Here is a 184,440-nt window from a genome sequence, read left to right as displayed (position 1 = left end):
TGTTGTACGGCGGTAATAATTTAGCCAGTATGGCGGCTTTTCGTTCAGGTGAAATACGTTTCATGTGTCACTCCGCGCCCTCAGGTTTATTTTTCAGAGGGGGTGACAACTATCCTGACACTGAGGGAAACGCAGTACCTAACAATCTCAATATAAACAATGAACTAACCTCTTAGCGTGGTTTTTTGCATCATTGGCCCTCAAACCCCTTATTATAGTGACACTGTTGTTTACGGTTGCCGGGTTTGGTCTGTCAAAATTGCTGCCGCAGAAATGGACAAGTACGGCTGAAATTGCCGCAGTTAATGTCCGCGATATGCCATTGCTAAATAAGCTGCGCCTGCAAATGGATGCACTGAATGTGCCTGCCGTATCGGATTTGCCCGCTGCATTTAATGTACTCAGAACCGTTTGGCAGTCACCGGATATTCAGCAGAATTTTTTGCGGTCAGCGGGTAATCTGACACCATCCGGCGCATTCGCTTTTCAGGGAAAAGAGGCCGATTTACTGATGCCGGCAACAGCCAACGTCTCTTTTACGGCGGATGATCCGCAAACAGCACAGCGTCTGTTGTCAGACTATCTGGATTATACCCGCGACTATAGCCGTACAGTGCAGCAAACTCAGTTACAGGAAAATCTGGATGCGGCACTGAATAAGGGACAAATTGAATACAATGTTGCACTTGTACAGGTTGAACATGAGCGGGATCAGACACTTGCATATCTTAGTATGGCTGAAAAAATAGCCGGAAACAGTCCGGCGGTTGCGCCGCAGAGTACCGCGTCTGATCCGGTCGCAGCCTACAGTGCATTAGGGCGTCCTGCTATTGCTGAGATGAAAAATGCATTGAAAAATATGGATCTATCTAAGGTTAATGCAAGGCTTCAGGATAAAGAGTATGTATTGCAGGTGATTAACAATGTGGATCCCCTCACGCTGGATATTATGCCGTTTTCCGTGAAGGAAGCCCCCGCTCTGCCGGCCGTAAAAGACGGACCGGGAGTTAAAATGTATATCCTGGCTTCTGCATTTTTAGGTTTTATTCTCTCTGTTCTGACCGTTTTTTCATGGAATATGTTCGTTAACCGGAAAAAACCAGCGTAATTTTGGGTTGAGCGGGCATTCATGTGTCAGCCCGCTCACATTCCTGTCAGCTTATGATAAAATGCGCTATCTTTTTCTGGCGCCATTAAATCACTATGAAATTCCCCGGTAGACGTAAATCTAAACACTATTTTCCTGTCAGTCTGCGTGATCCGCTGTTGCAGCCTATCCAAATGATGATGGATGATGAAAATACCCGCGCTTATGTTGTGGGCATTGATCAGACTCTCGTGGATATCGAAGCGAATGTGGATGATGATTTTATCCGTCGTTATCAACTGAGCCGCGGGCATTCTCTGGTGATTGAAGATGATACGGCAGAAGCGCTTTATCGGGAATTGATTGAAAAGTCACTGATTACCCACGAATTTGCGGGTGGAACTATCGGCAACACATTACATAATTACTCTGTTTTAGCGGATGACCGCTCTGTATTGCTGGGCACGATGTGCAGTAATATCCGGATTGGTAGTTATGCGTATTATTACTTATGTAATACATCCAGCCGGATGGATCTTAATTATTTGCAGGGCGTTGATGGTCCTATCGGGCGCTGCTTTACCCTGATTAGTGAAAATGGTGAACGGACATTTGCTATTAGTCCCGGGTTGATGAATCAATTGCGTCCGGAAAATATTCCTGAAGATATTATTGCTGATGCATCAGCTCTGGTACTGACTGCGTACCTGGTTCGTTGTAAGCCGGGTGAGCCGATGCCGGAAGCCACCATGAAAGCCATCGAATATGCAAAAAAACATGATGTCCCGGTCGTTTTGACGCTGGGTACAAAACATGTGATTGCTGAAGATCCGCAGTGGTGGCGTGATTTCCTCGCAGAGAATGTTTCTGTGCTGGCGATGAATGAGGAAGAAGCGCTGGCGCTGACCGGGATTTCTGATCCTCTTCTGGCGTCAGACAAAGCACTCGACTGGGTCGATTTGGTGCTCTGTACCGCAGGACCGGCGGGTTTATATATGGCCGGATATTCTGAGGATGAATTTAAACGCGAAACAACCCATCCGTTATTACCGGGTGGACTGGCTGAATTTAACCGCTATGAATTCAGCCGTGCAATGCGTAAAAAAGATTGCACAGAACCATCACGGGTTTATTCCCATATTGAACCTTATATGGGCGGGCCGGAAAAAATAATGAATACTAACGGTGCCGGAGATGGTGCATTATCTGCATTACTTCATGATATTACTGCAAATAGCTATCATCGGATGAATATACCTAATTCGGCTAAACATCAGCGCCGCTATCTGACATATTCTTCTTTAGCTCAGGTATGCCGGTATGCTAACCGCGTCAGTTATCAGGTACTTATTCAGCATTCACCGCGCCTGACTAAGGGATTACCGGAACGGGAAGACAGCCTGGAAGAGTCCTATTGGGAACGGTAATATTTTAATTACCCATACATTATAATCAGCCTGCATCTGTAGCAGGCTTTTTTATTTCCGGGTATTAATACTTAATTTTGTGATAATAAATAACAATCCTTATTTTAGGGTTAGTTTAATTGCCATTACTCAATATTTGAACTACATTAACACCGGTTTAAATATGAACAGGTAATTGTGGCAAGGAATAAACTCAAGGAATGAAATATGATATTTAATTATAAGAACTATACAACGCAAGAATCAATAGATTTAATGATGACGGCTAAGAAAATTGCTATGTATGATAACTTGCATACTCAGCTTGGTTTTTTCCCTGTGGCGAAAGTAATTACACATATACTTGAACCATTATCCGATGCATTCAATTGGATGCCCAGTAAAATGGACATTGGTATTCCTGCCGGATGGCGTGAGTTAAAGCCCGCTGAGCTGAACCTGCCGAATAGTGCCATGGATCGCTTTGGTTTTTATAAAGTAAGCAGTCCGGTAACGGGTAAGATTATTCCGTCTCAGGGATTACAATCCCGTATTTTAGGTGAGTTTGATGATCATAATCAGCTGACAAAAATCACACTCACCTGGACCGGAACCAATGACCTTGTTGATCTTATTGATTATACACAATTAAATAACGGAAACATTGCAAAGCATCTTGAGCCTTTGCTGGAAGCCGTTAAAGATCTGGCAATCAAAAATAACTTGTCACCGGAAGATATTATTATCACCGGTAACAGCCTGGGTGCCGGATTGGTGAATGTCAACGCGCAAGCCAGGGAAACGCTGGCCGGCGGGTTCTTTAAAGATTCAAACTATATTGCATTTGCCAGCCCGAATATTCATGATGATGGTTCGGTTCTGAATATTGGTTTTGAAAATGATGCGGTATTCCGTATTGCAGGTGATGCAGATTCATTCTTTGGCGCATTTTTAGGGACTAAACCTTTAGTCGTTAATCCGGACAAAGATTATGAATCTACATTTAATAATATTATTTCGTTTGATGATCCACATTCATTATCTTTATTGGGTGGCGGTAATTATCTGGCGAAATCATTACTTAATATCCCGATTAGCTGGACACCCCATATTATGAATATGGTGACTGACAGTTGGGAGCGGATCGCAACATCCAAATTTTACCCGCTGCTGAATAAAGACAGTGTTGTTGTCATGGATAACTTATCCCAGTTGATGCGCCATACAAAATGGGTGGGGGATATTTATCAGAATACCGGGCACTACGGTAAACCGGCATTTATATTCGGCAATGAATACGGCAATATGCTCAAAGGCAATGATGCAGGTGACTATATTTCTGCCGGAGCTGGTGACGATAAAATTAATCCGGGCTTAGGTGCTGATGTTATTGACGGCGGAACCGGAACAGATACGCTGATGTTGCACGGCTTTGCCAGAGACTGGGATGTTTATAAAGTGAATGATTTTGTGTATTTCCTCCCGAAAGATGGTACCGGGATGAAAAAAATAGAATCCATTGAAAAAGTGGAATTCGCCAAAGAATATTATAAAACCTTTGATGTGAATGCGCATAATCTGAGTTATGAATCCGGTTTTATTTTCAAAACCAAAGAGACAGTACAATATAAAAATGCGGTTGTCGGCACAAACGGTGATGATGATTTAACCGGCAGCGTGGTATTTGGTCTTGGTGGTAATAACACACTGCATGCGCTGAAAATTGCCAGCCTGCTGGTCGGCGGGGAGGCTAATGATATTCTTCTCGGCAATGACGGTAATGACGAACTATACGGCGGGGAAGGTAATGACTTCCTGTATGGCGGAAAAGGTAATGACATCCTGTTTGGTGGTATCGGTAATGATATTTTCCACTTTGATAAAAACAGTGGCGGAAAAACCGATATTATGGATTTAAATCAGTACGCACATGATAAAGACACTGTTCAGTTCACCTCGGATATGTTTAAAGATGTTTGCGATGTATTGCTTCACGCCCGCGATGTAAAAGGAAATGTAGTTATCAGTGATGCACAGAATACCATCACTATTCATGACTACTCGATTGACTTACTGGTTCAGAATCAGGTACTGAGTGTTGTTTAAATGTCTGTGGTTTTAATATCATTAGTCTGAATGTCATTAACAAGCCGGTTAATTATTTCCGGCTTTTTATTTATGGTAGATGAAAGTTACTGTAAATCTTTTAAGTAACATCCTGCTCCGGCAGGATTTTTTTTGTGCTGTACGGTAGAAAATAGTGCTGTTTCAAACATGATTTTTTCATATACGCATTTTCCTATACCATATACGATAATAATTTGGTAAATAAATTAATTAATAACGATAAAAATGAGTAAGGAAATGATGATGTCAGACAACACCGCGCTTGTTCCGCTGAAAATAGTGGCTTCAGGTGTTGCACTACCGGCTGACCGCGTTTTATCGGCTGATCTTGATAAACGTTTCAATAAACGCAGCGGGTATGTGGAAAAACGGGCCGGGATCCGCTGGCGCTATCATGCCGCCCCGTCAGACTGCCAGGCTGTACTGGCGGCGCAAGCCCTGCATCATGCGCTGGCACAGCAGAATATTGCCCCGGCCTCTGTGGATGCCCTGATTTGTGCATCTGCCATCCCGGTTCAGGCACTGCCGTGCAGTGCCGCACATATTCTTGCCTGCTCATCATTGACACCGGGAATTGCTTGTTTTGATGTTAATGCCAGCTGCGTCAGCTATTTATCTGCATTACAAATTGCCGCGGGATTGCTGGCAACAAATCAATATCAGCGTATAGCAATAGTATCAGCTGACCTTGCGTCACGCGGCATTGACTGGACACATGAAGAGTCATCCCTGATTTTCGGCGATGGTGCTGCCTGCACCATTGTTGAGAAAGGCGACGGACACAGCGGTATTCTCTCGTTTCGCCTGGAAACCTACCCCGAAGGCCTGGATATGTGTGAGATCCGCGCCGGGGGAACCCGTTGTAATCCCCGGACCGGCATGAAAGAAGACGATTTTCTGTTTCACATGAAAGGTAAGCCTTTGTTCCGTCTGGCATCATCACTGATTGACGGTTTTATTGATCGCGTGCTGTCACAGGCCGGCATTGCACTATCACAGATTGATACTGTGGTACCGCATCAGGCGAGCCATCTGTCGCTGGAACACATGCGCAAGCGGCTGAAGATCACTGATAAACAGCTTGTGGATATCTATGCCACCCGGGGAAACCAGGTGGCGGCGTCTATTCCGTCAGCGTTGCATGAAGCTATTATTACCGACCGGTTTTACGGCAAATCCGGTGTATTGCTGGTCGGCACAGCGGCCGGGCTGGCACTCTCTGCAATGGTACTGGTGCCGTGAGAATTTTAGTCACGGGAGCAACCAGCGGGCTGGGACGCAACGCAGCAGAAACGTTACTGCGGGAAGGGCATGAGGTTGTCGCCTGTGGACGCGACAGGGCCGTGGGTGCCTTACTGACGGCAGCCGGAGCCATTTTCCGTCCGGCGGATCTGCGCACACTGACCCCGGAAACGGCGTTAACACTGATGGCGGACTGTCAGGCCGTCTGGCACTGTGCGGCACTTTCTGCCCCCTGGGGTGACAGGGAAGAATTTGAGGCGGTAAACCTGATCGCGACCCGGATACTGGCTCAGGCAGCTGCGGACGCCGGTATTGTGCGGTTTGTGCATATCTCCACCCCGGCAATCTATTTTAACTTTACGCATCAGCAGGATATCCGTGAATCGGTGGTGAATCACCGGTTTGCCAATGACTATGCACGGACTAAATATCTGGCAGAGCAGGCGATAGCTGACATTGTACCGGGCTTCCCGGCAACTACCTTTGTGATCCTGCGCCCACGCGGGTTATTCGGTCCTTATGACAGGGTATTGCTGCCGCGCCTGATGGCGCAGGTTCGGGCGCGTAACGGCAGACTGATCCTGCCCGGTGGCGGAAAGAATGCGTTTGATCTGACCTATGTGGAAAATGTGGTACATGCTATGTCGCTGGCGACCACGCAGCCGGTAAAAAGCGGCTCAGTTTATAATATTACTAATCAGGATCCGCAACCGCTTATCACCACGCTGCACGCACTGTTTGCACAGACCGGTACCGAATGCCGGGTAAAATCCGCACCTTTCCCACTGTTGTATGGCCTGGCGTTTTGTCTGGAAAAATTAGCAGGATCAGGAAAAGAGCCGCTGTTGACACGCTATAGTCTGGGCGCGGCGTATTTTACTATGACACTGAATAATGAGCGTGCGCAGAATGAACTGGGATATTATCCGTGTTACACGATGGCGGAAGGGATCGCCCGCACGGCACACTGGCTGAATAATGAAAAACAGGGTGAGTTATGATGAAGATCCGGGTTTTTGAAGCGGGTTACTGCACCCATCCGGGCTGTGTGGCGCTCAAAGGGGCGAGCATGAAAGCCTGTAAATTTCCGGCGCGGGCATGGCTGATTGAGGGGCATGGTCAGCGCTGGTTGTTTGATACCGGTTATGCCGATCATTTTTATGACCATACCCGGCGCGGCGTGATCCGCCTTTACCGAACGGTAACGCCGGTTTATTTTGATGCCAAAGACGCGCTGGTTTCTCAGCTGAAATCTGATGGTATAACGCCTGCTGATATATCAGGGCTTATTATTTCTCATTTTCATGGTGATCACATTGCCGGGCTGCGTGATTTTCCCGGCGTACCCATGATTTGCTCCGGCGACGGCTGGGCGAAAACCCGCCATCTGACAGGATTTTCTGCTCTGCGCAAAGCCTTTGTGCGCGGGCTTATCCCGGATGATTTTGAAACACGTACCCGGTTTTATGAACAGTTTGAGAAGGTGGCTCTTCCGGCTGAGCTGGCAGTTCTCGGAGACGGATACGCGGTTAACCGTGAAAAAACACTGCTGGCGGTGCCGCTGCCGGGACACGCGGCGGGGCATACCGGGTTATGTGTGGCAACAGATGACGGCTGGGTTCTGCTGGCAGGTGATGCGGCGTGGTCACCTGCAAATTACCGTGAACTGCGCGGCCCGATGGCGATTGCCAATCTGATTATGGATGATAGCCGCGCTTATTATGAGACACTGAATAAACTGCATCAGATAGATAACCGTCAGATCCCGATACAGCTCTGCCATGAAGGTGATTTGTGAGTCTGCTGAAAACACTGTGGTATTACCACCGGGCACGAAAACGGCAGTTCCGGGATCGCGTGGCGCTGGAACGGCATCAACAGCGGATGCTGTCACGCTTCATCCGCTGCGTTCTGTCCCGCAGCCCCTATTTCTCGCCTTATTGTTCTCTGCCGTTGGCACAGTGGCCTGAGATGGATAAGGCACTGATGATGAAACATTTTGATCAGATGAACACCGCCGGGCTGAAAGTGGATGAATTGCTTGAATGTGCGCGGTGCAGTGAATCCTCGCGGAACTTTTCACCGACGGTCGGGCAGTTCAGTGTCGGGCTGTCATCAGGAACTTCCGGGCGGCGCGGTGTGTTTGTCGTCAGCCCGCAGGAGCAGGCGGTCTGGGCGGGAACCATGCTGGCAAAAATGCTGCCGGACGGTTTATTTGCCGGTGAGCGTGTCGCGTTATGTCTGCGTGCGAACAATAATCTCTATGAAAGTGTAAACAGCCGATGGCTCTCTTTCCGGTTTTATGACCTGCTGGGGGATTTTGAGGACAATCTGAATGCCCTGGTGGCGTATCAGCCTTCTGTTATTGTGGCACCGGCGCAGGTTCTGGCAGAGATTGCGCGGCGGAAAATAAAAGGTGAGAGCTCACTGTCACCAAAGCGGGTGATTTCAGTGGCGGAAGTGCTTGAGTCAGATGATAACGCCTTGTTACAACAGGCATTTGATGATGTCGGGGAAGTCTACCAGGCAACGGAAGGATTTCTTGGCTGTACGTGTGAGCATGGCACTCTGCATCTGAATGAAGCCTTTTTGTATATTGAGAAAGAGTGGCTGGATGAACGCCGCTTTTCGCCGGTGATCACTGATTTTACCCGTAAAACGCAGCCGATTGTCCGCTACCGGCTGGATGATGTGTTAGTTATCCGTGACACGCCGTGTCCGTGCGGGGATGTGCAAACCGCTATTGAGCGCATTGAAGGGCGTTGTGATGACCAGTTATTGCTGGCTGATGTGCAAAACCGACCCGTCAGGTTGTTTGCGGATGCCTGTAATCGCATAATCTGTAACGCATTACCGGCAGAAACGGATTTTCGTCTGCATCAGAAAGGGCGGGTGTTCAGGTTATCTGCGCAGTGTGACAGAGCGGAGCTTCAGGTGTGTCAGCAAGCACTTACCCGCTATTTTGAGCAGCAGGGTGCGGATACTTCCGGGTTGCAGTGGCAGTTATTGCCTGAATTACCTTCTGTAACAATGTCAGTCAAGCGTCGGCGGATCACGCGGGAGCCTGAATGAGCAGCTCTCAGGAAATCTCTCACCGGTTTTTTTATCCAGTGCGCCGTAAAACCTCGTCCTTCAGGGCGGGGATATAAGGCGCGGTCTTCCACCTAACTTGGTGTTTGCTGTTGTTCAATGTATTGCCGGATGATGGATATTGGCGCACCTCCACAACTACTGGCAAAGTAGCCTGGAGTCCACAGAACGCCTTTGTAGTAATACCTGGCTGCTAAATCCGGTCGATCACGGCGGAGTAAGCGACTGGAGACCCCTTTCAGGCTATTCACCAGATTCGACACTGCTAATTTTGGTGGATAGTTGATCATCAGGTGAACATGATCGTTTTCACCATCCATCTCAACCAGCTCAACGTCAAAATCAGCGCATACGCTGGAAAAGTAGCTGCGTAGCTTCTCAATAGCATCCTGATCAAATACTCTGCGTCGATACTTGGTAACAAAGACCAAGTGAACATGCATCAGGAAAATACAATGTCTGCCCCGACGAATATCAATTTCTTTTGTCATAGGCCAATAGTATAATTGCAGAAATGAAACGACTACAAGCCTTTAAATTCCGGTTAAGACCAAATGGTCAGCAAGAGCGTGATATGCGGCGCTTCGCCGGGGCTTGTCGTTTTGTATTCAACAAATCACTGGCGTTGCAGAATGAAAACCATGAGGCAGGGAACAAATATCTTGCCTATGTAAAAATGGCCGCGTGGTTGGTTGAGTGGAAAAAAGCACCCGAAACTCAGTGGTTAAAAGAATCGCCCTCTCAGCCTTTGCAACAAGCTTTAAAAGACCTGGAACGCGCCTATAAAAATTTTTTCCGGAAACAAGCTTCATTCCCGCGTTTTAAAAAACGCGGTCAAAGTGATGCATTCCGCTACCCGCAAGGCGTGAAGCTTGATCAGGAAAACAATCGGATATCGTTGCCAAAACTGGGCTGGATTAGCTACCGCAACAGCCGTCAGGTTGTGGGTGAGGTGAAGAATGTCACGGTCAGCCAGTCATGCGGCAAATGGTATATCAGCGTCCAGACAGAATATGAAATAGCAGAACCTTCACACAAATCAACATCAATGGTGGGGCTTGATGCGGGCATAGCAAAACTCGCTACACTATCTGACGGCACCATTTTTGAGCCGGTAAACAGCTTTAAAGCCAATCAGAAGAAACTCGCCAAACTCCAACGTGAAATGAGCCGCAAGGTGCGGTTCAGCAACAACTGGAAGAAGACTAAACGCAAAGTACAAAACCTGCACTCTGATATCGCAAATATCCGTCGCGACTACCTTCATAAAGTCAGCACGACAATCAGCAAAAACCACGCAATGATCGTCATTGAAGACTTGAAGGTTGCCAACATGTCAAAGTCTGCATCAGGTACGGTAAGCCAGCATGGGCGCAACGTCCGTGCAAAATCTGGCTTAAACCGTTCGATATTAGATCAGGGGTGGTACGAACTTCGCCGCCAGCTTGAATACAAACAGCTCTGGCGTGGTGGTCAGGTGCTGGCGATTAATCCAGCCTACACCAGTCAGAAATGCGCCTGCTGTGGTCATACAGCGAGAGAAAACCGCCAGTCACAAAGTCAGTTCGCGTGTCTGGAATGCGGATACAGGGAGAACGCCGATATAAACGGTGCTCGTAATATTTTAGCGGGGGGGCACGCCGCGTTAGCCTGTGGAGAGATGGCAGCTTTAGGCCGCTCGATGAAGCAGGAACCCGCCGAAGTGAGTCAGACTCCGGTCTGAACGCTGTAGGGATCCTCGCCCTTTAGGGCGGGGAGGATGTCAAATGCTGATATTTACATGTCTTGCCTGTAATTACCTTTCTTTAATATAAGTATATATTTACTTCCAATCTGAAAATATTTCCGGGGAATCTGTGAATATACCAATAACTAATTTTGTATAAAATAAAGTATTAATTCGTACGTGTGATTACATTAATTATATAGCGAATCACCTTATTTTATTGGATATTTTTACAGCTATATTTTGTTAAGGTACAATCATGCTTAATACTCATGAAAAGGACTTTTAATATGAATAGGCCGAATTTTTTTTACTATATGGAATAATTTTTCAAAAATTAACGTGAGTGTCAAAGATGTAGGAAGAATAATAGGTGGAAAAGTACAATATAATATTGATCAGGGCATTTTTCAGAATGCTTGTGCTATACGTATGAGTTATGCTCTTAACTACTCTGGCATCACAATCAACAGAAGTCCCCGCTGGGCTACATCGTCAGGAAAAGATAAAAAATGGTATATATTCAAGGTGGCTGATTTAATCAGTTTTATTGAAGCAAATTTAGGAAAGCCTGATATTACTATTAAATCTAATATTGATATAAAATCATTTAAAGATAAAAAAGGGCTCATTGTTTTCAATGTAGGCTGGGATGATGCGACAGGTCATGCCACACTTTGGAATGGCACGGGCTGTTCAGATTCTTGTTACTTCCAACAAGCTAGTGAGGCGATGTTATGGGAATTAAAGTGAATTTAACTCTATTTTCACTATTGACCCTGGTTTTTTCTTCAGTATCAGTGGCACAGGAAAATAAACCACTAAAAAATGCACTGGAAAATTTCACTCTCAGCTATTGCCTGGCTCATAGTGGATTGGGTGAAACACTGCAGCAGGAAGCAAATGCAGCTGTAGGTGCCTATGTTGAAAGGGGGTTATACTCAGCGGACGCTTATGGAGAAGCCGCTGATGTAGCTAAACGTTATCTGGAAAAAACATATAACAGCAAAGATACGAATGTAGATCTGACAGTAATGAAATGCATCGATGCGGCTCAAAGTAAGGAAATTGACGAAATAAAAAATCGCTACTCCGATAATCACTAATTACGATCAGTATGTCACTTCAGATATTTTTTTAATATCAATTGTCCGTCATAACACCGCTCTTACCATGCTAAAAAAGCCCGGACGGTGCCGGGCTGATGGTGTCTGTCTTGTTTATGCGTTATGCGGATGGTTGCGGCGTGCTGTCTGACTGTGTTTCCGGTTCAGGCGTCACTACCGGCGCTTTGCGCAGCATTTCATGCAGTGAACGGCCTTCTTCCGCATTGTCCGGTGCTGCATCTGCTGCCGGATTCACCACAACAGGGCAGCCGAATTCATGATCAGTCTGGTCTTCAACCAGCAGACTGCTCATGGCACGGGCAATTTCAAATTCACCGATAACCACACGGTTTGCGCCGCGCTCCATAATATACGTGCGCTCATCATCATAATGTGCGCGAACAATAATCGTCATATGATCATTCAGCGCGCGGGCTTTTGCCACAATTTCACCGGCCTCATAGCCGTTCGGAATAGTCAGCAGCAGTGAACGGGCGCAATCCGCGCGAGCCAGCTCCAGCACATCAGGTGAAACCGCATTGCCCATCACGGATGCAAAACCGCGTTCTGCCAGTTCTTCAAAGCGGGCGCGGGTATCTTCAATCACAACAACCGGATAGCCTTTATTGTGCAGTTTTTCTGCCAGCATGGAACCGACTCTGCCATAACCGACAATGATAGTATGACCACAGATATTGACCGGAACCTGGGTGATTTCATCCAGTGTTTCTTCTTCCTGCTGCTCTTGTGGTGTTTCTGTTTTTTCCAGATAACGGTCAAGCAGGGTGAATAAGATTGGATTGAGCATAATCGAGACAATCGCCCCGGCTAAAATCAGGTCATTGGCCTGGCGGTTGAGGACTTCCAGTACCACGCCCATTCCGGCCAGGATAAAGGCAAATTCACCGATTTGTGCCAGACTCACCGCAACCGTCAGCGCGGTTCGCCGGTTATGCCCGAACAGGCGTACAAGCAGCATTGCCGCGGCCGATTTACCGACGATAATGATCGCCAGAACACCTAAAATACCCAGCGGATGGTTAATCAGTACCATCGGGTCAAACAGCATCCCGACGGAGACAAAGAACAGAACGGCGAACGCATCACGCAGCGGCAGCGTATCCTGTGCGGCGCGGTGGCTCAGCTCAGACTCGTTCAGCACCATACCGGCGAAGAACGCACCCAGAGCAAATGAGGCCTCAAAGAGTGTAACTGCCGCGTAGGCTATTCCCAGCGCCAGTACCAGTACCGCCAGCGTGAACAGCTCACGGGAGCCGGTTGCGGCGGTTCTGGCGAGTAACCACGGAATAGCACGGCGACCGATGAAAATCATAATCAGAATGAAAGCAACCACTTTACCGATGGTCATCGCCAGACTCATCAGTAATTCAGAGCTGCTGGCGTTCGCTTCAGGGTTATTGATGATGGATGCTGCCGCAGGTAACAGAACCAGGGTCAGAACCATCGCCAGGTCTTCCACAATCAGCCAGCCGATAGCTATCTGACCGCGCTGACTGTCAATCAGCTGCCGCTCTTCCAGGGCGCGCAGCAGCACAACCGTACTGGCGGTGGATAAGCTCAGACCAAAGACAATACCGGTGAACAGTCCCCAGTCAAACAGACTGGCCAGACCCAGCCCCAGAATGGTAGCTACCGCTATCTGACAAATTGCGCCGGGGATAGCAATATTCTTAACCGCCAGCAGATCTTTGAGGGAAAAATGAAGCCCGACGCCGAACATCAGCAAAATAATACCAATTTCAGCAAGTTCCGGTGCCAGAGAGGTATCGGCAACAAATCCCGGTGTAAAAGGTCCGGCCAGGACACCGGCTGCCAGATAACCCACTAATGGCGAAATTTTTAACCGCTGAGCTAACATACCAAATAAATAAGCGAGAACGAGACCACCAACAATTGTTGTAATGAGAGGCGTTGAGTGCACTTTTTCATTCTCCTTTTTAATTCGCAATGTGAATAAATGTGGGTCTATTATAAATATAGTACATGTTTTTGTGACATAAATCGCGTTAAAAATATAAGTAATTATGTAAAAACCGGCTGTTAACAGCAGATACCATTCAGCTTCGCTTATTTTTAGCTTATTCTGCTCTTTATGCTCGGAGTCTTATTGCGGGTTGGCTGTGTTTTTGTTTTTTATTTTTTCTTTATTAACAATGGCTTTATGAAGTTTAATCTTATTTTGACATAACAATAGCCATATTATGTAAATCAGCATGGAAAGGACGTGTCTTGTTGACGTATTTATACGGGTATTACAAAGGTAATGCGTAGGCCGGTATAAAATAAATGCAATTTCCGGTACGGAAAAACCGCACTATTCTTATGATTTATTATTGATATTTAAGGTTTTTTCAGGACGCTGATACCGGTATTGTTACGGTACACTAAATAGCAGAATATTGAGTGAAGTCTCACTTCTTTGTCGGATCTGTCAGAACAGGTATTAAAAATTGTGATTTTTAATCATACTTTCGGCAGGGATCGGCATGCTTTCCGGCTATGTGCCGTTATCATCATTCAGAAACATGGGGAACGACCATGACATTTGCATTTAAAACCACCGCCAGTGCTCTGGCGGTTTCTGTGGCACTTTTTCCGGCACTTGCCGGTGCATGGGAAAAAGATAAAACCTATGATATTACGATTTTACACACTAATGACCATCATGGGCACTTTTGGCAGAATGATCACGGCGAATACGGACTTTCCGCTCAGAAAACGCTGGTAGACGGGATCCGTAAAGAAGTGGAAGAGAAAGGCGGTTCTGTTCTGCTGCTTTCCGGCGGGGATATTAATACCGGGGTACCGGAGTCTGATCTGCAAAATGCCGAGCCGGATTTTAAAGGGATGAATCTGGTGGGGTATGATGCCATGGCGCTGGGTAACCATGAGTTTGATAATCCGCTGGAAACCTTGCGGACTCAGGAAAAATGGGCCACTTTCCCGTTTCTCTCTGCCAATATTTATCAGAAAAGTACCGGCGAACGTTTATTTAAGCCGTATGCGCTGTTTGATAAACAAAGTATAAAAATCGCCGTTATCGGCTTAACAACGGATGATACGGCCAAAATTGGTAATCCGGGCAATTTCCCTGATACTGAATTCCGCGTTCCGGCAGAAGAAGCCAAAAAAGTGGTTGAAAGCCTGCGTGAAACAGAAAAACCGGACATTATCATCGCTGCCACGCACATGGGACATTATGATGATGCCAATCATGGCTCCAATGCCCCGGGAGATGTGGAAATGGCACGCAGTCTGCCGGCCGGGTATCTGGATATGATTGTCGGCGGACACTCTCAGGATCCGGTCTGTATGCAGCCGGAAAACAAAAATTACAAAATTGCAGATTACGTACCCGGTACGCCATGTGCGCCGGATAATCAGAACGGCACCTGGATTGTGCAGGCCCATGAGTGGGGCAAATATGTCGGCCGCGCAGATTTTCAGTTCCGTAACGGGGAATTCACACTCAAACACTATCAGCTCATTCCTGTGAATCTTAAAAAGAAAGTCACAAAAGAAGATGGCACATCAGAGCGTATCTATTACACCAGTGAAATTACTGAAAGCCCGGAAATGCTGAAACTGCTGACGCCGTATCAGGAAAAGGGTGACGAACAGCTGAGCATTAAAGTTGGCTCGGTGGACGGTAAGTTGGAAGGTGACCGTAGTAAAGTCCGTTTTGAACAGACCAGTATGGGTCATCTGCTGCTGGCTGCGCAAAAAGAGCGGGCGAATGCTGATTTTGCCATTATGAGCGGCGGCGGTGTGCGCGATTCTATTGATGCAGGTGATATTACTTACAAAAATGTGCTCAAAGTTCAGCCGTTTGCGAATGAACTGGTGTATGTCGATTTTAAAGGGGCGGAAGTTCTGCCGTATTTACAGGCAGTTGCAAATATGAAGCCGGACTCCGGGGCATATGCGCAGTTTTATAATGTCGGACTGACGCTGAATAAAGACGGGTCAATCAGTAATGTCACTATCGATGGCAAACCGGTCGATCCGACTAAAACCTATCGTATGGCGACACTGAACTTTAATGCTATCGGCGGGGATGGTTATCCGAAACTTGATACGCATCCGGGATATGTCAGTACCGGCTTTGTCGATGCAGAAGTGCTGAAAGGGTATATTGAAGCGCATTCGCCGCTGAAAATGGCAGATTATGAGCCAAAGGGCGAAATCATCTATAAAAACAAATAACGGATTTTAACTGAAATACAACGCCGGGATATTTTCCGGTGTTGTATTTATTTAATAGATAAATTTGATTTTTAAATAGATTTTTCGCATATAACGTCAGGTTATCTGAATTGAAATAATATGTTGTTTTTATTGATATATAAGAAATAAAAAATGAATTTTTCCTTCTTTGCCATTTTTAATCATTTCTCTTTTTCTATCTGTTTATAAAATGGAACAGAATATCTGCAAGTAGTTCATGTTGAACTTGCACTGATATTTATCTCAATAAAAGGAGACTATTTATGAACAGCACAAAAATAGCTGTACACCAGAAAACCCCCACGGTGACAGTGTTAAATAACCGCGGTCATGTCATTCGTGATATCGCTTATCACCGCCATCCGGATTCACTGACGACAACAGATGAACGTATTACCCGCCATCAGTATGATGCGCGCGGTTTTCAGCTAAGCAGCACTGACCCGCGCCTGAGCGACGCCAAACGGACAAATTTCCGCTATCTCACCTCACTGTCCGGGCAGGTGCTGCGCACGGAAAGCTGTGATGCCGGCACCTCGCTGGCATTGAGTGATGCGGCAGGGCGGCCGATGATCGCGGTCAGTCAGATTAGCACGGATGAAAACGGGAAGGATGACCTGAGCCGTGGCGTAACGCACACCTTTCAGTACGAAGGCAGCAGTTCAGCCGGGCGCCCGCTGAGTATCACGGAGCAGTTGGCAGGTCATGATGCATTGATTACGGAGCGGTTTATCTATGGGGATAACAGTCAGGCAGCAAAAGACAAAAACCTGGCAGGTGTCTGCACTCATCATTATGATCCCGCAGGACTGACACAGACAGAGAGCATCGCGCTGACCGGCGTTCCGCTGTCAGTCACCCGTCAGTTGCTGAAAGAGGCGGATAATCCGGATCTGTCCGTAAACTGGCCGGAAAACAACCCTGATGCGTTATTGTCAGCGGAAAAACACACCACACAGACTATCGCGGATGCTACCGGAGCGGTACTGATTACCACAGATTCGGCAGGTCATCAGCAGAAGGTCACGTATGATATCGCTGGGTTGCTGCGTACCAGTCGCATTATCCTCAAAAATGGTACGGAAAAAATCATAATTAAATCGGTTGATTACTCTGCCGCCGGACAAAAGCTGCGTGAAGAGCACGGTAACGGCGTAGTGACCACGTACACCTATGAACCGCAGACACAGCGGCTGATCGCGATAAAAACAGAACATCCGGCGAAGAAAAAAGTATTGCAGGATCTGCGCTATGAGTATGATCCGGTCGGCAATGTGTTATCTGTGACCAATGACGCCGAAGAGACGCGCTTCTGGCATAATCAGAAAGTGGTGCCGAAAAATACCTATATCTATGACAGCTTGTACCAGCTGGTCAGCGCCGGCGGGCGCGAGATGGCAAATGCCGGACAGCAAAGTAGTTCCCTCCCTGATAGTTCCACGTTTGATAAAGCCACTTACACCAATTACACCCGCAATTACACCTATGATCGTGCCGGTAATATGACACAGATCCGCCACTCAGCACCCACTACCGCGAACAATTACACCACTGAAATCACGGTCAGTAACCGCAGCAATCACGCGGTATTAAAAACACTGGCAGCCACACCGGACAAAGTGGATGCGCTGTTTACCCCGGGCGGACAGCAGACTCAATTGATGCCGGGACAGACGCTGGCGTGGACAGCACGGGCCGAGCTGCACAACGTGATGCCGGTGACGCGCAAGGGCGCTGCCGGTGACAGTGAAAGCTACTGTTACGGCGCAGACAGTCAGCGCATCTTAAAAATCTCGGTACAAAAAACCGGTAACAGTACACAGACACAGCGGGTGATTTATCTGCCGGGTCTGGAATTACGCACGGGAACTGAGGATTATCAGGTGATTTGCGCGGGTGCATCCGGGCGTGCGCAGGTGCGGTATCTGCATTGGGCGGATGGCAAAAAAGATCATCTGCGCTTCAGTTATGACAATCTTATCGGCAGCAGCGGACTGGAAACAGACGGCGACGGCAATCAGCTGAGTCAGGAGGAATATTATCCGTTTGGCGGCACAGCGGTACTGGTCGCTCGCCCTGATGCAGGAATTGATTACAAAACTCATCGTTATTCCGGCAAAGAGCGGGATGCAACCGGGCTGTATTATTACGGCTACCGCTATTATCAGCCATGGGCAGGCCGCTGGCTGAGTTCAGACCCTGCGGGCACAGTTGACGGGTTGAATTTGTTCCGGATGGTGAGAAATAACCCGGTGACGCTTTATGATAATGACGGGCTTGCGCCTGAGGCACCAAAATCCTTAAGGCAACTGGCAAAAGATGCTACAAAAGATTTCAGGCGTTATACAACAAAAGATGTTCAGGCCTATATGGGGGGAATAGGAGAACTGGGCGGACATGCTTTTGCTGCTGCTCATGAGGAAACGGAAATCCAGATTGATAAAATGAGCAAAAAACAGCGGGGGACTGAATTCGGAGTGACGCTCGATAAGATGTCCTCGATAATAACGAAGAAGGTAAGTAGTTATAAACCCGCAAATAGTTATGATGCAGAACCTGCCCCGGTTTCTGCAAAAGACAGAAGCGGATTGATTGGTGTTCCGGTTTATGGTTCAGCAGACAAATTTTCTGCTCCGCTGGAGCGGGATATCAATAAAAACGAAATTATTTATAGAACCATATCGGAAGAACATTACAGCAAATTGGTTGATACCGGAACATTATCGGCCACAACCGAAACCTCTGTCAGTCCTGCACTGGCGTATTCTGAAAAATATAGTGGTGTATTGGTCCGTTTTACAATGAAAGAAGGGACAATTGCTAAGCTGACTGATATCGGGGGTGCAGTAAATGATCCGGCCGGAAAACGTCTGGGGCTGGAGCAGCTGGGATCAGGATGGAGTGGGCATAGGGCTGGTTTTAAAACAGAAGGTAATCAGATGACTATCCATCTGGGTAAAGGGACAGGACTGGATATTTTTAATAATAATATTGTGACTTATAACCGGATGAAAAAAATGGAGAAAATCGCAGCATAATTTATAAATGCGATATTCACGCAGGTAACAACCGGGTTTCCGCCTGTTACTTGCGTGATGACTTCTTCTCAATCCCGCTTTGCCACCGGCACAAATTTCCCGTCCAGAACCTTAGCTAAATCCTGCGGAGCGAGTTCGATATCCAGACCGCGCTTGCCGCCGGACACAAAAATGGTGGCAAACTCCTGAGCACCTTCATCAATCAATGTCGGCAGGCGCTTTTTCTGTCCCAGCGGGCTGATACCACCGAGCAGGTAACCGGTCACTTTCTGTGCATTTACCGGATCCGCCATTTCGGCTTTTTTCGCTCCCAATGCTTTGGCAACCGCTTTTAAATCAAGCTGTTCTGATACCGGCGTAACGGCGACGGCGAGGTGTTTATTATCACCATTGAGTGCTACCAGCAGGGTTTTATACACCTGACGGGCATCAAGATTGAGTTTGCGGACCGCTTCATCACCGAAATTATGGTCATTCGGATCGTGTTCATACGGATGCAGCGTGAATGTAATCCGGTTTTTTTCCAGGAGTTTTACAGCCGGTGTCATAGTATTTCCTTGCTGATAATTCAGACGGCAGAGTCACAAGGCCTGCCAGTTTAGCACAAAATTGACGGCAGATTATGCTCGCCGTACAGATGCAGCGCACCCACCGCCACTACATAATTTCCGGGCGGCAGCTGATTCAGGCGGGTTTTCCATGCATCATTGCGGCTTATCATCAGATGCTGATAAGTCAGCTCACTGAAGGTCTCCGGCAGCGGCTGCGCCGTTTTTTCCGGCTGGTAATCCAGCCACCAGCCAAGCATGATTTGCAGGGCGCGGGCGTTGTCATGCCAGTAGGTCAGTGTGTCTTCCAGCAGGCTCATGCCTTCATCCGGAAAATTGAGCAGCATCTGCATCTGAGACTGCGTGCCTTCCAGCTCAAACACCGGGATATTCTGCCCGTGTGCCGCGTTCAGCATCTGATAATCAATCCCGTAATGCGGACGCAGCCCGAGATTTTGTGCCTGGGTGGATTGCAGGATCAGCGCGATTTGCCAGGCGGGCAGGGTATCCAGTGTTTCTGTTGGCTGGCGCTGTTCTTCACAATAGCGGCGATAATCATCGCACAACGCCTCTGGTAAGCGCTCACTCACGGGGCGGCGTATATATTCCGGGTCCTGCCCGGGAAATGACGGTGCGGGTTGCGTGATATCGGCTTCCACAATCAGACCATCGGCATGCGCAATTTTTTTCAGCAGCGGGCCGGGCAGCGGGGACATATTTTCCGATCCCATGTGGATAGTGCCGACCAGATGGAGCGCAATGCCTCCCGGCAGCGTGATATCAACGGCGGGCCAGGTATAAGCTCCCTGCGGATCTGATGAAAGCAGGTATTCTTTCAGCCGGCGGAACAATTTTTTCATGACGACTCCTGTCGTGACTCATTCCCTTAGTTGACTGCAATCGCAACAAATTTTCAACCCTGATTAATAATATATGATTAATTAGTAAGAAAAAAATAAGGAAGTGAATAATTCACTCCCTTATTAATTTATACCCAACGTCATTCAAGATGCAGCCAACGAACCTGCGGTTTGAATGAGTAAGGTATATACCCAAAGTCATTCAAGATGCAGGCAGGCGGCAAGGGAAGCTAGACGGGGAGCATAGTAAACTATGTGACCCGGCTAGCTGAGTGCAGCCAACGAACCTGCGGTTTGAATGAATAAGGGTATCGTTATTAATCTTTAGGCTTAAACCTCAGCAACCGGTTCGCATTACTGACCACGGTAATGGAAGAGAGCGCCATTGCCGCGCCCGCAACCACCGGGTTGAGCAGTGTGCCGGTGAACGGAAAGAGTACCCCCGCCGCGATCGGTATCCCCAGCGAGTTATACACAAAGGCACCCAGCAGGTTCTGCTTCATATTGCGCAGTGTCCCTTTTGAGATAGCCACGGCATCTGCCACACCATGCAAACTGTGGCGCATCAGGGTTATCGCAGCGGTTTCAATGGCGATATCACTGCCGCCGCCCATGGCGATCCCCACATCTGCACGCGCCAGTGCCGGTGCATCATTAATGCCGTCCCCGACCATCGCCACTCTCTGTCCGGCCTGCTGCAATTTTTCAATTGCGGCGGATTTACCGTCCGGCAGCACACCGGCGATCACGTCATCAATACCGGCTTCTTTTGCGATAGCCCGGGCGGTGATTTCATTATCTCCGGTCAGCATGACCAGGCGGTATCCCTGTTTACGCAGCCGCGCCAGGGCGCTGATACTGTCTTCCCGCAATGGGTCGCGGATGGAGAGAACAGCGGCGATTTTTCCGTCTGCCGCCAGCATCACCGGGGTCACGCCTTTACCGGCCTGCGACTGAACCAGTGCATCGGCTTGTGCGGTGGTCGCGATATTCTGTGCGTTCATTAGTGCATGGTTACCAAGCAGCAGAGTCCGGCCTTCTGACTCCCCGCTGATCCCCATACCTGCGAGCGTGCGGAACTGCGTGACAGACGGTACAGAGAGGTCGTTTGCCCGTGTGGTAATAGCACGTGCCAGCGGGTGATTGGAGCCGCTTTCCAGCGCGGCAGCCCAGCGCAGTACATCCTCTTCACTGTAACCATTAAAAATATGAATATCAGTAACCTGCGGCATTCCCTCTGTCAGTGTCCCGGTTTTATCGAAAACGATAGTATCCAGGTTACTGGCCTGTTGCAGTGCATCTGCATCCCGTACCAGCACGCCAAACTCAGCCGCACGTCCGACACCGGAGATTATTGACATCGGTGTTGCCAGACCCAGCGCACACGGACAGGCGATAATCAGCACTGTGGTAATAATGACTAATGCATAAGTTATCTGCGGCGCAGGACCAAAGACATACCAGACGGCACCGGCGATCAGCGCGATCACCACCACAACCGGCACAAATACCGCTGAGATTTTATCGGCTAACTGACCAATCTCCGGTTTGCTGCTCTGTGCCTGACGTACCAGTTTGATGATGCGCGCCAGTGTGGTTTTGCTGCCGACAGCTGCCGCCCGGAACAGTACCGTACCGTCCTGCACGGTTGTTCCGGCGGAAACTGAATCACCAATAGTTTTCTGCTGCGGGACAGGTTCTCCGGTCAGCATGGCTTCATCCATCCACACTTCGCCCTGTGTTATCTCACCATCGACCGGCACCCGGTCACCGGTGGTCAGACGCAGGATCATACCCGGCTGAACCTCTGCCAGCGGCAGATCTCTCTCACCTTCCGGCGTGACAACGCGAGCGGTCGGCGGGGTCAGATCCAAAAGCCGCTCCAGTGCTTTTGATGAGCGCTGACGGGCGCGCTGTTCCAGCATATGACCCAGGTTTATCAGACCGATAATCATGGCACTGGCTTCGTAATAAAGATGACGTGCCTGTGGCGGAAAGACATCCGGCCACAGATTGACAGTAATAGAGTAAAGCCAGGCGGCCCCGGTGCCGAGTGTGACTAAGGTATCCATTGTCGCACTGCGGTTTTTCAGTGATTGCCAGGCGCTGCGGTAGAAATGCCCGCCTGCGGTGACCATCACCGCCAGCGTCAGCACGCCAATGGTGAGCCAAATCCCGTTGTTGGCGGGTGTCAGCATCATATTGTCGCCGATCATACCCCAGATCATCACCGGAACACCCACAGCCAGAGCCACAATAGCCTGCCAGCGGAAGCGTTTCATATTTGCGACGGCCACTTCCTGCTGACGCTCACGGCGCTTGATATCATCCTGAATCAGTTCTGCGCCGTAACCGGCTTTCACCACCGCTGCGACCAGCGCATCAGGTGAAGCGTGCCCGGTGACCAGCGCACTGCGCTCTGCCAGATTAACGCGGACGTTTTCCACGCCGTCCACACTGAGCAGGGCTTTATTCACTTTACTGACACAACTGGCACAGGTCATGCCGTCGAGCAAAAACGACAGGCTTTCATCGTCATCTGAAATATCCGGCATTACCGGGGTGTTCTCCGGGATGGCAGGGATCTCGCAATGTGCCGCCGACACCGTCTCATCCGAAGATGTGACCGGTGTCAGCGGTTCAGTTTTTGGGGGCTGGTTTTCTCCTGCTACCGCTGCCTGAAAACCGGCGGCTTCCACCGCACTTATCAGCAGCTGCGCATCTGCGCTGCCATATACTTTGGCTTCTTTGGTATCGACAACGGCGGCGGCAACACCTTCAACCGCTTCTAATGCACTTTGCGTTTTCGCTGCACATTTCATACAATTGAGCCCTGAAAGCTGCAAAATTGTACCGGGATGCTCTGCCACCTGTGCTTCATAGCCGGCATCTTCGATTGCGCTGATAAGCGATTGCGGATCTGCATCACCGGTGACTTTGGCAAATTCAAGGGTGACAACGGCGGATTCAACATCCGGACGGGCGTCCAGCACTTTTTTCACACTGCCGACGCAATGCATACAGGTGAGTCCCTGTAATGCAAGAATAGTCGTATTAGCCATCTTTTTTTCCTTAACTGTTTCGCATCATCACACCGTATTTAATCCGGGGTGACAGAGAAAAAAATTCCGTTCGGGGGAATGGGAATTTTGATTTAAGATGATGGTAAACCTTCCTTCAAGGGTAAGGTCAAGGAGAAATTATGAATATCAGTGATATTGCACAAAAAACGGGTTTAACGCCGAAAGCTATCCGTTTTTACGAAGATAAATCTTTGATAACACCCCCGGATCGGGGTGAGAACGGCTACCGCTATTTCAGTGAGCGTCATCTGGATGAGCTGACATTGCTGCGTCAGGCGAAAGAAGTGGGGTTCACTCTCGATGAGTGCCGCGAACTGCTGGCACTGTTTCGTAATCCGAATCGCCATGCCGCAGATGTGAAATCAGCTACTCTGGGTAAAGTGAAGCAGATTGAAAAAACCATTACCGAACTGAGTGCTATCCGTGACCGCCTGCTGCAACTGGCGGAATCCTGCCCGGGTGATGACAGTGCGGATTGTCCGATTATTGACCACCTGTCCGGCGGTTGCCGCCACAGCAAACCCACCTGCCATAAGTAATATTCTCTTCAGTGCGTCTGCCGGTCCCGGCGGACGCCTTTTTTACCTGAAACAGTTAAGTTTTACTTACTTCTGCCGATAACTAATAAAACCCCGGTGTTTTTTACGATCCGGTGCCACGCCGGATGACACGGGGTTCTCTGCCCGGAACGGGCGGTGAATACAGTGCGGGATAAGTAAGCTGAATTGACTAAATTACCGGTGTTGCTGATATTACTTTGTCAGGCCGCTATTGCTGCCCCTTTTCCTTCCGTGCCTGACAATCCGGGCGTTGATGCCTCGCGCCGCGCATTGCAGGACACCACGCATCAGGTCAATGACCTGCTGGAACAGCAGGCTTATCAGCAACTTAATAAATCTCAGAATACCAAACCGGCGGCGGAGTCTGTTCTGCAATTAACCGCAAATGATCACTGTCTGCCGGTGACCGGTGTGTATCTTTCCGGGGTAGCGTTGTTATCACAGGCTGATCTCTCTTCGCTCTCCCCCTTGCCCGCACAGTGTATCCGCAGCCGGGATATTAATATCCTGGTTGCAGAGCTGATGGAGCGTTACCTGGCAAAAGGTTATATCACTGCGCGGATCCGGTTTTTGCCGGTCAATACGTACCAGGAAATCGGGATCGGCGTAACCGAGGGCATTATTGAGCGGATCGACGGCGCAGACGGCGGGGTCAATACCGCGATGCTGTTTCCGTCACTGACCGGAAAACCGCTGAAAATAACCGAACTGGAGCAGGGGCTGGATCAGGCAAACCGCCTGCGATCCAATCATGTCACGATGGATATTCTTCCCGGGGAGCTGCCGGGCGGCTCGGTTGTGTCTCTGAATAATCAGCGCGGCACACCTTTGTCTCTCGCTCTTACGGCGGATAACTACGGGCAGAAAAGTACCGGGCGGCGTCAGGTGCGCGCCACAGCATCAGCAGACAGTCCGGCTGGGTTATCTGACTTTCTCAGTCTGAACGGCTCAACCACGACAGATGACCGGAAAAACCGCTACAGCCGCTCCGGGATGCTGTTCTATTCCGTTCCTTACGGCGCACTGACCGTCAGCACTTACGCCAGTCTGTCCGGTTACCGCATAGATCAGGCGCTGCGTTATAACCGGGTTATTTTAAACGGAGACAGCGCGCAGGCTGCGCTGCGGGCAGATTATGCCATTTTCCGCAACCAGACCCGGATCGACTCCCTGATGGCGCAAATCACATACAAACGCAGCCGCAATTATATCAACGACACACTGATTGGCGTCAGCAGCCCGTCCCTGAGCATTGCGGAAGCCGGTTACACCGGGCTGCTTATGGTGCCGGGCGGTGTTATCAGTACCACGATTTCGGCGGAGAAAGGCACGACACTGTTCGGTGCCGATACCCGGCAAACCTTGCCGGGGTCTGATCCGCAATATACCAAAGGTAAATTTTCGCTCAATTATATTCAGGGCTTTTCGCTGTCGGGTGATGTGTACCTGCTCAGTAGCAATCTGACCGGTCAGTACACTCAGGACAACCTTCCGGGTGTGGAGTGGCTGACACTGTCAGGCAGCAATGCTGTCAGGGGTTTTGGCGACGGCTCGTTATCGGCGGATAAAGGGTGGTACTGGCAAAATACCCTTTCCCGCCGTTTTGTCCGGCAGGGCGTCGCTGTGACGCCGCGTGCCGGTGTGGACTACGGACGGGTGATGGCTCAGACCGGACATGCGGGATGGCAATCTGCCACCGGGATTGCGGCGGGTATCAATTTCAGTTACGGCGGAGCGCTGCTGGATGCGCAAATCAGCCGCGCCCGCACAACTGCCGCCGCAATCCCTGCGCAGGATACGTTATTTTCCCTGCGTCTCGGATATCAGTTCTGATCACATTCGTCTGTCGTTGGATGGTAAGGAAATAATATGAAAAAAGAACGATTTAAGCTCTCTTCTTCCGGAAAAGTCGCCGCGTGGATGGCGCTGGCGTTTGTCACCTTTAACAGTGCTGCTGTGGGTATTGTGGCGGATACAGGTCTGAACGGACCCGGTGTTTCTCAGGTAAACGGGACAGACATTATTAATATTGTGGCACCGAATAATAACGGACTGTCACATAACCAATATCGTGATTTTAATGTGGATAATCAGGGTGCGGTCTTTAATAACGCCCTGAACGGCGGGCAATCACAACTCGCCGGACGCCTGGAGGCAAACAATCACCTGAACGGGCAGGCGGCCGGGGTTATCCTCAATGAAGTGATCAGTCGCAATCCGTCACTGCTGCTGGGGCAGCAGGAAGTGTCGGTATGGCAGCGGATCTGATCCTCGCGAACCCTAACGGGATCAGTTGTCAGGGCTGCGGATTTATCAATACCAATAATGCGGCGCTGGTGGTCGGTAATCCGTTGATTGAAAACGGGATGCTAAATGCCTACAGCACGCTGGATAATTATAATCAGCTGACTATCGGCAACAAAGGGATCGCCACCGGGCGGGTGCTGGATCTGGTTGCGCCCGCGATTAATGCCGATGGTGCGATCCGTGCCGGTACACTGAATGCGATCACCGGTAACAATATTGTCTCCGCCGATATGCAGACGATCACCGCCGGGAAAAATGCCGTACCGCTGGACAGTTACTATCTGGGTGGTATGCAGGCAGGACGTATTCGTCTGGTGAATACCGCGCAGGGCAGTGGTGTGAAACTCTCCGGAACCATTGAAGCTGTGAATGGTTTTGACGCACAGGCACAAGGCGCGCTGACACTGACCGCGGCACAGGTAACCGGCGGGGATATCAGCCTGAACGGCGGTTCGCTGCGCACAGAAGGTCAGTTGCGCCGTGACCATCACCAGACAGAAGATAAACGCAGCGGGCAGGCAGTCACAACTACCACAAACCAGGCCCGTTATACCCGCACCACACTCGACGGTAAAAATATCACCTTAGTGGCTCAGCAGGATGCACGACTGACCGGAACCGATGTGACCGGGCAGAATGTCACTATTCAGGGCGCGGATGTCACCCTTGACAGCGATCAGGTCGCGCAATCAGAAAGCCGGACGAATAATCAGTGGAAAATGTCCTGGGAGAATAATGAAACCCGTAAGGATGAGAGTGTAAACCAGCAAACCACGGCTGTCCGTGCCGCCGGTGATATCCGTATTGCCGCTAAAACCGGTGATATTGTGATGAAAGGGGCAACCGCAGACGCGGGCAATCATCTGAGCGCCGATGCAGCGGGCAGTATTCATCTTCAGGGCGTGAAAAATACCCGCACACAAACCGTGTCCGGCAATAAACGCAATGAATCGGCAAAACTGCACAGCGGCACATGGGCAGATGTGACCTCCCGTGAGCAGCTTGTCAGAACGCAGCTGAGTGCGGGCGGAAACCTCGGGCTGAATGCAGGCAGTGATATCAATGCACAGGCCGCAAAGGCACAGGCCGGGCAGGATATGATCCTGAACAGCCGCAATGACCTGCGCATTGGCACGCAAACCGCCACGCAACATGAGGGACACACCAGCAATATCACCTCCTGGGGCGGGATAGGCGGCGGGCAGCGTAAAAACACCGCCACCACAGAAGAGGCTGCGCAGGGTTCTGAATTTACCGCCGGTGGTAAACTTCTGCTTTCCGGCGGGAACGCCGTAGTGGTGACCGGCAGTAAAGTAAAAGGCACGCAGGACAGTCTGGTACAGACCGGGCGCGGCAATCTGGTGATAGAGAACGGTGCCAGCCGCACGGCACAACATATTGATAATCGTAATGGTGGTGCATTTAATATCACCAGCAGCACGCTGCGCGAAAACAGTGAAGATACCCGCATTGTGCGCAGTGAGCTGAAATCAGATGCGGATCTGCGGCTGGCGGGCAACAATGACATTACAATTGCGGGCAGCCTGATTGAAAGTGCCGGTGCGCTTCACATTGATACCCTCGGTGATATTAATGTCCGCGCGGCACAGGCAAAAAAACAGTCTGAAAAAACAGAGACTGAACTGAAAATCAGCGGCTATGCGAAGGAGCAGGAAGATAAACAGTATCGCGCCGGGCTGGATATCAGCCATACCACCGATACTGAAAAACAGGAGACGGTTCAGCATCAGGGAAGTGAACTGAAAGGCGGCAGTGTCACGGCAACCGCCGGAAAAGATATCTCACTGACCGGTTCTTCTCTGACAACGACACAAGGTGATGCTGCGCTTTCGGCAGAAAATATTCACCTGAATGCCGCTGACGACAGCGATACCCGTACTCAGCAGAAAAAGGAAACGCACGGCGGAATTTATCTCACGGGAGGAGCCGATAAAATCGGCGGCGGGCTGAGCGTGGGTCATACTGACACCCGTCAGGAACAGGAAAAACATCAGGCAGTAACATCCGGCACGCAGGTACAGGGCGATTTAACGCTGACTGCTAAAAATACCATCACCCAGGAAGGTGCGGCACACTCAGTCGGCGGGAAATATACCGAAACGGCTGATACCGTAGTGCATCAGGCTGCGCACAACAGTGATAAAACCACCGAAACTACCAAAGGCGGGGAAGGTAATCTCGGTATTTCGCTTGATTACAGCAAAGTTTCCCGTCCGCTGGTGAATGCCGGTGAAAAAGTGGCGCAAGGAAATATCGCTGCCGCTGCAGACAGCACAAGTGCGGTCGGGCTGCCGGACATCGGTGTGGATCTGAGTGGCAAAGGTGAAAACCGTCAAACCGTTACGCAGAACAGCAAAGCGGTGACCACCACGATTCAGTCCGGATCCACGCAGATTAAGGCAGGGAATAGTGTCCGCGATGAAGGTACGCAATATCGTGCAGATAACGGCGGTATTGTGATCGATACCGGCGATTATCTGTCAGCCGCAGCGGCAGATAGCCATAAAGAGTCAGCCAATGTTGCAGAAGGCTCCGGCAGCCTGCGTGTAGCAACCTCTACCGGACAGGATATTTCTGTCAGTGCAGAAGGTCGCGGACGTAACCACGCTACCTCAGAAAGCAGCAGCAATGCGGTGACAGGTTCACTCTCTGCAAAAGAGGGCATTACGATTAACGCCGGGCGCGATATCACCTTGCAGGGCGGCACATTGCGCAGTGATGAAAGCAGTGTTGCGCTGCGTGCAGGGGATAATCTGACCCTGGATCAGGCCAATGACACCCACAGCAAAACAGTTAACGGATTTGATGCCAACGCGAAGGTGAATGTTGAATCGGTTAATATGAAAAATGCGGGCGGCGGTCTTGGCGGCGGACGTGAAGTGTATAACGAAAGCGGTACAACGGCGAAAACCGGGCTTATCGATGGCAGCAAAGGGGTTGTTCTGCAGGCCGGAAATGACCTGACACTCAAAGGTGCGGATCTGAACAGTGACGGGGATATTACGGTAAAAAGCGGGCACCGGACTGATCTGAACAGTGCGGAGAGCACAAATACGGTTGCCGGTCATAAGTGGCACGCGGGTGTGCAGGGCAGTGGCGGTAATACCGACATCGGCAGCAAACTTGGCGGCGGCGGTGATTTCTCTGTCAGTAAACAGGCAGAAAATCAAACTGATCAGCGCGGCGGCAGTATCCGCAGCGGAGGAACAGTGTCTGTTTCCGCAGACGGTATGCGCGGTGATGCTCTGCATCTGAAAGGGACTCAGATTGATGCGCAAAATACCGCACTGACAGCAAGGGATGGCGGTATTGTCATTGAATCTGCTCAAAAAACCTCAGATAAAGCCAACTGGAATGCGGGTGCAAACCTGAACATCGGCACCAGCAGCAGTAAGGAAAACCCGGAAACCGGCTCACGACATAATGTCAGCGCCGGGCTGAAAGGCGGGATTGACAACGACGGGACAGTGACACAGAAAAATGCGTCTGTTGAGAGCAAAAATCTGACACTGAACAGCCGGAACGACACTCAGATCCTCGGGGGAAATGTTGCGGCGGATAATGTCAGCGGGCGTGTCGGCGGGGATCTGGTGATAGAGAGCCGGACCAATACGCAGAATGTCACAAAGATGGATGTTGATCTTTCTCTCAATAATACGAATGAGGAGAGCAGCAGCACAACGGCAAAACTGGCCAATGCCGGAACACCTGTGTATGCGGATAAAATCAAAACAAGCCTGGAAAGCGGATTGGACAGTGCCGCTGATTCTGTCAGAGACAGCGCCGGTTCCGGTGCGGGTGTTGTGGCGGATAAAGTAAAATCCGGACTGACGGCACCTGCCGGAACCAGCGGAAATATCAAAGGTGCGTTTGAAACCCGCTCAGTTGAGCAGGTGGGACAACAATCCGGACTGACCGCCCGGGAGCAGGGCACTTTGCGCACCGGCGGCAGTACGGTTCTCACCGGAGCTGCAATTGACGGCATCGCGGATGCGGCAAACGGGCGGACAGAAACCCGCTCTGTGGCGGTGAAAAACACCGGCACCCGTGTTCATGGCGAATTGCCGCTCAATGCTGGTCAGGCTATCAGTGCGGTCAAGGACGGATTGCTGAACGGGAAATCCCCGGTGGGTATTTCTGTCACGGATGAGCATGGCAGTGTGGAAAGCCGGGTGAAATAAGCCCGTCTTTGTTTTGTAAAATCAAACGGCTCTTTGCTATTCAGCAAGAGCCGTTTTTTTATATGACGGTCATTATTTATTTGTGTTAATTAAATAACTAACTGATGTATATAATTTTATTTTCTTATAAAAAGTTATAAGAAAGCATATTGTTTAAGGAAAAGTGAAATTTTTATAACAAGAGATATCAGGTGATATCTGTGTATACTGTGTTTATAAATTGTACGTAATGGGGCGCTAATATGAAGAAAGAAAAATCATCACAACAGGCCAGCGCCATAATGCCAAAACTTATTCCATCCGCCGGATTTAGCCGGAATCTGAACTTGCCATCTGAGAATAATGAACAAACAAAGCAGTTTCTGATAGCGGGTGTTCAGGATTTCATATTACCCGGATATCCGGCAGATAAAGGGTATCGTTTTGTTAAATCAATAGAAAAACATCACTACAGATTGATTACTGACGGAGATGTGCCTGAAACGGTTTACGTGGTTGAACTTCGTTTCAGAAATGACATTGTTGCCGGTAAAACAACGTGTACGCAAATCAAAGTCTGGCGTACTACAGCTGACAAACACAGATTTGCCGTGGCTGACTTACCAAGGCGTTTTTTCAGTTGGTTATTGGACACCTGTCATATTGTTATTACAGATGAAGAACAAACCGGAGATGGTCGTCGTTTTTGGGAAGTTATGATCTCCTGGGCCCTGGGAGCCGGTTTTTATGTCTATGTTTCAGATGACGGGAAGCAGGACAGACCATTATTTATTATTCACGATACGGAATCATTTTTTGAATATTGGAGTGACTTTTGTTGGGGGCATGATCCTGATATTCATACACACAGACTAATTGTTATCAGTAAAACAGAAATCAGATAACTATGTTTTTTATTTGTTTCATATTCTGCATTCCCTCTCCCGATCAATTCCCCCGCTAAAAAAAGAACCTTATTTTTTAACCAAAACAGTTATCCGTAATTAAAGTGTAATTTAGTGAATTACACCATGTTTTATGAATAAGGCAGTGATTGACTTTGTATTATGCGATCTGCGTAAAAGAAAATTCATATGGTAATGGATAACGTAAGCCGTAAGCGCAATTCATAACTCAATGGAAGGTCTTTTCTATGAAACGTAGTATTTTATCTCTGGCTGTGGGTGTTGCTCTGGTGATTACTGATGCATCAGCATGTACCACTATTTTTGTCGGGGCAGATGCCTCTTCAGATGGCGCGCAATATATTGCCCGTAATGAAGATATGAACCCGGCAAACCCGAAAGTGTTGCAGGTGAATCAGGAAAAAGTAAATAAAGAAACAGAATTTAAAACGAATTTAAATAAATTCACTTATACCCTGCCGGAAAAAGCAATGCGCTATACCACTATTCCGGAGTGGAATGATAAAGGCCAGTTCCGTTTCAGTTCTAACGGGTTTAATGACGCCGGTGTCGGGATTAGCGCCACAGAAACTATTTTTGCCAACGACGCGTCTTTAAAAATTGACCCGTATCTTGAGGATACCGGGATTATTGAAGATGCTATTCCGGATGTGGTATTACCGTATGTCTCTTCAGCAAAAGAAGGGGTAATGCGTTTAGGTAAAATCATTGAAGAAAAAGGGGCGGGTGAAGGGTTTGGTGTCGCCTTTATCGATAAAGACGGGATCTGGTATTTAGAAACCGGCAGTGGTCATCAGTGGATGGCGGCTAAAATCCCTGCGAATACCTATTATGTAACAGCAAACCAGGGTCGTCTGGAAAAATTCGATATCAATGATAAAGATAATTACCTTTCATCACCGACGCTGATTTCCTTTGCAGAAAAAAACGGATTATATGATCCGAAGAAAGACGGCGAATTTAATTTCAAGAAAGCGTATACAAAAGATAATGCGAAAAGCGACGGTTATTATAACTATCCCCGCGTATTAGTCTTACAGAAGATGTATAACCCTGAAACGAAAACTGACTTTAAAGATGTGAAATCCAATGATCTTCCTGTCTTTTTAAAACCGGCTAAAAAACTGGGTCTGGAAGATATTAAAAACGGTCTGCGTAATCATTATGAAAATGTAGGTACATCACCTTACGCAACCACCTATCCGGATACAACAAAACGCCCTATTTCTGTATTCAGAACTCAGCATTCCCATATTTTACAGGTGCGCAAAGACTTACCTAAAGAGATTGGTAATGTCCGCTATATCGCATTCGGTATGCCGACACTCTCTGTTTATGTTCCGGTCTATTACGGACCAGACAGCTATGTGGAAGCCTATACAATAGGGTCGCCGGAAACAGATAATCTTTCCGCACACTGGAAATTCCGTAAATTACAGACACTGGCAATGATCGATTTTAATAAATATTCGAAAATTGTGCAGGCGGAATACAGCAAGCAGGAAGCTCAGTTTGCCAAAGAGCAGCAGGCAATGGAAAAAGAGTATCTGAGCATCTACAAAACCGATCCGGCAAAAGCGAAACAGCTATTGCAGGATTTCCAGAACAAAGTGATGCAGGATGCGTTAAATACCACTGATAAACTGACTAATATTATTCTTCAGGATCTGACGAATTCGGTGAATGAGCGCTACCGTTTTAAAGGTGCCTAAAATACGCGTCATCCTTCGCTCTGTGGCTGTGTTGGCTTTGTTCAGCTACCCCGGTCACATACTGATGTATGCTCCCGGGGATATCTTCACTTCACCGCCTTGCCACAAAACGAATGATTTAGCGTAATATCTGAATAAGTTAGTGTGCGTCATCCTTTGCTCTGCAACTGTGTTGGCTGCATTCAGGAGATCGGGTCACTGTATTATTTGGTCAGTAAAAAAACAGCCTCTGTTTTTACAGAGGCTATTATTTTGTCCGGTTATTTGCTGATTCATATGCTTTTTTCTTTTCCCGCTTACCTACAGCAATAATCCAGATAACTATTTCATCATCGATAACCTGGTAAATTAAACGGTATCCTGACGCTCGTAATTTAATTTTGTAGCAACCCGCTAAATCACCATGTAAACGGGCAGATTCAATATAGGGATTACTTTGTAATTTAGTTAGCTTCTTTTTAAACTGTTCTTTGATTGTTTTATCTAATTTTTGCCATTCTTTCAGAGCGCGTTCATCAAAATCAATATTAAAGTTCATCAATACTCACTCTGATCCGCTTTCCCGGGGTTTTCAGGCGCTCGCGGACAACGGATAAAATATCATCATCTTCGTCGTTTTCACTGACCAGAACAGAGACTTCAGAAAAGGGGAGTTTTTTATTTTCTGCAACATAACGTAAGAACAAGCGCAGTGCATCGGATGGCGACACATTCATTTTTTCAAGCACCTGATAGGCCTCTTTTTTTAATTCATCATCAATTCTGATTTGTATTGTGCTCATGAGTACCTCGCGTAATTACGTTTGTAATGCATGTTATCGTAGTGACAACTGTAGTGCAATCATCGGATGATAAAAAAACGGCCTCTGTTTTCACAGAGGCCGTTCAGATATGACAAAGATATTGCTGCGTTACCGGTTGACGGCTCTGACGGTCAGTGTAATACCATCAACGGCGATCACTTCCACTTCTGTACCGGCAGGAAGCGGGGTGACACTGTGAATACGCCAGCTGCCGTCCGCGAGGCGGATGCGGCTGAAACCATCTTCAGTATCGGTCAGCAGGTGTGAGCGCAGACCGATAAGCTTATGGTTCATCTGATTTGGAGTGGTGTCATCAGTGCGCTGACGGCGGCGCTGCCAGTTACGCCAGAGTACTGCACACACAACCGTCATGGCGGCAAAAAGAATTCCCTGCCACTCCCAGCTCAGACCCGGCAGCATCCAGACCAGCAGCGCGACAACTAACGCAGCCACACCGCTCCACAACAAGTAACCGCCGGTTCCCAGCATCTCCAGGATCAGGAGAACGCCGCCGAAACAGAGCCAGAACCACATTGCCTGCGATGCGATCAGTTCAATCATGCAGATTTACCCTGACTGTTTTTATCTTTTGATACATTAAACATTTCTGCCACGCCGCCGATAGCACCCATCAGGTTGCTGGCTTCAAGTGGCATCATGATGACTTTGCTGTTGTCAGCAGAACCGATTTTAGCCAGTGCATCGGTATATTTCTGGGCGATAAAGTAGTTAATTGCCTGCATATCACCGCTTGAAATTGCATCAGAAACCATCTGAGTTGCGCGGGCTTCCGCTTCTGCTCCACGCTCACGGGCTTCTGCTTCCAGGAACGCTGACTGGCGCAGACCTTCAGCTTTGAGGATCTGAGACTGTTTCTCACCCTCTGCTTTCAGGATAGCCGCCTGACGAATACCTTCCGCTTCCAGGATATCAGCACGCTTGGTTCGCTCTGCTTTCATCTGGGCGTTCATCGCTGAAATCAGTTCTTTCGGCGGACGCACGTCACGGATTTCAATACGGGTGATTTTAATCCCCCACGGGTTAGTGGCTTCATCAACAATATGCAGCAGGCGGGAGTTGATAGAATCACGCTGAGACAGCATTTCATCCAGCTCCATCGAGCCAAGCACGGTACGGAAGTTGGTCATGGTCAGGTTGATGATAGCTAAATTCAGATTACTGACTTCATAAGCTGCACGAACCGGATCAACAACCTGAATAAAGCAGACTGCATCGATAGTTACGTTGGCGTTATCGCGGGAAATAACTTCCTGTGACGGAATATCAAGCACTTGTTCCATCATGTTGATTTTACGACCGATGCGATCCATAAACGGGACAATAATATGCAGACCCGGCTGCAATGTGCGGGTATAACGCCCGAAACGCTCGACAGTCCATTGAAAGCCCTGCGGAACGGTTTTGACGCCCGTTGCTACAATAATCACGGCGATTAAAATAATAATCGGGACAAAACCCAGCGAGAACAAATCCATGAGCCAAAATCCTTATCAGTAATGAGTCAGTTAATTAATTTATGCCCTTATTCATTCAAACCGCAGGTTTGTTGGCTGCATCCTGAATGACGTCGGGTAGGGTGATGTAATTAATTAGTAGAGTAATGAGTATAGCTTACGGCGATAAGATGCGGCAGTACTATCCGCCGTACCCATTGCCGCCATAATATCCATCATCGTTTTACGCACACGACCTTCCGCAGCGCCCAAATCACGTTTCAGGAAGCTGAATAACAGAGGCAGAGCTTCATCATTACGATGAACTTCATGCAGTTTCAGCGCCAGTTGTACGGCGAGTTCCGCATTTTCAGCATCAGCGGCAAATGCGGTTTGCAGTTCCTGAATCTCAGGGGTATCCGCCGCTTGTTTTTGTAATTCAATTTGAGATAAGAAGCTATGATAACGTGTATCCTGATCCTGAATCGGGACAGACTTCAATACTTTTTCAGCTTCTTCCGAAAGATTGACTTCCAGTAATGTCTGCACCAGCAGCAGCGTGATTTCACTGTTGCGCTCATCAAGCTGACGCGCTTCCCGCAGCAGCGGTAAAGCCGCCTGAAAATCGCCCGCCTCAATCAGTTCAATTGCCTGGCCTGCTTTTATTTCTGATTCATTTGGCAGGAATTTAGCTAAAAATGTACGGACAGTTTCTTCACTCTGCGGTCCTTCAAATCCGTCAGCCGGTTGCCCCTGACTGAATAAATAGGTTGTTGGTACGGCACGCAGCCCAAATTGGGATGCAATCATCTGTTCGGTATCGCAGTTCACTCTGGCAAGGATCATCATTCCGGCATATTCAGCCGCGATTTTTTCCAGAGTGGCACCCAATTCCTGACATTGCGGTGATTGCGGGGAATGAAAGAAAAAGACAACCGGCACCTGCATGGAGGCTTCAATAACCTGGCGCAGGTTGCTTTCGTTAACGTCAGTGCTGTGTGCGTTATGTGTGTTATTCGTGTTTGATAACATATTCATTCTCTTAATAAATTGGCGGACTTAAAGTTAACATCTGGGCGCTGCGCTGCATTTCAAGCGGCAGGCGGCTTTTTATTCAGTATTTTATCCATCAGCCGTTGTGGCAATAAACGTTTAAGCCACATAACAATGACAGTCAGCCCTGTTACAGGATAGCGCATTTTCGGGCGGCGGTGCTCCAGGGCATGAATAACTTTGCCGACCACATCTTCCGGTTTTCCGGTAAAAAACCGTGCAATTCCCGGATTTTTTACCGGTTTATCCTGCTGAGTTTGTGTGACATTGTCAGTAAAGCGCGTGGCTATGGGGCCCGGTTCAATCAGGCTGACACAAATACCTGTACCGGTAAGCTCCATGCGCAGCGCATCAGACCAGGCTTCCAGAGCATATTTGCTGGCGGCGTATGCGCCGCGTCCGGGTGTGGATATTAACCCCATAACCGAACTGGTCTGGATTATCCGGCCTTCCCCGGCCTGTTTCATCGCGGGCAGCAGCAGACAGGTTAACTGATGCGTGCCGAACAGATTAGCGGAAAATTGTTTTTCCAGGTCAGTGCGGCTGATAGTCTCTATCTGACCGTATAATCCGAAGCCGGCATTGTTAAATAAACCATACAAACGATTGTTTGTTAATGTCAGCACAGTCTGTGCCGCGCGGGCAACACTTTCGGGGGAGTCCAGATCCAACGCCACCGGCTCAAATCCGAGGCGGGTCATTTCGGCTAAATCAGCCGGTTTGCGGCAGGCAGCAAGGATGCGGTATCCCCGTCGTTTCAGTGTTTTAGCGGCGCACAGCCCGATTCCGCTGGAGCACCCGGTGATCAAAACAGCTTTTTGCATTTCTTTACCTGTTTAACTGCTTATATACTCTAAACAAATCATTTAGGATAGTCCGGCGACCTTAGTGTAAATAAGGCAGCAATGTTTTGTCCATCCAGTCTGTAATATAGGGCTGCGCGGTTTCATTCGGGTGTATTCCGTCATCTTGTATCCATTGTGGATTTGTCACGACAGCTTCCATATAAAACGGGATCAGCGGGATGGCATTATCTGCGGCAAGTGCCGGATAAATCGCCGAAAACCGCTCGGTGTAGCGCTTGCCGTAATTGGGCGGAATGCGGATCTGCATCAGTAACGGCTTTGCCCCGGCGGCGTTGACAGTATTAATAATAGTCTGAAGGTCGTCACGGGTTTGTGTGACCGGCAGACCGCGCAGGCCGTCATTGGCACCCAGTTCAATCAATACCCATTGCGGCTTGTGTTGTTCCAGCAGTGCGGGCAGGCGGGCAAGCCCCTGTGCTGCGGTATTGCCGCTGATACTGCCGTTTATCAGTGTGATACCGTTCCCGGCTTGTTGCCAGCGTTGCCCCAGTTGTGTCGCCCATGCCTGTTCGGCAGGCAGACGATAACCGGCACTCAGGCTGTCACCCAGAATCAGTAACGTTCCGGCGGCAAAAACATTCCCGCTGAACAGCAGCAAAAAAAGGAAACAAAGATGGCGTTGGAGCGTATTCTTGAAGTTCATCATCTTATTAAGCGCGTCGGTCAGGATGAAAATGAGATCACTATATTGCAGGGTGTTGAATTAGTTGTCGAGTCTCAGGATACACTTGCATTGGTCGGCGAGTCCGGTTCGGGGAAATCGACCCTGCTCGGGATCATCGCAGGGCTTGATGATGGCACGTCCGGCGAGGTAACTCTCCTCGGGCACTCTCTGCCGCAACTGGATGAAGAAGCGCGGGCAAAACTGCGCGCGCAGGATGTCGGGTTTGTTTTTCAGTCCTTTATGCTGATCCCCACACTGAATGCGCTGGAAAATGTTCAACTGCCTGCGTTGCTGCGCGGTGAATCAGAATCTGCCTCGCGGGAAAATGCCGTACGTCTGCTCACGCAGCTGGGTCTGGATAAGCGCCTGAAGCACATGCCTGCGCAACTCTCAGGCGGTGAACAGCAGCGTGTTGCGATTGCCCGCGCCTTTTCCACGCGCCCGAAAATTCTTTTTGCCGATGAACCAACCGGTAATCTTGATCGCCAAACCGGCGAAAAAATAGCAGATTTGCTTTTTTCCCTGAACCGTGACCACGGTACAACACTGATTTTAGTCACTCATGACCTGACCCTGGCGTCACGCTGTCAGCGGCGGTTAAAACTTGCAGACGGCAAACTGGAGGAACTGGCATGATCTGGCGCTGGTTCTGGCGGGAATGGCGCACGCCGTCTCTGCTGGTGGTCTGGCTCTCTCTGACTCTGGCTGTGGCGTGTGTGCTGGCGCTCGGGCGGGCAGGGGATCGCATTAATCAAAGTGTTAATTATCAGAGCCGTGATTATCTTGCGGGTGATCTGGTTCTGCGCGGCTCTCACCCGCCGGAAACAGCCTGGCTTGCCGCCGCACAGAAAAGCGGGCTGCATCTGAGTCAGCAGATGAGCTTTAACACCATGGTGTTTGCCAATGATGTGCCGCAACTGGTGTATGTCAAAGCCGCAGATGATGCCTATCCTCTTTACGGCGAATTAGAAACTGATCCACCGGGACTGAAACCGAAGCCCGGTGAGATTTTGATAGCGCCGCGTCTGGCAGAACTGCTTTCAGTGAAACCGGGCGATAAGCTGGAAGTCGGGGATACCGATCTGAACATAGCCGGTTTTCTGGTTCAGGAGCCGGACAGTGGGTTTAATCCGTTTCAGATGGCACCCCGCGTTCTTATTCATCTGAATGATGTGGACGCGACCGGTGCGGTACAGCCCGGCAGCCGCCTGACGTACCGTGATATGTTTGCCGGTGAACCTGATGCAGTGGCTGCGTTTCAGGAAAAATTTAAAGATGCTCTGCGCATCGATCAGCGCTGGATGACACTGGATCAGGAGGGCGGGGCGCTGGCGAAATCGATTGATCGCGCGCAGCAGTTCCTCGTACTCTCCTCTTTGCTGACACTGTTACTGGCGATTGCGGCGGTTGCTGTGGCGATGTCGCACTATTGCCGCAGTCGTCACACGTTGATCGCGGTGCTCAAAACACTCGGTGCAGGCCGTCGCGAGTTGCGCTATTGGGTTATCGGACAATGGGCGGTACTGATGGCGGCAGCAATGGTCGCCGGATCCCTGCTCGGGCTGATGTTTGATGTTGTATTGATGAGCCTGCTCGCACCGTTGTTGCCGAAAGAACTGCCCGCTCCGGGCTGGTGGCCGTGGATCTGGGCGCTGCTGACACTGCTGGCGATCACTGTGCTGGTCGGCGCGCGTCCTTACCGCCAGCTGATGCTGACACAACCGACGCGTGTGCTGCGCAATGATGTTATCGCCCCTGTCTGGCCTCTGCGCTGGTATTTACCGCTGGTAGCGGTGATTGTTGCCGGCGGGCTGGCTGTGCTGACTAACGCCTCTGTGCTGCTCTGGGCGGTGTTATCAGGAGTGGTGCTGATCGCCGCATTGCTTGCGGTGGTGGGCTACGGTGGTTTGTGGCTGCTGGCAAAAATTCCGTTCCGGCAATTAAGCCTGCAACTGGCTATCCGGCGCTTACTGCGCCAGCCGGGTCAGACGCTGGTGCAGACCGGCGCATTTGCGCTCTCTTTTATGTTGCTGGGATTGCTGGTGATGGTGCGCGGGGATCTGATCGGGCGCTGGCAGGAGCAGATGCCGCCGGACACGCCCAATTATTTCCTGGTGAATATGACTCAGGCACAAATTGAACCGGTCAATCAGTTGCTTGCGAAGCATAATGTGACACCGACAGAATATTACCCGGTTGTGCTGGCACGGTTGTCCGGCATCAACGGTGAAACTGCGCTGGCGTGGGCTGATGCACGCGATCCCGGCAACAACACTGTCCGCCGCGAACTGAGCCTCACCTGGCAGGATAAATTACCGCCGATGAATGAACTGGCGGACGGCACCTGGCCGCCGAAGCCCGGGGAAGTTTCCATTGAGATGGAAGTAGTGAAACAGCTCGGGCTGAAAGTGGGGGATACCCTGACGTTTGTCGGTGATACACAACCATTCACCGCCACGGTCAGCAGTATCCGTCAGGTGGACTGGGAAAGTATGCGTCCTAATTTCTTCTTTATCTTCAATCAGTCATCTTTGCAAAATCAGTCTGCGATGTGGCTGACCAGTTTTCATTATGAAGGTAATGACGGATTAATCACGGCAATGAATCGTCAGTATCCGTCCATTAGTATTTTTGATACCGGCGCGATGCTCAAACAGATCCAGACTATTTTGGCGCAGGTCAGCCGTGCGCTGGAAGCCATGGTTGTGCTGGTACTGATTTGCGGCGTTTTGCTGTTGCTGGCACAAATCCAGGTCGGAATGGCTCAACGCAGAACAGAGCTGGTTGTGTACCGCACGCTGGGAGCGGGAAAACGTCTGTTACGGCGCACTCTGTGGTGTGAATTTGCATTGCTGGGCGCGATGGCGGGCGTTGTCGCGGCTCTGGGTGCTGAAATCGCCCTGTGGCAGTTGCAGACCCGGGTGTTTGATTTTCCGTGGCAACCACAATGGCCGCTGTGGATTGCTCTGCCGCTGGTTGGCGGTTTCCTGCTCTCTCTGTGCGGCAGTATGCTGGGGATCCGCTTATTAGGCGATTCACAGCAATACCGCAGTTTGCAAAGCTAAGTTAACAAAGGCGCATCTGATGACAACAGAGATAATTACCGGTGGCTGTTTGTGCGGGCATATTCGTTACCGTGCGCAGCATCCGCGTGATCCGCATACCTGCTCTTGTACTATGTGCCGAAAACACACCGGCGCCCTGACGGCGCTGTGGGTGGAGTTTGACCGTAAAAATGTCATATGGGATGGTGAGGGCGGAATGCCGTCACTGTTCCGCTCATCAGAAAACACCTGCCGCGCATTTTGTCCGCAGTGCGGCAGTTCAGTGGGAGCGGTGGATGATGCGCCGGTTATTGCGCTGCTGGTCGGGAGTTTTGATAATCCGGGACGTGATTATTGCATTCCGGAATACCATTCTTTTACGGATGAGCTACCGGTGTGGGCAGCCCATCCGCAGGATCATGACGCAGACTGACTGCGTGCTTTCACCGGTTTGTGTTGTGGCGGATGCATAAAGAATGTGACCGCCAGAATGGCAATTACCGGCAGTGCTACCACCAGGAACGCCGGGGTGAAACTGCCGCTGTAATCTTTGATGGCACCGGCGAAGAACGGTGCGAGACAGGCAAAAGTTGAAATCAGATTTACGACAGAAAACAGTTCCAGGTAAGGTCCGCGCCCGAAATAGTTCGCCAGCAGCACACTTGAGGCGAGAAATGTCATGCCGTAGCCGATACCGACTAAAATCGTAAACAGAATCAGCAGCGGCCAGCTTGTGGCGATGCTTAATGTCAGCACACCGAGGGTAATGGTTGCCAGGCTGATAATCAGCAGTTTTTTCGGCTCCAGCCACTCGCCGATAGCACCGCCTGCCAGCCGGGAGAAGGCATTAATAAAGGCCATGGTACTCAGTAGTGTGGCAGCAATCGTCTCACTGAATCCGTTATCCGTAATATGCGGAACGGCGAAGCTGTTCACTGTAAATCCGCACCACAAAAAGGCGGTATAGGATGCGGCTATCACATAAAACTGCCATGTGCGCAGCGCCTGGCGCGCAGTCCAGCGATCACGGCTGCGGTAGATGCGGGAACTTTGTTTCTTTTGCTGCCACATGACGGCGCGGGCGTGGGTGATTTCACGGCGTCCTTCACGCAGCACTAACAGTGTGATCACCGTTATCACAGTCAGGGTCAGGGCGGCGATCAGCCAGTGAATACGCCAGGAACCGAATACATTGACTGCAAGAAAGTAGATCCAGGGACCAACCACACCGCCCAGCCCGCCGAGGGTAAAATAGAACCCGAATGCAAGAGACTGACGGCTGAACAGGCGTGAAATAACATAAGTGCCCGGCACGGTGGCCATAAAGGTAAAGCCTATCCCGAGAAAGGCGGTGCCGACGAAATAGCGCTGAATAGATTCGGTTGTATACAGGCTGTAAAACCCGGCAAGAAACAGCAGCAGCCCGGTAAACAGTGTGACCTTAACATTGGTTTTGCGGATGCAGAGAGTCGGCAGAAAACTGGATAATCCGCAGGTCAGTCCGAGCAGGGTGAAACCAAAACCGGCATCAGTCCAGCTCCAGTGCAGCTCTTTAAGCATTCCGGGCAATACCACACCTAACGAGGTAAAGGTGGTGGCAGTTGCCAGAAAATAGACTAACCCCAGCAGGGTGAGTATGGTCCACTGATAAACAGTGCCTAAGCGGCGGTCTCGCGAAAACATCCCGGCTCCGGAAAAGGCGTAAAAAACAAAATGCCCGGCTGAGAGCCGGGCAGCAGAAGAGCACTATTGTCGCCGGAAGCGGAGCAGACTACCAGCTTAATTTTGCTTTTGCCCAGCGGACAGCCGACTGATATTCCTTTGGTAATTGCTGCGCGAGCCCGTCAAGATTTGCGTTAAGCAGCGCGGGGTCAGGATGTGTCAGATTAATGTGTCCCACTTTACGCGCAGGGCGTACTTCTTTGTCATACCAGTGAATATGCGCCAGAGGCTGCGCCAGCCACTGTGTATTAAATTCAGTCCCGATAATATTGACCATGACAGCCGGGGCGCTGACTACGGGCTGCGGCAGAGGTAAATCCAGAATGGCGCGCAGATGCAGTTCAAACTGGCTGACAGATGCGCCGTTCTGTGTCCAGTGTCCGCTGTTATGCACGCGGGGCGCGAGTTCATTGATAAGTAACCCGTCACCGACGATAAAACACTCCATCGCCATCACGCCGGTATAATCCAGCTCGGCAAGAATAGCGCCCAGCATCTGCTCCGCCTGTAACTGCAACGGATGCTGACTTTCCGGATACGCGACACTCATGCGCAGAATACCGTCTTCATGAAGATTATGGGTCAGCGGGTAGAACACACAGTCGCCGTGCCGGTTACGGGCGCCGATCAGCGAAACCTCGCCGGAAAAGGCAATCCCTTTCTCAACAATACACTCACCGTAAATCTCTGCGGGCAGTGTGGTTTCATCACCGGGACGCACACGCCACTGCCCGCGTCCGTCATAACCGCCGGTGCGGCGTTTGACTATCACAAAATCCCCGAGACGGCTGAAAATACCCGGCCATTCATCCGGTGATGTCAGCGGCTGCCACGGCGAGGTGGCTAACTGTAAATCATCCATTAACTGTTTTTGCGGCAGGCGGTCAGCCAGACGCGGAAAAATATCCCGGTTAATAAAGGCGGGGTGCTGCTCCAGCACTTTTGTCAGCGCTGTTTGTGGCCAGCGCTCGATTTCGGCGGTGATCACACTGTGCTGATACGGCACAGCTTCCGGCTCGGCATCCAATCCCACCGGATAAACCGCAATACCCAGCGGTTCACCCGCCTGGCGCAGCATACGCCCCAGCTGTCCGTTTCCCAGAACACAAACCGGCGTCATCAGCAGATCTCCCGCGGATCAGGATGGCTGAGAACCTCTTCAGTCTGCGCCGCGCGCCAGTCAGTCAGGCGGGTCAGCAGCGCGGCATCATGCAGTGCCAGAATTTGTGCGGCGAGCAGAGCGGCGTTTCCGGCACCGGCTTTGCCGATAGCCAGGGTGCCGACCGGGATCCCTTTCGGCATCTGAACAATTGAATAGAGACTGTCTACACCGCTGAGAGCGGCACTCTGAACCGGCACACCCAGCACAGGAACCAGCGTTTTTGCTGCCAGCATGCCCGGCAGATGTGCGGCACCACCGGCACCGGCAATAATCACATCAAAGCCGTTTTGTTTAGCGCTTTCAGCAAAGGAAAACAGTTTGTCAGGTGTGCGGTGCGCGGACACAATCTCCACATGATAGGGCAGTTGCAGGCTGTCGAGGATTTCTGCGGCGTGCTCCATGGTGCTCCAGTCACTTTTGGATCCCATTACAATGGCAATTTTAGCGGCTGGTGAGTGTTGCTGTGAAGAAGTGGCATTCATGTTTTCAGTGCTCCTGTACATCCCGCGTCACAAAGATTGGCTGGCTTCCGGCGTATTGGCCGGTTAAGAAGACGGGCATAATATCACGGTAAATCGCAGAGGAAAACGTTTGCGTCAGTGATTTAATGCAATTTCAGGCGGTAATGTATCAGAACGGGAAGAAGATCAGCGAGATGTCGTCCGGGGTAATTTTAAATGCAGAGCCCTGAGAATGCCAGGCACCGAGAACGCCACGCAAGTGCGTTTCTCCGTCAATACGGATGTCATGAACTGCCGGGCGGTGAGTATGTCCGTGGATAATCCATTGCGTTTTGTATTGACGGAAGGTGTCAATTACCGCGTTCTGATTCACATCCATTATTGCCTGCGTTTTCTGCTGATTAGCAGATTGACTGCCCGCGCGCATTTTTTTTGCGATTTTCAGCCGTACTGACAGCGGCAGCCACAAAAACAGGCGCTGGATCCATTTCGTATGAACGCGTTTGCGGTAGTGCTGATAATCAGTGTCATCGGTACAGAGTGTATCGCCGTGCAGGATAAGAATACGCTGACCTTCGGCTTCAATTATCTGCGTTTGCGGCAGTAACGTCATACCACACTGTTTTGCGTAACGCGCACCCAGCAAGAAATCACGGTTGCCGTGAATAAAAAAAAATCTTCACACCGCGCTCACTGAGCGCTTTCAGTGCATCAGCAACGGTTTTATGCAGCGGGGCGGGGTCATCATCACCAATCCAGTAATCAAAAAAATCACCCAGAATATAGAGCTGTGATGCGTGAACGGCCTGCTCTTGTATGAAACGAAGGAAGCCGGCGGTGATCGCCGGCTCCTGCTCGTTTAAATGCAAATCTGCAATAACAAGCGTGGTCATGCTTATTCGGAAACAGTTACGCTTTCGATGATGACATCTTCACGCGGAACGTCCTGGTGCATACCGCTGTTACCGGTTTTAACCACTTTGATTTTATTAACAACATCCATGCCTTCAACGACTTCTGCGAATACACAGTAGCCCCAGCCGCTTGGTGTTTTTGAACGGAAGTCAGGTAATCGTTATCTGCCACATTAATGAAAAACTGTGCAGTTGCTGAATGCGGGTCACCGGTACGGGCCATTGCCAGGGTACCCGTGGTGTTTTTCAGACCGTTGTCTGCTTCGTTATCAATGTGAGCCAGTGTTGGCTTCTGCTTCAGACCCGGTTCAAAACCGCCGCCCTGGATCATGAAATCATTAATTACACGATGAAAAATAGTGTTGTTGTAGAAACCATCAGTGCAATAGGCGAGGAAGTTTTCGACCGTTTTTGGTGCTTCTTCCGCGAACGTTTTAATGACGATGTCACCATGATTTGTATGAAAAGTTACCATAATAAGTTCCTGCTAATATTTTAAAGGCGATTATAGGCCGTTTTTATCTCACGGAGGTGTTATATCACACTCACAAATGATCGTCAGTATTTGTTATAATCAACGGGTTTTGCAGGGTCTTTCTTGCATTTACAGGGTATTCGCGTTTCAATAACCTTTGTTGCTTTGCGCTGATATCCCGCCGCATAACAGATAAAATAAGCGTTTAATTATCAATTAATTAACAGAACTCACCTTCAACACGTACAGACTCTTAATGGAATAGCCTTATGCTGAAAATTTATAACACGTTATCAAGACAAAAAGAGGAATTTAAGCCCATTAACCCGGGTTCCATCGGGATGTACGTGTGTGGTATCACTGTTTATGACCTGTGTCACATCGGACACGGTCGGACATTTGTCGCGTTTGACGCCATCGTGCGCTATCTGCGTTATGCAGGTTATAAGGTCAATTACATCCGTAATATCACGGATGTGGATGACAAAATCATCAAACGTGCAAATGAAAATCATGAAACCTGCGACCAGTTGGTTGATCGCATGGTTGTGGAGATGCACCGTGATTTTGATGCGATGAACCTGCTGCGCCCGGATTCTGAGCCACGCGCAACGCATCATATAAAAGAGATCATTGAGATAACGCAGTTGCTGCTGGCGCGCAATCACGCCTATGTGGCGGATAACGGCGACGTGATGTTTGATATCAGCAGTGACCCTGAATATGGTCTGCTTTCCCGTCAGGATCTGGAGCAGCTTCAGGCCGGTGCGCGTGTTGAAGTGGCGGATGTAAAACGCAATCCGATGGATTTTGTGCTGTGGAAAATGTCCAAGCCGGGTGAGCCTTCCTGGGAATCACCATGGGGTGCGGGGCGTCCGGGCTGGCATATTGAATGTTCTGCGATGAACAGCAAACAGCTGGGAAATCATTTTGACATTCACGGCGGCGGCTCTGACCTGATGTTCCCGCACCATGAAAACGAAATTGCCCAGTCCACCTGTGCCCATGACGGCCCGTATGTGAATTACTGGATGCACTCCGGCATGGTGATGGTTGATAAAGAGAAGATGTCAAAATCGCTCGATAACTTTTTTACCATCCGCGATGTGCTGGGATATTACGACCCGGAAACCGTGCGTTACTTCCTGCTATCTGCCCATTACCGCAGCCAGCTCAATTACACGGAAGAGAATCTGAAACAGGCGCGTACTGCGCTGGAGCGCTTTTATACCGCGCTGCGCGGCACAGATAAAAACGCTGCTGTGATTGTGAATAATGAATTTGAAACCCGCTTTCGTGAAGCGATGGATGATGATTTTAATTCGCCTGAAGCCTATTCCGTATTATTTGATATGGCGCGTGAGCTGAATCGTCTGAAACAGGAAGATATGGCGGCGGCAAATGGTCTGGCAGCGCAACTCCGTCAGTTAGCCGGTGTTCTCGGCCTGCTGACCCAGGATCCGGAGCAGTTCCTGCAAAGCGGAGCACAGACGGAAAGTGATGAAGATGTGGCAAAAATTGAAGCACTGATTAAGCGTCGCTTTGATGCCCGCGCATCAAAAGAGTGGGCGCTGGCGGATGAAGCGCGTGATGCATTAACAGCGATGAATATCGTGCTGGAAGATGGCCCGCAGGGTACAACCTGGCGGCGCAAGTAGTCATATACCCTTATTCATTCAAACTACAGGTTCGTTGGCTGCATTCAGATAGCCGGGTCACATACTAATGTATGCTCCCCGGCAATCGGAGCTTGCCGCCTTCCTGCATCTTGAATGACGTTGGGTATACGCTACTAATAATTGATAATATTCTCACTGAGAAGCCCGGCGTTATTTAGCGCCGGGCTTTTTTATTGAGTTTTATTTTTACTGCCGGGCATAACGGCGGGTTATCAGCTATTCTGTTACGGTATTTGGTTTATCTTGTGATGTTTTGTCGTATTTTATCGTATTTTTATATTAATAAATAAAGGAAGCACTGATGAGTAAAAATATATTAGCCCTGCTGGTGGTTTCTGTCTGTACATTTGGCGCGGTGACCGCATCCGCTGCCGGGCTTTCGGATAATATGAAAACCCTGGGCGCAAATTTACAGGTTGTTGAAAAAACGAATGATGCAGCTGAGCTGAAAAATGCCCTGTCACAAATGCGTGCTGCTGCGCTGAGTGCCAAAGAAGAAATACCTGCCAAATTAAAAGATAAAGCGGCGGATAGTGCAGAAATGAAAGATTATCATCATGGTTATGATGTGCTGGTCGGACAAATTGATGACGCGCTGAAACTGACAGAAGAAGGCAAAATAGCACAAGCCAAAGCGATGGCTGAACAATTTAAAGTCACCCGTGGTGAGTATCATAAAAAATACCGCTGATGGATAACGCTGTGAATAGTAAATAAAGAGAAAGGGGAGCTGAAATGCTCCCCTTTTTAATCATCAGTGCCGCTTGCGGGGCATCATACGCAGCAGCGTATTATCTTTCCAGAAATAGTGATGCGCCAGAGCAGCCGCAGCATGCAGGCCGATAATGAAATAACCGGTATTAGCGATAATTTCATGAATATTTTGTATTTCATATGCGCGGTCTTCATCCGGTGTTGCGGATACCGGCATCGGTATACCGAATAATGACCAATCATAACCGTTCAGGTATTTAATACTGAAACCGAGCACCGGTAAGAGAATAAATACCACAAATATGGCCAGATGTGCCAGATGAGATAATCCGGTTATCATCGGTGAGGGCTTCGGTATAATGGCAGGCGCGGGATATTTTATTCTGACTGCCAGCCGGACAATCATTAATATACCGACCAGTATGCCACTGCTGTAATGCAGCATGGATAAAATACTTCTCAGCGGCTCGTTTGCGGTATCCCGTAACAGGGCGCTGGTATATACAAGAATCACAAGCAGAAAAACAATCCAGTGCAGGGCAATTTGTACAGGTGCGAATTTTTTGGTTATCATTTTTTGTGGCTCTTTTATACAGATAACAGATAATTTAATGAATAAGGGTATATATGCTGGATAAAAAAACCAGAGACAATGCTCTGGTTTTTTCGCAGACAGATATTATTCAGCCACTTTTACCTGTTGCCCGGCAAATTCAACTGTTTTACCGGCCACGATTTTGCAGCGTTTACGCGTTTCGGTTTCGCCGTCGACTGTTACCTGACCATCGGCAATAAACTGTTTTGCCGCTGCACCACTGTCTGCCCAGCCCTGAATTTTGAGTAAATCACATAATTCAACGTGCGGGTGCCCTTCGAGATTAAAAATAGCCATGGTTATTCGTCCTTATCGTGAAATTCTTCACAAGCCTGTAATGTGTTCTGAATGAGTGTGGCGACAGTCATCGGCCCTACACCGCCCGGTACCGGGGTTATCCATTCTGCGCGCTCAGCGGCGTCGGCAAAATTAACATCACCGACCACTTTGCCGTTTTCAAGGCGGTTAATCCCGACATCGATCACGATAGCGCCGGGTTTTATCCACTCTCCTGGAATAAAATTAGGTTTACCAACAGCCACGATCAGCAGATCCGCATGCTCAACATGGTGGCGCAGATCTTTGGTGAAACGGTGGGTGACGGTTGTGGTGCAGCCTGCCAGCAGAAGTTCCAGACTCATCGGACGCCCGACGATATTGGATGCGCCGACAATCACTGCATTCAGCCCGAAGGTGTTGATATTACAGCGTTCCAGCAGTGTTACAATACCACGCGGTGTGCAGGGGCGCAGATTTGGCGCGCGCTGGCACAGACGACCGATATTATACGGATGAAAGCCATCGACATCTTTATCCGGATGGATACGCTCAATCACTTTGACATTATCAATACCGGCGGGCAACGGAAGCTGAACCAGGATCCCGTCAATGGTCTTATCATTATTCAGTTCATCTATAAGATGGAGTAGTGTGGCTTCGCTGGTGGTATCGGGCAGGTCATAAGAGCGTGAGATAAATCCGACTTCTTCACAGGAGCGGCGCTTGCTGGCGACATAAATCTGAGATGCGGGGTTCTCACCAACTAAAATAACGGCCAGTCCGGGAGCCCGTTTTCCCTTAGCCAGACGTTGCTTAACTTTGGCGGCAATTTCTGTCCGGATGGTCTGCGCAATCGTTTTCCCGTCTATAATTTTTGCTGACATCGTGTAAAAATCCATAAAACAGATAAAAGTATGGGCGCTATTCTGTCAGAACATTTCCACTCTGTCAGTCACGTTTTAATATGGTTACACTGATTACTACCGAAACAGCGGCTTTTTTTTGATTGACTCACCGCGTTTGAGACGTATAATCCATGTCGCTTCAATCAGTTAACCCACTGTTTTTCTTCAGTGCGCCCTTAGCTCAGTTGGATAGAGCAACGGCCTTCTAAGCCGTAGGTCACAGGTTCGAATCCTGTAGGGCGTACCATTCTCAAGTATTTCCAAGTCTACTACAGTCTCCTAAAACCCCATAGAATCAGCATTCAGCGATATTCATCGTATCTCATGGTCTACCCTCGTCTATTGAAATCTACATGCATAAGGGGGCATAATTGGGGGCATGCCCCCGTTCAATGAAAATCGGTGCCCCCTCATGAAGCTGACAGCCAGACAGGTAGAGACATCTAAGCCCAAAGATAAATCATATAAACTTTCTGACGGCGGCGGCATGTATTTAGAAGTCGCACCGAACGGATCAAAGTACTGGAGAATGAAATACCGGTATGCCGGGAAAGAGAAAAGATTGGCATTTGGTGTTTACCCGTCCATTTCGTTAGCACAAGCCAGAGCAAAAAGAGAAGAAGCAAAACGCATATTAGCCTTAGGTGATGATCCGTCACAGGTCAAAAAGGCGGAGAAGCGGGAAAGGGAATCTCTGGTTAATAACAGCTTTGAGAAAATCACGCTGGAATGGCATGAGTATAAAAAGCCGAATTGGTCACCGGGCTATGCTGAGGATCTGCTGGAATCCTTTCAGAAAGATATATTTCCTCACATTGGCAAAGCGGGCATCACAGAGATAAAGCCTCTGGATATGCTGGAGGTACTGCGTAAGCTGGAGAAAAGGGGTGTATTGGATAAGCTGAAAAAAATCCGGCAGGCATGTAATCAGGTTTTCCGCTATGCAATCGTGACGGGGCGGGCTGAATATAATCCAGCTGCTGAACTTGCCGGAGCACTGTCTACACCAAAGGCAAAACACTTCCCACACCTTAACGTGGGGGAGTTACCGGAATTTTTACAGGCTCTGACATCCTGTAGCGGCAGCAAAATAACATTGATAGCCACGAAACTGCTCATGATTACCGGAGTCCGTACCATTGAACTCAGGGCTGCACGATGGGATGAAATTGATTTCGACAAAGCTATCTGGGAGATCCCCGTGGAGAGAATGAAAATGCGCCGTCCTCACATGGTTCCGTTATCAACTCAGGCGCTTGAATTACTGCGCGAAATTGAGACGATTACCGGACGATTCAGTTATATTTTTCACGGTCGAAATGATTCCTCAAAACCAATGAGTGAAGCGGCAATCAATCAGGTATTAAAACGGATTGGATATGATGGTCGGGCGACCGGTCACGGCTTCCGGCATACCATGAGCACAATCCTGCACGAACAGGGTTATAACACCGCATGGATTGAGACACAGCTTGCACACGTCGATAAAAACTCAATCAGGGGCACATACAACCACGCACAGTACATCGACGGGCGCAGGGAAATGCTTCAGTGGTACGCGGACTATATGGACGCACTGGAGAACGGCGATAATGTTGTTCACGGTAATTTCAAGCGGGCATAGTCCACCAGCGGCACACCGAGCCAGCCAGATAAAGGGCTGGTTTTTTTATATCTGAAATACGTGAACTGGACAAATAGACAGGTGTTGTGGTCTTTAGTAGACTTGCATAGACGATAAGAATAAAGCTATGCCTAGGGTCGCCCCCGAAAATCAGTACACCTCTACTGGCTGGCATAGCTCCTACAGAAAGAGGCGTGAGGTGGCGTTGTGGGCACAGACGTATTTGACCAAGAATTATTGTCTTTCCATGCAAGGAAAATTCTACGTTTTTATCGGGATGTTATGTATTGTCACATAGCTTCACCAGCCAGATATTCAGATCCAGATGATATTAAAATTAGCGCAGCAGAAAAATGTCATAAAGTTATAGTAGACCATGAAAAAAACTTAAATCTAAAAGAGTCTTATGAATATCTTTCTGTTTTTTTTGTTAAATCAAGAATGATAAAAGCCTTTGATTCTTTAGGTATAACCTGTGATTTTAATATTATCTTTTATAATTATTTTATTTTGATGAGAAATCATAGTTTTATATTAAGTTCAAGACCGGATGGAAGAGAAGTTACTAAAATGGAAAATGCTAGGCTGCTATGTTATTTGGTATTATGTATATGTGATTACCTTGATGATGTTGATGTTTCTGAATATATTTCTAAGGAAATCACATGTTTGTTAGAATATAAAGAGAAGTTAGATTATATATTGTCATTGCATAGTGATTGGTTTATGCATGAATTTAATGATATTAAGCATCATGAGGTTATCACTGATAATAATTCTTTTAATCCATTAATTATAGAGAGGAAAATAGAAAGGCTTAAAAATGAAATGCTAACAAAAAGAAATGATAAAACTAAAAAAGAAAGAGAACTTTTGTCAGAGATAGTTAAGTTGCTTTTAAAAAATGGTTATGACAAACACTTAAACAAAGCCATGAATATAATATCGTCTTCACCATTATTAAAAGATTATATTGATCCCAGAACTGTCTCAAGGATTATGGCAAAAGGCAAAGAAAATAAAATAAAAAGTGATGGTATAGATAAATTTTATTCATTGAAAATCAATGCGAAAGAAGATGAAGTGACTAAAGTTAAGAGAGGGCAATATGGTGGTTTAGCTCACCGTAAATATGGAGGGATGGATCCTCTATCGTGTAGAAAAAACTTTCTCATATTAAAATTTAGAGATGAAATTGATAATATTAAATAAAAAAGGACAAATATACGGGTTAGTTGTGTCATTTTTGTCATGATATCAATTAGTACAATGAATGTTCAGATTGTCATGTCTAACACACGCATCAAATTGTATTTAAACGTCATTTTTATTTTATATTTTAGCTTATAGCATGCCTGTAAATCTTACATCGTCTACCCAGGCGTTTAAAGGACTAATACAGGAGCTATATGCCAGCAATTACTAGACAAAAAGAAAGTCTTATCCGCCTGCCGGAAGTCATCCGGCGTACCGGCTGCTCTAAGCCGTGGCTGTACAAACTCATTGATGCCGGTCAATTCCCGAAACAGGTAAAAATCGGTTCACGTTCTATCGCCTTTGTTGAATCAGAGGTTGATGCGTGGGTAGCAAATAAAATCGCGGAATCCCGTACTGGCGAGGTGGTGTAATGGAAAAGAAAAACCACCCGTCACAGGTGGCTTCTGAGAATAGCGTTGCGTCATCTATTCTATCAAAGAACCCACCGAAAAAACACCGTGCCCGTTTATATATGCTCGGTACTGGCATTAATGGCTTTACGGAGAATGAAATATTATTCCATTGCCGGTTATCGTCCGGACGCAATTACCCGAATGAACTCGAACGTAAGCTGAATATTGAGCTGGAACGCATTGACGAACCTAACCCTGATGGTATCGGCTCACATTACCGTTATCGCTTTAAAACCACTCAGGACGTGCAGAAGGTGATTAATTTAATTAACCGCTGCGCAGAACAGGGGAAGTATCAGCCGGTAAGTAAAGCACTCACAGATAATATTTTAAGCCTGTACCCGGCCGAATAACGGAGTAATCAAAATGGAAAATTTAAAAAGTGGCTTTAATGCCACTAACCAAACTCACCCTGAATTTGAGTCAGACGATATTTTGAATATCAACTCAGATGATATTTCATTCATCCGGTTTGAAGGTGTACAGGTGCGGATTGCTAAAATTAATAATGAGCCGTGGTTTATTTTTAAAGATGTTTGTGAGGCACTGGATATATCTAAACATCGCGATGCTTTCTCTCGCTTAGATAAAGATGAAAGGGAGTCGGTTAAAGTGGACACCCTTGGCGGAAAGCAGTCTGTATCCGCATGTTCAGAGTCCGGATTTTATAAAACGATTGCCCGCAGCCGTAAAGCGACCACGAAAGGTACTTTTGCACATCGTTTCACTAATTGGGTATTCCGTGACGTTATCCCGTCTATCCGCAAAACCGGCGCGTATGGTGTTCCGTTCGGTGAATTAAATGATCTGACTAAACGCCAGCAGCAGTACAAATTAACTTCATCACAGCGCGGGCGTGACCTGCAATCATGCAAGCCTGAGAAAGCCAGCTTACAGCGTGAAGAAACAGAACTGTGGCGGAAATATCAGCCTGATTTTCTCGATGAGGAAATCCACTGATGACTACCACCTCAGCAATGTTTGATTCCTCAAATCTGGGGAATCAAAGCACAAATATCAATCACATTGCCAGCCAGGGGAAAGGCTCTCTCCTGGACGGCATGGGTGCTGATGCTCAGGCGAATACTGTAACTTCAACTTACGGTATTACCGGCAACCAATCAGACATATTTTCGTCTGGTTACTCAGCAAAATTACTTGCTCAGTCATTGGCTAAAGTTTCAGCCGGTCAATCTGCGAAATATTTCGCCGGTCTCAAATATGAAACTCTGAGCTATCCAAATCCGGACATCCCAAATCGTGGGGAAATTACACCATTTAAAGGTTTTATGGTGGTCACTACGCGAGGCAGAATTGAGTATTGTCAGCCCATAAATGATCGACGTGTAGAGTTTTGCGAGTCCATAAAAAAGGGCAGCGTTTCCGCTACCCGATTTATTCAGTCATCTGATTGTTTGGTTTTGCGTTGTCTGCGCTTAATTTCGCCTTTTACGGCAGTCACTATAAATTGCGCCTTACTTTCACCTTCTTCTAAATTTTTCTCTAAATCCGCTACCACATCGTGCGGGAAACGGGCATTTAGTTGTTGTGATTTGTTGTTGGTTGAACTTGTTGCCATTACTGAATCTCCATACGGTTGGTGCGATTCAGTATACGCAAAAATAAATATAATAAAAGGGTTGAAGTGCGATTCACTTAGAGGTAAGTTTAAATGCAATGGTGCGATTCACTATATGACGACACCCCGAAGTGCTACCCACACTATCGAGGCGTCTAACCACAACGTTATTAGGAGTAACAGTATGGCTATGTATAAGTCTACCCAAACTCACCCTGAATTTACATGGCGTTTTGCTGAATGTCAGGAAAATAAAGCCACCTATCACCATGTAACGGCTCATACCGAAGATGAAGCCCGTTCGCTGCTCCCTAACCTCCCGCTGGTATTCACTGCCCGTATTCGTCAGGAGGTGTCCGCATGAGCGCAAACATCACAATCAACCAGGCAGCAGAAAAAGCCCATCAGGTCGAATTAATAAGCCTGTTAATTGAGCTATATCCGAACCAGTTACAGGACAGCGAAATAAGCGCGTTATCGTCACTAATGGCTAAATTATCCGGTGATGTCCGTGTGTTTCTTCAAAAAGAAATCGAAGCGCAGGAGGGCAACGCATGAGCAAGCCACTTCCGCTAGACGCAGCCACCTACAAAGCGCAACAGGTCAGCTCACTATTTACCGTCATTCTGGAACAGGCTGAGAGTGAATGTTCGCCGGATTTATTCGACCTGATTTCTATTGCCAGTGACATACATTGCGATATCAGCCAGTCCTTAAATCAGGAAGCGGGGGGCAGCAAATGAAAACAATCAAGCTGGAAGCAGGGCATCTCTATTCATTTAGTGACGTGAAAAATATCAATGAAGAAGTTCAGGCGATATTGCTACCACTGATAACCGCCGTTGAAAATGAGGCTGAAAGCGACACTTATTTCATGGTAAAGGCAATAAGACGGCTCATGAATAATCAATTTGACACCTTGAGCAGACTGGAAGAGGTGATCAAATGAATCCTGAACAAAAGCGCCTGATTAAGCAGTTGCTGGAAGTCCCGCAGATGAGAGCCGGGCAGATGATTACCCTGCTTACTTTCTGGCTGGAGGCTGAGACAGACAATGATACTTCAAACATGATTGTGACAGCCCTGACGGTAGCGAGAGAAATCGAACAGTCACTGGCTGAATCTGCGGAGGGTAAGCCATGAGCGAGTACCGTACCGAAGTCACCGGCTCCGCCGTGGATGTGATGAAACGCACCGTTGACGGTAAATATCAGCATATCGCCCTGATACCGCTGGCAGACATTCCCGCCCGTGCGGATGCCGGAGAGTGGGACAGTAATGTATTGCTGGGGCTGCGTCTGATTGCGACCTATTTAGACCATGTTCAGGATGACAAAGAGAAAGATTTACTCTCTTTCCGCTGGATGGTCGCTGTGCTGTATATCCGTGAAACCACCGCAAAGAACGGGATGCCGTACTACCGCAATCACGGTGTCATGCTGCCGCTCCTGCCGGACTGCGAACGGATAGCAATGGCGAACCACATCGAGGGAGCAATGACGGAACGCCACGGCTCAGACAGTGCGGAATACATTGTCAGCCTGTACACCTCAATGATTGACGGCGGCGGCGCATTACGCCTGTCTGAGTGGGGCACTGGCATTATGGACGCTATGCACGAAGCATTAACGCAGGACGTAGCTGGCGGGGTATTAGACCAGCCGGAACTGCGGACACACTGAGGATAAATAACATGACATTAACTACAAAAAACTTCCGTGTGAATGGGCTGGCGAATCTGTTTGCCGGGGCGGTTTATCACGATGTCACCACACAGAACGGCGGCGACTGGTTCCCGATGAATGTCGGCAGCAAATCTATTGAGGTAGCGATTATCGACGGCGTGAAAGGCATACGGATGCTGGTGGACAGTTATCTTCTGGAAGCCCTGCAACAGCAGTCACCGGCGTGGGAACCGGCAGCAGTGAACATACTGGAACGGTGTACCGCGAATGGGTATATCACCGGGTTCGGGCGCGAAATATGGCAGAGCATGATCAACGATATGGGCGACACGCTGGCAGACAAGGGGGCATTTCAATGAAAGCGATTGATATGATCCGTGAAGTTAAGCTGAAAGCCAACGGACAATGGCAGGGCATATTGTCAGTCATGGGTGCGGATGTGCCGGTAAATACTCACACAGCTTGCCCGGGGTGCGGCGGGAAAGACCGCTTCCGCTTTGATGATAAGGACGGCAACGGAACGTTTATCTGTAACCAGTGCGGCGCGGGTGACGGGTTAGATCTCGTTCAGCGTGTGCTGGGCGTGGGTGTGACAGAAGCCGCGAAAGAGGTTGCTGCGATTATCGGCATTGATACCCGCTCAGACCATCAGCCCGCCAGTGAACGGACTCCGGTTAAAACACAGCAGGAGAGCCACAGAGCCGCGCAGCAGCAGAAAGAAGTCAGTAACGCAGCAGAGCGGTTAAAACTTTTTACCGCTCGTTACAGCAGCCTGTTATCTCAGGTTCAGCAGGGAGAATCCGCTTATCTGGCAGGCAAAGGACTGACCGGCTTCACGCTGCCGTTACTGCCTGACGGCTCAATCCTGCTTCCGCTGGTCAATGCGACCGGCACAGTCACCGGCGCGCAGACTATTAAACCGGACGGAGGGAAACGCCTGTTAACCGACAGCACGAAGAAAGGCAGTTACTACGCGGTCAATGCGCCTGAGCACGTTTCTGAGGTGATTATTGCTGAGGGGATGGCAACCGCCCTGACGTGTCACTTAATCCGCCCTGGCGCGCTGACCGTGGCGGCAATAGATGCCGGGAACCTGATCCACATCGCTGAGGTGATGCGGGGTAAATATCCGGCAGCACTGATAACCATTGCGGCAGATAACGATGCGGACAACACGGTCAACACCGGCAGAGAGAAAGCGGAAGCGGCAGCACGGGCTGTAAATGGTCAGGTAACGATCCCATCCACCAGCGGCGACTGGAACGATATGTATCAGGCGGAGGGTCTGAATGCCGCAGCACAGGCATTCACACAGGGTATTTATCAGGCTCAGGGAGAAACCGCAGTGAGCGACACAGAGGACATGACTACGCAGGCTGTCAAATCCGACCCGATGGCTCCGCGCATTGAGTCACGGGATGATGGTGTGTTTTTTGTGACACCCAAAGCTGATAAAGATACCGGTGAGATCATTAACCGCGAACAGTGGTTATCTGATGCGATTAGGCGCGTAACCAGCGGGACTGACGAGTTAAATCAGCGGTTCCTGATTGTCGAATGGGGCACTAAACGTATTCAGTCGATCCCCAAAGGAGATATTGGTGAGCGTGAGGGCTGGAAGTCGCTCAAAAATGCGGGGCTGACAGTGACCACCAAATCAGGATTGCGTCAGACGTTGGCAGACTGGTTATTACGGCATAACTCCGGCAGTGACTGGAGTATCACCACCAAATCAGGCTGGCACAAAGGCGCGTATATCATGCCGGACGGCTCAGTCATTGGCACACCGGAACAACCGATATTCTTTAACGGGCAGAGCGCAGCCGCCACCGCCTACCAGACAAGCGGCTCACCGGAAAACTGGCGGGATGATGTGGCACGGTTAGCCAATGGCAATAGCTTTATGATGTTCGCTATCGGCGCAGCATTGGCAGCACCCATGACGGGCATTACCGGCGCGGACAGCTTCGGTATTCACCTGTACGCACAATCGACCGCCGGCAAGAGCACCACCGCAGATATGGCGGTCAGTCTGTACGGTGATCCCGATTTGCAGCGGCTGACATGGTACGGCACAGAATACGGCATGACTAACGAAGCCGTGGCGCACAATGACGGGCTTTTATATCTGGATGAAGTCGGACAGGGAGCAGACCCGCGCCACGTCTACAAATCGGCATACACGCTGTTTAACGGCAAAGGCAAAATTCAGGGCGCGAAAGACGGCGGCAACCGGCAGGTGCAAAACTGGCGGACAGTCGCGGTCAGCACAGGTGAAAAAGACATTGAGACATTTTTAAACGCGGCAGGCATTAAAATTAACGCCGGTCAGTTACTCCGGTTACTCAATATCCCGATAGAGCGTGCCACGGAATTACACGGATGCGGGACAGGAAAAGCACACGCCGATTTAATCAAAGTCAATTGCCGTACCAGCTACGGGGCGGCAGGGCGGTACTGGATTGAGTACCTGTCAGCCCGCAAAGAGGAAGCCCGTGAAATCTATAAAGCCGCACAGCACCGCTGGAACAAGTTGATCCCTGCCAGTTACGGGGAACAGGTACACCGTGCAAGCGACCGGTTCGCCACGATTGAGGCAGCATTAATCATGGGGCGGGTAATCACCGGCTGGAATGAGCAGGATTGCCGTGATGCGGTTCAGGCGGGATTTAATGCGTGGATCGCCGAATTTGGCACGGGTAATAAAGAACTTGAGCAGATTAAAGAGCAGGCAGAGGGCTTTTTAAATGCCTATGCGTTCAGCCGGTTTGCCGTTCATCCGTACATGACGGGCAGTGACCGCGTGAGCAATATCGCAGGGTACAGAGAGGTGAGAGACGGCATAACGCTGTTTCACACTTTCCCGAAAGCCTTTACGGATGAAATCGTCAAAGACTTTAATGTCAAAATGGCAGAAAAGGCACTGGCAGAAACAGGAATGTTACAAAAAGGTGATAAAGGCAGGTATAAAAAGCGCACGATAACGGTTGATGGTAACAGACCGTTGTTCTATGTCCTGATGTATGCGCCGGAAGATTGCCAGCCAGAATGACGCTTTCATGTAATGAGAAAAAAAGTAGTGTGTCAAGTGTGTCAGACCTGTATAAAAAATAACATAATATTGATTTTAAAGGTTATTAACTAAAAAAGCTGACACACTCGTGACACACTTCAGGGCGTATCTGACACACTTTTCATCGTTTCTGACACACTCTTTTTTCTTTGTGCCATTGGTTAAAAAATGCGCAGAGTGTGTCAAATCAGGGGTCGAGTGTGTCAGAACAGGTATCGAGTGTGTCAGCAGGTTAAATATCGTACAGAGTAAAGCTATTGATATAAAAGAGTATGGCTATTTTTTGTACCGCACTTGACACACTGACACACTCGACACACTGTTTTTTTGCGCTTTATATAAAACATTTATTTTTGTGAGATATAAAAAAAATGACCAGACCGATATTGTCACTAAAGAAAAGTAAAAGAATTGTTACAAATCCACCAGCTACCGAAGCACCAAAAAGCGCACCGGATAAAACGCAGCAGGAAGCCCCACAGCAGCCCCAGAAGAAAAACAAGGCAGATGCTCACGCGAAGAAGCGGAAACGGCGCACAGACCGGATAGCGCAGCACTGGACGATATTCACAGAGCAGGGAGCCAGACCGCTGGCAATTGGTATACGGGAACAGATGATTGCCGATGCTGAGGCGCGGGAGCTGGATATTACCGTTTCACACATCAAGCAGGGGCTGTACGACTACATTAACCGCAAAGTGTATCTGAAAGCCCTTACTCTGGGCGGCAGTCGTTTTGATATGACCGGACAGCCAAACGGTGAGGTAACACCGGAACAGCAGCAGGACGCACAGAGGAAGCTGGAGAAGTGGGAACGTGAGGCAGACCATGCAAAAAAGCACAAAGAAACAGACTAACCGCTACTTTAACGGTACACCGACAACGCGGCTGATAGTCACCTGTGAACAGTCGATCATTGATGAGGTAGACAGCCATATCAAAGGTAGCAGGTACACGCGGGGCAATCGTGCTGAGTTCGTCAGACAAGCTATCAGTGAGAAATTACAGCGTGAACTTTGATGATTTAAACACCAGTACGCGCACACGCGCGCGAGGCTGTCAGCTTTGATGATTTATGTACACCGTAGGAAGCCCGTGAATGCGGGCTGAATAGCGACAAATATAGACGTTTAATCTTAACAAATCTTAACGTTTTTCTGATGCCAGAATCTTGAGTTTTCTTAAGGTTTATCGGTCTGAATCTTAGGAAATCTTAGGAAATCTTAGGTTAAATGATAACAATTGATAACGTTATCTGGCGTTTCTGACCTGGTACGGATGCTAATATTTGCTAACGTTCAGGATGATAAGGTTTGATAAGGTAATTCAAACAATGCCACCTCACGATTCCTAACGCATGTACCGCCTTATTGCGCACCGAACTGCGCAAAACGAAACCCGGAAACTGCGCAGTGCGAACCATGCCAAATCCAGACATGACGGGGTTTAGGGATAAAACCAGCACCGGATTACGCACTGATGGATGTACAGAAATGCTAAGGTCAGTCAGGCAATTGCGGACGAGCTGCGCAAATCAGTTCCCCAACTTCCCGGCAATGTCTTTGTGCCGCTTCCACGCTGAATAGATATCCTTATCCCACGCCTTACCGGCTTTAGTCTGATAACCAGCCTCGTTAACCCGTTCCGCAATAACACGCCCGTTATCCACCCCCTCAGACAGCACCAGATTCACCACAGCGACGATTGCCGGTTCATTGTAGGCGTGAGGCGGGATATCAGCTTTACCGACAATCAGAGAAGCGGCGGCTGATTCCAGTCTTTCCACCAGCGTCAGCATACGAGTGTCAGGGGCATTCTCCGGACGGTTCATTTTCTCTTTGATGGCTGAGACTATCCATGATGTCTTATCACTGCCGGAAGCCGTTACAGCATCATTAAACAGGGTCTGGAGTTCAGCAGGGAGACGAAAGGCGACAAGGTTAGAGTTGCTCATGATGAAAGTCCTTTTACTGGTAGGTGCTGGATATTATACCAGTGTATAACGGTGTTATACAGTTCAAATAGTAAGCTATTTTAAATCTAACATACTGTTAAACAAGCAAAGCTCAATTTTGCGCTTTGTACCGTTGTGATTATCACAATAGTCGGAAAGGGTAACGGTTGGAGTACCGGAGCGATGAGTAAGCCAGCCAGAAGAAAGCCCTCAGATGTTTACAAATGTTAACATTCTAACCTGTCAAAACCTGACATCGAAACCTCACAAAACCAGACATCGAGAATGCCGTTGAGTGTGAATCAGCCACGTATGATTACTGGCTCTATCGCCATTGGTACGCAGACCGGTACGCAGCGAAATAGCCTGGTTGCTCCTGCGTACCATTTTGTTGATATCACCGGAATGGTCGCCGCTGAGGTATCGGACAATCACCGGACAGACCACCAGCGCAGACCGTGATATCTGCGGGTTGCGTCAGGGCAATACCCGGACAGGAGGCTCCGGTATCGGCGGCTCATACCAGAATGCTAAATCACACTCTGGATAAATATCAGCACGTTAAGCTATGCCACCCTCATCAACGAGGGAAGCAAATCACTCTGCGCGGGACAAAGTGACGGTCTCGGGGAAATCAACGGGTTACGGCACTGAACAACGGTGAGATTACGGTGAGGTTTTTGATATAGACATTTATCATAATTTGAGATGTCACCAGCGATAACACCCCGTTATTTAATTGATACTGTTATGTAATTTCATTATCAGCGCAGAATTTAAATTGTGATGTATGGCGATACAAGCCAAAGTAACAGCCTAGAAGAACAACAAGATTACGGTAAGGTTTTACATGCGGGATTTTCCCGTATCATCGGAGGTCACTGTGACCACCTGCAATCTAATCAATGCGTTATACTATCTACAGTCTCAGTAACCGGGGTATGCGGCAACGCCGTACACCGACTTAATGAATCAGGTGAACCATGCGCACATACCGAAAAGTAAAGCCCGTCACAGCCACAGCCACAGTAACCGGAACTGTCACTAAACCGCCTCAGCGGGTTAAGACGGTGACAGGTAAGGTAATGGCAACTCTGACCATTCAGGCAGAGAGCGAACGCCGCAGCCCGTACCCGCTGAAACTGGTAGCATTCGATATGAACGCACTGGAACTGATGACCTGCCAGAAAGGGAGTCAGGTTATTGCCATTGGTCGGCATGAGTGGTTTAACGGGTATCAGCTCACCGCGGCGCAGATAGTTACCTGTTAGTAAAAGTTAGTATTGTCTGATTTGAAATCGGGAAATTTAAAGAGGGAAAATCACCTCTCTAAACTGACCCGATATTATCGGGGTAGCTCGGTGTGCGGATCTGACGAAAATTATTATCCGAATATCACGGTTCCGTTTGAAACGGAGGCAGTGGAAAATAACGGGGAGGTTACGGGTAGGGTTCTGCTTAGTCGGTGTTTCACTATCTGCAATAAATTATGGTGGCGATGATATTTTTGCAACGTAGCACACCCTCGTCATCTTGTATCAGCCTGTTTAAAAATAGCCCAAAGAAATCTTCACAAAAACAAAAGGGGGCATTATTGGGGGCATGGTAGATAATTGAATGGGTAATATCTGTTATTTATCAATGATAAATGTCTTTATATCGAATCCTGTAGGGGTACCATATAAATCAAAGAGTTATGCTAGTTTCAATCCTGCCTGATTTCCTCCTTGTGTCGTAATTGTGTCGTTACCCTCAAGAATAACGTCAATTGTCGTGCGTGATCACTTAAATGATTCAGTACCAGATGAGCATATCGTCTTACCATCTCTATGCTTTCCCATCCCCCATCCCCCATTTCCTGAAGCGCTGAAAGCGGAACCCCGGATTGCACCAACCAACTAGCCCAAGTATGCCGTAAGTCATGGAATCGAAAATCTTCAATTCCTGCTTTTTTCAGACCTGAGTACCAGGCGTTATTATCATTAACTCTCATTTTCCTCACTGCGGGAGTTAGTGACCCGTCAGGTCTGTGTTTTGCTGTTGTATGAACAAACGCCCATCGGGAATGCTTGCGGATTCGGTTTGGCGGCAATTTTTTTAATTGAATATTATCGGTAAAAGATGAAAGGAATTCGTCATCTAATATATTATTAAATTTTCCCATATCAACTCCTTTTGATATCAGATGGATAGAAAATCCGTATACTATGTATGAATTAATATCACGAAATTCAATTTTATCAATTGGTTAGATTTTTATTTTGGTTCGGTGTTCCTTTTTCAACTAAAGGGCAGAAAAGCAAGGCAACTCTGAGATGCGGGGCTTCGATGAGTTAACCCTTGCTTGAAGAATGAACAATACTGATGCATTTGGTTACACTCTATTGTATGATTATATTCATTGAACGGTGATCAACCTGCTGATTTTAGGAGCAAATATGATAGTGATGATAGCAGGAGTTTATGGTGTCGGTAAAAGTACCATATGCAATAAATTATCAAACGATCTCAAAATTAAGTTCTTTAGTGCTAGTGAACTCATTAAATCAGAAAAAGGTTTTATTACCTGGGATAAATACAAAAAAACAGATCAGATTAGTAGTAATCAAGATTTTTTAGTAAATGCCATAAATAGAATGTCAGGAATCGATTTCTTATTAGATGGACACTTTTGCTTATTAGACAAGGAAGGGAATATAAAAAAAATAGAGTTTGATGTAATTGATAAACTTAATATAGGAGCGGTCCTCCTTCTTAAAGAAAGCACAGATGTGATATGTAATAGGTTGATGGATAGGGATAAAATTTCTTGGGATGAAAGTCTTATAATACAAATGCAGGAAATTGAGGAAAAACAAGCTTTCAAGTTTACTACAGAATATAATCTTCCTTTTAAATCGTTTTATGTCAGTGATTATGAAGTAATAAAAAAAATTCATACAAAACTCATACAAAGTGGGAACCATAAATGAGTAATGTTAAATATAATTTTTTCAAAGATATAGACCTTGATGACGTCTTTTTTGACTCTTTGAAAGCAAGTTATAAAGAGTTTTATAAATGGTTTAATAAAAAAGCCGAAGAAAATGCTAAAGCATATGTTTTCTATAATGGCAAAAAGAAACTAGATGCTTTTATATATCTGAAGCCTGAGCTTAAAAAAAATTAAGGATGTTGAGCCACCATTACCCATTGGTAATATTTTAAAAATAGGTACTTTCAAAATTAATGCACACGGAACAAAATTGGGAGAAAGATTACTCAAGAAAACTTTTGACCATGCCATTAGCGAGGATTCTGACTATATATATGTAACCGTTTTTGAAAAAGAGCAACCCTTGATAAAGATTCTTGAAAAATATGGATTTAATCTCCATGGTTCAAAAACAACTAATAATGGTGTGGAAAATGTTTATGTAAAGAAAATGAAAAATATCACCGGCGATGTAATCAAAGACTTTCCTCACCTCACTTTAGGTGGAAAAAAATACTATCTTTTAGCCATTTACCCAGAATACCATTCGAAATTTCTCCCCGACTCGATTCTCAGGAATGAAAATCACGATATACTGGAAGATATTTCTTACACTAACAGTATTCATAAAATATATATTTCTGGGATTAGTAGAACTAAGAATCTAAAACAAGGTGATGCGATATGTATTTATCGGACAAATAAAGGCGGCACCGGGAAAGCATATTACCGCTCAGTCGTATCTTCAATTGGTGTAATTGAAGAGGTCAGGCAAATAAAATCATTTTGTTCTGAAAGTGATTTTATGAAATATGTTAAACCATATAGTGTATTTAAAAATGAAGAGTTAAAAGATTATTTTACTAACAAGAAGAAAAGGTATATAATAAAGTTTACCTATAATGGTGCTCTTAGAAAAAGATTGACAAGAGGCCGTTTAATCGAAGATTGTGGTATTAGCACTAAAACTAGATGGGATTTTATTTCGATAACTGAAGAACAGTTCAGGTGGATTGCAGAAGAAGGGCAAGTTAATGAAAATATTATTATCGATTAAACCTGAATATGTTAATAAAATTCTTAGTGGAGAAAAAAGGTTTGAGTTTAGGAAAGTGAATTTTTCTAAACAAAAAATTACAACAGTTTTGATATATGCTACGAAGCCAGTTGGTAAATTAGTTGGTGAATTCGAAGTGACTAATATACATCAAGGTTCACCTGATTTGATTTGGAAAATAACAAAGTCGTTTGCTGGCATTGATAGAAAATATTTTGATTCATATTACGAAGGTCGCGATAAGGCAATAGCAATAGCAATAGGGAAAGTGAGTATTTACAAAAGGCCTATAGATCTAAATACTTTGGGTGGAAAGGTTACACCACCACAGTCTTTCTGTTATATTAGCAGTGAGATGCAGAGTCAGTTTGAATTTGAATATATATAGTATGGGGTAATTACCTATGAATAAAAATTCTCCATTGAAAATGCCCGACCTTCTACTTGAGTTTGGTAAACCAAACTTCATCGGTAGAGATTTTTTACTTCAATATCCAACAATGGATCGAAAAGTCGATTCTTTTTTGACTGATACCTTATGCGATCTTCGGCTATTCTATCCTGAGTTCAATTCATGGGTTAGCAATGTCGTGATCCCTGGTATTATTGCAGGAGAACGGTCAATAATTCTTGAATATAGACAAGATGATTTGGCTGGATTGGCCATATTAAAAGATAGCAATGTTGAAAAAAAAACTTTGCTGTCTGCAAGTAATGCCTAAATTCCAAGGGTCAGGTATAGGGTTGACCTTATTCGAGAAAAGTTTCGAATTATTAAACACAAAAAATCCTTTGCTCTCAATTTCTGAAGAGCAGAATAGTCAGTTTTTGAAAATTTTCAAATATTATGGTTTTGAATTTGGAGAAGAATATCATCAATATTATAGACCATTAAAAAATGAATTTAGTTTCAATGGCCTTTTGAAATAGTCACTCTTTGAAAAATTTCTTTTTTGAATCTTTAATTTTTTTAAATAACCAATTTTTTGCAAACCTAAATCTGTCTAAAAAGCAAACTATTAATATTATGATTAAATAGATAAAATTAGCAGTGTTTTTATGTTCTAAGTCACTGAGAAATTCCCAAAATCCGCTACCCATAGCTCCTAATATAATCACTACTACCATAAATCTTAAAATCGAAAGCAAACCAGAAGTCTTTTTTGAAAATCTCCCTAATACGATCAAATCTTTAATTTTTTCTTGATTCTCTTTTTTGTTTTTTGCCGTCCATTGATATCCTAAATAATTTTTTATACTATTAGTTTCTTGGATAGGTAGTGTTTTATCATTTTTGACATATTCATTCCAAATATCTTCATCCATAAGTGAGCGATATCCATTGTAGTGTTTACTCACAGACACACACTCTTCATCTTGAATCGTCGTCAAAAAGCAATGAATTTTATCTAAGTTTGGTGGGAATCTTAAATTATCATCTCCATTGATTAATTCCTCTGGCACACCTCTTAAAACATTTATTCTGAAATCTATTATTCGGGTGTCAGTACTGGAGCTTATTAAGGCTCTATCATTTTGGGTGAAGTGAACAGTGTATACTGTAGGTGGAACTTTTTTTTATGCGAAATCTTATATAGGCTGATTTCCTCTTTTCTTCATTTTTAATTTTATGATGATATCTCGGCAATGAGATTTTTAACCTAGTGCATGGAGTATCATTACTTAAATTAAGCTCATCTAAACTAAAAGATTGAGAGTTTAACCTTAAAAGTGAAAAATGGTTAGTATCTTTGCTATCTTTTATGAAGCTTATATTGGCAAAGTTACCTTCAGCAAATCCATCATAATGAACAACTTCATTGAAAATAGCTGCTACACTTTTCTCGCCATTAAGCTTAACACCTAAGTCATGAATATTTTTTTTTGTTTAGAGACCAAGGTAAATCAACCATGACGGCCTCAATTTTTTCATGATCGTAAATCATAACTCCTATATCCATAAAAGGATAAGAATTATTGAGATCAATTTCCCATAAATTTACGTGCAATTCATCTTTCTGATCGTCATCAGATGGTGGTTCAGATTGGTCTCCTGTCGCATCAGGGTTATATCGGTATCTGACAATAATACCGGGAAAAGAATGAGAGCTTCGCATTGTGTAATCTCTGTATTATTAAATTATTTATATTTTGCATTCATCATTTTAAAACGATCTAACATAGCACTACTTTTTGACTTTATCAAAAACAAATATCTATTAATGTAATTATATTTTTCGAGTGGGATTTTATATGGAATTTATTACCTCTTTAAAAAAAAAGAGAAAGTATCATTTCTGGTTTATTATTACTGTGTGACCCATCCTGAATACGGTTGACACTTTTTCACACCAGAGTTGGAGAGTGTCATGAAATCAAACAGTAAACGAACACAACGTGATTATTCCCTTGCCTTTAAATTAGCCGTTGTAGACCAGGTAGAAAAAGGCGAAATGACCTATAAACAAGCCCAGGAACACTACGGGATCCAAGGGTGTTCTACAGTATTAGTTTGGCTTCGTAAACATGGCAGGTTAGATTGGTCTGCCGGAACACCAAGTCTAACCTATCCAGGTGCTACTATGACCCAGACCTCAGCCACACTAACTCCAGAGCAGCGTATTAAAGCCCTTGAAAAAGAGCTGGAAGATACCCGGCTAAAGGCAGATTTCTTTGAAGCCGTCGTCAATGTCATGGACAGCGACTTTGGAGTCCGTTTATCAAAAAAGCGCAAAGCCGAGTTATTACGGAAAAAAAAGTCAGAAGGCTAACGGTAACAAAGGCTTGCCAGTTTATGAACATTAGCCGACAAGCATTTTACAAGCGGTGTGACGCGTTACAGAACAGAGATAACATCAATATTCTCGCTATTTCTGCGGTGAAAACAGAAAGGATGGATCAACCTCGGCTGGGTGTGAGGAAATTACATCGTATTTTACTGCAAAAACAAATTGTTATGGGACGTGACCGCTTATTTTCTTTATTGAAAGCACACAGGTTGTTGGTTACACCAAAGCGGGCTTATCACCGGACAACACAGAGTTATCACCGTTTTCATTGTCATCCGAATTTGATCAAGTCTGGCTTTGTACCCAGTAAACCGGAGCAGCTTTGGGTTGCCGACATTACCTATTTACCGACTCATGAGGGGCATACCTATCTGAGCCTGATTACAGATGCATATTCACGAAAAATCGTTGGTTATCAATTAGATAACAATATGAAAACACAGGCGGTGAAACAGGCGTTTCTGAATGCACTGAAGACTTGCCACTCAGCATCGTCCCTGATTCATCATTCAGATCGAGGGATACAATATTGTTCTGCTGAATATCAGGATATTCATCAAAAATACGGGATCCAATGTTCAATGACAGATGGTTATGATTGCTATCAAAATGCACTTGCAGAACGGGTGAACGGGATATTAAAGATGGAGTATTTGCTGATAAAGCCACAGAATCTGGAATAAGCGAAGATTTTGGTTGAAGAATCCATTCGAATTTATAACCAGCGACGGCCTCACTTATCGCCAAATTACAAGACACCTGATGAAGTTCATCAGGTGTCTTACCACTGAAAAGCTGTCAACCTATATCAGGACAAGTCACACACTAATACAAAAAACCAATAGAATTAACAAGACAATCGGTCTATATTATAATGACTGACCGGAGAGATGCTGAGTGATGAACACATTAACCACAAAACCAAAACGCGGAAGACCGCCGAAAAACCATGATGCGGGCGTGATGTTAAACGGCTGCTTATCCGCAGTGGTGTGGAAATGTTCACCGAAAAAGGCTATATGACCTCAGATATTAACGGGATACTGAAGAAAGTCGGTGTGCCGAAGGGCTCTTTTTACTATTATTTTGAGAGCAAAGAGCAATTCGGTCTTGAGATTATGCACAGTTATGATAATTACTTTTCGCATCTGCTGGATAAATGCCTGTGTGACCCGGAATTACCGCCTCTGGCACGGATTGAAAAGTTTTATCAGTCAGCAAAAGCCGGAATGGAAAAATATAACTGGCTGCGCGGCTGTTTAGTCGGCAATCTCGGGCAGGAAGTAGCGAATTTACCAGACGGATATGGTGAAATATTAAATACCATTATCAGCGGCTGGCAGAAAAAAGTGGAAATATGTCTGCTGGATGCTCAGGCTATGAATACTATTCCGGCAGGCACGGATTGTCGGCTGATGGCAGCTTTTTTCTGGATGGGATGGGAAGGCGCGGTTATGCGGGCAAAGCTCACCCGCAATAGCGAACCGCTGGATCTGTTTATATCTGTTTTTATTAATAAAATAATTAAATAACGGTCACTTTTAATACTGCCGGCGGGATTGTTACAGAATAATTTATTAAGTTTCACTGTTGTTAATGCGACGGCGATTATTTAATAAATTTTTTTTACAATTAACCAGACGCCTGGTCTATATTCCTAAAAGGATAACATTATGTTTAATTGCATTTTGATTGAAAACACTGATGGATATACAGCAAAAATGGCTCAGATGGATGAGTCTCAGCTACCGGACCACAATGTAACTGTACAGATTGATTATTCCACCCTGAATTATAAAGATGGCCTTGCCATTACCGGCAAAGGTCCTGTTGTGCGCAGCTTTCCGATGATCCCGGGGATCGATTTTGCCGGAACCGTGACAGAAAGCAGCTCAGAACTCTATAAAGTGGGCGATAAAGTCATTCTTAATGGCTGGAGTGTCGGCGAAAAATACTGGGGTGGTCTTTCTCAGGTAGCGAAAGTGAAAGACAGCTGGCTGACCCGGTTACCGGCAGGGCTGACAACCAAACAGGCAATGATGATTGGTACCGCGGGTTACACAGCAATGCTGGCGGTTCACGCCCTGATTAAACAAGGGATTACCAAAGAGTCCGGCAAAGTGCTGGTCACAGGTGCCAGCGGTGGTGTGGGTAGTTTTGCGGTGTCATTACTGGCAAAACTCGGTTTTGATGTGATTGCATCCACCGGCCGTACACTGGATACCGCCTATCTGATTGATACGCTGGGCGCTAAAGAGATTATTGATCGCAGTGAGTTATCAGCACCGGGTAAACCACTGACAAAAGAAAGATGGGCCGCCGCGATTGATTGTGTGGGCAGCCATACGCTGGCCGGTGTTTGTGCGGGTACACAATATGGTGGTGTTGTTGCAGCCTGTGGTCTGGCTCAGGGAATGGATTTTAACGCCACTGTCGCACCTTTCATTCTCAGAGGCGTGAGTTTAATCGGGATCGACAGTGTTATGTGTCCTCATGCCGTAAGACAAGCTGCGTGGGAGAGTCTGGCAGAGTTAGCTGATGTACATGTTCTGGCTGAAATCAGCCGTGTTATTCCGTTAGAGGAAGCGATTCCGGCAGCTCAGTGTTTACTGGATGGTAAAATTCGGGGACGGGTTGTGGTAGATGTTAATAATTAAATGATATAAAAGAAGTCCTTCAGGAATCCTTCCCGGAGGACTTCTTACTTACTAAGTTAGCACTATTATGTGCAGCTCTATATTACTAACTATATTTCATTAGTGAAAGGTGTATTGAAAAATTATTTTACGTTTGTAATTATAATATGAGTAAAAAAACACAGATGAAAATAATCTGATTGATTGTTATATATCTTGGTGAATATAAAATGGGTTATAATAAACGAGATATAGTATGCGAATTCCCTTTATCATCAATGATGATTGCTTCCGTACTTATTTTTCCGGTGTTTTCGGATGACGGAGAGGTGATGACATAGGTTTTTTCTCCGAAAGGTGCGACCATCATGTCCGGCATTATTGTCGCAGGATAATACTGATTATCCCGGATTAGTGACAGTGATGATAATGAGATGTAATAAGGTGTCGGGTTCCGGCACACAATAGTATCCTGCCCGTTTTGGCGGTGATAAGAAAATATCAGCGCATTCAGCCGGTCATCAAATTTTGTATTTAACCCGGCCGGACGATAGAAAATTTTTAATTGTGTATTCATCGCCATCAATACTTTGTTTTTTTCTGCATCCGCCGTTTTTATTGCCGGTATTTCATATAAATTCAGCCAGAATACCGATTCACGATCATCAGGCAGCGGCGTTCCGTTATAAATAAGCTCAAGATTACTGCGGGATTTTGCATCTGACTGAAATATTGCCGGAATAGCGACGAACGGGTATTTATCTTCACCGGGTGTTCCGCTGTTTTCACCATCATCCACCCAGGTCTGAACTAAGACAGGATAGTCATTAGTATTAGCCAGCAATAATGTTTTCCGCGATGTATTATCCTGAAAAATGATCCGTGTTGATGATGCAAGCATGCCTGCAACGGCACTGGTGGTTATCATCAGCGATATCATTGTGATCAGTAAAATTATATTTTGTTTTATAAGCGATAATGATTTCATATCTATACCCATTATTGTACCTATTGCACCTTAATCAGAACATAGGCCTTTGCATCAACATTACCCGGTTGTGCCTGCTGCCCGGGCAGGCGGGACAGTGTGGCGGTCAGTTGGATAAGATGGCTGGTATAGCCTGCTGAGGACGACCCGATCGGCGTGGAGCCGGTTAATACAGGGAACCATCCTGCTGTTCTTGCGGTTGCCTGGTTACAGGGTGTGGATTCTGTACATCCGCCCCAGCCGACAAAAGGCATCCGCTGTCCTGTCGTGGTGTTGCTGAGCGCTATCCCGACACCGGTTGCAACCGACGGCACGCTGCCGTAGCCATCTGATAATAAATATTCAACACCACCGGCACTGTTTACCAACCCGAGCTGGCGGGCTTTCTGATAAACATCCTGTGAGGTTTGTAACCCGATCGATGTCTGATTACTATCACTCCGGAAATAACACCATTATCACATTCCACAGTAATATCAAATACATTGCTGGTTGTCTGACCGGCATTCAGCTGAGCGGCAGAAATACGCGGCAGTTCAACCAGTGGCGTCACATTACGTGCAGCACAGGTCGCAGCATGTGAATAACCGGAAACCGGTGAGCCGTTCATGCCGGTTGACATCCACCAGGAGTAATTAAATCCCTGATAATTATAGGCGGAATCAGTGCCTTCTTTCGGATAGGTGAAACCGGTCGGCCCTTTAAATATAATGTAGGAATTAGGTTGGTTACAGGTGTATGTTGAATTTCCGGTTGTCGGCGCCATGCTGTTCGATCCGCAGTAGTAGCTTGCTCCGCCCCGCGGCGGAATAGTACTCACTTTTATCAAATCCACTTTCATTGCACTGATATCACGGACCCTGATCTGGATTTTTCCGTTAGCCGTGCCGTAAGTGGTGATAGGAGTTTGTTGCCAGAACCGGGTAAAAGTCTTGCCTGAATTCATGTGTGTAAATTTGATGGCGGTATAGGGAAACCAGGTGGCGAAATAGTTTTCATATCCGTCAATTTTTCCGATATCGTGAAACCCGCCGTGGCGGTCATCTCCGTTTGTGGCAAATAACTCATAAATATCATTTTTATCGGCTAAATCACATTCATACAGAACGGTGTCCGGATCCGGAAACAGAGGGGATTGTGACCAACTGGTCACGGATGATGCCAATATCGTTCCGACTGGCTGTAAATAAGCGCTGGTCATATTGATATTGCCAAGTCCGGTACCGAGACCTGATTTATCTGCACCTGTTGCTGTGGTATTTTTGCGGACACAGCGGGCTTCGGCGGTCACACTGTAAAGTGACAGTAATACGAGAAAAGATAAAAAAACCGGTTTGATTACACGTTTCATTTATTATTGTTCCGTTGTCGGCTGACACGTCAGCGCCATTGAGACCAAAGGTGCGGGTTTGTCATCCGCTAGCCGGTAGTGGGTGGTACACGCCTCTGCTGCACCGGTTCCCCAGACAATCCGTAGCTTTCCTTCCGGTTTTTCTGCCCGGAAATAGAGCTGATTAGCCTGACCCACCATTCCCAGTACATGATCATTTTCATCAAGTACCCGGCTGCCCATCGGGATTGTTGCGGTTGTTTTGCGCAGCAGTGTGATAAGAACCGGCTGACCATAATGTGTGTCATATTTAAGCCGGAGCATTGCTCCGCCATAAGGCGCGGTTTTTTTCTCCGGCTGGCGGATTTCTGCCTGTGCATCAATACCTTCACTGCTCAGCATAACCGAGTTGTATTGATAAGGTACCAGTGACGGTACCAGTGCATAACCGGCACTGTTAATGGTTGTTCCGCTGCGGCTGACAACGGTGGCGCCTTTGGCGCCTTCTGCTTCAATAAGCGCAAATGTATCACCGAGATACGGGCCTGCCGTGATCCCGCCACGGTGCAATACCAGGCTGCCCTGTGCGCCGGCGGATGCCTGCCAGTAATTCTGCCCCTTTGATGCACCAACACGCAGATTGGTCAGCGGTAATTGTGTTTGCAGTGCGCCGGAAACGGTTCCGTTACTTATCTGGTTGTCTGCAATATAGCTGAGCCCGTAACTGATTGGCTGGTTTTCCGGACCAGTCAGACCGGACAGATTAGTCTGGTAATCATTTTTTCCCTGGCTATGGTTAGAGGAAAACGCTATGTTCGGGGAATATAACTGGCTGCCGAGAGGCATACTGATACCGAAAGAAACAAAGTTCTGACCTTTTCCGCCACTGTTTGCGTATCCGGACTGATATTCGTCACCTGCCTGTGCATTTGTCATTCTGGCAACGGATAAATTCACAGATATACTGTTATCAAATACTTTGTTCCAGGAGAGCTGAAGCTGATCATTTTTCTCTCCGGAATTATGATAGTTTTCCCGTGAGGCGGATAACCCGAGGTTACCAAACTGATTCAGGTTTTGGTTCAGCGTAATATCAAAGCGCGAGCGCTGGCGCAGGATCCGGGATTCCCAGTCAGAAACATGATTGTCAGATAAATAATCTGCACTCAGTTTGTCATTAAGTGTCCGGAAACCATTGGTGGAATAATGGTAGCTGGATAGCGTCACGGAGGTATCGGTCGGTTGGAATGTTTTGCTGTATGATGCATGAAACCGCCAGCCGGTTTCTGTATTACCGGGGAGTTTCGCATTGGATAGCGTGGCATTGAAACTAAATGCACCGAAACGGTTTGTGTGTACGCCGCCTGCCATAATCGCCTGATACCCCTTTGCCAGCTGATTAGCAACATTCAGTGTGACCTGGTTTGTCAGACCATGTTGTACGACCACCTCACTGAAATTATCATTACGATCAGTAAAGCGGGTTTCTCCCAGTGTCACCGAGTATTTTGTACTGCCGGGCCTGACTGATTCGGGAACCGCCGAAAAGGGAACAATAAAACTGTTTATGCTGCCGTCAGCTTCTGTTACTTCAACCCTCAGGTCACCGGCATAGTTTGTTGAGTAAAGGTCATTTATTTCAAAAGGTCCCGGAGCCACGGTTGTGGCATAAATTTGCTGGTTTCCCTGCCAGACAGCGACTTTTGCATTACTGTTTGCTATTCCCTGAATTCTCGGGGCGTATCCGCGTTCATTATTTGGCAGCATTCTTTCGTCTGTACTCAGACGGACACCTGTGAATCCCATACCGGATAAAAAATTACCGGAGGTAAATCCTTCACCTATTAATAACTGGCTGCCTATTTCATAAATAGCGCGCTGAATATAACGCCGGCTGGTGTTCCATTTGCCACCGGTATTTTTTGACCAGTTATATTGGCTTTCCTGGCGGAAATTCCACAGACCTAAATTGAACCCGCCATTGAGGCTCAGATAAGTTGAGTCCATATCACTGACTCTGTCGTTCCGGTAACTGACGTGGTACTGATTAAGATTATAGTTGGCAAACAGCATTGTTTCCCCGCTGTCCAGACTTTCCTGCGCAATACGCTGCTGAAGGTGGCTGACCAGCATGGCCTGAGGGATGGTAAAGTTCAGCTTAAGTTCAGCATGATTAAAACGGCTGGTAATATTCTCCCCGATTTCTCCGGAAAAATAACACTCGGTATTACCTGACAGTTCAGGTGCTGTTTTTAACCCTAATAATTCGATTTGATCCGGTGTCAGGCAGGCAGCAATTTTTCCGTTCTTTTCATTTTTAAAAGAGACAGAGAGCTGCGCGATAAATTTTTCGTTAACCAGTAATTCAATTTTATAGATGCCGGCAGGAATGCTGTTTTTGGTATCAAAAGCCTGTAAAGCATTATTTGACAGAGCCGTTCCCCTGATAAGTGACGGATCAAAATAGTAATCGTCATCATCACCCGCGCGTGCAGAGTGTAAACTGCTGAGGCTGCAGCCCAGCAGAAACAGTGCAATTTTATAACGAGCGGAATAAGTAATGATGTATTTCATATTATTGGCCATCATTTCAGTAATAGTCAGGGTAAATCAATTGTGCGTGTTTTTTCGACACCATAATCATTAATAGCGCCTAAGCTGACAGTCACTTTCCCTGTTTTATAGCCGGCGGTCAGTGGCCACTTTGCAACAGAGAAAGGCGGGATCATGTCGGTATTGTCTATTTGTTGACGTTGCTTACCATTTGACAGAGTGACAAATGAAATACTGGCATGAAAGGGCGTCGGGTTACGAACATCAAGATTGCTGCCATTACGGGTAAATTCCAGCTTATCAATGACGCTATTTGTTTCATTTCCGATAGCAGCCGGACGATAAAATAATTTCAGGCGATTAGTGACAACAATCATGAGCTTATTTTTATCGGCATCTTCTTTTTTAACGGAAGGAATGCTCAGATAATTAAAATAAAATACACTTTCACGATCGTCAGGTAATTTACTTCCGGTAAACGTCAGTTTTACATTTTGCTTATTATGTTCAGTAATATTAAAAATAGCCGGAACCGCAACAAACGGACCATCTGCATTTTCCGGTGTGGATTTTGGATCATTGATATCTGTCCAGATCTGCACTAATGACGGCGTTTCATTATCATTTGAGAAGAGTAATGTTTTATCCCGGTTCTCTTCAGCATAGATAATACGGTTACCTAGCATTGTGACACTGGCACCGGCATAAAAAGAGGTGAGCAAACACAGTGTACTTAAAATAAGTGATTTTTTCATAAAATTGCCTTACAGCGGCGCTCTGTCTGTATTTTGATGAGCGCCGATTATTATATTTGGTAAATTATTGTTGGTGATTTAATGTTATTTATAGGTAATGGCATATTGTGCGCTGGCCATAACAGTACCGGCAGTAATAGTGCTATTTTCCGCATAATAGCGGGCAACATAAGTAATAGGTGCTACTGAACCATCATCAGCAATAGTAACCGGTTGTGAAGACTTAACTAAATCACCTGAGGTAAATTTAAACGGGATATCGTTGTCCGTTAACTGAATAGAGACGCCGGCAGCATCACCGGTATTACCCAGATTATTAGCAGTAGTGACAGCGTTACCGACAAATGCAATATGTAATGACGTTTCCATATCATTAGGATTGTCGCCTGTTTTTGTCGGAGAACAGCCACTGACATTAATTGTAAACTCTGTATCCCCGGCAGTTTTACCCGTAGTAATAGTAGCGCCATCTTTAAATTCATTCAGAGATACGGTAGGCAGTAATACAATCGGGCTTTTCTCTGTACCATTGATATCCAGGGAGCATGTTTGATTAGCTACTTCACCTCTGAAACGAACAGTATTGTCAGACGCGGCAAAAGCAGATGTTGCACACGCTGCGGTAATAATCACAATAAGTGTTTTTTTCATTTTTAATTCCTGTTTATATAAAATAGTTAATAACGTAATGACTGAAATTACCTGCTGTAATGCATGAATATATCTGTAATACAGGAGAGTAAAGAATGCTATCAATGTAATTAATGGTCGATTAAATAGGGTGGAAATTCATTCAGCGTTGAAATGCATAGGTAATAAATTATATTTAATACATATTATTTAAAAACAGCTAATGTCATTATGTTATTTCAGATGAATACGATCAGGTGAATATAAAATAAATCAAACCTGAATTCATAATCATTGTAGTAAGTATTTTTACAACTATCAAGAGTTGCCGTTTGCATTTCACAGAAAACCGAAGAGTAGTGTAAATTTACAATTAACGCGTTAAATTAGTTAAATTAATTACTTATGGAATATGACATGATAAGTAAAGTCTATAACTTATAATTTAACAGTGATATATAATTCATTTTTACATCCGATTTTGCACATACAGAATAAAACCCTGATAAATCGTGGCATTCATATTTTGTTATATACAGACATATTTCCTCTGTAATCACTGTAAGTGAATGTGTCAGGTGGTGTTTATTTATGTCATATTTAATTTCATTTTATTCATGTTTGTTTTTTTTTATCTTGTTTTCATGTGGATATAATTCATCGTCATATTTTTGTTTACATATTAAACTGTATTAACCCGTAACATGGGTAATTAATTGCATTGTATTTTTGTATATTGGTTGTTTTGTGACCAGGTAAAAGCCGGAAATTTATCTTAAAAACAGTCTCTGTTAAATTTTTTCGCGATACTTCCGTATTTACTGTATTTTATTAATGATGATACGTAAAAATCATACCTTTTGTTATTAATTAAGATGTTGATGTTAGTTTTTATAAAAATGACTTTTTAACTAAGAATTATCTTATGGGGATAAGTGAATGCAAATGATGCAGGCAGGGAATACAGTCAAACTGAAATCAGTGATTAAATTGGTTGTTATTGCGGCAATCCTTCTTGTTATGGGGATAACCGGTTTTAATTCGTATACGATTGTGCAGGATGGCTCGGTAAAAGTGGGTACATTTTTAGGGAAGGTCAATCCGGTAGCGTATGACGCAGGGCTGCATTTTCCGATAAACCCGTTTATGGTATTTGATACCTATTCGACAAAAGATATCCGCGTATCACTGAAAGAGTTACGTGTACCCTCGCAGGATAAATTAAAATCCATCGTGGATATTACCGTTATGTTGCAGTTTGATGGGGCAAAAGCACCAATCTTGCGGATTAATGGCGGGACAGAAAGTGAAGCGCTGGATAAATATGTCCGCCAGAAATTGATCTCCACTATTCTTGAATTCGGCAAAGATGTGGCCAATGCACAGGATTTATACACTGCGGATACACAGCGTAAATTACAGGAATCTATCCGTGATGCGATACAGGGCTATGCCTCACCTTATGGTTATACTATCAAAGAAATTATGATCCAGGATATTACGTTGCCGGAAGTTGTTCAGGAGCAGGTAGTGAATACCAAAATGCGCCAGGAACAAATAAACCAGGCAAAAGCAGAAGCAGAGAAAGAGCGTGAATTAGCGCAGAAAAAAGTAGTTATTGCAGAAGCTGAGCGTGAATCTTCAGAACAACAGGCGATAGCCCGTGAACGAAATGCACAGGCCAGCTCATTTGCTATGCGTCAGGAAGCCGATGCAAGATTGTATGCCGCTCAGAAAGAAGCCGAAGGTAACGCCATATTACAACGCACTATTACCCGTGAAATGATCAGTTGGAAGCAATTGGAGATTGAGCAGGTGAAAGCACATAAATACAAAGGTGAAGTCCCTAATATTGTTGTTGGTGCTGATTATGACGGCAAAATGATCATGGATATGCGCAGTCAGCAGTAAGAAAACAAAGAATAAAGAAGAGTCATATCCGTTACGAAACCGCTATACACAGATGTATGGCGGTTTTTTTGTTTTTTCAGTTGACGGGCGGCAAGGGAAGGCAGACACAGATAAATTATATGACCAACAGACGGAATTAAGTATGAATGAATAAGGATATAAATAATAGCCATGCTATCACGGGTGGCGGTATATATTAGTTATTATCCGGATATTCACTTATCTATTTATACTGTAATTTTATTAGTAAGCTATACTTCTGGTATCCTGTATTGTACAGGGTATCGTCTTATTTCATAAGAATAGTCTGTATTACGCAGATAAATGCTATAAATAAGTTTACGCTAAATCATTAAGGGTAATTTATTAGTTCTGTATTTTTCTTAATTGTCTCTGCTATTTTGTCTGAACATTATATACTTATGTATATCTCTTTATATAGTGATTTTCGTATAGTTACAGTTTTTGGTTGTATTATGGTCGGGCATTTTTTTTTTATTGCGAAAAGGGTAAAATCTTTACATTAAATTATGTATTGGAGATAAATACGTAGTTATTACTCCGTAGGTTGAAATATACACACTGAAATAATATGAAACATAATTTACATCTATATACATATGATAATTAAAGAATATTTCCTCGTGAAGGTCGATGTATATTCGTAGCGGATAAAAATAAGATAACTCTGTGCCTTTTTTTTATTACGTGTTTTTCTCTATTCATTATTAGTTATGGTTTCATTTAAAATAAATACAGGCTCAGGTATTAATGACGCCATTTAACTAACAATGAAAGGGATATTTGTAATGAGAGAATTAAATCTTCAGGAAATCGAAAATGCATCTGGTGCTGGTTTTATTAAAGATGCTTTAGTTGGATTTGGCGGTAAAACTGGTGATGCAGCATTTCAGGCATTCGTAAAATTACCGGTTCTGGGTACAATTAATATTGCTGAAAAATATGCGGGCTTAGGTAAAGATCTGGGTTCACAGATTGGTGCAAGCATCGGAGCAAAAATTGAAACCCGCTTAACTTCTCTTCCTGGTGTTGGCGGCTTATTTAAAAAGCTGCTTGGTTAATCAATATTACTGATTAATTGTATTGGCATTATTATTGTCAATATCATAAATTATGGGGCCTCATTATTTTATGAGTTCCCATTTTTTATTTTGCCTGCTGATACTAAATGTCTTGAATGACCTGATGCCGACAGGCAGAGGCCGATATTATACCCGTCAGATAAATGCAACCGGTGAAGTCTCTGCTTACCCGCGTGCTGCCAATGTTTGTGTGGGCGTTCAGGGATTTATTACGCAGCAATATGTCCGCGAAGGGCAGGCTGTCAGAAAAAATGATCCTATTTATATTATTGATATTAATAAAGCGACAACCAGTGGTGTGGTGAGTGATAACCAACGGCGTGAAATACAAAACCAGCTACAGTGTATCACCGACATGATCATACCCGTTATGCGTCAGGATCACCCGGGGCAGATCTCAACCAGAGTTATTAAAATATATTAATCTTGATTAATATAAATTAATATTTTTTAATTAAATCAATGCTAATTATTGGTTTTTTTGTTTATATTGTTAATGGTAATTATGTGATTACTGACATATTAACTATTAATACATAATTCATCTGTTCATATTGTGATGTTAATTTCATCTGTAGAGAGTGAAAAATATATAGCAATATAATACAATGGTCGGATTGTATTGTTATTAATCGTGTTACCCTGATGTTTCAGGTGAACGGGGTTTGTTTTTTTACACTATTCTGTCAGACGACGGAAGTTATAATATATGGATATTAACACTTATGAACAGAGTAAGTATAATGATGCGACGCAGTGTACTTTTATTTTCATTAACGGCTGTCAGTTTTTTTTGCTTCAGCAGAGAAATTCCTTAAATCCGTCCCGGCGCAGGTTGCTGCATCTGAGCAAATTAATGTACCCGATTCGGTCAATTCAGGAATAACACCAAAACCGGCTGCAAATACGAATACGACCAGTCTTCTCAATACGGAATGGACTGATTCCGGTATGCGTGACAGCAAAAATGAATTTAGTCTTTTTTTCACACAAAACATTCCTACAGAGAATGCCGACCGTAAGGTTAAATTTTCTTTTATGACTCAGGGGGTTGGTGATAAAAAAGTTGAATTTAAGAAAGAAGGTAAACCAAGTGGAATATACTTCAACCGGGTCATCGATACCTGGGTGATGGATTGCCACGATTTCAGTGGTTATCAGTTATCTAAAACCTATCTGATGAATAACAATATTATCTACAGTCGCAAGCTTAAACTTGATAACTATAATATCGATAACCTTGAAAAGGTATCAGTGTTTCCCGGTACTGATGCTTATAATGCAGCAAAATATTATTGTGGCCGCTGATTTTATTGTTTCTCCGTTATATTAGTCAGTCGTTATGTGATGAATACTGTGGTTACTCAGTTATTCATCACATAATGATGTCTTATATTGTAAGGTTGTTTTTCTTTGATGTTATTTGAAACAGCACTGCATTTTAACGGCTAAGTTAAAATATCATGTTCAGAAATAATAAAAATCATTTGCAAAATATATTTTTGTTTGCGGATCGGATGACAGGTTATTCAACCTGATATTAACATTTTATGTTATCACTATCGCCGGAAAATCCCTGCTGCTTTTTGATAAGCTACCCGCTATTCAGTAATTTTCCCGGAGCAGGATATTGCACTCTGAATTATTGCGCAGACAAGGTTATGGCGCACCTGCAATATCTCCGGGCTGTTCATTAGTCTGATGGCTTTCTTTGTTCTCAGAATAGTCCGCAGGCTGATAATCATAATTATTCCGGCCGGAAATGCGTTTACCTGTCACAGTGTAACTGTATCAGGATCTGTTTCGTTTTCATTTTTATGTATTCACCGGTATTCGTCAGCATAAAAGGTCTGAGCAGTGAAAGTAAATTGGTTTGTACGTAACCTTTCTGTGGCCGCCATTATTACCGGTGTTTGTATACATACGGTTTCTGCGGCAGTCTCATTCGGTGCATTTGGTTATAAAGCAGCACAGGAAATTGAGCAGGAACCCGAACTGACCGGGGACAGTGGTGAAGAACAGCAGCCGGTAAAAACACGGCCTGAAATAACTACGTTGCCGGAAAACCCGAATCGCCGGATTGTTTCGTCTGCACGTGTGGTTACCACAAAACAGGATGACGTACCTTTGGTGGCGCCATTGGTTCCGCTGACCGGGGATCCGGTTGCACCGGAGAGCGAGATTATCCGTCAGCGCTCAATTTTGAATAATATGCCGAAATCCCGGCCGGTTAATACCTCTGCTCCGGTTGTTGCCGGGCAGACCGGCATGCCCGGCGGGATGACATTGCAGGATGCGGTTGTCAAATCGTTAGACTGGGATGCCGGTTTGTCCGGGTTGGTTAACCAATACCGTGCTCAATTGGAAGCGGTATATCAGAAAGAAACTGAATATTATCCGCAACCGGGGGCAGGAATTTCCCGGAGCCTGAATAACAGCGACAAAGGCTATGTGGCAACAGCCAGCGTCAGCCAGTTGCTCTATTCGTTCGGTAAAGTCTCATCACAGATAGATTCATTAGTCGCACGCAGTGATCAGTCTATGCTGCGGGTGTTTGTGACAGCAGATGAAGTGGCCGAGAAAACGGCAATGCTGTATCTCGATATAAAACGCTATCAGGAATATATCGTACTGGCAGAGGAGCAACTGAGCTCCGTGCGCCACATTACCGACCTTGCCCGTGAGCGGACCGCAGCGGGTGCGGCATCCCGTGCCGATTTGGTTCAGGCGGAAGCCCGACAGGACAGCGCACAGCTTCAGCTTAATACGCTGAAGCTTGAACATGAAAATCAGATCCTCAATCTGAACCGGATGACCGGTGTTTCTGTCAGCCTGTTATCAGAGCAGCCGGTTGATTCATCTTTATATAGCCGGCAGTGCTATGCACAAAATATTGATTTTAATTCAGTTCCTGTGGTGTTGGTCGCCAGGGCCGGGCTGACGATTGCACAAAGTGACCGTGAAGTGGCCAAACGTGAAGTTATGCCGAGTATCGGATTGCAGGGCACTTATCAGCAGCGTTTTGATGCAAAAGATACTGATCGTTACGGGCGCGAAGACCACAGTGTTGAGCTGACAGTCAATGTGCCTCTGTCGAATTTTTATACCAGTAATTCAAAGCAGCGGATGGCGGCTTATCAGGAAAATGCAGCCAATTCAGAAATCCGCCATACACAGAATATTGTTGAGAATAACTGGCGTAACCAGCAAATCCGGCTTAATGAACTGGAAGAACGAATGAAATTACTGGATTCACGTAACCTTTCCCTCAAGGATGTAACCCGCCTGTATCAGGAGCAATACGTTGCTCTGGGTCAGCGCAGTATTATCGATCTGCTGAATGCGGATCAGGAATGGCATCAGTCACGACGCGATTATGTGGCGGCAAAGTATGACTACCTGGCAACCAGTATCAGTTGTTCCTCACAGTTAGGGCTGTTCCGCGAAAGCTTACAATTATCCAATGAATCTCTACGGAGTCTCCAGTGATTTCAGAGCAACAACAGAGCGAATATAATGAAACCTGGTTGCAGGCTTTGATCCTCGCTGCCCGTCATTATCGTTTGCCGGTCTCGGAAGAGAATGCCAGAGTCAATTTTACCTACAGCAGCGGAACCGGACAAAAAACCGAGCTTCAGCGCATCGCCCGTAACATTGGTCTGACGCTTGACCGGGTGCCGCTGACTAAAGAGATGCTCAATCCCTGGTATCTGCCTTTTATTGTGGCACTGCCGGACGGACAGGCTTTGTATGCAGAGAGTATCTCTGCTGATGGTCGTGTTCAGGTGGTGTTACTGCACGGCGGACAGAAAAAAAATCATATTGCGCTGGATGAGTTACTGAAACTGACTCAGGGCGGGGATGTTATCCTTGCGCGACCGGAAAGAAATGTGCCGGATGCGCGCGTGGATGATTATATCCGGCCGTTTAAGAAAAGCTGGTTCTGGGATATTGTCCTGCGTGATCGCAAATATTTTGTCTCCGTACTGATTGCCGCGTTGCTGGCTAACGTCCTGGCACTGAGTTCAATAATTTTCTCTATGCAGGTCTATGACCGGGTTATTCCCGGAAAATCGATTCCCACTCTGCTGGTGCTCTTTATTGGTGTGCTGATTGCGATGGGATTTGAATTTACGATGCGGATCATGCGGGTAAGGCTGATTGATCTTATCGGTAAACGGGCGGATCTGAAAATTACCGATACGGTGTTCGGTCATGCGTTACGTATCCGCATGAAAGAGCGCATGCGCTCAACCGGGACCTTTGTTTCCCAGTTACGGGAACTGGAAAATGTCCGTGAAACCATTACCTCCACAACGGTAACAGCAGCATCTGATTTACCTTTCTTCTTTTTATTCCTGGTCATTTTGTGGCTGATCGCCGGTCCCCTGGCGCTGGTTCCTCTGGTGGCGCTGTTTTTTATGATCCTGCCCGGTCTGCTGCTTCAGCCTAAGCTGGGCAAACTTGCCAATGAAGCAATGCGGGAAAGTACACTGCGTAATGCCTCTTTGATTGAAGCAGTTCAGTGCGCGGAAGATATTAAATTTCACCGTGCGGAACCGCGTTTTCAGCAGGAGTGGAACTACCTGAATGAAAAAGTGGGTGATACAAACCTTAAAGTGAAATTTATCACCCAGGGACTGATGACCTGGAGCCAGACCATCCAGACACTGGTTTTTGCTGTGACCGTACTGTGCGGGGCATTCCTGGTCATGGACGGGGCGATCACCACCGGCGCACTGCTCGGGGCATCTATTCTCAGCTCACGGATGATGGCGCCGATGGCGCAGATCTCCGGGCTGCTGGCGCGCTGGCAATCAACGAAAGTTTCATTAAAAAGCCTGAATGAGCTGATGGAAAAACCGGTTGATGCCCAGTACGGCACAAAACTGATTCATAAGCCGTCACTGACCGGACATTATGAATTTGAAAATGTCTCTGTTACCTATGATGTGCAGGCAAATCCGGTACTGACGATTGGTTCGCTGACGATTAAACCGGGTGAAAAAATTGCCATTCTCGGGCGTAACGGCTCCGGAAAATCGACACTACTGTATGCATTGAGCGGGTTATTAGATCCGGTCGCCGGGCAAATCCGCCTGGATGATGTCAATTTATCAGCAATTGATCCTTACGATGTGCGCCGTGATATAGGTTATCTCGGGGCGAACTCCCGTCTGTTACACGGCACATTGCGCGATAATATGACTCTGGGGGCACCGAAAGCAGATGATGTGCAAATTATTGATGCATTACAGATTGCCGGTGTGGCTGATTTGGTCAGCAGCAGCCCGCAGGGATTGAGCCGGGTCTTATGGGAAGGCGGGATCGGGATGTCCGGCGGACAGCGGCAGGCTGTTCTGCTTGCCCGTACCATCCTGACAAATCCGAATATTGTGCTGCTGGATGAACCAACATCCGCTCTGGATGAAATTGCGGAACAGCGCCTTATCAGCGGGCTGAAAACATGGGCACAGGACAAAACGCTGGTGGTTGCCACGCACCGGACAAGTGTGTTGCAACTGGTTGACAGGATTATCGTGATGAATAACGGACGAATTGTGCTTGATGGTGCCCGTGACGAGGTTCTCAGGAACCTGATGTCCGGTACAACGGCACCGGCTAAGGCAGGAAACTGAGATGAAAAAAATGAAAACTCAGAGGGCAGCACCGACGCCTGAAACAAACCTGCGCGGAGTCCCGTTTCTCTACGGTGGTCAGCATGAGCCGGGACTGCCCCGTCTGGTCAGCCTGATATTGGTTATTTCAGGTTTTTTCATTATTTTACTTATCTGGGCCGCATTGTCGGATGTGGATGAAATTACCAAGGGGCAGGGGAAAATTATTCCGTCATCCCGTGAGCAGGTTGTTCAGTCTCTTGAAGGCGGTATTCTCTCTTCACTGGAAGTCCGCGAAGGCGCGATCGTTGAAAAGGGACAGGCTATCGCGTATCTGGATGAAACCCGTTTTGAGTCTTCTCTGGATGAGAGCCGCAGCCGCTATAAAGCCAATCTGATCAAGTCCGCCCGTCTGAATGCTGAAGTCTCCGGCAGTGAATTTGTTATCCCTGAGCTGGTTAAAAAGGATACCGCACTGGTAGAAGCAGAACAGCGTCTGTATAAATCACGTAAAGAGCGGCTGGGACAGTCAATTAAAGGTGTAAATAACTCACTGCAGCTTTACCGTCGTGAAGAGATGATCCTGCAACGCCTGGTAAAATCCGGGGCGTCAAGTGAAGTGGAATTGATCCGCCTGAAGCGGACAATATCTGAACTGGAGAGTAAAAAGCAGGAACTGCATAATGAATATGTGGTGAATGCGCGCGAGCAACTTGCAGAATCCAATAAAGAGCTGGAAGAACTGGAGTCGGTTATGCGTGCCCGTGATGACTCATTGCAGCGGGCAAAAGTTGTTTCACCGGTACGCGGAATTGTGAAAAATATTGAAGTGAATACCATCGGTGGCGTTATCGCACCGGGCGGGAAAATCATGGATATTATCCCGCTGGATGATCAATTGATTGTGGAAGCGAAAATTTCGCCGCAGGATATCGCGCATATCCGCCTGAACGACGCCGCTCTGGTGAAAATTACCGCGTATGATTATGCTATTTACGGCGGACTGGAAGGGGAGGTAATACTTATCTCACCGGATACCCTTCAGGATGAAATTCAGCGCGATCATGTTTATTACCGGATCCTTATCCGGACAAGTAAAGATGCACTGATTAATAAAGCCGGTAAAGAGTTTCAGATTTTCCCGGGGATGGTTGCGGAAGTCGACATCAAAACCGGCAGTAAATCGATTCTCCGTTATCTGGTGAAACCGCTGAACCGGGCAAATGAAGCCCTGCGCGAGCGATAACGCTCCCATATACCCCTGTGTGGCCACATAGTGACTCACGGGGGCGCTTTCTTTTATTTATCTTACGTATACCAACATCCTGCTGATCCTTCCGGGTAACAGTCCGGTATACTGGCGGTATTATTTCACCAGAACAGACAGGTAACACAATGACTGACAGACACGGGGTTTTACCTCAACGCCTGCCCGCACGCAGCAAAGAGGTCGGCGGTGTACCGGTCTCCCGCGCATTACCGGTGAAAGATCGGCGGCTGATTGGCGCCTGGTGCTTTCTTGATCATGCGGGGCCTGCTGTATTTAAAGGTCAGGACGGTATGAAAGTTGGTCCGCATCCGCATACCGGTTTGCAAACCTTTACCTGGATGCTGGAGGGTGAAATATTGCACCGTGACAGTCTGGGGTCGGAACAAATTATCCGCCCGGGCCAGGTTAATCTGATGACGGCCGGACACGGGATCACGCACACCGAAGATTCTGCCGGACGACATCCGCGCCTGCACGCAGCACAACTCTGGATTGCCCTGCCGCCTGCTGAAAGTGAGATGCCACCCAGGTTTGATCACTATCCGGATTTACCTGTCTGGAATGTCGACCAGGTCCGTTTTACCCTGCTTGCCGGGGAATATGGGGAGAGATGCTCTCCGGTACTGCATTTCTCTGCGTTGGTCGGCATTGATTTACAGGCACAACAATCGGCTCAAACCACGCTGAATACCCGTCCGGATTTTGAATACGGTATATTTATTCTGGAAGGGCAACTGACTTATTGTGATGAAATTTATACGACGAATGAATTAGTTTATCTCGGAGAAGGGTTATCCTCACTCACTCTGACACTGATGAAAGGCACCCGGATACTATTACTGGGGGGCGCGCCGATGCAGGAAAAAATCATGCTGTGGTGGAATTTCGCCGGCTACAATTCACAGTCATTACAACAGGCTGTCAGTGACTGGAATAGTGGCGATGTTCGTTTCGGGGTAATCGAAAATGAGTGTCGTGAACCATTACCGGCACCTTTATACCCTGTGGCGCACCGCCATTCTGACCCTCAGATATAATTGTCTGAATCTGGTTTATCATATTAATGATAGCAAATATTATTGGCATTCTTAGTACAGTATTACTTCTTATTACGGGTTACACTGAAATTGTTAATGGTCGTTATGTTTCTTAACTGAACATAACATTGATGTTGTTTCATTATTGAGGTGAATTATGAAAGCTGCCGTCGTCGCGAAAAATAAAACAGTGGAAATAAAAGAAAAAACATTACGTCCGCTGAAATACGGTGAAGCCTTATTAAAAATGGAATGCTGTGGTGTTTGTCACACTGACCTGCATGTGAAAAACGCCGATTTTGGTGATGTCTCCGGTGTGATCCTCGGGCACGAGGGAATTGGGGTGGTAACAGAAATCGGTGAGGGTGTAACATCACTGAAAGTAGGGGATCGCGCCAGTGTCGCCTGGTTCTTCCGCGGATGTGGTCACTGTGAGTATTGTAACAGCGGCAAAGAAACATTCTGTCGTGAAGTGAAAAATGCCGGTTATACCGTTGACGGCGGTATGGCGGAAGAGTGTATCGTGACTGCAGATTATTCGGTAAAAGTGCCTGATGGTCTGGAATCAGCGGCTGCCAGCAGTATTACCTGCGCGGGTGTGACAACCTATAAAGCGATTAAAGTTTCCGGTATTAAACCGGGGCAGTGGCTGGCAATTTATGGTCTCGGCGGGCTGGGTAACCTTGCGCTGCAATACGCTAAAAATGTGTTTAATGCCAAAGTCGTTGCCATTGATGTGAATGACAAGCAGCTTGCACTGGCGAAAGAGATGGGTGCTGATCTGGTACTGAATCCGAAAACAGATAATGTGGATGAAATCATCCAAAAAGACCTCGGTGGTGTACATGCTGCGGTTGTGACCGCAGTGGCTAAATCTGCATTCAATTCAGCAATTGCCAGCGTACGTGCTGCCGGACGGGTTGTTGCAGTCGGTCTGCCGGTTGAAACGATGGATCTGAGTATTCCGCGTCTGGTACTGGATGGTATCGAAGTGGTTGGTTCGCTGGTGGGAACACGTGAAGACCTGAAAGAAGCGTTCCGTTTCGGCGCGGAAGGAAAAGTCGTGCCGAAGGTAGCATTGCGTCCGCTGGAAGATATCAATACCATTTTCGAAGAGATGGCACAGGGTAAATTTACCGGCCGTATGGTAATTGATTTTACAAAGAAAAAATAATGTCCTGATAGTATCTGAGACAATAAAGCAGCTGCCGGGAAACCCGCAGCTGTTTTTTTTAAACGAACATTGCGACAGAGATAAAACGATGTATAAAAATAAAATATAACGGATTAATCTGCTCAAAAAATAATGCGAATTATGAGAAGTTTATACAAAATTATATTCCAGCACTGATTATGTAATGTGAAAGATAAATTTATTTTTTAACTATATTCATTATTGAACTGCATTTTACAGAGTGATGAGCCGGCGTCTTCAGGGATGAAGTCAACGAACCTGCAGTTTGCATGAATAAGAGTATTAATACTTTGGAGAACATGGATGATTAGAGTTAACTGGGGTTTTGTCGATAAAGTTGTGTATATCAATTTGGCAAAACGCACAGACAGACGGGAAAGCATTGAATTTCAGCTGAAGAAAATGGCGGTTCCTCCGGAGAAAATAATCCGTTTTGAGGCGATAGAACACGATAAAGGTGCACTGGGTTGCGCGATGTCTCATGTTGCTGTATTGACGATGGCGAAAGAAAATAACTGGCAAAATGTACTGATTCTTGAAGACGATATGGTCTTTAATGATGATGATGAATCACATGACAGAATCAATTATTTTTTCAGTAGCCTGATATCAACTGACTGGGATGCCGGATTTTTATCAGGAAGTTATTTTAAGATTAAACAGAAACATGGTTGTTTTTATCAGGTATTCCGCTCTTATCTTTCCAATAGTTATATTGTTAATCAACATTATTATGACGAGTTGATTGCAGTCTTTGATGTGTCTATTGAAAAAATGAATGAAGGTATTATACACCGCAACTACTGCAGTCTGGATGTTTATTGGCATTATCTTATGCAGCGGGATGACTGGTATGCGATTTATCCTTGTGTCGGATATCAACTGGTGGATATGAGTGATATTGAAGGGTACATGACAGACAGAGTATGTTATTTCAGCAGAACTATTGATGAGATGTAACAGACTAAAAAGAATAAAACCCCTATATTATCTATAGGGGAATAATATTAGCCTAATAATCCGGAAGTCGAGTTTGGCGCAAAACTGTTCAGAACACGAACATAATGTTTACGCTGATATTCAGTAAAGTCGCCTTTACGGTTAAGCGTGAAAATAATGATGCGGTTATTATTCGGGTTATTATCTCTGTGGTAAGGCAGCTTAATCATAGATTGTACCTGCTGTAAGCGCTCACCTTCATCCAGATAACTGTTAGCAATCTGAACAACTTTTAATTTCATCGGCCCTAATTCATGGGTGATCATTTTCCCTTCTTCTTTAAATCCGGCCAGATTACGGGTGAAGGTTTTTACTTCATTTTCACAAAATTCTTCAACAGTTTCATCTTCATCTAAAAAAGCCCGGTGTACGACAATATTATATTCATTTAATGTCGGATCCCGATAAATTAAAATATTTAATGAATTATCCAAATTAGGCGTAGAGGTAATAAAACTGCCTTCAGGAATAATGTATTCGTTATTTTTACTCATAAATAATAATCCTCAAAAGATATAACTAGCGATTTTCCTGATAAATTTTGATTTCAACACGGCGGTTTTGCTCCCGTCCATCCTGAGAATCATTATCTGCTATCGGGTTTTGGGCACCCAGACCGTGGGTTACGAAATGTGATTCCGGTAACCCGGACGATTCCTGTAACCAATGCCTGACTTGTTCTGCCCGGTTTAGTGATAAATTAATATTGTTTTTATCATTGCCGGTGTTATCGGTGTAACCTTCAATTAAAATTTTCAGTTCCGGATTTTGCTTAATAAATTGCAAAACCGGCATCAGATATTCTGTACTTTCCTGTTTTAATTTTGAACTGCCGATATCAAAAACAATATTTTTATCATGAGCGATATAGAGTGGGCTACGGGAAAATTCTGCAATTGATTTATCCAGTTTTTCAGTGAATATTTCAGGTTTTGCAAGTTCAATAATAAAGAAATAGGGGGTTTCATGATTTTCTATAGCCTGAGATAATTTCTTCATCTGCAGAATTATTTCAACCCGTTGCTGTAACGCATTTGGCGGTGTAATTTCGAATTGCTGTACCAGCGCATTAACTGTTTCATTTCTCTGAACATGAAAATTCAGAGACCAGAGCAGAGTACTGACCATTGCACCAGCAATCAGTAGCGGAACAATCAGGAGTGAATAGCGCAGTGTCTGATAAGGAACCGGTGTCATTTCAACGGTTTTTTTCCTTACCTTAACCGGCGCTTCACCGATATTTACCGGTAATGGCGGCAGTGTCAGATAAGCGGAGATCCGTGGTAAAACGGCAAATTTTTTCTGAACCCAGCGGGACCAGGCTCCGTGCCGGGTAGGACCATTTCCGTAATCAGAAAACAGCAGATTGGTAAAATCGAGAATACTTTCGGTAAATAACGTCTCAATTTCCGGCAGAACTCCGGCATCTTCCAGCCAATTGAGTGTTGATAATGCCATTGCATTACGATGTTGTGCTGCAACTGCGTGAGGTTGTTGATAAACCGCCGCAAGAGAGTGACGCAGAGAGGTGACTTCCTCGCGTAATACTTTTGGTTCAGTATTGTAAATATTAAACTGTCCTATCCAGATAGCTTTATCCGGGTTATGTGCAAACCGCTGGCTACCCAGGCGTGAATATAAAATTAATGTGCAGGGGATTTTATGTTCAAATTGATTTTGTGAAAATGAATTTGTCCAGCCGCGTATTTTATTTAATAACAGAGCATCAGTATCATGGCCATCAGGAAGTACCGGAAAAACAGCACTGAGCTGAAAATGGGTATGCTGCTGTTTGATCGCGGAAACTTGTTTATGTAAATCGTCCGGTTTATTAATCAGCATCCAGATGATTTTATTATCAAATCTCAGCGTATCACCATCATCCTGCTGACTAAACCAGGTTCTTGCATAGGGACCAAGGATAAACACAATTTCCGGCGCTTCATTAACATCATCTTCCTGGTGAACAATAACCTCATCATGTTCATTTATCCTGATTGCATAAATAACAGTGAACATAAATAAAGTGCCGCATAATCCGCTCAGCCAGATAAACAGGTTTGATTTATCATAAAAGGCCATGCCGGCCATGATAAGCGCAATAATGCTGAATAAAATTATCAGCCATTTTTTTAATGAAGCGAAGGTTTTCATTTAAATCAGCATATCCAAAGTATCACGAATATAAAGCCAGACAAAAATCAGAATACATATCAGGCAAAGAATTTCAGCGGTAAAAATAAGCGGCAGATTGACTGTCCGGTAAGCAACCGGCTCTGGATAGGCAATTTCCTCTGCGGCTTCCGGTGGCGGTGGCGGAACCATTTTAATAACCGGCGGTTTTGGCAGTCCCGGCTCAAAAAGGGGCAATACTGATTTTAGATTTACGCTGTAAGCCGGGAATTTAGCAAGCCGGAGTGCCATCTGATAAGCCGGCAGAAAAATAGCATTGCGTTTTACGGTTGAAAAAAAAGTAAGTTGTTGCACCATATCAAAGGGCTCACGATCGAAACCGTAAAAATAATTTTCCAGCAGGTAGGGGGCCCAGGATAATTGTTGGCTGTCCGTGTATTTCAGGATAATGGTATCCAGGTACAGACAAAGTAACCGGCAAAAATCTTCTGAATGCTCAAAATAAGGATCCTCCAGTTCCAGGCAATCCCGGAACTGTTGGACCGAAGTGGATAAATTAAGTTGTAATTCCGATAACGAGGGAATAATTGACTCTAAATCAATAAGAGCATCGATACTCATTATTTTATTAAAGACATCCTGACTGCTTACCATGGTTTCTCCAGTGTTTCACCCCAGCCGGTAAGACCAAAAAAAGGTGCCAGTCTGATTTTCCCCGGAATTTTCAGAGGTTTGTCTTTTAATTTTATCGGCAGAGAATAAATATCAGGCTTATTATCGGACATCAGAGCACTGAGTTGCTCAGGTGTAATTCGTTGCATAGCAAGCAGAGAATCATCTTCTGTGAATACACCTAATGACCAGTAATCTATATTGTCACTGTTTTGTGCAATTTCATTTTTATGGATATCGACAGAGCGGTAATATGGGCTGTAAAGCCCGGTAATCCATTCTTCCCGGGATACCGGTTTTTTATCAAAATAGCAGGGCTTAAGATCACAAAGCAGTTCCTGAGCAAGCAATTGTTCATTGAAACAGATCCCTGTCAGATATTCATATTCTTCCAGTGTCCGTTCAGTGCCAAGGCAATATTTTCCGAGATCTATTTCATCAGGCTGACTAATACCTAATACCTTGCGAACCCGTTTTTTAGAGATGATATCCCGCTCCCACCAGGTTTTTTCAACCTGCTTTGTTTCTTTCTTTTCTTCTGTGTGATCTCCCCATATTTTGTCACAGCCTTCACGTCCGTAAAAATGCCAGAGGAATTGTTTTTCCGGATAAAAAATATCGTATCCATGGGTAAATGCTTTTGCGGACATCGATATTTCTTCACCGATGAAAAAAATCAGCGGATCATTGGGAACATCCAGAACAAAACGACCGGACGTGAAGGTAAAACCTCCGGCAAGAAAACAGCCGCGGCTATTTTGTGTTGTATCAAGCAGCGCGAGCGGAAGAAATGAAGGGACATCATTATCATTAAAGACATTAAATACCATCCTTGCACAGCCTGCATGCAATACTTCTTCTTTATCTTCTGTTGCCGGTGTATAGCCCGGTGGATAACCGGAAATAACGGGTTTATCTGTTTTTTCTTTCAGTGATAAATAGTAAGTAATTAATTCAGCATCCCAATTTTTAATAAACCGGCAATGAGAGTCTATCTGCAGAAAATACTGTTCATCAGTATAATATTGTTCACAGCAGTATCTTGCCCAGCAAGCACCTTGAGCCTGATATATCTGGATAAAGTGGATATTGAGTGTGGCACCAAGGTATTCCAGGCGAACAACGTCCGGATTATCACCCCGGTAATCTGTTTGCCTGGCTCCCATATCCATAAAAATAGTAAAATCCCGCTCTTCAACCTGCCAGCAAATTGAAATAAATAACTGTTCCGGATGGTCTGCTTTCGCTACCATATCTTTCAGAGTCGGAATTAATTCATTATCCCGATAGCTGGCGATGCTGACAAAAATTGTATTTTTCATATTATCAATATCACTTAGTACTATTTTAAATCAAGGGTAATAATAGCGGATGCTTTAAATGGACCTTGTGCAGGATAGGGCGTCCCATCTTGTTTTTTCAGTATTGCATTCCATTCGTAATCTGCTTTTACACCACTTGATTTTACTCCGGACTCTATCTTTGTTGATCCGTCTACATTGATTTTATTACCGTTTTTGTCAGTGATCTCGATTATTAATGAGTCGCTGTTATTTTTGGCGTCATCAACTTTTATAAATCTTCTATCCGGCGTTCGTTGTGCCGCAGTAATTGAAGCAACAGCAATGTAATCATTGTAGTCAGTCTTGCAGGTGATGCCGAAATTAAACGAACGTGATACGCCGTTTTTTTACTGATTCAGCATTTACGGTATTAAAATCGACAGGCAGTGGTTTATCAACGGTACAAACCGGAATGCCGACAATATCAATTTTATCTAATTTATAATAAGCGTAAGCGAAATCTTCTATTCTGGACTCAGCTACGGGGGTAGGCATCATCAAATTAACTGTATTTTGATACGCTGATTTTAATTTAACGGTATCTTCTAATTTATAGAAATAAGCCACGAGACGCCCCTTACCAATGTCAGTGGTCGTCGCGTTTCCGTTTGGTTCACCGGGGGTTGCTACGTAAGTCGGCGCTGGTAATTCTACGCCGGCATCACCACCCGGGCCGGTAAGAATAAATTTAACACCAATACCATCAATATTTGTGCGGTAATAATTTGTATAGCCCGGATAGACCTGAAGACCGGGACCCGTGATAGGGCGGCTTCCGTTAACACCACTAATACCCGCGCACAGGACGGTCATATCCGTACTGTTTGTTGCAGAATTGGCCCGGCCGATAGGTGTCACAGCGCTTTTGGGCGCGTCAGCACGTAATCGGATTGGTGCTGATGAGGCGAGTAAATGCTCCGGCATATAACCGGCCGGACTACTGATTTTACAATCCGCAGCCATTGCATTTGTGGCCATACCCATTGCAGCTAACAACACGAGTAATTTTAGTTTCATGACATTTCCTTGTTCGTATCTAAAATAGCAAGCATGTCAGCAGGGAATAATTTACTGAGTTCAACAAAATTTTTTCCTGCCGCTCCTTCGGCATAGGTCAGCAGCAAAATAATCGGGTTACCGGGTTCGGTTTGCTGAAACCATGCACGTGCTTCGCGGATCCTTTCCAGGGCATCCTGCCGGGTATTGATCACTTTTTCACGGTAGACAATGCGTTCGGTTGTCACCGTTGTTGTGTCACCATCAATAACTGTTTCTGTGGTTGTGCTGACAGAATCAGCTTGTTGAGTGGTATGGTCTTTGTCCTGCGTATCATCAGAAAAGACTAAGGCAGACATCGAGTTTTCACTCTCAGCTACCGCAGCTGCAGCGGCCGATTTATTACCGTTGTGGGTAAGATCTTTATTAAACAGCGCCAGTATTAATGTCAGCACCGGCAGCGCCGGTGTTTCATTCTCTAAGGTTTCACGGGCCAGCTTTTTAATTGCATCCAGAATGAATGCGGCATTATTCAGTGATGCCAGCGTTTTATCATTTTTGGTACGCCATTCATTGAGGATCCCGATAACACTCTCTTCCGCCAGGGAGTTTTCATCTTTCGGGATAGCAAAGGCGCGTTCAATTTCTTTAACTGTCAGCTGAAGTCCGTTAATTTTCGGCAACGTCAGCTGGCGAAAATCGAGCAGAAAGCCATCGATATCATCCAGTTCCGAAATAGCATTTGCCCGCATAAAGGGTTCAAATTCCCCTTCATCGTAAAGCTGGGGATGAACTTCATTGGGATAATCTTTCAGCAACTGATGCATCGCCATCAGGCCTTCTTCCAGGGCAAAAAGGCCTATCTGCCGGCTGCGTGAACGGATTAACAGAATAATCAGGCGGATATGTCTACTTTTCGTCAGAAGTTCAAGGCAATCACTTTCTATTTCACGCCAGTTAACCGGTTCAGTCGTTTCGACGAAATCGCCGTACTCAGCGCCGAGTTTGGGTGCCATTTTAGACTGCAATGTGATGAATAACGGGTCATATTCAATACCTTCACCGCAGACGAATTTCCCCGGCAGCGGTTTGAGTACGTCTTTATAAAAATCGGACTGAAAAGTAGATTGCAGTTCTTCGTTCACGGTCATATTCCATTATCTGTTGAAAATCAGTAATCAGTTAAGGTGCGTTTCGGGGTCAAAACTCATCCCCGAAATAGGTTCATCCTGCTTTTCGCGCGGAAGCCACGCGGCATATCCTAACTGGTGGCTGCCATCAAGGTTCGCCTGTGGTATTGCATTCGGTGCAAGTACTAGCTGGACATCCCAGGCATATTCAAAACCAACAAAGTTGCGGACCCACTCTTTAAGGATTGGCAGATCCTCACCCCATAAACTGAAACGCATATATTGTTCTAATGTTAACGGCCCCAGAACCAGGCTGAATTTATGCTGCCGGTCCTGAACGGTATTACCTAAAATGGCACCTTCCGATAACAGTAAGGAGGAGTTTAAATCTCCGATTTTTGTCTGGTCCGTGGTTTCGAGGAAAATCCATTGTTTGGTAAATTCTTTCAGCCCGACCTTTATCCCGAAATAATATTCCAGTGCACCAACAAGCCCTTCCGGGTTGCGTGCTTCACGGATCAGGTGAGATGAAGAAGATAGCCTGGCGTGTGTCGGCAGAACCGAGTCACAGATTTCATCCGGCACCAATCCGATAAGTGACCCGATATAAAAAGAGAACTGCTCGTCATCTTTGCGATCGAGTGTGGCGACATCCTGCGAAACAAACCAGCTGCGATAAAACAGCGAGAGCGCCCGGTGGTGAAAGATATTAACAAAGTCACGGAGCAGGGTGTCCTGGTGCTCCATGCGGATAAATGCCTGCTCGGTAAAATTTATCGGCATTGCACCCTGAGGACCCCAGATCCCTAAACTGAAGAGATCAACATGGCACAGGTGGTCTTCATGGGTAATTTTTGCGATTTCGCGCGGGGCAAACACCATATTGGGGGTTTGCCCCAGACGGTAAGGCTCTTGCTGGGGACGATCGGCCGTTCCGATAGCCGGCATATCCGGATATTTTGCCGCAACCGCCCGCATCAGGCTGACGAAACCACTGTTCCAGGGCTCGGCTTCGTCATACCACTGTGAAAGTTGGCTTAACATATTATGGTGCAAATGGCTCATTATAAGATCCCGCGCTTACCCGGACGTGGTGCCCATTTGGCGACCAGCCCGCGCTGCATTGAGTGCAGCTCAGTCTCAGTAAAGACGTTAATTGCTGCATGGCGGGATAAATAATTTTCCATCACTAACCCGAATAAATAAGGACTTAATCCGGAGAATCCGATCTCATCCACTGTCAGTACGCACTGAACCCCGCGTCCGTATACCAGAAGCTCATTTCCCGGCAATCGCCGGATGACGGGTTTGGTTTTGCTGCCGACCAGGCTGTCAATTTGTGTCATTGATTCCTGATCTGCCGGGCTGACAAACAGGCGCAGCAGATTACGCAGCGATTCCCCGCCCTGCTGTGATCCATATCGTGCAGCGGAAGATAGTTAAAACTGAGCTGACGGATCAGGCGCCAGGCTGACTCTCCCTGTGCAAATGGCGGGTGAGGGGGGCTTGGTTGTGACAGGAAATTTGCACCGTAAACAGGTACAGAATCAGACAGCGTTAAATCGTATTCATTGCCCCGGTCAATCAGACGGGGGAGATCCCGGTTGGTCACAAGTGCTTCCACGGAGAGATAACGAATATCGTCATCAAATGGTGCTTCCTGCTGATCTACCAGGGAGATAAAAACCTCTGTGCCGATATATGGCGTCAGTGTTTCATATTTACGGCGGGCGCTGCCGCTGGCCCTGGTTTCCCGGCGCAGAGAGAAATAACGCCCGAAGTTACCGGAATCACAATGCCGGGTCTGATAAATAGGATTAAAGATAACTTCGCTGCTATTTTCTGCCTGTTGCCCCATAACTTTACTGATTGAAAAAACTTCATAATCCATCGGGCGGCTGCGATCGGGTACAACGTGGAAGTCATTCAGTGCCCGGTTGATTTCAATTTTATCGATTCGTTTGGGAAACAGGTTAATGACCGGCGTGCAAAATAACAGGAAGCGGTCTTTATCAATATGACTGATCAGATCCTGAGGAAAACGGTCCAGCAGAATAATGATTTCTGCTTCATTGGTATTATTGTTACGCATTGCTTTACGTAAGTGATTGAGCGTAAAGAAATAAAAACGCTGACGACAGGCAAAATACTCCTGTATCAGGTTGTGGCCCTGGAACATATTCCACTGAACCGGTAACAGCGCCTGATCCGGTTTAAGGCCTTCAAAGGTAATACCGCCGTTAACAATGGTCGTATCGTGTTTTTCACTGCCGCCGGTGCGGATTATCATGGCAACATAATGGGCGTGGATCAGCTCAAATATATGTGAAACGACGCGCTCATCCCCGTCAATATAGAAAGGGAGATTGTCCAGATTTTCCAGTTGGGAAAACAGATTATCGCCGTCAAGTTTCAGTTTGATCCGCAGCGCGCCCTTCAGGCGTGAATAAGAGATACGGTATTTTTCCAGACTGGAAATATCCGGCGGAATAGATGTCAGGCGGACATCTTCAATTTCAATTGGCCATAATGTCAGTTCCTGGCTGTTACGAAACTCACAGCGGGACTGCTCTCCCGGTAATAAACGGGTAAACATCTGACAATTTTTCGGCACATGGTAACCATTTGAAAGGTCACCTTCCTTTGTATTCGGATGAAGACGGACGACACCCATCGAAGGGGTTTGTGCGTTGTAATTCGGATAAATAACATCCAGAAAACGTTGCGTAAATTTCGGAAATTCCGCGTCCAGTTTCACTTGTGAACGAGCTGAAATAAAACAGAATGCTTCGATAAGTCGTTCTACATAAGGATCAGCAACTTCGATACCATTCATGCCCAGACGCCCGGCAATTTTCGGATGTTTCTCCGCAAATTCACCGGACATTTCTTTCATAAACGTCAGTTCCCGATTGTAAAAATCAAGAAATTTCTGATCCACGGATATACCTCTGAAGAAAATGAATAATAAAGGTGGTGATCCACCTTTCAAATTATAAAAGACTATAAATATAAAAAAAAAGACGCTGAAGTAAAGTCCTGAACAAAATAAAACGAGGGTGTTTTAATCGATATCAGATAAGTCTGCATTACCGTGTAATTACCCTGTTATACGGTAATTATGTGATAGATAAAATAAATAACAATAGCGATGAACACTATATGATTGTCATGTGAATATATTATATTCATTTGCTGCGCTTGCATTTTTAATGTTATGCCGAGATTTTTACCGAGTTTAAACTTATTAAATAAGAAAGATAGTAAGGTTGAATACGCGTGATTATATTCATCTGTTGTAACCGGGTGTGATAATTTGTATCATTGTTTCATTGAGCTGATTTCATCTTGTCATTAATTGTTTTTTAAACTTAATCGGTTTTTTGTTTTGCAATATACTCATTTGATATTCATTGCTGTCATAGTGTATTGAATGTCTCAATCTGTTGATTTTATTTTGGTTTTAATTTGTTTTTCGTGTGTTGTAACAACGGTTTTTATATTTGTTTCGTTATATCTTAGGAATTGTCCAAATTAGTGAGTTTATTCGTACGGATAGTTGTATTTTTCCATGGCGCGTAATAATCTCATTATATAAAAGACGCGTAGTGAACCTCAAGATGGTGTGTACTATAGTAGGAATTAAAATTTGTTACTCAGGTGAACTCTCTCAGAGTCAAGTTAGGCGAAAGTCTTATTGCTAAGTAACATTGTTTGTTTTTATTATAACTCAACGTTTCTGATAATAGAGAAACTAATATTTATATGTTCTCTGCTATTCTCGTATATTGAACTAGTTATTTGTGCCAATTAACGGGGCGGATATTCAGGAACATAATATGTTTTATAAATCGTACATCCTGTAAAGGATGAATTATTAGTATAAACAACACTTGATTAGGTAATAATTGTGGCTTTCAGCAGACAGAGTCTATTTGGAAAACTCGATACAACTCTTTTCCGTAGTATCGAAAGTGCAACGACACTATGTAAATTAAAAGGTAACCCATACGTTGAACTCGTTCATTGGATGATTCAGCTGTGGCAACAAGAGCAGAGTGATGTCCGGCAGATTGCCCGTCACTTCCAGCTTGATGTCCAATTATTGGAAAAAGGGATGGAGCAGGCGTTAATTCGTTTGCCTAGTGGTGCCAGCTCTATTTCTGATTTTTCATATCATATTGAAATGGCTATTGAACGTGCCTGGGTATGTGCAAGTCTGGAATATTCAGAAAATGCTATCCGCAGCGGTCATTTGTTACTCGCCTGTCTGACTACTATGGAGCTGCGTCGTGCGTTATCCGCCATCTCCCCTGTGTTTGACAAAATCCCACTGGATATTCTTGCGGCAGACCTGGCCTTTATCACAAAAGATTCACCGGAAGCTGATCAGAACGCAACAGATGACAGCGAACTGGGCGGTAAAAATAGCATGCCGGGCGAAGCCAGCAATGCAATGGGCGGAGAATCCGGTAAAGCAACTCTCGCTCAGTACACCACTGACCTAACTGCACTTGCCCGTGAAGGTAAAATTGACCCGGTTATTGGTCGTGAGCATGAAATCAATACAATGATTGATATTCTGTTGCGCCGCCGTCAGAACAACCCGTTACTGACCGGTGAAGCCGGTGTCGGTAAAACGGCGTTAGTTGAAGGAATGGCGCTGGCCATTGCTGCCGGTGATGTACCTCCGGCATTGGTAAAAGTACGTCTGCTGAACCTGGATATCGTCGCACTCTCTGCGGGTGCGAGTATGAAGGGTGAATTTGAATCCCGCCTGAAATCCGTTCTGGAAGAAGCGATGTCTTCTCCGAACCCGGTTATTCTGTTTGTTGATGAAGTTCACACACTCGTTGGTGCCGGTGGTAATAGCGGAACCGGTGATGCGGCAAACTTACTGAAACCGGCACTGGCCCGCGGCAAGCTGAGAACCATCGGTGCAACCACCTGGAGTGAGTTTAAGCGTCATATTGAAAAAGATCCTGCGCTGACCCGCCGCTTCCAGGTGTTACAGGTTGAAGAACCGTCTGAAGCGAAGAGTGTCGCGATGTTGCGTGGTCTGGTTCCGATGCTTGAGAAGCACCACGGTGTCTGGATCATGGAAGAAGCGCTTCAGTCAGCGGTGCGTTTATCTCATCGTTATATTCCTGCCCGTCAGTTACCGGATAAAGCAATCAGTCTGCTTGATACTGCCTGCGCCCGTGTTGCGGTTGCACAAAATGTTGCGCCGAGAGATTTGCAGGAGCTGAAATACAAAACACAAACCGCATCATCTGAATTGTCTCTGGCAGAAAAAGCGCTGCATTTCGGTCGCGAAGAGAACAGTACGCTTGAGTCACTGCGCGACGATATTAAAGAACAATCTGTTCTTGCTGAAGAAATGGAAAACCGCTGGCTGAAAGAGAAATCAACAGTTGCCGCGATTGTGGAAATCCGCAGTCAGATTCAGGCATTAATCAGTGGTGAAAAGGTAGAAGAATCGGAGTTTGTTGCTGAAGAAACTATTGTTGCTGCTGACAGTGCAGCTGACACTGATGTTGCGGTTGCTGAAGCAGAGACTGTAACAGAAACCGTTGTTCTCAGTGATAAAGAGCAGCTTGCGCAATTGCAGAAGCAGCTGGCAGATTTAGAAAGCGAGCTTGACGGTATTCAGTGCAATCAGCGTGAGGATGCGGTGATTCAGGCTGAAGTAAATGCATCTGTTGTTGCGGCTATCGTCGCTGACTGGACGGGGATTCCTGTCGGCCGGATGATGAAAGATGAATTAAATGCAGTGCTGGAATTACCTAACCATCTGGCAGAGCGTGTTATCGGTCAGAAGCACGGACTGGATATTATCAGTGAGTCTATCCAGACTTCCCGCGCAGGTCTGGCTGATCCGCAGAAACCTATCGGCGTATTTATGCTGGTAGGTCCCTCCGGTGTCGGTAAAACAGAAACTGCCCTGGCGATTGCTGAGCAGCTCTATGGTGGCGAACAAAATATTATCACCATCAATATGAGTGAATATCAGGAAGCGCATACCGTTTCCTCTCTGAAAGGTTCACCTCCGGGCTATGTCGGTTATGGTGAAGGCGGTGTGTTAACAGAAGCGGTCCGCAGAAAACCTTACAGTGTTGTATTGCTGGATGAAGTGGAAAAGGCGCATCCGGATGTTCATGAACTGTTTTTCCAGGTCTTTGATAAAGGGCGTATGGAAGATGGTGAAGGCCGCGTCATTGATTTTAAAAACACTGTTATTTTACTGACCAGTAATACCGGTAGTGATTTGATTTCAAGCCTGAGCGCTGATCCGGATACAGCACCTGATCTTAACGGGATGCGTACCGCACTCCAGCCGGAATTATTGAAAGTATTCCCGGCCGCGTTCCTGGGACGTCTGAGTGTCGTGCCATATTATCCGTTACAGGATGAATCGTTGGGCCGTATTGTCCGCATTCACATGGATCGTATTGGTCAGCGTTTGTTTGCCCATCACGGTGCTGCATTTGAATATAACGATGACGTGGTTAATTCAATTATCAGTCAGTGTTCAGTTGCTGAAACAGGTGCCCGTATTCTGATCCGTTTTATTGAACAGCATATTTTACCAAAAGTCGGTTTATATATTTTAAACCGGAACTCAGAATCGCCTATTCAAAAGATTAGTTTGAGTAGTGATAACCAAAACGGCTTTATTGTGACATCAGAGTAATGTCAGGTATTCCGTTTTACATAAAAGCAATGAAGTGAGTTAAAAATCATATATTAAGGATATAGTATGAACAAAATTAAGTTAGCATTATTAGTGTCAGGTGCACTGTTAGCCGGTTCTAACGCATTTGCTGAAGGACAGGGTACTGTAACATTTGATGGCCTGTTGATCACCGAAACGTGTGTAATCGAACCAGCCGATAAAGATCAGACAGTTAAATTACCTGCTGTATCAATTAAAACATTAGATGTTGCCGGTAAAGAAGGTGGTTATACACCATTTAAAGTTCGTGTTACATGCCCGACTCCAAAAATTTCCGATGCACTTTTAAATAATGAAGTTGCAATGAACTTCGAACCAACAGGTGCAACAACAGCCTGGGATCCCGCAACTGGTAACCTGAAAAACTCATTAACTGGTGCGAATGATGCCAAAAATGTTCAGGTTAAAATTATTACCGGTGACGGTAACAGTACTCAGATTAAAATTGGCGACCATGGTCAATGGGTTAAACCTGATGCAGCTGGTAAAGTAGAATTTAAATACTTTGGTGGTTATTATGCAACAGGTATAACTACTGCGGGTAAAGTTGCAGCTAAAGTTATGTATACCTTAGTTTATCAGTAATAGTCATAGCAGACAGAGCCGTATTCCCGGCTCTGTCTTTCAATTATCCGGGGTTTGCCATGTTGATTAAATCACTACAATCGGTATTTATTTATACCATTTTTTCGGGTCTTGCATATAGCGCAGTTGCTATTGAGGGTACCCGTGTAATATTTGATGGCAGTAAAAAAGAGCAGGTCGTAAGAATTAATAACAGGGATGAGACTCAGCCGGCACTTATTCAGGTTTGGGCTGATGATGGTATTGAAGTAAATAACATCAATAATGCCAAGCTTCCGTTTGTTATTACGCCACCTATCAGCCGCATTGAGCCGAATAAAGGGCAAAGTGTACGTGTTATTTATAATGGTATGGCACTTCCTCAGGACAAAGAATCTGTTTACTACTTTAATGTTCTGGAAATCCCGCCGGAAACTACAGATTCAAAAAATGCTACCCAGCGTTTAGATCTGGCATTTAAAACAAGAATTAAACTTTTCTACCGGCCTGAATCGTTATTGAAAGGTACCGTTACCAGCGAGTTGGATAAACTTAAATGGAGTGTTGTCAATAACGGCAGCAAAGGGACCGGGTTAAAAGTTGAAAGTACATCGCCGTATTACATTTCTGTAATCGGGATAAAAGCAAAAATTAATGGTAAGGATGTAGATATAAGAGCTGATATGGTCAGTCCTATGTCATCTTCAGAGTATTATCAGGAAGAAAATGCTCAGAAAATAAATGGAGATATATCTGAATTTACCTTTGTTATTTTAAATGACTTTGGCAGCCAGGTTGCAACAAAAGTTGTTAAATCAGGCTCAGGATTTACCATCGCCAAATAATGCTGTTTTAAAGGGATTTAACACAGGCAGTTGACAGGGAGTGTAACTGCCGATAACAGGAGTATTAGTATGAAACAAAGTCAATGGAGATTAATGCTCTATTCGTTTTTATTTCCGGCAGTATCATTCGGTAACACTACTTCATTGACTGGTGGTAAGAGTGATAATGAAAAAATTGAATATAACGCCAGTTTTATTCAGGGGCTGGATGTTGATATTGACGATTATAGCTATGGTAACCCCATTCCTGAGGGGAACTATACAGCAGAATTAGTTCTGAATGACGTTAACAGAGGTAAACAGAGCGTTCTTTTTAAGAATAATGAAAATAATAAACGTGCTGAAGCTTGTTTCACTCTGGAGCAGATTGAAGCGTTAGGTATTATCCCGGATAACAAGGTCGGCAGCCGGCCAAAGACAGAAACTGATTATGCTGCGAACGGGGGATGTCACCCGATCGGTTATTTTGTTAATTATGCAAAGGTATATTACAACACAGCAGATTTAGTGCTGAATATTACTGTACCTCAAGCTAATTTACATCATCAGTATGCCGATTATATTGATCCGTCCCGTTGGGATGAAGGGGTTACCGCGCTATTTGTCGATTATAACCTGAACAGTTATATGTCAAACAGTAAATCATTTTCGGGTAAAGAAACGGATTATAATACCAATATTAACTGGACGGCCGGGTTTAACTACGGGGGCTGGCGTTTCAGAAACCGGAGTAACTCGGAGTGGTCAAAGAATAATAAATTCAGTAATAAAAATATTTTACTTTATGCTGAAACCGATATTACACCATTAAAAAGTCGATTAACTATTGGTGAAACATTTACAACGGGCCGTATTTTTGATGTACATGGATTAAGAGGGATAACGCTTGGTTCAAACACAAAAATGCTGCCTGATTCACTCAATAATTTCGTACCGACTATTGCCGGTATAGCGGATAGTAATGCCCGCGTATTATTGCGACAAAATGATTATACAATTTATGAAACAACCGTCACACCAGGTCCGTTTGAAATTAAAGACTATGGTGCGCTTGGTCATAACGGGACACTTCAGTTAGTTATTATTGAAGCCGACGGACGTGAAAAAGTACAGGATGTCGTCTTCTCAGCACCACCGATGATGCTGCATCCGGATACTATATTGTATTCACTTTCTGCCGGTGAACTCCGTGATGATTCCTCCGGTGCCTCTCCTGTTGTTGTGGAAGGTGAATTCGTTCAGGGGATAAATAACTTTTTAACCTGGTATGCCGGTTTCCAGTTATCTGAAAATTATAAGGCTGCGGCAATAGGTAATGCACTGAATACGCCACTGGGGGGTATTTCACTGGATATGACCCATGCGCAGAGTGATTTAAAAGATAAATCACAATCAGGTGAATCATTCCGTATCAGTTACAGTAAACTTTTTGAACAAACAGATACCAATATATTGGTATCCAGTTATCGTTATTCAAACGATGGCTATCTGAGTTTTCGCGATGCAGTCATGCTCAAAGAAAAAGGCGAAAACTATTATATCAATAAGCATAATTCAGACGGAGAGCTTTTTAACAGCTACCTTGGCGTCAGAGCAAAAAATCAGTATTCAGTAAACGTAAACCAACGGTTATGGGATCGCAGTTCGATCACGGTACTGGGGAATTATTATGATTACTGGGTTAACCGTGCAGCATCTACGCAGTGGTCAGTCTCCTATCAGCAAAGCCTGGATTATTTCTCCTACAGCCTTGCATATCAACGTGCAAAAACAGGTGAAGATTCGTACGACAATACCTATATGGTTAGTGTCAATATACCGTTCTTCCGTTCTTATCTGGATAAGCCGGCGTTTGATAACCTGACACTGACGGCGACCAGAAACGCTGATAGTAATACGTCTTTCCAGACAACAGCTTCCGGCTCTCAGGGTGATCAAAGTGAGCTGAATTACTCAGTTGGTGCGACGGCTAACTCACATTCAGAGACCAGTGACAGCCTGAATGCTTCAGCTAACTACCGATCTTCTGTCGGGAGCTTTGGTTCGACGGTTTCCATGGATAACCGCTCTAACAGACAAGCTTCTATCTCGGCTAACGGTAGTGTTGTCGCACACGCCGGCGGGGTAACTTTAGGTCCTTCTGTCGGTGATTCGGCATTTGCGATTATTGAAGCACCGGGTGCAAGCGGTAGTGCAGCACTGAATGGCTACGGCAGTGAGGTTGACAGCAGAGGCTATGCCATTGTTCCGGGTCTGAATTCGTACAGAGAAAACCAGGTTGGTCTTGATGTCAGTAAGGCAAACCCGGATGTGGATCTTATTGATGACCAGTCAACCGTTGTTCCGCGGGACGGGGCAATTATTGCTGTTAAGATAAAAACAGTTGTTGGTAAGCCTGTTGTTCTTATTATCAGAGATAAGAGTGGTAACTATTTGCCTATTGGTACAAACGTTTATAGTGGCAGCGGAGATTACCAGACAATAGTTGGCCAGGCAGGGATGGCATATTTAAGAGGCTGGGATGGTGCCAGTGAAACATTATCTGTTAAATCAGGCACGGTCGGAGAGTGTGTTATTAATCCGGAACCATTTATTGCGAAGAAAATATCCGAATCAGGGAACTCAGTAGTTCAATTGGAGGTTAAATGTATTTAATGTCTTTAATTAACCGACGCATAATTTTTGTAATGACTAGTGCATTATTCTTATTGGTTTTTTTAGGAATATTTACATACTCTAAGGCGGAGTTTATATGTGATAATTGCAATATAAACGTAGAATTCAAAGGGATCTACAAAGAGGGAACCTGTACTATCTCTGTTAATGGCGGGTCTGAAAATGAAACAGTTAAGTTACCAACTATTTCAGCTCAAACGTTATCATCTGCAGGGAATGAAGCCGGTGCAACTAAGTTTACAGTTGCCTTAAATAATTGTCCTGTAAATGTTAATGTAGACCTGTACTTTAAAAGCTCAGGTAATTTAGCATCGGGAACCATGAATTTACTCAATAGTCCGGGAGCTAATTTTGCTAAAGATGTTGAGCTCAGATTAAGAGATATGAATTTAAAACATATTCGTATTGACGATCCGACCAGTGCTCAGCGTTATATTATTCCGGGATTATATTCGTCAGTAAGCAAAGATTATTATGTGAGTTATTTTGCCGGCTCTAACAGTGTGTCAGCTGGTAATGTTCAATCTAAAACAATTTTGGAAGTAGTTTACAAATAATCCTAAAAGTTTGTTATGAATATAATCTGTTCATAACAAACGGATTTATCTTAGTATATCTGCGTTAATAACGTTTAATATGTAAATATGCCTTATGTCAAAAGTCAGCTGTTTATTATGACTAATGGAACCGGCTAATTTGAGTGAAGTAATATTAGTATTCTTACTAATCAAATTAAACAAAATAAGAGAATCACGGTATGCGAATTAATAACGGTAGTGCTCAGAAGTTCATAGCAAGAAACCGCGCTCCGCGCGTGCAAATTGAATATGATGTCGAGATTTACGGTAGTGAGAAAAAAATTGAATTGCCATTTGTAATGGGTGTTTTAGCGGATTTATCCGGTAAGCCTTTGGAGCCGCTTCCTCCTGTTACAGACAGAAAATTCCTGAGTATTGATATCGATAATTTTGATGACCGCATGAAGAGCATGAAACCTCGTGTTGCTTTTGCTGTACCAAATACCTTAACCGGTGACGGTCAGCTGATGGTCGATATTACGTTTGAAAGCATGGATGATTTTGCACCGGATGCAATTGCCCGCAAAATCGAGCCGCTGGCTGAGCTGCTTGAAGCACGCACTCAGTTAACTAACCTGCAAACTTACATGGATGGTAAAGCAGGGGCGGAAGGTCTGATCATGCAAATTCTGCAGGATAAAGAACTGCTGAAAACCTTGGCGTCTGCACCAAAGCGTGAAGACAAAGTTGCAGATCCGTCTCAGGACGATTAAGAATTGTAGGGTGCCAGAAATATGTTAGCTCAAAATACTCAGAAAAATGCGGGCGCTAAAGCGACGCAGACTCAGGAAAAAAGTGATTTCAGCTCACTGTTAGCGCAGGAGTTTAAATCAAAGACTGAACAGTCTAAAACTGCGGTACAGAACGCAGTTAAAACACTGGCTGAACAAGCATTAGCCAACTCAATTACGATTTCGTATGACGCGTATAAAAATATCGAGTCAATCATTGCCGAAATCGACCTGAAAATGTCAGAGCAGATCAACCTGATCCTGCACCATAAAGAGTTCCAGCAGTTGGAAAGCGCATGGCGCGGCCTGCATTATCTGGTCAACAATACTGAAACCGACGAGAAACTGAAATTACGTTTCATGGACATCTCTAAAGATGAACTGCGTCGTAACATGAAACGCTATAAAGGCGTTGCATGGGATCAGAGCCCGCTGTTCAAGCAGGTTTATGAAGAAGAATATGGCCAGTTAGGTGGCGAGCCGTATGGCTGCCTGGTTGCTGACTACTTCTTTGATCATACTCCGCCGGATGTTGATCTGCTGGGTTCTATCGCGAAAGTTGCTGCCTCTGCACACGTGCCGTTCATTACCGGTGCATCGCCTTCTGTTATGCAGATGGATTCATGGCAGGAACTGTCTAACCCGCGTGATCTGACTAAAATCTTTACCCAGAATCTGGAATACGCCGCATGGAACTCCCTGCGTCAGTCTGAAGATTCCCGTTATATCGGTCTGGCAATGCCACGCTTCCTGGCCCGCCTGCCATACGGTATCCGCACCAACCCGGTTGACGAATTCGATTTCGAAGAAACAACTGACGGCGCGGATCATAACAAATATTCATGGGCAAACGCGGCATACGCGATGGCTGTCAATATCAACCGTTCATTCAAGCAGTTCGGCTGGTGTACGCTCATCCGTGGTGTGGAAAGTGGTGGTGTTGTTGAAAACCTGCCTTGCCACACATTCCCGAGTGATGATGGCGGCGTGGACATGAAATGTCCTACAGAGATCGCAATTTCTGACCGTCGTGAAGCTGAACTGTCCAAAAATGGTTTCATTCCGTTAATTCACCGCAAAAACACAGATTATGCAGCGTTTATCGGCGCACAGTCTCTGCAAAAACCGGCTGAATATTATGATCCGGATGCAACTGCAAACGCCAACTTGTCAGCGCGTCTGCCATACATGTTTGCCTGCTCCCGTTTCGCGCATTATCTGAAATGTATCGTCCGCGACAAGATCGGTTCGTTCAAAGAGCGTGATGATATGCAGAAATGGCTGAATGACTGGCTGATGAACTATGTTGACGGGGATCCTGCTAACTCTTCTCAGGAAACGAAAGCACGCCGTCCGCTGGCAGCGGCTGAAGTGGTTGTTGAAGATGTTGAAGGTAACCCTGGTTACTACCAGGCTAAATTCTTCCTGCGTCCGCACTTCCAGCTGGAAGGTCTGACCGTATCTTTACGTATGGTTGCGAAATTACCATCACTGAAAGGTGCTGCGTAACCGCATCAGTAAGAAAAATTCTCTCGCTTCATAAAGAGAATAGTAGTTAGTTGCCGGTGAGACTCATAAGGATATCAGATTCAATATCCGGCACAACAAAGCGGTAATCACAGGGCGTGATTACCTGTCAAAGTTAATTTGATTAATGCATTAATAAGAGGAAATACAGATGGCTCAAGATATGTTTTTAAGAATCGCAGGCATCGATGGTGAAGCACTGGATCACGCACACAAGGATGAGATTGAAGTTCTGTCATGGCGCTGGGGTGTTAACCAGCAGTCCAACATGCACAGTGGTTCAGGTGGTGGTTCTGGTAAAGCAACTGTGGAAGATTTCACATTTGTTCACTACACTGACCGTGCAAGTCCAAACCTGCTGAGCTACTGCTTATCTGGTAAACACATCAAAGACATCCAATTTACCGTACGTAAAGCGGGTGGTACACCACTGGAATACCTGATCATCAAATTTACTGATGTTATCGTTACTGATGTTGCGATGCAGGGTTCTGTTGAAGATGAAAGCCGTCCGCGTGAAGTGGTTAAATTCTCTTTCACTAAGATGACTCAGGAATATGTAATTCAGAATGCTGATGGTAACAAATCTGGTACTATCGCAGCAACCTACGATGTTAAAGCTAACCTGATTGGCTGATAACATTTTGTATTGAATTAAAACCTGCCATTTTCGGGTGGCAGGTTTTTATTCCCAACTCTCGGTTTAATACATATTTAATTGTTTGCAATTTAACATGGCGGACAATATTATTACACACTCTTAGTTATTTATACATATAAGCATTTTCAATAATGCCAGGCATGGTTATATGTCGATCAATACAGTCATGAAACATACCGATTTTAAAGTAGCAAATATCTTGTGTGTCCTTGTGATATCGTTGTTATTAACAGGGTGCAGTATTTTAAATTTTGCCAGATCAACTCCATCTGAAGCTAAGTCAGCGTCAGAGCTCAAAATTACTTTAGTGGCCAGTGCTGAAATTAATAAAAGTAAAAACCGATTACCATCGCCGCTGAATATATTTGTTTATGCTGTTAAATCTAAACAATCATTTTTAAGTACGGACTATTTAACGTATTTATATAAAAACAAGCCTAACCCTGAAAACGAAATGCTTATTTTGGAATATATCATCAGGCCGGGTGAAACGAAAGTAATAGATTACAAGATTAATTCAGATTATCCCTATATCGGAATAATCGCCGCTTATAAAGATATCAGTAATGCCAAATGGAGCACTGTTTATTCGCTGGATAATCTGCGCGGTGCAACATGGACTGAAAAATACATTTTATTTACCGAGCCTGAACATGAAATTAAAGTCTTATTTTCAAATTCAGTTGTGTCAATCAAAGAGAATGGATGAGTTGTGAGAACAAATAAAGTCGTATGGAGTGAGGGACTGTTCCTGCGCCCTCAGCTATTCCAACAGCAAGAACGTTACTTTGAATATATTGCTCATAAACGTGCAGCGACCATTAGTCCATTCTTCTGGGGTTTTGCACAATACGAGATTGACCGTGAGGCGCTGTCTTATGGCAAGTTAGTCTTACGTTCAGGACAGGGCGTTTTTCCGGATGGTACACCATTCGGGATCCCCGGTCATGATGAGCAACCGGAACCCTTAACCATTACAGCCGAGCATCTGGGAAAGATGATATATCTGGCTGTACCGCTGCGCCTTGATAACAGTGATGAAACTATTTTTGATGAATTTGATGCAAGTTCATTAGCGCGTTTCAATTCATTCGAAGAAGAGATTAATGATACCAACTCCGTACGTCAGGGACCGAAGCCGATCCAGCTGGCGCGTATGCGTTTACGCCTGATGGCGGAAACAGAAATGACGGAATCATGGATTGGTATTGCGCTGGCAAAAGTTAAAGCGATTCAGCCTGACGGCAGCGTTTTGCTTCACTTTGAAGACCATATCCCTCCGGTAACCGGTTACGCCGCAAACTACCTGCTGATGGAGTGGATAACCCACCTGAACGGTCTGGTAAAAATGCGTGCGGATATGCTGGCATCACGTCTGGCATCCAGTGATGGTAAAGCCAGCGCCAGTGCGGAAGTTGTGGACTATCTGTTATTACAGATTTTCAATAAATATGAGCCGATTTTAAACCATCTGCGCCATATTCCGGAAACGGCACCCATCATTATTTATGAAGAGCTGGCAAAGTTTGCGGGTGAATTATCCACATTCCTGCGGGCAAAAACCCGTCGTCCGAATGTTGCCCCGGGCTATGATCACGCCAATCTCTATGCTTCTATCCGCCCGTTAGTGGATGAAGTTCATGGTCTGCTCAATCAGATGCTCGTTCGTTCCGGTCAGAGTATTCCGCTGGTACGTCAGGAGCATGGTGTCTGGACTGCATCGGTTATTCCGAGCGAATTGCGCGGTTTCTCCAATCTGGTACTGGCTGCATCATCTCAGTTACCACTGGATGTTATGCAGCATCAGTTTGTGGCGCAGACAAAGATAAGCTCGCCGCATAAGCTTCAGGAACTGGTACGTTCTCACCTGCCGGGCCTGATTTTACGTAACCTGCCTGTACCACCAAGACAAATACCTTATACCTCCGGGTATCTGTATTTTGAACTGATGAAGCAGGGGCCTTACTGGGAAAATATTCTCAACAGCGGATCCCTTGCCCTTCACGTTGCCGGGGATTTCCCGGGGATACGGCTTGAGCTTTGGGGCGTGAGGGATTAATGAATCTGTTTAATGACAATTACGGTGATGATCCTGATCAGGCCCAAAAAGGCTCTGACGGCGCATCGACGGAGAATCAGGAAGAGCAGACCCCTCAGTCGATGGGGGCTTTTTTGCATGATGATGGTAGTTTCTTTGCTCCGCTGGACAGTGATCCGCTGGGCATGGGAGCAGAAGCGATTGATTACCGTGATCTTGCAATTAAAAGCGAAAGCATCCAGGCCCGGATTCAGCGTGTAAGCCGGGCAGAAGATCCGTTACTTGAAGCTGTGCAGCCATTATTACGGGCGCTCAGTGAACTGCCTGATCAGGTCTCTGATCTGAAACAGGTGGAAATTCTTAAAAAGAGCCTGAAGAACGAAATTGCCACTTTCACGGCGGTGTGTGATGCCGTGAGTATTGCATGGCAGAAAATGGCGATTATCCGTTATGCCATTTGTACCGCAGTTGATGAATCTGTTCACTCAAAAGCCTGGGGTCTGGCCTCCGGCTGGTCTCAGAGTAACCTTCTGAACCACTTTGAAGGGGATAACGACGGGGGGAATAAATTTTTCCTGCTGATTGGTCGTTTATCCATGAACCCGCAGGAATACACGGATGTACTGGATATCCTTTCCCGTATTCTCGGCCTCGGGTTTGAAGGTCGCTACAGTATTATTGAAAACGGCGATCGTCAGCTGAATAAAATCCGTCAGCGTCTGCTTTCATTACAGCAGAGCACGAGAGACTCTGTACCGGCAGCGTTATCGCCGAATGCGACAGTGACTCAGGATGATAATGAAGTACGCCGGGTTTATTTACCTGTTCGTATCTCAATAATTATCAGCGGCTTTATTCTGATCAGTCTGTTTGCTCTCTTCAAATACTGGCTGATGGTTGATCTTGGTGAATTTAATGACCGGGTCGCCTCACTCAAACGTGGTGAACTGAAACATACTCAACTGGCAGTTGCCGTACCACGGATGCGCCTGGCTATTTTACTGAAAGATGAAATCGCCAAAGGGTTGGTTACCGTGGATGAAACGGGTCCGCAAAGTATTGTGATATTCCGTGGTGATGCCATGTTCCTCTCCGGGAAACAGGAAGTTAAACCTGAAATGGACAGTATCCTTGTTCGCGTAGCTGATGAAGTAAAACGCGTCGACGGTAAAGTGGTTATTTCCGGCCATACTGACTCGGTTCCTATCGGACGGGCGAAGTTTGCGAGTAATGAAGAGTTGTCACTGAAACGGGCAGAATCTGTGGGTCAGTTCTTTGTGCGGACCGGGATCCCTTCCCAGAACATTCAGACAAAAGGCATGGGTGCTTCACAACCTGTCAGCAGTAATAAAGATGAGCAGGGGCGTGCGCTGAACCGGCGTGTTGAAGTTTATGTTACCTATCTGTGAGTTTTAAAAATGTCATTCTGGAATAGAACATTTGCACTACGGTTTACAAAAAGAGTCCTGATTTTTCTCTTCTTTTTGTTATTAGCCGCCATTATATGGTACCTGGGACCGACATTCGGCTACGGTGAAATCCGTCCGCTTGAAGACAGCACATCACGGATTACATATATCGTACTGCTGGCTGTCATATTTGTCGGGCTATGGTGCCGTGTTCCGTGTTTTCTGCTCGGGGTACTGACGGTCTGCGTCACATTCTGGGTCTTTTCGCCATATCTGTTACTTGGTGAATCCTATCCTTTTGAGGAGACAACCCCTCGTCTGATTGTTATCGGGGTTATCACGCTGGCGACGTTGTTGTACTGCGTCTGGCTGCTGATCTCCATGTTGCGCTTTAACCCGGAAAAATTGGATCGTTTCTTTAAAAACAGAAGAGTCGACTCAGTACGGGTGGAACGTTATCGTGAAGTAGTTGCTATTATTAACAACGCTGCACGGTATGTCGCATACACCGGCCGTAAAATTTCCCGCTGGAGCTATTTCTGGCGTCCGAAGAAAGTCGTTTACGATCTGCCGTGGTACATGATGCTGGGTCCGAAGGACGCAGGGAAAACTACGGCGATCCTGTCATCGGGTCAGGAATTCCCGCTGCCGGAACAATTGCTTCGCGTCTCTAAAGAGAGTACCCCGACCACAAACTGTGAATGCTGGTTTACCAACGAAGCTATTTTTGTTGATACTTCCGGTAAATACATCAATGAACTTGATGAAAACAGCGGTGAGTGGGATGCCTTAGTTAAAGCCATCAAGAAAAACCGTCCGCTGAAATCACTCAATGGTGTGGTTGTGACAATTCCTGTCACTGATCTGATGGGCAAAGATAAAAAAGAGCTGTATGCATTATCGTCAAAATTCAGAACACAACTGGACTTTCTGCGTCATGAGTTAGGTGTCCGTTTCCCAGTGTATGTACTGATCACCAAAATGGATATGGTGTCCGGTTTTGATGAATACTTCCGATCCCTGACACTCGAAGAGCGTGATCAGATCTGGGGCTTCACACTGCCGTTCGGTGAGAAGAAGAAGAAATCGGATGCCGTTGTCGAGATCCGCGATGTCCTGCGCAATGAATTATCCGGGCTGGAGAGCCGCCTCGATAAAGATATGACCGCGCGTATGCTGGATGAATATGATGTCACCACGCGTAAACGCATGTATCAGTTGCCACAGGATTTCCGTTTACTGGCGGATGCCATCACCGAGTTTGGTCAGAATGTTTTCTCGCCATCCCGCTATGATGACACGCAGAAATATACGTCACTGCGCGGTATTTACTTTGCCAGCAGTACGCAGTCAACGATGCAGTCACTGCTTAATCCGCATACCATTGTCCAGAAATGGCGTGATATGGCGAGCAGCCTTGAAGGTAAAGATGCTATTGCTGATAAGGCTGAAGATACGGAAGATCGTCTGGTTCAGGAAAACGTTAACGGCAAGCATTTCTTCCTGAAACAGCTGTTTGATAACTTTATCCGTGACCGCAATCTGGTGCGCTATAACCTGGCACTGACTGCGAAGTACCGCTTCCAGACGCTTACCGGACATCTGTTGTGTATCCTGCTGACTATCTGGTTATGTTATGCACTGGTGAACAGTTATCATAATAACCGTGTCTATCTGGATGAAGCTACTGAGAAAGTCGAACAGGTATCGACTGTCGTGGATGAGTATCTGGAAACGAACAGCGACGGTTTACTGGCGAAAATGCTGTCACTGACACAGGATATTCCGGTTCTGGGTGTGTTTGACTTTAAAGATCCGCGTCTTTCTTATCGTTACGGTCTGTATGTCGGTTTTGATATCCAGGAAGAATCGAACAAGATTTATCAGTATTTCCTGCAACGCTGGCTGCTTTTCTCTCTGGAAAGAATGACAGAGAAGTCCCTGTTTGATGCGGTGACGACCGATAACCAGGATGTTATTTACGATAAGCTTAAAACATATCTGATCCTGCACGGTGAAGGGAAATTTGATAAAGATTACCTGATTAAATCGCTGACAGAAGAAGCACAGACAACGCATATGATTGAGAATTATGGTCAGACGATTGTTTTTGTTTCTCACCTGGAAGAGCTGTTTAATGATCCGAACTGGAATCAGTATAACTCAGAGATTAATGACCGTCTTGTTGCGGCAGCCCGTGTGGTTCTGCAAAAAAAGCCGTTAGCCTCGCGCCTGTATCAGAAGGTTAAAGAACAGGCGATGACAGAGGCGCCTGAGAATATAACCCTGTATAAGCTAAGTGGTGATCAGTTAGGCAGTATTCTGGAAATCAGCGATGAAACACTCGCGGTAAATGGTATCCCCGGCATTTTTACCAATGCCGGCTATCATCAGGTTTTTAAAAAAAAAACTGACAGAGTACGTGAAAACTATCCAGTCTGAGGATAGTTGGATCACCGGACAAAAAAACGAAGGCCGTAAAGTTGAGATTAAGCAACTGGACGGCTTCTATATGACAGAAACTGAAGAAGCGGTTCTGAAACTCTATCTTCAGGAATATGTGGCAACGTGGAATCAGTTTCTTAACGGGATCCAGTTAAAAAAACTGGTCCCGGACGGAGCGGTGGGAAACGATACAACGTTTGATATGTATGCGTTGCAGATCCTCAGCTCACCGGATTCCCCGTTGATTGACATGATGACGCAGATTGCGCATGAAACTGCGGTATCGGTTGATTTTGCAAAACAGGAATCCGAAATGCCGGATCTGTCCCAGACTCAGGCGGGCAGAAATCTGACTACCGGACGTATGGGATCGGTTGCCCGTAACCTGAAAGATATTAAAACAGTAAAAGATGCGTTATCACAACGTGAGAAAAAAATTCTGTATGACAACGTGGATCGCCGGTTTGGCGCACTTCACAGGTTAGTCAATCTGGATACTTCTCCAAAACCGGGCGGCCGGGTGATGCAGGCCGGTCAGGGTAGCGATAACGGGTTGGTTAAAATTATCAATATGTTAGGCGATCAACATAACTATCTGGTTATTAAAGAATCAACCATGGAAGACGGAAGTGCGCTGCCGTTTCCGTCAGAAGCTGAAAAACGGTTGAAAGCGGAGTCCCGGCTCTGGCCGGCACCGCTTAAAGCGATAATCATGCCGCTGCTGGGCGGGATATCAACAAAGCTCAGCCAGCAGTTTACCGCACAGAGCAATGAAGCAGTAAAACTTGAATTAGGCGACATGTGTGTCGCCTCTTTTCAGGGAAGCTATCCCTTTGCAAACAGCGAAGAGGAAGTCAGTCTTGAGGAGTTCGAAGTTTTTTTCGGGCCTAACGGTATCGTTGATGCCTATTTTAAAGAGAATATGGTGAAGCTGGTTGATACCACGACTTCACCATGGCGCTATAAGCGCGAAGATCTCCGCGGAAATGAAGATAAGGAGGTTCTGCGTTTTTTCGAGCAGGCCCAGGAGATCAAAAAAGCTTTTTTTCGTAATGGGATGAGTGAAAATATATCATTTAGTTTTACGGCAAGCATTCCGGCTCTGTCGCCGAGAATATTGCAGTTTGGTATGAACATTAATGGTACAAATCTGACGTATAAACACGGCCCGGTCTGGCCGAAATCATTTAAATGGCCTGAGGCGGATTCTGAAAATACGATTACGATGAATGCCGTTTCTGCAGATAACGCAGAAAGCAGCGATGAACGGGTGCTCATGGGAGAGTGGTCGTTATTACGCTGGATGGATATGGCCAGTGAGCAGAAAATGACATCAGCCGCTAAGCAGGTAATAGTTTATAAGTTTGGTGATCAGAAGGTCAGTATAAATATCAATGGATTGAACTATAAAGGAAAGCCGATTAATACAATGCTAAAGAAATTTAAATGTCCGACTTCTATTTAATGATAGGTATTTATAATTAAGATTGTTCGTCCACGTATTTAATTGTGGACTTTTCCTATTAATTATTAGAGCAATTTCTTTATATTGATAAATGGCTGCTCATTATGAAAATAAAAATAATTTTCTCAGGCTTAGGAAATAGTTCCGGAAGAAAAAAACGGAAGAGTAATCACGTGATTCAGCGTGTTATCCGGCAATGCAGTCATTTGAATATAAATCATTCACTGAATAGTAAGGTGATTTCTAAACATTTTCCGTGGTGTTTTGTTGTTCCGGCATCAACAAAGAAAGACGCATTTTATCTTGGTGCTTTCAGTCTTCTCGATGATGGAAAATGTATTGTTCTGTACACAAAGACTTCAGATAAATGGATGATTAAGAATCTGAGTAATATATCTAATGTTATTTTTTGGTGTTCCAGAATAATAGCATTTCATATTGAAAATGAAAACAGTGTGATAGATGAAAAGAAATTAAGAAGTTGGGTTACGTCGCTGCAACGATATTACTCGCCGTTATGGGAGTCAGTACTCTTAAAGTCACAGTTTCAGTTTAAGAACAACCTGGACGTACTTACATCTGAAACGACTTATCTGGATTGTAATATCAATGACAATGGAGGGGTTAGCGCGATGCCATGGATGAATTGGCCTTATTGTATTAAGTCTTTTGACTCTGCCTGGCTATGGCGTCTGAATCGGCAGGGAAACATTTTAGACTCAGTCAAAATAGACATCAGAAATATGGATGTCTCCGTTTAATTATGAGCTTAATACAAATTTGATTTGTATCAAACCAATTAGGTGTGAATATGCCTCGAACATTAACCTTGCATTGCTCGGCAATGCCCAATTTACTGGGCGAGCCGGGATTAGCAATATCAACGTTTGAGGGCGAGGAAGCCCTTTCAACGTTGTATCAGTATAAGGTGGTTGCGAAAACGCCCGCAAACCCGAACATTCCGTGGCAGACCGCGGCAAATCTGGATCTGAAGAAATTTATCGGCCAGCAGATGACAGTCACCATCGAACTTGATGGTAACGGACTGGAAATTGAGCGCGGAGCCGGTAAAGGTCATCGTGAGATCTCAGGTCTTGTTGAGCGGGCCCGTTTTGTCGGCCGCGATGAAAATCAGGCAATGTATGAGTTTATCGTACGTCCCTGGCTCAACCTGGCCACACTGACATCTGACTATAAAATTTATCAGCAAAAATCAGTCGTCGATATTATTGATGAAGTTTTATCAACTTATCACTTTCCGATTGAAAAACGCTTGTCGGCTATGTATCCGCCGCTCGATTTCCAGGTTCAGTATGGTGAAACGGACTTTGATTTCATCCAGCGCCTGATGGAAGAGTGGGGTATTTACTGGTTCTTTGAACATGATGATATGAAAAACCGCCTGGTGCTGGTTGACCACGTCGGTGCTCATAAACGTACTATCAGCCCGGCCTACCATACGCTGCGTTATGAATCAGATAAACCGAAAGATGGTCAGGAATATATTGATCAATTCCATGCCCAGGAAACAATTACGTCGGGATCATGGCTGACATCGGATTATGACTTTAAAAAATCCCGTGCAGATATCTCCGCACTGGATAAAAAACCGCGTAAAACCAACTATAACAGCTTTGAAATGTACCAATGGCCGGGTGATTATGATGATCCGGGTATGGGTGAATTCCTTGCGCGTGTGCGCAGTGAAGAACAAGGTTGTCTTGGTGCCCGTGCAACCGGTTCCGGTGAAATCCGTTCTGTGGTTTGTGGTACGACATTTTCGATGTCGAATTTCCCGCAGTCGAAAGCAAACCGTGAATATCTGGTTATTTCTAATCAGTTGCGTGCAACTGAAATTAACCAGCAGACGGACAGTGACGCCTTCAGTATCTATACCAGTTTTGTCGTTCAGCCGACAACAAAAGTGTATCGTCCGCCACAGACAATCAGCAAACCAGTCACTCATGGTCCGCAAACAGCACTGGTTGTGGGGCCAAAAGGTGAAACGGTCTGGACAGATGAATTCGGCCGCGTAAAAGTCCGTTTCCTGTGGGATCGCTATGGCGATAACACGGATGCTGACTCTTGCTGGATCCGTGTTGGCCAGGCATGGGCCGGGGATAATTACGGCGGGATTTATATTCCGCGTGTAGGTCAGGAGGTGATTGTTGACTTCCTGCATGGAGATCCTGATCGCCCGATGATTATCGGCAGTCTGTATAACAACGTAACACCACCACCATGGGATCTGCCGGCAAACCGCACACAAAGTGGTTTGATCAGCCGGACCATCGGCGGGGGAAAAACTAACTACAACGGTATCCGTTTCGACGATAAACCGGGACTCGAAGAGTACTGGGAGCAAGCCGAACGAAATATGCACCGCGTAACAAAACTGAATGAAGATCAGTTAATTGGTGTAAACCACACCCAAACCATTGGTGTGAGCTCCGCTTCAACCATCGGGGTGAACCGCAGTGAAACGGTAGGCGTTAACAAGAGCAACATGGTTGGTGCCAACCGCAGTGAGATTGTGGGTGCAAACTACAGTCAGGATGTTGTCGGGTTATCAAGCCGCATTGTTGGTTTGTCAGATACGGTTGTTATCGGCGGTGCATATAGCGGGATCTTTGGTGCTGCGCACTCCGTCAATATTGCGGCGGCAAGCTCAACGAACGTCGGTGGCGCTTATGCTATTAACGTCGGTGGTGCCTATGCAACCAACGTCGGAGGTTACCACTCCGTTGCGGTTGGTGGTGCAATGCAGATGGGTGTCGGAGGCGCATTTGCACTGACAGCCGGTGGTGAGTTAGCTATTGGTTGCCTTGGGTCGTTGGTTATCACTGCTGATACTATCAAAATCAAAGCGAAATCTGATCTTATCCTGGATGGCTGTTGTACCTACCTGAACCCTGGTGATAACGCTCATGCCCGCGGATTTGGTACACAGCCGGGCAGCCCTGTTGCTATAGCAGCGCCGGCAGTACCGGGATTACCGGGATTCTTCTTCTTTGCGAAGATCCCATGTAAGACTATTTGTCCGCCGACGCCACCACCAACTGAAACGGCAACAGCAACATCGCCGTCGATTGAAACACCGACGACACCGTCTCTGACGACACCGTCTCTGACGACACCGTCTCTGACGACACCGTCCCTGACGACACCGTCTCTGACGACACCGTCTCTGACGACACCGTCTCTGACAACACCGTCTCTGACGACACCGTCGATAACGACACCGTCGATAACGACACCAGACCCAAGCATAACAGTATCTGGTTCAATACCGTTCTGACCGATATAGCCCCTCAGGGGGCTATATCCCAGCAGAAATATGGAAGCATAAGGAGCTAATATGTTACCAGCAGCACGAATGGGTGATGTTGCCTGTCACTGCGGATGTGTGGAAGCAGGGTCATGTAATGTAACAACCAATAATATTCCGCAAACATTTATCGGAGCACCGGTTTGCTGCTCTATCCACGTTAAATGTTGCATATCCAGTGCTTCATGTTCTGTCTTTGTAAACAATATTCCGGCTGCCCGTGCCGGAGATTGTGGCGGGTGTGGTACCGTCATTTCAAGTGGCTCATGTAACGTCTTTATTGGCCATTGAATCATGTTATTGCATTTTAACTGGCCGACCCGGAAAGGATCGGTCAAGCTGACTGAACAAAATACCATTGATAATCCGGTGATTATTAATGCATTCACGGCGAATGTATCATTACAATCCCGGAGCGGTCAGGATACTGAAGTTTTATTTTATTACACCAATACGGGGCCGGTTTTACAGAATATTTGTCAGGAGCTGGTTTGCTTTGTAAATAAACAGCAGGTTCCTTTTGGTACAAAGGTTCGCTTAATTTACGGATCAACAGTTCAGATAGGCCATTTTTCGCTTTCATTTGTTGCAGCTGAAAATAGTCAGTCAGCATCTGTTATTGAAGCATTAACTGAGTTGACTCCGACGAAAGTCGATTTCAGTAATATTGAAATTCATGAAATATTACCGCAGGGTGCGGGATTTATTTCAATGGAATATGCCAGTGAAGAGAGCAGAAAGAATGGCGATGAATTAAAAAAACTGGAAGTTGAATATAAGAAATTTCTGTTATGGGGAGAAATTGATTCTCTTCAGAACGGAGATCACCCTACACAGGAAGCAAAATTAACAACAGATGATGATGGTAGTTTTGACTCGCTTTGTGAGCAAATAAAAGACCTGAATCTGACGGAGTGTATTTTTGAAACGTCCGCATTTATGGAACGTGTCTGGCGTGAACTATCAACTATGGAAGAAGTCGATTTAACACAGGATGAGCATGAGGATTACGACATTCTCAGAATGTTGGCTCCGAATGGAATAATTCCGTATGCGAAAGACTCGGTTTCATCACTTGTTTCGAAGGAACTCTATAAATTAGGCCTAGATAGCCGTTTATAATTAATTAAGGATTTTGATAATGGCCACAACGCAAAAACTCTCTGATATTCTTTCTGGTTCATCACTGGATGAATTTTTTGAAGAGATGCTTAATAAGGTAAAACAACAGCCGAGTGACTTAGTTTTTCGTGAAACGCTGTTTAAACTCTATTGCCTGAAAGGTTATTGGGAAAAGGCAATGGTTCAGCTGGAAACATGGTCATTAATTGATGGGCATAATGATGATAAGCAGCTTGAACTGTATAAAAATTTAGTATTCAGTGAAATTTTACGTGAAGAGATCCTGAAAGGAAAGCGTGAGCCAATGACGCTGCAGCAGGAGTTACCGGAGTGGATGAAATCTATCTGGGAAGCGAATAAATTACTGATTGAAAATAAGTTAGATAAATCAGAAGCATTGCGTTTACAGGCATTTGAAAATGCCCCGGCTGCCGGTGGTAGTGGTGAAATGATTGGTGATTTTGCCTGGATGGCCGATAACGACAGCCGCTTAGGGCCGATTTGCGAATTTATTGTTGCTGGTGGCTATCGCTGGGTTCCGTTTGCAGAAATTGAAACTATTAATATTGTAAAACCACGGGATTTATTGGATCTTATTTGGATCCATGCACAGGTTAAAGTCAAAAACGATATATTTTATGGTTATATCCCGGCTCGCTATCCTGTACGTGATACCGACAGTGATAAAATCAAACTGGGTTTTGAAACTCAGTGGGATCAAATCTCTGAATATTTCCTGACAGGTAAAGGCGGGAAAATGGTTATTACTGATATGGGTGAATATTCGTTATCTGAGCTGAATAAAGTTTCTATGGTAATGGCAAATATTGAAACCGAAAATGTTGGACAATAAAAAACAATATCTTCCTGCATTGCTTGATCGGTTGATCGATGAACATCCGAAAGAGCGGCGTGAGCCTGTCGATAAATTTTATTTCGATTCACGTAGAATGCGTTCGGTGATATTGCGTGATCTTCTTAATATCCTTGGTACTGAAAATACAGAAGGGCAATTACAGCGCTACAGTAAATCGCCGGTTGTAGATTCAGTTATTAATTATGGTATCGCTCCGTTAACCGGGGCGTATGCCCGCCAATTGACCTGGGAACAGGTTGAAGAGAAACTGCGTAACGCGATATTACGTTTTGAAAACAGAATTATTCCTGATTCACTGATTATTTCTCCCCTGGCGGATAAAGATCAGTATGCTCAATACGGTGTGATTGTTTTTGAAATAAGAACCCTGGTTTATTGGGATCCTTATCCGTTAGATTTACGTATTAACGGAACCTATGACATGGAAACGCAGCAGGTTAGTTTAAGTTACCGGTAAGTCGGTCTTATATAACTGAGCGATTGATACCATTTCCTGATTTCTGTTGCGTTTTTAAGTGTGTTATCCGGTTTCGATAAAAGGGCATATTATGATATGCCCTTTTATTTTAATCACATTGACAGAAAATCCATACCATACATGATAGTTTCTTTTTTTACTTTATAGCCATTTTCTGTACTAAAGACCTTTGCTCCCGTATTTTTACTGTGCTGTGCAATATATAACTCACCAATTTCCACTATGTCATAGCCCAGTTCATCTTTTAGTAATGCCAGTATTTTCTTTTTCTTTTCTATTGTCGATTTCATGTAATCTCCCCAGTTTCTAAAAATGATATAGGGATATCCTGATTTTATTAACCATTCTTTTCCACCGGTGAGCACTTCCAGTTCCATTCCTTCTGTACTTATTTTAATTAAATGTGCATGAGGAAGTTCCAGACTATTCAGAGTACTTAACTGAGTTTTAACTGTTTTCTCCGGAAGTGTGGGGCGTTGCTCTTTAAATACATCGGGATCCAGAGATAAGGCACCAAGATTTTGATCTGTGAAAGCATCTAAAACAGGAGTGTCAATTTCACCATTGTGGTCGCCTATTGCAAAATTATGTGCAAGACAGTTGGTTATTTTATTTAAAAATATATTTCCGCAAAGCTGATTATATACCTGGCGCTGAGGCTCATAAGAGTAAACGGTGCCATTTTTTTTTGCTGATATGTTTACTCATTGGTATTGACCAGGAACCTAAGTTTGCACCAATGTCGATCAAAACAGCAGAATCAATATCTTCTGTTAATTTTTTACAGGTATCGACAGTAAATGCTTCCCAGACTTCGCCATTACGCAGCTGTGCACTAATATAATCCGGACCTGATGTGAGCAGATAGTGACAATTATCACTGGTTGTATAGATATCGCATTCGCGTGATATGTTATTTTCCATAACTTAAGATCCAGGTGCTCTTTACCGGCACTCCATTGTGCGGGCTATAATGAAAATAATTGTCTTGTGATAATAACATTATACGCGAATTAACGAAAATCAGTTATTCCTGATATGTTTTTAATGGATGTCAGTACGGTTTATTAAATTCATTTAAAATCAGCGAGATAGTTTTTTATAATAAAACTAACCAATGGTTGGTTATAAGATAATTCCGGATATTTTCACTGTTGGTGATATTTTATTTTATTTTACTTAAAACCCATAGGTGTAATCATCTTTCTACGGCTTTTATGATGAAGGTTATTAAAGTTAAAATCATTATACTCAGAGTATTTATCTTATTATGAAAGTTAAATGCGTTTTTCCCATGGCTGATATTGATTGCCGGATATATTTAGGAATATACCGGATAAAAAACATGATTCATTTTACCGTCCTTTGTATGTAAAATCGGGAACACTATTGCAGTGATACTGACATTATACATTTCTGTGAAGATAGAGCGTTCTTGTTATATATACTGCTGCAGCTAATAAATAATGATGCAAAACTAATGGCTATGTCAGGGAAAAATCAAATCTGATTTATCAGAGATTCATTCGACAGGCACCTGCTTCATTTTATATACAGGAGTTACATAACATGCCCATCGTTATAGGTGTTGTTGATAAAGCAACCCGCATTACGAAAAAAGCCGCTCCATTCGTAAAAAATGGGGTAAGTGTGCTGAAGGCCATCCCCGGGGTGGATTATGTGTTAGTGGATAAACAAACTAACGCAGCTCCCCAAAAGGTAATCATGGTTCGTGATGGTAATAGTCTGAAATTATTTTTAATGGGCGAAGAAGAACCTTCCATTATTATTGAGGATTATTATCTGGTTCCGGGACAGATTATCGGAGAAACGGCGGGTAAGCAGGTGCATGACTATACACCTCAGTCTGCGGTGGAGCATGACAATATCGGCAACATGGCAGATAAACAAGCATCTGTTCAGCAGCAGGGTGACAAGATCCTTGCGCCGATTACCTGGGAGTCATCCGGTATCGGCTGGGAGTTACTGGCTTTCCTCGGTCTTACCGCCGGTGCGGGTGTCGCAGTTGCCGTAGCTAAAGACCATAAGTCAGGTGATAGTCATAATAATGATGACTCATCAAACGGAAATACTGACTCAGGCAGTAAAGATAACGGAAATACCGGCAAAGAGCCCGGCACTGACGGCAAAGAGCCCGGCACTGACGGCAAAGATGACAGTAATACCGATACCGATAATACCGGTATTTCACCGTTGATTACTGCCGTCGCTAATATTGATACGGTGAATGATTCAGGCCTGCCTGACCCGGAAAATCCATTGGTAACCCCTGTATTAAACGGACATATTGAGGGCGTTCTCAGTGACGATCAGACGGTTGCGGTATCCCGTGACGGGATCCGGATTGGTTACGCTACAGTGAATGATGACGGTCAATGGACATTTGATGATGTCACCGGGCGCTTTGAAGAAGGTCATACCTATAATTATACGGCATGTGTTGAAGGTAATGGTCTGACCGGACCGGACTCTGATGTGTTTAAAATTATGTATGACACGACTGGTCAGCATAACGGAACTGAACTGCCGGCAGAGATAGTGAATGATGATGTGATATCGCCATTACTGCCGGATGATTTATTATCTGATAATGAGGAGTCACTGACTCTTGATCATCTGCTGCAATATTTACCTGCTGAGGATGCTGCTACGCAAAGTGATGTGACGGATTACGTGCAGAACGATACATTCTCCCCGGCCGAGTTTATTGCTCATGATATGGTCAGTCCGGATCTTACACTGTTAACAGAAACGCACACCACTCTGTTCTGATTGTTACTATTTTGTCTGTTCTGCTTATTTGGGCAGAATATAAAACGGTCTGCCGGAAATAATACCGGCAGGCCGTTTTTTATTGTGTTTTTACTGACAGATCCGGTGGTAAAAATGACCGGTGATAGCCCGCTATCAATGTGATAACGACATTATTAAATTGAGAAGGCAATCGATTATCACCGTTACCTGACTGAAATATTACATAAAACAGGATTGATAAAAATGCGGGATGCATCGCGTTTTTATATCGCATTCAGGTACAAAAAGCCGCATGCCGTCACGGAATGCGGCTTTTATTTTGCCTGAAAACGGGTTTGGTCTGGATTTTGCTCAATTGATTAAATGATGAACAGATGCCGTGCCGGGTTTGTTCTCCATGTGAATCACAGTGAGACACCCAGCTGCCGGGTGTCATTTTCCGCGATCTTCGAATCGAAGCCGGGGGGCCCCGGTTGTAAGGGAGTCTGTTTCATGAGCAATCATAGTGTGGATCAAGCGCAGGAACCGGTAAAACCCGTTATAGACGAAGTTGAAGAGATACTGCCCGCCGGTAAGTTACTGATGTTAGGGCTGCAACATGTATTAGTGATGTATGCCGGCGCAGTGGCGGTGCCGTTGGTAATAGGTGACCGGCTGGGGCTGAGTAAGGAGGTGGTGACTCTGCTTATCAGTTCTGATTTGTTTTGCTGTGGTATTGTCACGTTGCTTCAGTGTATTGGTATCGGAAAATTTGCAGGGATCCGTTTGCCGGTGATTATGTCGGTAACCTTTGCAGCGGTGACGCCGATGCTGGCTATCGGGGCAAATCCGGATATTGGTCTGATGGGGATTTTTGGCGCAACTATTGCGGCCGGATTGATTACCACGCTGATAGTACCGTTAATGGGAAAAATGATGCCGCTTTTCCCTAACATGGTCACCGGCATTGTTATCACCTCTATCGGCCTGAGTATTATGCAGGTGGGCATTGACTGGGCGGCAGGCGGAAAAGGCAATCCCGAATATGGTCATCCGCTCTACCTCGGCATTTCCTTTGCCGTTCTGCTGTTTATTCTGTTTGTCACCCGTTTCTGTAAAGGTTTTCTGTGCAATATCTCGGTATTGCTGGGGATTATATTTGGTTTTGTTTTATCACTGATGTGCAATGAAGTGAGCTTTGACGGTTATGCCGATGCGCCCTGGTTCAAACTGGTCACGCCGATGGCGCTGGGTACGCCTACCTTTGAACCGGTCTCTATTATCACGCTCAGTATTGTGCTGCTGATTGTTTTTATTGAATCTATGGGGATGTTTCTGGCACTGGGAGAAATTGTCGGCAGACCGGTTACCAAGGATGATGTGGTACGCGGACTGCGGGTGGATGGAATCGGAACCGTCATCGGGGGATTGTTTAACAGCTTCCCGCATACCTCATTTTCTCAGAATGTCGGGCTGGTGGGGGTGACAAAAGTTCACAGTCGCTGGGTGTGTGTGGCATCCGGTGTGATTTTGATAATCTTCGGGCTGCTGCCGAAGATGGCGGTGATTATCGCGTCTATTCCGCAATTTGTGTTAGGCGGTGCGGGGCTGGTGATGTTCGGTATGGTGCTGGCTACCGGGATCCGCATTCTGTCCCGTGTGGATTACAACGGAAACTCCTACAATCTTTATATTGTGGCGATAAGCCTGGGGGTTGGTCTGACACCGACATTGTCCAGCGGGTTTTTTGCCAAATTACCGCTGTTTTTACAGCCATTACTGCACAGCGGGATCTTGCTGGCAACAGTCAGTGCGGTTGTACTGAATGTCTTTTTTAATGGTTATCATCCGAAAAAAGAAAACCCGGCGGTGTGAGTTAAATCTTAAAATATAACCCGGCAGAGTAATTGACACCGTGGCTGAAAAGCCCCGGTGTTTTTTTTTATGAGCGGGCGTATACTGAATTATTAGTAAGCACATATTTGCAATCTAATTAATTTCAGTAAGGCCGCATTATGAGTATAACAATCACAGAACATGAACCTTTCGGGGCATTGTTGGGCTATGCACCCGGCGGTGTGGCTATCTATTCATCAGATTACGATTCTATGACTGATGCGCAGAAAGAGGATGATATCTCCTTCCGCAGTTATATCGGCAATGAATATATGGGATATAAATGGCAGTGTGTCGAATTTTCGCGCCGCTTTTTGTATCTCAATTACGGTATGGTATTTACTGATGTCGGTATGGCGCATGAGATTTTTTCACTGCGTTTTTTGCGTCATGTAACGGATGACGGCATTTTGCCATTGCATGCTTTTGCCAACGGCAGCCGCCGGAAACCGGTCGCGGGCAGCCTGCTTATCTGGCAGGCGTGCGGAGAGTTTGAGCGCACAGGTCATGTGGCGGTTATCACACAGGTTTGTGACGGTAAAGTCCGCGTTGCGGAACAGAATGTTATTCATCATAAATTACCGCAGGGTCAGCAATGGACCCGTGAATTACCGATGACAACCGAAAATGGCTGTTACACCCTGACGGATACGTTCTCTGATACACATATTCTTGGCTGGATGATCCAGACTGATGATGATGAGCACGCTTATCATGAGCCGGCAATTAATCCTGAGCTGCTGACACTTCATGCCGCGCGCCTGAGTGACAATGCCGATTTCACCGGTACATGGCTGAATGAAGCGGATCCGCTCGAACAGACCTATATCAATGCGAAAAAGGGATGCATTCTGAATGCAGATCCCCATGAATATTTCACTATTTCAGATACCGCAGAACACGCACTGATTCAGGCGACCAATGAAGTTCATCTGATGTATCTGCACGCCACAGAAAAAGTTTTGAAAGATGATAATCTGCTGAAATTATTCAATATCCCTGAGATCCTCTGGCCACGGCTGCGGCGCTCATGGCAGGGGCGACGTCATGATATGGTAACCGGGCGCCTGGATTTTTGTATGGACGAACGGGGTCTGAAAGTCTATGAATATAATGCAGATTCCGCATCCTGTCATACAGAAGCCAGCCTTATTATTAAACGGTGGGCGGAGCAGGGCGGACTGACTGAAGGTCGTGATCCGGGCGAAGATCTGCGTGACATTCTGACCGATACCTGGAAACACACGTCAGCAAAACCCTTTATTCATATCATGCAGGACAATGATGGTGAGGAAAACTATCATGCGCTCTTTATGGCGCAAACTATCATTGCCGCGGGTTACGGATGTCGGATCATTCACGGTCTGGATGAACTGACCTGGAATGAAACCGGGCAGGTGATTGACGGTGAAGGGCGGGTACTGCAATGCGTCTGGAAAACCTGGGCCTGGGAAACCGCTCTGGAGCAGCTGCGTAAAGAGAGTGAAAATGACCGCACACACTCAGTGCTGCCTATCCGTACCGGACATCCGCATCATAATGATGTCCGGCTGATTGATGTGCTGCTGCGCCCTGAAATCAGTGTTTTTGAGCCGCTATGGACAGTGATCCCCGGTAATAAAGCTATTTTGCCGATCCTCTGGTCACTTTTTCCGCATCATCCTTATTTGCTTGATACGGAGTTTGACATCAGTGATGAATTACGCCGTACCGGCTATGCCGTGAAACCGATAGCCGGACGTTGCGGCGACAATATCGGGCTGGTGGACAGCGGGGATAAAATGCTGGATGAAACCCATGGCAATTTTGGCGGACAGGAGAATGTTTACCAGCAGCTCTGGTGCCTGCCGAAGGTGGCACAGCGCTATATCCAGGTTTGTACATTCACTGTCGGCGGGCACTACGGCGGTGTTTGTCTGCGTTCTGATCCGTCACTTGTCATCAAAAAAGAGAGCGCGATTGAACCCCTGCGGGTTCTGGATGATAAGGCCTTTCTTGCTCAATCCTGATAGCTGACAGCACCCGGCCGGGTCACATACTGATGTATGTGACCCGCCTGTCCTCCCTTGCCGCCTTCCTGCATCCTGAATGACGTTGGGTATATATCTATATTCAATCAATTACCTGCATTTCTATCCTCTTCTTCTTTTCCATATTTTTTTCCGTATAAAAAACAAAGTTAAAAACCAGTGGTGATCAGACTCAAAAAACGATATTGTTATGTTATAACATATCTAATTGGTTTTATGGGAAAGAGGAAAAAATAATGCAGGTACTCAGCTCACTGAAGTCAGCCAAACAGCGCCACCCCGATTGTAAAATAGTCCGCCGCCGTGGTCGCATCTATGTTATTTGCAAATCCAATCCGCGCTTCAAAGCAGTACAGGGGTAAGTATGATCACAAAAACGATTATTTCTGCATTGCTGACCGCCGGGTTGCTCAGTGGTACAGCGATGGCTCATGGTCATCATCATGATAAACAACAGACACCGGCTCAGCGTAAGGCGGCAGAAGGGATATTTAATGATAAAGATGTTCAGAACCGCAATCTGAGTGACTGGGACGGTGTCTGGCAATCCGTGGCACCTTATCTTGCCGGCGGCGAACTTGAGCCGGTAATGCAGGCTAAAGCTGCGAAAAATAAAGATAAAACGGCAGAAGAATACCGTGCTTATTATGCCAAAGGATATAAAACAGATGTGGATATGATTGGTATTGAAAATAATATCATCGAGTTCCATCGCGGTGACAAAGTGGATCAGTGTGAATATCACTACGCCGGTTACCGGGTTCTGAATTACACATCAGGAAAGAAAGGTGTGCGTTACCTGTTTGAATGTAAAGATAAAAACAGTCATGCACCAAAATTTATTCAGTTCAGTGATCATATTATCGCACCGGAAAAAGCAGAGCATTTCCATCTTTATATGGGAAATGAGTCTCAGGACGCGCTGCTGACTCAGTTGGATAACTGGCCGACCTATTATCCGTATACGATGAACGGAAAAGATATCGTACACGATATGTTGCACCATTAATCATTTATCAGCACAGCAATAAAATCAGTCGATACCCCGGGACTCCGGGGTATCTTGTTTAGAAGGATCCTGTTACCAGCTGATTCGATTCAATTTATTTTATTCAGTCTTTGACCGGTTCAGGTCAAAAAACAAAACCCCGCTCCCCGTTAAAGTAAAAAAACCTGATAACCCTGTTGCCGGGGTGTTATTTCCTCCCGGCACTGGCAGAATTTGAGCTGTTCCACAAAATGACCAGAAAATACGTATAAATGTGGAAATGAGCCCGGTTATTGCATGGTTATCATTACTGATAAACCGGAAAGCGATAGGTGAACATGAATAAATGTATAGTTGCGGACAGTCAGAAATGTATCGGGTGTCATGCCTGTGAAATTGCCTGTGTTGTCGCGCATAATGACCACCACTGGCCACATGACAGCCGTGATTATTCACCCCGTATCCGGGTTATTTTCAGAGATAATGACAGTCTGGCTGTGACCTGTCGTCAGTGTGAAGACGCGCCGTGTGCAAAAATCTGCCCGGTTGACGCAATCCGCCTGACTGACAATGTAGTGAAGCTCGATCAGGAAAAATGTATCGGCTGTAAAAGCTGTGTGCTGGCCTGTCCGTTTGGTGCCATGGAAATGGTGATGACGTTTGATTATCAGCATGAACTGGCACAAAAATGTGATTTGTGTGAAACCACCGGCGGCTCACCGGCTTGTGTGGCAAACTGCCCGACTAACGCACTGAGCATTCTGGATGAACACAAACTTGTTATCCTGCGCAATGACCGCCTGATGCGGGCAGCGACAGGGGCATATAACAAAGCCCGCCAATCGGAGATCCGTTTTGAGATCCTCAAACGGCCGCCGCGCGAAGGAACACAAAAACAGAGCGCCGCCCTGCGTAAAGTGCATTTCGGGGAGATTTACCGTGGCCTGGATGAACATTGTGCCGGTTATGAAAGTGAGCGCTGCCTTTATTGCTCACAGAAAGCGATGTGTAATTTATCCTGCCCGCTGCACAATTCCATCCCGGATCTTATCCGCTTAGTCCGCGAAGGCAAAATTATTGAAGCGGCAGAGCTGAGTAATTCAACCAGTTCACTGCCGGAGATTTGCGGGCGGGTCTGTCCGCAGGACCGGCTATGTGAAAGTCGTTGCACGCTGCGCAATCATGGCGGAGCGGTAACCGTCGGGAACATCGAACGTTACATTACGGACACTGCCTTTATGATGGGCTGGCGGCCGAAAGTGGCGGAAGACATCACGCCGCGTACTGAACGGGTGGCGGTTATCGGTGCAGGTCCGGCGGGGCTGGGATGTGCGGATATTCTGACGCGTTCGGGCGTGAAAGTAGATGTATTTGAGCGCCATCCGGAAATCGGCGGACTGCTGACCTTCGGGATCCCGCCATTTAAACTGGATAAACAACTGCTTACACAGCGCCGGCAGATTTTTACCGATATGGGAATAACCTTTCATCTTAACTGTGAAATCGGCAAAGATATCCCGTTCAGCCGCATAATGAATGACTATGATGCGGTTCTGCTGGGAGTCGGGACTTACGGTATGATGAAAGCCGGGCTGGAACATGAAGATTCCCCGGGCGTGGTTCAGGCACTGCCGTTTCTGATTGCCAGCACCCGCGATGTGATGGATTTACCTGTGGCTGATGAGTATCCGTGGGTTGATGTCAAAGGTAAAAAAGTGGTTGTTCTGGGGGGCGGTGATACCGCAATGGATTGTGTGCGCACGGCTGTGCGCCGTGAGGCAGAAAGTGTTATCTGTGCCTATCGTCGCGATGAAGCCAGCATGCCCGGCTCGAAAAAAGAAGTGGTTAATGCCCGCGAGGAAGGTGTGGAGTTCCTGTTTAACGTCCAGCCGCAGTTTATTTCGCGTGATGAGCAGGGCGCGGTCACCGGTATCGGGCTTATCCGCACTCAGCTTGGTGAGCCGGGTGCTGACGGGCGCAGGCGTCCGCAGCCGGTTGAAGGGTCAGAATTTGTTCTGGATGCAGATGTGCTGATTATGGCCTTTGGTTTCCAGTCCCACGAAATGCCGTGGCTGAGTGGTTATAATATTCAGCTGGATAAATGGGGACAGATTAAGACCGGCGGAAACGGACGCACAAATAATCAGACCACTAATGCCAAAGTGTTTGCATCAGGTGATGCGGTACATGGTGCCGACCTTGTGGTGACAGCAATGGCGGCGGGTCGTCATGCTGCCCGTGAAATGTTGCAGATGTTTGATGCGCAGGCAGATGCCCCGCAGACTATGGCAAGTAATGCCTGATTTAACTATATGATTAAACACAAAAAACCGCGATAATTCGCGGTTTTTTTATGGGGCGGCATGAAAGAAAGTATCGCGTCAGACTACCCGTTTTCTTTTTGCAGGCATCGCCATATCCGGCAGGTCGCGCTCTGAATCCGGGACATCCAGCATGGTTTCAAGCTCATCGGCCAGCATATCGGGCTCTTCTTCATTGGCTGCATTGCGCCGCTGCCCCATCGGGATAAGCAGGTTAAGAACAATGGCAGTCAGACCACCGACGCAAATCGGGTTTTCTGCAAGGATATATAATGACGGCGGCAGAATACTGAAAATTTGCGGATCGTAAGACACGCCCAGGCCCAGACCGAGAGAGGTTGCCACTATCAGTGTTTCACGGCGACGCAGCCCGTTGGAGATAATAATGCGCAGACCGGCAATGGCAATCATTGAGAACATCAGTGTCATCGCCCCCCCCCAGCACCGGCGCGGGTATGGTGGTAAAGAACCAGCCGATAGTCGGGAACAGCCCGAGGAAAACCAGGATTACGGCAATAAAACGACCGATATAACTGGATGCCACACCGGTCATCTGGATCACACCATTATTTTGTGCAAAGGTTGTCAGCGGCAGAGAACCCAGTGCGGAAGCGATAACAGAAACAGCGCCGTCCGCCATCACACCGCCTTTCAGCCGGTTCTGATACACCTCTCCTTTGATCGGCTGATTTGATACCATTGCCGTGGCTGTCAGGTTACCGACCGCTTCCAGCACACTGAGGATATAAATGATAGCGATCACCAGAAAATGGGTGAAATCGAAGGAAAACCCGAATTTGAACGGCATCGGTACGGTAATAAAGTGGGTATTCTGATAAGTACTGAAATCAACCAATCCCAGGAACAGGGAGGCGATATATCCGGCGACCAGCGCTATTGCGATACCGCCCATCCGCAGCAACGGACTTTTACAGCAGTTAAAGCCTATCACCACCAGAAGCACCAGCAATCCCACGCCGATATTTTCATAATTACCATAGGTTCCGGCCGATTTGGCGGAAAATCCGCCGCCGAAATCAATAATACCGACTTTAATCAGGCTCAGACCTATCATTAGTACGACCACGCCGCTGACTGTCGGAGTGATTATCCGGCGCAGATAAGGCAGTACAAATGAGGAGCCGACAACCAGAAAAGCCCCGGCAAAAGAAACGCCCAGCAGAGAGGATAAAATGAGCTCCTCATGTAAACCATCACTGCGCATGGTCGTACCAATAGCAATCATAGCGGTCACGAATGAAAAATTAACAGACTGAATAGATAAAAGACCGGATCCCATCGGGCCGTAGCGGTGAACCTGAATCCAGGTACCGATACCGGAGGCTATCATAACCATCGATACCAGGTATGCCGTGGTATCGGCAGACAGATCTAATGCTTTACCAACGATAAGTGCAGGCATGACCATCGGAACAAATAAGGCTAATAAATGGGTGATTGCACCAAGAAGGGCCTGAAGAAACGGGGGTTTGTCGTCCAGCTGATAGATAAGATCAGAGGTTGGATGATTGAGATCTGACATCCTTCTCTCCTTTTATAATAAATGGAATGAGAGGTCATACGTCGGCCTCAGCGGGTCATCGGTCATAAGGAATAAAGCAATATATGAACCACCGGCGCGGGGAATAAATGAAAGTGTGAGAGAACTCTTAAATCAGCGGTAATTTGTGAAATATATCACCAGATAATTGTGGGCTCATTCCGCTGATGATGATATGACGGAGGCCGAAAGGACGTGAGCAGCTCTGTGTATTGTATAAGAATGATAGCCTCTCATTTTGATAATGAAACAATAATGATAATATCGGACAATTTAGACGTTAACTTTTCGGCGAGTAATTTCACGCGGTCGGGCTATTGATGTTATTACCCTCCGGTTAATTAACCTGTATTTAAATAAGACACTCTTATTATAAAGTAATTAAATTATATTAGGAGTTGCCTTGTTAATAATCAATTTAATTATACAAATACTATTAACCTTGATGTTTTCATTTTAAGCAAATTACGATTACGTGGTTTTACTCGGAATAGTTATTTCGGTTAATGATTAAATGTTAATTATTTGTGTGAAAATAGATTGATTTTTGTTTGTTTTAACGTGATTTATTTTAGTGAATGGCATGGTAATGCATTCAAATCAATTGATTATGGTTATTTTGCTAAAACATGGGATGAGTCATTATCTGAGTATTGTCCTAAAAACCAGGAAGTCTGGGGAAAATCAATTCCACTATAAGCAACAGAATGGAGAACATTTCGTGATATCACGCAGAGTAATTAACTGGCTTATAGTGCATGGTAGTTTTATCATTTTCATTTTCACAATCGAATGTGTTTTTATTTTGAATGATAAAAAAGAAGAAAAATTAATTGAATGTTATTTGGCAAGATAATGGCGTGATTGATATAAAAGCTAATCCATTTCTTATTGACGATATATCCTCAGGTGTTAGTCTTTATCCCGTAATAGCGCGCCGTAGTAAGTCTGAGTATTTAAGTAAATCGGCGTGGTTGTAAATTGAGTCTATTCTTATTGGTATTTGTTTTATTTGTCTGTAAATTAATATTTTGTTCACGTTATTACGCTCAATTGAATTAAAGATTAAGTTGCTGTTTTTATAACTTCACATCGGATGTGAATTATAAAGTAAATTTAGTTATCTCTCTGAAATATTTTTTAAATTGCTGTTATTACAGATGTTTCTTATAACCGGATTGTTATAAGTCAATATGTCAGTAAGGATGCGAATATAACCTGGTCAACGAACCTGAACATTAAAAAATAAAGGAATTATTTTTTAATGGTTTATCGGGATAATGGATTTATCCCTCAGGGACGTAAACGGATGTTGCCGGACACGGAAGTCCGATGTAAAAGGATTTACCACACGGACGTTTTGTCAGGAAGCTTGCGGTTTATACCGCAGGCGATAAAAGGAATTACCCCGGGACGGGGGCGGTTAAATGGATTTACCGTTACATGGACGTAAAAGCAGATGGGTGTCATGCCCCGGATGCTTCAATGAAAATGGCTTTTCAGTAAAGCAGAGCATGACAAACCAGAGCAGTTAAGTGTTGTTAGAATCAAGGTAAAACATCGGTAATTATGGCGACCCTGTTGATGGAATACAGCATGGTCGCCAATTTTTTTTAGTTTATGTTGTCCGGCGCAGGCGTTCAAACGCATCCGTCAGTAAACGCCGTGGTGTCCCGAAATTGATCCGCAGATAGTTTTCTCCGTCAGCAACATAATGACTGCCGTCCTCCACTACCACACCTGTTTTCTGTGCGTAATAGTGTGTCAGCTCTGTCGCTGTCCGCCCTGTTGTACTGATATCAATCCAGGCAAGATAAGAGGATTCCGGCTGCATCATGCGCCAGTCAGGGAAATAATCCGAAACAGCCTGTGTCAGATAATCCGCATTTCCTTTCAGATAGATATTCAGTGCATCCAGCCATGCGGTGCCTTTGTTGTAAGCGTCAATAATCCCCCATACACCAAACAGGTTAGGCGATGTGATGGAGTTTTTTTCCAGTTGACGGCGAAATTGCGCGCGAAGTACAGGATCCGGAATAATACTGTATGAGGTTTTCAATCCGCCGAGATTAAAGGCTTTATTCGGTGAGGTCAGTAAAATCAGGTTTTCCGGTGCAGCACAGCCCGGCTGAAGACAACTGGTAAACGTTCCGTATAAAACATGCTCGGCATGCACTTCATCAATCACCAGCAGAACGCCATATTGCTGACACAAATCAGAGGCCTGTTTTATCTCTGCACCCGTCCAGATCCGCCCTGACGGGTTATGCGGAGAACAAAACAGCCAAACTTTGGGCTGATGCTCCCGCATCTGTTTTTCGATATTATCAAAATCAAGATGGTAGCGGTTATCACGCACAACCAGCGGATTGGTCAGTACCGTGACATTTTGCCGGGTGACAGCATGGGCGAAGGGATCATAAACCGGCGTATTCATCATCACACAGTCACCCGGCTGACAAAATGCCTGCACCAGATAGTGCAGGGTAGAGACAGTGCCGTAGCTTAGTGTTATCCACTCCGCGTCAATCTGTACCTGATGGCGTTGTGCCTGAAAACGGACAACGGCCTCATAGAATTCATCAAAGCACCAGGTGTAGCCGAATGTCCCGTGCTGTGCTATCTGAGAAAAACGCTCAATCACAGCGGGAGGCGATTTGAAATCCATATCTGCAATCCACAACGGAATGAAGTCCTGCGGGACATCACCGAAGCGCGAACAGACATACTGATGATCCCATTTCCGGCAGCGGTCACTTTTCCGCTCAATGATTTCGTCAAAATTGTACATGCTCACTTCCTGTTTAAATTAAGGCTTCAAGGCCGGATTTCACACTCTGTACCTGCGGTCCGATAATGACCTGAACACTGTGCGCATCCAGTACCACGACAGACAATGCACCGGCATCTTTCAGTATTTTTTTGTCGATTTTACTCATGTCTTTTACCACAAGGCGCAGGCGGGTGATGCAGTTGTCGAGCGAGTCAATATTCTCTTTACCGCCAAGCGCTGTCAGGATCAGATTATGATCGTATTTTGATTTTCCGCGCGCACGGGTATTAGCCTGAACCGCTTGTTCCGCACCTTCAGGCGCATCTTCACGTCCCGGTGTTTTGACATCATGCTTTAAAATGTACCAGCGGAAGACAAAGAAATAGATGGCGAACCAGATAACCCCGACCGGGAACACCAGATACCATTTGGTCGCAGTACCCTGCATTATTCCGAAAATCAGCAGATCCAAAATACCGCCATCCGTATTACCTATCGTGACACCGAGCAGTGCCATGACCAGCAGCGCGAGGCCGGACATAATGATATGAAAGATATAAAGTACCGGCGCGATAAACAGGAACAGAAATTCAATCGGCTCTGAAATGCCGGTAACGACAGAAACCAGCACCCCGGAGAGTAATAATCCTTTGATAACCGGACGGTTCGCCGGTTTTGCTGTACGGTAAATCGCATAGGCAACTGCCGGTAAACCAAAGATAAAGGTTGGCATAAAGCCCTGAGACAGGAAGGCGGTTACGTGCGGGCTGAATGGCAGACCGGCTTTCAGCTCGGCATAGAAAATATTCAGTGCGCCGGCGATTTCATAGCCGTCTACCATTTCTGTGCCGCCGGCCGGGGTAAAGCGGACCATTGCCAGAAGAATATGATGCAATCCGAAAGGCTTCAGTAGCAGTACGCCGACGCCATACAGGAAAGGACCGAATACATCCGTGCTCTGAATAATATGTCCGATACCGGCAATTCCCATTGCCACATATTTCCACAGGAACGGAATAGCCAGCCCGACGAGAGAAAGCGTCAGTGCGGTGATAATCGGAACAAAACGGATCCCGCCGAAGAAGGCAAAAGCATCGTGCAGCACGGTATCCTGAAAGCGCTCATGCAGAAAATAAGTAATGATGCCGACAACAATTCCGCCCAGTACGCCCATTTCGAGAGTCTGGATCCCTAATACCACGGATTGCCCGACCTGCTTCATCATGGCAGGATCAGCGAGCTGGTGGGTGACGGTCAGGTAATAGTTGATGCTCATATTCATCAGCATATAGCCGACAAATCCGGCGAATGCGCCAACCGCTTTATTGCGGTTTGACAGGCCGAACGGGATCGCCATGGCGAACATGACAGGCAGATAAGTAAATGCGAAGCCGCCGACCATGGCCATAAAACCGAAGGTCAGCTGAACAAATTCATTGCCGAGAAACGGAAAACTGCTGATTGCGGAAGGACTGGTGACTGAACTGCCGACCCCCAGTAATAATCCCATAAATGCCAGTAATGAGACGGGAAACATAAAGGTTTTTCCCAGACTTTGAAAAAATTCCCAGAGCTTAGACTTAAACGACTTTTCCTGCGACATCGTAGAGTACTCCTCAGCTTCTTTATAATTTATTGGTTAAGGGGTGTTGCGGGACAGTATTTTTTCGTTGTTATTTTTTATTATTTTGTTTTTTTGCAGGTAGTGACGACCCCGGCGGGGGAACCGGAGTCGCCTGACCGTCTACGAAAGCTGACCATCCGCGCCGCATACGCGGATTTTGTCGCGGATAACGGCTTTCATGGCATCCATTCCCGTGCGCATGTAGTAACGCGGATCATTACCCTCCGGATTGGCGGCAAACCATTCTCTGACCGCACCGGCAAAGGCAATTTTCAGTTCAGTGGCGACGTTGACTTTGCATACCCCGAGCTCAATGGTACGGCGCACATCGGCATCGGGCACATCACTTGCTCCGTGCAGTACCAGCGGGATATCCACAATGCTGCGGATTTTTTCCAGCCGGGCGAAATCAATTTTCGGGCGGTGGGTATACAACCCGTGCGCTGTACCGATGGCAACCGCCAGGCTGTCAATGCCGGTCTGTTGTGCAAAGCGAAGGGCTTCGTCCGGGGAGGTCAGAAATGCACTTTCCGCATCAACGTCCATATCATCTTCCACACCACCAAGACGACCGAGTTCGGCTTCCACGCTGCAATCGTGAGCGTGGCAGAAACTGACGACAGATTTTACCAGGGCAATATTTTCTTCAAACGGGAAATGACTGCCGTCGATCATTGCACTGCGCACACCTTCACCGACTTTGGTGCGGATATCGTCAAGGGTTTCATGGTGATCAAGATGAAGTGCGACAGGCATGGCGAAAGAGTGAGAATAGGCCTGACACAGGGCATAAATTTCCTGAAATCCGATATGTTTAAAGGTGCCCGGCGTGCCCGCAAGAATAACCGGTGCGCGCATTTCCGCGCAGGTTTCCAGAATGGCCTGAATCGTTTCGGCGTTGTGAATATTAAAGGCCGGAACAGCATAGCCGTTAGTTTGTGCGTGGGTCAGTAAATATTTTGTAGAGATGATACCCATGATTACGCTCCTGTATGTTGGTCAGTCCACGGGTGAATAATAACGCCCTGAACCACCCGGTTAACGGTTCCGCTGGCAGAAGGTGTATCCGGGGTTATCCCGGCCTTAACGGATTGACTGAGAGCAAAAAGCTGTGCGTAAGGCAGGAAGCAGAACAGAAGTTCTGTATCGCTGAGCGTGTCACCGGCGGGCAGATAACAGTGTGCACCGGCGCTGATGATGTCATCCGGCTTATCTGCAATGGCGATAACGCATTTTGCTATCCGGTCACGGCGCAGCTCTGCCAGCAGATCTAAATCATACTGACGGGTGTATGGTTGGTTTGAGATATACATGACCACCAGGGTTTCACCGTCGACCAGTGATTTCGGGCCGTGGCGGAAACCGGTCGGGGTATCGTAAAACGCGGCGGTCTGACCGGCAGTCAGTTCCAGCAGTTTCAGGGCAGATTCACGGGCCAGCCCCTGAAAACTGCCGCTGCCGAGATAAACAACCCGCGAAAAATGGTCATTTCCCGGTAAATGTTGTGTGCCGTTTCCATGTGCCGCGATAGTCTCACGCGCCCGCTGAGCCACACGGGTAAAGTGTTGTGTGCTGAATGTTTGCGGGGCAAGTGCGGCAAGGCAACTGCACATCATGGAGGTGATGCTGCTGGTCATAGCAAAGGCTTTATCATTTGTCTGCGGCGGCATCAGTAGTGCAAAACCCTTCTTTTTACCCTGCACGCGCTGATACAGATGTCCCTCTTTATTGCAGGTGATCACCAGATGAGAGCAGTCCGCAATACATTGATTGGCAAGATCAAATGCCGCTACACTCTCCGGGCTGTTACCTGAGCGGGCAAATGAAATAAGCAGTACCGGCCGATGTTGCGGCAGATAATCCACAGGGTTTGTAACGATATCGGTGGTCGGGATAGCGGTGACAGATCTTCCGGTCAGGCGGCGCAGTACCGGCGAAATCATCTCACCGATAAAGGCAGAGGTTCCCGCGCCGGTAAGAATAATGTTCAGATTATCCTGTGCGAGCAGAGGCGCAAGGAAGGCGTCCAGCGCCGTACGCTGTGCGTCAATTGAGTGCAGCGCATTCATCCAGCAATCCGGCTGCTGGCGGATTTCAGTTTCAGTCCAGGTGGAATAGTGCGGTGTGGCGGGAGCAAGAGGGGCATGCATAGTTTTATCCTTAACATTTCGTTCAATTCGAAAGTAATATGAGTCAAAAGATAAAGTAAGCCTTTTTGTCTTTCGATTGGTTTCGATTGGTATTTAAATTCAATTTACAGGAATGAAATTGAAGGATCAATTGCGAAATGAAAAGAAAACGAAAAGTGTGATTTGCACCACAGGTGAAATGATTAAGCTGTTGTTTATTAGTCTGTTATATAAAAGCAATTGACGGGAAGTGATAAGGAAAAGAAAGGCATAGCTTAACTACGCCTTATAATGAAAGAAAATCAATAAACCGGCAGTCCGTGGATCCAGGTCTGCCTGACCCGCCAGTCTGCATTCAGATCATTAAAATGAGCACGTTTACCCGGCGCGATGGTACCGTGAGTTTGTGTTATTCCCAGCAGTTGCGCAGGATGAAGTGACGCCATGCGGATTGCGGTTTCCGGTAATGTACCGGCAGTGCTTATCATCCGGCAGACGGCATCATCCAGCGCCAGCGTACTGCCGGCAAGGCCTCCGGCGGCAGTACGGACAATGCCGGCTTCCATGGTGACATCGTGTCCGCAGATGTCATAGACACCATCCGGCTGTCCGGCGGCCCTCATCGCATCCGTAATCAGCACGGTGCGGTGTGCGGCACACTGACAGGTAATCTGCATCACTGCGGGATGAACATGATGTCCGTCCGCAATCAGTTCCAGCCATGCGCGGGCGTCAGATAACCCGGCGCCCGCCATCCCCGGCTCGCGATGGTGCAGGCCGGTCATACCGTTAAAACAGTGAACAAGACCATCAGCACCGGCATCAAAGGCATCCAGCGTCTGTTTATATGAAGCGGCACTGTGTCCGAGCATGACATTCAGCCCGCGGGCTTTCAGATGGCGGACAGCATTCAGCGCATCTGTTTTTTCCGGGGCCAGCGCGACCACTTTCAGCGTGTTCTGTGAAAGTGCAATTAATTCATCCAGTTCACTGATAACCAGCTCACGGAACAGTTCCGGCGAGTGTGCACCTTTATTTTCCGGCGTAAAATACGGCCCTTCCAGATAGCTGCCCAGTACTTCAGCCCCCGGTGTTGTTACTGTCTGCTGCTGACAATAACGGGCAATGCGGGCGAGGGTGGATTTAATGTCCGGCAGCGGTGCGGTGACCGTTGTTGCCAGCCAGGCTGCAACCCCCTGTTGTGCTTTGAAAGCAGCAATAGTGGCCAGTGCATCAGGAGAATCATCCATCACATCCATACCTTGTCCGCCATGAACATGGGTATCAATATAAGCAGGGCAGAGTTGTTCCGCATCAAACCGGTTTTCCCCTGCGGGCAGCGGGGTGATAGCGGTGATGATACCGTTATGAACGGTGATCGCCTGGTTTTCACGCCAGCCATATTCTGTCAGCACCCTGCGTGCCCGGATCTGCTGTGTCATATTCCTTCATCCTCTGTGTCACAGCAGCGCGCGCGCTGTAATTCATCGGTCAGACTGGTTAATCCCCTGTGGCCGCAGGCCAGCGCTTCCCGGCGAAAATCATCCCGTGAGAGAGTATCCCGCTCCAGTGACATCTCCAGCAGCAATTGCAGATTTGTGCCGGTGATCACCTCGCGATCTGCCCGTCCCTGTGAGAGCGTGGCGGATACCCGGAACGGCGTTCCGCCAAGGATATCGGTCAGAAAAATCACACTGTCACACTGTTTCAGTTGTTCCAGTGCGGTTTCCAGTTCCTGCGTCAGACGCTGAGTGGTGGATTCAGCCGGGAAATCAATGGCAATGAAATCGTCCTGCTCCCCGATGATTTGCAGCATGGCTTTTTCCAGTCCGGAAGCAAAACCTCCGTGACCACATAAAATAATTCCCGGCATCAGTCTCTCCTTTATATTTCTGTTTACAGGAAGTGTGCAAATTTCCCGGCGATCCCTAACACCACGGTCAGCATAATCAGACGTAACGGGCTCCAGCCCCGGCGAACCAGCCAGAACATGGTCAGGGTATAGACCAGCGGCAGAAAGGCCGGCATCAGTTTATCAATCACATCACTTTGTAATTTGACGACGGCATCACCGGCGGTAATTTCCAGTGTGGTGGATAATCTCACATAGGTTGCAACCAACGCCCCGATAACGGTCATACCAACAATTGAGGCCGCATGACCCACTTTTTTGGTATTGGCTTTAATCAGCGGGATGGCAGCGACACCCATGCGGTAAGCATAATGCGCCAGCCCGAAACGCAGCCCTAAGTGAACGACGTTAAACATCACCAGAAAAACCACCGCGCCGAGAATCGAGCCCTGTAATGCAAGGCTGGCGCCGATCCCGCCGCAGATAGGCAGGAGTGTCAGCCAGAACATGGCATCTCCGATCCCGCCCAGTGGTGCGCCGACAGCAATTTTAGTGCTTTGAATACTGTTTACATCCTGCTTGGAACGCTCCATCGCCAGAATGATGCCGATAACAAAGGTCACCAGGAACGGGTGCGTATTGAAAAAGCCCATGTGGCCTTTCATGGCGCGGGCAAGATCCCGCGGGTTGGTATGGATTTTTTTCAGTGCGGGCAAAAGACCGTAAAGCCAGCCCGCAGCCTGCATACGCTCGTAGTTAAATGAGGCTTGTAATAACATGGAACGCCAGGCGACCCGGTTAATATCTTTGCGTGTCAGGTCAGCGCCGGTTGTCTGATCCTCATAAACGTTCTGGTTACAGTCTGCCGGCAGCAAGGTTTCAGTCTGAGCGACCGCAGATGAGTGAGTTTTTTCAGATGCCATCTTCAAATTCCTCTTGTGACGGATGTGCCGGTTCGGTTGCTGCCGGTTTACGGACAAAATCGATCATCGCCATTGCCAGTGCGGCGGCAGCGATTGCCAGTACCGGTAACTGAAGCCAGGCAGCGCCGACAAATCCCAGGATAAAGTAAGGAATGTAGGTATTTTTCATCATGATTTTCAGCAGAACGGCAAAACCGATAGCCGGCATGATACCGCCCGCGACACCCAGCCCGTCGATTAACCGGGTCGGCAGAACGTCAATCAGGTTTTTTGCGTGATCAGCTCCGAACCAGATAGGTAAAAACGCGCAGAGAAAATAGAAAACACCAAGGGCAAGCAGCGCCAGATAGTTGATGCGCTCTATACCCCGCGTGTCGGCATTGGCGGCCATTTTGTCACAGCGGGACATGACGCCGGACATCACAGAGAACAGGAACGTGATCCCCATCTGAACCGCCACAGCAAACGGCACGGCAATACCGACAGCAACTTCCGGCTTCACACCGGTGGAAATAGCAAAAGCAGTACCTACGATAGTGCCGATTATTACGTTAGGCGGCTGAGCGCCCGCGAGTGGGGCGAGTCCCATCCAGACCAGTTCCAGGGTGCCGCCGGTCAGGATCCCGGTATTGAGATCACCGAGTATCAGCCCGACAATCGGCCCCAGCACAACCGGGCGGTGAATATGCGTGAGCCCGTTAAACAGATCCAATCCGGCAATGAACGCCACCAACCCGAGGGCGACAGCTTGTAACAGACTGATTTCCATACATGTATCCTCAGAGCAGTTTAAACAGATCCTGCGCCGGTTCTGTCGGTACTCCCTGAATGAAACAGTCGACACCGGCTTCGTTGAGTCCTCTGAATGCAGCGAGATCCGCATCATCCACAGACACTGTTTTGGCTATCTGACGTTTACCTTCCGCATAGTGAATATTGCCGACGTTAATGCGTTCCACAGGAACGCCGCCTTTCACTAAGGTCAGAAAATCAGCCGGGGTTTTGCAGACCAGCAGAATTTTTTGCCGGTCTGCGGCTTTATGAATATTGTCGATTACTTTTTGTAGTGGCCAGAAACGCACCGCAATACCTTCCGTTAATACCATTTCCATCAGATTCTGCTGCAACGGATCGGCGGCAACTTCGTCATTTGCAACCAGCACCAGATTGGCACCGGCAAAACCAACCCACTGGACACCTACTTGTCCGTGGATTAATCGCTCATCAATACGACTTAACACAATATTTGGCATGGTATTCGCTCCTTACCGGCAGGCATTGTGATAGTGGCGCAGCACTGTCTGAATGTGCGCAATGATTAAATCTTCCGGCGCAGCCGTAATATGGCCGTCGCGGACTTGCGGGTATTGCAGCGGCAGATACTGGCTTATCAGCGGCAGCGGAATCGGTGTTTTCGTCAGATTTTCCAGCAGGCTATCAACCGCCGCGCTGATCGCGTTATCCGGCCAGTAATAGCGGATACGGTCTGAATAGCTGTAGCTGCGGGCAATGTACTGTGTCTGTTGATCACCGGTGTAATAGCTCTGCCAGTAGCCCGGTTTTTTCAGCATGACATCCTCTGTCACCTGACGCAGTGAGGAGCGCTGCGCAGGTGCTATCAGCTCATCTTCAATGGCAGCCAGTGCATAAAGAGCTTCACGCAGGGCAAAGGTAAGCCCCGGACCGACTTTCAGGATCGCGAAGTGATCATCAACCAGCTGACTGAGTGCCGCAGGCATCTGATAATCGGTTGAATGTGCTTCAAACACCAGATGCTCGTGGTGTGTGACCATATTACTCAGTTCACGGGCTTTTTCCGGCCGATAATCAATCACATTTACGTGATCAAACTCTACCCCCGGTTGTACCACCAGCCCGATGATCCGCGGCCAGATATCAGCCAGATTATGTTGTGAAAATGCGTGTTGATGAGCAAGCAATGTTGCTTCAGCCGCGTTTGGTGTTGTGACCGCCAGTTCAGAAAGCTCTTCATGAGCGCCACCCGGCACCGGAACTTCTGTACCGATAACATAAACCAGGTCACGGGTCCCGAAACATTGCTGACAGGTTTCTTCGGCGATAGCAGCCAGGCGCGCAGCCCGTTGTGCCACAATGTCATCTGTCAGCGGAACGGGGTCTCCGGCACAGGACATACTGCAATCGAGGTGAATTTTCTTAAATCCGGCAGTGACATAAGAGCGGATCAATTCGTCTGCTTTTACCATCGCCTCGTCAGCCGGTTCGTTCTGCCAGCGGTTAGGCCCGAGATGGTCGCCGCCGAGGATAAGATTTTCCCGGGGAAAATGGTTGTCATCCGCCAGTTGCCACAGGAAATCCCGGAAATCAGCCGGTGTCATTCCGGTATAGCCGCCGAATTGATCCACCTGATTGGACGTCGCTTCAACCAGTAACGGAGTCTGTTGCTCACGGGCGAAGCCTATCGCGGCTTTCAGGACATACGGATGTGCGGAGCAGACAGCATAAATACCTGTTTTATCTCCCCGTTTGTGGCGTGCAACAATATCAGTTAAAAGTTTCACTTTCCTCTCCTTACAGACTGGTATGGTTTGTTTTTGTTTCAAGTCTTGTAAGTCATACTGCTATAAAGGAAAAAGAAAACAAAACGAAAGGTTTTAAAATCCTGATCCGCATCACAAAAGAAATGCAATGAAAGATTGGTATCGTTGACTGAGTGCGGTTATGTCTTTTTCAGGACTTGCATTCTGCACAAAGAAAAGCGTTAATAGATGAAACGAAATGAAATGAAAGACTTTTTGTATGAATAGTAAGGATAAGGTAATGAATAGTCCGGATACCGGTACGGATAACCGGATTATGGGAACGAGCGGGCGACGTGAACACATCATTCAGTTACTGCGATCTAACGGCAGCGTCCAGGTTAATGAATTATCACAGCAATTTCGTGTTTCTACGGTAACCATCCGTAATGATCTGGCTTTTCTGGAAAAACAGGGCATTGCTATCCGTGCCTATGGCGGCGCTCTGATCTGTGAAGGTGTTGCACCGGTTAATGAACCCTCACTGGAAGATAAAAGCACACGACACACAACAATCAAACGTAATATAGCGGCAATTGCGGCGGAGCGGATAACGCCGGGTCTGCGGGTTATTCTGGACTCCGGCACAACGACGTATGAGATTGCGCGCCAGTTGCGTCATCATCAGGATATGATTGTGATGACCAATGGTATGAATGTGGCGAATGCATTGCTGGAAGCGCCCGGAGTGGAACTGATGATGACCGGCGGGCAATTGCGCCGTCAGTCTCTGTCATTTTACGGCGATCAGGCTGAGCAATCTTTGCATAATTATCACTTTGACATGCTGTTTCTCGGCGTGGATGCGATTGATCTCGAACGCGGTATCAGCACACATAATGAAGATGAAGCACGTTTAAACCGGCGGATGTGCGAAGTTGCCGGCCAGATTGTCGTCGTCACTGATTCAAGTAAATTTAACAGTTCAAGCCTGCATAAAATCATTGATACTCAGCGGATTGATACCATTATTACCGATGACGGTATTCCGGAAGCAAGTCTGACCGGTCTGCGCCGTATTGGTGTGGAAGTGATACTGGTGAAAGGCTGAAAAAGAGGGCTGTCACAAAAAGATGTAAAACAACGCTGAATGTTGCAGAAAGAAAAAGGATAATCGGTTATAAAGGATAATATGATTAAGCAGAACATAAGTGTGGGCTGTGAAAATATTATTAATGGCACTGCTATTTTTTTTATCCGTTTATTACGTCTGCAGCGCAGACTTGTTCAGATATTTCCCTGCGTGCAGAAAACGAGGGAACAGATACTGAAAGAGTGATTTACAAGGTTATGTCTGAGGGGCGGCTGTATTTTCATTCCGCCCCCGACAGCAGATGTAAAAGTAAAATCAGTTTTTTGGTAAAAAATGATTCTGTTATCGCTTATCAAATCAGTGGTGGTTACTTATTTGCCGGCTATGTTAATGGCGAAGGTGAAATAACTACCGGCTGGCTGGAATTATCTCAGTTGACGGAGACAAACCTGAGAATTGTCCCTCTGGCTGAGGAAATTGATTATGTCAACGAGCCTGACTCTGACAAAAAGAATAATTCGCTGACCGCCGATGATTACCGGTTGACTGTCAATGAGATGGTTCTGCACCCGGGAGAGCCGTTAAGTGAAATCAACCGGGGTATTATCAGGTACTACAATCAGAAGCCTGAATTAGTCTTTATCGGCTATGGCAGAACAGGAAGAATAGTAAGTATTTCATTTCCTGATGATTCTCTCTCTGTTTATGCTACCTATATTATCAATGATAATACCGATGAAGATGTTATCAATCAGATAATAGTGTCTTCTGATAAATACAAAACACATCGTGGTATCCGGGTGGGTGATCCTCTCAGTCTTCTTTTTGAGCGTTATGGTCTTCATGATGACTATTCGGCGGATGAGAGTACCGAATCACTTATTTATCACAGCATTGATATAAGTCTTATTTTTGATATCGATAAAAATAAAAAAATAAAACAGATTACGTATCTCCTGAATGCGCCGGGAATGGTGAATTGTACAATCAACAAGGATAACTGGTCAGTATCCCCCTTTACTATTCCGGTACAAAAAGAAGTGATATCGCAGGCCAGAGTGTGGCTCTATTTACAACCTGATGAACAGTGCAAAACAGAATTATTTATTATCCGCGGAGACCGTATATTGCAGTATCGGGAATACGGTGATTATGCGTATATTAATTATGTTAACAGTAAAAATAAAGTGGTTGAGGGCTGGATAAAAAATACAGCATTAAAAAGTGCAGATAAAGCAGATGACAGATTAGATTACCGGGATTTTATTCTGAAGTCCGGTAATGGTCAGATTGATTTTTTAGGTAAACCAGTAACAAATAATACCGTAACCCGCTGGCTTGAAAAACAGCGGGAAGGTGTATCAGTACCTGAATTTCATGACTTTACTCATGGTGTTGAATCATGGACTTCTGATATCGCCGGGTTCACCATCACCATTTCCCGGACTAATACGATTGTGGAAAAACGCACCGGCAGACAGGATGCATACATATCTGAAATATCGTTTAAAGATGACCATTATAAAACGAGCCGGGGGATTGCTGTCGGTGATACATATAATGATATGGTAGCAGCTTACGGGGAAAATACTAATATAGCAGCCGGCAGCGCCTGTTATTATTACACCTGGTTTGACCGTCAGCTCTGGTTTTGTTTTGATAATAACCGGGTTATTACGACTATTTCTTATAAGAATTATCCGGAGTCGGATACCCGGTAATTTACCTGATATGGGATTAACAATGAAAACACTATTCATTATTTTACCTGTTTTAGTCCTTACCGGGTGTGTGATGAGTGATGCAGAGCTTAAAACAGCCTATGCGGATCACTATTATCAATCTCCTGAGTATATTGCGGGCTATAAACAAAAAATAAGCACTATGAGTGCGAATGAACTGGCAGTGACAGGTGCGCAGGAAGACAAAGCTAAAATGAACGGACAGCCGCGCATGAAGATAGATAATTCCCTTTATATTGAGAATATTGAGGCGAAAGATAACAATGTTATTTATCACTATTCGCTGTCACCGGCATGGCTGAAAAAATCTGCATCCTCACAGAAAAACGATCAGATAAATATGCAAAGCGATCTTATTTTCCGGACATGTTCACTGAAGACTGTGCAACTGGCTCAGGAAAAAGGGCTGGCTGAGATCCATCAGTATTATGATGATTATCCTCAGCATATTTTATTTACACTGCATGCAAACAAGGCATTGTGTAAAGAGAACGGATTCTGAAACAAAAAACGCCACATGCAGATGTGGCGTTTTTTTGGTAACAGCCGTCAGTCTCAGTTAAAACGAATACAGGGATCCCGCTGATGCTCCCAGTTTTTCAGCCAGTTCAGAGGCGGCATACCGGTCGGTTATGATTTCAATATAAGCCGCGCGGTCACCGGACTCTGCCTCTTTAATCGCATCATCCAGTTCCGTGCAGGTGGTGACGCGGCGGCAATACCAGTCATCACACCCCAGCGCTTGCGGTAATTGTGCATAATGCCACTGTGGTAAATCGTTATAAACCGCTTCCGGGTCTTTACACAGCAGCCGTTCAATCAGATAGCCGTCATTATTGAGCACAAAAATAAGCGGTTTCAGCCCGGCCCGGTCAAACTGGCTTATCTCCTGTGCGGTCAGCTGATGAGCGCCTTCCCCGGTTATCAGAATAATTCGTTTGTCCGGTGCGGCAACCGCCGCACCAAAAGCCGCAGGTGTTGCCCAGCCGATTGAGCCCCATAACGTTTGGTTATGGAACTGCGCACCTTCCGGCAGCAGGGCAAAGCCCAGCCCCATTGAAACCGTCCCGGTTTCAGCAATAATAATATCGTCCTTTCTGAACATTTGCTCAAAACGCGGGTAGAGATATTGCGGTATTATTTCGCCGGATACATCAGATACCGGCAAACCAAGCCCGGTTGCCGGCAGAACAGAACAATCAGTGTGAGGCAGTGCGGTGATTAATGCAGAGAGAATATCGCGCATATACACCTGCGGAAAAATGGCCGGGCCGACACTGACGTGTTCCGCCATAATGCTGATAAGTCTTTGCGGGGCAATTTCAGCGGTAAAGCTGCCGGTATTGAAATCAGTCATAACGGCACCAACACTCAGGACACACTCACAATTTTCAACAAACTCCCTGACCTGCGGGTTCATCAGTTGCCCGTTATACATACCGGTGTAATGGGGATCTGATTCACTGATAATGGCTTTATCCATAAACATGGTGGCGTATGGCAGACCTGTTTTATTGATGAGTGCGCGCACATCGTCAATTAAACCGGATCGGACAGATAAGATGCCGGGTAAAATACAGGTGCTTTTGCTTGCCGCCAGCTTAGCGGTAATGGCGGTAACAGCCGCAGACAGTGAGGCGCTATTACTGACCGGCAGCGCGTGAGGAGCGGTGTTTTCCGGTGTTTTAACCGGCAATACAGCGTAATCAGACGGAAAGCCGATATAGACAGGGCGGCGCTCACGCAGCGCGCTGGAGATAAGCCGTTCTGTTTCCTGTACACAATTTTCCGGTGTCATTATTGCGTGGGCGCAGGCCAGACGCTGCCCCAATTCATAAAACAGGCTGAAATCCCCGTTACCTAATGTATGGTGAACCAGGCGCCCGCTTTTTTGTACGCCGCTTGCCGGCATACCAACCAGATGAAAAACCGGCAGATTTTCGGCATAAGACCCGGCGATGCCGTTTATGGCACTTAATTCCCCTACACCGAAGGTGGTTGAAAGCGCCGCCATTCCGTTGATGCGCGCATAGCCGTCGGCAGCGTAAGCCGCGTTCAGTTCATTACAGTTTCCTATCCATTTCATGCTGTTACTTTCACATACGGCATCTTCAACCGGAAATGCATAGTCACCTGCGACACCAAAGACATGGTGGATCCCGAGTTCCTGTAAACACGCCAGCACATGCTCAATTACTGTTTTTGTCATTTTTTCTTCTCCGGTAAATACGGTGCTGATTTATCAGCGTCAAATCATTAACTCTATGAATGATTTGTAACGATAATCCGGAGTAATAGGAAATGGTTTATACTCATCACGGCTATGACTAAATGTAATAGGAATGAAACATGGATATCCGGGCACTGCGGTATTTTGCCGAGGTTGTACAACTTAATGGTTTCAGCCGCGCAGCAGAGTCATTATGTGTGACACAACCCGCCATCAGCCGCAGCATTCTGAAGCTGGAAGATGAACTCGGTTTCACACTACTGACCCGTGAAACGGATGGTGTAAAACTGACAGATGAAGGGGCGATTCTGTTTGATCATGCCACCCGGATCCTGGCGCAGTTTCATTGTATGAACAAAGCGTTACAGGATAAATCCGGCCCGCTGACCGGGACACTGAATGTTGGATTACCACCGGTTATCGCATCAACCTATTTCGCCGATATTATTATGGCATTCAGTTCCCGGCATCCGCAGGTTGAACTGAAAATCTTTGAACTGGGCACCAAACAGATGCTGGATGCGATGACAGAAGGCAGTGTCGAAACTGCTGCCGTCATGTTACCGTTTGATAATAATTTGTTTGATTTACAGCGATTTACCACTAACCGACTGATGTTGTTGGTCAATGAGCAGCATCCGCTGGCGACAAAAGAGCAGGTTCTGTTTACGGAATTACTGGATCAGAAATTTGTTTTTTTCTCTGAAGATTTCCGGATTAACGATCTTATCCGCAGCGCCTGCGGAATTTATCACAGTAAGCCAATAGTGGCAGGGCGGAGTAATCACCTGGATTTGATTATTGCAATGGTAAGTGCCGGGGTGGGAATTACATTACTGCCTGACAGCATGTGGCGTAACAGGCGGATTGACGGGCTGGCGATTATCCCGGTTATCTCTCCGGTGCTCTCTTATGACTTAGCACTGGCTAATGTGAAAGGGTATCAGAGCCGCAGTTGCCGGGCCTGGAATACGCTGGCAAGAGAAAAACTGGGGATCGGGCAGGGGAATAATGCGCAATTGACTGAAAGTATTACTGAATAATTTACTGAAGATAGACTATATAAATTACAAAGAAAATCATTACTGCCGCAATTAATACCAGCGGAATATTGCGTTTCACCAGTATATTTTTTATTTTGCTGATGATTAATTGTCGCATACCACTTTCCGGCGGTGTTGCATCACGGCTGAAATCAGGTGCTTGCGGCGGGGTTACCGGTTGCTGCGGCAATATCGGTTGTGCAGAGACTTCCGGCTCAAGCCTGACCGGATCAGGCTGATTTTCCTGTTCCTGTGGCATTTGTTGCTGCTGTTTTTTTATCGCCTGTCTTTTTTCCAGTTCGCGGAGTGCTTGTTGTTCCCGCTGTCGTTGCAATTCCCGTTGTCTTTGTTGTGCGACCAGCGCCTGTAGTTCTCTGAGCCGCTGCTCTTCCTGCTGTTTCTGCCGTCCCATTTCCCGGTGGCGTTCTTCTGCGGTCATTGGTTTCGGAGGGTATTTTACCGGCTGTTTTTCAGGTTGTACCGCCGGAGGTATTTCTGATTCAGAGGAATAAATATCGGATAACGAGAGAGCATGCTTTTTCATAAACAGCCGTGCTTTCGCAAAGGCGTTTGCCGCCTCATTCTCATTACCGGCGTTTTCCGCAAGAGACATTAGTTTCTGTACTTTTGCGATTGCTTTATCCCGATCAGTCATAGTGTCGCAGAATTTGATGTTGTATTTATATTGATTAAGTAATTATATAATACTGTTAATTTATACTATGTGAAGCGGGCGGGAGAGGGGGCCGGTGTATTCAGTGGTTAATGTTTACAGCCAAACACCGGTTTTTTTATCTGTTCAGAAAATAGCAAAAAGAGTCATCACGCAGAGTTATCCGCCATAGAAAATATATGATAAAGAATAAAAAAACCGCCGTTCTCATATGAAAACAGCGGCTTATTCAGAAAAAGAGGCGTAATCAGCTTACTTACGGGCATCCAGTAACTGTTTTGCGTTCTCTGTCGTTACTTCTGTCCACGGAATAGCATAGTGGTTATCTTTACCATCATTCCACTGCAGTTTGTCTGCGTATTGCGCCCAGATTTTGGACTGTGGCTGATAGCTGTCACCTTTTACGGCTTTCATTGCAAGGTCGATAGAGCCCTGCATCTGTGCGTTTGCATCCTGAAGGATGGAAACCATTTCGCCTTCCTGCACGGAACGGATAGCATCAGAAACACCATCCACACCCGCGATAGAGAAATCACTGACATTCAGACCGGCAGATTTGATAGCTTCAATAGCACCTAATGCCATTTCGTCATTCTGCGCGATAACGCCACCGATTTTACCACGGTGCTTCTGTAACCAGTTTTCCATCAGCGGCATAGCTTCAGCGCGTGACCAGTTAGCGGTTTTACGCTCTAACACTTTCACTTTGCCCGGACCACATTCTGCAATGGCTTTGTCATTACCTTCGCCGCGCTGAATTTCACCGCTGCCGCCTTTCGGCCCTTCGATAATAACCACGTTACCTTCGCAATTCATTTTTGCCAGAACCGCTTTGGCTTCCATGTAACCGCCGAGGACGTCATCAGAAACCACTTCAGCTGTCATTTTATCTGTATTCAGACGGGCGTTGGTGACGATAACAGGGATTTTTGCCTCATTCGCCATGGTGACCACGTCAATGTTCGCTTCATAATCCATCGGGTTAATAATGATAGCGTCAGTTTTGGTCTGAATAGCAGTCTCAGCCTGGTTATTCTGTACCATCGGGTCGTAACGACCGTCATAAACAGTAATAACCGCATCACCACTTTTCACAGCCGGATGTTCTTTTGCCGCTTTTTCCATTAACTGGACAAACTCAGCTTTCATTCCATACATAAGTACTGAAATTTTTACCGGGTTATCCTGAGCCGCAAATGCCTGGCCGCCCATCAGCAAAGCAGTGGTAAGAGCTGCGATCTTGGTCAGTTTGTTCATGGTTGTTCCTTGTAGGGTAGCTGTTTTTATAGTCTTCTTTTTTTTTACGCTTCATCCTTCAGCCTGTGGCGGTGTTGGCTTCGTTCAGTATCCCGGGTCACATACTGGTGTATGCTCCCGGGGTGTTCTCACTTTGCCGCCTACCTGCAAAACGAATGATTTTACGTTTACGCTTCATCCTTCAGTCTGTGGCGGTGTTGGCTTCGCTCAGTATCCCGGGTCACATACTGGTGTATGCTCCCCGAGCTCCTTCACTTTGCCGCCTTGCCACAAACTGAATGATTTTGCGTAAATTCGCTTGTCATTCGGAATGTGGCGGGCTGAAAAAATCCGCGTGGGTACTGCTGTCAGTCACGACGTTGTTTGCGTGACGGATCTAAAAGCACGGCGATAACAATTAATGCACCTTTGATAATCTGCTGGTAATAGGATTGAACACCGAGCAGGTCGAGGCCGTTATTCATCACGCCAATAATTAATACGCCGAACAGGGTGCCGACTAATGTTCCGACGCCGCCTGCCATACTGGTTCCGCCGATAACAACCGCGGCGATAGCATCCAGCTCGTAAGCACTCCCTGCGCTGGTCTGTGCTGAACCGGTGCGGGCGGTGAGGATCAGGCCTGCAATACCGGCTAATGCGCCACACAGGGTATAAACCAGTACTTTGATTTTAATTACACTGATACCGGAGGTTCTCGCACTCTTTGGATTTCCGCCGACCGCATAAACGTAACGCCCGAACGTGGTTTTATTCAGCAAAATCCAGGCAAGAATAAAGATAGCAGCCAGAATAACCACCGGTACCGGGATATCAAAAATATAGCCGTTTCCTAACCAGCGGAAATCACTGTTAAGCTGTGATACCGGGTTACCGTCAGTGGTCAGCAGTGTCAGACCGCGTGCGGCAGATAACATTCCCATGGTGACGATAAACGGCTGAAGATTAAATTTTGCCAGAATGGTGCCGTTGAGCAGACCACAGACAATCCCGATCCCCAGGGCGATAATCATCGGAACCATCACTGCATTGGCAGTATCACCGATAGCCAGTCCGGTATTGCTGGTGGCAAAACGCGCCGCCACAATGCCGCTCAGTGCCAGTACGGAGCCGACAGACAAATCAACACCGGCGGTGATAATAACGAACGTCATGCCGATGGCGAGAATGCCGTTTATCGAAATCTGGCGCAGGATAATCATCATATTATCCTGGCTCAGAAAGTAGTTATTGGTCCAGTCGCCGCGGGCGACCTGAATTTCACCCACAACAGCAACAATCAGGCACAGAACAAAGAACGCCAGAATGATGCCGTATTTGTGCATGTTTTTCTTGTTACGGGCAATAAATGAGATCCCTGGTGAGGGCGCAGTATTTGTTGTATTCATGGTCACTTCTCTTTATTCATGCATACGATGACGGGTGAACGGCTGTGCATCATCACACCGCAAGTTTCATTAAATCGGACTGAGTGGCATTGGCTGCGGTCAGCTCTCCGGCGATCCGCCCGTCCCGAAAGACAATAATGCGATCACTCATTCCGATAATTTCGGACAGCTCAGAAGAGACCATCACGATACCTTTGCCCTGTAATGCAAACTCGGACATAAAACGGTAGATTTCTTTTTTGGCGCCGACATCCACGCCGCGTGTCGGTTCATCAAGCAGCATCACATCCGGCTCAATCAGCGCCCAGCGCCCGAGAACCACTTTCTGCTGGTTACCGCCGCTGAGATTACCGACTAATTGTGCGGCATCCGGCGTTTTCACATTGAACAGGTCAATCATGTCATTCGATCGCGCCTGCTCTTTTTTGTCATTGATAAAGCCGCCTCTGCTGATCGCGCCGAAGGAGGCAATATTAATATTTTCATTAATGGAGCGCCCGAGCATCAGCCCGGTCTCTTTGCGATCTTCCGTGACATAGGCTATACCGGCATTGATCGCATCTTTCGGGGAATGTTTATCCAGATGCTGCCCGTTAATATGAATGGTGCCTTTGTCCGCGTGTTCAATTCCGAAAATCAGATCGAGAAACTCAGTGCGCCCGGAGCCGACTAAACCATAGATCCCGAGGATTTCACCTTTTTTCAGGTTCAGACTGATATCATGCACATGGTTATCGCGGGAAAGCCCGGCAACGTCCATGATGGTTTCAGTCGTCGGCTCATTGAATTTGGCAAATTCATCTTTGATTTCACGCCCGATAATCAGCTCGATCAGCTTCTCACGGTTAATATCTGCCAGCGGTCCGTCAGTGATAAAGGTACCGTCACGAAAAATGGTGAAGGTATCGGCTATCTGAAAAATTTCGGACAGGCGGTGGGAGACATAAATAATGCCTTTACCTTTTTCCGTCAGGCGGGTGATGACATCAAAAATCTTCCGCGCATCTTCCTCGCCAATGGCTGAGGTTGGTTCATCCATAATGATGATATCTGCATCAGCATGGGAGAGCGCTTTGGCGATTTCCACCAGTTGCTGCTCGGCAACGCTCAGGTTGCGCATTTTTTCTGTCGGGGAGATATCAAAATGTAAATCAGCCAGCAATTCAGTGGTTTGCTGATTAAGTTTTTTGAAATCGACAAAACCAAACCGGCGCGGCTCACGTCCCAGCCAGATATTTTCAGCGACCGTCAGGTCAGGAATTGAGCTCAATTCCTGCTGAACGATAGCAATACCGGCATGCAGCGCTTCAATCGGCTGATGAAATTCGCAGCGCTTACCTTTGACATAAATTTCGCCGGCATCCGGACGGATAAACCCCATCAGGATGCTGAGAAAGGTTGATTTACCGGCGCCGTTCCCGCCACACAGGGCGTGAACAGAGCCTTTTTTCAGCGAGAACTGCGCATTTTTCAGAGCCACAACCTGACCAAAGGCCTTGCGCACCCCTTCAACCCGCAGTAACTCGTCACTGTCTGCATAAGACGCCGTCATAACGAAACCTCCGGATATTCTGATGTCAGTAAAGTGAGGTAGTTCTGATACAGCGATTCATACACCGGCACATTTGCCGGATCCGGCTGCGTGCGGGTGTTCTCATCCAGTTGAACAAAGCGCTCACATAACGCGGCTAACTGTGTTTCCGGCGTTGTCTCCGTGGTCAGTGTATCGCTCCAGATGGCCTGAACGGCAGCACCTAGTGCAGCGGCTTCCTGATTGGTCACACAAACCACAGGCGTTGCCATGATATCCGCGACAATCTGACGCCATTTTTCGCTGCGCGCGCCGCCGCCGGTCAGACGGATTTCGCGGGTGGTTACGCCTTGCTGACGGAACAGATCAATACCAAAACGCAGCCCGTATGTGGCACTTTCAACCACGGCCAGGCTCAGGTTTTGTGGTGTCAGGTTGCTGCCGTCCATGTTATGCAGGCTGGCGCGGGCATCGGGTAACTGAGGTACGCGTTCGCCATTAAAGAACGGCAGCATGATAAGACCATCCGCGCCCGGTTTACTGCTGTTCAGGGCATCATTAAAGGTCTGAATATCCAGCCCTAATAATGACTGAATCGTGCTGGTGGCGGATGTGACATTCATCGTACAGATAAGTGGCATCCAACCATTGCTGGAGGAGCAGAAGCCCGCGATCATAGCGGAATCCGCCACAACCGGTTTCTCTGCAAAGGTAAACAGGGTGCCGGATGTCCCGAGGCTCATGGTGGTGATCCCCGGTTTGATATTGCCGGTACCGATTGCCGCCATCATGTTATCGCCACCACCGGATGCCACACGGGTTTGCGGCGAAATACCCAGTTTTTCGGCGATTTCAGGACGAACTGTGCCGATCATCTGTTCCGCACGGACTAACGGCGGCAGTGCCTGCCATAAAATCCCTTCCGGATCGATAAGGTCAGCAGCTTCTTTGTCCCATTCGCGGGTACGGATATTCAGCAGTCCGGTGCCGGATGCATCGCCGTACTCAGCACAGGCATTGCCGGTGAGCCAGAAGTTCAGATAATCGTGTGGTAACAACACATAGCGCAGTTGCTGCCAGAGTTGCGGGTGCTGCTGCTTAAACCAGATAATTTTGGAGACAGTGTAACCGGTCTGCGGCAGCAGCCCGAGGCGCTCAATAGCGGCTTTTTCGCCACCGAGCGCATCGATAAACCACTGGTTTTCCGCATTTGTCGAGGTATCACACCATAACTTTGCCGGGGCAAGCACGTCACCGTTTTCACTGACCGGCACAAAACCGTGCTGCTGACCGGAAACAGACAGGGCGCGGATCTCACGCCCGTCAATGCCGGCACTGCGGATTGCCTGTGCAAAAGCCGTTTCCAGTGCATCAGTCCACCAGCAGGCTTCCTGTTCACGGCGTCCGCCTGACTCACTGATCATCTGATGAGGCGCGCTGCCCTCACCTAAAATGCGTGCGGTCTGGCTATCGACAATAATGACTTTGGTACTTTGTGTTCCGCAGTCGATACCGGCATAGAGCGTCATGTGTTACTCCATTTCCAGCACGATTTTCACGTCGGTCGCGCGGCCTTCGGCAGCACGCTCATACGCTTCAACACTGTCTTTGAACTTATAGGTTGCTGACAGCAGCGGAGCGACATCCAGTTTGCCGGAACTGAGCAGACGAATGGTGCGCGGATACATGTTGGCGTAACGGAAAATAGTTTTGAAGGTGATTTCTTTTGCCTGTGCTGCCACGATATCCAGCGGAGCCGGATCGATCGGCATCCCGACGAGAACAGCAGTACCGCCCGGGGCAATATGATCAGAGATTGAGGCGATAACCGGTTTTGCTCCGCTGCACTCAAACAGCACGTTTACGCCTTCGCCGCCGGTCAGTTTGTTGACGATATCAGTCAGTGCCTGCTGATCTTTGCTGTTGATGGCATGTAAGCCCTGATATTTTTCTGCAATTTTCAGTTTTTCATCAAACACATCGCAGATGATCACATCAGAACAACCGCCCGCCAGTGCGCACAGTGCAGTAATAATACCGATAGTGCCGGCACCAATTACCAGACCGATATCACCCGGTTTGATCCCGGCTTTGGTCGCAGACTGCATACCAATCGCCAGCGGCTCAACCATCGCGCCTTCGGCAAAGGTGACGTTGTCCGGTAATTTAAAGGTAAATGCAGCAGGGTGGATCACGCTTTCGCGCAGGCAGCCGTCGATTGGCGGCGTTGCCCAGAAGCGGACAGCCGGATCCAGGTTATAGATACCTGCACGCGACTGCGGAGACTGTAAATCAGGCACGCCCGGCTCCATACATACGCGGTCGCCGACTTTCAGGTGTTTTACATTTTTACCGGCAGCCGTAACCACGCCGGATGCTTCATGGCCCAGCACCATCGGTGCTTCAACCACAAACGGTCCGATTCGACCATGCTGGTAATAGTGGACATCACTGCCGCAGATACCGACGGTGTGAATTTTTATCTCAACGTCATTGTCGCTCAGGACTTCATTGCTCTGCCAATCCTGAATCGCGATCTTCCCTGCTTTCTCTAACACTAATGCCTTCATGATCACTTCCTTTCATTAAAATGATATCGATATCATTGCTATGATTCGGATAGTAGACCAATCTTTATTATAATTATGTGATGCTGGTTAAATTTTTATTAAAAAAAGACGTTTTTACTTATAACGGGTTCAATGAATGGTCTTATCGATCACGTTTTTGTGCTTCATGGTAAAGGTATAATGATACCGATATCATTTCGCGGAGGTGCAGATGAATAAACAACGCTATATCACTGAATCATTGGCAATACTGGAGAAAGGACACATTGTCCTGACAGAGGCTGAAAAGCATAATATCGAGATTGCCCATTTTAATCTGCCTGATTATCCCCGTTCAGGCCTGCAACTGCTGACGTACTACAACAGCCCGCATTACTGTGCGAAAGAGCTGGTACTGTTTGCAAACCAGACCTGCCCTGAACACCGCCATCCGCCTTATAAAACGCGCCCGGGAAAACAGGAAACGTTCCGTTGCCGCTGGGGAGAGGTCTATTTGTTTGTTGATGATTCGTCACTGACACTCAATCAGGATGCACAGGGAAATCCGGTTTGCAGCCCGCCGGAAGGTGATGAACAGTGGTATACCTGTGATCGCTTTATTTTATTGCGCCCGGGTGAGCAGTACACCATTGCACCAAATACCCGCCACTGGTTTAAAGCCGGCCCGCAGGGGACGGTTGTTTCCGAGTTCTCGACGGAGAATACAGATGAATTCGATATTTTTACCGATCCACGGATAAAACGGCTGGAATGTTAAAATAGCTGACACGGTTTTTCTCAGCAAAAAGACACCTTTTCGCGTGACTGAATCGATTTAGATGATAATATAATGGTACAAAATGATGCTTTGGCGCTAAGGAGATAAAATTGGCGGAACCCCGGACACAAAAGGTCACACTTGAAAATGTCGCCGCAATCGCAAATGTCAGTAAAATTACGGCATCACGCGCATTTTCGCAGCCTGCTAAGGTTCACCCGGAAACGCTGAGGCGCATTCTTGATGCTGCAGATAAAATTGGCTATGTCGTCAATGCAGCAGCACGCAACCTGCGGGCTAAATCCTCCCGTACTATCGGGATTGTCAGCCCGGACATGAGCAACCCGTTTTTTGGCGGGCTGGCAAAACGTATCACCCAGGAAGCCTATAAAGCCGGCTATGACACTCTGATGTTTGATTCATACGAATCACGCGAAAATGAAGCTCGTATCATTGATAAACTGATTGGTTATAACGTCGATGCCATCATTTTGTCGGTTGTTTCCGCTGAACGGGTATATCGCCCGGACTATGTTAACCAACTGGCACTGCTCAATATTCCGGTCATTCTGGTCGATCGGGAGCTGGATGCAAAAGGGTGCAGCGGTGTGTATATCGATAATCTTGACTGCGGGTTGCAGGCAGGGCGCTATCTGTTATCTCAGAAAGTAAATAATGTTGTCATTATCTCAGGTCCCGAAGATTCCAATGTCGCTCAGGATCGGGTGACCGGCATGGTGGCAGGATTACACGGGCAGGTCAGCAGTGTGAATGTGCTGCATGCTGATTTTCTGATGGATGAAGCCTTTAAAGTGACGGATCACTATCTGAAATATCATGCGGCACCGGACTATTTTGTCGGCTGCAACAACCAGATTTCACTGGGAATTATCAAAGCCTGCATCAGACACAATCTGATCCCGCAAAAAGATGTTTCACTGTTCAGTATTGATGAAGTCTCTCATGCGGATATTTATGGGTTTGATTTTCCATGCATTTCTCATGATTTACAGGAGATTGCATGGCAGGCAATTAATATGGCAGTCCGGCGGGCGACTGACAGCAGCGCCCCGGCGAGCAAGGTCATCGTCCGCGGCGTCCTCCAGTCCTGATCCGCGGGATCCTCCGGTTTGTGGCTGTGTTGTGATCCGCGTTATCCTCCGGTCTGTGGCTGTGTTGGCTGCGCTCAGAATTACGGGTCACATACTGATGTATGCTCCCCGGAATTCTTCACTTGCCGCCTTGCCACAAACCTGATGATTTAGCGGATCGCTTTCTCAGAAATAATTATTTGCCGGGATTGTCAAAAATTCAGAAGGGACAACCGGCAAAAAAAGGAAAGCGTAGAGCGCCATGGATGGCGCGATCCGAGCGAACAGGGATGTGTTTACAGCGACTTTCCGCTTTGCCGGTTATCCCGACACCCGAATCTGAAAGAAGAGGGTTTTGTTTTTTGGCTCTTTGTGGTTTCCTGTTTTTCACCAGTACAGCCAAAAATTCAGAAGGGCTAACCGGCAAAAAAAGGAAAGCGTAAGCGCGATGGATGGCGCGATCCGAGCGAACAGATCCGCGTCATCCTCCGGCCTGTGGCGGTGTTGGCTGCGCTCAGAATTCCGGGTCACATACTGATGTATGCTCCCCTGAATTCTTCACTTGCCGCCTTGCCACAGACCGGATGATTTAGCGGATCGCTTTGCCGGTTAGTCCGACGCCCGAATCCGGAAGAAGACGGTTTTATCTTTTGGTTTTTCCGCAATCTGCTGGTGCAGAGCAATAATCTCTGCGCCCAGCTCTGTCAGCATGACAGCGTTCATCAGATGATCCTGAGCGTGTACCAGCGCCAGGGTAACAGGGATTTTTCCTTCTCCCTCATCCAGGCTGATAAGCTGAGTCTGAATCCAGTGAGCGGCAGATAGCATCTCTTTTGCTTGTTGCATCAGTGCTTCTGCGTGCGGAAAATCCCGGTTTTCGCGGGCTTCACGAATCGCCTGAAACACCAGGCTGCGGGCGCTTCCCGCACTGGTGATAAGTGTAATGATATCGGTTTCAGTCGTTTGTTGTGTCACTGATTAATCCAGTAATTCCAGCGCCAGATTCAGCACCGCAGTACTGTCCAGATTCCAGAATGGCTCCATCTCAATGCAGGCGACCGGCTTTCCTGCGGCGGCAGCACTCTGCTGACATTCCCGCAGCCGGTGACGGATTTGCGGGGCGAGCAGGGCGGCATCATACTCTCCGGCACATTCACGGTAGTCATGAACCGAGCGGCTGGTAATCTCCATATCAATCCCCCCGGCTTGTGCCTCATCCTGCATTTTACTGACCAGCATCCGCGCAGAAATGCCGGTGTCACACATCAGTACCACCTTCTTCATGTCCTTATCTCCAAACTGTCCGTAACAAACTGAATTTACAGAAAAACGCCGCGTAAATATGATGATTTACACAGCGCGGGGTTAATCGTGGATCCGCCCGATGATAATATAGCAGGGATCATTGAGGTAGCGGATGAGTCCGGGTTACGCCATCGCACTGATTGTCTTGCGAAAACGCAGCAGAGCCGCGCAGAAGAACGCCGCTCCAATCACTATCAGATAAAGAAACTGCGGCCAGATTATCAGAAAATCTGCACCCCGGTAGAGAATGGCCTGCGCCAGGCTGACAAAATGTGTCGTCGGCATGGTCTGCATCACATCCTGCACGAACTGCGGCATACTCTCCCGCGAGGTCATCCCGCCGGACAGCATATTCAGCGGCAGCAGCACCATTATCATCAGCAACCCGAACTGCGGCATAGAGCGGGCAATCGTTCCCATAAAAATCCCGATTGATGTCGTGGCAAACAGACTGAGTGCCACACCGCACATAAACAGGGTAATCGATCCCTCTATCGGCACCTGCAGTAAAAACCGGACAACCAGCAGCAGCGAGCCGAGAGAGGCCAGCAAAACCACCAATCCCATTGACCAGACTTTTGACATCATTATCTCAAAAGGTGTCACCGGCATCACCAGAAGATGCTCAATCGTTCCGTGCTCGCGCTCACGGATAAGCGCCGCCCCGGTCAGAATAATCGAGAGCATCGTAATATTATTGATAATCGCCATGACAGAGCCGAACCACATCTGATCCAGGTTCGGGTTAAACCTGGCGCGGATATCCAAACCTACCGGCAGCACACTGTTTTCGCGGTTTTTAGCCAGAAAAGTATTCACCTCGCCGGTGACAATATTCTGAATATAACTGTTGCCGAGAAACGCCTGACTCATACGGGTGGCATCGACATTTAACTGGACAGCCGGGTGGCGTCCTGCCAGGACATCGCGCTGGAAATTCGGCGGAATATCCAGGGTAAACGTATACGCGCCGGTATCCATCAGCCCGTCCATCTGGTGTATCTCAATATCAGCAGGGGGCAGAAAATAGGGCTCATAAAAACTGTTAATAATGCGCTGGCTGAGCTGCGAGCGATCCTGGTCGGCAATCGCAATCGGCGCCAGATGCAGTGAATCTGATTTTACCGTAGCCGAGGAATAAATTGATACGGTGAATGCAAACACAATCAGTGCCAGCATCGCTTTATCCCGCATCAGGCTGCGCAGTTCTTTCATGCCGAGATAAATAATATTCTTCAGTGTCCGCATTATCCCTCCTGCTTTTTCAGGAAAAAGATGCTGCACCCGAGCACCACCGGGATGGTGATAAGCAGCGGAATAAAGGACTGATACAAATCGATAAGTCCCAGACCTTTGGAAAAAGTACCGCGGGTGATGGTCAGGAAATGCGAGGTCGGATAAATATGGCCTATCCAGTAACCCATACCTTCAAGTGATGATACCGGGTCAAGCATTCCGGAAAACTGTGTTGCCGGGATAAGGGTTATAATCGCCGTCCCGAAAATAGCGGCAATCTGACTCTTCATAAAGCAGGAGATAAGCAATCCCATGCTGGTGGCAATCGTAATATAGCAAAGTGCCCCCAGTGTTACTGTCAGGAGGCTGCCTTTGAGCTGTACGCCGAATACATAAACGGAGAGTATGCAGAGCAGGAAAAAGTTAAACATCCCCAGCAGGATATACGGCAGTTGCTTACCGATAAGAAACTCCGCTTTGGTAATCGGCGTAACATACAGATTAATAATAGAGCCGAGTTCTTTTTCCCGCACCACACTCAGGGCGCTGAGCATTGCCGGGATCATCATCAGCAGCAGCGGAATAACCGCCGGTACAATTGCGGGCAAACTTTTTACATCCGGATTATAGCGGTAGCGGGTTTCAATATTGACAGCAGACTGTGTTGTTGTTGCTACCGGCTGGCGTGATGCCATGCGGGTCAGCCAGTTCAGATGCATTGCCTGCACATAGCCGCGTACGGTTTCCGCGCGGCTCGGCATTGCGCCATCCACCCAGACACCCAAGGTTACATTATGGCCTTTGGCGATATCGCGGGCAAAATTCGGCGGGATTTCGATTGCGACAGCAATTTCCCCGCCGCGCAGACGCCGCTCCATATCATCATAATCACGCAACGGCGGTTGTTCGATAAAATAGCGCGAGCCGGAGAGATCTTGCACATAGCTCTGGCTGGTGGTGGTCTGATCGCGATCCAGTACGGCAAAACGCAGATTTTCCACATCCATACTGATGCCGTAACCCATAATAAACATCAGAATAACTGTGCCGAGCAGCGCCAGCGTCAGGCGGACCGGGTCACGGCGCAACTCCAGCCCTTCACGCAGGCTGTAACTGAACAGACGGCGCAGGCTGAAACGGCGCTTCAGTGCAGTGGCGGCAGTGTCTTCTGAGTTGGCGGGCAGCTCAGGCGCGGCGGCAGGCGGGGCATCATCCTCAATCCCGGAGGCTTTTTTCAGGTAATCGATAAATACCGCTTCCAGGGTATCAAACTCACTGTTTCTGACCAGATTATCCGGGGTATCTGTTACCAGCACTTTCCCCGCGTGCATCAGAGACATCCGGTCACAGCGCGCCGCCTCATTCATAAAGTGAGTGGAGATAAAAATAGTCACACCGTCATCGCGTGAAAGACCCACCATCAGATTCCAGAACATATCCCGGGCAATCGGGTCAACACCGGAGGTCGGTTCATCGAGGATCAGCATTTCGGGGCGATGGATAACAGCAACGGCGAGTGAGAGCCGCTGGCGGATCCCGAGGGGCAGACCTTCCGGCATCGCATCTGCAACATCAGTCAGCTTAAAGCGCGCCATCATTTCATTGACACGGGCATCAATGTCCTGCTCCGGCACATGGAACAGTTTGGCGTGCAGCACCAGATTTTGCAGCACCGTCAGCTCACTGTAGAGTGAAAACGCCTGCGACATATAGCCCACGCGCATCCGGGTATTTAAATCTTTCGGGTCAACTTCCTGACCAAACAGCCATGCTTTACCTTCACTGGCCTGTAACAGCCCGGTGAGCATTTTCATGGTGGTGGATTTACCGCAGCCGTTGGAGCCGAGAAAGCCGAATATTTCCCCTTTCGGAATGCGGAAATTGACGTGATCGACAGCGGTAAATGAACCGAAACGCATAGTGAGATCTTGTGCTTCAATTGCCACCGTCTCATTATCCTGAACCTTGCGCGGCGGGATCACCACGGATTCATGATCTTTGCGTTTCTCTTCCGGCAGCAGGGCGATAAACGCCTCTTCCAGCTCTGCGGTGTGTGTTTGTGCTTTCAGTTCGCGGGCGTGTCCGGTCGCCAGAACCTTGCCGTCATCCATCGCAACGAGATAATCAAAACGCTCCGCTTCTTCCATATAGGCGGTGGCAACCAGCACACTCATGTTTTGCTGGCGCTCACGGATGCGATCAATCAGATCCCAGAACTGGGCGCGGGAAAGCGGGTCAACACCGGTGGTCGGTTCATCGAGGATCAACAGTTCCGGGTCATGAATAAGAGCGCAGCAAAGCCCGAGTTTCTGTTTCATGCCACCGGACAATTTTCCGGCCGGGCGGTCGCGGAAGGGCGCAAGCCCGGTGCTGAGCAGCAGATCGTCAATACGCAGATGCCGCTCTTCTTCGGACTGACCAAACAGCCGTCCGAAGAAATCAACATTCTCAAAAACCGACAGAGTGTGATAGAGATTTTTCCCCAACCCCTGCGGCATATACGCGATGCGCGGGCACACTGCGCGACGGTGAGTTTCATCACGGATATCACCGTCCAGTACAATCACATTTCCCTGCTGTACTTTGCGGGCGCCGGCAATCAGGGAAATCAGTGTGGATTTCCCGACACCATCCGGGCCTATCAGACCCACCATCTGACGGGCGGGGATATGCAGACTGATATCATCCAGGGCGCACACATCACCGTAATGATGCGTAACCTGTTCAAGTGTGACGATCGCGGTGGCGGAAAGCGTCTGTGATGATGTCATTGAGGTAATTTCACCTCCAGTTCAGCAGGCCATTCCTGTTTGGGATCCAAACGAATGTACGCACGTCCCGGCAGACCTGTTTTTACATATTCGAGGTTTTTTTCCAGCAATTCAGGGGCTATCCGCGCACGGACACGAAACATCAGTTTTTGCCGCTCGTTATCTGTTTCCACGGTTTTCGGGGTAAATTGCGCAACACTGGCGACATACGACGTTTTCGCCGGTATCACCAGATTTGGCGCGGCATCGAGGATAATATGAACTTCGCTGCCGATGGCTGCTTGTCCCGCTTGTTCTGTCGGCAGGAAAAAAGTCATATACACATCACTGAGGTCGACCATATTCACGACACGACCACCGGCACCCAGCACTTCGCCCGGTTCGGCAACACGGTATTGCACACGACCGTTACGCGGGGCTTTCAACTGACTGTCATCGATATCAGCCTGAATACGCTGTTGCGTGGCGAGTGCGGCATCAACCCGGGTCTGCGCCTGAATAATACCGGACTGCGCGGCATCAATTGCTGCAGAGGCCGCCGCAACCTGGGCTTTGGCGGCTTCGACAGCCGCATGAGCGCCCTGAACCACCGCAAGGTCATCATCAAGCTGCTGAACGGAGATGGCATTGGTTTTTACCAGTGCCTGAGAGCGGGCCAGGCGTTTTTGCGCAGCATTCAGTTCAGACTGGCGCTGGCGCACCATGGCTTCTGCGGCTGTTTTCTCACTTTTCCGCTGAGCGAGCGCTGAACGGGAAGAAACCACATTGCTGGTCGCCTGACGGTATTGTGCCTGTGCTTCGCTCAGTTGTGCCTCAAGTGTGCGGGTATCCATCTGCGCCAGAACATCACCGGCACGGACAAAATCGCCTTCTCTGACATTGATGGTACTGATACGTCCGGCTGTTTTAGTCGAAATATCAATTTCCGTTGCTTCTATCCGGCCATTGCTTTGCGCAAATCCGGCGGGTAGCCCGGAAGGACTCATCAGCCGGTACAGATAGCCCCCGGCAATGAGAACAACAATCAGCAGGAGATAAAAGATCCACGTTTTACGTTTTGATTTTTGCATAGACACCGTGATTACTCTTCTTGTTAATAATAATGAGATAAACACAACGGCAGCATTTCAATACATAAGTGAAGAATAACATCACTGTGTATTTATATAATGTCAAAATTAAATGCTGATAAATAAAGTATAGCCGGATCAGAGTGATAATGCTGCCGCATATATCACATTCATCATCAGGGAAATATATTTTTCTCTGGTATATACCGGTTGGTTTTTAGTTGAAGAGGTTTCGGAGCCGGAACGGACTGAGCGAAAAAAAAGGATGCAGTAAAATAAGCCACCGCATCCCGTTTTTGAGTAAATAAACTGTCAGCGTTTAAACCAGCGGGATATAAACGTAAATGATACTCTTCCCCGGCGCACCTGGTCTAAAAATACCGCTAAAATAATCACAACACCGATAATCAGTCTTTGTGAATAAGATGCCACATTGAGGAGTGTTAAACCGTTTTGTAATACGCCCATAATCAGCGCACCGATTGCCGTGCCGATAACAGAGCCGATACCCCCGGCTAAACTGGTGCCGCCGATAACGGTTGCCGCAATGGCATCGAGTTCATAACCTTCCCCGGCAATAGGTTGTGCCGCATTTAAACGGCCGACTAAAATAACGGCTCCTAAAGCGGCGAGTCCGCCGTTAATGACATAGGCGCGGATCTCCAGCCAGGACACATTGATACCGGATAATCTGACTGCTTCGCGGTTACCGCCCAGCGCATAGGTTTGCCGTCCGAATTGAGTCTGTGTTAAGGCGTAATAACTCATCATCACCACGAAAAAGGCAATAATAACGGGAACCGGCAGATTAAAGCTCTCTGTTACGGCTATTTTCCCGTTACCGAGATAACGTAATGACGGCGGAAAGCTGTACAGTGTTTTCCCGCCGGCAATTGTCAGAGCCAGTCCCCGTGCAATTCCCATCATGCCTAATGTGGCAATAAAGGGGGGGACTTTCATGCAGACAATAACAAACCCGTTAACCAGCCCGCAAAGCGTGCCAACCAGAATTGCCCCGGCAATGGATAACATAACGACGGTGAGCTCCATCATTAATGAGGGATCCGGCCCAATCCATTCCATACCGGCATGAATAAAGGTTCCCAGGCTGACCGCACTCAGTGCCACGATTGACCCGACGGACAAATCAATCCCGCCGGTCAGAATGACGTAAGTCATACCGGTTGCGATAATGGAGATAGTCGCAACCTGCAGCAATATATTGACGATATTGTTTGTTTTGAGAAAAACAGGTGAAGCAAAGCTCATTCCGACAATAAGCGCGGCAAGAACCAACCCGATGCCCAGACTGGATATAAGGGATAATACGGATGATTTAGTGATACGTTGCATAATTATGTCACCAACTGTTGGTCAATTCTGTGGTTGTTCCGGGCTTATATACCCACCATTAAATGCATTAATTTTTCTTCTGAGGCATCTTTGCGTAAAACTTCGCCCACCATTGACCCCTGACGCATCACAATAATGCGGTTTGACAGCAACAATAGCTCGGGTAAATCGGAAGACACCATCACGACGGTGCCGCCGTCTTTTGTAAATGCCCGCATCAAATCATAAATTTCAGCTTTTGCACCGACATCAATACCGCGTGTCGGCTCATCAAAAAATAAGATTTTGACATTACTTTCCATCCAGCGGGCTAATACGACTTTTTGCTGATTACCACCGGACAATGTATTTGCCGTCTGCTCCTGGCTGCTGGCAACAATACGCAGCTTTTCCATATTCTTTTGCACACATATTTTTTCTTCTGACTGGTTAATAAACAAACCATTCCATAACCTGTGCAAGATGGGAAGAGTCACATTTTTCCGGATGCTGGCACCTAAAACTAAACCCTGTCCTTTGCGGTCTTCCGTTAAAAACCCGATACCGGCTTTTACCGCATCTTTAGGTGAGCGGATTTTTTGCTTAATATCATCAATATAAATATCGCCGGTGCTTTCATCGGCACCAAATATGGCGCGCAGAATTTCAGTTCTTCCGGCACCGACCAACCCTGCAAACCCCAGAATTTCGCCCTGATGCACATTGAACGATATTTTTTTAACGTGTGCATTTTGAAGATCACAGACTTTTAATTTAATATGACTGAAATTGGTATGATCCACTTCATCAGACGCTTTAATATCCCGTCCGACCATTAACCGAATTATTTCATTATTATCAGTATCTTTATACAGCATGGTGCCTGTCCGTACACCATCCCTTAAAACTGTGATGCGATCTGCAATATGATTAAATTCTTCTAAACGGTGAGAAATATAAACCATTCCGACACCCTTTGCTTTCAGCTGATGGATTACCCGGAACAGAGTTTCTGTATTTTTTCGGGAGATTGATGCAGTAGGTTCGTCGAAGATGATTATTTTATAATTATGGATTATTGCTTTAGCTATTTCTACCATTTGCTGTTGTGCCAGAGATAAAGAACTTATTTTTGCATCCGGAGATATATCAAGCTCAAGTTCCTCAATGACTTTTTTAGCAAGGTCGAACATTTCACGCCATTTCATTTGTCCGAATATATTATGCTTTTCACTGCCTAAAAATATATTTTCTAATACAGTTAATTCAGAAACCAGCAATAACTCCTGATGAATAAAGCCGATTCCTTTCAGCTGTGCTTCTTTTACATTCAGCGGGTTATACGAATTTTCAAATAGCGTCATACTGCCGCCGTTTGCGGGGTATATACCGGCAATTATTTTACAAAGCGTTGATTTTCCTGCGCCATTCTCCCCGACCAGACAATGAACTTCTCCGGCATACAATGTAAAATCAACGCCTTTCAGAACCTCTACCTGATTAAAGGATTTAATAATGTGATGCATGTCAAAAACAATCTTTTTATTAATCTCAGTCATATTATTATAATTCCAGATTTGATTGCTTATTATCTTTACTATACTGTTTTTTTTGTTATGTTGTGATTTCTGTATCCTACATCAATCAATTAGAGGTGTACATCGGTATGAAACGTCTATTCCAATCACTATTAGCCGCAATCGTATTAGTCGGATTTACTGCTGTAGCCCAGGCAGAAAAACCTAAAGTCGCCCTTATTATGAAAACATTAAGTAATGAATATTTCATTGCAATGAAAGACGGCGCAGACAAAGCGGCAAAAGAGCAAAACATTGATTTAATTGTTCAGGTTGCTGAAAAAGAAAACTCAACAGAAGAATTAGTCTCATTAGTTGAAAATATGATTGCGTCTAAAATAGATGCGATTGTAGTAACACCGAATGACTCGCATGCCTTTGTTTCCGTATTTAAAGATGCAGAAAAGGCCGGTATTCCTATTATTGATTTAGATGTGGAACTGGACAAAACCTCTGCGCAATCAGCAGGTCTGACTTACTATTATGTCGGCGTGAATAACTTTGATGGTGGTTATAAATCGGCAAAACGTCTGGTAGATGAGTTAGGCGGCAAAGGTAAAGTGGTTATTTTAGAAGGTATTCCGGGTGTCGATAATGGCGAGCAACGTAAAGCCGGGGCAATGAAAGCTTTTTCTGAAGCACCGGGTATTGAAGTTGTTGCCTCACAGACAGCTAACTGGGAAACCGAACAGGCTTTAAATGTAATGACCAATATTTTAACCGCCAACCCGGATATCAACGGTGTATTTGCCGCTAATGATAATATGGCAATCGGCGCGATTACCGCGATTGAAAATGCCGGTATGGAAGGCAAAATATTAGTATCCGGTTATGACGCACTGCCGCTGGCACTTCAGTATATTAAAGAAGGCAAGATGCTCAATACTATCGACCAGGGCCCGGCAGCTCAGGCAGCAAAAGGTCTGGAATTTGCCGTTAAACGCATTAATAAAGAAAAAGTACCGGAGCGTTTCTATCAGGATCTTATCGTGATAGATAAAAGTAATGTGAAATAATACCTGTCTCCTGTAAAAACACCTGTTAATACAATCAAATCCTGATAACAGGTGTTTCAGCAGAGATACATGGATAAGACCTCCGGTTCTGATACTCAGTCAGAACCGGTTTTTTTGTACACAGAAAATCCCGGACGTCGTTGGGGGATATTTATTTTTTCATTTAACGCAACACGCTACAGGGGGCGTAACTATCCGGCGGTGTGGGAAATCAACTTGGTGTACGGTATTTATTCATAGGTAGTATTGTAAAAGAGATCTCTTTTTCATTGTTGTTTTGTTGCATGGATATTCATAAAATGGTTAACTTAAGGTAAATTTAGTCGCGGTATCATAAGGATAAATAATGGCAAATATCATCTATCTGGCTGTAACGGGTAATAAACAGGGGTTAATCTCACGGGGGGCTTCAACAACAGACTCGATCGGAAACAAATATCAGGCAGGTCATGAAGATGAAATTTTAATATTTGAGTTATCTTCCAATATTTCCATGAACCAAAATGTCAGTTTTCAGCCGGTAGATATCCGTAAACCGATTGATAAATCTTCCCCGCTTCTGGCTCAGGCACTGACAAATAATGAAATATTAACATGTGATTTTTCATTTTACCGGACAGCAATGAGCGGAGGTATGGAGTTATATTATAAAATTAAACTCACTGGGGCATCGCTCGTCAGCCTTAATTGTTTTTACCCGAACTCGGTAACACATAATGATTCTCAACCGGAAGAAAGTATTTCAATCCGTTTTAAGTCTGTGACCTGGGAACATGTGATGGCGGGAACCAGTTCTTATAGTATCTGGGATGACAGAGGTTTCTGATGCCAACAGCACGGGTAATATCGACCCAACCGGCTTACAGCCGTGAATTTGATGATTATTGTCATAAGCTGAAAAATCTTTCAGAGCGGGCAGCATCCTATATTTTGCATGATCCGCAAGTGAGAACAGTTTACCGCGAGAATATCCGTCAGGCGATTGCGTACCTGCGTGAGGAATTTTACCGGAAACGAAGTTCTGCTGAGGATTACTATACTTACAGAGAAGGGCGGGATAATGCGTTTAATGGTCTTGTCTATTTGTATGATAGTGAGGAAGCTGATTATCAGCGTGCCCGGCGGAATGACTGGTCAGTTTATGAAAGTACACAGCAATTTGAAGAGCAGGGATGGCTTTTTTATGCAAAAAAAAGCGGGGAAATTGTTGGTGGGATGTTTCAGGTTGCTGGCGGTCTCATGACATTTAACGTTGGACGGGCAATAAGATCGAATAAGTTAAAGGGGGTGGGGTTATTAGCTATGTCTGTAGGTGCTAGTAATTCATATGAATCTGGTAGTGTGTTAATGTATGATATTACCAAAGGTAAAATCGGTGGTTATGATAATAACTTTATTCAAAATACAATGGGAAATATAGCTGAGCATGCTGGTTACAGTCGACATAGCGGAGAATTGACATATAAAATGGTGGATTTTAGTGTCAGTGTATTTCTCTCATTTGGTGCATTAGTCAAGTTAAAAAATCCAAACCGGATATTAAATCTGCCGGTTAAAACCCGTAATGGGGTTGTTTATCCAACTCTAATGGAACGCTGGTTTGGTGATAAAGGTGGCTACTTTTTGTATCACGCTATGCGTTCAGATTTTACATTCAAGTTTAAACAAATGTCACGACCTATGTTTATATATAATAGCGGTATGGCTATTAATAAACTAAGAATTTTAATTCCTGAGTTTACGGAGGAATAGTTTTTTTTAGTTTTATTTTCATGTAAACTATAGTAAGTTTATTGGCTATATGAATGTTTTTGAATAAGTGCCATGAGCTAAATAAGTAAGAAAATAGCGTTAATGAAAAACCAATGAATAATCTGTAAGTTAATGGCAAGTTGATGTTGTCTTTATACAGAAGTACGAGTGCGATTGTTGCTGTAATCAGCGTGGCGTTTATGGTGCTATTTATACTGAATTTTATATTTCTATGTATCGGTCTTTTTCTTGTATTCTTTAATATATTTTTTTCTTTCCTGTTTAGCATTTTATAGGTCTATTTTTTTATTTCTCATAGAGAGGTAGAGCATTATACACCCAGAGTCTTTTTTATTAAAAGCAAAAGAATACTCCGGATGTTTTTATCTTTAAGAAATAGCTTTGAGCTATGGTTTCAACCTTGCTGCCAAAGGCTATAGTCAGCGGCGGTTTTACGTGCCTGTCAGGTTAATTTGTTTACTAAAATCTATCTTTTCTTCCCGATAATGACTGATATCTGCCGGATACAACGATTTGTTTATCCAATTTGTATAGAGCGTGGGTTTGGTGATAAATGTGGTTATTTTTTATATCATGACCGGCGTTTGGGTTTTACATTCACATTTAAACAGATGTCACTATTTGTATTTTCATGTAATCCCTGGTAATGGTATGGAAATGATAGATATTTCAATCTCTTGGTTTACGGAGGAGTAATTTTTTTTATTTTTATTTTTATGTATATTAACATTAGTTTGTTTGCCAGCGTAATGCTCCTGAAAGAGTACCATCCACTAAATAAATAAACAAATAATGTCATGATGAATCCAAAGGTGATCTTATATAGCAGTGGTAAATTTAAATCCTCGCTATAGAGGAAAATAATTGAGATAAAAATTATGAACGATACGGCTTGTATATTACCTACAATGCTAAATTTTATACTTCTGTATAGTGGTGTTTTCATCGTTTTTTTCAATATGTCCTTTTCTTTCCTGTTTAGCATTTTATCTACTCGGTATTTTTATTTTGTTTAAAGGTAAGTTGATTATACACTTGGTATCTTTTCTATTAAAAGTAAAAAATATTCCTGAGGTTTTTATTTTTATGAAATAGTTCCGGGCTGTGACTCCAACCTTGTTACCAAAGGTTATCGTGCCTGTCAGGGTTGGATTCAAGATACCCATTATCCCGGGCGGGGCCGAAGATGCAAATTATTTCCTGAGAAAGCTATCTGTCAGGTTAATTTGTTTGCTAAAATCCACCTTTCCTTCCCGATAATGACTAATATCTGCCGGATTTTGCAGTAACTTACTGTGTATCCTGCCTTTTTGAGTAAATGAGCTTATGTCGCAAAATACCAACACCGTGCCGAAAGTCGGTTTCGTCTCTTTAGGCTGCCCGAAAAACTTAGTGGACTCCGAACGTATCCTGACTGAACTGCGTACTGATGGTTATCAGGTCGTGCCGAGTTATGACGATGCCGATGTGGTGATCGTCAATACCTGTGGCTTTATCGACAGCGCCGTACAGGAGTCGCTGGAAGCTATCGGCGAGGCGCTGGCAGAAAATGGTAAAGTCATTGTTACCGGGTGTCTGGGTGCGAAAGAAGATCAAATCCGTCAGGTGCATCCGAACGTGCTGGAGATAACCGGTCCGCACAGCTATGAGCAGGTGCTGGCGAGTGTCCGTAAATATGTGCCGAAACCGGCGCATGACCCGTTCACCAGCCTGGTGCCGGAGCAGGGCGTGAAACTGACCCCGCGCCATTACGCGTATCTGAAAATTTCAGAAGGCTGTAATCACCGCTGCACATTCTGCATTATTCCGTCCATGCGCGGCGATCTCGACAGCCGTCCGGTAGGCGAAGTGCTGAGCGAAGCGCAGCGCCTGGTTGAGTCCGGCGTAAAAGAGTTGCTGGTGATTTCGCAGGATACCTCCGCTTATGGCGCAGATATCAAACACCGTACCGGGTTCCGTGATGGTCTGCCGGTGAAAACCAGCATGATTGGTCTGTGTGAACAGTTATCACAGCTGGGTGTGTGGATCCGCCTGCATTATGTGTATCCGTATCCGCATGTGGATGATGTGATCCCGCTGATGGCTGAAGGTAAAGTGCTGCCGTATCTGGATATTCCGTTACAGCACGCCAGCCCGCGTATTCTTAAATTAATGAAACGCCCGGGCGCGGTGGAGCGCACACTTGAGCGCATCAAACGCTGGCGGGAAATTTGTCCGGAGCTGACTCTGCGCTCTACCTTTATTGTCGGCTTCCCTGGTGAAACAGAAGAAGATTTTCAGATGCTGCTGGATTTCCTGACCGAGGCGCGTCTGGATCGCGTTGGCTGCTTTAAATACAGCCCGGTGGAAGGTGCAAAGGCAAACGAATTGCCGGATCCTGTGCCGGAAGAGATACAAGAAGAGCGTTATCATCGCTTTATGCAGTTACAGCAGAAGATTTCCACCGAACGTCTGGCAGAAAAAATCGGCCGTGTTCTGCCGGTGATTATCGATGAAGTGGATGAAGATGAAGGTGCTGTCGGGCGCAGCATGGCGGATGCGCCGGAAATTGACGGTATGGTCTATCTGAACGGCGAGTTTGACGTGCAGCCCGGTGATATTGTGATGGTTAAGATTGAACACTCGGATGAGTATGACCTCTGGGGCAGTGTGGTGCGCGAAGCATGACAGCCGGTGACAACCGTGTGTTTAACCGGCTGATGTTCGGTAACGATCCCGTTTTGCAGGCGGCATGGCTCTATTATCAGTCTGGCCTGAGCCAGACTGAGGTTGCTGACGCGATGGGAATTTCCCGTGTGACGGTGGTGAAATACCTGCAAATTGCACGGGAAAGCGGCGTGGTTAATATCAGCCTGGATATGTCACGCTACAGCCGGATTGACATGGCGTTGTCACTGAAAAAACAGTTTGATTTAACCAGTGTGCTGGTGGTGCCGGATAACCCGGCACCGGAGGCCGCGGCTGATTCCGCCCGCCGCCGTGAAAATATGGCGCAGGCGGCAGCGGTCTATCTCAGTCAGGTGATTGAGGACGGCGATGTGCTGGGTGTCGCATGGGGAAGAACTATTCACCATCTGGCAAAGTGTCTGATGCCGAAAACCGTGCATAACGTGACTGTATTGCAGATGCTCGGTTCTGTGCCATCTCAGCCGGATTTCACGACAGTGGAGTCATCTTCGCTGATCGCCGGTAAATTTGGCGGTGAATGCGCTTATCTTCATGTTCCGGCGATCGTCAGCTCGGCAGAACTGGCGGATGCACTGCGCCGTGAGCCGATTATCCGCGCTAATTTTGCCCAGCTTGACCGCTGCACCAAATCATTATTTGTGGCGGGCAATGTTACTGAAGAAAATCCGCTTATCCGTGCGGGTGTGATTACAGCGGAAGAAATGGCTGATTTTCGCCGCAAGGGCGCGGTCGGGGTTATCTGCGGACGTTTTTATGATAAGGACGGTACGCCGCTGGATACGCATACTGATGCCCGCATTCTGGGAATACGTCTGCCGCAATTGCAGCAGATTGCACGGCGGATTTTTATCGCCACCGGTGAGCAAAATGTTGCTGCAACACGCGGGGCATTGCTCGGCGGCTATGTGTCAGATTTGATAGTGGATCCGGTGATAGCGGCCAATTTGTTGTCAGGACAGTCGTCATAATACGCCGCCGTAAGGCGGCTTATCAGCGTAATTAAGTGCTTATTATTTTGCCGCAGTTGCTTTTTCAGCGTCAGTGCGGGTATCGCCTTTACCATCATTCAGTAATTGTATTGCACAATCCATATACTGATTGGTGCCTGCTTCAATCACATCGCGGTTAAATACGACGCTGGGCGCGCTGTTTTGTAGTGCGGTAACATTGATATTACCGTTAAATTTCTTATTTAAATCAACTTCACCTTCAATGATGACCTGATAAGCAATACCGTCAGGCAGGTATTTTGCACAATCCTCAATACTTTTCTCTTTAAATTCAGTCTCTTTAAATTCAGCCTCTTTTTTTAGTGTTGAGCATCCGGGCAAAATGAGCAGAATGGCGGATATCAGGGCAGAATAGCGGATCACTTTTTTCATAAAAACCTTAAATCATAAATATATTAAGGTGTTATTATATTGAAAATGATTATCATTTGAAGTAATTAATTGCAATTGGTTATTTATCAGAATAATTAATGAACTATATGTTGAGTTATGCACCAATAAAAAACGGCGCATTGCGCCGTTTCTGCTTGCCGTTACTCTGTTTTCAACCCGTAGGTTTTAAATTTACCTAATACCTTCTGCATCTCTTCGGCACTCAGTACCGGAACATCCGGTGTGATCGCGCGGATTTTCAGGTATAACGCAGACAGCACTTCAGTCTCATGCGCCAGCCACAAGGCTTTTTCCAGGTTGACTTCCATCGTCAGCATACCGTGATGCTGCATAATCAGTGCCTTACTGGTTTTGATGCCTGCAGCCACAATGTCCGCCAGCTCATGTGTGCCAAACGTTGCATAAGGTACACACGGGATATGATCGGTGCCGGAGACAGCAATCATATAGTGAATAGCCGGAATGGATTCATTGAGAATAGAAACGGCGGCAGTATTCAGCGCATGATTATGAACAACTGCGTTCAGCTCCGGACGCGCCTGATAACAACTCAGGTGAAAATGCCATTCACTGGATGGGATCTTATCCGCTTCCGCCTGCCCTGAATTATCCATATAGACAATGCTGTCAGGTGTCAGTTTTTCATACGGCACACCGCTCGGGGTGATAAGCATGCCGTCCTGCCAGCGGGCGCTGACATTACCGGATGTGCCCTGGTTCAGCCCGCTTGCATTCATTTTCAGGCAGGTATCGATAATCTGTTGTGCAAGTTCTGTACGGGTCATGGTTACACCTCATACTCTGACGGCCACATATCCGGGAACATGCCTTTAAGCCCTGCCGGTGTGGCATCACAAATACCGCGCTCGGTAATCAGTCCGGTGACATATTCCGCCGGTGTGACATCAAACGCATAGTTACCGCAGGTTGTTCCCTGCGGCGCCGTATTTACCCAGCCTCGCGTGCCTTCGGGCGTGATACCGAATACATGGGACTGCTCTTCACCGGCGCGTTGCTCAATCGGGATCTCTTTTACGCCATCCCACACCGTGAAATCGAGAGTCGGTGAGGGCAGTGCCACATAAAACGGCACATTATTCGCTTTGGCTGCCAGCGCTTTCAGGTAAGTACCGATTTTATTACAGACATCCCCGCGTGCTGTGGTGCGGTCGGTTCCGACAATACACATGTCCACTTTGCCGTGCTGCATCAGATGCCCCCCGGCGTTATCTGCAATCAGGGTATGCGGCACGCCGTGTGAGCCCAGCTCAAAAGCGGTCAGTCCGCCCTGGTTGCGCGGACGGGTTTCATCCACCCATACGTGAATATTAATCCCTTCATTATATGCCTGATAAATAGGTGACAGTGCCGTGCCCCAGTCCACTGTTGCCAGCCAGCCTGCATTACAGTGCGTCAGAATATTGACCGGCTCTCCGGGCTTTTTACGGGCGGCAATATCACGGATAATCGTCAGCCCGTGCTCACCAATACGGTGGCAGATCTCAGCATCTTCATCTGCAATTTCACCGGCAATGCGGTAAGCAGCTTCACAACGGGCATCCGGCGTCAGCGGTGTGAGAGCGGTGCAGATCCGGTCCAGCGCCCATTTGAGGTTGATTGCGGTCGGGCGGGTGATAACCAGTGTATCGTAAGCGGTTTTCAGTGCGGCATCACTGCTGTCACGATGCATCGCCAGTGCAACGCCGTAAGCGGCAACCGCACCAATCAGCGGTGCGCCGCGTACCCACATATCTTTAATCGAGGTCGCAGCCTCTTCCGGTGTGGCTAACTGAAGGATACTGATTTCAAACGGCAGTTTTGTCTGATCAAAAATGCAGACATTAACACCGTTTTCAGCTAACCAGACGGAGCGGTAGTGTTTTCCCTGAATTTTCATTATGGCCTCGTAAGCAGGTGGCGATTAACAATAAGAAAGAAATGGTGTGATATCGTCAAAACTGCGGTAATGACGGGCGTTGACAATCAGTTCACGGGCGAGTTTCAGTGCCTTGCGCTCAAGTGTTGCCCGCAGATCGGCATCTTTAATAGTTTTAAAATCTGCTACACCAGCGAACCCGAGCAGACGGCGGTTAATTTCCAGACCGGCGTTAACCAGCGTGTCCTGAAACAGTTCAGCAAAGAAATCGTCCTGTGCGGTTTTGAGAAACTTATCGTCAAATAATCCCTCCTGATATAATTCGCGCGGCCAGGCATCTCCCTGCTGTTTTTCTGTCCACAGACGGCGGAACTCTGTCTCAAAGACAGACCAGGTCTGACTTATCTGTGACAGCAGCCATTGTTGATATTGCGCAGTGTCGCTCTCATTTTCCCGGTGTGCGGGCTGAGAAAACCACGCCATATATAAATTGCCGATATAATTACCGGTATCAAATGCCATAGGTCCCATAAAGCTGAATTCAGGATCAATCACCTGAACGGAATTTTCGCCCGTCATGATGGAGCCGGAATGCAAATCGCCATGCAGCAGAGCCTGAGTCTGTGTCATAAATTTATATTTATAACGCATAGCAACCTGCACCATTTCCCGGTCAAGCATGACGGCGTTTGCGTCTTTATCCAACTGCGGGGAGGTGTGTTGATTACGTGGCGCGGGGTAATAGGGCTCGGTGAAAATCAGGTCTTCGGTGATTTTACACAGCTCATGGTTCACGGAAAATTGTGCGGTAAGGGCCTTTTTATCCTGTGCATTCATACCGAGATCAGAGGTATGAAACAGTGTCTGCGCCATAAATAAACCGGTTTTTTCTGCAAGCCCGGGAACAAATGTACCGGCAATCAGCGCTTTACGCAGAATAATATGATCACCGAGATATTCCATGACAAACAACGCCATTGTTTCATCATAGAAATACACATCAGGCACATAATCAGGCGCGAAACGTTTTTCCTGCAACAGCGCATGATATTCAAAATAGTTGCGTTGCAGGGAGAGCTGCCACGACTCGCCTGCGGCACGGACGTATGGCAGGGACTGTTTTACCACTAATGTGTTTTCACTTCCCCGGACGATAAAAACCAGATTGAGATTACCGTCTCCCACTTCTTCTACCTGCCAGTCATCGGGTGAACCGCCAGATTGCAGATGAGGAGGGAGATGTGCGGCAAGATAAGCGGGAAGCGTTTTACTGGTTTGCGGGGTATATCCGGCGGGCGTTGCTCGTGTCATAAGATAACCTCAGAAACAGAAAGGAGTGATTTACAAATGTAAATTATAACTATACATTTGTATTGCTTCTGTGATGAGAATAACACATCTTCTGATGATTGCATGAGATATAAAAACCGATAAAACTAAAACCGGTAATAAATTCTCAAGTATGTTTTTCCTGCGCCACAGGAAAAATAGAGTGGTGCATTATTATCTCTTGCAGTAACCAGGTATATATACCCGATCATTAAATGTGATAATTCTTATTTTTTCCGATTTAAGAGGTTAAGTGTGATTAGGTAGGTAATATTACAGGAAATAGGAATATTGATATTGATTTCAATGAGCCGATAAGGTTAAATTATTTTGCTGATTTAGAATATGCCTGATATTTACAATCGAAAATTGATATGTTTTCATTTTATTTCAATATGTTGAATTTTGTTTTGTGCCGAGGATTCCGGCATTACAGGCATGGCCTTAAAAATGGATTTTTTTGTTATCACATTGTCAATATAAGCGAATGGAGTATCTTATGGAGACCGAATATATTTATTCTTGCGTCGGAAGCCGGATTAAAGAAAAGAGAAAATACTTAGGATTAAGTGTTGTCCGGTTAGCTGAAGATATGGGGATAACCCAGCAACAATTTAACCGCTATGAACGCGGAACAAGCCGCATTAGTATCCATTATCTGATATATCTGGCTGAACTGTTCCATGTTCCGGTGGAATACTTTTTCAATAAAGAATAGTTTCCCGGTAGTTAAGTCGTGACATGGTACTAACCGTATGTGAAAATGGCCGACAGTTAATGTCGCACTGGTTGTTAATTGTCGGCCAGTCAAATGTGGTAAGGGCTGCAAGTACTATGTCGCGCGAATTCTTCCGTAAGGTTACTGATAAACAGCACATTAAGCTGTCTTATGTTACTCACTTCTATTGTAATCAGCAGGATATTTCGGAAGTAATTAATCTGTTGCGCGGGTATGAAAAAATGCCGGCGTCAGTTCTCGATCATGTTCAGTTTGTGATTGTTGATGATTGCTCTCCGGTTGAGTATGAGATCCCCGAATTTGATTTAAATCTGACCTGGTTACGGATCACAACCGATATTCCCTGGAATCAGGGCGGTTCCCGCAATCTGGGTGTGACTTATGCCAAATCAGATAAAATTCTGATGACTGACCTGGATCATGTCCTGCCGGTATCTACGTTTACTTATCTTATCAATGCGGCCAATCCGGGACGGACGTTTTATAAACTGTATCGTCAGGATGAAAACGGCAAAACGTATAAAGGACACTCAAATCTGTTTTTTATGTCCCGTGCGCGTTTTTTCCGTTTTTACGGCTACGATGAAGAGTATTGTGGTCACTATGGCGCAGAAGATTACCGCTTCGTTAAGTTACAGAAATATAACGGCTCCCGTCAGCGCTACTTACCTAAATCGGTGTATGCACAAGAGCGGATTGTTGATCGTGAAAAATCCTATCACACCCTGGATCGTGATCTGAGTTACAACACTCCGGTCGATAAGCGCAAGCATGATGAAATTTGCACTTATGGTGCAGAAGCAGGGCACTCACGGTTATTTCTTGATTTTGAATGGAAAATACTTAAATCAGTTTCCCGTCCGCAGCCTGCGGAACGCAAAAAAATGCCCGGCTGGAAAACCCGCTGGTGGCTGCGCTGGTTGTTTGCATCACTGGCAAAATAAAACATACAGACATAAAAAAAAGCGCCTTCACCGGCGCTTTTTTTATGTCTGTTGCTCAGAATGTTTTGCTGTACTTAGCAATGATAGCAGCAGCACGGGTCAGATAAGAAATGAATGTTCTGATGTTTTTCATAATCAACTCCTGCGTTTGAATTAGGGGTTAAAGCGGTTTTCGCTTCGATAGAGGCATTATAGTTATTTTGTGACAAAGGTCAAATTTTTAATAAAATAAACTTTATTTTGTTAAAAATGTTTTTAGGTCTGTGGTGTGTAAATAACGGTGTACGGAGTACACTCCTAAATTACAGACAACAAAAAAGCGCCATGAAGGCGCTTTTTTGTTGTCTGTCTGATAATCAGAATGCTTTGCTGTATTTAGCAATGATAGCAGCAGCACGGGTCAGATTTGAGAAGAAAGTTTTGATGCTTTTCATAA

General features: G+C 46.4%; 162 protein-coding genes, 1 tRNA gene and 7 pseudogenes. 98 read left to right on the top strand and 72 right to left on the bottom strand.

The window, feature by feature from the left end; all coding sequences use genetic code 11:
• Window positions 1-193 precede the first annotated feature (193 nt).
• From AYY17_RS04260 to AYY17_RS04230, 7 genes are all read left to right on the top strand, one after another.
• A complete protein-coding gene (locus AYY17_RS04260) occupies window positions 194-1,108 on the top strand; it encodes a Wzz/FepE/Etk N-terminal domain-containing protein (protein WP_156656635.1) in 915 nt (304 codons plus the stop codon).
• 95 nt (window positions 1,109-1,203) lie between these two features.
• Window positions 1,204-2,514, top strand: a complete 1,311-nt coding sequence (locus AYY17_RS04255; RefSeq protein WP_067398979.1) for an inosine/guanosine kinase — start codon at window positions 1,204-1,206, stop codon at window positions 2,512-2,514.
• A 279-nt stretch (window positions 2,515-2,793) separates the two neighbouring features.
• Entirely contained in the window at window positions 2,794-4,599 is a 1,806-nt protein-coding gene (locus AYY17_RS04250) for a calcium-binding protein (RefSeq protein ID WP_162271095.1), read from the top strand.
• 264 nt (window positions 4,600-4,863) lie between these two features.
• The gene (locus tag AYY17_RS04245; RefSeq protein ID WP_156656634.1) at window positions 4,864-5,862 is read left to right on the top strand and encodes a 3-oxoacyl-[acyl-carrier-protein] synthase III C-terminal domain-containing protein; all 999 of its coding nucleotides are present in this window, start codon (window positions 4,864-4,866) and stop codon (window positions 5,860-5,862) included.
• Window positions 5,859-6,863, top strand: a complete 1,005-nt coding sequence (locus AYY17_RS04240) for an NAD-dependent epimerase/dehydratase family protein (protein WP_067421570.1) — start codon at window positions 5,859-5,861, stop codon at window positions 6,861-6,863. Before AYY17_RS04245 ends, AYY17_RS04240 begins: the two co-directional genes overlap by 4 nt.
• Window positions 6,860-7,660, top strand: coding sequence for an MBL fold metallo-hydrolase (locus AYY17_RS04235; protein ID WP_067421568.1), 801 nt, complete (start codon window positions 6,860-6,862; stop codon window positions 7,658-7,660). The genes AYY17_RS04240 and AYY17_RS04235 overlap by 4 nt, the downstream gene beginning before the upstream one ends.
• The gene (locus AYY17_RS04230; protein ID WP_067421566.1) at window positions 7,657-8,934 is read left to right on the top strand and encodes a F390 synthetase-related protein; all 1,278 of its coding nucleotides are present in this window, start codon (window positions 7,657-7,659) and stop codon (window positions 8,932-8,934) included. The genes AYY17_RS04235 and AYY17_RS04230 overlap by 4 nt, the downstream gene beginning before the upstream one ends.
• 92 nt (window positions 8,935-9,026) lie before the next feature.
• Here AYY17_RS04230 and tnpA read toward each other — a convergent pair whose 3' ends face one another.
• On the bottom strand, window positions 9,027-9,443 hold the full coding sequence (gene tnpA / locus AYY17_RS04225) for an IS200/IS605 family transposase (RefSeq protein WP_067421564.1): 417 nt from the start codon (window positions 9,441-9,443) through the stop codon (window positions 9,027-9,029).
• Between the two features lie 23 nt (window positions 9,444-9,466).
• Between tnpA and AYY17_RS04220 the strand changes: the two genes are divergently transcribed.
• From AYY17_RS04220 to AYY17_RS04210, 3 genes are all read left to right on the top strand, one after another.
• Window positions 9,467-10,675: an RNA-guided endonuclease InsQ/TnpB family protein gene (locus AYY17_RS04220; RefSeq protein WP_067421563.1), complete on the top strand. Its 1,209-nt coding sequence runs from the start codon at window positions 9,467-9,469 to the stop codon at window positions 10,673-10,675.
• Between the two features lie 345 nt (window positions 10,676-11,020).
• Window positions 11,021-11,431: a type VI secretion system amidase effector protein Tae4 gene (locus AYY17_RS04215; protein WP_235845269.1), complete on the top strand. Its 411-nt coding sequence runs from the start codon at window positions 11,021-11,023 to the stop codon at window positions 11,429-11,431.
• Window positions 11,416-11,784, top strand: a complete 369-nt coding sequence (locus tag AYY17_RS04210) for a T6SS amidase immunity protein Tai4 family protein (protein WP_067421560.1) — start codon at window positions 11,416-11,418, stop codon at window positions 11,782-11,784. The genes AYY17_RS04215 and AYY17_RS04210 overlap by 16 nt, the downstream gene beginning before the upstream one ends.
• A 121-nt stretch (window positions 11,785-11,905) precedes the next feature.
• Here the strand turns inward: AYY17_RS04210 and ybaL are convergent, their stop codons facing one another.
• Entirely contained in the window at window positions 11,906-13,726 is a 1,821-nt protein-coding gene (gene ybaL, locus AYY17_RS04205) for a YbaL family putative K(+) efflux transporter (RefSeq protein WP_067421558.1), read from the bottom strand.
• Window positions 13,727-14,343: 617 nt separating this feature from the next.
• Between ybaL and ushA the strand changes: the two genes are divergently transcribed.
• Both ushA and AYY17_RS04195 read left to right on the top strand, forming a co-directional pair.
• On the top strand, window positions 14,344-16,011 hold the full coding sequence (ushA, locus tag AYY17_RS04200; RefSeq protein ID WP_067421589.1) for a bifunctional UDP-sugar hydrolase/5'-nucleotidase UshA: 1,668 nt from the start codon (window positions 14,344-14,346) through the stop codon (window positions 16,009-16,011).
• A gap of 284 nt (window positions 16,012-16,295) precedes the next feature.
• Window positions 16,296-19,070 (top strand): RHS repeat protein, encoded by a 2,775-nt coding sequence (locus AYY17_RS04195; RefSeq protein WP_067421557.1) that lies wholly within the window; start codon window positions 16,296-16,298, stop codon window positions 19,068-19,070.
• Between the two features lie 68 nt (window positions 19,071-19,138).
• On the opposite strand, the gene ybaK is transcribed toward AYY17_RS04195, so the two are convergent.
• The 3 genes from ybaK to copA all read right to left on the bottom strand — a co-directional run bounded on the left by ybaK (window position 19,139) and on the right by copA (window position 23,540).
• Window positions 19,139-19,618 (bottom strand): Cys-tRNA(Pro)/Cys-tRNA(Cys) deacylase YbaK, encoded by a 480-nt coding sequence (gene ybaK, locus AYY17_RS04190; protein WP_067421555.1) that lies wholly within the window; start codon window positions 19,616-19,618, stop codon window positions 19,139-19,141.
• A 50-nt stretch (window positions 19,619-19,668) separates the two neighbouring features.
• Window positions 19,669-20,478: a TraB/GumN family protein gene (locus tag AYY17_RS04185; RefSeq protein WP_067421554.1), complete on the bottom strand. Its 810-nt coding sequence runs from the start codon at window positions 20,476-20,478 to the stop codon at window positions 19,669-19,671.
• Window positions 20,479-20,795: 317 nt separating this feature from the next.
• Entirely contained in the window at window positions 20,796-23,540 is a 2,745-nt protein-coding gene (gene copA / locus AYY17_RS04180; RefSeq protein WP_067421553.1) for a copper-exporting P-type ATPase CopA, read from the bottom strand.
• Between the two features lie 140 nt (window positions 23,541-23,680).
• Here copA and cueR point away from each other — a divergent pair, with 140 nt between their 5' ends.
• From cueR to AYY17_RS04155, 6 genes and pseudogenes are all read left to right on the top strand, one after another.
• A complete protein-coding gene (cueR, locus tag AYY17_RS04175; RefSeq protein ID WP_067421552.1) occupies window positions 23,681-24,100 on the top strand; it encodes a Cu(I)-responsive transcriptional regulator in 420 nt (139 codons plus the stop codon).
• A 186-nt stretch (window positions 24,101-24,286) separates the two neighbouring features.
• Window positions 24,287-25,954, top strand: coding sequence for a ShlB/FhaC/HecB family hemolysin secretion/activation protein (locus AYY17_RS04170; protein WP_067421550.1), 1,668 nt, complete (start codon window positions 24,287-24,289; stop codon window positions 25,952-25,954).
• A gap of 36 nt (window positions 25,955-25,990) precedes the next feature.
• Window positions 25,991-27,078, top strand: a pseudogene (locus tag AYY17_RS22685) (filamentous hemagglutinin N-terminal domain-containing protein); the annotation flags it as partial.
• 69 nt (window positions 27,079-27,147) lie between these two features.
• Window positions 27,148-30,630: a hemagglutinin repeat-containing protein gene (locus tag AYY17_RS04165; RefSeq protein ID WP_412779006.1), complete on the top strand. Its 3,483-nt coding sequence runs from the start codon at window positions 27,148-27,150 to the stop codon at window positions 30,628-30,630.
• A gap of 242 nt (window positions 30,631-30,872) precedes the next feature.
• Entirely contained in the window at window positions 30,873-31,514 is a 642-nt protein-coding gene (locus AYY17_RS04160) for a hypothetical protein (protein WP_067421549.1), read from the top strand.
• 248 nt (window positions 31,515-31,762) lie between these two features.
• Window positions 31,763-33,247 carry a C69 family dipeptidase gene (locus tag AYY17_RS04155; RefSeq protein ID WP_067421548.1) on the top strand — a complete coding sequence of 495 codons (1,485 nt, stop codon included), beginning with the start codon at window positions 31,763-31,765 and terminating at the stop codon, window positions 33,245-33,247.
• Window positions 33,248-33,494: 247 nt separating this feature from the next.
• On the opposite strand, the gene AYY17_RS04150 is transcribed toward AYY17_RS04155, so the two are convergent.
• The 7 genes from AYY17_RS04150 to tesA form a co-directional block, all read right to left on the bottom strand.
• Window positions 33,495-33,785, bottom strand: a complete 291-nt coding sequence (locus AYY17_RS04150) for a type II toxin-antitoxin system RelE family toxin (RefSeq protein ID WP_067421547.1) — start codon at window positions 33,783-33,785, stop codon at window positions 33,495-33,497.
• Window positions 33,775-34,029 carry a type II toxin-antitoxin system RelB/DinJ family antitoxin gene (locus AYY17_RS04145; RefSeq protein ID WP_067421545.1) on the bottom strand — a complete coding sequence of 85 codons (255 nt, stop codon included), beginning with the start codon at window positions 34,027-34,029 and terminating at the stop codon, window positions 33,775-33,777. Before AYY17_RS04145 ends, AYY17_RS04150 begins: the two co-directional genes overlap by 11 nt.
• Before the next feature lie 129 nt (window positions 34,030-34,158).
• Window positions 34,159-34,611, bottom strand: a complete 453-nt coding sequence (locus AYY17_RS04140; protein ID WP_067421544.1) for an NfeD family protein — start codon at window positions 34,609-34,611, stop codon at window positions 34,159-34,161.
• On the bottom strand, window positions 34,608-35,546 hold the full coding sequence (locus tag AYY17_RS04135; RefSeq protein ID WP_067421542.1) for an SPFH domain-containing protein: 939 nt from the start codon (window positions 35,544-35,546) through the stop codon (window positions 34,608-34,610). The genes AYY17_RS04140 and AYY17_RS04135 overlap by 4 nt, the downstream gene beginning before the upstream one ends.
• Window positions 35,547-35,660: 114 nt before the next feature.
• On the bottom strand, window positions 35,661-36,542 hold the full coding sequence (locus tag AYY17_RS04130) for a thioredoxin family protein (protein ID WP_067421540.1): 882 nt from the start codon (window positions 36,540-36,542) through the stop codon (window positions 35,661-35,663).
• Between the two features lie 53 nt (window positions 36,543-36,595).
• Window positions 36,596-37,381, bottom strand: coding sequence for an SDR family oxidoreductase (locus AYY17_RS04125; protein WP_067421538.1), 786 nt, complete (start codon window positions 37,379-37,381; stop codon window positions 36,596-36,598).
• 61 nt (window positions 37,382-37,442) lie between these two features.
• Window positions 37,443-38,069: a multifunctional acyl-CoA thioesterase I/protease I/lysophospholipase L1 gene (tesA, locus tag AYY17_RS04120; protein ID WP_067421537.1), complete on the bottom strand. Its 627-nt coding sequence runs from the start codon at window positions 38,067-38,069 to the stop codon at window positions 37,443-37,445.
• Between tesA and ybbA the strand changes: the two genes are divergently transcribed.
• Genes ybbA through AYY17_RS04105 form a run of 3 tightly spaced genes read left to right on the top strand, consistent with a single transcriptional unit; the run spans window position 38,037 to window position 41,564 of the window.
• A complete protein-coding gene (gene ybbA, locus AYY17_RS04115; protein WP_067421536.1) occupies window positions 38,037-38,723 on the top strand; it encodes a putative ABC transporter ATP-binding protein YbbA in 687 nt (228 codons plus the stop codon). The two genes, tesA and ybbA, sit on opposite strands and share 33 nt — an antisense overlap.
• The gene (gene ybbP / locus AYY17_RS04110; RefSeq protein WP_067421534.1) at window positions 38,720-41,152 is read left to right on the top strand and encodes a putative ABC transporter permease subunit YbbP; all 2,433 of its coding nucleotides are present in this window, start codon (window positions 38,720-38,722) and stop codon (window positions 41,150-41,152) included. The genes ybbA and ybbP overlap by 4 nt, the downstream gene beginning before the upstream one ends.
• Window positions 41,153-41,171: 19 nt before the next feature.
• Entirely contained in the window at window positions 41,172-41,564 is a 393-nt protein-coding gene (locus AYY17_RS04105) for a GFA family protein (RefSeq protein ID WP_067421532.1), read from the top strand.
• On the opposite strand, the gene AYY17_RS04100 is transcribed toward AYY17_RS04105, so the two are convergent.
• From AYY17_RS04100 to ppiB, 5 genes and pseudogenes are all read right to left on the bottom strand, one after another.
• Window positions 41,549-42,814 carry an MFS transporter gene (locus tag AYY17_RS04100; RefSeq protein WP_067421530.1) on the bottom strand — a complete coding sequence of 422 codons (1,266 nt, stop codon included), beginning with the start codon at window positions 42,812-42,814 and terminating at the stop codon, window positions 41,549-41,551. The two genes, AYY17_RS04105 and AYY17_RS04100, sit on opposite strands and share 16 nt — an antisense overlap.
• An 88-nt stretch (window positions 42,815-42,902) precedes the next feature.
• Window positions 42,903-43,973 carry a 5-(carboxyamino)imidazole ribonucleotide synthase gene (gene purK / locus AYY17_RS04095; protein ID WP_067421528.1) on the bottom strand — a complete coding sequence of 357 codons (1,071 nt, stop codon included), beginning with the start codon at window positions 43,971-43,973 and terminating at the stop codon, window positions 42,903-42,905.
• Window positions 43,973-44,497: a 5-(carboxyamino)imidazole ribonucleotide mutase gene (gene purE / locus AYY17_RS04090; RefSeq protein WP_067421526.1), complete on the bottom strand. Its 525-nt coding sequence runs from the start codon at window positions 44,495-44,497 to the stop codon at window positions 43,973-43,975. The genes purK and purE overlap by 1 nt, the downstream gene beginning before the upstream one ends.
• 148 nt (window positions 44,498-44,645) lie before the next feature.
• Window positions 44,646-45,369 (bottom strand): annotated as a pseudogene (locus tag AYY17_RS04085) (UDP-2,3-diacylglucosamine diphosphatase).
• 2 nt (window positions 45,370-45,371) lie between these two features.
• A pseudogene (gene ppiB, locus AYY17_RS04080) lies at window positions 45,372-45,865 on the bottom strand (peptidylprolyl isomerase B).
• A 269-nt stretch (window positions 45,866-46,134) separates the two neighbouring features.
• Between ppiB and cysS the strand changes: the two are divergent.
• Window positions 46,135-47,523 carry a cysteine--tRNA ligase gene (gene cysS / locus AYY17_RS04075; RefSeq protein ID WP_067421524.1) on the top strand — a complete coding sequence of 463 codons (1,389 nt, stop codon included), beginning with the start codon at window positions 46,135-46,137 and terminating at the stop codon, window positions 47,521-47,523.
• A 322-nt stretch (window positions 47,524-47,845) separates the two neighbouring features.
• Window positions 47,846-48,235 carry a cytochrome b562 gene (gene cybC / locus AYY17_RS04070; RefSeq protein WP_067421522.1) on the top strand — a complete coding sequence of 130 codons (390 nt, stop codon included), beginning with the start codon at window positions 47,846-47,848 and terminating at the stop codon, window positions 48,233-48,235.
• 63 nt (window positions 48,236-48,298) lie between these two features.
• On the opposite strand, the gene cybB is transcribed toward cybC, so the two are convergent.
• The 3 genes from cybB to folD form a co-directional block, all read right to left on the bottom strand.
• Window positions 48,299-48,829 (bottom strand): cytochrome b561, encoded by a 531-nt coding sequence (cybB, locus tag AYY17_RS04065; protein ID WP_235843716.1) that lies wholly within the window; start codon window positions 48,827-48,829, stop codon window positions 48,299-48,301.
• A 108-nt stretch (window positions 48,830-48,937) separates the two neighbouring features.
• Window positions 48,938-49,150 (bottom strand): ribosome-associated protein YbcJ, encoded by a 213-nt coding sequence (gene ybcJ / locus AYY17_RS04060; protein WP_067421520.1) that lies wholly within the window; start codon window positions 49,148-49,150, stop codon window positions 48,938-48,940.
• A 2-nt stretch (window positions 49,151-49,152) separates the two neighbouring features.
• Entirely contained in the window at window positions 49,153-50,016 is an 864-nt protein-coding gene (folD, locus tag AYY17_RS04055; RefSeq protein WP_067401875.1) for a bifunctional methylenetetrahydrofolate dehydrogenase/methenyltetrahydrofolate cyclohydrolase FolD, read from the bottom strand.
• Between the two features lie 191 nt (window positions 50,017-50,207).
• Here folD and AYY17_RS04050 point away from each other — a divergent pair.
• The 6 genes from AYY17_RS04050 (at window position 50,208) to AYY17_RS04025 (ending at window position 54,291) form a co-directional block, all read left to right on the top strand.
• Window positions 50,208-50,284, top strand: a tRNA-Arg gene (locus tag AYY17_RS04050).
• A gap of 165 nt (window positions 50,285-50,449) precedes the next feature.
• Window positions 50,450-51,661: a tyrosine-type recombinase/integrase gene (locus AYY17_RS04045; protein ID WP_067421518.1), complete on the top strand. Its 1,212-nt coding sequence runs from the start codon at window positions 50,450-50,452 to the stop codon at window positions 51,659-51,661.
• Window positions 51,662-51,868: 207 nt separating this feature from the next.
• On the top strand, window positions 51,869-52,873 hold the full coding sequence (locus AYY17_RS04040) for a hypothetical protein (RefSeq protein WP_067421516.1): 1,005 nt from the start codon (window positions 51,869-51,871) through the stop codon (window positions 52,871-52,873).
• 197 nt (window positions 52,874-53,070) lie between these two features.
• On the top strand, window positions 53,071-53,289 hold the full coding sequence (locus AYY17_RS04035; RefSeq protein WP_067421514.1) for a helix-turn-helix transcriptional regulator: 219 nt from the start codon (window positions 53,071-53,073) through the stop codon (window positions 53,287-53,289).
• Window positions 53,289-53,684: a hypothetical protein gene (locus tag AYY17_RS04030; protein WP_067421510.1), complete on the top strand. Its 396-nt coding sequence runs from the start codon at window positions 53,289-53,291 to the stop codon at window positions 53,682-53,684. Before AYY17_RS04035 ends, AYY17_RS04030 begins: the two co-directional genes overlap by 1 nt.
• Before the next feature lie 13 nt (window positions 53,685-53,697).
• Window positions 53,698-54,291, top strand: a complete 594-nt coding sequence (locus tag AYY17_RS04025) for a BRO-N domain-containing protein (RefSeq protein WP_067421508.1) — start codon at window positions 53,698-53,700, stop codon at window positions 54,289-54,291.
• A 439-nt stretch (window positions 54,292-54,730) separates the two neighbouring features.
• Here AYY17_RS04025 and AYY17_RS21700 read toward each other — a convergent pair whose 3' ends face one another.
• A complete protein-coding gene (locus tag AYY17_RS21700; RefSeq protein WP_067421506.1) occupies window positions 54,731-54,910 on the bottom strand; it encodes a YlcI/YnfO family protein in 180 nt (59 codons plus the stop codon).
• Between the two features lie 184 nt (window positions 54,911-55,094).
• Between AYY17_RS21700 and AYY17_RS21695 the strand changes: the two genes are divergently transcribed.
• The 10 genes from AYY17_RS21695 to AYY17_RS21035 all read left to right on the top strand — a co-directional run bounded on the left by AYY17_RS21695 (window position 55,095) and on the right by AYY17_RS21035 (window position 60,688).
• The gene (locus AYY17_RS21695; RefSeq protein ID WP_067421504.1) at window positions 55,095-55,274 is read left to right on the top strand and encodes a host cell division inhibitor Icd-like protein; all 180 of its coding nucleotides are present in this window, start codon (window positions 55,095-55,097) and stop codon (window positions 55,272-55,274) included.
• Window positions 55,271-55,468, top strand: coding sequence for a hypothetical protein (locus tag AYY17_RS04010; protein ID WP_067421502.1), 198 nt, complete (start codon window positions 55,271-55,273; stop codon window positions 55,466-55,468). The genes AYY17_RS21695 and AYY17_RS04010 overlap by 4 nt, the downstream gene beginning before the upstream one ends.
• Entirely contained in the window at window positions 55,465-55,653 is a 189-nt protein-coding gene (locus AYY17_RS04005) for a hypothetical protein (RefSeq protein WP_067421500.1), read from the top strand. Before AYY17_RS04010 ends, AYY17_RS04005 begins: the two co-directional genes overlap by 4 nt.
• Entirely contained in the window at window positions 55,650-55,859 is a 210-nt protein-coding gene (locus AYY17_RS04000; RefSeq protein ID WP_067421498.1) for a hypothetical protein, read from the top strand. The genes AYY17_RS04005 and AYY17_RS04000 overlap by 4 nt, the downstream gene beginning before the upstream one ends.
• Entirely contained in the window at window positions 55,856-56,053 is a 198-nt protein-coding gene (locus AYY17_RS03995) for a hypothetical protein (protein ID WP_067421496.1), read from the top strand. Before AYY17_RS04000 ends, AYY17_RS03995 begins: the two co-directional genes overlap by 4 nt.
• The gene (locus AYY17_RS03990; RefSeq protein WP_067421494.1) at window positions 56,050-56,592 is read left to right on the top strand and encodes a hypothetical protein; all 543 of its coding nucleotides are present in this window, start codon (window positions 56,050-56,052) and stop codon (window positions 56,590-56,592) included. The genes AYY17_RS03995 and AYY17_RS03990 overlap by 4 nt, the downstream gene beginning before the upstream one ends.
• A gap of 11 nt (window positions 56,593-56,603) precedes the next feature.
• Window positions 56,604-56,954 carry a hypothetical protein gene (locus tag AYY17_RS03985; RefSeq protein WP_067421490.1) on the top strand — a complete coding sequence of 117 codons (351 nt, stop codon included), beginning with the start codon at window positions 56,604-56,606 and terminating at the stop codon, window positions 56,952-56,954.
• Window positions 56,951-59,647 (top strand): DUF927 domain-containing protein, encoded by a 2,697-nt coding sequence (locus AYY17_RS03980; protein ID WP_067421488.1) that lies wholly within the window; start codon window positions 56,951-56,953, stop codon window positions 59,645-59,647. The genes AYY17_RS03985 and AYY17_RS03980 overlap by 4 nt, the downstream gene beginning before the upstream one ends.
• A 392-nt stretch (window positions 59,648-60,039) precedes the next feature.
• Window positions 60,040-60,525, top strand: a complete 486-nt coding sequence (locus AYY17_RS03975) for a ProQ/FINO family protein (protein ID WP_067421485.1) — start codon at window positions 60,040-60,042, stop codon at window positions 60,523-60,525.
• Window positions 60,497-60,688, top strand: a complete 192-nt coding sequence (locus AYY17_RS21035) for a ribbon-helix-helix domain-containing protein (RefSeq protein ID WP_082981266.1) — start codon at window positions 60,497-60,499, stop codon at window positions 60,686-60,688. Before AYY17_RS03975 ends, AYY17_RS21035 begins: the two co-directional genes overlap by 29 nt.
• Before the next feature lie 514 nt (window positions 60,689-61,202).
• Here AYY17_RS21035 and AYY17_RS03970 read toward each other — a convergent pair.
• A complete protein-coding gene (locus AYY17_RS03970; RefSeq protein WP_067421483.1) occupies window positions 61,203-61,622 on the bottom strand; it encodes a hypothetical protein in 420 nt (139 codons plus the stop codon).
• A gap of 297 nt (window positions 61,623-61,919) precedes the next feature.
• Here AYY17_RS03970 and AYY17_RS21460 point away from each other — a divergent pair, with 297 nt between their 5' ends.
• Window positions 61,920-62,084: a hypothetical protein gene (locus AYY17_RS21460; protein ID WP_156656632.1), complete on the top strand. Its 165-nt coding sequence runs from the start codon at window positions 61,920-61,922 to the stop codon at window positions 62,082-62,084.
• A 623-nt stretch (window positions 62,085-62,707) separates the two neighbouring features.
• On the top strand, window positions 62,708-62,893 hold the full coding sequence (locus AYY17_RS22075) for a hypothetical protein (RefSeq protein ID WP_235845266.1): 186 nt from the start codon (window positions 62,708-62,710) through the stop codon (window positions 62,891-62,893).
• A gap of 423 nt (window positions 62,894-63,316) precedes the next feature.
• On the opposite strand, the pseudogene AYY17_RS03960 reads toward AYY17_RS22075, so the two are convergent.
• Window positions 63,317-63,705: pseudogene (locus AYY17_RS03960) on the bottom strand (tyrosine-type recombinase/integrase); the annotation flags it as partial.
• Between the two features lie 355 nt (window positions 63,706-64,060).
• On the opposite strand from AYY17_RS03960, the gene AYY17_RS03955 reads away from it, so the two are divergent.
• The 5 genes from AYY17_RS03955 (at window position 64,061) to AYY17_RS03940 (ending at window position 66,375) form a co-directional block, all read left to right on the top strand.
• A complete protein-coding gene (locus AYY17_RS03955) occupies window positions 64,061-64,594 on the top strand; it encodes an ATP-binding protein (protein WP_067421479.1) in 534 nt (177 codons plus the stop codon).
• Window positions 64,591-64,791: a hypothetical protein gene (locus AYY17_RS21815; protein ID WP_202906377.1), complete on the top strand. Its 201-nt coding sequence runs from the start codon at window positions 64,591-64,593 to the stop codon at window positions 64,789-64,791. The genes AYY17_RS03955 and AYY17_RS21815 overlap by 4 nt, the downstream gene beginning before the upstream one ends.
• 76 nt (window positions 64,792-64,867) lie before the next feature.
• Window positions 64,868-65,653: an N-acetyltransferase gene (locus AYY17_RS03950; RefSeq protein WP_202906376.1), complete on the top strand. Its 786-nt coding sequence runs from the start codon at window positions 64,868-64,870 to the stop codon at window positions 65,651-65,653.
• Window positions 65,631-66,041 carry an ASCH domain-containing protein gene (locus tag AYY17_RS03945; protein ID WP_067421477.1) on the top strand — a complete coding sequence of 137 codons (411 nt, stop codon included), beginning with the start codon at window positions 65,631-65,633 and terminating at the stop codon, window positions 66,039-66,041. The genes AYY17_RS03950 and AYY17_RS03945 overlap by 23 nt, the downstream gene beginning before the upstream one ends.
• Window positions 66,042-66,057: 16 nt before the next feature.
• Window positions 66,058-66,375: a hypothetical protein gene (locus AYY17_RS03940; RefSeq protein ID WP_067421475.1), complete on the top strand. Its 318-nt coding sequence runs from the start codon at window positions 66,058-66,060 to the stop codon at window positions 66,373-66,375.
• Between the two features lie 208 nt (window positions 66,376-66,583).
• Here AYY17_RS03940 and AYY17_RS03930 read toward each other — a convergent pair whose 3' ends face one another.
• Window positions 66,584-67,117, bottom strand: a complete 534-nt coding sequence (locus AYY17_RS03930) for a hypothetical protein (RefSeq protein ID WP_156656631.1) — start codon at window positions 67,115-67,117, stop codon at window positions 66,584-66,586.
• Window positions 67,118-67,521: 404 nt separating this feature from the next.
• On the bottom strand, window positions 67,522-67,770 hold the full coding sequence (locus AYY17_RS03925) for a hypothetical protein (protein ID WP_067421470.1): 249 nt from the start codon (window positions 67,768-67,770) through the stop codon (window positions 67,522-67,524).
• A 252-nt stretch (window positions 67,771-68,022) separates the two neighbouring features.
• On the opposite strand from AYY17_RS03925, the pseudogene AYY17_RS21030 reads away from it, so the two are divergent.
• The 3 genes and pseudogenes from AYY17_RS21030 (at window position 68,023) to acuI (ending at window position 71,099) form a co-directional block, all read left to right on the top strand.
• Window positions 68,023-69,233 (top strand): annotated as a pseudogene (locus AYY17_RS21030) (IS3 family transposase).
• Window positions 69,234-69,440: 207 nt separating this feature from the next.
• Complete coding sequence (locus AYY17_RS03910; protein ID WP_328585519.1) at window positions 69,441-69,974, top strand: TetR/AcrR family transcriptional regulator; 534 nt, start codon at window positions 69,441-69,443, stop codon at window positions 69,972-69,974.
• A 141-nt stretch (window positions 69,975-70,115) separates the two neighbouring features.
• Window positions 70,116-71,099: an acrylyl-CoA reductase (NADPH) gene (gene acuI / locus AYY17_RS03905; protein ID WP_067421466.1), complete on the top strand. Its 984-nt coding sequence runs from the start codon at window positions 70,116-70,118 to the stop codon at window positions 71,097-71,099.
• A gap of 214 nt (window positions 71,100-71,313) precedes the next feature.
• Here the strand turns inward: acuI and AYY17_RS03900 are convergent, their stop codons facing one another.
• The 6 genes from AYY17_RS03900 to AYY17_RS03880 all read right to left on the bottom strand — a co-directional run bounded on the left by AYY17_RS03900 (window position 71,314) and on the right by AYY17_RS03880 (window position 77,355).
• Window positions 71,314-72,006, bottom strand: a complete 693-nt coding sequence (locus AYY17_RS03900) for a fimbrial biogenesis chaperone (protein WP_162271094.1) — start codon at window positions 72,004-72,006, stop codon at window positions 71,314-71,316.
• Between the two features lie 80 nt (window positions 72,007-72,086).
• Complete coding sequence (locus tag AYY17_RS21455) at window positions 72,087-72,434, bottom strand: fimbrial protein (RefSeq protein WP_328585518.1); 348 nt, start codon at window positions 72,432-72,434, stop codon at window positions 72,087-72,089.
• Complete coding sequence (locus AYY17_RS22500) at window positions 72,428-73,417, bottom strand: fimbrial protein (RefSeq protein ID WP_156656629.1); 990 nt, start codon at window positions 73,415-73,417, stop codon at window positions 72,428-72,430. Before AYY17_RS22500 ends, AYY17_RS21455 begins: the two co-directional genes overlap by 7 nt.
• 3 nt (window positions 73,418-73,420) lie before the next feature.
• On the bottom strand, window positions 73,421-75,970 hold the full coding sequence (locus AYY17_RS03890; RefSeq protein ID WP_162271093.1) for a fimbria/pilus outer membrane usher protein: 2,550 nt from the start codon (window positions 75,968-75,970) through the stop codon (window positions 73,421-73,423).
• A gap of 26 nt (window positions 75,971-75,996) precedes the next feature.
• Entirely contained in the window at window positions 75,997-76,704 is a 708-nt protein-coding gene (locus AYY17_RS03885; protein ID WP_067421459.1) for a fimbrial biogenesis chaperone, read from the bottom strand.
• Window positions 76,705-76,788: 84 nt separating this feature from the next.
• A complete protein-coding gene (locus tag AYY17_RS03880; protein ID WP_067421457.1) occupies window positions 76,789-77,355 on the bottom strand; it encodes a fimbrial protein in 567 nt (188 codons plus the stop codon).
• Between the two features lie 918 nt (window positions 77,356-78,273).
• On the opposite strand from AYY17_RS03880, the gene AYY17_RS03875 reads away from it, so the two are divergent.
• The 4 genes from AYY17_RS03875 (at window position 78,274) to AYY17_RS03855 (ending at window position 81,656) form a co-directional block, all read left to right on the top strand.
• Window positions 78,274-79,245 carry an SPFH domain-containing protein gene (locus AYY17_RS03875; RefSeq protein ID WP_082981263.1) on the top strand — a complete coding sequence of 324 codons (972 nt, stop codon included), beginning with the start codon at window positions 78,274-78,276 and terminating at the stop codon, window positions 79,243-79,245.
• 809 nt (window positions 79,246-80,054) lie between these two features.
• The gene (locus AYY17_RS03865; RefSeq protein ID WP_067421452.1) at window positions 80,055-80,327 is read left to right on the top strand and encodes a hypothetical protein; all 273 of its coding nucleotides are present in this window, start codon (window positions 80,055-80,057) and stop codon (window positions 80,325-80,327) included.
• Between the two features lie 70 nt (window positions 80,328-80,397).
• Entirely contained in the window at window positions 80,398-80,772 is a 375-nt protein-coding gene (locus AYY17_RS03860; RefSeq protein WP_067421450.1) for a hypothetical protein, read from the top strand.
• A gap of 527 nt (window positions 80,773-81,299) precedes the next feature.
• The gene (locus AYY17_RS03855) at window positions 81,300-81,656 is read left to right on the top strand and encodes a hypothetical protein (RefSeq protein ID WP_067421448.1); all 357 of its coding nucleotides are present in this window, start codon (window positions 81,300-81,302) and stop codon (window positions 81,654-81,656) included.
• A 293-nt stretch (window positions 81,657-81,949) separates the two neighbouring features.
• On the opposite strand, the gene AYY17_RS21450 is transcribed toward AYY17_RS03855, so the two are convergent.
• Entirely contained in the window at window positions 81,950-82,093 is a 144-nt protein-coding gene (locus AYY17_RS21450; protein WP_156656628.1) for a hypothetical protein, read from the bottom strand.
• A 112-nt stretch (window positions 82,094-82,205) separates the two neighbouring features.
• On the opposite strand from AYY17_RS21450, the gene AYY17_RS03850 reads away from it, so the two are divergent.
• From AYY17_RS03850 to AYY17_RS03825, 6 genes are all read left to right on the top strand, one after another.
• Complete coding sequence (locus tag AYY17_RS03850) at window positions 82,206-83,837, top strand: TolC family protein (protein WP_067421446.1); 1,632 nt, start codon at window positions 82,206-82,208, stop codon at window positions 83,835-83,837.
• Window positions 83,834-85,987: a type I secretion system permease/ATPase gene (locus tag AYY17_RS03845; protein WP_235845265.1), complete on the top strand. Its 2,154-nt coding sequence runs from the start codon at window positions 83,834-83,836 to the stop codon at window positions 85,985-85,987. The genes AYY17_RS03850 and AYY17_RS03845 overlap by 4 nt, the downstream gene beginning before the upstream one ends.
• 1 nt (window position 85,988) lies before the next feature.
• Window positions 85,989-87,212, top strand: a complete 1,224-nt coding sequence (locus AYY17_RS03840) for an HlyD family type I secretion periplasmic adaptor subunit (protein ID WP_235845264.1) — start codon at window positions 85,989-85,991, stop codon at window positions 87,210-87,212.
• Between the two features lie 149 nt (window positions 87,213-87,361).
• On the top strand, window positions 87,362-88,273 hold the full coding sequence (locus tag AYY17_RS03835; protein WP_067421444.1) for a pirin family protein: 912 nt from the start codon (window positions 87,362-87,364) through the stop codon (window positions 88,271-88,273).
• 157 nt (window positions 88,274-88,430) lie between these two features.
• A complete protein-coding gene (gene adhP / locus AYY17_RS03830; RefSeq protein WP_067421441.1) occupies window positions 88,431-89,447 on the top strand; it encodes an alcohol dehydrogenase AdhP in 1,017 nt (338 codons plus the stop codon).
• A gap of 324 nt (window positions 89,448-89,771) precedes the next feature.
• Window positions 89,772-90,428 carry a glycosyltransferase family 25 protein gene (locus AYY17_RS03825; protein WP_067421439.1) on the top strand — a complete coding sequence of 219 codons (657 nt, stop codon included), beginning with the start codon at window positions 89,772-89,774 and terminating at the stop codon, window positions 90,426-90,428.
• Window positions 90,429-90,475: 47 nt separating this feature from the next.
• Here the strand turns inward: AYY17_RS03825 and AYY17_RS03820 are convergent, their stop codons facing one another.
• The 9 genes and pseudogenes from AYY17_RS03820 to tssF all read right to left on the bottom strand — a co-directional run bounded on the left by AYY17_RS03820 (window position 90,476) and on the right by tssF (window position 99,682).
• A complete protein-coding gene (locus tag AYY17_RS03820; protein WP_067421437.1) occupies window positions 90,476-90,961 on the bottom strand; it encodes a DcrB-related protein in 486 nt (161 codons plus the stop codon).
• 25 nt (window positions 90,962-90,986) lie between these two features.
• Window positions 90,987-92,621 (bottom strand): OmpA family protein, encoded by a 1,635-nt coding sequence (locus AYY17_RS03815; RefSeq protein WP_067421433.1) that lies wholly within the window; start codon window positions 92,619-92,621, stop codon window positions 90,987-90,989.
• The gene (locus AYY17_RS03810; protein WP_067421432.1) at window positions 92,622-93,254 is read right to left on the bottom strand and encodes a hypothetical protein; all 633 of its coding nucleotides are present in this window, start codon (window positions 93,252-93,254) and stop codon (window positions 92,622-92,624) included.
• Complete coding sequence (locus AYY17_RS03805) at window positions 93,248-94,594, bottom strand: GlcNAc-transferase family protein (protein WP_067421430.1); 1,347 nt, start codon at window positions 94,592-94,594, stop codon at window positions 93,248-93,250. Before AYY17_RS03805 ends, AYY17_RS03810 begins: the two co-directional genes overlap by 7 nt.
• Before the next feature lie 20 nt (window positions 94,595-94,614).
• Window positions 94,615-94,884 (bottom strand): fimbrial protein, encoded by a 270-nt coding sequence (locus tag AYY17_RS22680; protein ID WP_412779005.1) that lies wholly within the window; start codon window positions 94,882-94,884, stop codon window positions 94,615-94,617.
• Window positions 94,885-94,936: 52 nt separating this feature from the next.
• Window positions 94,937-95,632 (bottom strand): hypothetical protein, encoded by a 696-nt coding sequence (locus AYY17_RS03800; RefSeq protein WP_067421429.1) that lies wholly within the window; start codon window positions 95,630-95,632, stop codon window positions 94,937-94,939.
• A complete protein-coding gene (locus AYY17_RS03795) occupies window positions 95,629-96,756 on the bottom strand; it encodes a type VI secretion system protein TssA (RefSeq protein ID WP_162271092.1) in 1,128 nt (375 codons plus the stop codon). Before AYY17_RS03795 ends, AYY17_RS03800 begins: the two co-directional genes overlap by 4 nt.
• Before the next feature lie 33 nt (window positions 96,757-96,789).
• Window positions 96,790-97,806: a type VI secretion system baseplate subunit TssG gene (gene tssG / locus AYY17_RS03790; protein WP_067421425.1), complete on the bottom strand. Its 1,017-nt coding sequence runs from the start codon at window positions 97,804-97,806 to the stop codon at window positions 96,790-96,792.
• Window positions 97,806-99,682: pseudogene (gene tssF / locus AYY17_RS03785) on the bottom strand (type VI secretion system baseplate subunit TssF). Before tssF ends, tssG begins: the two are co-directional and overlap by 1 nt.
• A gap of 969 nt (window positions 99,683-100,651) precedes the next feature.
• Here tssF and tssH point away from each other — a divergent pair.
• From tssH to AYY17_RS03690, 19 genes are all read left to right on the top strand, one after another.
• The gene (gene tssH, locus AYY17_RS03780) at window positions 100,652-103,435 is read left to right on the top strand and encodes a type VI secretion system ATPase TssH (protein WP_067421423.1); all 2,784 of its coding nucleotides are present in this window, start codon (window positions 100,652-100,654) and stop codon (window positions 103,433-103,435) included.
• A 66-nt stretch (window positions 103,436-103,501) separates the two neighbouring features.
• Window positions 103,502-104,062, top strand: a complete 561-nt coding sequence (locus AYY17_RS03775; protein ID WP_067421422.1) for a fimbrial protein — start codon at window positions 103,502-103,504, stop codon at window positions 104,060-104,062.
• Between the two features lie 59 nt (window positions 104,063-104,121).
• A complete protein-coding gene (locus AYY17_RS03770) occupies window positions 104,122-104,886 on the top strand; it encodes a fimbrial biogenesis chaperone (protein WP_067421420.1) in 765 nt (254 codons plus the stop codon).
• 69 nt (window positions 104,887-104,955) lie between these two features.
• A complete protein-coding gene (locus AYY17_RS03765; RefSeq protein WP_082981262.1) occupies window positions 104,956-107,541 on the top strand; it encodes a fimbria/pilus outer membrane usher protein in 2,586 nt (861 codons plus the stop codon).
• Entirely contained in the window at window positions 107,541-108,119 is a 579-nt protein-coding gene (locus AYY17_RS03760) for a fimbrial protein (protein WP_067421417.1), read from the top strand. The genes AYY17_RS03765 and AYY17_RS03760 overlap by 1 nt, the downstream gene beginning before the upstream one ends.
• A 200-nt stretch (window positions 108,120-108,319) precedes the next feature.
• The gene (gene tssB, locus AYY17_RS03755; RefSeq protein WP_067365490.1) at window positions 108,320-108,853 is read left to right on the top strand and encodes a type VI secretion system contractile sheath small subunit; all 534 of its coding nucleotides are present in this window, start codon (window positions 108,320-108,322) and stop codon (window positions 108,851-108,853) included.
• Window positions 108,854-108,874: 21 nt separating this feature from the next.
• Window positions 108,875-110,380, top strand: coding sequence for a type VI secretion system contractile sheath large subunit (gene tssC / locus AYY17_RS03750; protein WP_067400479.1), 1,506 nt, complete (start codon window positions 108,875-108,877; stop codon window positions 110,378-110,380).
• A gap of 169 nt (window positions 110,381-110,549) precedes the next feature.
• The gene (locus tag AYY17_RS03745) at window positions 110,550-111,035 is read left to right on the top strand and encodes an Hcp family type VI secretion system effector (RefSeq protein WP_067365484.1); all 486 of its coding nucleotides are present in this window, start codon (window positions 110,550-110,552) and stop codon (window positions 111,033-111,035) included.
• Window positions 111,036-111,207: 172 nt separating this feature from the next.
• Window positions 111,208-111,768 (top strand): type VI secretion system lipoprotein TssJ, encoded by a 561-nt coding sequence (gene tssJ / locus AYY17_RS03740; RefSeq protein WP_067421415.1) that lies wholly within the window; start codon window positions 111,208-111,210, stop codon window positions 111,766-111,768.
• 3 nt (window positions 111,769-111,771) lie between these two features.
• A complete protein-coding gene (gene tssK / locus AYY17_RS03735; RefSeq protein ID WP_067365478.1) occupies window positions 111,772-113,118 on the top strand; it encodes a type VI secretion system baseplate subunit TssK in 1,347 nt (448 codons plus the stop codon).
• On the top strand, window positions 113,118-114,506 hold the full coding sequence (gene tssL / locus AYY17_RS03730; RefSeq protein ID WP_082981260.1) for a type VI secretion system protein TssL, long form: 1,389 nt from the start codon (window positions 113,118-113,120) through the stop codon (window positions 114,504-114,506). Before tssK ends, tssL begins: the two co-directional genes overlap by 1 nt.
• Before the next feature lie 9 nt (window positions 114,507-114,515).
• On the top strand, window positions 114,516-116,948 hold the full coding sequence (tssM, locus tag AYY17_RS03725; RefSeq protein WP_082981259.1) for a type VI secretion system membrane subunit TssM: 2,433 nt from the start codon (window positions 114,516-114,518) through the stop codon (window positions 116,946-116,948).
• On the top strand, window positions 116,929-118,416 hold the full coding sequence (locus AYY17_RS03720) for a type VI secretion IcmF C-terminal domain-containing protein (protein WP_162271091.1): 1,488 nt from the start codon (window positions 116,929-116,931) through the stop codon (window positions 118,414-118,416). The genes tssM and AYY17_RS03720 overlap by 20 nt, the downstream gene beginning before the upstream one ends.
• A 104-nt stretch (window positions 118,417-118,520) precedes the next feature.
• Window positions 118,521-119,177 carry a hypothetical protein gene (locus AYY17_RS03715; RefSeq protein WP_067421405.1) on the top strand — a complete coding sequence of 219 codons (657 nt, stop codon included), beginning with the start codon at window positions 118,521-118,523 and terminating at the stop codon, window positions 119,175-119,177.
• Between the two features lie 50 nt (window positions 119,178-119,227).
• Entirely contained in the window at window positions 119,228-121,714 is a 2,487-nt protein-coding gene (locus tag AYY17_RS03710) for a type VI secretion system Vgr family protein (protein ID WP_156656627.1), read from the top strand.
• Between the two features lie 60 nt (window positions 121,715-121,774).
• Complete coding sequence (locus tag AYY17_RS21020; RefSeq protein ID WP_082981257.1) at window positions 121,775-122,035, top strand: PAAR domain-containing protein; 261 nt, start codon at window positions 121,775-121,777, stop codon at window positions 122,033-122,035.
• A gap of 78 nt (window positions 122,036-122,113) precedes the next feature.
• On the top strand, window positions 122,114-122,866 hold the full coding sequence (locus AYY17_RS03700) for a TagK domain-containing protein (protein WP_162271090.1): 753 nt from the start codon (window positions 122,114-122,116) through the stop codon (window positions 122,864-122,866).
• 19 nt (window positions 122,867-122,885) lie between these two features.
• The gene (locus tag AYY17_RS03695) at window positions 122,886-123,719 is read left to right on the top strand and encodes a type VI secretion system accessory protein TagJ (protein ID WP_067421398.1); all 834 of its coding nucleotides are present in this window, start codon (window positions 122,886-122,888) and stop codon (window positions 123,717-123,719) included.
• Window positions 123,706-124,200 (top strand): type VI secretion system baseplate subunit TssE, encoded by a 495-nt coding sequence (locus tag AYY17_RS03690; RefSeq protein ID WP_082981256.1) that lies wholly within the window; start codon window positions 123,706-123,708, stop codon window positions 124,198-124,200. Before AYY17_RS03695 ends, AYY17_RS03690 begins: the two co-directional genes overlap by 14 nt.
• A 113-nt stretch (window positions 124,201-124,313) precedes the next feature.
• On the opposite strand, the gene AYY17_RS21015 is transcribed toward AYY17_RS03690, so the two are convergent.
• Window positions 124,314-124,919, bottom strand: a complete 606-nt coding sequence (locus AYY17_RS21015) for an FkbM family methyltransferase (RefSeq protein WP_082981255.1) — start codon at window positions 124,917-124,919, stop codon at window positions 124,314-124,316.
• The gene (locus AYY17_RS03680) at window positions 124,882-125,145 is read right to left on the bottom strand and encodes a hypothetical protein (protein ID WP_067421394.1); all 264 of its coding nucleotides are present in this window, start codon (window positions 125,143-125,145) and stop codon (window positions 124,882-124,884) included. The genes AYY17_RS21015 and AYY17_RS03680 overlap by 38 nt, the downstream gene beginning before the upstream one ends.
• A gap of 645 nt (window positions 125,146-125,790) precedes the next feature.
• Here AYY17_RS03680 and AYY17_RS03675 point away from each other — a divergent pair.
• From AYY17_RS03675 to AYY17_RS03650, 6 genes are all read left to right on the top strand, one after another.
• Window positions 125,791-127,014 (top strand): hypothetical protein, encoded by a 1,224-nt coding sequence (locus AYY17_RS03675; protein ID WP_067421391.1) that lies wholly within the window; start codon window positions 125,791-125,793, stop codon window positions 127,012-127,014.
• A 474-nt stretch (window positions 127,015-127,488) separates the two neighbouring features.
• The gene (locus tag AYY17_RS03670) at window positions 127,489-128,850 is read left to right on the top strand and encodes a nucleobase:cation symporter-2 family protein (protein ID WP_067404325.1); all 1,362 of its coding nucleotides are present in this window, start codon (window positions 127,489-127,491) and stop codon (window positions 128,848-128,850) included.
• Window positions 128,851-128,990: 140 nt separating this feature from the next.
• Window positions 128,991-130,880: a bifunctional glutathionylspermidine amidase/synthase gene (gss, locus tag AYY17_RS03665; protein ID WP_067421389.1), complete on the top strand. Its 1,890-nt coding sequence runs from the start codon at window positions 128,991-128,993 to the stop codon at window positions 130,878-130,880.
• 257 nt (window positions 130,881-131,137) lie between these two features.
• A complete protein-coding gene (gene ykgO, locus AYY17_RS03660; RefSeq protein WP_004237696.1) occupies window positions 131,138-131,263 on the top strand; it encodes a type B 50S ribosomal protein L36 in 126 nt (41 codons plus the stop codon).
• Between the two features lie 2 nt (window positions 131,264-131,265).
• Window positions 131,266-131,910: a metal-binding protein ZinT gene (zinT, locus tag AYY17_RS03655; protein WP_067421387.1), complete on the top strand. Its 645-nt coding sequence runs from the start codon at window positions 131,266-131,268 to the stop codon at window positions 131,908-131,910.
• A gap of 317 nt (window positions 131,911-132,227) precedes the next feature.
• Window positions 132,228-134,192 (top strand): FAD-dependent oxidoreductase, encoded by a 1,965-nt coding sequence (locus AYY17_RS03650; RefSeq protein WP_067421386.1) that lies wholly within the window; start codon window positions 132,228-132,230, stop codon window positions 134,190-134,192.
• A 78-nt stretch (window positions 134,193-134,270) separates the two neighbouring features.
• Here AYY17_RS03650 and AYY17_RS03645 read toward each other — a convergent pair.
• The 11 genes and pseudogenes from AYY17_RS03645 to kbaZ form a co-directional block, all read right to left on the bottom strand.
• Window positions 134,271-135,753: pseudogene (locus tag AYY17_RS03645) on the bottom strand (nucleobase:cation symporter-2 family protein).
• A gap of 1,636 nt (window positions 135,754-137,389) precedes the next feature.
• A complete protein-coding gene (locus AYY17_RS03635) occupies window positions 137,390-138,562 on the bottom strand; it encodes a MalY/PatB family protein (RefSeq protein ID WP_067421382.1) in 1,173 nt (390 codons plus the stop codon).
• Between the two features lie 13 nt (window positions 138,563-138,575).
• Window positions 138,576-140,147: a maltose/glucose-specific PTS transporter subunit IIBC gene (malX, locus tag AYY17_RS03630; protein WP_067404344.1), complete on the bottom strand. Its 1,572-nt coding sequence runs from the start codon at window positions 140,145-140,147 to the stop codon at window positions 138,576-138,578.
• 141 nt (window positions 140,148-140,288) lie between these two features.
• Complete coding sequence (kbaY, locus tag AYY17_RS03625) at window positions 140,289-141,146, bottom strand: tagatose-bisphosphate aldolase subunit KbaY (protein ID WP_067421379.1); 858 nt, start codon at window positions 141,144-141,146, stop codon at window positions 140,289-140,291.
• Between the two features lie 2 nt (window positions 141,147-141,148).
• The gene (locus tag AYY17_RS03620; protein ID WP_067421377.1) at window positions 141,149-142,318 is read right to left on the bottom strand and encodes an SIS domain-containing protein; all 1,170 of its coding nucleotides are present in this window, start codon (window positions 142,316-142,318) and stop codon (window positions 141,149-141,151) included.
• 281 nt (window positions 142,319-142,599) lie between these two features.
• A complete protein-coding gene (gene nagA / locus AYY17_RS03615) occupies window positions 142,600-143,739 on the bottom strand; it encodes an N-acetylglucosamine-6-phosphate deacetylase (RefSeq protein WP_067421375.1) in 1,140 nt (379 codons plus the stop codon).
• Window positions 143,736-144,170: a PTS galactosamine/N-acetylgalactosamine transporter subunit IIA gene (gene agaF, locus AYY17_RS03610; RefSeq protein ID WP_067421373.1), complete on the bottom strand. Its 435-nt coding sequence runs from the start codon at window positions 144,168-144,170 to the stop codon at window positions 143,736-143,738. Before agaF ends, nagA begins: the two co-directional genes overlap by 4 nt.
• Before the next feature lie 23 nt (window positions 144,171-144,193).
• On the bottom strand, window positions 144,194-145,072 hold the full coding sequence (gene agaE / locus AYY17_RS03605) for a PTS N-acetylgalactosamine transporter subunit IID (protein ID WP_067421371.1): 879 nt from the start codon (window positions 145,070-145,072) through the stop codon (window positions 144,194-144,196).
• Window positions 145,062-145,841 (bottom strand): PTS N-acetylgalactosamine transporter subunit IIC, encoded by a 780-nt coding sequence (gene agaW, locus AYY17_RS03600; protein WP_067421369.1) that lies wholly within the window; start codon window positions 145,839-145,841, stop codon window positions 145,062-145,064. The genes agaE and agaW overlap by 11 nt, the downstream gene beginning before the upstream one ends.
• Before the next feature lie 10 nt (window positions 145,842-145,851).
• Window positions 145,852-146,325: a PTS N-acetylgalactosamine transporter subunit IIB gene (gene agaV, locus AYY17_RS03595; protein ID WP_067421367.1), complete on the bottom strand. Its 474-nt coding sequence runs from the start codon at window positions 146,323-146,325 to the stop codon at window positions 145,852-145,854.
• Between the two features lie 12 nt (window positions 146,326-146,337).
• A complete protein-coding gene (gene kbaZ / locus AYY17_RS03590) occupies window positions 146,338-147,612 on the bottom strand; it encodes a tagatose-bisphosphate aldolase subunit KbaZ (RefSeq protein WP_067421365.1) in 1,275 nt (424 codons plus the stop codon).
• Between the two features lie 259 nt (window positions 147,613-147,871).
• On the opposite strand from kbaZ, the gene AYY17_RS03585 reads away from it, so the two are divergent.
• The 3 genes from AYY17_RS03585 (at window position 147,872) to AYY17_RS03575 (ending at window position 150,907) form a co-directional block, all read left to right on the top strand.
• Window positions 147,872-148,681 (top strand): DeoR family transcriptional regulator, encoded by an 810-nt coding sequence (locus tag AYY17_RS03585; RefSeq protein WP_067404369.1) that lies wholly within the window; start codon window positions 147,872-147,874, stop codon window positions 148,679-148,681.
• A gap of 305 nt (window positions 148,682-148,986) precedes the next feature.
• On the top strand, window positions 148,987-150,384 hold the full coding sequence (locus tag AYY17_RS03580; protein ID WP_156656626.1) for a hypothetical protein: 1,398 nt from the start codon (window positions 148,987-148,989) through the stop codon (window positions 150,382-150,384).
• A gap of 22 nt (window positions 150,385-150,406) precedes the next feature.
• Window positions 150,407-150,907 carry a hypothetical protein gene (locus AYY17_RS03575; RefSeq protein WP_235845263.1) on the top strand — a complete coding sequence of 167 codons (501 nt, stop codon included), beginning with the start codon at window positions 150,407-150,409 and terminating at the stop codon, window positions 150,905-150,907.
• 57 nt (window positions 150,908-150,964) lie between these two features.
• On the opposite strand, the gene AYY17_RS03570 is transcribed toward AYY17_RS03575, so the two are convergent.
• Window positions 150,965-152,614: an alpha-keto acid decarboxylase family protein gene (locus AYY17_RS03570; protein ID WP_067421359.1), complete on the bottom strand. Its 1,650-nt coding sequence runs from the start codon at window positions 152,612-152,614 to the stop codon at window positions 150,965-150,967.
• A 140-nt stretch (window positions 152,615-152,754) separates the two neighbouring features.
• Here AYY17_RS03570 and AYY17_RS03565 point away from each other — a divergent pair, with 140 nt between their 5' ends.
• Window positions 152,755-153,678 carry a LysR family transcriptional regulator gene (locus tag AYY17_RS03565; RefSeq protein WP_067421357.1) on the top strand — a complete coding sequence of 308 codons (924 nt, stop codon included), beginning with the start codon at window positions 152,755-152,757 and terminating at the stop codon, window positions 153,676-153,678.
• A 1-nt stretch (window position 153,679) separates the two neighbouring features.
• On the opposite strand, the gene AYY17_RS03560 is transcribed toward AYY17_RS03565, so the two are convergent.
• The 6 genes from AYY17_RS03560 to AYY17_RS03535 form a co-directional block, all read right to left on the bottom strand.
• The gene (locus AYY17_RS03560; RefSeq protein WP_067421355.1) at window positions 153,680-154,333 is read right to left on the bottom strand and encodes a DUF2786 domain-containing protein; all 654 of its coding nucleotides are present in this window, start codon (window positions 154,331-154,333) and stop codon (window positions 153,680-153,682) included.
• A 270-nt stretch (window positions 154,334-154,603) separates the two neighbouring features.
• A complete protein-coding gene (locus AYY17_RS03555) occupies window positions 154,604-155,608 on the bottom strand; it encodes a substrate-binding domain-containing protein (protein WP_067421353.1) in 1,005 nt (334 codons plus the stop codon).
• A 347-nt stretch (window positions 155,609-155,955) separates the two neighbouring features.
• Window positions 155,956-156,996, bottom strand: a complete 1,041-nt coding sequence (locus tag AYY17_RS03550; protein ID WP_067404392.1) for an ABC transporter permease — start codon at window positions 156,994-156,996, stop codon at window positions 155,956-155,958.
• A gap of 52 nt (window positions 156,997-157,048) precedes the next feature.
• The gene (locus AYY17_RS03545; RefSeq protein WP_067421351.1) at window positions 157,049-158,548 is read right to left on the bottom strand and encodes a sugar ABC transporter ATP-binding protein; all 1,500 of its coding nucleotides are present in this window, start codon (window positions 158,546-158,548) and stop codon (window positions 157,049-157,051) included.
• Entirely contained in the window at window positions 158,545-160,056 is a 1,512-nt protein-coding gene (gene xylB / locus AYY17_RS03540) for a xylulokinase (RefSeq protein ID WP_067421349.1), read from the bottom strand. Before xylB ends, AYY17_RS03545 begins: the two co-directional genes overlap by 4 nt.
• 3 nt (window positions 160,057-160,059) lie before the next feature.
• Window positions 160,060-161,097 carry an NAD(P)-dependent alcohol dehydrogenase gene (locus AYY17_RS03535; RefSeq protein WP_067404401.1) on the bottom strand — a complete coding sequence of 346 codons (1,038 nt, stop codon included), beginning with the start codon at window positions 161,095-161,097 and terminating at the stop codon, window positions 160,060-160,062.
• 211 nt (window positions 161,098-161,308) lie between these two features.
• Between AYY17_RS03535 and AYY17_RS03530 the strand changes: the two genes are divergently transcribed.
• The 3 genes from AYY17_RS03530 (at window position 161,309) to AYY17_RS21445 (ending at window position 163,388) form a co-directional block, all read left to right on the top strand.
• A complete protein-coding gene (locus AYY17_RS03530) occupies window positions 161,309-161,854 on the top strand; it encodes a D-lyxose/D-mannose family sugar isomerase (RefSeq protein ID WP_067421347.1) in 546 nt (181 codons plus the stop codon).
• 110 nt (window positions 161,855-161,964) lie between these two features.
• Entirely contained in the window at window positions 161,965-162,966 is a 1,002-nt protein-coding gene (locus tag AYY17_RS03525) for a LacI family DNA-binding transcriptional regulator (RefSeq protein WP_067421345.1), read from the top strand.
• A 101-nt stretch (window positions 162,967-163,067) separates the two neighbouring features.
• Entirely contained in the window at window positions 163,068-163,388 is a 321-nt protein-coding gene (locus tag AYY17_RS21445; RefSeq protein WP_156656625.1) for a hypothetical protein, read from the top strand.
• Window positions 163,389-163,554: 166 nt separating this feature from the next.
• Here AYY17_RS21445 and AYY17_RS03520 read toward each other — a convergent pair whose 3' ends face one another.
• The 7 genes from AYY17_RS03520 to AYY17_RS03490 form a co-directional block, all read right to left on the bottom strand.
• A complete protein-coding gene (locus AYY17_RS03520; RefSeq protein WP_067421343.1) occupies window positions 163,555-163,920 on the bottom strand; it encodes a PTS lactose/cellobiose transporter subunit IIA in 366 nt (121 codons plus the stop codon).
• Between the two features lie 3 nt (window positions 163,921-163,923).
• Window positions 163,924-164,229, bottom strand: a complete 306-nt coding sequence (locus tag AYY17_RS03515) for a PTS sugar transporter subunit IIB (RefSeq protein WP_067421341.1) — start codon at window positions 164,227-164,229, stop codon at window positions 163,924-163,926.
• Window positions 164,230-164,373: 144 nt separating this feature from the next.
• Window positions 164,374-165,498, bottom strand: a complete 1,125-nt coding sequence (locus tag AYY17_RS03510) for an ABC transporter permease (protein WP_067421339.1) — start codon at window positions 165,496-165,498, stop codon at window positions 164,374-164,376.
• Complete coding sequence (gene rbbA / locus AYY17_RS03505; protein ID WP_067421337.1) at window positions 165,498-168,257, bottom strand: ribosome-associated ATPase/putative transporter RbbA; 2,760 nt, start codon at window positions 168,255-168,257, stop codon at window positions 165,498-165,500. Before rbbA ends, AYY17_RS03510 begins: the two co-directional genes overlap by 1 nt.
• Complete coding sequence (locus AYY17_RS03500) at window positions 168,254-169,327, bottom strand: HlyD family secretion protein (RefSeq protein WP_067421335.1); 1,074 nt, start codon at window positions 169,325-169,327, stop codon at window positions 168,254-168,256. Before AYY17_RS03500 ends, rbbA begins: the two co-directional genes overlap by 4 nt.
• Before the next feature lie 312 nt (window positions 169,328-169,639).
• The gene (locus tag AYY17_RS03495; RefSeq protein ID WP_067421333.1) at window positions 169,640-170,680 is read right to left on the bottom strand and encodes an ABC transporter permease; all 1,041 of its coding nucleotides are present in this window, start codon (window positions 170,678-170,680) and stop codon (window positions 169,640-169,642) included.
• A 44-nt stretch (window positions 170,681-170,724) separates the two neighbouring features.
• On the bottom strand, window positions 170,725-172,218 hold the full coding sequence (locus tag AYY17_RS03490; RefSeq protein ID WP_067421331.1) for a sugar ABC transporter ATP-binding protein: 1,494 nt from the start codon (window positions 172,216-172,218) through the stop codon (window positions 170,725-170,727).
• Between the two features lie 107 nt (window positions 172,219-172,325).
• On the opposite strand from AYY17_RS03490, the gene AYY17_RS03485 reads away from it, so the two are divergent.
• The 5 genes from AYY17_RS03485 to AYY17_RS03455 all read left to right on the top strand — a co-directional run bounded on the left by AYY17_RS03485 (window position 172,326) and on the right by AYY17_RS03455 (window position 178,681).
• Window positions 172,326-173,252 (top strand): substrate-binding domain-containing protein, encoded by a 927-nt coding sequence (locus AYY17_RS03485; RefSeq protein WP_067421329.1) that lies wholly within the window; start codon window positions 172,326-172,328, stop codon window positions 173,250-173,252.
• 346 nt (window positions 173,253-173,598) lie between these two features.
• Window positions 173,599-174,078, top strand: coding sequence for an Hcp family type VI secretion system effector (locus AYY17_RS03480; RefSeq protein ID WP_067421327.1), 480 nt, complete (start codon window positions 173,599-173,601; stop codon window positions 174,076-174,078).
• A complete protein-coding gene (locus tag AYY17_RS03475) occupies window positions 174,078-175,004 on the top strand; it encodes a DUF4225 domain-containing protein (RefSeq protein WP_067421325.1) in 927 nt (308 codons plus the stop codon). The genes AYY17_RS03480 and AYY17_RS03475 overlap by 1 nt, the downstream gene beginning before the upstream one ends.
• 1,347 nt (window positions 175,005-176,351) lie before the next feature.
• Window positions 176,352-177,692 carry a 30S ribosomal protein S12 methylthiotransferase RimO gene (gene rimO, locus AYY17_RS03460; RefSeq protein WP_067421322.1) on the top strand — a complete coding sequence of 447 codons (1,341 nt, stop codon included), beginning with the start codon at window positions 176,352-176,354 and terminating at the stop codon, window positions 177,690-177,692.
• On the top strand, window positions 177,689-178,681 hold the full coding sequence (locus AYY17_RS03455; RefSeq protein ID WP_067421321.1) for a sugar-binding transcriptional regulator: 993 nt from the start codon (window positions 177,689-177,691) through the stop codon (window positions 178,679-178,681). Before rimO ends, AYY17_RS03455 begins: the two co-directional genes overlap by 4 nt.
• Before the next feature lie 42 nt (window positions 178,682-178,723).
• Here AYY17_RS03455 and AYY17_RS03450 read toward each other — a convergent pair whose 3' ends face one another.
• From AYY17_RS03450 to mtnK, 4 genes are all read right to left on the bottom strand, one after another.
• Window positions 178,724-179,095, bottom strand: coding sequence for a hypothetical protein (locus AYY17_RS03450; protein ID WP_067404439.1), 372 nt, complete (start codon window positions 179,093-179,095; stop codon window positions 178,724-178,726).
• A 161-nt stretch (window positions 179,096-179,256) separates the two neighbouring features.
• Complete coding sequence (locus tag AYY17_RS03445) at window positions 179,257-179,901, bottom strand: L-fuculose-phosphate aldolase (protein ID WP_067421320.1); 645 nt, start codon at window positions 179,899-179,901, stop codon at window positions 179,257-179,259.
• Between the two features lie 2 nt (window positions 179,902-179,903).
• Window positions 179,904-181,013 (bottom strand): S-methyl-5-thioribose-1-phosphate isomerase, encoded by a 1,110-nt coding sequence (gene mtnA / locus AYY17_RS03440; RefSeq protein ID WP_067421319.1) that lies wholly within the window; start codon window positions 181,011-181,013, stop codon window positions 179,904-179,906.
• A 24-nt stretch (window positions 181,014-181,037) separates the two neighbouring features.
• Window positions 181,038-182,303: an S-methyl-5-thioribose kinase gene (gene mtnK, locus AYY17_RS03435; RefSeq protein WP_067421318.1), complete on the bottom strand. Its 1,266-nt coding sequence runs from the start codon at window positions 182,301-182,303 to the stop codon at window positions 181,038-181,040.
• A 517-nt stretch (window positions 182,304-182,820) separates the two neighbouring features.
• Between mtnK and AYY17_RS03430 the strand changes: the two genes are divergently transcribed.
• Both AYY17_RS03430 and AYY17_RS03425 read left to right on the top strand, forming a co-directional pair.
• On the top strand, window positions 182,821-183,039 hold the full coding sequence (locus tag AYY17_RS03430) for a helix-turn-helix domain-containing protein (protein WP_067365057.1): 219 nt from the start codon (window positions 182,821-182,823) through the stop codon (window positions 183,037-183,039).
• 116 nt (window positions 183,040-183,155) lie between these two features.
• Window positions 183,156-184,004: a glycosyltransferase family A protein gene (locus AYY17_RS03425; RefSeq protein ID WP_067421317.1), complete on the top strand. Its 849-nt coding sequence runs from the start codon at window positions 183,156-183,158 to the stop codon at window positions 184,002-184,004.
• Window positions 184,005-184,440: the final 436 nt, after the last annotated feature.

Source organism: Morganella psychrotolerans (assembly GCF_001676055.1).
In the GTDB taxonomy this organism is placed as follows: domain Bacteria; phylum Pseudomonadota; class Gammaproteobacteria; order Enterobacterales; family Enterobacteriaceae; genus Morganella; species Morganella psychrotolerans_B.
This window is presented reverse-complemented; position numbering and strand designations above follow the sequence as displayed.

Coding starts and splice junctions, on each gene's coding strand:
- AYY17_RS04255 (WP_067398979.1), top strand. CDS start 1,204: ATGAAATTCCCCGGTAGACGTAAATCTAAACACTATTTTCCTGTCAGT.
- AYY17_RS04250 (WP_162271095.1), top strand. CDS start 2,794: ATGTATGATAACTTGCATACTCAGCTTGGTTTTTTCCCTGTGGCGAAA.
- AYY17_RS04245 (WP_156656634.1), top strand. CDS start 4,864: ATGTCAGACAACACCGCGCTTGTTCCGCTGAAAATAGTGGCTTCAGGT.
- AYY17_RS04235 (WP_067421568.1), top strand. CDS start 6,860: ATGATGAAGATCCGGGTTTTTGAAGCGGGTTACTGCACCCATCCGGGC.
- tnpA (WP_067421564.1), bottom strand. CDS start 9,443: ATGACAAAAGAAATTGATATTCGTCGGGGCAGACATTGTATTTTCCTG.
- AYY17_RS04220 (WP_067421563.1), top strand. CDS start 9,467: ATGAAACGACTACAAGCCTTTAAATTCCGGTTAAGACCAAATGGTCAG.
- AYY17_RS04210 (WP_067421560.1), top strand. CDS start 11,416: ATGGGAATTAAAGTGAATTTAACTCTATTTTCACTATTGACCCTGGTT.
- ushA (WP_067421589.1), top strand. CDS start 14,344: ATGACATTTGCATTTAAAACCACCGCCAGTGCTCTGGCGGTTTCTGTG.
- AYY17_RS04195 (WP_067421557.1), top strand. CDS start 16,296: ATGAACAGCACAAAAATAGCTGTACACCAGAAAACCCCCACGGTGACA.
- ybaK (WP_067421555.1), bottom strand. CDS start 19,618: ATGACACCGGCTGTAAAACTCCTGGAAAAAAACCGGATTACATTCACG.
- AYY17_RS04185 (WP_067421554.1), bottom strand. CDS start 20,478: ATGAAAAAATTGTTCCGCCGGCTGAAAGAATACCTGCTTTCATCAGAT.
- copA (WP_067421553.1), bottom strand. CDS start 23,540: ATGGCTAATACGACTATTCTTGCATTACAGGGACTCACCTGTATGCAT.
- cueR (WP_067421552.1), top strand. CDS start 23,681: ATGAATATCAGTGATATTGCACAAAAAACGGGTTTAACGCCGAAAGCT.
- AYY17_RS04165 (WP_412779006.1), top strand. CDS start 27,148: ATGTCCTGGGAGAATAATGAAACCCGTAAGGATGAGAGTGTAAACCAG.
- AYY17_RS04160 (WP_067421549.1), top strand. CDS start 30,873: ATGAAGAAAGAAAAATCATCACAACAGGCCAGCGCCATAATGCCAAAA.
- AYY17_RS04155 (WP_067421548.1), top strand. CDS start 31,763: ATGAAACGTAGTATTTTATCTCTGGCTGTGGGTGTTGCTCTGGTGATT.
- AYY17_RS04150 (WP_067421547.1), bottom strand. CDS start 33,785: ATGAACTTTAATATTGATTTTGATGAACGCGCTCTGAAAGAATGGCAA.
- AYY17_RS04145 (WP_067421545.1), bottom strand. CDS start 34,029: ATGAGCACAATACAAATCAGAATTGATGATGAATTAAAAAAAGAGGCC.
- AYY17_RS04140 (WP_067421544.1), bottom strand. CDS start 34,611: ATGATTGAACTGATCGCATCGCAGGCAATGTGGTTCTGGCTCTGTTTC.
- AYY17_RS04135 (WP_067421542.1), bottom strand. CDS start 35,546: ATGGATTTGTTCTCGCTGGGTTTTGTCCCGATTATTATTTTAATCGCC.
- AYY17_RS04130 (WP_067421540.1), bottom strand. CDS start 36,542: ATGAATATGTTATCAAACACGAATAACACACATAACGCACACAGCACT.
- AYY17_RS04125 (WP_067421538.1), bottom strand. CDS start 37,381: ATGCAAAAAGCTGTTTTGATCACCGGGTGCTCCAGCGGAATCGGGCTG.
- ybbA (WP_067421536.1), top strand. CDS start 38,037: ATGGCGTTGGAGCGTATTCTTGAAGTTCATCATCTTATTAAGCGCGTC.
- tesA (WP_067421537.1), bottom strand. CDS start 38,069: ATGATGAACTTCAAGAATACGCTCCAACGCCATCTTTGTTTCCTTTTT.
- ybbP (WP_067421534.1), top strand. CDS start 38,720: ATGATCTGGCGCTGGTTCTGGCGGGAATGGCGCACGCCGTCTCTGCTG.
- AYY17_RS04105 (WP_067421532.1), top strand. CDS start 41,172: ATGACAACAGAGATAATTACCGGTGGCTGTTTGTGCGGGCATATTCGT.
- AYY17_RS04100 (WP_067421530.1), bottom strand. CDS start 42,814: ATGTTTTCGCGAGACCGCCGCTTAGGCACTGTTTATCAGTGGACCATA.
- purK (WP_067421528.1), bottom strand. CDS start 43,973: ATGACGCCGGTTTGTGTTCTGGGAAACGGACAGCTGGGGCGTATGCTG.
- purE (WP_067421526.1), bottom strand. CDS start 44,497: ATGAATGCCACTTCTTCACAGCAACACTCACCAGCCGCTAAAATTGCC.
- cysS (WP_067421524.1), top strand. CDS start 46,135: ATGCTGAAAATTTATAACACGTTATCAAGACAAAAAGAGGAATTTAAG.
- cybC (WP_067421522.1), top strand. CDS start 47,846: ATGAGTAAAAATATATTAGCCCTGCTGGTGGTTTCTGTCTGTACATTT.
- ybcJ (WP_067421520.1), bottom strand. CDS start 49,150: ATGGCTATTTTTAATCTCGAAGGGCACCCGCACGTTGAATTATGTGAT.
- folD (WP_067401875.1), bottom strand. CDS start 50,016: ATGTCAGCAAAAATTATAGACGGGAAAACGATTGCGCAGACCATCCGG.
- AYY17_RS04045 (WP_067421518.1), top strand. CDS start 50,450: ATGAAGCTGACAGCCAGACAGGTAGAGACATCTAAGCCCAAAGATAAA.
- AYY17_RS04035 (WP_067421514.1), top strand. CDS start 53,071: ATGCCAGCAATTACTAGACAAAAAGAAAGTCTTATCCGCCTGCCGGAA.
- AYY17_RS04030 (WP_067421510.1), top strand. CDS start 53,289: ATGGAAAAGAAAAACCACCCGTCACAGGTGGCTTCTGAGAATAGCGTT.
- AYY17_RS04025 (WP_067421508.1), top strand. CDS start 53,698: ATGGAAAATTTAAAAAGTGGCTTTAATGCCACTAACCAAACTCACCCT.
- AYY17_RS21700 (WP_067421506.1), bottom strand. CDS start 54,910: ATGGCAACAAGTTCAACCAACAACAAATCACAACAACTAAATGCCCGT.
- AYY17_RS21695 (WP_067421504.1), top strand. CDS start 55,095: ATGGCTATGTATAAGTCTACCCAAACTCACCCTGAATTTACATGGCGT.
- AYY17_RS04010 (WP_067421502.1), top strand. CDS start 55,271: ATGAGCGCAAACATCACAATCAACCAGGCAGCAGAAAAAGCCCATCAG.
- AYY17_RS04005 (WP_067421500.1), top strand. CDS start 55,465: ATGAGCAAGCCACTTCCGCTAGACGCAGCCACCTACAAAGCGCAACAG.
- AYY17_RS04000 (WP_067421498.1), top strand. CDS start 55,650: ATGAAAACAATCAAGCTGGAAGCAGGGCATCTCTATTCATTTAGTGAC.
- AYY17_RS03995 (WP_067421496.1), top strand. CDS start 55,856: ATGAATCCTGAACAAAAGCGCCTGATTAAGCAGTTGCTGGAAGTCCCG.
- AYY17_RS03990 (WP_067421494.1), top strand. CDS start 56,050: ATGAGCGAGTACCGTACCGAAGTCACCGGCTCCGCCGTGGATGTGATG.
- AYY17_RS03985 (WP_067421490.1), top strand. CDS start 56,604: ATGACATTAACTACAAAAAACTTCCGTGTGAATGGGCTGGCGAATCTG.
- AYY17_RS03980 (WP_067421488.1), top strand. CDS start 56,951: ATGAAAGCGATTGATATGATCCGTGAAGTTAAGCTGAAAGCCAACGGA.
- AYY17_RS03975 (WP_067421485.1), top strand. CDS start 60,040: ATGACCAGACCGATATTGTCACTAAAGAAAAGTAAAAGAATTGTTACA.
- AYY17_RS21035 (WP_082981266.1), top strand. CDS start 60,497: ATGCAAAAAAGCACAAAGAAACAGACTAACCGCTACTTTAACGGTACA.
- AYY17_RS03970 (WP_067421483.1), bottom strand. CDS start 61,622: ATGAGCAACTCTAACCTTGTCGCCTTTCGTCTCCCTGCTGAACTCCAG.
- AYY17_RS22075 (WP_235845266.1), top strand. CDS start 62,708: ATGGCAACTCTGACCATTCAGGCAGAGAGCGAACGCCGCAGCCCGTAC.
- AYY17_RS03955 (WP_067421479.1), top strand. CDS start 64,061: ATGATAGTGATGATAGCAGGAGTTTATGGTGTCGGTAAAAGTACCATA.
- AYY17_RS21815 (WP_202906377.1), top strand. CDS start 64,591: ATGAGTAATGTTAAATATAATTTTTTCAAAGATATAGACCTTGATGAC.
- AYY17_RS03945 (WP_067421477.1), top strand. CDS start 65,631: ATGAAAATATTATTATCGATTAAACCTGAATATGTTAATAAAATTCTT.
- AYY17_RS03940 (WP_067421475.1), top strand. CDS start 66,058: ATGAATAAAAATTCTCCATTGAAAATGCCCGACCTTCTACTTGAGTTT.
- AYY17_RS03925 (WP_067421470.1), bottom strand. CDS start 67,770: ATGCGAAGCTCTCATTCTTTTCCCGGTATTATTGTCAGATACCGATAT.
- AYY17_RS03910 (WP_328585519.1), top strand. CDS start 69,441: ATGTTCACCGAAAAAGGCTATATGACCTCAGATATTAACGGGATACTG.
- acuI (WP_067421466.1), top strand. CDS start 70,116: ATGTTTAATTGCATTTTGATTGAAAACACTGATGGATATACAGCAAAA.
- AYY17_RS03900 (WP_162271094.1), bottom strand. CDS start 72,006: ATGATAACCACCAGTGCCGTTGCAGGCATGCTTGCATCATCAACACGG.
- AYY17_RS22500 (WP_156656629.1), bottom strand. CDS start 73,417: ATGAAACGTGTAATCAAACCGGTTTTTTTATCTTTTCTCGTATTACTG.
- AYY17_RS03890 (WP_162271093.1), bottom strand. CDS start 75,970: ATGAAATACATCATTACTTATTCCGCTCGTTATAAAATTGCACTGTTT.
- AYY17_RS03885 (WP_067421459.1), bottom strand. CDS start 76,704: ATGAAAAAATCACTTATTTTAAGTACACTGTGTTTGCTCACCTCTTTT.
- AYY17_RS03880 (WP_067421457.1), bottom strand. CDS start 77,355: ATGAAAAAAACACTTATTGTGATTATTACCGCAGCGTGTGCAACATCT.
- AYY17_RS03875 (WP_082981263.1), top strand. CDS start 78,274: ATGCAAATGATGCAGGCAGGGAATACAGTCAAACTGAAATCAGTGATT.
- AYY17_RS03865 (WP_067421452.1), top strand. CDS start 80,055: ATGAGAGAATTAAATCTTCAGGAAATCGAAAATGCATCTGGTGCTGGT.
- AYY17_RS03860 (WP_067421450.1), top strand. CDS start 80,398: ATGAGTTCCCATTTTTTATTTTGCCTGCTGATACTAAATGTCTTGAAT.
- AYY17_RS03855 (WP_067421448.1), top strand. CDS start 81,300: ATGCGTGACAGCAAAAATGAATTTAGTCTTTTTTTCACACAAAACATT.
- AYY17_RS21450 (WP_156656628.1), bottom strand. CDS start 82,093: ATGATTATCAGCCTGCGGACTATTCTGAGAACAAAGAAAGCCATCAGA.
- AYY17_RS03840 (WP_235845264.1), top strand. CDS start 85,989: ATGAAAAAAATGAAAACTCAGAGGGCAGCACCGACGCCTGAAACAAAC.
- AYY17_RS03835 (WP_067421444.1), top strand. CDS start 87,362: ATGACTGACAGACACGGGGTTTTACCTCAACGCCTGCCCGCACGCAGC.
- adhP (WP_067421441.1), top strand. CDS start 88,431: ATGAAAGCTGCCGTCGTCGCGAAAAATAAAACAGTGGAAATAAAAGAA.
- AYY17_RS03825 (WP_067421439.1), top strand. CDS start 89,772: ATGATTAGAGTTAACTGGGGTTTTGTCGATAAAGTTGTGTATATCAAT.
- AYY17_RS03820 (WP_067421437.1), bottom strand. CDS start 90,961: ATGAGTAAAAATAACGAATACATTATTCCTGAAGGCAGTTTTATTACC.
- AYY17_RS03815 (WP_067421433.1), bottom strand. CDS start 92,621: ATGAAAACCTTCGCTTCATTAAAAAAATGGCTGATAATTTTATTCAGC.
- AYY17_RS03810 (WP_067421432.1), bottom strand. CDS start 93,254: ATGGTAAGCAGTCAGGATGTCTTTAATAAAATAATGAGTATCGATGCT.
- AYY17_RS03805 (WP_067421430.1), bottom strand. CDS start 94,594: ATGAAAAATACAATTTTTGTCAGCATCGCCAGCTATCGGGATAATGAA.
- AYY17_RS03800 (WP_067421429.1), bottom strand. CDS start 95,632: ATGAAACTAAAATTACTCGTGTTGTTAGCTGCAATGGGTATGGCCACA.
- tssG (WP_067421425.1), bottom strand. CDS start 97,806: ATGAGCCATTTGCACCATAATATGTTAAGCCAACTTTCACAGTGGTAT.
- AYY17_RS03775 (WP_067421422.1), top strand. CDS start 103,502: ATGAACAAAATTAAGTTAGCATTATTAGTGTCAGGTGCACTGTTAGCC.
- AYY17_RS03770 (WP_067421420.1), top strand. CDS start 104,122: ATGTTGATTAAATCACTACAATCGGTATTTATTTATACCATTTTTTCG.
- AYY17_RS03765 (WP_082981262.1), top strand. CDS start 104,956: ATGAAACAAAGTCAATGGAGATTAATGCTCTATTCGTTTTTATTTCCG.
- AYY17_RS03760 (WP_067421417.1), top strand. CDS start 107,541: ATGTCTTTAATTAACCGACGCATAATTTTTGTAATGACTAGTGCATTA.
- tssB (WP_067365490.1), top strand. CDS start 108,320: ATGCGAATTAATAACGGTAGTGCTCAGAAGTTCATAGCAAGAAACCGC.
- tssC (WP_067400479.1), top strand. CDS start 108,875: ATGTTAGCTCAAAATACTCAGAAAAATGCGGGCGCTAAAGCGACGCAG.
- AYY17_RS03745 (WP_067365484.1), top strand. CDS start 110,550: ATGGCTCAAGATATGTTTTTAAGAATCGCAGGCATCGATGGTGAAGCA.
- tssJ (WP_067421415.1), top strand. CDS start 111,208: ATGTCGATCAATACAGTCATGAAACATACCGATTTTAAAGTAGCAAAT.
- tssL (WP_082981260.1), top strand. CDS start 113,118: ATGAATCTGTTTAATGACAATTACGGTGATGATCCTGATCAGGCCCAA.
- tssM (WP_082981259.1), top strand. CDS start 114,516: ATGTCATTCTGGAATAGAACATTTGCACTACGGTTTACAAAAAGAGTC.
- AYY17_RS03715 (WP_067421405.1), top strand. CDS start 118,521: ATGAAAATAAAAATAATTTTCTCAGGCTTAGGAAATAGTTCCGGAAGA.
- AYY17_RS03710 (WP_156656627.1), top strand. CDS start 119,228: ATGCCTCGAACATTAACCTTGCATTGCTCGGCAATGCCCAATTTACTG.
- AYY17_RS21020 (WP_082981257.1), top strand. CDS start 121,775: ATGTTACCAGCAGCACGAATGGGTGATGTTGCCTGTCACTGCGGATGT.
- AYY17_RS03695 (WP_067421398.1), top strand. CDS start 122,886: ATGGCCACAACGCAAAAACTCTCTGATATTCTTTCTGGTTCATCACTG.
- AYY17_RS03690 (WP_082981256.1), top strand. CDS start 123,706: ATGTTGGACAATAAAAAACAATATCTTCCTGCATTGCTTGATCGGTTG.
- AYY17_RS03680 (WP_067421394.1), bottom strand. CDS start 125,145: ATGGAAAATAACATATCACGCGAATGCGATATCTATACAACCAGTGAT.
- AYY17_RS03675 (WP_067421391.1), top strand. CDS start 125,791: ATGCCCATCGTTATAGGTGTTGTTGATAAAGCAACCCGCATTACGAAA.
- AYY17_RS03670 (WP_067404325.1), top strand. CDS start 127,489: ATGAGCAATCATAGTGTGGATCAAGCGCAGGAACCGGTAAAACCCGTT.
- gss (WP_067421389.1), top strand. CDS start 128,991: ATGAGTATAACAATCACAGAACATGAACCTTTCGGGGCATTGTTGGGC.
- ykgO (WP_004237696.1), top strand. CDS start 131,138: ATGCAGGTACTCAGCTCACTGAAGTCAGCCAAACAGCGCCACCCCGAT.
- zinT (WP_067421387.1), top strand. CDS start 131,266: ATGATCACAAAAACGATTATTTCTGCATTGCTGACCGCCGGGTTGCTC.
- AYY17_RS03650 (WP_067421386.1), top strand. CDS start 132,228: ATGAATAAATGTATAGTTGCGGACAGTCAGAAATGTATCGGGTGTCAT.
- AYY17_RS03635 (WP_067421382.1), bottom strand. CDS start 138,562: ATGTACAATTTTGACGAAATCATTGAGCGGAAAAGTGACCGCTGCCGG.
- malX (WP_067404344.1), bottom strand. CDS start 140,147: ATGTCGCAGGAAAAGTCGTTTAAGTCTAAGCTCTGGGAATTTTTTCAA.
- kbaY (WP_067421379.1), bottom strand. CDS start 141,146: ATGGGTATCATCTCTACAAAATATTTACTGACCCACGCACAAACTAAC.
- AYY17_RS03620 (WP_067421377.1), bottom strand. CDS start 142,318: ATGCATGCCCCTCTTGCTCCCGCCACACCGCACTATTCCACCTGGACT.
- nagA (WP_067421375.1), bottom strand. CDS start 143,739: ATGACACAGCAGATCCGGGCACGCAGGGTGCTGACAGAATATGGCTGG.
- agaF (WP_067421373.1), bottom strand. CDS start 144,170: ATGCCGGGAATTATTTTATGTGGTCACGGAGGTTTTGCTTCCGGACTG.
- agaE (WP_067421371.1), bottom strand. CDS start 145,072: ATGGCATCTGAAAAAACTCACTCATCTGCGGTCGCTCAGACTGAAACC.
- agaW (WP_067421369.1), bottom strand. CDS start 145,841: ATGGAAATCAGTCTGTTACAAGCTGTCGCCCTCGGGTTGGTGGCGTTC.
- agaV (WP_067421367.1), bottom strand. CDS start 146,325: ATGCCAAATATTGTGTTAAGTCGTATTGATGAGCGATTAATCCACGGA.
- AYY17_RS03585 (WP_067404369.1), top strand. CDS start 147,872: ATGAATAGTCCGGATACCGGTACGGATAACCGGATTATGGGAACGAGC.
- AYY17_RS03575 (WP_235845263.1), top strand. CDS start 150,407: ATGAAAACACTATTCATTATTTTACCTGTTTTAGTCCTTACCGGGTGT.
- AYY17_RS03570 (WP_067421359.1), bottom strand. CDS start 152,614: ATGACAAAAACAGTAATTGAGCATGTGCTGGCGTGTTTACAGGAACTC.
- AYY17_RS03565 (WP_067421357.1), top strand. CDS start 152,755: ATGGATATCCGGGCACTGCGGTATTTTGCCGAGGTTGTACAACTTAAT.
- AYY17_RS03560 (WP_067421355.1), bottom strand. CDS start 154,333: ATGACTGATCGGGATAAAGCAATCGCAAAAGTACAGAAACTAATGTCT.
- AYY17_RS03555 (WP_067421353.1), bottom strand. CDS start 155,608: ATGAACAAACTGACCAAGATCGCAGCTCTTACCACTGCTTTGCTGATG.
- AYY17_RS03550 (WP_067404392.1), bottom strand. CDS start 156,996: ATGAATACAACAAATACTGCGCCCTCACCAGGGATCTCATTTATTGCC.
- AYY17_RS03545 (WP_067421351.1), bottom strand. CDS start 158,548: ATGACGGCGTCTTATGCAGACAGTGACGAGTTACTGCGGGTTGAAGGG.
- xylB (WP_067421349.1), bottom strand. CDS start 160,056: ATGACGCTCTATGCCGGTATCGACTGCGGAACACAAAGTACCAAAGTC.
- AYY17_RS03535 (WP_067404401.1), bottom strand. CDS start 161,097: ATGAAGGCATTAGTGTTAGAGAAAGCAGGGAAGATCGCGATTCAGGAT.
- AYY17_RS03530 (WP_067421347.1), top strand. CDS start 161,309: ATGAATAAACAACGCTATATCACTGAATCATTGGCAATACTGGAGAAA.
- AYY17_RS21445 (WP_156656625.1), top strand. CDS start 163,068: ATGCTCCCCGGAATTCTTCACTTGCCGCCTTGCCACAAACCTGATGAT.
- AYY17_RS03515 (WP_067421341.1), bottom strand. CDS start 164,229: ATGAAGAAGGTGGTACTGATGTGTGACACCGGCATTTCTGCGCGGATG.
- AYY17_RS03510 (WP_067421339.1), bottom strand. CDS start 165,498: ATGCGGACACTGAAGAATATTATTTATCTCGGCATGAAAGAACTGCGC.
- rbbA (WP_067421337.1), bottom strand. CDS start 168,257: ATGACATCATCACAGACGCTTTCCGCCACCGCGATCGTCACACTTGAA.
- AYY17_RS03500 (WP_067421335.1), bottom strand. CDS start 169,327: ATGCAAAAATCAAAACGTAAAACGTGGATCTTTTATCTCCTGCTGATT.
- AYY17_RS03495 (WP_067421333.1), bottom strand. CDS start 170,680: ATGCAACGTATCACTAAATCATCCGTATTATCCCTTATATCCAGTCTG.
- AYY17_RS03490 (WP_067421331.1), bottom strand. CDS start 172,218: ATGACTGAGATTAATAAAAAGATTGTTTTTGACATGCATCACATTATT.
- AYY17_RS03485 (WP_067421329.1), top strand. CDS start 172,326: ATGAAACGTCTATTCCAATCACTATTAGCCGCAATCGTATTAGTCGGA.
- AYY17_RS03480 (WP_067421327.1), top strand. CDS start 173,599: ATGGCAAATATCATCTATCTGGCTGTAACGGGTAATAAACAGGGGTTA.
- AYY17_RS03475 (WP_067421325.1), top strand. CDS start 174,078: ATGCCAACAGCACGGGTAATATCGACCCAACCGGCTTACAGCCGTGAA.
- rimO (WP_067421322.1), top strand. CDS start 176,352: ATGTCGCAAAATACCAACACCGTGCCGAAAGTCGGTTTCGTCTCTTTA.
- AYY17_RS03455 (WP_067421321.1), top strand. CDS start 177,689: ATGACAGCCGGTGACAACCGTGTGTTTAACCGGCTGATGTTCGGTAAC.
- AYY17_RS03450 (WP_067404439.1), bottom strand. CDS start 179,095: ATGAAAAAAGTGATCCGCTATTCTGCCCTGATATCCGCCATTCTGCTC.
- AYY17_RS03445 (WP_067421320.1), bottom strand. CDS start 179,901: ATGACCCGTACAGAACTTGCACAACAGATTATCGATACCTGCCTGAAA.
- mtnA (WP_067421319.1), bottom strand. CDS start 181,013: ATGAAAATTCAGGGAAAACACTACCGCTCCGTCTGGTTAGCTGAAAAC.
- mtnK (WP_067421318.1), bottom strand. CDS start 182,303: ATGACACGAGCAACGCCCGCCGGATATACCCCGCAAACCAGTAAAACG.
- AYY17_RS03430 (WP_067365057.1), top strand. CDS start 182,821: ATGGAGACCGAATATATTTATTCTTGCGTCGGAAGCCGGATTAAAGAA.
- AYY17_RS03425 (WP_067421317.1), top strand. CDS start 183,156: ATGTCGCGCGAATTCTTCCGTAAGGTTACTGATAAACAGCACATTAAG.